The sequence below is a fragment of the Pseudomonas oryzihabitans genome (assembly GCF_007665395.1).
Taxonomy (GTDB): Bacteria; Pseudomonadota; Gammaproteobacteria; order Pseudomonadales; family Pseudomonadaceae; genus Chryseomonas; species Chryseomonas psychrotolerans_C.
Window position 1 is genome coordinate 114,790 of sequence record NZ_VDND01000008.1, and the last position, 165,285, is coordinate 280,074.

Here is a 165,285-nt window from a genome sequence, read left to right on the forward strand (position 1 = left end):
GCATGGTGGCCGCTACCGACTCCATCAACGCCAAGCTCGCCGCCCTTTCGGAGAAGTCCAGCCACATCAACAAGGTGCTGACCACCATCACCAAGGTGGCGGACCAGACCAATCTGCTGTCGCTCAACGCCGCCATCGAAGCGGAGAAGGCCGGCGAAGCCGGTCGCGGCTTCTCGGTGGTGGCCACCGAGATCCGCCGGCTGTCCGACCAGACCACCGCCGCCACCGACGACATCGAGCAGATGCTCAAGGACATGAACTCTGCGGTGTCCGCCAGCGTGATGGGCATGGACAAGTTCTCCGAGGAGATCCGCCGCAGCGTGCAGGAGGTGGGCAGCGTCAGCGACCAGCTGGCCGGGGTGATCGAAGACGTGCAGAAGCTCCCGGCGCGCTTCGACATCGTCCTGGAGGGCATGCAATCCCAGGCGGTGGGTGCCGTCCAGATCGCCGAGACCATCACCCAGCTCAACGACAGTACCCAGCAGACCACCGAGGCGCTGAAGGCCACCAGCGAGGCGGTCCAGTACCTGCAACAGGCGGCCCAGGACCTGCAGAGCAGCGTCGCCACCTTCGCGGTCAATCGTTGACGATGCAGATCCTGGTCTTCCACCTGGCCGGTCAGGCCGCGGCCCTGCCGACGGCCGCGATCCGCCAGGTGCTGCCCTTTCTCGAACTCACCCGCTTTCCGGCGGCGCCACCTGGCGTCGCCGGGCTGATGAATCTGCATGGCACAGCCATCCCGGTGGTCGACGTCACCGCCATGAGCGGCGGAGCGGGCGCCCAGGCGCGGCAGGACACCCGCATCCTGCTGGTGGACCATCCCCTTCCCGGCGGCGGCAGCCGCGCGCTCGGGCTGGTGGTGGAAGGCGTCGCCGAGGTGCGCCGGGTGAGCGCCAGCACGCCTCGTCCGGCCGGGGTCCGGCTGCCCGGGTACCCCTGGCTCGGCGCGGTGCTGGAAGCGCCCGAAGGACTCTGGCTCTGGCTGGACCCTCGCGAGCTGCTCTCCCCCGCGCTGGCCGCCGTGCTGTTCCAGGAGGCCGCGTGAAGCTCGATCCGCGCCTGGTGCCACTGGTGCGCTCCCGTACCGGCCTGGCCATCGCCGACGACATGCTCGGCCGGGCCATTCGCCAACGGCTGCGCGAGCGCCAGGAAAGCGATGCCGAGGGCTACATGGCACGCATCCTCGACGACGAGGATGAATTCGCCGACCTGCTGGACCTGCTGGTCATTCCCGAAACCTGGTTCTTTCGCGACCCCCAGGCGATCGCCCATGCCGCTCGCTTCGCCCAGGAGCGCCACGCGCGGACCGGTTTTCCAGTACGCCTGCTGAGCCTGCCCTGCTCCACCGGCGAGGAGCCCTACACCCTGGCCATGGCCCTGTTCGATACCGGGCTGCCGGCCCAGGCCTTCCAGGTGACCGCGGTCGACATCAATCCACCGTCCCTGGAACGAGCCAGGCGCGGACTCTATGGGCGCAATTCCTTCCGCGCCCGCGACCTCGGCTTTCGCGAACGCTATTTCACCCCCGACGGCGACCGGCACCGTCTGGCCGAAGCGGTACGCAACCAGGTGCGCTTTCGCCAGGGCAACATCCTGCAACTCGGCAGCCTGCGCGACGGTGCTCCCTTCGACGTGGTGCTCTGTCGCAACCTGCTGATCTACTTCGACGACCAGACCCAGGGCCGGGCCCTGAGCCACCTGGCCGCGCTGATGCACGACGACGGCCTGCTCTGCGTCGGCAGCTCGGAGATGGTGAGCGCCATGCGCCACGGTTTCGCCAGCCTGGGTATCGCCCAGGCCTCGGCGCTGGTCAAGCGCCAGGCCGGCTCGGCCGACAGCCTCCGCGCCCCGGTACCGCACGCGCCGCCGCGGCGCAAGAGCGCCGCGCGCCCGCCCGCTACCGTCACGCCGTTGCCGACCCGGTTGCGCGCCAGCACGCCGCCAACGCCCGTCCCCGTCACGCCAGCCACGGCCGACCGCCCACCCCTGGCGGAAGCCCAGCGTCTGGCCGATGCCGGGCGCGGCGCCGAGGCCGAGGCGCTGCTGCGCCGGCTGCTCGAACAGGACCGCAGCCAGGCTGGCGCGCATTTCCTGCTCGCCCTCATCCTGCCCGACGACCGCGCCGCCGAAGCCGAGCGGGCATTGCGCCAGGCGCTCTACCTGGAGCCCGGACACTACCCGGCGCTCTGTCGCCTGGCGCTGATCTGCGAAAGAGCCGGGCGACTCGACGAAGCCGGCCGCCTGCGTGAACGCGCCTCGCGCATCCAGACCCGTGGGGGTGCCGACGCATGAGCCTGACCCGCGACCTCGACGGCCTGGAGCGGGCCGCCTGGGCGGAGCGCTACGCCCAGCCCCTGGACGACCTCCAGGCCCGTTCGGCCAGTGCCCTGGTGTTTCGCCTGGGCGCCGAGTGGCTGGGCCTGCCGGGCAACTGCCTGGTCACGGCCAGCGAGCCCACCACCGCCCACCGGGTACCCCATCGCCGCTCGCCGCTGCTGCGCGGCATCGTGCCGGTCCGCGGGCAGCTTCACCCCTGTATCGCCCTCGACCTGCTGCTGGCCGTGGCACCGGCCAGCCAGACCCGCGGCTTTCCCCGCCAGCTGCTGCTGCGCATCGGCCGGCGCGACTGGGCGGTGCAGGTCGACGAGGTGCTGGGTCTGCAACGTTATGCCCCGGGCGCGGTGCAGCCTCCGCCGGCGACCCTGGGCGGCGAGTTGCTCAGCTACCTGGGCGGCGTCTACCAGGAAGGCCCGCACCAAGTCGGCCTGCTCGATCTGGTACGGCTGGAGCGCGCCCTGGAAGAGGCCCTGCGATGAGCCAGCCGCCGCGCGATGTACGCGAGATGTCCCTCTATGATCTCTTCGCCAGCGAGGTGCAGAGCCATCTCCAGCCCCTGGACGCCGGCCTGCTGCGCCTGGAGCGCGATCCCGCCGATGTCGGGGTGATCGAGCCCATGATGCGCGCGGCCCACTCCATCAAGGGCGCCGCCCGGATTGTCGACCTGGACGGCCTGGTGGAACTGGCGCATGCCATGGAGGACTGCCTGGTCGCGGTGCAGGCCGGCCGCCGCCAGCTCGGCGCCGAGGATCTCGACCGGCTGTTCCGTTGCGTCGACTTCCTCGGCGAGGTCAGCCGCCTGGATGAAGCCGCCGGCCAGCGCTGGCAAGCCGAGCAACGTGACGCCCAGCGCGCCCTGGCCCAGGCGCTGAGCCAGGGCGAGGCCGCCCAGCCAGCGACCGCGTTGGCCGTGCCCCCGGCCCTGCCCGTGGGGGCACCTCCGGCGGCGGAGGAAGCTCCAGCCGATGCCGAGCGCAGCCGCGATCCGCTGCGCGTCGACAGCGGCCGGTTCAACCAGATCCTCGCCCTGACTAGCGAGGCCCGGGTCATGGGTCTCGGCCTGCACGGCCTGGTCCAGGGCTTCCAGGGCTATCGCGCGGAGCTGCAGGGGCTGTTCGGCCAGACGCCGGCCGCCAGCAGCGAGTTGCGCCAGCGCCAGGAGAGCCTGCTCGACCGCTACCAGCACCGGCTGCAAGCCCTGGAGGCCTACGAGCGCCGTCTGCTAGGGGTCTGCCAGGGCCTGCTGGACGAGGTGCTCGGCGTCCGCATGCGGCCACTGCGCGATGCCGTCCAGGGCTTTCCCCGCCTGGTGCGTGACCTGGCGCGGGGGCTGGACAAGGATGCCATCCTGCAGGTGGAGGGCGCCGATACCCTGATCGACCGCGAGGTGCTCGCCCGCCTGGAAAGCCCGCTCAACCACCTGTTGCGCAATGCCGTGGACCACGGCCTGGAAACCCCTGCCGAACGCCGCGCCCTGGGCAAGCCCGAGTGCGGGCAGATCCGCCTCGAAGCCCGCCACGTCGCCGGACGCCTGCAGGTGAGCCTGCACGACGACGGCCGGGGCTTGGATCTGGAGCGGATCCGCGCGGCGGTCATCGCCCGGCGCCTGAGTCCGGCGCCGGTCGCCGCCAACCTCAGCCCCGCCGAATTGCTGGAATTCCTACTCCTGCCCGGCTTCAGCCTCAAGGAAACGGTGACCGAGCTGTCCGGTCGCGGCGTGGGACTCGACGTGGTCGCCGATGCCATCCGCGCCCTGGATGGCGAGGTTCGCCTGGAAACCCTACCCGGCGAAGGCTTCAGTACCCATCTGCTGGTCCCGGTCAGCCGGTCCATCGTGCGCGCCCTGATCGTCGACATCGCCGGCGAAGCCTATGCCCTGCCGGTCACCCGCATCGAACGGGTGCTGCGCCTCGCGCCGGGCGAGGTCCATTCCCTCGAAGGCAAGGCGTTCTTCGTCCTCGGCGAGGATCGCCTGGGCCTGGTCGCCGCCCACCAATTGCTCGAACTGGACGGTGCCCCGCCCAGCGGCGACCTCGCCGTGCTGGTGATTGGTGGCGGGGAGCGGCGCTATGGCCTGGTGGTGGACCGGTTGCGCGGGGAACAGGGCCTGGCGCTCAAGCCCCTGGACGAGATCTTCGGCAAGCTGCGCTCGGTCACCGCCGGTGCCCTGCTCGACGATGGCAACCCGGTCCTGCTGCTGGACGTCGCCGACCTGCTCACCGGTATCGAGCGCCTGCTCGGCGAAGGTCGCCTGCGCCAGGTGCAGAGCGGCACGCTGGCGGACACCCGCCGGGCCAAGCGTATCCTGGTGGTGGACGACTCCCTGACCGTGCGGGAGATGGAGCGCAAGCTGCTGGAAGGCCAGGGCTACGAGGTGGACGTCGCGGTGGATGGCATGGACGGCTGGAACGCGGTGCGCGCCGGCGAATTCGACATGCTGCTGTCGGACATCGACATGCCGCGCATGAACGGCATCGAACTGGTGGAACTGGTTCGCCGCGATCCCCGGCTGCATGCCCTGCCGGTGATGATCGTCTCCTACAAGGACCGTCCGGAAGACCGGCTCAAGGGCATGCAGGCCGGTGCCGACTATTATCTGACCAAGGGCAGCTTCCATGACGACGCCCTCATCACCGCCGTGCAGGACCTCATTGGAGCGCCATGAGAATCGCCATCGTCAACGACCTGCTGCTGGCCACCGAGGCCCTGCGTCGCCTGCTGGCCAGCGATGGACAGCATAGCGTCGCCTGGATCGCCCACGACGGCGAGGAAGCGGTGGCCCGCTGCGCCGAGGACCGGCCCGACCTGATCCTCATGGACCTGCAGATGCCCCGCCTGGATGGCATCGAGGCGACCCGGCGCATCATGGCGCAGTCGCCCTGCGCCATCCTCATGGTGACCGCCACCCCCGACGATTGCGAGGGCGTCTTCCGCGCCATGGGCGCCGGGGCGCTCGACGTCACCGCCACCCCGGCGCTCAGCGGGGGCGCCGATGGCGGCGCCCTGCTGCGCAAGATCGCCCGCATCGAACCGCTGGTACGGCTGCCGGAACGCGCTACCCGCGCGCCCTCGCCCACGGTGGCGACGCCCGCGGACGCCACCCGCGAATCGAAGGAAGCCCTGGTGGCCATTGGTGCTTCCACCGGTGGCCCGGCAGCTTTGGTGAGTCTGTTCGACGGCTGGACGCCGACCCCCCAGGCCAGCGTGGTGCTGGTCCAGCACATCGACCGGCGCTTCGCCCCCAGCTTCATCGGCTGGCTGGGCACCCAGATCGCCTGGCCGGTCACGGCGGCCCTGGCCGGTGCCCTGCCGGCGCCTGGCCAGGTCAGTGTCGCCCTCGGCGACGATCACCTGCTGCTCGACGGCCGCGGGCGCTTCGCCTATACCGCCGATCCGGCCGATTACCCCTATCGTCCCTCCGTGGATGTTTTCTTCGCCAGCCTCGCCGGTAATCCACAACGGGTCCGCAATGCGCTCGGCATCCTGCTCACCGGGATGGGCCGGGATGGCGCCAGCGGCCTGCTCGCCCTGCGCCAGGGCGGCTGCCCGACCCTGGCGCAGGACGAGGCCAGTTGTGCGGTATACGGCATGCCCGCTGCTGCGGTTAGAATGGGCGCCGCGGAACGCGTACTCAGTCCCGCGCAGATCGGTGCCTGGCTTCAGAGGCGCTTCGGCAATGGCGCGCGGAGTTCGACATGACAGGTCGCCAACAGGAGCGTTGGACGATGCAGCGGCAAGGATCCGCCAATTTGAGACGCGGGATGCCCGAATTCCGCCGGCACAAGGATTCGCAGTAATGGCCACGAACGAGGGCGGCGCCCTGGACAGCCTGACCGCACCCAAGGTGCGCCTGCTGCTGGTGGACGATCAGCTGATCATCATCGAAGCCTTGCGGCGGATGATCGCGGATCAGCCCGACATCGAGCTGCATTACTGCCTGGATGCGCACCAGGCGGTCATCATGGCCCAGCAACTCAAGCCCACCGTGGTGTTGCAGGACCTGATCATGCCCGAGATCGACGGCCTGGAGACGGTGCGCCGCTTCCGCGCCGAACCGACCCTGCGCGACGTCCCCATCGTGGTGCTCTCCTCCAAGGAAGACCCCCAGGTCAAGGCGCAGAGCTTCGCCACCGGCGCCAACGACTACCTGGTCAAGCTGCCCGACAAGCTGGAGTTGCTGGCGCGGGTGCGCTATCACTCCGAGGCCTATGTCCTGCGCGCCCAGCGCGACGAGGCCTTCCGCTTCCTGCGCGAAAGCCAGCGGCAGCTCGCCGAAGCCAACATCCAGCTGCAGAAGCTGGTGGCCATCGACAGCCTGACGGGGATCAACAACCGGCGCCATTTCGACCAGACCTACGAAGGCGAATGGCTGCGGGCCCGGCGCAATCGCCAGCCGCTGGCGCTGCTGCTGTGCGACGTCGACCACTTCAAGCGCTACAACGACACCTACGGCCACCTCAGTGGCGATCTCTGCCTGAAGAAGGTCGCCGCGGTGCTGACCGAGCAGCTCAAGCGCCCGGCAGACCTGGTGGCTCGCTATGGCGGCGAGGAATTCGCCATGGTGTTGCCGGAGACCGATGCCGAGGGCGCGCTCAAGGTCGCCGAAGCCTGCCGCGCCGGCGTCGAGCGCCTGCAGGTGGCCCATTCCGGCAGCGACCTGGGCTTCGTCACCATTTCCATCGGTGTCGGCAGCATCCAGCCGCAGAGCAACGACGACCACGAGGCCTTCATCGAGTCCACCGACCAGGCGCTGTATCGCGCCAAGGCCGAGGGCCGCAACCGGGTCCACCTGCTGCAGGGCGGCACCAAGGGCGCCTGAGCCGGCGGCCGGCGCGGCTAGAAGCTGCGGCTGACCAGCCGGTTACGGCCTTCCGCCTTGGCCTGGTAGAGCAACTGATCGGCCGCCTTGAGCAGGCCTTCCGCGGTCTGCTCGGGGGTCGGTTGACAACAGGCCAGGCCCATGCTCATGGTGAGCCAGAGGCGATCCTCCGCCAGCGGATGGGCGATGCGGAGTTCAGCGATGCCCTGCCGGCAGCGCTCCAGGACCGCTTCCGCCGCGGCCCGCGAGGCCCCAGGCAGCAACAGCACGAATTCCTCGCCGCCGTAGCGCGCCAGGCAGTCCCGCTCGCGGATGCGCTGTTCCAGTACCTGGGCCACCCGTGCCAGGGCCTGGTCGCCCGCGCCGTGGCCATGGGTATCGTTGTACTGCTTGAAGTAGTCGATATCCAGCATGGCGATGGCGAGGGGACCACGACGGCTGACCGCCAGCTGCCACTCGATGGCCAGTTGCTCGTCGAAACGCCGACGATTGCCCACTGCGGTCAACGGATCCATGTGCGCCAGCTCTTCGAGCAGGCGCCGCTGCCGGGCCAGCTGCAGGTGCAGCCTTACCCGCGCCAGCACCGCGAGCGGATTGAAGGGCTTCTGGATGAAGTCGCTGGCGCCCAGCTCGAAACATTCGACCTCGCGATGCAGGTCGTTGGCCGCGGTGATGAAGATCACCGGAATGGCGCTGGTTTCGGCGCGCCGCTTGAACAACTGGATCAGCTGCAGGCCGTCGATGCCGGGCATGACCACGTCCAGCAGGATGAGATCGGGATGCTCGCGGGCGGCCTTGGTCAGCGCCTGCACGCCGCTCTTGGCCAGCATGATGCGCGCCTCGTCGCGCAACAGATCGGCGAGGACCCGCAGGTTGCTCTTCTGGTCGTCGACGACGAGGATCAACGGCAGGTCGGGACGGTGCCCCTCCATCGGCGGCTATCCCGACCGCGTTCCAGCCTGCCGCACCCGCCGCAACAGATCGACGGTGGCGTCAGCGGCGTGCTCGAACTCGACCTCGTTCACCCACTCCCTGATCCGAACCACGTCGGCGCTGTGAGGGGTACTGACACAGGCGCGCAGCAGGGTGTCGAGTACCTCCTCGGCGGCGAAATCCGAGGTCTGCAGCAGCGCGACCAGGCGTTCGAGCAGGCCTTCCAGCTCTGCCACCGAGGTCTCCTCGCCGCCGGCCACGTCGGCCAGGATCTCGTCGAGGGTCGCCAGGCAGCGCTCCGCCTCGGCGTGCAGGCGCCGGACCTCATCGCCGATGGGCTGCGCCAGGCGGATGCGAGTGGTCAGCCGCTGGGCCGCCTCCTGCAGGCCGATGGCGCCGACGTAGGCCGCGGTGGCCTGCAGCCCATGGGCGCATTCGAACAGCGCGGTGACATCGTCCGCGGCGCGCCAGGCGGTGATGCGCCCCGGCAATTCGGCCTGCTGCACGCGGAAATCGCGCATCAGTTGCTCATAGAGCTCGGCGCTGCCGCGCAGCAGGCGCAGCGCCGATTCGGGTTCCAGCACGGCACTGGCCCGCGCGCGCGCCAGCACCCCGATGGCCTTGACCTCGGGGATCTCCTCCACCGCCTTGCGCTCGGCGCGCTGCAGCTGCTCGAGATTGGCCCAGGCGGCGATGATGCGGAACAGCTCGGCAGGGTCGAGCGGCTTCACCAGATGGTCGCTCATGCCGGCGTCCAGGCAGCGCTCGCGATCGCCCGGCAGGCCGTTGGCGGTCATGGCGATCACCGGCAGCTGGGCCAGCGCCGGCCGGGTACGCAGCTCACGGGTGGCCGTCAGACCGTCCAGGCGCGGCATGTGCACGTCCATCAGCACCAGGTCGTAATGCTCGCGTTCAAGCCGATCCAGGGCCGCCCGGCCGTCCTCGGCCACGTCGATGAGCACGCCACTGCCCTGCAGGAAGCCGATGACCACCTGGCGGTTGATGGCATTGTCGTCCACCAGCAGCAGGCGAATGCCCTGCAGGTCCACCACACTCTGCCCTACGGTCGGCATCACCTCGGGCGCCAGGCCGAGGCCGGCCAGCAACCGCTGCAGCGCGGGACCGGTGACCGGCTTCTCCAGCAGTTCCAGCGCGCCGAGATCCTCGCCCAGGCTGCGGACCTCTTCCGCCTCGTAGGGTGACGCCAGCAGCGTCAGCGCCAGCTCGGGCTGGCGCTCGCGCAGACTGCGCGCCAAGGCCAGGCCATCCTCGGCGCCCAGCCGCCAGTCGACGATGGCCAGTTCGAAGGCCTCCGTGGCCGTGGCCATGGCCGCCAGCGCCTGCCCGCTGGATTCCGCCTCCACCACCTGCATGCCCAGCTCGCGCAGGCGCTGGCCCAGGGTCCGCCGGGCCAGCCCGTGGTCGTCCACCAGCAGCACCTGCCGCGGCGTCTGGCTGGGCAGTCGCTCCGCCTCGCCCACCACCGGCAGCGTCAGCCGCAGGGTGAAGCAGGAGCCACGTCCCGCCTCGCTGTGGACGTCCAGGGTGCCGCCCATGAGTTCGGTGAGCTGGCGCGAGATCGCCAGTCCCAGTCCGGTCCCGCCATAGCGGCGGCTAATCGAGCCGTCCGCCTGGGTGAAGGGCTGGAAGAGTTGCGCCTGCTGCGCCTCGGTCAGGCCGATACCGGTGTCTTCGACCGCCAGGCTGAAATGCGCCTGGCCACCCTCGCAGACCGCTCCGACGCGGATCAGCACATGGCCGCGCTCGGTGAACTTGACGGCGTTGCTCAGCAGATTGACCAGCACCTGCTGCAGCCGCAACGGATCGCCTTCCAGCGCCAGGGGAATATCCGGTCCGCAATCCAGGACCAGTTCCACGCCCTTCTCATGGGCCTTGAGGGCGCAGAGGTTGAGGGTGCGTTCGAGGACCTTGGCCAGGTTGAAGCCGAGTTGTTCGAGCTGGGTACCGCCGGCTTCGTTGCGCGAATAGTCGAGGACATCGTTGATCACGCCCAGCAGGGTCTCGCCGGAGTCGAGGATCTTGCCGACGTGGCCGCGCTGCTCGCCGGAGAGCCGGGTGCCCAGGGTCAGGCGGCTGAGGCCGATCACGGCATTGAGCGGCGTGCGGATCTCGTGGCTCATGGTCGCCAGGAACAGCGACTTGGCCGCTGCCGCTTCCTCGGCGCGAATGCGCGCCTGGTCCAGCTCGCGGGTCCGTTCACCGACGCGCTGTTCCAGGGTTTCGTAGATCTGCGCGTGCTCCAGGGAAATCGCCGCCTGGGTGGCCAGGATGTTCAGCACCTGCAGTCGACCGGGCGTGAAGGCCTGTGCCAGCAGGTTGTTCTCCAGGTAGAGGATGCCGATCAGGCGCCCTTGCCGCAGCACCGGCAGGCAGCAGACGGAGCGCGGGCGGCGTGCGCGGATGTAGGCATCGCGGACGAAGCGGCCAGTACGAGCGGCATCGTCGAGAATCACCGCCTCACGGTGGTGGATGACATGGGCCACCAGGGTCAGGGGCACCAGACCTTCGCCGGCCTCCTGCTCGTTCATGGCCAGCGGCAGGCCCTGCAGTACCTGGGGCTCGACCGCGCCACTGGAGACCGAGGCCTGCACCAGCCAGCGACCGCCCTCGGGCAGCAGCAGCAAGCCATGCTGGGCGCCGCCTTCCTCCAGGATGATGCGCATCATCCGCACCAGCAGCTGATCCAGCGCCAGTTCGTTGGAAATGGTCTGCAGCGACTTGAGCACCGACAGCCAGTCCAGCCGCATCATCTCGCTGGTGGACTGGCCCTGGGTGCGCTGCACCGTCAGGGCACTGGTCTCGGCCGCGCGCAGCCAGTGCGGGAATTCGTTTTCCAGGGCCTGGGCCTTGGCCGTCGCGCCCCAGTGCAGATAGCTGCGCTGGGCGTCCTGCAGGTAGGTACGGGCGATCCGCGGGCGCTCCTGCTCCAGCCAGAAACGGCCATAGAGTTCTTCGGCCAGGGCCGCGCCCTGGCGGAAGCCATGCTGCCGCGCCGACCCCAGGGCCTGCTCGTAGAGATCCATGGCGGCCTCGACGCGACCCTCGCGGCGGGCCAGTTCGGCATCCACCAGGTCGCGCTTGTGGGCGAAGTTTTCCGGGCACTGCGCGGCCCAGCCGGCCAGACGCTCGCGGGCGGTCTGCACCTTGGCCAGCGGCTCGCCGGTCAGCTCGCCCTCGGCGAGCAGGATCAGCGCCTGGTAGAAGGCATGTTCGGCGATGCTGAACCAGCCGAAGGTCGCAGCCAGGGACGCTTCCATGGCCTCGGCATGCTGCCGCGCCTGGGGCAGCCGGCGGAACAGCAGGGCCGCCTGCATCTTGTTGAAGTCGTAGTAGTTCAGACAGAGCACATGGCCGCTGTCCTGCATCTGCCGCACCAAGGCCGCTTCGTCCTGGCCCTCCTCGTCCCAGGTCTCCTGGCTGGGCGTGAGGCCCTGCAGCAGGCGCAGCGACTGGCGGAGGATGGTGAAGATCTCCAGGGTGTTGGGATCGCCGATACCCAGCAGGATCCGCTCGATCTCACCGGTCTCGGCGAGGATGTCGTCCAGCGCCGCCCCGGCGTGCTGCAGGTGCTTGAGGATGTGGAAGGCGCTGTAGGCGGTGAAGATGATCTCGCCGGTGCGCTGGCCCGCCGCCAGGGCCTCGCGCAGCAGGGCGACGTTGTCGCCGATGGGGCTCGACCAGGGGCTGTTGGTCACCGCGAACATGGTGTAGACCTTGCACTTGAGCGGCAGATTGCCGGTGCGGTCGACCAGGTCGACGGCCAGGCGCCCGACCTGGTAGCCCAGTTCGTAGCGACCGTGGAAGGCCGAGAGCAGCGAGCCATAGTTGGCATAGCCGAAGGGTGAGAGGTCGCCGTTGCCGTACTGGATCGACAGCTTGACGATGCGCATCACCGCCAGCAGGCTCATGGGCAGGTCGACGTTGATCGCCGGGCCCCAGAGCAGGCCGAGCAGGCGGATCAGCAGTTGCGCGCGCGGATCCTCCATGCGCGGCAGGTCGAGCAGCGCCGCCGGGGTCCGCCCGGCGAGCCAGGCCTCGACCTCCAGGCTGTCGGCGCCGATGGCCTGGTGGATGTCCTCCGGCGCCTCCGGCCAGGGCTCGCCCAGCGCCTGGATGCCGGCCTTGGCCACGGTCAGCGCCTCGGTGAAGCGACCCAGGCCGCTGTAGAGGTCGATCTGCAGCGCACGGACGCCGGCTTCCTCGAAGGTGGTACGGGCGCGCGGCAGCAGCAGTTCGCAGATCCGCAGCGCCTCGCCGGCATCGCCACAGAGATGGGCCACTTCGGCCCACTCCCGATACAGCTGGAACAGCAGCACATGGCGCCCGTCCCAAGCCGCCTCGTCGATCAAGCCCACGGCGGTGCGCAGGAAGTCCAGGGCCGCCGGATAGGCATTGGCCTGGCGCGCCCTGCGCGCGGCGTCCAGGTTGAGCTCCAGCAGTTGCAGGCGCTCGGCGGGCGTCTCGAGCAGGTTCAGCGCCAGGTTGAGATGACTCACCGCCTCCAGCCGCGCGCCGCTGCCATCGGCCAGATACAGCTGGCCGGCCCGCAGGTGGACCCGCTCGCGTTCGGCGTGCGCCAGCAGCGAATGGGCGGCATGGCGCACCTGGTCGTGCAGGAAGCTGTAGCGGGTGGGTGTGGACTCCCCCGCCTGGTCACCCTCGGGCTCGGTGAGCAGGCCTTCCTGGACCAGCGCCTGGCAGCGGCGCCGCACGTCGGCGGGCGATTCCGCCATCAGCTCGGCGAGGCGGTCGCTGGAGAAGCGGGTGCCGAGGCAGGCCGCCCATTGCAGCAGCTGCGAGGTCGGCGCCGGCAGGTCCTGAAGTTTGTCGACCATGAAGTCGACGACGTTGTCATAGACATCCAGCGCCTGGATCCGCGACAGCTCCCAGTGCCACTGGCCGCTCTCGCCGTCGAACTCCAGCAGGCCTTCCTGTTGCAGGCTGCGCAGCAGCTGTTCGATGAAGAAGGGGTTGCCGAGGGTCTTGTCCAGGCACAGCCCAGCCAGGGCTGCCTGGTCCGCGGCGGGCGCCGGCAGCAGTTCGGCGATCAGCCGCTCGATCTCGGCCCGCGACAGCGGCCCCAGCGCCAGGGTGCGCACCAGCGCGGCGCCGAGCAACCGCTCCAGGCCGCTGCCGGCCAGTTGCTCTTCGCGGTGGGTCGCCACCACCAGCACGGGCGCCTGTTCGGCGCGGCTGAGCAGGCGCTCGATCAAGCGCAGCGAAGCGGCGTCGGCCCACTGCAGGTCGTCCAGCCAGAGCAGCAGCGGACGGCTGTCCGCGGCGAACGCCAGCAACAGCGCGATCAGGGCGTCGTCGAAGCGCTGCTCGGCCTGTAGCGGCGGCAACTCGGCCACCGGCGGCTGCGGTCCGAGCCAGCTGGCGAGTTCCGGCGAAAGCTCGGTCAGGACCCCGGCGTTGCCCGCCAGCGCGCCAATCACCCGCTCGACGAAGGCCTCGCCGAGGGTCTGGCCGATCTCGACCAGCTCGCGCGTGGCCTGGCGCAGCGCGCCGTAGGGCAGGCCGCTGCCGAGGGTCTCGAACTTGCCGTGGGCCATGATCACCCGCTCGCCCTGGCGGCGGACGAAGGCCTGGACCAGCGCCGACTTGCCCACCCCGGAGCTGCCCCTGACGAAGACGGCTTCGATACGGCCCAGGGTCGCCCGGGCCAGCGCCTCTTCGAGCAGGCGCAAGGCACTGCCCCGGCCCTGCAGGGTGCGCACCGGCATCAGGCGTGCCGGGGGATCCTGCTCGCCCAGGACGAAGGGCGTCGCATCCCCGGCCTGGTAGGCCGCCTGGCAACGCTGGAGATCGCGCAGGATGCCGAAGCAGCCCTGGTAGCGCTCCTCGGCGGCCTTGGCCATCAGCTTGTCCACCAGCGCGGCCAGCATGGGCGGCACCGCCGGTACGCGCTCGACCAGGGACGGCGGGCGCATCGCCAGGTGCGCGTGCATCAGCTCGAGCGGATCCTGGGCGCTGAAGGGCGGCTCGCCGCAGAGCATCTCGTAGAAGGTCACGCCCAGGGCATAGAAGTCGCTGCGGTAATCCTGGTGGCGACCGGTGCGGCCGCTCTGCTCGGGCGCCAGGTAGGTCAGCGAGCCTTCGAGGCGGGCCTCGCCGCCGGTGACATCGCCGAAGACGGTGGCGATCCCCAGGTCGGTGAGACGCAGGCTGCCGGTGGTGCAGTTGCAGACGATGTTGCGCGGATTGAGGTCGTTGTGGGCAATGCGCAGCCGGTGCAGCCGCGCCAGGGCGCGCACGATGGCCAGCGCCCAGTCGAAGAAGGCGTCCAGCGCCAGGGGACCCGCGGCGAGCAACTCGCCCAGGTCGGTGCCGCCGATATCCTCCAGCACCAGCACCTGGCGTCCCTGGTGCTCGACCAGGTCCAGCGCGGCGCTCACCGCTCCGCTGGCACTGGCGCGGCGGGTCAGTTCGTACTCCTGGCGCAGGCCGGCCAGGGCCTGGGGCGTGGGATAGTCGGCGGCCAGCAGCTTGAGGATCACCGGCTGGCCATCGGCCAGGCGCGTTCCGCGATAGATCAGGGCATGGCGGCTTTCACTCACCCGCGTCGTGCTGCTGTAGCCAGGAATCCTCAACACCGCGTTCGCCTCGATCCTCGGCTGACCGGGCACGCCGGACCAGCACCTCAACTATTTGGGTTGCCTTGCTAAAGTCTCAAGGGAACTTTTCGATAAAGTGATATTACCTTAGCCATCACTTGGCATTCGTCCACTCGCGCAAGAATTTGCACACTTCGGAGCTTTAGGCATGGAAGCAGTACCTCCTGTCCGCAAGATCGCCATCCTGGGCGGCGGCGTGTCCGCCATCACCGCCGCCTTTCGCCTGACCAGCGAGCCTGCCTGGCAGGAGCGCTACCAGATCACCCTCTACCAGCAGGGCTGGCGCCTGGGGGGCAAGGGCGCCAGCGGCCGCAATGCCGCCGACCACCAGCGCATCGAGGAACACGGTATCCATGTCTGGTTCGGCTTCTACTACAACGCCTTCCATAGCCTGAGGCAGTGCTACGAGGAGCTGGACCGCCCCGCCGGCGCTCCGCTGGCGACCCTCGACGAGGCCTTCTTCCCCCACTCCCATACCGCCTTCGCCGACGACTTCCAGGGCCAGTGGACCACCTGGCCCATCGATACCCTGGCGCTGCCCGGCAAGCCCGGCGAAGGCTGGAATCCCAAGCCCTTCATGACCGCCCTCGGCGATCTGCTGGAATGGCTGCTGCGCCTGGGCGAAGTGGACGCCAGTCCGCCCGCGGCCGCGCCCAGCGGGCTGTTCGCCCGGCTGCGCGCGCACTGCCGGGAAGAACTGCAGGAACTGGCCCTGGACCAGGCGGAGCAGCATCTGCGGCAAGCCCGCAGCGCCCTGCCCGATGGCGTCGATCATCCCGTTCTGCTGTGGCTGCTGCGCGAGGCCCGCGAGCTGCTGGCCAAGGTGCTGCAGGGCCGCCGCCAGAGCAGCGTCACTGCCCACCGGCTCTGGCTGCTGATGGACTTCGGTCTCACGGTGCTGATCGGCCTGCTCGCCGACGAGGTCTACGCCAAGGGCTTCGAAGCGCTCAACGAAGAAACCTTCCTGGCCTGGCTGACGCGCCACGGGGCCAGCGCCGCGACCCTCGACGGCGCGGTGGTCAAGTCCCTGCACGGCGGCATCTTCGCCTATCGTGACGGCGACCTGGCGCAGCCGGACGTCGAAGCCGGCACCGTGCTGCGCGCCGCCCTGCTGGCCCTGACCACGGCCAAGGGCTCCTTCATCTGGCGCATGCAGGCCGGCATGGGCGACGTGGTCTTCGCGCCCTACTACGAGGTACTCGCCCGCCGCGGCGTGGATTTCCGCTTTTTCCACCAGGTCACCGGCATCGAAGCCGCCGACGATGGCCAGGGCCCGCGGGTGACGCGTCTGCAGATCCAGCGCCAAGTGCCGCTCAAGGGCACGTCCTACCAGCCGCTGGTGGACGTCAAGGGCCTGCCCTGCTGGCCGTCGGCGCCGCTGTACGAGCAGATCGACGACCAGATCGCCAAGGACCTGCAGGACGGCGACATCAACCTGGAGTCCAGCTGGAGCGGCTGGCAGGGCGTCGAACAACTGGAGCTGCAGGTCGACCGCGACTTCGACGAGGTGGTCCTGGGGATCTCCGTGGCCGGCCTGGCCGCCCTCGCCCCCAGCCTGTGCGCCCTGGACCCGGCGTTCGCCCGCATGACCCAGGCGGTGGCCACCGTAGCCACCCAGGCGGTGCAACTCTGGCAGGAGCGTGACGTCTGGCAGCTGGGCTGGACCGGCTCACCCCCGGGCGGCCAGGCGCCGGAGCTGCTGGGCTTCGCCGCCCAGGCCATGGATTCCTGGGCCAACGTCAGCTACCTGGTGGATCGCGAGGACTGGTCCAGCGGTACGCCGCCGCGCGACATCAGCTACTTCTGCGGCGTGTTCGCCGCACCGGCCGCGCCCCCCGTCGGCCAGCGCGACGACTATCCCCAGGTGCAAGCGGCGCGGGTGAGGACCGACTTCCTCGACTTCATGAACGGCACGCTGCGCTACTACTGGCCGGAAGCGCTGGACGCCCAGGGCTATCGCTGGGATTACCTGACGGCACCCGCCGCCGCCCAGGGCCCGGCGCGGTTCGACGCCCAGTACTGGCGCGCCAACGTCGATCCCAGCGAGCGCTACGTGCAGAGCGTGGCCGGCAGCAGCCGCCAGCGCCTGACCACCAACGGCACGCGTTGTCGCAACCTCTACCTGACCGGGGACTGGATCCACAACGGCTTCAACATGGGCTGCGTGGAGTCGGCGACCCTATCCGGCCTGCAGACCGCCCGCGCCATCCTCGGCCACGGCGAGGTCCTGCCCGGCGAGGACGCCTTCCAGTGACGCCACCGCCTGGGCCGCTGCCCGTTCGGCGCGGCGGTCCACGGCGGGCGGATAGGCCGGTTCGTCGCCGGCCAGGTACTCCAGCAGTTCGGGCGCCTGGTTCCAGCCGGCGGCCTCGGCATACAGCCTGGGCAATTCGAGCCGGATCCAGCCGTCCATGAGCCGCACGCCCAGCTCTTCGATACCCAGCCCATGGCCTTCGATCACCGCGCGATCCGCGTCGGCGAGCGGATAGTGGGGCGGATAGAAATCGGCCAGGCTGACCAGCAGCTTGACCGAGAAGCCACGCGGATCGGCCAGTAGCGCACCGAGCTCGGCGAACAGCGTCGCCTCCTCCACCAGCGCCTGGGCGAACATCAGCCGATACAGGGTGATGTTGAGAAACAGCTGGCCGACCGCGTTCTCGGCGCGGGCGTCCTCTTCGTGCTGGGCGAAACCGGAGAGGATGGCGGCGTTGTGCGCCCGGTACCAGTGGCGCGGCGTGGGATCGGCGATGAAGGTCAGCCAGCAGCGCGTCGGATAGGGCGCCTGCTCACCCGACAAGCCATGGCGCGCCAGGCAACCGGCCAATTCCGCCAGATAGATGAAGTGCAGGTTGACGTTGCGCCACCAGCGGCTGCCGTGCTGCGGATCCAGCACTCCGGCGCGGATCTCCCAATCGAGGAAGGCCAGCTCCGAATCGCCGTAGCTCAGGCCGTCGTTGTCGGTATCGCCGAAGCGCTGGTAGAAGGCCTCGCGCACCGCGCGCCGCTGCGCGGGATAGGCGTCGATCCGGGCGCAGAGCGCCTGGGTGTCGGCGACGGCCTCTTCGTAGGTGTACATGACTTCCCTGCCCTTTGCTGTCGCTGAAATACGCCATCATGGCGCAATGGCATCACCCGCTTCCACGCGCAACGGACTGAGCGTGGCAGATGGCAGGTCGAGCGGACGCCCTTCGTGGCGCCACTCGCCCTTGAGCGGATCGCCACTGCGGGCGATGACCACCACCGGGCGCACCCGGCGCTGGTCCGACAGGCGGCGCTGGGGCAGCATGGCGTCGCGGTCGTCCAGCCGTACCCGCTGCGGCAGGTCGGCGACGCTCAGGCGCCGGACCGCCAGCGGCGGGCCGGCATCATCCGCCGCCAGCGCCAGGACGAAGACGCTGTCCGCCGGCCGTACGCGCTGGGCCACCGCCGGCGCCAGGCTGACCGCCACCTCCAGCCCTGGTTCGACCTCCGCCTGGCCCGCGGCCCGCGCGGCCGCCGTGGCCCGCGCCACACCCTCGGCGAGTGCCTGTCGCAGCGGATCCGCCGGTGGCAGGACCGCCATCAGCCGTTGCCAGTAGCCAGCCGCCGAGGCATAGCGCCCCTGCTCGTAGGCAGCCATGCCCAGCAGGCCCAGGGTGGTCGGCTCGCCAGGATTGGCGGCGAGCGCCTCGTCGGCCAGGGCCTGGGTCCCGGCATCCAGCCGGCGGCCGGCGGCGAAGAAGCGCGCCTGGGCCAGCTGGCCCAGCACCTCCGGCCGCCGACCGTCGCGCTGGATCACCTGTTCGAAAGCCGCCATTGCGTCCTGGTAGCGCCCCAGCCCGGCATAGGCGCGCGCGAGCAGGTACCAGTTGTCGGCGGCCTGGGGCTGCAGGCGCACCGCCGCCTGTAGATCGGCCAGCAGCGCCTGGGGTGACGACGGCGGCGCGGCGAGCCGCTGACTCAGCTGCACCGCCGGCCCGGCGCCCAGGGCCAGGTAGAGACCCAGGGTGAGCGCGGGTACCACGAGCACGGCGAGGATCCCCAGCCGCAGGCCACGCCGCGCGGGCAGCTCGGCGCCGACCGGACTGTCGGCCAGCAGGCTGCGCGCCGCGGCGGCCTCGGCCAACGCCAGGGCGGGGGCGTCCAGCTCGCCCCGCTCGGCACGGGCGCGGGCCTCGGCCAGGCGCTCCTCATAGAGCGCGCGATTGAGCAGCGCACGCCCATCAGCCGCGACCCGTCCGCCGCGCAGCAGGGGTACCAGCAGGATCAGCGCCGCCAGGATCAGCAGCAGCCCGGCCAGCCCCCAGAACGTCAGCATCGGGGCTCCTCCTCTGCCTGCAGCGCGGCCAGCCGCGCCCGCTCGGCGTCGCTCAAGCCCTGTTCCGGGCGGCGCCGACGGGTCAGGGCGACCAGCACCCCGGCGCCGCCCAGCAGGCCCACGCCCGGCAGCAGCCAGAGCAGCAGGGTGCGCCCCTCGAAGGGCGGGCGATAGCGAATGAATTCGCCGTAGCGCTGCTCCAGGTAGGCAATGATCTGCTCGTCGCTGCGCCCGGCCGCCAGTTGTCGCTGGATCTCCCGGCGCAGATCGCCGGCGATGGGCGCATTGGAGTCGGCCAGGTCCTGGTTCTGGCATTTGGGACAGCGCAACTCGCGGGTCAGGGCCTGGAAGCGCGCCCGTTCGGCGTCGTCGCGAAAATCCGCGGTGTCGATGGCCGCCCCCGCCAGGGCCGACCACAGCAACAGGGCGATGACGAGCCACCGGGCCTTCATGGCGCCACCCCCAGGGCACGGTAGCGCGGCCCGAGCTCGTCCGCCCAGACGCGCTGGTCGATCACGCCGACATGGCGGTAGCGCACCACGCCCTGGGCATCGATCAGGAAGGTCTCCGGCGCGCCGTAGACGCCCAGATCCAAGCCCAGCCGGCCGTCGTCATCGCGGATATCGAGCTGGTAGGGATCGTGGAATTCCGCCAGCCAGCGGCGGGCACTGGCGTTGTCGTCCTTGTAGTTGACCCCGTGGATGACCACACCCTGGGCCTTGAGTCGATTCAGCAGCGTATGCTCTTCGCGGCAGGCCACGCACCAGGTGCCCCAGACATTGACCAGCGCCGGCCGGCCGAGCAGGTCCTGACGGGTCAAGAGTCGCTCGTCCGCAACGCCCGGCAGGGAAAAGGCGGGAAAGGGCTGTCCCACCAGCGCCGAGGGCAGGACCTGGGGATCGCGGTGGAGGCCGCGATAGAGCACGCCGGCCAGCAGGAGGAAGGCCAGCAGGGGCAGGCAGAGCAACAGGCGACGGCGCATCTAGAGCGACTCCGCAGAGGAGGAAGGAGACACCCGCCGACGCTGGCGATACCGTGGATCGGCCAGCGCCAGCAGGCCGCCCAGGGCGGTGAGCAGGCCGCCGAGCCAGATCAGCCGGACGAAGGGCTTGATCTGCACCCGCACCGCCCAGGCCCCCGCGTCCAGCGGTTCGCCCAGGGCTACATAGAGATCGCGGGTCAGGCCGGCGTCGATGGCGGCCTCGGTCAGCACCGCGCCGCCGGCCAGGTAGCGGCGCTTTTCCGGCGTCAGCAAGGCCACCACCCGGCCCTCGCGCTCCACCTGCAGCAGGGCACGCTCGGCGGTAAAGTTCGGCCCCTCGTAGTGCTGGGTCCCGGCGAAGCCGAAGCGATAGCCGCCCAGTTCTACCTGTTCGCCCGGGGCCAGGCGCACGTCGCGCTGCACGTCCAGCTGGCTGGCCAGCACCACGCCGAGGGCCAGTAGCGCCAGGCCCAGGTGCGCCAGCTGCATGCCCCAGTAGCTGCGCGGCTGGCTACGCAGACCCCGGCGCCAGCCCAGCGTCGCGACCTTGCCCAGCACATCGCGCGAGGCGGTCAGCACGACCCAGGCCGCCAGCGCCAGCACCGCCAGGATCGTCGCCCTGGGCTGCTCCAGCCAGAGCGCGGCGAGTCCGGCCAGGGCCGCGCAGGCCAGCAGCAGCGGGGCCAGCAGCCTCGCCAGCCAACGCCCCGGGCTGGTCTTCCAGCGCACCAGCACCCCGACGCCCAGGGCCAGCATCAACAGCGCCATCAAGGGCACGAACAGCAGATCGAAATACGGTGGGCCGACCGACAGCTTGGCACCGGTGAGGCTATCGATGATCAGGGGATAGAGGGTACCCAGCAGCACCGTGGCGGCGGCGGTCACCAGGATCAGGTTGTTGATCAGCAGCAGCGCTTCGCGCGAGGCCAGGCCGAAGGACGCCGCGCCACCCAGAGCCGGGGCGCGCCAGGCGAACAGTGCCAGGGAGCCCCCCACCACCAGCAGCAGGAAGGCCAGGATGAAGACGCCGCGGGTCGGATCGCTGGCGAAGGCATGCACCGAGGTCAGCACGCCCGAGCGCACCAGGAAGGTACCCAGCAGGCTGAGGGAAAAGGCGGCGATGGCCAGCAGCACCGTCCAGCCCTTGAACAGGCCCCGTTTCTCAGTCACCGCCAGGGAGTGCAGCAACGCCGTGCCCACCAGCCAGGGCATGAAGGAGGCGTTCTCCACCGGGTCCCAGAACCACCAGCCGCCCCAGCCCAGTTCGTAATAGGCCCACCAGGAGCCCAGCACGATGCCGCAGCCGAGGAAGGCCCAGGCCAGCAGCGTCCAGGGCCGCGCCCAGCGGGCCCAGGCGGCGTCCAGGCGCCCTTCCAGCAGGGCCGCCAGGGCGAAGGCGAAGGCCACCGAGAAGCCGACGTAGCCCATGTAGAGCATGGGCGGATGGAGGATCAACCCCGGATCCTGCAGCAGGGGGTTGAGATCGTTGCCTTCGCGCGGGAATTGCGGCAGCAGGCGGGCGAAGGGATTGGAGGTGGCGACCAGGAAGGTGAGGAAGCCCAGGGCCACCAGTCCGAGGATGCCCAGCACCCGGGCGAGCAGCGCCTGGGGCAACTGGCGGGAACGGACCGCCACCGCCAGGCTCCAGGCCGACAGGGTCAAGGCCCAGAGCAGCAGCGACCCCTCGTGGGCGCCCCAGGTGGCGCTGACCTTGTAGTACCACGGCAGGCGGCTGTTGGAGTTGGCCGCCACGTAGGCCACCGAGAAGTCGTCGTGCAGGAAGGCCCAGACCAGGGCCGCGAAGGCCAGCGCCAGGAACAGGCACTGGCCCAGGGCGGCCGGTCGCGCCAGGCGCATCCAATCGGCCTGGCCGCGCCAGGCGCCGAGGAGCGGCAGCGTGCCCTGGACCAGGGCCATGGCCAGCGCCAGCAGCAGGCAGAGCTGCCCCAGTTCAGGAATCATGGCGCCGGCCTCGTGCCGTCCAGCGGCCGCCCCGCCTGGCGCAGCGCCTGGCTCACCTCGGGCGGCATGTATTTCTCGTCGTGCTTGGCCAGGATCTGGTCGGCCACCAGCCGACCCTGGTCATCCAGGCGGCCCAGCGCCACCACCCCCTGCCCTTCGCGGAACAGGTCCGGCAGGATGCCGGCATAGCTTACCCGCACCTCACGCTGGAAGTCGGTGATGACGAAGCTCACGGCGAGCGAATCCACGGCGCGCACCAGGCTGCCCTTTTCCACCATGCCGCCGGCGCGGATGCGAGTGTCGCGGGGCGCTTCGCCCTGGGCGATCTGGCTCGGGGTATAGAAGAGGTTGAGGTTCTGCTGCAAGGCGCTGAGGGCCAGCGCGGCGGCGCCGCCAACCCCGAGCAGCAGCAGCAGTACCCACAGCAACCGCCGGCGCCGGACCGGATTCATGGCCGCCGCTCCCGTCGCCAGCGCTGGCGCAGCTCGCGCTCCAGGCGACGGCGTGCCAGCCGGCCGTGCAGCAGCAGGCCGACGAGGATCGCCAGGCTCAGGCCGAAGGCCGGCCAGACATAGAGTCCGTAGCGTCCCATGCTCAGGGCCTGGGTCCAGTCCATCCCGCTCATGGCCGCTCCTCGCCCAACTCCGCCCGCACCCAGCGACTGCGCCACTCGCGCCGCAGCAGTTCCAGGCGCATCCGCTGCAACAGCAGCGCGGCGAAGAACAGATAGAAACCCAGCACCATGACCAGCAGCGGCAGCCACATGGCCGGCGGCATCGGCGGCCGTGCCACCAGGCTGAAGGTGGCCGGCTGGTGCAGGGTGCTCCACCACTCGACGGAATACTTGATGATCGGCAGGTTCACCGACCCGACCAGGGCCAGCAAGGCACAGGCACGGGCCGCGCTGTCTGGCTGGACGATGGCCTGCCCCAGGGCGATGACGCCCAGGTAGAGGAACAGCAGGACCAGCATCGAGGTGAGCCGCGCGTCCCAGATCCACCAAGTCCCCCAGGTGGGTATCCCCCACAGCGAGCCGGTCACCAGGGCGATCACCGTCATCCAGGCCCCGAGCGGCGCGGCCGCGCGCAGCGCCACGTCGGCCAGCTTGAGGCGCCAGACCAGGCCCACGGCGCCCGCGACCGCCAGCAGCAGGTAGCAGGATTGCGCCAGGAAGGCGGCCGGCACATGCACATAGAGGATGCGGAAGCTGTCGCCCTGCTGGTAGTCCGGCGGCGCCAGGAACAGCCCCCAGGCCAGGCCGACGGCGAGCAGCAGTCCGCCCAGCGCCAGGCAGGGGCGCTGCAGGCGTCCGGCCAGGCGATAGAAGATGGCGGGCGAGCCCAGGCGATGCAGCCAGGTCCAGTTCATGTCGTTCTCGTCATTGGGCGGCCCCGATGCGCAGGCCGGCGGCCACCGCGAGGGGCGCCAGGGTCAGGGCCAGCAGCGCCAGGCAGCCGAGCCAGAGCAGCAGCCCCGCCACCGGCAAGCCCTGGCTGGCCGCGTCCACGGCGCGGGTGCCGAGGATGAGGATGGGGATCTGCAAGGGCAGATTGAGCAGCGCCAGCAACAGGCCGCCACGGGCGAGGCCGACGGTGAGGGCCGCGCCTATGGCCCCGAGCAGGGTCAACGCCAGGCTGCCCAGCACCAGCGCCACCAGCATCGCCGGCAGGGCCGCCGCGGGTAGTCCGAGCATCAGCGCCAGCACGGGCGTCAGGGCCACCAGCGCCAGGCCGGCGAAGCACCAGTGCACCAGCAGCTTGAGCAGCACCAGCAGCGCCAGCGGCTGGGGCGCCAGCAGCCAGTGTTCGAGGGAGCCGTCCTGCCAGTCGCTGCGGAACAGCCCCTCCTGGCCCAGCAGCAAGGCCAGCAGCAGCGCGATCCATAGCAGGCCCGGGGCCAAGGTGGCCAGCTGGCGGCTGTCCGCCCCCAGGGCCAGGGGAAACAGGGTGACCACCAGGGCGTGGAAGGCCAGCGGCGTTAGCCACTGCGCCGGGCGGCGGCAAGCCAGCCGCCATTCACGGCCGAGGATGGCCAGGCAGGCGGCGCTCATCGGCCACCGTCCAGCGGCAGCCGGCGATGCCGCTCGGGCGCGCGGTCCAGCTCGCGATGACTGGTCAGCACCACGGCGCCGCCCCGGGCGCAGTGCGCCTGCAGCCGCTGCTCCAGGTGCTGGCAGGTCGCGGCGTCCAGGGCGGTGAAGGGTTCGTCCAGCAGCCAGAGCCGCGGCGCGTCCGCCAGGTAGAGGCGCGCCAGCGCGACCCGGCGGCGCTGCCCGGCGGACAGCTGGGCGCAGCGTTCGTCCGCCCAGTCGGCCAGGCCGACTGCCGCCAGGGCGTCGGCACAGGCCGCGGTCGTCGCTGGCCGTCCCAGGCTCGCCAGGGTATGGAGGTTTTCCCGGACGGTCAGTCCGTCGCTGATGCCGGGGGCGTGTCCGAGCCAGAGCAGCTCGGTCGCCACGGGCCGGCGAATCTCACCGGCGTCGTGCGGCAGCAGTCCCGCCAGGATCCGCAGCAGGCTGGTCTTGCCACTGCCATTGACCCCGCCGATCTGCAGCAGCTCGCCCGCCTGCACGCTCAGGTCCAGGCCGTCGAACAGCAGGCGGCCGCCCCGTTCGCAACGGAGCGCGACGGCGTCGAGCAGGGGCTGTTTCAAGACATGAGGTTCCACGGGCACTAAAGTCGATCCGGCAATGGCCGTTAACCCGGCACACGCCTCTAGAGGCGCGTCATTATACACAGGCGACTCTCCCGGACCTGCTCGATGACCTCCATCTCCGCGATCCAACCCAGCCCCGGCGTCACGCCCACCCTGCCCGTCCGGGCGGCGGCGTCGGCCGCGGACGCCGGCGCGCAGATCCTGCAGGCCCTGCAATCCCTCGACGACCTCATTCCGCCCGGTACCACGGCGACCGCCGAGGTGCTCGCCACCCGGCCGGCCGGCCAGAGCTTCCAGTTCCTGCTGCAACTGCAGCTGGCCCAGGGTGGCAGCGTGCTGCTCACCACCCAGAGCCCGACCAACAGCCTGCCGGTGGGCAGCCAGCTGCTGGTGAGCACCCTGGGCTCCACCCAGCTGGCCGTGCTGTTGCAGAGTCTGGATGGCGAGACGGCGCCCCCGCCCTTGCAGCAACTGGACCTGCGCCAGCTGCCCGTGGGCACCACCCTGCAACTGCGGGTGGTGAGCAACCAGCTGCAGCAAGGGGGTACCGCCCCCACCTACGCGGTGGTCGCCAAGGCCCTGACCTCCAGCCTCGAAGGTCGGCAGCTGCAGCTGGAGTCGCCGCGCCCGGTGCCGGTGGGCAGCCTGCTCACCGTGGTGATCAAGGACAGCCAGGAAGTCACGGTGCTGCCCATGGCGCAGCGCCTCGACCAGCTGGATATCGACCGCCAGCTGCAAGGCCAGGGCCAGCGACAGCTGTCGATGAACGCCCTGCTGCAGTGGCTGCAGGACGCCGTGCCCGAACAGGATCTGCCGCCGTCGGTGAGCTCCGCGCTCAAGGCGCTGCTGGGCAACCTGGCGGATACCGAGGCACTCACTACCCCGCAGGGCTGGACCCGCGCCCTCGCTCATAGCGGACTGCAACTGGAGCAGCAACTGCTGGAGCGCGACGCCCCCGACCTCCAGGAAGACTTCAAGGCCAATCTGCTGCGCCTGGTCGATCGCCTGCTGGCCAGCCTCCCGGAGGATGCGCTGCGCAATCCCCAGGTGGCGGCCCAGACCGCCCAGCAGAACCTGCCCGATGCCCTGCGGCGAGCCCTGGGCGGCGGCGCCAACACCGGTCGTCAGCCCACCGCCCTGGATTTTCCGCTGGGCGAACGCGATGGGCGCAGCCTCAGCGCGGCCAATGCCGAACTCGACGAATTGCTGCAGCTGGCCACCGGCGTCATCGCCCGGCTGCAGACCCACCAGCTCGCCAGCCTGGCGCAGACCCAGGTGCTGCCGGATGGCTACTACCTGTCGACCTGGCAGACCGAGATCCCCTGGCGCGACGGCGAGCGGCTGGGCGCGGTGCAGGTGCGCTTCCAGGAGGAGCGTCCGCCGCCGGATACCCAGGGTGAAACCCGCGAGAGCCTGTGGAAGGTGGAACTGGCCTTCGACCTGGCGCCACTCGGTCCGCTGCAGGTACGTGCCAAGCTCGCCAGCGGCCGGCTGTCGAGCGAATTCTGGGCGGAAAAAGGCGCCACCGCGCTGCTGATCGACACCGAACTGCCCCATCTGCGCGAGCGCCTGCTGGCCGCCGGCTTCGTGGTCGGCGACCTCAGCAGCCGCCAGGGCCGCCCGGCGCGCCATCCCCGGACCTCCCTCGAACAACGTTGGATCGACGAAACCGCATGAGCACCCCCGCCCCCCGCCAGGCCATCGCCCTGTCCTACGACGGCAGCAGCGCCCCCATCCTCTCCGCCAAAGGTGATGCCGAACTGGCCGAACTCATCCTGGCCACGGCGCGCGAGCACGAGGTGCCCATCTACGAGAACGCCGACCTGGTGCGCATCCTGGCCCGCCTGGAGCTCGGCTCGGAGATTCCCGAGGCGCTCTATCGCACCCTGGCGGAAATCATCGCCTTCGCCTGGCACCTCAAGGGCAAATGCCCGGCGCACCTGGCCGACCAGCCGGATCATTCGCCGGGCTGGGAACGGATGCCCTAGGGCCACCGCTCCGGAACCGGATGCCTCCAGGCGCCACCGTCCTGGGGTCATAAGCGCACAGCAAGCCCGCAGCGCCGTAGCGTGGAAAACGGCGCAGCCTTTTCCACCGGGACCTGGAACCACGGGTTGCCCTCACCCCAGCCCTCTCCCCAAGGGAGAGGGGGCTATCCGAGCAGACCTCTTCTCCCTCGGCACCGGCGAGATCGTGATCGTGATCGTGATCGTGATCGTGATCGTGATCAGTAAAGCGCCGCAGCGTGGAAAACGGCGCAGCCTTTTCCACCGGGACCTGGTACCAAGAGTTGCCCTCACCCCAGCCCTCTCCCCGAGGGAGAGGGCGCTATGCGAGCAGACTGTCTTTTCTCTCGGCACCGGCGAGATCGTGATCATTCAGCATCCCGCCCGTAGGAGCCTGTTCCACCGGGACCTGGTACCAAGAGTTCCCTCACCCCAGCCCTCTCCCCAAGGGAGAGGGGGCTATTCGAGCAGACCTCTTCTCCCTCGGCACCGGCGAGATCGCGATCAGTCAGCATCCCACCCGTAGGAGCGGCCCATGGCCGCGATCAGGCCATCAAGCCAGCGACATCGGCCTACCCCCGCTGCAACGAATGCCCGACGCTGCCCTTCTCTTCCACCTTGGCGGCGTCCCAGAGGGCATCCAGCTCTTCCAGGCTGGCGTCCTGGGGCGCGCGGCCCTGGGCGTGCAGTGCCTCCTCGATGAAGCGGAAGCGCCGCTCGAACTTGGCGTTGGCCTGGCGCAGGGCGTCTTCGGCATCGACGTGCAGGTGGCGCGCCAGGTTGACCATGACGAACAGCAGATCGCCCACCTCCTCCGCCACCTGGGCGGCCTGGCCGCTGGCCATGGCCTCGCGCACCTCGTCCAGCTCCTCCTGGATCTTGGCCACCACCGGCGTGGCATCGGCCCAGTCGAAACCGACCGTGGCGGCACGCTTCTGCAGCTTGGCCGCGCGACTCAGGGCCGGCAACGCGGCCGGTACGTCGTCCAGCAGCGACAGCTGTTCGGGCGCCGCCGATTTCTCCGCGCGCTCCTCGGCCTTGATCTCTTCCCAGCGCCGCTTGATGGTCGCCTCGTCGAGCCGCGGCAGGTCCAGCGGCCCGTGCAGATCACCATCGGGAAAGACATGGGGATGGCGCCGCACCAGCTTGCGGGTGATGGCGTCCACCACCTGGGCGAAGTCGAAGCGTCCCTCCTCGCGGCCCAGCTGGCTGTAGTACACCACCTGGAACAGCAGATCGCCCAGTTCGTCGCGCAGCTGCGGGAAGTCCCGCTTGGCGATGGCGTCGGCGACTTCGTAGGCCTCTTCAAGGGTATGGGGCACGATGCTGGCGTAGTCCTGGCGCAGGTCCCAGGGGCAACCGTGCTGGGGATCGCGCAGCCGGGCCATGAGGTGCAGCAGGTCGTCGAGCTGGTACATGGATGAATCCTGTCACGGGAAAAAGCACGAGGCGCCAGAGGCGCCTCGTGGTGGTCGTCGTCACGCCGCTCAGGCAGCGCGGTTACGCCGGGCTTCGATGATGTTGGGCAGCTGGGAGATGCGCCCGAGCAGCCGGCCCAGCGCGTCCAGACCGGGGATCTCGATGGTCAGCAGCATGTTGGCGGTGTTTTCCTCGCGATTGGAGCGGGTATTCACCGCCAGCACGTTGATCCGCTCGTTGAGCAGGATCTGCGAGACGTCGCGCAGCAGGCCGGAACGGTCGAAGGCCTTGATCAGGATGTCGACCGGATAGGTCTGCACCGGCACCGGGCCCCAGCTCACCTGGATGGTCCGTTCCGGCTCGCGGCTGGCCAGCTGCAGGGCATTGGCGCAATCCTGCCGGTGGATGGTCACGCCGCGGCCGAGGGTGATGTAGCCAACGATGGCGTCGCCCGGTACCGGCTGGCAGCAACCGGCGATCTGGGTGAGCAGGTTGCCGACACCCTGGATCTGCACGTCGCCACGCTTGCCCGGCTTGTTGGTCGGCTTGCGCGGGATGAGGTCGAGGGTATCGTTGCCCTTGTCCGGTTCCACCAGCTGCTGGGCGGCATGCATCACATGGGCCAGGCGCAGATCGCCCGCGCCCAGGGCCGCGAGCATGTCCTCGGCGCCCTTGTAGTTGACCTTCTCGGCGAGCTTGTCGAAATCCACCGGCGGCAGCGCCAGGCGCGACAGCTCGCGCTCGACCATGGCCTTGCCGGCGGCGACGTTCTGGTCACGAGCCTGGAACTTGAACCAATGGACGATCTTGGCCCGCGCCCGCGAGGTGTTGACGTAGCCGAGGTTCGGATTGAGCCAGTCGCGGCTGGGCGAGCCCTGCTTGCCGGTGATGATCTCCACCTGCTCGCCGGTCTGCAGCTGGTAGTTCAACGGCACGATGCGCCCGTTGATCTTGGCGCCACGGCAGTTGTGGCCGATCTCGGTGTGCACCCGGTAGGCGAAGTCCAGCGGCGTCGCGTCCTTGGGCAGGTCGATGGCATGGCCGTCGGGGGTGAAGACATAGACCCGGTCCGGCTCGATGTCGACCCGCAGCTGATCGGCCAGGCCGCCGATGTCGCCCAGCTCCTCGTGCCACTCCAGCACCTGGCGCAGCCAGGAGATCTTCTCTTCGTAGTGGTTGGACGCCGACTTGACGTCGGTGCCCTTGTAGCGCCAGTGGGCGCAGACGCCCAGCTCGGCCTCCTCGTGCATGGCATGGGTGCGGATCTGCACCTCCAGCACCTTGCCCTCCGGGCCGATCACCGCCGTGTGCAGGGACCGGTAGCCATTCTCCTTGGGATTGGCGATATAATCGTCGAACTCGCGGGGAATGTGCCGCCAGAGGGTATGCACGATGCCCAGCGCGGTGTAGCAGTCACGCACCTCGGGCACCAGCACTCGCACCGCCCGCACGTCGTAGATCTGGCTGAATTCCAGCCCCTTGCGCTGCATCTTCCGCCAGATGGAATAGATGTGCTTGGCCCGGCCGCTGAGGTCGGACTTGATGCCGGTGGCGGTGAGCTCGTCGCGCAGCTGGCGCATGACGTCGGCGATGTACTGCTCGCGATCCAGCCGCCGCTCGTGGAGCAAGGTGGCGATCTGCTTGTACTGCTGGGGCTCGAGGTAGCGGAAGGACAGGTCCTCCAGCTCCCACTTGATATGGCCGATACCCAGGCGATGGGCCAGGGGCGCATAGATGTCGGCGACCTCGCGGGCCACCCGGTTGCGGCGCTCCTCGGTGGCGTTCTTCACCGCGCGGATGGCGCAGGTGCGCTCGGCCAGCTTGATCAGGGCGACGCGCACGTCGTCGACCATGGCCACCAGCATGCGGCGGAGGTTGTCCACCTGGGTCTGGCTGCCCAGCACCATGGACTTGCGCGGATTGAGGCTTTCGCTGATCGCCGCCATGCGCAGCACGCCTTCGATCAGTTTGGCCACCACCGGCCCGAAATGCTCGGCCGCGGACTCCAGGGTCGCCTTGCCCTCGCGCACCGCCCGGTAGACGATGGCGGCGATCAGGCTGTCCTGGTCCAGCTTGAGGTCGGCGAGGATCTCCGCCATCTCGAGGCCGGTGTGGAAGCTGGAAGTGCCTTCCGCCCAGGTGTGCTCGATCTGCCCGGAGTTCTCTTCCGCCGTGCGGGCGAAGCCGCAGGCATCCAGCAAGGCCTCGCGATCGAGATTGGGATCCACGCTCTGGATATGATCCAGCCAGGCGTGGAGGTTGATGCTGCCATCGACGTTGACTGGCTGATGCGCTCTGACCTGTACCATCTACCCCTTCCTCACGGCGCAGCGTTCTCGCCGGATTGGCTCGCACTGGCTGGCGAGCCGTCGTTACCCGGGCATCCCGCCCGCTTCGAACAACACCATGGCTTCCACATGGGCGGTCTGCGGGAACATGTCGAGAATCCCCGCGCGTGTCATGCGATAGCCCTGTCGCACCAGCTCACCCGCATCCCGTGCCAGGGTGGCGGGGTTGCAGGAGACATAGACCAGTCGCCCTACCCCGAGCCCCTTGAGCTGCCGGACCACCTCCAGCGCGCCATCGCGCGGCGGATCCAGCAACGCCAGCGAATGGGCGCCCAGCTCGGCGGGCAGCGGGTTCGACAGGTTCACCTGTAGAAAGTGCGCGTTGCCGATGCCGTTGTCACGTGCATTTTGTATTGCCCGTGATGTCATCGCCGCTACCCCCTCGATGCCGGTGACGGTCCGTGCCTGACGCGCCAGCGGCAGGGCGAAGTTGCCCAGGCCGGAGAACAGGTCGAGGACGTGATCGTCGGCGGTCGCCGCCAGCCAGTCCAGCGCCTGGGCGACCATGGCCTCGTTGATGGGCGCATTGACCTGGACGAAGTCGCCCGGCCGGTAGGCGAGCGTCAGCCCCCAGGGCGCCAGTCGATAGCCCAGCGCCGTGTCCGCCTGGTCCGGCGCGGGCTCGCCCTTGCCCTGCCACCAGAGCTGGACCTGTCCGGCCGCGCAGAAGGCGCGCAGCCGGGCCTGGTCCGCGGGCAGCAAGGCCTGGGTATGGCGCACCAGCAGGGCCGTCGCCGTGCCCTGGAAGAGTTCGACGTGACCGATGGCCTGGGGCCGCTCAAGTCCGCCCAGCAGCTCCGGCAGCGCCCGCAGCAACAGCTGCAGCTCGGGCACCAGCACCAGGCACTCATCCGGGGTGACGATGTCCTGGCTGGCCTCGGCGCGAAAGCCCACCTCCAGCCGGGCCTGGCGTTCGTCCCAGCGCACCGCGATGCGGGCCCGCCGGCGATAGCCGAACTCGGGGCCGACCAGGGGCGCGGCCCAGGCCAGCGGCTGGACGCCGGCCAGGCGCTGGAACTGCTCCGCCAGCGCCTGCTGCTTGAGGGTCAACTGGTCGCCATGGGGCAGGTGCTGCAGGGTGCAACCCCCGCAGCGGTCGGCCACCGTGCAGGGCGGCGGACGGCGCAGCGGACTGGCCTCCAGCACCTTCAGGGTGCGCGCCTCCACCACCTGGCTGCGGGCACCGAGTACCCGCGCCTCGACCCGCTCGCCGGGCAGCGCGCCGGCGACGAACCAGGTCCGCCCGCCTTCGTAGCCGATGCCGCGGCCATCGTTGGCCAGCCGCTCGATGCCCAGCACCTGGCGCTTGCCGGTCGGTACCGCGGCCGCACGGGCGCCACCGGCGGGTTGGAAGCGCAGCCCGCCGCCGCCTCGCTTAGCGCGGGTCATAGACGCCGGTCGACAGGTAGCGATCGCCACGGTCGCAGATGATGGCGACGATCACCGCATCGTCCACTTCCCGGGCGATGCGCAGGGCGCCCGCCACCGAACCGCCGGAAGAGACACCACAGAAGATGCCTTCCTCGCGCGCCAGGCGGCGCATGGTGTCCTCGGCCTCCTGCTGGGACATGTCGATGATGCGATCCACGCGGCTGGCCTCGTAGATCTTCGGCAGGTAGGCCTCCGGCCAGCGGCGGATGCCGGGAATGGCAGCCCCCTCCTCCGGCTGCAGACCGACGATCTGCACCTTGGGATTCTGCTCCTTGAGGTAGCGCGAGGTGCCCATGATGGTCCCGGTGGTGCCCATGGAGCTGACGAAATGGGTGATGCTGCCGTGGGTCTGGCGCCAGATTTCCGGCCCGGTACCCAGGTAGTGGGCGACGGGATTATCGCCATTGCCGAACTGGTCGAGCACCTTGCCGCGGCCTTCGGCCTGCATCCGGGTGGCCAGGTCGCGCGCCCCTTCCATGCCCTCTTCTTTGCTGACCAGGATGAGCTCGGCGCCATAGGCGGTCATGGCCGCCTTGCGTTCGGCACTGGAGTTGTCGGGCATGATCAGGATCATGCGGTAGCCCATGATGGCGGCGGCCATGGCCAGGGCGATCCCGGTGTTGCCGGAGGTGGCCTCGATGAGGGTATCCCCGGGCTGGATGTCGCCGCGGGCCTCGGCCTGGCGGATCATCGACAGCGCTGGCCGGTCCTTCACCGAGCCGGCCGGGTTGTTGCCTTCCAGCTTGAGCAGCACGGTACTGCGGGTGTCGCCGGCCAGGCGCTGCAGGCGCACCAGCGGCGTGTTACCGATGCAATCGGCGATGGTGGGATAGTGCAGACTCATGGATCAGCTCGTTCCGCCAGGGGTGAAAGCCTTCCATGATACCCCCAAACCCGCGCTGACCCTACCCGTCCGGCGCCGCCCTAGGGTCGAGCCGGGGGCACGCCGTCGCTGGCGACCTCCAGGGCGGTGGGCAGACTCAGCGACAGGATGGCTTCCGGCCCCAGGTTGGGCCGCACCTGGGGTGTCACCTGCAGGCCCGGCAGACTCGCCAGGCGCTCCGCCAGGCGGGCGGGAGCATCGGCCGCCACCTTGCGGGTCAGGTCCTCGCTGCCGGAGAACAGCCAGAGCTGCACCGGGCGCGCGCCGCCGACCCCCTGGAAATCCTGGGCCCGCTTGAGGATATGGCCCTGCTGCCAGCCATAGGCTACGTCGCTCGCCACATAGCGCTGGAAGGCCTGGGGCTGGCGGTAAAGGGTATCGAGCACGAACAGCCCGCCGTAGCCATGCCCCCAGAGGGTCTGGCGGTTGGGATCGACTGGCACGCTCTGGGTCAGCAGCGGCTTGATGCGCTGCTCGATCAGCTCGAGAAAGGCCCGCGAGCCACCGGCCGGCCAATCCTTGCGCACATCGTCGCGGCTGCGCCCGCCATTGAGTGCCGGGGTGTAGTCGTAGGTGCGCTCCTGCATGGCGTCGGCCGCATCGGCATAACCGATGGCCACCAGCACCGGCGGACTCTTCAGCTTGTGGGGGGACAGCCAGACATCCTGGAGTTGCGCCAGGGCCGCATCGCCATCGAGCAGGAACAGCGCGGGATAGCCCATCATCGGCGCCGGCTGCTTGGGAATGCCGATATAGACCCGATAGCGGCGCTTGCCATCCGCTGAGTCGAGCAGGTGCGTCTCGAAGCTGTAGTACATCGACCCGCGCTCCACCAGGGTGCTCTTCTTCGGCTCCTGGGCCTGGGTCGGCGCCATCCAGCCGGTGCCCAGCAACAGGGCGCCCGCCAGCATCAGACTGCAACTCTTCTTCAAAGGATCTCCTCGAACGAACCGTACCGGAGCGACCGGCAATCCCTACCAGACCACCTTCCGGGACGTTGGTTGTGCACCCCGGACTCGCGCCGTGGCATCGTTCGCGAATTTTCGCGGATCGGCGAACCAGGGGGTGCGACCCCTTTCGCAAAGACTCTCTTTACATTTGGTAAAGGCGTTAGACTCGCCAATTTCCCTGGGGGACGAGTAGTGCTGGACGAATTGGGACTCAAGGGGCGCATCCTGCTGTTGAGCGTCCTCCCGACCTGCTGCATGGCGGCCCTGCTGGGGGTCTACTTCAGCTGGGTTCAGCTGTCGGACATGCGCAGCCAGTTGATCGAGCACGGCCAGCTGGTGGCCCAGCAGATGGCCCCACTGATCGCCCCGGCCATGCGCACCGGCGACAACGACCAACTCAACCGCATCGCCCAGCGCGCCCTGGACCAGGCCGACGTGCGCGCCATCAGCTTCCTCGACGCCGACGGCAACGTCCTCGCCCATGCCGGTCCTTCGATGACCCTGGAGCTCAGCGGCGGCGACTTCCAGACCATCAGCATGAGATCCGGCCTGGATATCACCCACTTCAATCTGCCGGTGCAGACCCACGACCTGCGCCTGACCCGCAGCGACGGCAGTCCGGCGACGCCCCAGACCCTGGGCTGGATCCAACTCGAACTCTCGCACCACGCCACCCTGCTGCGCGGCTACCGCAACCTGGTCGCCGGGCTGCTGCTGATCCTGCTCGGCCTGGCCTTCACCGCCTTCGTCGCGGTGCGCATGGGCCGGCGCATCAACCGGCCGCTGCAGGTGATCGCCCAGGGCGTCGGCCAGTTGCAGGAAGGCCGCCTGGAAACGCGGCTGCCGACCCAGCTCGGCAGTCCCGAGTTCGACGAACTGGCGACCGGCATCAATCGCATGGCCGAGGCCATGGAAAATGCCCAGTTCGAGATGCAGAACAACATCGACCAGGCCACCGAAGACGTGCGCCAGAATCTGGAAACCATCGAGATCCAGAACATCGAACTCGACCTGGCGCGCAAGGCGGCGCTGGAAGCCAGCCGCATCAAGTCGGAATTCCTGGCCAACATGAGCCACGAGATCCGCACCCCGCTCAACGGCATCATCGGCTTCACCAACCTGATGCAGAAGAGCGAGCTGACCCCGCGCCAGCAGGATTACCTGAGCACCATCCAGAATTCTGCGGAAAGCCTGCTGGGCATCATCAACGAGATCCTCGACTTCTCGAAGATCGAAGCCGGCAAGCTGGTGCTGGAGAACCTGCCGTTCAACCTGCGCGACATGATCCAGGACACCCTGACCATCCTGGCGCCCTCGGCCCACGAGAAGCACCTGGAACTGGTCTGCCTGGTCTATCGCGACACCCCGACCCACCTGGTCGGCGACCCCCAGCGGCTGCGCCAGGTCCTCACCAACCTGGTGAGCAACGCCATCAAGTTCACCCATTCCGGCACCATCGCCGTGCGCGCCATGGTCGAGGAAGAGACCGACGACCATGCGCAGCTGCGCATCAGCGTCCAGGACACTGGGGTCGGCCTGACCGAAGAAGACCGGCAGATGCTGTTCCAGGCCTTTTCCCAGGCCGACAACTCCCTGACCCGCCAGGCCGGCGGCACCGGTCTCGGCCTGGTCATCTCCAAGCGCCTGATCGAACAGATGGGGGGCGAGATCGGCCTGGAAAGCATTCCGGGGGAAGGCTCGGAATTCTGGATCACCCTCAACCTGCCCAAGGCCCACGGCAGCGTCGAGAACCACAAGCGCATCGCCCTGGCCGGCCGTCGCGTCGGCCTGATGGAGCCGCACCCCCTCACCCGCCAGGCCATGCAGCACCAGCTCGAGGAATGCGGCCTGAGCGTCGAGCTGTTCGAGACCCTCGAGCAGCTCAGCGAGGCGGTCGCCCATCCCGCCTCCGGCAAGTTGCCGGTGAGCCTGGCGGTGCTCGGCGTGAGCGCGCGCAGCATCCCGCCGGACCTGCTCACCGAACGCATCTGGGAGCTGGGCCGCCAGGACTGCAATGCCCTGGTCTATTGCCCGACCACCGACCAGGCGGTCTTCCATGCCTCCCTGCCCGACGTCCATTGCCAGCTGCATGCCAAGCCAGCCTGCAGCCGCAAGCTGGAGCAGGCGGTGGCCGAGTTGCTCAATCAGCGCCCGCAACGCAATGAAAGCGGCGGCCTGGGCATCACCGACCGCCCGCCCCGACTGCTCTGCGTGGACGACAACCCGGCCAACCTGCTGCTGGTGGAGACCCTGCTGACCGACCTGGGCGCCCAGGTCACCGCCGTGGACAGCGGCTATGCTGCCGTGGAAGCGGTCCAGCAGGAGCGCTTCGACCTGGTGTTCATGGATGTGCAGATGCCCGGCATGGATGGCCGCCAGGCCACCGAGGCGATCCGCGACTGGGAAACCAGCGAAGGCGGCACGCCGGTGCCCATCGTCGCCCTCACCGCCCACGCCATGGCCAACGAGAAACGTGCCCTGCTGCAGAGCGGCATGGACGACTACCTGACCAAGCCCATCAGCGACCGGCAGCTGGCCCAGGTCATCCTCAAGTGGACCGGCCTGCGGCTGCTGCACAGCTCGGCACCCGAGGTCGCCAGCCTCAACAGCGGCGGCCAGGACATCTCCACCCTGCCGGTGATGGACCAGGACGAGGGACTGCGCCTCGCGGCCAACAAGCCGGACCTGGCCAAGGACCTGCTGAGCATGCTGCTCGCCTCCCTGGCGGCGGACCGCCAGGCCATCCGCCAGGCCCGCGAGGACGGCGACCGCATCGCGCTCATCGAGCGAGTGCACCGCCTGCACGGGGCCACCCGCTATTGCGGCGTGCCCCAGCTGCGCGCCGCCTGCCAGCACAGCGAGACCCTGCTCAAGCAGGGCGCGCCCACCTCCAGCCCGGCGCTGGACGAACTGGACGCGGCCATCGTCAACCTCTCGACCCAGGCCAAGAGCCCGCTGTGAGCGGGCGCTAGTCCTCGAACAGCCGCAGCTGCAGCGCCGCGTCGCGCAGATCGGTCAGGCGCACGCCCACGCCGAGCAAGCGGACCGGTCGGTTGCCGCGGCGATAGGCCTGCTCCAACAGGCGGCGATAGCTGTCGAGGTCGCGTCCGGCGCCCTGCTGCTCGAGGGTCGTCTGGGTGAAGTCGTGGAACTTGACCTTGATGAAGGGCCGCTCCGGACGATAACGATCGGCCAGCCGGGTCAGTCGCTCCTCGAGCTTGGCCAGCAATTCGGGCAATTCCTTCACGCAGGCCGCCGCGTCGGGCAGGTCGCGATCGTAGGTGCGCTCGACGCTGGCCGACTGCCGCTGGCTGTCCACCTTGACCTGACGCTCGTCGATCCCCTGGGCCAGGGACCACAGCCGCTCGCCGAAGCTGCCGAATTCGCGCAGCAGGTCGAAGCGCGACCAGGCCTGCAGATCGCTGCAGCGAACGATTCCGCGCCGCTTGAGCTTGTCCGCGGTGACCTTGCCCACCCCGTGCAGCTTGGCCACCGGCAACTCGGCGACGAAATCGGCGACCTCGTGGGGCGCGATGACGAACAGGCCATTGGGTTTCTTCCAGTCGCTGGCGATCTTGGCGAGGAACTTGTTCGGTGCCACCCCGGCGGACACGGTGATGTTCAGCTCTTCCCAGACCCGGCGGCGGATATCCCGGGCGATCAGGGTGGCGCTGCCATTGAACAGCTCGCAGCGGGTAACGTCCAGGTAGGCCTCGTCCAGGGACAGTGGCTCGATCAGCTCGGTGTAGTCCTGGAAGATCCCGTGGATCTGCCGCGAGACCTCCTTGTAGACGTCGAAGCGCGGCTTGACGAAGACCAGGTCGGGACAGAGCTTCTGCGCCTGGTGCGACGACATCGCGGAGCGCACGCCAAAGGCCCGCGCCTCGTAGTTGCAGGTGGCGACCACCCCGCGCCGATCGGGCGTGCCCCCTACCGCCAGCGGCTTGCCACCCAGGCGCGGGTCGTCACGCATCTCGATGGACGCATAGAAGCAGTCACAGTCGACATGGATGATCTTGCGCTGTGGCTGGGGAGGCAGTTGGGCGGGAACGGTGTCCGGAGCCATGGAGGAAGATGCCGGGCCGGGCAGTGTGGCTGATTATCCGTACAGTAAGCCAAGCTCACCCGGATTTGTCCACGGTGGGCGACGAATCGACCGTTAACCCACGTCCTGCAACAGCCGCTGCCGATAGACGACCTCTTCGCGCAACTCATCGACCACGGCCTTGAGGTCATGGGCGTGATGCAGCTGGTCGTAATAGAGGTCGCGTTCCGCGATGACGCCGTCCGGGGTGGTCACCATCAACCGCGCGAAATGCTCGCTGCGCTCGAGGAACTCGATACGGCCCAGGCCCTGGAGGTGATGGAGCAAGGTTTCCAGCAGGAGATTCATGGCGAACCCTCGGACTTTCCTGGTCAAGCGGCTCAGTCGCGCTGCCCATCGTCGAAAGGAGCACTCTCGTCGCCGGCGATGACGCTCAGATCCTCTGGCTGGCCGGATCGAACATGGCGGGAGGTGGTATCCAGCAGCTCCTGCGCGGCGGCGTGGAGCGTCTTCATGTCGTCGACGAGCAATTCGACTTTCTGCACGACCTTAAGTGCCATCTCGGTGGCACCGTTGGCACTGCTACCGGTCAGCGCCAGCGAAAGATTGCACAACTGGGCGACGAGCGCCGCCACATCCTGTTCCATCACGCGCATGATGCGCTGATCCAGACCGTTCGAATCCTGGTGCATGGGAGTTCTCCGTAACGCACCAAGGATAGCACATGGCCATTATTCGCTCAGCAGCGAAGCGGCATTTTGCTATCACCGTCTCATTTGGCCGCAAGCGGCTCCCGTCGGGTCGGCGGACCCTTTTCCCCGACCCCGGGGTCGACAGATGACGTACATCTAGGAGACCCCTCATGAAACGCCCTCTACTCCTGTCCGCCGCCCTCCTCGCCACCCTCGTGCTCGGCGGCTGCTTCGATCGCGACCAATCGGATCAGCAGAATCGCTCCAGCGGGGAAAAGGCTTCGGTACAGATGCAAAAAAGTGACGGTGACAAATGACGTCATCCCGCCCTGACCAAATAAGCCTTTGAAGAATATTAAATTTTTCTTGACGATTTTTTTCTCGGCCCTATACTGGGCCCCATCGGACGCGGGATGGAGCAGTCTGGTAGCTCGTCGGGCTCATAACCCGAAGGTCGTTGGTTCAAATCCAGCTCCCGCAACCAAATTCGAAAAAACCACTCTCTTGAGTGGTTTTTTTTTGCTTGGAATTTGGCCCGGGCCAATCCCAAGCGGTGCGAACTCTGTAGCTATAACGGCTACAAAGATTGGTATAGAGCTTTTTTATCTGTACAAGGCTTGGCAAACCGCGTGCGACCAGTAATCTGACGCGCGTTTCCTGTTCAGAGGAGTTTGCATGACTGCACCTGATCCAGCCAAAGAGGTCTCCTCGAAGCCGGTGTCCCCCGCGGAGCATCCCGTCACCCCGCCTCCCGCGCTGCCCTGGCGCCTGTTGGAGCGACTGACGGCCTACCGGCAACCCATCGAGCTGGGCGTGACCCTGGTGCTGTTCGCCGCCGCTCTGGTGGTCTGCTGGCACCTGCTGAGCAGCATCGACGGCGAAGCCCTCCACGATGCCCTGCACGACATTCCGCATTCTTCCCTGATCGGTGCGCTCCTGGCGGCGGCGGCTGGCTTCGCCATCCTGCTGGGCTACGAGTGGTCGGCGATGCGCTTCGCCGACGTCAAGCTGCCGACGCGGGCCTGGACCCTCGGTGGCTTCACCGCCTTCGCCATCGGCAATGCGGTCGGTCTGTCCATGCTGTCCGGTGGCTCGGTGCGTTATCGCCTCTATGCGCGCCAGGGCCTCAGCGCGCTGGAAGTGGCCCAGATGACGGTGTTTTCCAGCCTGGCCCTGGGCACCGCCCTGCCACCGCTGGCCGCCATCGCCGCCCTCACCAACCTGCCCGCCTCCACCCAGGCGCTGCGGGTACCGGAGGCGGTGATCGTCACCGTGGCCGGGCTGATCCTGGTGGGCTACGCCGTGGGCATCCTGATGCTGCGCCGCTGGCGTGCCCCCGAGCAGCCCTGCGCCCACGCCCTGCATTTCCGCCTCGGCAAGCGCGTCCTGCGCCTGCCGACGCTGCGCCTGTCGGCCCTGCAGCTGGCCATCACCATCCTCGACGTCATCGCCGCCTCGATGGTGCTCTACCTGCTGCTGCCGACCGCCCCGCCGTTCGGCGCCTTCCTGCTCGTCTACCTGCTGGCCCTGGCTGCCGGTGTGCTCAGTCATGTGCCGGGTGGCGTAGGCGTCTTCGAAGCGGTACTGCTGGCGGCCTTCGCCAACGAACTGGGCGCGGCCCAGCTGGCCGCGGCGCTGGTGGTGTACCGGCTGTTCTATGTGCTGCTGCCCTTCGTCATTGCCTGCCTGGTGCTGCTGTTCAGCGAGGGCCGGCGCCTGCTGTCGAACAACCCGGCGGTGCGGGTCGCCTCGGGTCTGGCGGCACCCATCCTCGCCATCCTGGTTTTTTTTTCTGGGGTGGTGCTGCTTTTTTCTGGGGTCACCCCTGAAATAGACACCCGTCTGGAGGGCATGGATTTCCTGCTGCCCCAGCGGCTGATCGATGCCTCCCACCTGGGCGCGAGCCTGATCGGCGTCGTCTGTCTATTGCTGGCGCAAGGATTGCGTCGGCGCCTGTCCGCGGCTTGGGCGGTGACTTTGGTGTTGCTGTTGCTGGGCTCCGTGCTGTCCCTGTTGAAAGGTTTCGACTGGGAGGAAGCCTCCATCCTGGCGATGACGGCGGCCTTGCTGGCCACCTTCCGCAAGTCCTTCTACCGCCGCAGCCGGCTGATGGAACAACCCTTCTCGCCGCTGTACGTGACCGCCAGCATCTGCGTGGTCGCCGCGTCGGTCTGGCTGCTGCTGTTCGCCTATCAGGACGTTCCCTACGAGACCCGCCTCTGGTGGCAGTTCGCGCTGGACGCCGATGCCCCGCGCGGCCTGCGGGCCGCCCTCGGCAGCTCGGTGCTGCTGCTGATCATCGCCCTGGGCTGGCTGCTGCGGGCGGCGCCTCCCGCCATCGAGGCGCCCGAGTCGGCAGAACTCGAACGCGCCTTCGCCATCGTGCGCAAATCGAGCCAGCCGGACGGTGGCCTGGTGATGACCGGCGACAAGGCACTGCTCTTCCACGAGAGCGACGACGCCTTCCTGATGTACGGGCGTCGCGGGCGCAGCCTGATCGCCCTCTTCGACCCCATCGGTCGGGCGCAGCCACGCGCCGAGCTGATCTGGAAATTCCGCGACCTTTGCGACCTGCACCACGCGCGGCCGGTGTTCTATCAGGTCCGCGCCGAAAACCTGCCGTTCTACATGGACATCGGCCTGACCGCGCTCAAGCTCGGTGAAGAGGCCCGGGTCGACCTGCATGCCTTCGATCTCGACAGCAAGGGCAAGAAGGACCTGCGCTATACCTGGAATCGCGGCCAGCGCGATGGCCTGGCCATCGAATTCCATGCGCCCGGCGAGGCACCCCTGGACGAGCTGCGGGCCATCTCCGACGTCTGGCTGGAGAGCAAGCAGGTGCGCGAGAAAGGCTTTTCCCTGGGTCGCTTCGACGAGGCCTACCTCAGCCACTTCCGCATCGCCGTGGTGCGTTTCCAGGGCAAGGCGGTGGCCTTCGCCAACCTGCTGGAAACCGAACGGCCGGACCTGGCCAGCATCGATCTGATGCGGGTCACCGCGGATGCCCCCAAGCAGACCATGGAATTCCTCATGCTCGGGCTGATCCTGCACTTCAAGGCCGCCGGCTTCGCCCGCTTCTCCCTGGGCATGGTGCCCCTCGCCGGCCTGCATCCCCGCCGCGGCGCACCCATCACCCAGCGCCTGGGCGCCATGGTGTTCAGACGGGGGGAACAGTTCTATAACTTCCAGGGGTTGCGTCGCTTCAAGGACAAGTTCGATCCGGAATGGGAGCCGCGCTACATGGCCGTACCCGCCGGCCTGGACCCCCTGGTCGCCTTCGCCGACACCGCCGCCCTAATCGCCGGGGGTTATACCGGCCTGGTCAAACGTTGAGACTCCTATGCTGAAACGCGCACTCGCGGTACTGCTCGTCATCCTGCTGATCGCCGGGGGCCTGGGTTGGTGGTGGCTCCATCGTTGGCCAGCGGCGCCTCAGGTCAAGGTACTGGCCCAGCCGGACGGTCGCCTGCTGACCATGGCGGCGCCCAAGGGCGAGCCCCATGCCCGCGTGGTGCTGGCCACCCCGCCGGACCTGCAGTTGGCCGACGCCGACCTGCTGAGCCTGGCCACCAACACCGGCGCCGAGATCGTCCAGTACGAGGTCAAGGTGCTCAACAGCTGCCAGGCCCAGGGTGACGACTTCGCCACGGCGGCCAAGGAACTGAGCGCCGCCCCGACCTTCGTCGGCGGCATCGGCCCGGGCGCCGCCCGGGCCTGGCGCTGGCTGGCCACCCAGAACGGCGACAAGGTCGCCGCCCTCAGCGTCGGCTTCAACCTGGACACCCTCGACTGCCCCGATCCGCTGCCGGCCAAGGCCCCGGCCGGCCAGTGGCATATCGCCTGGAACGACCACCCCACCGATGAATCGGCCATCTTCGTACGCCAGCAGAGCAACGCCGACCTGACCATCGCCGACTACGGCACCGCCCTGCCGGTGGTCCTGCGCGAACAGCTGAAGACGCGGCTGCTGGGCCAGCACAACGACATCCCCACCATCGAGATGCCCGCCGATCCGGACGTCAAGCCGGGCCATCCCGACGTCGTCACCATCTTCTACTCCGGTGACGGTGGCTGGCGCGATATCGACCGTCTCTCGGCCCAGGCCATGAACGAGGAAGGCTATCCGGTCGTCGGCGTCGACTCCCTGCGCTATTTCTGGCAGCACAAGAGCCCGGAACAGGTCGCCGCCGACCTCGCCGCCCTGATGCAGGAATACCGCGAGAAGTGGAACGCCAAGCACTTCGTGCTGGCCGGCTACTCCTTCGGCGCCGACATCCTGCCGGCGGTGTACAACCGCCTGCCCAAGGCCGACCAGGACCAGGTGTCCTCGCTGCTGCTGCTCGCCTTCAGCCGCAAGAGCAACTTCGAGATCGCCGTGGAGGGCTGGCTCGGCAAGCCCGGCGACGAAGCCGATACCCTGCCGGAAACCAGCAAGATTCCCGCCGCCAAGCTGTTCTGCGTCTTTGGCGAGGAAGAGAAGGACGAGAGCGGCTGCACCCAGCCGGGCCAGCCGGGCGAGAAGCTGGGCCGCCCGGGCGGTCACCACTTCGACGAGAACTACGACAAGCTGGCCGACTTCATGGTCAAGGCCATCGAGGCCCGCACGCCGCAATAGCGTGCAGCGTCCGGGCCCGCGGGCCCGGACGAACGGCTGGAACAAGGATGCTGTCTCCGGCGGTCTATGGCTGCATAGCCACGGAGACCTCTGTCATGAGCACACCGCTATCCGCCGATGCCGCCAGCAAGATCCTGGTGGATGCCTTCCAACCTCTGGGTTGCCTGGTCTCTTCCGGGGCCGACGGCCACGACCTCGCCCTGGGCGTGGTCGACGCCAAGGGCCGGACGCTCTACACCGAGGACCAGCTGAGCGAGGCGGACTACAGCGATCCCCTGCGCCTGGCGGGCTACATAGGCACCGTGCGCAGCGAGCTGGAAGACCGCGGCCATCGCCTGGACAGCTGGCAGATGCCCTTCATCACCGATCCCGACGCCCTGCCGCCCGCGGTATTCAACTAGCCAAGAAAAAGGCCCCTGTCGGGGCCTTTTTCTTGGCGGGACGGATCAGATCTCGACCTGGGTCCCCAGCTCGATCACCCGATTCACCGGCAGCTTGAAGAATCTCAGATTGCCGTTGGCGTTCTTCATCAGGAACACGAAGAGATTTTCCCGCCAGGGCGCCATGCCGAGGCGCTTGGAGGCGATCACCGTCTCCCGGCTGAGGAAGTAGGTGGTGCGCATCGGGGTGAAATCCAGATCGGCATGCGGACAGTGGCTGAGCGCCAGGGGGATGTCGGGCTCGTCCATGAAGCCGTAGTGCAGCACCACGCGATAGAAGCCGTCGCCGAAGTCCTCGACCTCCATCCGTTCCCCGCGGGACACCCGGGGCCGGTCCTCGTAGCGCACCGTGAGCAGCACCACCTGCTCGTGCAGCACCTGGTTGTGCAGCAGGTTGTGCAACATCGCGTGGGGGACCACGTCGGTCCGCGCGGTGAGGAACACCGCCGTGCCCTTGGCGCGGAACGGCGGTTGCGCGCGGATGCTGCTGATGAAGATCGGCAGCGGCAAGGCGCCGTCATCGAGGCGCTCGACCACCAGTTGCCGACCCCGCTTCCAGGTGGTCAGCAGGGTGAAGATGACGATACCGGCGATCACCGGGAAGGAGCCACCGGAGAAGATCTTCGGCGCGTTGGCGGAGAAATACAGCGCGTCCACCGTCACGAAGCCCACCAGCAGCGGCACCATGGCCCAACGCGGCCACTTCCACAGCAGCAGGATCACCGCCGACACCAGGCAGCTGGTGATCAACATGGTACCGGTCACGGCGACGCCGTAGGCTTCGGCCAGGTTGGCGGAGGACTGGAAGGTCAGGATCAGGAAGATCACGCCCAGCATCAGCGTCCAGTTCATCAGCGGAATGTAGATCTGCCCCTGCTCCTGGCTGGAGGTGTGCTGGATCTGCATGCGCGGGATGTACCCCAGCTGGATGGCCTGCTGGGTCATGGAGAAGGCTCCGGTGATCACCGCCTGGGAGGCGATCACGGTAGCCAGGGTGGACAGCCCGATCATCGGCAGCAGCAGCCACTCGGGCGCCAGCAGATAGAAGGGGTTGCGCAGGGCCTCGGCATCGCCGAGCAGCAGCGCGCCCTGGCCGAAGTAGTTGAGGACCAGGCCCGGCAGTACCAGCAGCAGCCAGGCGCGGGCGATGGGCTTGCGACCGAAGTGCCCCATGTCGGCATACAGCGCCTCAGCGCCGGTGAGCGCCAGCACCGCGGCGCCGAGGACGATGAAGCCCTTGGTCGGATTGGCCACGAAGAACTGCACCGCCCAGTAGGGATTGAAGGCCTTGAGCACTTCGGGCTGCTGGACGATGCCGTAGACGCCCAGGGCACCGAGGGTGGTGAACCAGAGCACCATCACCGGCCCGAAGAACTTGCCGATGGTGGCCGTGCCCCGCTTCTGGATGGCGAAAAGCAGCACCAGAATCACCAGGGCGATGGGCACCACCCAGGCTTCCAGGCCGTCGAAGGCCAGCTCGAGGCCCTCCACCGCCGACAGCACCGAGACCGCCGGGGTGATCATGCTGTCGCCATAGAAGAGCGCGGCGCCGAACAGCCCCAGCAGGACCAGGGTGGTGGCCAGGCGTGGCGAGCCCTGGGCCGCGCGGCGGGCCAAGGCGGTGAGCGCCATGATGCCGCCCTCGCCCTGGTTGTCCGCGCGCATGACGAAGGTGATGTACTTGAGGGTCACCACCCAGATCAGCGACCAGAAGATCAGCGACAGGATGCCCAGCACGCTGTCGTGGTTCAGCGGCAGGCCGTAGTGCGGCGAAAAGACTTCCTTGAGCGTATAGAGCGGACTGGTACCGATATCACCGTACACCACGCCGGTGGCGAGAACGATCATTCCCAAGGCCGAAGGGGCTTTACCACCGTGCTCGTGTTCCGGACGGCTCATGCAGGGCTCCTAGAGTCGAAAATCGGCGCATCCTGCGCCGAAGCGGCGCCGGGATCAAGTCGAAAGACCGGCACGGCAGGCAGGACAACCCCTCAGCGCAGCGCCTTCCGCAACATAGACTATTCTGTCGGCAAAAAGCTCTGCGCCATCGCTGCGCCGTCCTTTCCTCTTCCAAGCAGGGGCAGAGATGGCTAGAATCGCGCGTTTTTTGATCAAGGCGCCTCCTGAGCGCCCGCCGAGGTTAGCCCATGTCCATCCAAACGTCCGCCCCCAAGGTCGGTTTCGTCAGCCTCGGCTGTCCCAAGGCCACCGTCGACTCCGAACGCATCCTCACCCAGCTGCGCATGGAAGGCTACGAGATCGTGCCGACCTATGAAGACGCCGACGTGGTGGTGGTCAACACCTGCGGCTTCATCGACAGCGCCAAGGCGGAGTCCCTGGACGCCATCGGCGAGGCCATCGCCGAGAACGGCAAGGTGATCGTCACCGGCTGCATGGGGGTCGACGAGGGCAACATCCGCGGCGTGCATCCCAGCGTGCTGGCGGTGACCGGGCCGCAGCAGTACGAGCAGGTGGTCAGTGCCGTCCACGAGGTGGTGCCGCCGCAGCTGGAGCACAATCCGCTGATCGACCTGGTGCCGCCCCAGGGCATCAAGCTGACCCCGCGCCACTATGCGTACCTGAAGATTTCCGAAGGCTGCAACCACAGCTGCAGCTTCTGCATCATCCCCTCGATGCGCGGCAAGCTGGTCAGCCGGCCCGTGGGCGACGTGCTGTCCGAGGCCGAGCGCCTGGTCAAGGCCGGGGTCAAGGAACTGCTGGTGATCTCCCAGGACACCAGTGCCTATGGCGTGGACCTCAAGTACAAGCTGGACTTCTGGAATGGCCAGCCGGTCAAGACCCGCATGCTGGAACTCTGCGAAGCCTTGTCGGGCATGGGCGTCTGGGTGCGGCTGCACTACGTCTATCCCTACCCCAACGTCGACGACGTCATCCCGCTGATGGCCGCCGGCAAGCTGCTGCCCTACCTGGACATCCCCTTCCAGCACGCCAGCCCCAAGGTGCTCAAGTCCATGAAGCGCCCGGCGTTCGAGGACAAGACCCTGGCGCGCATCAAGCGCTGGCGGGAGATCTGTCCAGAGCTGACCATCCGCTCCACCTTCATCGTCGGCTTCCCCGGCGAGACCGAGGAAGACTTCCAGTACCTGCTGGACTGGCTCACCGAGGCCCAGTTGGACCGCGTCGGCTGCTTCCAGTACTCGCCGGTCGAGGGCGCGCCCGCCAATGAGCTGGGCCTGGACCTGGTGCCGGACGATGTCAAGCAGGAGCGCTGGGAGCGCTTCATGGCCCATCAGCAGGCCATCTCCGCCGCGCGCCTGCAGCTCAAGATCGGGCGCGAGATCGAGGTGCTGATCGACGAGGTGGACGACCAGGGCGCCATCGGCCGCTCCTATGCCGATGCTCCGGAAATCGACGGCAACGTCTACGTCGACAGCGCCACCCCGCTCAAGGCCGGCGACAAGGTCCGGGTACGGGTCACCGACGCCGACGAATACGATCTCTGGGCGGAAGCGCTCTAATCGTGGAGGCGGTGCGTGCCGGGCACATGGGCGTGTCCGGCCGCGCTGCAGTGCGCCTGGGTCGGTGAGGGCGCGGCCGGCTGGCCCAGCTCCCGCAGGATGCCACAACGGGCCCCGTCGCCCTCCCCCTGGCACTGATGACGCAAGGTCACCAGTTGCTCGCGCAACTGGGTGAGTTCGCGGATGCGTACCTCCACGTGATGCAGATGGGCACCGATCAGGGCGTCCACCTGGGCGCAACCGGGCTCGCTGGTATCGCGCAGCGCCAGGAGCGCGCGAATCTCCTCGAGCGTCATGTCGAGGGAACGGCAGTGCCGGACGAACACCAGCCGTTCGACCTGGCTCTCGTCATAGCGGCGGTAGTTGCTGCTGCTGCGGGCCGCTGGGCTGAGCAATCCTTCTCGCTCGTAGTAGCGGATGGTCTCCACCGCGCAGTCGGTACGCCTGGCCAATTCGCCGATCTTCATCGCCCACCTCAAGCTCTGCTATCCGCCCAGCGTGCAACGTCGAAGGCTCTGGAGCAAGGGGTATCGACGCCCTGAGGTGCTTACCCGGAGCTCAGCCCGGCAGGCCCGCGGAGCGTTTGCCAACCGCCAGACAAGACGACACCCCGGCGATGAGTGGATCGCCGGGGCGTCGGGACAGCACCAACCTCAGTTGGCGTTGTTCTGGTACAGCGCGGAGGTGCGGGCCGGATGCTCCGACTGGAATTGCGCTTGGGCGTTGGCGCGGATGGACTTGTTGGACAGATCGCGGCTGGCGGCGGAGGCGGTGCCGGACAGCAGGCCCACGAACAGGACGGCGACCAGCGCTTGCATACCCAGGACTTTCATAGCGAATACCTCTTGGTTGTGCTGTTTCAATAGACACAGCGTACTCCCAGTACTAATCCGCCAAAAAGTCGCATTTTGTAGAGTGATATTTACCTAAAAGGCAAATATCACCAGGGAACTCTTGATGCATTCCTGCCGTATTGATTCTCCACTGGACCGCTCTAGACCGGGCTATCGCAAGTCGCTCAGGCGCTTGTCGAGGCCCATGGCGTGTCCGGCGCCGATGCGGGTCATGTGGAAGAAGCCGTAGTCCTCCAGGTAGGTCCAGCGACTGGTCGGGCCAGTGCCGAACTCGCCGTGCCGGCATTCCAGCGTCTTGGCGCGGCCCTTGAGGGAAGCCAGCACCTGGCGTGCATCCCCCTCGCCCACCACCTTGCAGGACAGCCGGATCTCCCGCTGCTCGGCAGCCTTGAGATTGCCGGTGATGGTCTGGTGCGCCCGGTAGCCGACCTGGCTGCCAATGGCCAAGGCGCGCCAATCGCCACTGAAGCTCAGCTGACTCAGGCTGGCCAGCTCTTCCAGCGGCAGGCTACCGCTGTCGACGCGGGTGCTGCGTACCAGGTCGATCAGGCCCCGCCAGTTCAGCGTCTCCACCCGTGCGGCCTTGCCTAGCGCGCTGAATCTCAGCAGGCCCGGCTGGGGTCCGGCGCTGACCTGGACCTCTTCGCGGTAGGGACGGGTCTGGCCGTCGTAGCGGCTCTCGCCCTCTTCGACGAAGCGTTGCACGGCCAGGTGGGGAGCGGGCAGCGCCAAGGCCTGCAGCGCCTGCAATGGCTGCGCCTGGGCCGCGGGCAAGGCATCGGTCGGCGGCGCTGCGGCAGGCGCCGTGGCGGCGGGCGTGAGCCTGCCCAGGCGCGGCGCCGCCAGCAGGGCATCGCGACGGTCGCAGGCGGCTTCGAGCAGGGTACGCCGCTCGCCCGGGGCTGCCGCAAAGGCCTCCTGGCTGAGGTTACCCGGCTGACCGTCGGTGATCAGCCCGCTGTCGTCGAGCCCGTAACGCGCCAACAGCACGTAACGGCGCGCCGTGCAGTCGGCCGCCAGGGATTCGCGCCACTGCCGCACCGGCGCGCCGTAGCGCGGCGTCACCCCCTGCGCAGCCAGTTGCTGACCACCCCAGAAGCGCCGTACCCCGGCGGCGTCCACCAGGCTGTTGCGATCGATCGCCAGGCTGTCGCCGCCGGCGGCATTGGCCAGCACGCGCCAGTCCGCCGTGGCCGGCTGTGCACAGAGCGCGGCCAGCTCGGGACGCTGCTTCAGGGCGGCGACCTTGGGCGCGCTCAGGGACAGCGGTGCGGCGTAGCCATTCACCCGGCCGGGATAGACCCGCTGGGCGCCGTCCAGGTAGAGCAATTCCGCCTGGTCCCGGGTGCAGTCCAGGGCTACCAGGGCCGAGCCACCGTCCGGCAATGCCAAGGCCAGTTGCAGGCGGGCATCGTCGCGCAGCACGCTGCCGGGGACGAGGGGGCGGGCGAAGAGTGCTTCGGCATCGGTGGCGGGCACGGCGGACTGCTGCTGGGAGGCGCAGCCCGCCAGCAGCGACAGCAGGCAGAGGGCGGAAAGACGGCTGGAAATCATGGATCCTCTCGGCAGGGAATCGCGCTGGATGTCGCGAGAAACGAATTACACCTGAACGAAATACGTCTGGCGCGGATCAATACAGGAAGCATGCCGCTTGGCATGACCTCCCCCGTTTACACAACACGAGGTGCATTTATGACTACCGATCAGATCGTAGGCAACATCAAGGACGTAGCTGGCAAGGCTCAGGATAGCTTCGGCGCCGCCACTGGCAATGCCGACTGGCAAGCCGAGGGCAAGGCCCGTCAGCTCGAAGGCAAGCTGCAAGAGCAATATGGCCAGGCTATCGACTGCGCGCGCAACGTCACCGCCGACAAGCCCTTCACCGCCCTGGCCGTCGCCGGTGGCATCGGCTTCGTCCTGGGCGTACTGCTTTCGCGCTCCTGATAGGGAGTCGCGGGGCTGGCGCAGACGCCAGCCCCAAAACAAAAAGGCCTGCTCAGACAGGCCTTTTTGTTTTGGGGCCGTTCACTGTTCCAGCGCGACGAGGTGCTTGCGCACCGTGTCCACGATATCGCCGATGTTGAAGGGCTTCTGGAACACGGCGTCGAACAGCTCGGCGCTTTCCTGGGCCAGGTGGGCCTGGGCACCGCTCATCAGGATGATGGGGAGGTGTTGCAGGCCCTGGCGTTCGCGCAGCGCCTCCGCCAGCTCGCGGCCATTCATGACGGGCATCATGAAGTCGGTGATGACCAGCGACGGTAGTTCCCTCTCGAAGACGTCAAGCGCACGGCGGCCATTGCTCGCCTTGACCACCATGTAGCCCTCGTCTTCGAGGGCGAAGGCCAGGATGTCCGCTATCAGGAATTCGTCATCGACTACCAGTATCGTCGTCATGTGGAAGCTCTCCCAGCCGACGCGATCATGGTTGTGTGGAGGGCATGGCTGAACCTGACAGTACCTTCACCATGTCTTTGAATGCCTTTTTCAGTTCGATTCCCGATTCGCCGATGATCAGTTCGCACAAGGAGGGGTCGTAAACGCTGTCGCGCACCTTGAGGATGGACAGCACCCGCTTGATTTCCGCCTCGGCCTCGACGAATCGCAGCAACACCAGATTGTCCACCATGCTGGAGAGTTCGGGTGCCGGCGCCGCGATATCGGCGCCGAACACGTCGCGCAATTCCCAGGTAGCTATTACTGTGACGCCGCGGGCACGCAGCTCGTTCAGTAGTGCGCTGAAGTATTCGATGAGCCGTCCTTGCGGCTGGACGAAGCGCGCGATGGCGCCGAGGCTGTCGATCACCAGCCGCTTGATGCCGTGCCGCTCGATCAGCGCCAGCAGGTGCAACCCGACCTCGTCGATGCGCAATTCGGTGGTGGGCTGCCAGTGCAGATGAAGCGCACCCTTGTCCACCTGCCCCGCCAGGTCGATGCCGAGGGAGGCCGCCTTCAGGTACAGCCGTTCCGGTGGCTCGTAGAAGCTGAACATCAGCCCAGGTGCCTCGGGGGTGCAGGCAGACAGGAAGTTCAGGCTGATGGAGGTCTTGCCAGCGCCGGAAGGCCCTACGATCAGGGTCGCCGAACTCTCCGGCAGCCCTGATCCGACCATGGCGTCCAGCGAGGGGATGCCACTGCTCACCCGTTCATGGCCGACCCGGTAGGTCGAGGCGCCGGAGGGATCGCGATAGAGCGTTTCCAGACGCGGGAATACGGTGATGCCGACGTCGGAGATGGTGAATTCGTGGAAACCCGGCAGCGCGCCGCTGCCACGGGTCTTGCGCAGCGCCAGGCGGCGGATGCTGCGACTGCCGATCTCTTCCTCGTGCAGATCCAGCACCCCGTCGACCATGGTGTGCTCGGGACTGCCGTCTTCCAGCCGTGCGCTGGTGAGGAAGATCACCGTGCAACCGGCGAAGGCCGCATGCCCCTGGAGTTCGGCGATGAACTTCTTGGTATCTATGGGGGTTTCCGCGCGCGAACGGGCGTTGAGCAGCCCGTCGACCACCAGCAGGCTAGCCTTCTGCCGGCTGATCTCCCGGCGCAACAGGCGGACCACCTCGTCCAGCCCCTCGCCTTCCATGGTGTCGAAGGCACTGAGGTACTGGACCTGGTCGCCGATGCAGGAGCGGTCGAAGAAATCCAGGGTGGAAAAGAACTGGAACATCCGCTCATGGGTTTCCGAGAGCATGGTCGCGAAGAGCACCCGACCACCACCGCGCACGTGGTTGAAGGCGATCTGATTGGCCATGATTGATTTACCGGAGCCCGGCCGCCCCTGGATGACATAGGACGCACCTGCCACCAGGCCTCCCTTCAAGATCTCATCCAACCCCTGGATACCGGTTACGACGCGCTCGAGTCGATTCAAGAACGATGCCTCAAACTGATGGTGTGTCCGGAACGACCGCTGGGGTACGTCCGCTTCTTCGCAGGCATGAGCCTATAAAACTACTGCGTAAATAGCCAGCTAGAGCGGCCTGGCTTCAGCCGCGCTTGCGGATCAGGCCTTCCTGGGCGACCGACGCCACCAGCTGGCCGGCGCGATTGTAGATGCTGCCACGGCACAGGCCACGGGCACCACCGGCCCAGGGGCTGTCGATGGCGTACAGCAGCCAGTCGTCCAGGCGGAAATCGCGATGGAACCAGACCGCGTGGTCGAGGCTGGCGATCTGCAGCGAGCGATCCCAGAAGCTGGTGCCATGGGGCAGCAGGGAGCTGGGCAGCAGGTTGAAGTCGGAGGCGTAGGCCAGCAGGTAGCGATGCAGGGCCGGCTGGTCGGGCAGGTCCCCGGTGGCGCGGAACCAGACGTGGCGGACCGCCTCGGTGGGCTCCGGCTGGAAGGGATCGGTGAAGACCACCGGCCGCATCTCGATCGGCCGTGGCCCCAGCAGCTTGTCGCGCAGCGGCGCCGGGATCAGCTCGGCGTAGCGCTGCGCGTGGGCGATTTCCGATTGCAGCGTCTCGGGCGCGGGCACCTCGGGCATGCTGGTCTGGTGCTCGAAACCCGGTTCCGCTATATGAAAGGACGCGCTGCAGAAGAAGATCGGCTGATCGCCCTGGAAGGCCGTGACGCGGCGGGTCGAGAAACTGCCGCCATCGCGGATCCGATCCACCTGGTAGGTGACGGCCTCCACGGCGGAACCGGCCCGCAGGAAGTAGCCGTGCAGGGAATGTACGCGGCGTGCCTCGGGAACCGTCTGGCTGGCCGCCGACAAGGCCTGACCGAGCACCTGCCCACCGAAGAGCTGGGGAAAGCCGAGATCCTGGCTGCCACCCCGGTACAGGTCGGGGGCCAGGGATTCGAGGGTCAGCAAATCGACCAGGTTGTCCAGCACCTTGCTCATGGGGAGGGTTCCTTGACAGAGAGCGGTCATCATACGCAAAACCGGTCAAATTCTGCGCGTTCGCCTCGCATCTGGACGGATTACTCATCCTATAACGATAACTGGTGGAGCTTGTCGGCGCATTAGCGGTCACAATGCAGGTACCGCTGTCCGCTCGCAGGCTTGCTTTCCATGACCGACTCCTCAACCGCTTCGTCTCCCGCAGCGTCCGCCGCGCAGCTCGCCGAGCTGGGCAAGGGTCTCGGGCACAACGACATCTTCTTCGCCGCGGTGAAGAAGACGCGGATGCCGATGATCGTCACCGACCCGCATCAGCCGGACAACCCGATCATCTTCGCCAACGCGGCCTTCCTGCGCACCACCGGCTACGAGCTGGACGAGGTGCTGGGGCGCAACTGCCGCTTCCTGCAAGGCCCAGACACCCGCCCGGAGCACATCGCCGAAATCCGCGATGCCGTGCGCGAGCAGCGTGACTGTGACATCGAATTGCTCAACTACCGCAAGGATGGCACGACCTTCTGGAATGCCCTGTTCATTTCGCCGGTACTCGATGCCGACGGCGAACTGGTCTATTACTTCGCCTCGCAACTGGACGTGTCGCGGCGCCGCGATGCCGAGGACGCCCTGCGCCAGGCCCAGAAGATGGAAGCCCTGGGCCAGTTGACCGGCGGGATCGCCCATGACTTCAACAACCTGCTGCAGGTGATGGTCGGCTACCTAGATATCCTCAGGATCAACCTGGATCGTCCCGAACTGGACCGCGACAAGGCCAAGCGGCATGTCGACAACACCCGCGATGCGGTGAATCGCGCGGCCACGCTCACCCAGCAGTTGCTGGCCTTCGCCCGCAAGCAGCGCCTGACCGGCCGCGCGGTGGATCTCAACCAGCTCATCACCGCTCGCCAGGGCCGCCTGTCCCAGGTGCTGGGAACACCCTTCCGCTTCATTTTCCGCCCGGCCCCCGGACTCTGGCCTTGCCGTCTCGATCCGATCCAGCTGGAGACGGCGCTGGTCAACATCGTCGACAACGCGCGCCTGGCGATGCGGGAGCGCGGGACCGGGACCCTGAGCCTGGAAACCCTCAATGTGGAGGTTACCGGGCAGGACCTGGCCCACGGCGGGCTTTCCCAGGGGCACTACGTCTGCATCGCCCTCACCGACACCGGGTGTGGCATGGCTAGCGATATCCTGGGGCGGGCACTGGACCCCTTCTTCACCACCCGCGACGAAGGCCAGGGCAGTGGCCTGGGCCTGTCGATGGTCTATGGCTTCCTCAAGCAATCGGGCGGGCTGGTCAAGCTCTACTCCGAGGTCGGCATAGGGACCTCGGTGCGGCTCTATTTCCCGGTTTCCGAAGAAGAGGCCCGTGAGCATCCCGTGCCGCTGCCGACCCCGCACGAAGACGGCGGGGGTTCCGAGACCATCCTGGTGGTGGACGACCGTCCGGACGTGGCGGCCCTGGCCCAGGCCATCCTCGAGGAGACCGGCTACCAGGTACTGGTGGCCTACAATGGCCAGCAGGCGCTCGACGTGCTGGCTCGCGAGCCGGCCATCGACCTGCTGTTCAGTGACCTGATCATGCCCGGCGGCATGAATGGCGTGATGCTCGCCAAGGAGGCCCAGCGGCGCCGGCCCGAGCTGCGCATCCTGCTCACCACCGGCTATGCCAACAACGCCCTGGAACTTGAGGAAGGCAGCAGCGAGCGCTTCCCCATCCTCAACAAACCCTATGGCCGCCAGGATCTGACGCGCTGGATCCGCCGCATGCTGGACGCCGGCCAGCCATGAAGGACGAGGCCCTGGAGCGCGAGCCGACCCTCTGCGATACCGGGCAGGACGGTCCGGTGGATCTCCAGAGCTTCCTCGCCTGCCTGGAACGGGTCGGCAACAGCCCCGAGCAGGTCTCGGTCCGGCACCTGATCGACGCCATCGGCAGCCGCTCCTTTGGGCCCATGATCCTGCTGCCGGGCGTGCTGGCGATCTCGCCGCTGACCGGCATTCCCGGGATCGCCACCGCCATCGCCGTCTTCGTCATGCTGGTGAGTGGCCAGCTGCTGATCGGCCGCGACCATTTCTGGCTGCCGCACTGGGTGCTGGAGCGCAACGTCTCGCGGCGCAAGCTGCGCAAATCGCTCAGGCTGCTGCAGAGGCCCGCCCGCTGGGTGGACAAGGTGGTCAAGTCGCGCCTGCGGGTGCTGACCTCACGGCCGGCGCATTTCGTCACCGCCCTGCTCTGCATCCTGATCGCCGCGACCATGCCGGTGCTGGATCTGGTGCCCTTCGCCAACACCACGGCGGGCCTGGCCCTGACCTCTTTCGCGCTGTCGCTGATTGCCCGCGATGGCCTGTTGTTCCTGCTGGCGCTGGGCTTCTGCACCGGTATCGTCTGGTTCGTGCTGGAGCTGTTGGTGTTTTGAGCGCCCGCCTGCCCCTGGTATATCACGAGGACTACAGTCCGCCCTTCCCCGCCGGCCATCGCTTCCCCATGGAGAAATTCCGGCTGCTGCACGAGCACCTGACCGCCACCGGCGTGCTGGGCACGGACAACTGGCAGCGTCCCGACTTCTGCCCGGACGAGTTGCTCGCCCTGGCCCATGCGCCCGCCTACATCCAGGCCTTCCAGGCCGGCGACTTGCCGCCGCCGCTGCAACGCCAACTGGGCCTGCCCTGGAGCGAGCCCCTGGTACGCCGCACCATCCGCGCCGTGGGTGGCTCCCTGCTGAGCCTCGAGCTGGCTCTGAAACACGGACTAGCCTGCCATCTCGCCGGTGGTACCCACCATGCGCACCATGACTACCCGGCGGGCTTCTGCATCTTCAACGATCTCGCCATCCTGGCCCTGTCGCTGCTGGCGAGCGGGCGCGCCGGACGGGTGCTGATCCTGGATTGCGACGTGCACCAGGGCGACGGCACGGCGCGCATCCTCGCCGAGGTGCCGGACGCCATCACCGTGTCCTTGCACTGCGCCACCAACTATCCGGCGCGCAAGGCCCGGAGCGACTGGGACATTTCCCTGCCGCGCGGGCTGGACGACGCCGGCTACCTGCAGGTACTGCAAGAGGCCCTGGACTACCTGCTGCCGCTCTACCAACCCGATGTGGTGCTCTATGACGCTGGCGTGGACGTCCACCGCGACGACGCCCTGGGCTATCTGGACCTGACCGACGCCGGCCTCGCCGCTCGTGACGGCTTCGTCTTGCGACGCTGCCTGGCGGCGGATATACCGGTGGTAGGGGTGATCGGCGGCGGCTATTCGGCCGATCGCAACGCCCTGGCCCGGCGCCACGGCATCCTCCATCACACGGCGAGCCAGGTCTGGCACGAGCTGGGCCTGAACTGAACAGGAGTTTCCATGAGCAAGACCGCTAAGACCCCCGAATCCAGCCAGGCGCGCCTGGCCGTGCTGATCGACGCCGACAACGCCCCGGCGGCCATCGTCGACGGCCTCATGGCCGAGATCGCCCGCTTCGGCGTGGCCAGCGTCAAGCGCATCTACGGCGACTGGACCCAGCCACAGCTGAACAGCTGGAAGAAGGTACTGCTCGACCATTCCATCCAGCCAGTGCAGCAATTCGGCTACACCAAGGGCAAGAACGCCACCGACAGCGCCCTGATCATCGACGCCATGGACCTGCTCTACACCCGCCGCTTCGACGGCTTCTGCCTGGTCTCCAGCGACAGCGACTTCACCCGCCTGGCCGCGCGGCTGCGCGAGGAAGGCCTGACGGTCTACGGCTTCGGCGAGGAAAAGACCCCGGATCCCTTCGTCTCGGCCTGCGACAGATTCATCTACACCGAGATCCTCAGGTCGAAGCCGCGCGAGGAAACCCGCGAGGCGGCGCCGTCGGAAAAGACCACCAGCAACAACCGTGGAAAACCCAAGCTGAGCGCCATTCTCAAGCTCATCGAGCAGGCGGTGGAAGATGCCTCCGACGAGGCTGGCTGGGCCAACCTCGGGCTGGTCGGCACCAACCTGGGCAAGGTTCGCCCGGACTTCGATGCGCGCCTCTACGGCCACCGCAAGTTCAGCGGCCTGGTGAAGGCCCACGGGGATCGTTTCGAGGTGCAGGAACGGGATCCGGCCGATGGCAGCGCCGGCAAGGCGGTGTACATCCGTAACCGCTAGGACCGCTGCGCTCGCCCGGCTCTGGCACGCGCATAAGCGCCGAAAAGCGCTGAACGGCAGCCATCAAGGTGCCATACCACCGGTCCGACACCGCGGAACCGCTCGGCTGGCGGCGGCCTCCACCCCTAGGTGAATGCAGCCCTACGGAGACCGCCATGCGAGCCTTGACCTACCACGGTGCCCACGATGTCCGCGTCGATACCGTCCCCGATCCAACCATCCAGGATGCCGACGACATCGTCCTGCGGGTGACGGCCACGGCCATCTGCGGCTCGGACCTGCACCTCTATCGCGGCAAGATCCCCACCGTGGAGCACGGCGACATCTTCGGCCACGAATTCATGGGCATCGTCGAGGAAACCGGGCCAGCCGTCACGGCGGTGCAGAAAGGCGACCGCGTGGTGATTCCCTTCGTCATCGCCTGCGGCAGCTGCTTCTTTTGCAACCAGGATCTCTACGCCGCCTGCGAGACCACCAACACCGGGCGCGGCGCCATCCTCAACAAGAAGCAGATCCCGCCGGGCGCGGCGCTGTTCGGCTTCAGCCATCTCTACGGCGGAGTGCCGGGCGGCCAGGCCGAATACGTGCGCGTGCCCAAGGCCAATACCGGGCCGTTCAAGGTGCCGGGCACCCTGGCGGACGAGAAGGTCCTGTTCCTCTCCGATATCCTGCCCACCGCCTGGCAGGCCGTGCTCAACACCGGCATCGGCCAGGGCTCGAGCATCGCCATCTACGGTGCCGGGCCGGTCGGCCTGCTGTCGGCGGCCTGCGCGCGGATGCTGGGCGCCGAGCGCATCTTCATGGTCGACCACCATCCCTATCGCCTGGCCTACGCCCAGCAGACCTATGGCGTCATCCCGATCAACTTCGACGAAGACGACGACCCGGCCGCCACCATCATCGAGCAGACACCGGGCAAGCGCGGCGTGGACGGCGTGGTGGATGCCGTGGGCTTCGAGGCCAAGGGCAGCACCACCGAGACCATCCTCGCCAACCTCAAGCTGGAAGGCAGCAGTGGCAAGGCCCTGCGCCAGTGCATCGCCGCGGTACGCCGCGGCGGCACGGTGAGCGTGCCGGGCGTCTATGCTGGCTTCATCCATGGCTTCCTGTTCGGTGATGCCTTCGACAAGGGCCTGACCTTCAAGATGGGCCAGACCCATGTGCAGCGCTACCTGCCGGAATTGCTCGAACACATCGAGCGCGGTGACCTGGCACCCGAGGCCATCATCACCCACCGGCTGTCCCTGGAGCAGGCGGTCGACGGCTACAAGATCTTCGACAAGAAGCAGGAAGACTGTCGCAAGGTGATCCTCACGCCCGGGCGGAGCGAGCCGATCCTTCCCGAGCGGTTGGAAGAACCCCTGGCGGCGCCCCTGGGCCAGGCCGGCGTGGTCTAAGTACAATGGCGGCTTCTCGTCATTGCCGGATGCCGCCATGCCCCTCTCTTCCCCTGCCCCCGTCGTCGTCATCGGGGGTGGCCCCGCCGGCTTGATGGCGGCCGAGACCCTGGCCGCCACCGGCCTCGCCGTCGAACTCTTCGATGCCATGCCCTCGGTAGGACGCAAGTTCCTGCTGGCGGGTGTGGGCGGCATGAATATCACCCATGCCGAGGACCAGGCCGCTTTTCGCCAACGCTATCGCGAACGCGAGACGGGCGTAAGCCTATGGCTCGACGGCTTCGACAGTGCTGCCCTGCGCCGCTGGATCCACGCCCTGGGCATCGACACCTTCGTTGGCACCTCGGGACGGGTCTTTCCCACCGATATGAAAGCCGCGCCACTGCTGCGCGCCTGGCTGCATCGCCTGCGCGGCCAGGGCGTACGCCTCCATACCCGCAGCCGTTGGCTCGGCTGGGATGCCGAGGGTCGCCTGCGCCTGGCCACGCCCGACGGTGAGCGCAGCGTGCAGGCCCAGGCCTGCGTGCTGGCGCTCGGCGGCGGCAGCTGGCCGCGACTGGGGTCGGATGGCGCCTGGCAGAGGCTGCTGGCCGAGCAAGGGGTCGAGTTGCGGCCACTGGAGCCAGCCAATTGCGGCTTCGAGGTCGCTGGCTGGAGCGACTTCCTGAAGAGTCGTCACGCCGGCGCGCCGATCAAGCCCGCCGCCCTCGCCCTGCCCGGCCAAGCGCCGCGCCAGGGGGAGTTCGTGCTGACCGCGAGCGGGATCGAAGGCAGCCTCGTCTACGCCTTGTCGGCAGAGATCCGCGCGGCCATCGTCCGGGACGGCCAGGCGACCCTGACGCTGGACCTCGCCCCGCAACGCGACCTGGCCGACCTCAGCCGCGCCCTTGCCAGACCGCGGGGCAGCCAATCCCTCGCCAACCACCTGCGGCGTCATGCCGGGATCGACGGCGCCCGCGCCGCCCTGCTCCGCGAACTGGCGCCGGCCGAAGCCTTCCAGGACATGACCCGGCTGGCCCAGGCCTGCAAGGCGCTGCCGCTGACCGTGGTCCGCCCGCGCCCCTTGGCCGAGGCCATCAGCAGCGCCGGTGGCGTGCCCCTGGAGGCATTGGACGAAGGCCTGATGCTCAGGCAACTGCCCGGGGTCTTCTGCGCGGGCGAGATGCTCGACTGGGAAGCGCCCACCGGCGGCTACCTGCTCACCGCCTGCTTCGCCAGCGGGCGCGCGGCCGGCCAGGGCGTGCTGCGCTGGTTGGCGCAGCGCTAGGAACGCTCGACGAAGGCCGTGGCCGGCGAGCCATCGGCGTTGTGCTGGCGGATCACCGCGGGGCGTCCCTCTTCGTCCAGCAGCACCTGTCCGATGCCGGCACCGTTCCACAGGCGTTCACCGGCATCACGCCGATCCGGCAGCCGCGGCTGTAGTTCCCAGCGACGGCGCTTGGTGAAGCCGTTGAGTGGCGACCAGGGGGCATAGAGCCAGCGATTGAGCCGGTCGAGGGTCGCCAGCAGGCGCGGGGGAAACTCGTTCTTGATGCCGCTGCTGGTGATCTGCCAGAGCCGCGGCTCGCCGCGCCGATCGCGAATGCGGATGTCGTAGACGAAGGAATAGTGCACGTCGCCCGAGAGCACCACGTAGTTACCCGGGGTACGGCGATGGCGAAAGATGTTGAGCATGGTCTTGGCGGCGCCGGGGTGGGCCATCCAGTTTTCCGCATCCACCATCAGCGGCTGGCCGAACCAGGTGAAGATCCGCTGCACCGCCTCGATCAGCTTGACGCCGAACAGGGGCGCCGCCGAGACGATCACCGCCGAGGGATGATCCAGCAAGTCCTGCTGCAGCTCGCAGAGCGCCTCCCAGTCTATCAGGCCCGAGGGATGTTCGAGCCGGCGCTCGCTGCGCCAGCGGCGGGTGCGGGTGTCCAGCACGATCAGCGGTGGTTCGGTCTTGAGGACGTAGTGCCAGCCCTGGAAAACCAGGAGGTCGTCGATACAGGCATTCTGCGCCGGGCAATCCAACTGGCCAGCGTCCCCCGCCGTCGCCAGCAGGCGCTCGGCAGCCGCCAGGGGCTCGGCCACCGATTCGGGAGAGTTGCCCCAGGCCTGGCACAGCAGGTAGGCCAGCAGCGCATTGCCGATGATCCGCCGCGAGAAGGGATGGCCGTAGGCGGTTTCCTCCCAGCGCGCGGACAGGTTCCAGTCGTCGGTGACATCGTGGTCGTCGAAGATCATCAGCGTCGGCACGCTGGCCAGTGCCCGTGCGGCCCGGGGCAAGGTCGCCACGAAGGCTTCGATGCAGGAGGACTCGCGCGCGTAGCGCTCGCGATCCCGCTCGTCGAGCGCCGGCGGTTCGACGTCGATCAGCAGCCAGGGCGTCGGCGACCAGCAGAGCAGGTACAGCGCCAGAACCTCGCTCAGGGTCACCAGGTGATTGTGCGCATTGGTGGAGGTGAAGATGGGTTTCTCCACGCCACCGAAGAAGCGCTCGCGCAGCGCCCGGTTGGATTTGAACGCCGGCAGCAGGTCCTCGCGGTGATAGAGGTTGGCCGCATGGGCCATCAGTGCCTCGCTGTCCGCCACCACGGCGCCTTCGAGGAACTCGCCATACAACCCGAGGCGACGGATCAGGGCCTGCACGGCCAGCAGCATGGGGCCGGCCACGTCGTCGGCATAGACCTGGTCACCGGTGAGCAGCAAGGCCGCCGGCCGTTCCTTGGCGCTGTCGCTGCCCTGCAGCAGGCGATCGACCGCGACCAGCCCATCGGCCGAGTCGTGGTGGGGCTTGCGACAAGAGCCGTGGAGCAGATGATCGAAGCGGGCACGCAGCACGAAGCGTGGCAGGTCGCCGTCGACCCCGAGCAGATGAGTTGCCCAATCGCGGATCCCGCCTGCCGGCAGCTGCACGTCGTACTGGAGGAAGGCATCCGTGAGCAGCGGCGACTGCGGGGTGACCTCGACCAGCTGCAGATAGGCCCTCTCGCCCAGGCGCAGGCAACGTACTTCGCTGCGTAGCTCCAGCTCGGCACCCTCCTGCCAAAGCCGTGGCGTAGGCGCCTCGGCACCAGTGGTCACCAGCCAGAGCAGCAACCGCGACGACTCGACCCGCCGCAGCAGCGGGCCCGCCAACACCGGGGGTAAGGCATGCGCGTCGATCATGGGGTCTCCTGTGGCCGCAGAACTGACCACTATGCCGCGCCGGGATTCAGCGCGCAGCCGCCGCCTGGCTACAAAGTTTGAGCGCGCATCACAGTCGGCCTAGAATTCGCTCCCTTTTCGTCGCCATCCAGGCCTGTCATGACCTTTGCCGACCTCGGCCTCATCGAGCCGCTGCTGAGCGCCCTCACCGCGCTGGAACACAGCACCCCCACTCCCATCCAGCGCCAGGCGATCCCCGCGGTGCTCGCCGGTCGCGACCTGCTGGCCGCCGCCCAGACCGGCACCGGCAAGACCGGCGCCTTCGGCCTGCCGCTGCTGCAGCGGCTGGTGCAGGAAGGGCCGGCGGTTGCGCCCAACCATATCCGTGCGCTGATCCTGACGCCCACCCGCGAACTGGCCGAGCAGGTCCATGCCAGCCTGCGCGACTACGCCCAGGAGCTGCCGCTGCGCACCGCGGTGGCCTATGGCGGCGTCAGCATCAATCCGCAGATGATGAAGCTGCGCAAGGGTGTGGACGTGCTGGTGGCGACCCCGGGGCGCCTGCTCGACCTGTTCAGCCAGAACGCCGTGCGCTTCGACCAGGTGCAGGTGCTGGTGCTCGACGAAGCCGATCGCATGCTCGACCTGGGCTTTTCCCGGCAACTGGGCGAACTGTTCGTCATGCTGCCGCGCAAGCGCCAGACCCTGCTGTTCTCGGCGACCTTCTCCGACGCCGTGCGCCAGCTGGCCGCCCCGGTGCTGCGCGATCCCCAGACTATCGACGTCAGTCCGCGCAACACCGCCGCGGTCACCGTCAAGCAGTGGGTGATACCGGTGGACAAGAAGCGCAAGACCGAGCTCTTCCTGCACCTCTATCGCAGCGGACGCCGCCAGCAGGTGCTGGTGTTCGCCAAGACCCGCAAGGGCGTGGAGCAACTGGTGGAGGCGCTGCAGGCCGAAGGCCTGGCGGCGGAATCCATCCATGGCGACAAGCCCCAGCCCGCGCGGCTGCGCGCCCTCGCCCGCTTCAAGGCCGGCGAGGCGGACATCCTGGTGGCCACCGACGTGGCCGCCCGCGGCCTGGACATCCAGGACCTGCCGTTGGTGGTCAACCTGGACCTGCCCATCGTCGCCGAGGACTATGTCCACCGCATCGGCCGCACCGGGCGCGCCGGCAACCAGGGCCAGGCGGTGTCGTTGGTGTGCGCCGATGAAGTCGAGCAGCTGGCGGCCATCGAGACGCTGATTGGCCAGGTCTTGCAGCGCCGCGACGAGCCGGATTTCATTCCCGACCACCGCGTTCCGGAAACCCGGCCCAATGGCCTAGTGGTGAAGAAGCCCAAGAAGCCGAAGAAACCCAAGGTCGGTGCGCCGGTGTCCGACAAGCCGCTGGGTCGCTGGGTGGAAGACGGCAAGCCCAAGGTCAAGTCGGTGCGCAAGTCGCCCGGTTTCGGCAAGCCGCGCAGCAAATCCTAGGATCGGAGCGGTGCGAGCGGCGCAGCGACGGTGGAGGGATGATCGCGGCCATGGCTGCGATAGACCGTAGGTTGGGCTGAGACGGCTTCATCGTCGAAGCCCAACATTGCCAGCCCGCTTAGGTAAGCCCTGTTGGGCTTCGCTGCGCTCAACCCAACCTACGATGGCTACGCCACATCCCGTCGCCTGGAAAACCGCGCAACGTTTTCCGGGGAGTAGTTGCTCCGGGCACCAGGGGCAGGCGTGGACAAGGCTGCGCCGTTGTCCACCCTACGATGCTGAAAAAGCGGACACTGTTTAGGAGCAGCTGTCTTATCGCAGCCATGGCCGCGATAGACCGTAGGTTGGGTTGAGGGTTGAGGGTTGAGGGTTGAGCGCAGCGAAGCCCAACAAACGTGGCGCAGGCCATGTTGGGCTTCGACGATAGAGCCGTCTCAACCCAACCTACGGGGGCACGTAGTCCCGTCGCCCGGAAAACCGCGCAGCGTTTTCCGGGGATGGTGGACCAGGCCAGACCAGGCGGATGACGCAGAACCGTCATCCACCTGATCTCAGCCCTACTCCGCCAGGCGCCAGGTGGTGCTGCCCTTGCCGTCTTCCAGCACCACGCCCAGGGCGGTGAGCTGGTCGCGGATGCGGTCGGATTCCGCCCAGTTCTTGTCGGCGCGCGCGCTCAGGCGGGCCTGGATCAGCGCCTCGACCTCGGCCGCGTCCACCCGGCCCGCCGCATCGGCGCGCAGGAAGGCTTCCGGCTCCAGCTGCAGCACGCCCAGCACCTCACCCAGTTCGCGCAGCCGCCCGGCCAGGCCGGCCGCCGCGGCAGGATCGCTGTCGCGCAGGCGGTTGATCTCGCGGGCCAGCTCGAACAGCACGCCGCAGGCACCGGCAGTGTTGAAGTCGTCGTCCATGCACTGGGCGAAGCGCTCGGCGTAGCTTTCGCCCCCTTGCGCCGCTGCCTGAGGCAGGCCTTTGAGCGAATGGTAGAAGCGCTCCAGGGCACCCTTGGCTTCGCGCAGGTTGTCTTCCGAATAGTTGATCGGGCTACGGTAGTGGCTGGCGATCAGCAGGTAGCGCACCACTTCCGGGTGGTACTTCTCCAGCACCTCGCGCAGGGTGAAGAAGTTGCCCAGCGACTTGGACATCTTCTCGCCGTTGATGGTGATCATCCCGCAATGCAGCCAGGCGTTGGCGTAGGTCTTGCCGGTGGCGGCCTCGCTTTGGGCGATCTCGTTCTCGTGGTGCGGGAATTCCAGGTCGTTGCCGCCGCCATGGATGTCGAAGGTCTCGCCCAGGCAGCAGGTGGACATCACCGAGCACTCGATGTGCCAGCCCGGCCGCCCGGCGCCCCAGGGCGACGGCCAGCTCGGCTCGCCGGGCTTGGCGGCCTTCCACAGCACGAAGTCCAGCGGGTCTTCCTTGGCCTCGCCCGGCTCGATGCGGGCGCCGATACGCAGGTCCTCGATGCGCCGCCGCGACAGCTTGCCGTAGCCGGCGAAGCGGTTGACCCGGTAGTAGACGTCGCCATTGCCCGGGGCATAGGCGTAGCCCTTGTCGATCAGGGTCTGGATCATGGCGTGCATGCCGCCGATATGGTCGGTGGCGCGCGGCTCCTGGTCGGGCTTGCGGATATTCAGCCGCGCCTCGTCCTCGTGCATGGCCTCGATCATCCGGCCCACCAGGTCGGTGAAGGGCTCGCCGTTGGCATTGGCGCGGTTGATGATCTTGTCGTCGATGTCGGTGATGTTACGCACGTAGGTCAGGTCGTAGCCGCTATGGCGCAACCAACGGGTGATGACATCGAAGGCCACCATGCTGCGACCATGGCCCAGGTGGCAGTAGTCGTAGACGGTCATGCCGCAGACGTACATCCGCACCTGGCCCGGCACCAGTGGCGTGAAGGCTTCCTTGGTCTTGGTCAGGGTGTTGTAGAGGTGCAGCGCCATCATTGCCCCCAGGAGTCGCGCAGGGTCACGGTACGGTTGAACACCGGCTTGCCCAGTGCCGAGTCCTTGAGGTCGACGCAGAAGTAGCCCTCGCGCTCGAACTGGAAGCGGTCTTCCGCCTGGGCCTGGGTCAGCGACGGCTCGGCGCGGCAGCCCTGGAGCACCACCAGGGACTCGGGATTGATGTTGTCGAGGAAGCTGCCACCCTCTTCGCTCTTCTCCGGCTGCGGCGAACGGAACAGGCGATCGTAGAGGCGCACCTCGCACTCCACGCTGCCTTCGGCCGGCACCCAGTGGATCACGCCCTTGACCTTGCGGCCCTCGGGATTCTTGCCCAGGGTGTCCGAATCGTAGCTGCAGCGCAGTTCGACGACGTTGCCGTCGGCATCCTTGATCGCCTCGTCGGCGCGGATCACGTAGCTGCCGCGCAGGCGCACCTCGCCACCCGGCTCCAGGCGCTTGTAGCCCTTGGGCGGATTCTCTTCGTAGTCACCCTGGTCGATGTACAGCTCGCGGGTGAAGGGCAGCTGCCGCACGCCCAGGTCCTGCTTGGGATGCCGCGCCAGCTCCAGGTTTTCCACCTGGCCCTCGGGGTAGTTGGTGATCACCACCTTGAGCGGTTTGAGCACGCACATGGCGCGCGGGGCGTTCTGGTCCAGGTCCTCGCGGATGGCGAATTCCAGCATGGCCACGTCGACCACGCCGTTGGAGCGGGTCACGCCGATCATCTCGCAGAAGTTGCGGATGGCGGCCGGGGTGTAGCCGCGACGGCGATAGCCCGACAGCGTCGACATACGCGGATCGTCCCAGCCATGCACATGGCCTTCGTCCACCAGCTGCTTGAGCTTGCGCTTGCTGGTGACGGTGTAATTCAGGTTGAGGCGGGCGAATTCGTACTGGCGCGGCTGAGCCGGCACCGGCAGATGGGCCAGGAACCACTCGTACAGCGGCCGATGATCCTCGAACTCCAGAGTGCAGATGGAGTGGGTCACGCCTTCCAGGGCATCGGACTGGCCATGGGTGAAGTCATAGCTCGGATAGATGCACCAGGCATCGCCGGTCTGGTGGTGATGGGCATGGCGGATGCGATAGAGGATGGGATCGCGCAGGTTCATGTTGGGCGAGGCCATGTCGATCTTGGCGCGCAGCACCTTCTCGCCATCCTTGAATTCGCCGGCCTTCATGCGGGCGAACAGGTCCAGGTTCTCGGCCACCGAACGGTCGCGGAAGGGGCTGTTGCGACCCGGCTCGGTGAGGCTGCCGCGGTATTCGCGGGCCTGCTCGGGGGTGAGGTCGCAGACATAGGCCAGGCCCTGCTCGATCAGGTTCACCGCCCAGGCGTAGAGCTGGTCGAAGTAGCCGGAGGCGTAGCGCACCTCGCCGGCCCAGTCGAAGCCCAGCCAGTGCACGTCGCTCTTGATGGCGTCGATGTATTCCTGGTCTTCCTTGGCCGGGTTGGTGTCGTCGAAGCGCAGATGGCAGTCGCCGCCGAATTCCTTGGCCAGGCCGAAGTTGACGCAGATCGACTTGGCGTGGCCGATGTGCAGGTAGCCATTGGGCTCCGGGGGGAAACGGGTGACGATCTTGGCCTGCTTGCCGGCGTCCAGGTCGGCCTGGACGATCTGCCGCAGGAAATGCGCGGGGGCGGCTTTGGCGGCGGTGGACGAGTCGGAAGTCGGCTTGCTCATGGGATCCTTAACTGGGCAGACGCACGGCCAGGGTAGGCCGGGCAAAGGTAAACCCGTATCATAGCCCAACCCGTCAAGTCCCGGCGAAACCCTTGAGGCCCTCGCCGGGTCTGGATGCTGTCCCCCTTAGCTACGGATTCGCTGCCATGATCAAGCTGCACACCAACCACGGCGTCATCACCCTGGAACTCTTCGAGGACAAGGCGCCGGAAACCGCGGCCAACTTCAAGGAATACGTCAAGAGCGGTCACTACGACGGCACCATCTTCCACCGTGTGATCAGCAACTTCATGGTCCAGGGCGGTGGTTTCGAGCCGGGCATGAAGCAGAAGCCGACCCGCGCCCCGATCAAGAACGAAGCCAACAACGGCGTTTCCAACGCCATCGGCACCGTCGCCATGGCCCGCACCATGGACCCGCACTCCGCCTCGGCGCAGTTCTTCATCAACGTGTCCGACAACACCTTCCTCAACCACACCGCGCCCACCAGCCAGGGCTGGGGCTATGCAGTGTTCGGCAAGGTGGTCGAGGGCATGGACGTGGTCAACGCCATCAAGGGCGTCGCCACCACCAGCAAGGCCGGTCACCAGGACGTGCCGAGCGAAGACGTGATCATCGAGAAGGCCGAGATCGTCGAGTGATTTTACTGGTCTCCGACCTGCATCTCGAACCGCAACGCCCGGACCTGGTCCGGGCGTTTTTGCATCTCCTCGAAACCCGTGCCCGCGGTGCCGAGGCCCTGTACATCCTTGGCGATCTGTTCGAAGCCTGGATCGGCGACGACGCCATGGGCGCCTTCGAGCAGGAAATCGCCACCGCCCTGCGCCAGCTGGCCGACAGCGGTACGGCCGTCTACCTGATGCATGGCAATCGCGACTTCCTCATCGGCAAGGCCTTTTGTCGCCAGGCCGGCTGCCGTTTGCTGCCGGATCGCCATATCGCCGACTTCCACGGCCGCCGCGTGCTGCTGATGCACGGCGATACCCTCTGCACCCGCGACGAGGGCTACCAGAAGCTGCGCCGCATCCTACGCAACCCCCTCACCCTCTTCGTCCTGCGCCACCTGCCCCTGGCCAGCCGCCAGCAGCTGGCACGCAAGCTGCGCAGCGAGAGTCGCCAGCAGACCCGCGCCAAGGCCATGGACATCACCGACGTGACCGAGGCGGAGGTGGAACGGGAGATGCGCACTGCCCGGGTAACGACCCTGGTGCACGGCCATACCCACCGACCCGCCTGGCATGAGCTGCTGCTCGATGGCCAGCCGGCCGAACGTATCGTGCTGGGGGATTGGGACGCCCGAGGCTGGGTACTGGAAGCCAGCGAAGCGGGTCTGGTCCAGACGGACTTCACCCTCGACGAACGGTAACCGGACGCCCCGACGAACTCAGCCGCAAGGACCCAGGGCCTTGGCGAGCAAGGATTTTTCCGCATACGACGCCAAGGCGCCTGGGCACCCCTGCGACCGATCGTCACATGCCGACTACAGAAATCCATCCAGGCGACCGATGACGAGGGTGTCAGGAGCTGTAACCCTCTCGCGGAGACCGCCTATGCAACTCGACACCCTCTTTGCCCAGCTGCACAACCTGCCCAACGTCCCCGAAGTGGCGCAGGCGCTGATCCAGCAATTCGACGACCCCAACACCAGCATCGAAACCCTGTCGCGCACCGTGGCCCGGGATCCGGTCATCGCGGCCAAGGTCTTGCGCCTGGCCAACTCGGCACGCTTTCGCGGTGCCCGCGAATCCACCAGCATCGAAGACGCCGCCCTGCGCCTGGGCTTCAACACCCTGCGCACCCTGGTCCTGGCCTCGGCCTTCGCCAGCGGCTTCAAGGCCGCGCCCGGCTTCGACCTGCAAGCCTTCTGGTACAACAGCTTCCTGGTCGCCAGCCTATGCAAGCCGCTGGCCAAGCAGGCCGGCCTGGACCAGGAAACCGCCTTCACCTGCGGCATGCTCCACGACATCGGCGAATTGCTGATCCAGAGCGGCGCGCCCGAGCTGGCACCGAGCCTGGCCGGGCGTGCCACCGCCAGCAGCCATCGTGCCGCCGACGAGACCCTGCAGCTGGGCTTCGGTTATCCGGAAGTGGGCGCCGAACTCGCCCGCCGCTGGCAACTGCCCCAGGTGCTGCGCGACGCCATCGCCTTCCAGGCGCGCCCGCTGCAGGCGCCCGAGGACGGTCGCTATGCCTTGATCGTGGCCCAGGCGGTCGCCGTGGCCGAAGTACTGCTGGAAAACGCCGGCGACAGCAAGGTGCTGGACCTGAGCGGGCCGCTGTTCGCCAGCATCGATCTCGAGCAGCTGACGTCGGTACTGCCCAATGCCCGGGACACGGCGGCGACCTTCAGCCAGGCCGCCTGAGCCTGCCGTGCACCAGCAAATCGCAGGCAAGAAAAAACCCCTGGAGCTAAGCTCTCAGGGGTTCTCTCAGATCTGGCGGTGAGGGAGGGATTCGAACCCTCGATAAGATTTCTCCTATACACACTTTCCAGGCGTGCTCCTTCAACCGCTCGGACACCTCACCAGATTTGCTCGGCATCTGCGTCTGCATCACCGAGGCGCGCAACTATAGGCAAAGGTGATTTCGATGGCAAGCTTTTTCTTCAATCGATTCATGCATTTGCACGAAGACCCCGGCCAAGGCAGGACCAGCCAGCGTTCACGGGATGACCGGCCGGTCGCCGAAACCCGCTCGCTGACCGCCGGGAACTCCGACCAACGGTAGCGTCGTAGGCGAAATCCTAATCTACTGAAAACAAAGGGAAAATCGGGCGGAGCGACACTTCTGATAACCCCTTGGTCAGTCAGCGCCACAAAACTGAAATTTATGTTCTATAGCTACTGGATAGTGCTCAAGCCTGCGGGTATCACTAGCTATAGGCCACGGTCGCGCGCGTGCATCCCGCCCAAGACGTAAAGGCTTCAAACAGCTAACAATAAAGGCCCCGAGTCATGTTCAAGAATCCCGTCCCCAAGTGGCGCCAGGCGAGCTTCGTGCTCATCGTCACCACCGTCGTCCTGGTCATCCCCAACCTGTCCCGCTTCTTCGGCTGAGGCTAGCGCCAGTAATCGGCGGGGGGTGCCGGCAGGGCCCCCAGCAGGTCACGCAGCCCCTCTCCCCAGCCCCGTCGCAGGTTCTGGAAGTATTCGTCCTGTTCATCGATCCGATGGCTGCGCACCTGGTCGAGGTGGTCACGGGGATAGACCACCAGATCCAGGGGCAAGCCCACGGACAGGTTGCTGCGGATGGTCGAATCGAAGGACAGCAGCGCGCAACGCAAGGCCTCCTCGAGCGGCGTGTCGAAGGTCAGGGCGCGGTCGAGGATGGGCTTGCCGTACTTGCTCTCGCCGATCTGGAAGAACGGCGTGTCTTCGGTGGCGCTGATGAAGTTGCCATGGGGATAGAGATTGAACAGCTCCGGCTCGGCGCCTTTGATCTGGCCGCCCAGGAGAAAGGAACAACTCAGGTCGAGGCCATGGCCATTGGGCGCATCCTCGGCATCGCGCTGCATGACTTCCCGCAGGGTCTGGCCGAGCAGCCGGGCGGCGTCGTTGAGCGTCGGTACCCCGTGCAGGTTCTCCCCTTCGCTGTCCAGCCGCTGCCGCAGCAGGCTGATGACCGCCTGGGAGGTGGCCAGGTTGCCCGCCGACTGGATGGCGATCAGGCGCTCCCCCGGCACCCTGAACAGGTGCAGCTTGCGGAAGATGGCGATGTTGTCGACCCCGGCATTGGTGCGGGAATCGGCGACGAACACCAGGCCGTCGTGCAGCTTCATGGCAACGCAGTAGGTCATGCGAACCTCGGGTGATGGGTCGGGCTTGGCCGCGACGACTGGCCGCGGCCGGCACGGAGGCAAAAAGAAAAGACGGCCACTGGCCGCCTCTTCATCCGCGTCCGGCTCGGCTCATTGTTGCTGTTGCTGGACCTGCTGCAAAGGCTCGACCAGCACCTTGGCCTCCATCTGCTCCACGCCGCCACCGCGGCGCATGCCGCGCACCGGGCAGGCGTCGAGGTAGTCGAGGCCGATCGCCAGGCGCAGGTGCCGCTCCGGACGGGCCAGGCGGTTGGTCACGTCGTAGCTGTACCAGGCACCGTCGTGCCAGGCTTCGGCCCAGGCATGGCTGGAGAGGTGGGCGCTGTCGTCGGTGCACAGATAGCCGGAGACGTAGCGGGCCGGGATGCCCAGGCTGCGGGCGCAGGCCAGGAAGGCATGGGCATGGTCCTGGCAGACCCCGGCGCCCTTGGCGAAGGCCTGGGCGGCGTTGCCGTCCACCTCGGTGGATCCGGGGATATAGGCCATCCGCTCGTGCAGGCGCTCCATGAGCTGGATGAGGGTGGCGCGATCCCGCTGGCCATCGCAGACGTCACGGGCGAAATCGGCCAGGGCCGCGTCGGCCTCGGTCAGCCGGGTCTGGCGCAGGAAGGGAAAGGGCGAGGCCTGGCAGGGCTCGGCCTCGAAGTCCTCGTCGATCTCCACCTGGCCGCTGGCGGTGATGGTGATGGCGTCGTGCGGGGTGTCCAGGGTCAGCACATGCAGGATGTTGCCGAAGGGATCGCGCTGGGCACGCGCCGGGCGCGGCAGCGACAGCTTCCAGTCCAGGATCGTCTGGCGGGCGTCGCCCTGGGGGGTGAGCCGCAGGTACTGGATGCTGGCCCGGACCTGGTCGGCATAGCGATACAGGGTTTCGTGATGGATCGCGAGTCTCATACGGTCTCCAGGTAAGCGGTATTGATGGCGCTGCCGAGCTGGCGGATATGGACGATGAAGTCACCGATCCAGGGATGCAGGCCTTCGCCCAGCACCTCGTCGATGCTGGTGTAGCGCAGCCGGGCTTCGAGGCCGGCTGCCAGGCGCTTGGCCTCGCGACCGTTCTCGCCCGGCAGGCCGGCCAGCACCCGGTGCAACTCGATCACGCAGGACAGCAGCGAGCGCGGCAGGTCTTCCTTGAGCAACAGCAATTCGGCGCCGTTGCGCACGTTCAAGGCATCGCGATAGAGCTCGGTGTAGGCCTCGAAGGCGCTCAGGGCGCGCAGCAGGGCGCTCCACTGGTAGAAGCCGCGGGCGGAGGAGTCGCTGATGGCCTCGGCCTCCTCCTCGCCCAGCACCTGGTAGCGGGCATCGAGCATGCGCAGGGTGTTGTCGGCGCGCTCGACGAAGGTGCCCAGCCGGATGAAGCGGTAGGCGTCGTTCCTCATGATGGTGCCGACGGTGGCCCCGCGGAACAGGTGGGATCTTTCCTTGACCCATTCGCAGAAGCGGCTGATGCCGAAGCGGATTAGGCCCGTGACGGCGATCTCGCGCATCTCCAGCCAGGTGGAGTTGACGTTTTCCCACATGTCGGCGGTGATGCGCCCTCGCACGGCGTGGGCGTTGGAACGGGCGGCCTGCAGGCAGCAATAGATGCTGCCGGGGTTGCGCTCGTCCAGGGCGAAGAAGTGCAGCAGGCGCTCGGGATGCAGGGCGCCGTGCTGCTCGCGGTAATCGTCCAGGGTGCCGGTGATGAGCAGGGGCATGGCCAGTTCATCCAGCCCACCGCCCTGCCCGCTTTGCGGCATCATCGACAGCGAATAGCTGACGTCCAGCATCCGCGCGAGGTTTTCGGCGCGCTCCAGGTTGCGGGACATCCAGTACAGATCGGCAGCGGTACGACTCAACATGGTGGGGTCGCCTTTCAAAAGTCCTTGCGGGGCCGCCAGGGCGGCCGCTGTGTCGTGGCGGTCTAGTCCTGGACCACCCAGGTGTCCTTGGTGCCGCCGCCCTGGGACGAATTCACCACCAGCGAGCCTTCGCGCAGCGCGACCCGGGTCAGGCCGCCGGGCACCAGGCGCGTTTTGCGGCCGGACAGCACGAAGGGCCGCAGGTCGATGTGGCGTGGCGCGATGCCGTTCTCGACGAAGGTCGGGCAGGTCGACAGCGACAGCGTCGGCTGGGCGATGTAGGCGCTGGGGTTGGCCTTGAGCCGCGCGCGGAAGGCCTCGATCTCGGCGCTGCTGGCGGTCGGCCCGACCAGCATGCCGTAGCCGCCGGAGCCATGGACCTCCTTGACCACCAGCTCGGGCAGGTTGGCCAGCACGTGGGAGAGTTCGTCCGGCTTGCGGCACTGCCAGGTGGGCACGTTGTAGAGGATCGGTTCTTCGCTGAGATAGAAGCGGATCATCTCCGGTACATAGGGGTAGATGGACTTGTCGTCGGCGACCCCGGTGCCGATGGCGTTGGCCAGGATGACGTTGCCGGCGCGGTAGGCCGCCAGCAGGCCAGGCACGCCCAGCAGCGAATCCGGATTGAAGGCCAGCGGGTCGAGGAAGGCGTCGTCGAGCCGGCGGTAGATGACGTCGACCTTCTGGAAGCCCGAGGTGGTGCGCATGAACACCTGTTCGTCGCGTACCAGCAGGTCGGCTCCCTCTACCAGTTCCACGCCCATCTCCCGGGCCAGGAAGGCATGCTCGAAGTAGGCGCTGTTGAAACGGCCGGGGGTGAGCACGGCGACGGTGGGGTTGTTGACCGGCGTGGAGCTGCGCAGGGTGTCGAGCAGCAGGTTCGGATAGTGGTCGATGGGGGCGATGCGCTCGAGGGTGAACAGCTCCGGGAACAGCCGCATCATCATCTTGCGGTTCTCGAGCATGTAAGACACCCCGCTCGGGGTGCGCAGGTTGTCCTCGAGCACGTAGTAGGCACCGTCGCCGTCGCGCACCAGGTCGACCCCGGCGATATGGGCATAGATGCCATTGGGCAGGTCCAGCCCCTGCATCGCCAGCTGGTACTGGTCGTTGGCCAGCACCTGCTCGGCGGGAATGACCCCGGCCTTGATGATGCGCTGGTCGTGGTAGAGGTCGTCGAGGAAGAGGTTCAGCGCCTGGACGCGCTGGATGCAGCCACGCTCGATGATCTGCCATTCGCTGGCGGGAATCGCCCGCGGCAGGGCGTCGAAGGGGATGAGGCGCTCCGTGCCCTGCTCGTCCCCGTAGAGGGTGAAGGTGATGCCGGCGCGATGGAACAGCAGGTCGGCTTCACGCCGCCGCTGGGCCAGGAGTTCAGGGGGTGTTTCACTCAGCCATTGGGCATAGCGACCATAATGCGGTCGGCATTGCGCCTGGACGTCATACATCTCGTTATACAGTTGGCGGCTCATGCCGATCTCCTTGTCACCCACGGTGCACCATCGCAAGCCTCGTGCCAGCGCCAGAGTGTTGAGAATCAAGCGCTTGCGTGAAGGCCAGGCGCAGGTTGCACCAAAGCCAGGCACCTGGACGTGCGCGTGCACCGCAACGTCTCCGTCATGAGCCTAAGACGGTGCGCTGCGCCGAAAGTGCGATGGTTGAGGGGCGGAGCCGTTACCTGAGGTGAAAGCCGGTATCCCCCTGGAATACCGGCCCGGAGAGCAGACGGTCAGGCGGAGCTACGATTGACTTCCTGAGTGACGCCCCAGCCGTCCAGCTGGCCGCCGAGCGGGACCACCACGGCCTCGAGATCACTCTCGAAGTCGTCGATGGTGGCGTGGGTGGCGAACATCACTTTGCTGACCTGCAGGTGCCAGCCGCCCTCCTCGTGGGGGATCACCTGGGTGTTCAGGGATTCGCCGTGAAACTGGTCCGCGGCGATGCGGGCCTTGCCTTCATCGGCGAAGATGGCGAAGAAGTCGATCGGATGGAAGCGGGCGAAATCGAAGCCGCCCTCTTTCATCCGCTGCAGCAGGTTCAAGCTCACATCATCGGCAAACGACAAGGACATGGGACTACCCTCCTCTGGTTCGGATGACTCGCTCGCTGGGCTGTCGCTACCGACGCCCAGCGAGTCGCGGCTGAAGACTCGAACGGTACTGCGACCACCAGGGCTCACGCCTTGCCGATGGCCTCCAGCACATATCGAGGTAGAGCAAAGGCAGCGGCATGCAGCTCCGGCGTGTAGTAACGGGTCTGGATGCCTGTTTCACTGTAGCGCTTCGCCAGGGTTTCGGCACTCAGCCGACGCAAGGTAGGGTCCTTGCTCCCCCAGGCGAGGGTCATGACACCTCCTATGTAGGTAGGCACCGCCGACAGGTAAAAGTGCCAGTCGGCGAACAGGCCCGCCATGCGGCTCGCGGTGGTCTTGACCTCTTCCAGTTGCAGGAAGGGGGTACCGTTCTGCGCCACCATCAGGCCGCCCTCGTTCAGGCAGCGGTGGCAGGCCTGGTAGAAATTCTCCGAGAAGAGCACCTCGGCCGGCCCGATGGGATCGGTCGAATCGGAGATGATGACGTCGTAGCGCTCCTGGGTGTTGGCGACGAAGTTCATGCCGTCGTCGATCACCAGGTTCAGCCGCGCATCGTCGAAGGCGCCGGCGGAATGGCCGGGGAAGAATTGCTTGCACATCTCCACCACCGAGGCGTCGATCTCGACCATGGTGATGTGTTCGACATCCGGGTGCTTGGCCACTTCGCGGAGGATACCGCCGTCCCCACCACCGATGATGAGCACCCGCTTCGGCGCCGGATGGGCCAGCAGGGGCACGTGGGTGAGCATCTCGTGATAGATGAATTCATCGGCCTCGGTGGTCTGGATGACGCCATCCAGGGCCATGACCTTGCCCAGCACGGGATTCTCGAAGATCACCAGGTGCTGATGCGCGGTGCGCACCTCATGGAGCATGCGCGCGACGGCGAAGCTCTGGCCGTAGCCAGCGTAGAGGGTTTCCAGGTAGTCGCTCATGTCGATCTCCGCAGGTGGCAGGCCGAGACGAACAATGCCCGGCCAAAAGCCGGGCATTGTAAGAGCTGGATGTGACAGGCTCCAGCGTCGCGCTAGCCCTTGTGGGTCGGCGCGGTGGCCGAGCGATTGCCGCGCGGACCGGCGGCGGCCCAGGCGATCAGGCCGATCACCGGCAGCACGATGATGAGCACCGTCCAGCCGATCTTGGCGTTGTTGGTGCTGTCACTGCGGATGACGTTGACGATGGCCCAGATGTCGAGCAGGAAGACGATGAAGCCCAGTACACCGCCGATGGTGGAATTGATCATGTCGCGACTCCCGTTACGAGGACACAGGTCTCGTCAGTTGGGACTGGCGATGGCGGCGCCGAGTTCGGCCGGCTCGCTTGGGCAGCGGCGCCGGCCGCGGGCTCACGCGAAGCAGGCCAGATCGATTTCGGCGAAGGACGCGACGCAGGGATGATCGCCCAGCTGGCCGCCGGCGCGGACCAGGCCACAGGTCGGCAGACCCGCCTGGCGCGCGGCATCCAGCTCTTCCACCACGTCGGAAAGAAACAGCAGGTCCGCCGACTCGTGGGTGGTGGCCGAGGCGATGCGCGCATAGGACGCGGCGTCGCGCTTGCCGCCGGTCAGGGTATCGAAATACCCGGAAAACAAAGGGGTGAGATCGCCGTGCTCCGAGCAGCCGAAGATCAGCTTCTGCGCCTGTATCGATCCCGAGGAATAGACGTACAGCGGCAGCCCGGCCGCGTGCCACTGGCGTAGCGCCTGGACCGCGTCGGGATAGACGTGCCCCTTGAGGGTGCCGGCGCGATAGCCCTGCTCCCACACCTGTCCCTGCAGGGCCTTGAGCGGCGTGGCCTTGCGGTCGCTGGCGATCCATTCCAGGAGGATGGCGATCACCCGCTCCACGTCGGCGTCCAGCTCGCCGGCTTCGGCGCGCACGGCGTCGAGCTGCTCGGCCACCGCCGGCTCCCCGGCCTGGGCGCGCACCAGCGCCGGGAGGTGCTCGCGGGCATAGGGAAAGAGCACGTCGAAAACGAAGCTGACGGCGCTGGTGGTGCCTTCGATATCGGTGAGGATGCCCTTGATCGTCACGCCTCGACCTCCAGGCGCGGGAAGCGCTGGGCGATGTCGACGCCGGTGAAGTGGGCCACCCAGCCGTCGGGATTGTCGAACAGGCGGATGGCGACGAAGGACGGCGACTCGCTCATGTCGAACCAGTGCGGCGTACCGGCCGGGACCGAGATGAGGTCGTCCTTCTCGCAGAGCACGGCGTAGACGTGATCGTCGATGTGCAGGGTGAAGAGCCCCTGGCCGGCGACGAAGAAGCGCACCTCGTCCTCGTTGTGGCGGTGCTCTTCGAGGAACTTGGCGCGCAGCGCCTCCTTCTGCGGATGCTCCGGACTCATGCTGATGACGTCGACGGTCTGGTAGCCACGCTCTTCGATCAGGCGGTCGATCTCGGGCCGGTAGGCGGCGATCACCTCCTCCTGGCTGGCACCGGGCGCCACCGGGGCGGTGGCCTGCCAGCGCTCGAAACGCACCCCGACCTCGGCCAGGGTGGCGGCGATGTGTTCGCCGTCGCTGATCACCTTCAGCGGCTGGCGGGGTTCGGCATCGTGGTAGACGGTCAGTCGGCTCATGGGCGCAGGCTCCGGGTCTTGAGTTCGCATTCGAAGAGGAATTCGAAGGCTTCCACGTGACGCAGGGCGTCAGCCATGCGTGGACCCCAAGTATAGAGGCCGTGGCCGCGGATCAGGTACCCCACGCAGTCGGGATGGACGTCGAGCCAGGCCTGTACCTGTTCGGCCAGGCGCGGGATGTCCTGGTCGTTGGCAAACACCGGGATTTCAACCCGGACCTCATGGGTGGTGACGCCGTGCAGGGCCTTCTGCAATTCGTAGCCTTCCAGCAGCAGGCGATCGCCCTGCAGCTCGCGGGACAGCACCGTGGAATTCACCGAGTGGGTGTGCAGCACCGCGCCGATCTCCGACTGCCAGCGATAGAGCTGGGTGTGCAGCGCCGTCTCGGCGGAGGGCTTCTTCGGCTCCAGCGGGTTGCCGTCGAGGTCGGTGGCGAGGATATCGTCCAGTTCGAGCTGGCCCTTGTGCTTGCCGGAGACGGTCAGCAGCAGGCGGCTGTCGGACAGGCGCACCGAATAGTTGCTGCTGGTGGCCGGCGACCAGCCACGGCCGTAGAGGAAGCGACCGGCGTCGATGATTTCCCGGGCCAGTTGCTCACGCTGCTGGATCATGGAGGGTTCTCCTTAGGGACAAGAGGATGAGGAAGGCGCCGGCCAGCGCCGCCAGGCTGGCACCGACGAAGGCGGCGAAGGCGCCGGATACCTGCCAGGCATAGCCAGCATACAGGGCACCGAGCGCCCCGCCAGCCCCGGACAGCGCGGCATAGAGGGCCTGCGCCTGGCCTTGGCGACGGCGGTCGAACTGCGCCTGGATGAACTGGATGGCCGAGGCGTGGAAACAGCCGAAGGTGGCGGCATGCAGCAGCTGGGCGAACAGCAGCACCGGCAGCTGATCGGCCAGGGCACCCAGCAGCAGCCAGCGGCCGGCGGCGATCAGGAAGGCGGCCACCAGCAACCGGGACAGGGCGATGCGCGCCAGCAGCTGCGGCATCGCCAGGAAGATCAGCACCTCGGCGATCACGCCCAGCGACCACAGCTGGCCGATGATGCCGCGGCTGTAGCCCAGCTCTTCCAGGTGCAGGGTGAAGACTGTGTAGTAGGGCCCATGGGACAGCTGCATCAACGCCGCGGCGCTGAAGAAAGCCAGTACCCGCGGCTGGCGCAGGGTGGTCAGGAAGGGCTCCGCCGGCGCCTCGGGGCGTTGCCCGGGGTCCACCTTCACCCCGGGGACCGCCAGCGAGGCGAGCAGGATGATCGCCATCACCAGCAGCAGGTAGGCCGGATAGAGATCCAGGCTGACATATTCGAAGGCCCAGCCGAGGCCCGCCACCGCGGCGATGAAGCCGATGGAGCCCCAGAGGCGAATACGGGCGTAACGCTGCGGCTGGTCGCGCAGATGGGCCAGGGTGATGGCCTCGAATTGCGGCAGCACGGCGTGCCAGAAGAAGGCATGCCCAGCCATGATCAGCGCCAGCCAGGCGAAGCCCTGGCCCAGGTAGATGCCGGAAAAGCACAGCAGGGTGCAGGCGGCGCCCAGACGGACGATGCTCAGGCGGCGACCGGTGCGATCAGCCAGCCAGCCCCAGAGGTTGGGCGCCAGCACCCGCATCACCATGGGAATGGCCACCAGTTGGCCGATGGCGGTGCCGGAGAAGCCGAGGTGGTGGAAGTACAGCCCCAGGTAGGGCGCCGTGGCGCCCAGCAGCGCGAAGTAGGCGAAATAGAAGCCCGACAGGCGCCAATAGGGAACCGGCAGCGTCCGCCCCGCGCTGGGCACCCGTGCCGGTTCTTGCGAGCTAGCGCCGGACAAGGCGAACAGGCCCGCGAGACGGATCGGACCCACGCTCGGCTGCACGGGGCGCAGACGAGCGGTTCGACGGCCCGTTCAACGCAGCTCGGTCGCTACGCCGCTGATCATGGCCAGAGGCTCAGAGCTGCGGCAGCACGGGCGTGGCAACCCGCACCTCGGCGTTCTGCGCGCGCTGGCGCAGCAGGTGATCCATCAGCACCAGCGCCATCATGGCCTCGGCGATGGGCGTGGCGCGGATCCCCACGCAGGGATCGTGACGGCCCTTGGTGATGACCTCGACCGGCTGGCCGTGCACGTCGATGGAGCGGCCCGGGGTGGTGATGCTCGAGGTGGGCTTGAGCGCCAGGTGGGCGACGATGGGCTGGCCGGAGGAGATGCCGCCCAGCACGCCACCGGCGTTGTTGGTCAGGAAACCTTCAGGGGTCAGCTCGTCGCGGTGCTCGGTGCCACGCTGGGCGACGCTGGCGAAACCGGCGCCGATCTCGACACCCTTCACCGCGTTGATGCTCATCAGCGCATAGGCCAGCTCGGCGTCGAGACGGTCGAAGATCGGCTCGCCCAGGCCCGGCGGCACCCCTTCGGCGACCACGCTGATCCGCGCGCCCACCGAATCCTGATCACGACGCAGCTGGTCCATGTAGGCCTCCAGCTCCGGGACCTTGCTCGGATCGGGGCTGAAGAAGGCGTTCTCTTCGACGCTGTCCCAGGTCCGGAAGGGAATCTCGATGGGCCCTAGCTGGCTCATGTAGCCACGTACCCGGATGCCCTGGGTGGCCAGGTACTTCTTGGCGATGGCGCCGGCCGCCACGCGCATGGCGGTCTCCCGCGCCGAGCTGCGGCCGCCACCGCGGTAGTCGCGCAGGCCGTACTTGTGGTGGTAGGCGTAGTCGGCATGGGCCGGGCGGAACAGGTCCTTGATCGCCGAGTAGTCCTTGGACTTCTGGTCGGTGTTGCGGATCAGCAGGCCGATGGGCGTGCCGGTGGTGACCCCCTCGAAGACCCCGGAGAGGATCTCCACCTCGTCCGCTTCCTGGCGCTGGGTGGTGTGGCGGCTGGTGCCGGGCTTGCGGCGATCCAGGTCGCGCTGCAGGTCGGCGGTGTCCAGCGGCAGTCCGGGCGGGCAACCGTCGACGATGGCGACCAGCGCCGGACCATGGCTTTCGCCAGCGGTGGTGACGGTGAACAGCGTGCCGAGGGTATTGCCGGACATGCGAGGGCTCCGCGCTACGGGTGAAAGGTGTAGATTCGACTGGAAGTGGGCGATTTTACACGCGCCGTGGTCTTTTACACGGATTGTGTGCGGGATAGGCCCCACACCCCAGGTCTTCGGTGTCCGGTTCCCCATGCGTCTGTTGCTTTCCCTGTTGCTGTGCCTCGCCCTCCCCTCCCTCGCCCAGGCGGCCGATCCCGTGTTCTATCGACCGATCCAGCTCGACACCGGCAATGGCGTGCTCAAGGGCAGCCTGATCCTGCCCCGTAGCGACCGTCCGCAGCCGGTGGTGCTCTTCGTTTCCGGCTCCGGACCCACCGATCGCGATGGCAACGGTCCGGGCGCGCGCAACGCCGCCCTCCAGCGCCTGGCCGAAGCCCTGGCCCGGCAGCGGATCGCCAGCGTGCGCTTCGACAAGCGCGGCGTGGCCGACAGCCGCAGCGCCGAGCCGGACGAGAGTCGCCTGAGCGTGGAGCGCTACGTCGACGACCTGCTCGGCTGGATCCGGCTGCTGGAGGCGGATCCGCGCTTTTCCCGGGTGATCCTGCTCGGCCACAGCGAAGGCGCCCTGATCGCCAGCCTGGCCGCCGATCGGGTGCCGGTCGGCGGCGTGGTGACCCTGGCCGGCAGCGGCCGGCCCATCGACGTGGTACTGCGCGAGCAGCTGGCCGGCAAGCTGTCGCCCGCCGCCCTGGCCAGCGCCCAGTGGATCATCGACCAGCTGCTGCGCGGCACGCCGGTACCCGAGGTACCGCGCGAGCTGCTGGTGCTGCTGCGCCCCAGCGTCCAGCCCTATCTGATCTCGCTGTTCCGGCAGGATCCGGCCAGGGCCTTCGCCGGCATCCGGGCCCCGGCGCTGATCATCCAGGGCACCCACGACGTCCAGGTGGACGTCGCCGATGCCCGGGCGCTGCAGCGTGCCAAGCCGGAGGCCGAGCTGGCCATCATCCCCGGCATGAACCACGTGCTGCGCATCGCGCCGGCGAGTCTGCCGGCCCAGTTGCCCACCTACGACGACCCCCAGCGGCCGCTGGCCCGCGAGGTGGTGCAGCGCGTCGCCGCCTTCGTCAAGCATTCAGGTTCCCCCGGCGCCGGCCGATAAGCCAGCAAAGGCGCCCAGGAGGCGCCGCGCCTGGAGCCTGTCCGTGGAAGCCCCCGATCAAGAAACGCCGGCCGTCGAGCCCGCACCCAACGAGCCCCATCCCTGGGCCAGCCTGCCGCCCGAGCGCTTCCAGCTGCTGCGGCTGATGCCGCAGCCGGCGGATCGCCGGGTCGGCGCGCGGCCCTTGCGCTTCGTGCAACTCGGCCTGGTCGAGCGGCACGGCGAGGAGGAAAGCCTGTTGCGGCTGACGGTGCAGATTCCCGGGCAGCTGTTGCACCGCGAGGTGAATGTGCTGGAGGTCTGGGCCGACCATCACCGCGGCGAGATCCGCCTGGGACCCGAGCGCGGCCTGCAGATCGAGCCGGAAGAACGTGGCCTCGGTCGTTTCCTGCTGGCCCGCGCCGCCGCCTGGGCGCGGCTGCGCTGGAGCCACTACCAGGTCCAGGACCTGCCACTGGCGCGGCGTGACGCCCTCGACGAGGACAGTCGTACCCGTCGCGAACACCTGCTCAATGCGCAGGGCTTCAGCGTGGAAACGACGGCGGACGACGAGCGCCAGCAGGTCTGCCGGGCCGCGCGGGTCAGCCAGTTGCGCGAGGACTGGAACGCCGACAAGGTGCAGCTGCTGTCGCTGCTGGACGGCGCCACCCTGCTGGAGCAGTGCGACCGGGTGATCGACGAACGCGATGCCAGCCTGCGCCAGCTCGAAGACCGCCTCGCCCTCTATCGCCGCGACGACGTCTCCCTGCGCTTCGCCATCGGCTGCCTGGCGGTGTTCTGCCTGTTCCAGGCCGCCCTGCTGATCTGGATGGCGTTGCGCTAGGCGCCCTGCTGCCGTTCACGGCACAGCTCGTACCGGCGATCGGCACCGCCCGACCGCCGCCGCGCGTCCGAGGCTTGCTCCCCGGGCGGACCCTGCTAACGTAGCGCCCCGTTCGCATCCATCCGCTCGGAGTGCCCACTCTTCATGGTCTCGCCTCTTTCGCTTCGCCGGCGCCTGCCGCTGCGCCTCGCCACCTTTGGCCTGCTGACCGCCGCCCTCGCCGGCTGCCAGTACTTTGCCGAGGAGCAGCCGACCCGCAGCCAACCGCAACTCAAGGGCAGCCTGCCCCTGCGCGGCCTGGCGCAGACCGCCTCGGTGCGCCGCAACGCCGAAGGCCAACCGCTGATCGAGACCACCACCTTCCACGATGCCCTCTTCACCCTGGGCTATGTCCACGCCAGCGAACGCCTGGCGCAGATGGTCGAGTTGCGCCTGCTGGCCCAGGGCCGCCTGGCCGAGGCCTATGGCGCCAGCCGGCTGGACAGCGACAGGTTCATGCGCGCCGTGGACCTGCGCAAGGCGGCCCAGGTCGCCTACGCCAGCGCCTCGCCGCGGCTGAAGACCTTCTTCGAGGTCTATGCCCGCGGCGTCAACGCCTACCTCTATCGCGCCGGCGAGCGCGTCGCGCTGGATGGCCACGACTACCGCGTCGACTACTGGAAGCCGGAAGACAGCGCCCTGCTGTTCGAGCTGCTGAACTTCGCCCAGGCGGTGGACCTGCGCAAGGAGACCGCGGCGCTGGCCCTGGCCACCCAGGTCGGTCCCGAGCGCCTGGCCTGGCTGCTGCCCACCTATCCCGACGAGCCCCTGCCCGAGGAGGAGACGGCCAAGCTGCGCGGCCTCACGCTGCGCGGCCAGCTACCCGGCCTCGACGCCCTGCTGGATGTGCAACGCCAGCTGGCGCAGCTCGCGCCCTTCGGCGGCCCCACCGGCACCGCCTGGGCGGCCACGCCCGGCCACACCCGCAGTGGTCGCAGCCTGCTTGGCGTCGACAAGGTCAGCGCCTTCCAGGGCCAGTCGCCCTTCACCCTGGTGACCATCAGGGCCCCCCGTTTCGAGGCCGTGGGCACCACCCTGCCCGGCCTGCCGCTGCTGCTCGACGGCTACAACGGCAAGCTGGCCTGGGGCGCCGCCACCCTGATGGGCGACAGCCAGGATCTCTACCTCGAGCGCCTGCAACGCCAGGGCGGCCGGCTGCAGGTGCAGAGCGGCGGCCAGTGGCAGCCCGCGGGCGAGCGGGTGGAAACCTTCCTCGTGCGGGGCGAGAAACCGCTGCGCGAAACCCTCTACACCAGTCCACGCGGCCCTCTGCTGAATCTGGCGCTGGCGCCAGAAGCCATCGGCTATGGCCTGGCGCTGCGCAGCAGCCGCCTGGAAGCCGACAAGAGCCTGGACGCCCTCTTCGACCTCTCCCGCGCCAAGGACGTGGAGCGTGCCTTCGAGCTGGCGCGGGACATTCGCGCCAGCGACTGGAACCTGGTATTCGCCGATGCCGAGCATGTCGGCTGGCAGGTGACCGGGCGCTACCCCAATCGCCGCAGTGGCTTGGGCCTGCTGCCGGCGCCGGGCTGGGACGAGCGCTATGCCTGGGACGGCTATGCCGATCCCATGCTGCATCCCTATGACCAGGATCCGGCCCAGGGCTGGCTCGGCGCGGCCAACCAGCGCGTGGTGCCGCGCGGCTATGGCATGCAACTGTCCAGCAGCTGGTCCGGTCCGGAGCGGCAGGAGCGCCTGGCGCAACTGGCCGGCCGTTCGGCGCGCCTGGACACTCGCGATGCCATCGCCCTGCAACAGGACCAGACCACCACCCTGGCCGCCAAGCTGAAGACCCAGCTCGAGGCGCCCGGCTTCGCCGCGCCCCTGCGCCAAGCCATCACCGGCCTGCCCGCCGCCCAGCGTGGCGCCGCGGAAGAGGCCCTGGGTCGCCTGCGGGCCTTCGACGGCCGGCTGGCCGCCGGCTCCGCCGATGCGGCGATCTTCGAGGCCTTCCTCCAGGTACTGGCGGAAAAGACCTTCGCCGACGAGCTCGGCGGCACCGGCAGCCCGGCCTGGCGGGCCTTCACCACTCTCAGCGATACCGGCTACAACCCGGTCATCGATCACCTCCTGGCCCGTGACGACAGCCCCTACTGGGACGACGTCGCCACCGCCAGCCACGAGGACAAGCCGGCCATCTTCGCCCGCGCCCTGGCGGGCGCCATCGCCACCTGCGAGCAGCAACTGGGCAGCGACCGCGCCCGCTGGCAGTGGGGACGCCTGCATCGCCTGGGCGCCGCCGCCAGCGGGGGCGATGCCTCCACCCTGAACCTGACCGCCAGCCAATGGGGTGGCGATGACCAGGTCTGGCTGGCCCCGTCCCTGCGCCTGGTGGTGGACTTCGGCCTGGACGAACCCCTGCAAGCCAGCCAGGCCGGCACGCCGGAGGGGGGCTGGGCCAAGGGGCAATACCAGAGCCTGCCGCTGCAGCCGCAGAACCTGGAGCGGGTCTATGGCCGCGACCGCTTGCTGCTGCTGCCGCAGAAATGATCTGGCGGAGGGCGACCCGCGACTTGGCGCGGGTTTTGCCCCTGCTGCCTTACCCTTGCCTGGCGTCGCCCGGACGCGCCCCCGCTGAACGGCGGCAGCCCCGCCGCACACGGCGACCGCTCTGCGCGACGGCCGCAGACGGTACCGTGCCTGTCACCCCAATGGTGCAGGCTGCATTCAGAAACGCCCACGGATGGTGCACGCAGAGGCGCCCTGGCGTTGTCCTGCGACTGGAGATTTCATGCCTGCCTCCCTTTCCCCTGCCGCCGCGCACCTCTGGGTGACGGGTTCGGACGCCCCGGAAAAACCCGAGCTCAATCTCGGCTTCCTGCCCCTGAGCGATGCCGCTTCCCTGATCGTGGCCGCGACCCAGGGCTTCGGCGAGCCCCATGGCCTGACGCTGAACCTGCACCGCCAGCCCTCCTGGTCGGCGCTGCGGGACAACCTGCTCGGCGGCCGGCTCGACGCCGCCCACTGCCTCTATGGACTGGTCTACGGCAGCCAGCTGGGCCTGGGCGGCGCGCCGGCCACCGACATGGCCGTGCTCATGGGCCTCGCGCAGAACGGTCAGAGCATCAACCTGGCGCGCAGCCTGGCGCTGGCAGGCGTGCACGACACCGCCTCCTTCGTCGCCCGGGTCCGCCAGGCGGATGGTGAGCCCCTGACCCTGGCGCATACCTTTCCCACCGGTACCCATATCTTCTGGCTCTACTACTGGTTAGCCGCCCAGGGCATCCATCCCCTGGAAGACGTGCGCACCGTGCTGGTACCGCCGCCGCAGATGCCCGAGCACCTGGCCGCCGGCCGGGTGGACGGCTATTGCGTGGGCGAACCCTGGGGCGCCGCCGCCGTGGCCCGCGGCCAGGGCTTCACCCTGACCACCACCCAGGCCATCTGGCCGGATCATCCGGAAAAGGTGCTGACCTGCACCCGCGCCTTCGCCGAGCGCTATCCCAACACCGCCCGAGCGCTGATCCGCACCCTGCTCGACGCCAGTCGCTTCATCGAGGAAAGCCAGGAGAATCGTCTGGGCACCGCCCAGCTGATCAGCGATCCCGCCTACGTGAACGCCGATCCGGCGCTGCTCGCCGACCGCTTCCTCGGTCGCTACGAAGACGGGCTCGACCACCGCTGGGACGATGCCCATCCCCTCGCCTTCCATCGCCAGGGCGCGGTCAACCCGCCCTATCTCTCCGATGGCCTCTGGTTCCTCACCCAGTTCCGTCGCTGGGGCCTGCTGCGCGAGGACCCCGACTACCTGGCCATCGCCCGTGCCGTACAGTGCACCGAGCTGTACCAGGAGGCCGCCACCGGCCTGGGCCTGGAGGTCCCGGCCCGCTACCGCAGCAGCGTGCTGCTCGACGGCCGCACCTGGGATGGCAGCGATCCGGCCGGCTATGCCCGCAGTTTCGCCCTTCACGCACTCAGCGACCGCTAGGGAGCACGACCTTGCGCATTCTGCTCATCGACGACACCCCCAAGAAGGTCGGCAGGCTCAAGGCCGCCCTGATCGAGGCCGGCTTCGAGGTCATCGAGGAATCCGGCCTGACCATCGACCTGCCGGCCCGCATCGAGGCCCTGCGGCCGGACGTCATCCTGTTCGACACCCAGTCACCCGGGCGCGACGTGATGGAGCAGGTCTGCCTGGTCACCCGCGACCTGCCCCGCCCCATCGTCATGTTCACCGACGAGCACGACCCGGCGGTGATGCGCCGGGCCATCCAGTCCGGGGTGAGCGCCTACATCGTCGAGGGCATCCAGACCAGCCGCCTGCAAGCCATCATCGATGTCGCCCGGGCGCGCTTCGAGACCGACCAGGCCCTGCGCGCCGAACTCCAGGCCCGCGAGCAACAGCTCCTGGAACGCAAGAAGATCGACCAGGCCAAGGGCCTGTTGATGAAGATGCGCGGCTGCAGCGAGGACGAGGCCTACACCCTGATGCGCCGCCAGGCCATGAGCAAGCAGCAGAAGCTGATCCAGGTGGCCGACCAGATCATCACCATGAGCGAGCTGCTGGGCTGAAATATTTTGTAACAATCCCGCAATCCGGGGATTGGATACTGGCGACCCACCCAGTCGAGAGGTCTCCCATGCGTCCAGTTCCCGCCGGTATCGCCTTCGCGCTCCTGCTGCTCACGCCGCTGGCCCAGGCGACCAGCGCCGAACCCCAGGCCTTTCTCGCCCGCCTGGAACAGGCCGGCCAGCAACCGGCCTTCGCCCAGCTGGCGCAGCGCCAGCGCGAGTTGCTGGTGCAGCGGCTGCGCCAGGGCGCCCAGCCATTCGACCAGAGCGGCATCGATCAGGTCCGCCAGGGCGCGCCCCTGGCGGATGATGCCTGGCTCGCCGCGGCTCGCTACGACTTCGCCAAGGAGCGGCTGCAGCAGGAGGACATCCAGCTGCTCGAGGGCTTCCGCCAGCTGCCGGCCAAGCTGCTGACGGCCAGCACGGCCACCGTCGCCCGGATCAACCACCAGGCCTCCCCGGCGCTGCAAGACCGCGCCCTGCTCGATGCCGATGGCATCGCCTTCCTCTACTTCACCGCCGATGCCCTGGGACCGCGCCTGGGCCAGGCCTTCCTCGCCGCCTACGACGGCGGCGAACTGGGCAAGGCCGCTGCGCTGATCAAGGCCTCGGAAGTGAGCACGGCCCCGGCGAAGAAATACTTCGACTACCCGCGCCCCTTCCTGCGTCCCGAAAAGCCGGTGACCCTGGTGACGGATCGCGTGGTCCTGGGCAACGGCCAGCCCTACACCGCCGCGGCCGGCGCCTTTCCCAGTGGCCACAGCACCGTCGGCTACACGGACACCCTGCTGCTGGCCGCCATGCTGCCGGAGCGGGCCCCAGCGCTGCTCGCCCGCGGCGCCGGCTACGGCTATTCGCGGCAGGTGCTGGGGGTGCACTATCCGCTGGACGTCATCGGCGGCCGGATGATCGCCCAGTACAACGTCGCCCACTACCTGGCCGACCCGGCCTATCGCCGCCTGTTCGACGAGGCCCGCGAACAGCTGCGCAGCGCCCTGACCAAGGCCTGCGGTATGTCTCTGGCCCAGTGCGCCGCGGGCACCACTGCCAGCGATCCCTGGAACAGTGCCGACGCCCGCGCCTTCGTCCGCTATACCCTGAGCTACGGCCTCCCCGCCGCCCAACCCGGTGGCCAGCCGGTGAAGGTGCCCGAGCGCGCCCTGGCCCTGGCCGCACCACTGCTGCCGCAGCTGTCCGAGCGGCAACGCCAGGAGCGCCTGAGGCGTGCCGACAGCGCCGCCGAACTGGGACTGGACAGCGGTACCGGCGGCCAGTGGCAGCGCCTGGACCTGCTCGGCGCCCTCACGCACCCCTGAACCGCGCTGGCCCGGCCTGGGCCGCGAAAGTCCTCGACAAACGCAGCGGCGGGCCGCTACTGTCCGCCGCAGGTCACCTCCTGTGACCCACGTCGCTCGGACGGTTCCGGGCGCTTACGTACTTCGAGGAACGCATGACTGACTCCAGTCCCGTGCGCCGCTTTGCGCGCATCGATCGCCTGCCCCCTTACGTCTTCAATATCACCGCCGAACTCAAGATGGCCGCGCGCCGCCGGGGCGAGGACATCATCGACCTGTCCATGGGCAACCCCGACGGGCCGACCCCGCCGCACATCGTCGAGAAGCTCTGCCAGGTCGCCCAGCGCGAAGACACCCACGGCTATTCCAGCTCCAAGGGCATTCCCCGGCTGCGTCGCGCCATTTCCCACTGGTACCGCGACCGCTACCAGGTGGAAATCGATGCCGACAGCGAAGCCATTGTCACCATCGGCTCCAAGGAAGGCCTGGCGCATCTGATGCTGGCCACCCTGGATGCCGGCGATACCGTGCTGGTGCCCAATCCGAGCTATCCGATCCACATCTACGGCGCGGTGATCGCCGGGGCCCAGGTGCGCTCGGTGCCCCTGGTCCAGGGCATGGACTTCTTCGCCGAGCTGGAGCGGGCCATCCGCGAGAGCATTCCCAAGCCGAAGATGATGATCCTCGGCTTCCCGTCCAACCCCACCGCCCAATGCGTGGAACTGGATTTCTTCGAGCGCGTGGTGGAACTGGCCAAGCGCTACAACGTGCTGGTGGTGCACGACCTGGCCTATGCCGACATCGTCTTCGACGGCTGGCAGGCGCCTTCCATCATGCAGGTGCCCGGCGCCAAGGACATCGCGGTGGAATTCTTCACCCTGTCCAAGAGCTACAACATGGCCGGTTGGCGGATCGGCTTCATGGTCGGCAATCCCGAGTTGGTCGCCGCCCTGGCGCGGATCAAGAGCTACCACGACTACGGCACCTTCACCCCGCTGCAGGTGGCCGCCATCGCCGCCCTCGAAGGCGACCAGCAATGCGTGCGCGACATCGCCCTGCAGTACCAGCAGCGCCGTGACGTCCTGGTGCGCGGCCTGCACGAGGCCGGCTGGATGGTGGAGAATCCCAAGGCCTCCATGTACGTCTGGGCCAAGATCCCCGAGCCCTATGCCCACCTGGGATCGCTGGAATTCGCCAAGAAGCTGCTGGCCGAGGCCAAGGTCTGCGTCTCGCCCGGGCTGGGCTTCGGCGACTATGGCGATGACCACGTCAGATTCGCCCTGATCGAGAACCAGGACCGCATTCGCCAGGCGGTGCGCGGCATCAAGCAGATGTTCCGCGCCGACGGCCTGCTGCCGCGGCTCAGCGCCCGCAAGTCCGGCGTCGAACCGGCCTGAGCCTGCGCCGCGCCGTCGACCGGCGGCGCGGCGAATCCTTGTCAGTCCTGGTGTTCCACGCTATAAGCGCCTAGTCACCCCTCAGGACATCGCCATGCTGAAAGGCCTGTTCAACCTGCTCAAATCGCCCTCCGTGGACGAGCTCAAGCTGGCCGCGAGCATCAACAATTCCTACAAGTCCATGCGCGTGGTCGGTCGCGGCACGCTGCGCATCGATCCGGCGGAAGTCTTCGACTCGCCCGAATTCAAGGAAGACCTGGACCGCGCCCGGCGGCTCATCGAACTCTGATGTTCCTGCTGCTGCTCCTGCCGATCCTGGTCAGCGGTTTCCTCGTCTGCCACAAGCACCCGCTGTACTTCTATCGCCTGCACCGCTACGAGGGCCAGTACCTCTACCTGCAGAGCGCCCGCTTCGGCCTGTTCTGCACGCTCCTCGCCGTGATCCTGCACCTGGGCCTCGCCCAGCTCGTCCAGGAGCGTGTCTGGTCGCTCGGGGGCTGGACCTTCTCGCTGGATTACTTCGCCGGCCTCGCCGAGCTGCTGCGCCGGACCGGCACCCTGGAAGACCCGTTGCAGGCCGCCTGGATCCTGCTGGTCACGGTGACCGCCCTGCTGATCCCCACCGCCTGGGCGGCCCTGGCGCGCGGCACCATCAAGCGCAAGTACGGCCTTACCGAAGACAACTACCGCACCTTCATCCTCGCCGGTATCCTCAAGGACAGCCCGCTGGACGACCTGCTGATGACCGCCTCAATCAACCGGGAGACGCTGATGCTCACCCTGGAGGAGCGCAAGGTCTACGTCGGCCGCATCACCACCCTCGGCGAGCCGAGCGAAACCCAGGGGGCGGACCAGGACGTCTGCATCAAGCCGATCATGAGCGGCTACCGCGACAAGGACAAACTCTGGGTGACCTTCACCACCCACTATGCGGACAAGGGCAAGGACATCTACCTGACCCTGAAACAGAGCCAGATCGTCTCGGCGACGCGCTTCGATTTCGATGCCTACGAGGCGTTTCGCTTAAGCGTAAGCCGCAGCTGACGCGGCCTCCAGGGTTTCCAGCAGGGAACGTATGACTTTTTAGGCAGGTCCCATTTGCAGGGCGGTCACCTCCGTGGCGCCGCCTTCTCACTCTGCCTAGGAATTCAGGAGCACCCTCATGACGCCCATGCTGAAGAAAGCTTCCAGCCTGTCCCTCGCCATCCTGTTCGCTGCCGGTGTCGGTCTGGCCCAGGCCGCCGACAAGCTCTCGCCGGCGCAATTCGTCGACGACGCCTCGGCCAAGGGCATCGCCGAGATCGAAGCGGGCAAACTGGCGCTGGAAAAAAGCCAGTCCCAGGATATCAAGACCTTCGCCCAGCAGATGATCGATGACCACACCAAGGCCAACGAACAACTCAAGGGCCTGGCCCAGCAGAAGAAGCTGGAAGTCTCCAGCGACGCCGAGTTGATGGACAAGGCCAAGGCCATGATTCTCCAGGTGCGCGACGACTCCTTCGACCGCTCCTACGCCAACAATCAGGTAGTGGCCCACGAGCAGACCATCGCGATCTTCCGTACCGAAGCCGAGACCAGCAAGGACGCCGAGCTGAAGGCCTTCGCCCAGAAGACCCTGCCGGCGCTGGAGCACCACCTCCAGGAGGCCAAGGCGCTGCAGAGCAAGTACGCGAAGAAGTAGTCAGGCAGAGCGACGTTGAGGTCGTGAGAACGCAGTGTGGAAAAAGCGCAGCCTTTTCCACTAGGAATCCGGCGCAACGCACGCCCTCACCCCAACCCTCTCCCACTGGGAGAGGGGGCGATCCGAGCAGGCGCTCGTCTCCCTCCGTCCGTAGGTTGGGCTGAGACGGCTTTATCGTCGAAGCCCAACACTGTCGGTCCGCAAAGGCGCTGTTGGACTTCGTTGCGCTCAACTCAACCTAGGCTGTGCCCTAGGAGCGACCGCATCGGCGAACCGCCATGGCCGCGATCGACACGTTTTTCCTTCCGCTCCAGCAAGCGCCAATAAGGGGCGAATTCCCAGGAGGGCGCCCGATCATTGTGCAGCCCTCTCGCCTATTTGGGCGCCACCAACGCCATCAAGGCGGGTGAATCGCGGCGTCGATTGACTTGGCGTCGCTCTTGCAAAGATTCGGACAGTGGTGGCCAACGGCGGTCACCCCAACCGACAAAGGCGTCAGTTCACCTCCCGGCAACGGGTAGGGTGGCTGGCGCTTTTTTATGTCCGTGACGTGCCCGAGGTGCCCCATGAGTCCCAGTTTCTGGAAAGCCGGCCATGCGCCGACCCTGTTCGCCGCCTTCCTCTACTTCGACCTGAGCTTCATGGTCTGGTACGTGCTCGGCCCCATGGCGGTGCAGATCGCCACCGACCTGCAACTGACCACCCAGCAACGCAGCATGATGGTCGCCACCCCCATCCTGGCGGGTGCGATGCTGCGCCTGGTGCTGGGTTTCGTCGCCGATCGGCTATCGCCCAAGACCGCCGGCATCATCGGTCAGGTGGTGGTGATCCTGGCCCTGCTGGTGGCCTGGCAGGTCGGCGTGCACAGTTACGAGCAATCCCTGCTGCTGGGCCTGTTCCTCGGCTTCGCCGGGGCGTCCTTCGCCGTGGCCCTGCCGCTGGCCTCCCAGTGGTATCCGCCGCAGCACCAGGGCAAGGCGCTGGGGATCGCCGGTGCCGGCAACTCCGGCACGGTATTCGCGGCGCTCTTCGCCCCGGCCTTGGCCAAGGCGTTCGGCTGGACCAACGTGTTCGGCTTCGCGCTGATCCCGCTGATCCTGACCCTGGCGGTCTTCATGCTCTGCGCCCGCAATGCCCCGGAGCGTCCGGCGCCGAAGAAGCTGGCGGACTATGCCCAGGCCCTCGGCGACCGGGATAGCTGGTGGTTCATGTTCTTCTACAGCGTGACCTTCGGCGGCTTCCTCGGCCTGGCCAGTACCCTGCCCGGCTATTTCCACGACCAGTACGGCCTGGACCCGGTCACCGCCGGCTACTACACCGCCGCCTGCGTCTTCGGCGGTAGCCTGATGCGTCCGCTGGGCGGTGCCCTGGCCGACCGTATCGGCGGTATCCGCGCCCTGCTCGGCATGTACACCGTGGCCTCCATCTGCATCGCCGCCGTGGGCTTCCACCTGCCCAGCGCCATGGCCGCCCTGGCCCTGTTCGTGGTCGCCATGCTCAGCCTCGGCGCCGGCAACGGCTCGGTGTTCCAGCTGGTACCCCAGCGCTTCCGCAAGGAAATCGGCGTCATGACCGGCCTGATCGGCATGGCCGGCGGCATCGGCGGCTTCGCCCTTACCGCGGGTCTCGGCGCGGTCAAGCAGGCCACCGGCGACTACCAGCTCGGTCTCTGGCTGTTCGCCGCCCTGGGCGTGCTCGCCTGGTTCGGCCTGCTCAGCGTCAAGCGCCGCTGGCGCACCACCTGGGGCTCGGCTGCCGTCACCGCGGCGCGAGTCTGAGGCGCACCCGGCGGCGGCTCTCCGCCGGGAGCTTCGTTCAGGGGGCGGGACGCACGTAGCTGGTCAGCACGTGGTCCCGCCAGACGCCGTCGATCTCCAGATAGCGCCGGGCCAGGCCCTCGCGTTCGAAACCCAGGCTGTGCAGCAGCCGCGCACTGCGGGCGTTCTCCGGCAGGTGGTTGGCCATGATGCGATTCAGGCCCAGCTCGTCGATGACGAAGTCCCGTGCCAGCCGCACCGCCTGGTGCATCAGACCCTGGCCCTGCCAGTCGACGTCCAGGCCATAACCCAGGTAGCAGGCCTGGAAGCCCCCGCGAAAGATCTGGCTGACATTCACCGTCCCTATCACCAGGGGACCCGCCTGGAGGATCAGCCGCAGCTCCGTCAGCCCCGGCCCGCCGGCGCGGTAGGCCGCGGCCTGTCCCTGCCATTGGGCGAGGGTGAAGAAGGCCGCGGAACGGCGCGGCATCGACTGGGCCAGGTGTTGGCGATTACGGCGATAGTAGTCGGCCACGGCGGCAGGATCGGCCAGGGTCAGGTCGACCAGTTCCACCGCCGTGGTCACGGCGAAGCGTGGCGGGTACTGCAGGGGTACGCTCAGGCGGCTCATCCAGGGATATCCGGCGGAAGTTCGTAGACCCAGGTTGCGCAGCGCTCGCCCCCGGGTCCTCGGCGATCGTCGTCGAGCACCCGGCTACGGCGGAAGCCGACCCGCTCGGCCAGCCGCTGGCTGGGCTGGTTGGCGGCCGCGGTGGTGAGATAGAGACCGGCCTGGCCGCGCTGCTCGACGAAATGGCGCAGCGCGGTGCTCATCAAGCCCTGCCCGGCATGCAGACTGTGCATCCAGTAGCCGATTTCGTAGCGCCGGCCGCCGTCCAGTGGCGTCAGTCCCAGGCAACCGAGCAATTCGTCACCGCGTACCAGGAAGTAGCGTTTCTCTCCCAGCGCCAGGGTGAAGGTACCCCGCGCGGCGAGCAGGCTGTCGCGCGCCTGGGCCACCGTGGTGTGCTCCCGCGCCCAGCCAAGGAAGCGCCGATGCTCGGCATAGCTCCAATTCAGCGCCTCGGCGAAGGCCGCGGCCAGGCGCGGTTGCGGCCAGACCAGCGCGAAGTCGGCCAGGGCGATGCGCGGTGGAAAATTCATGGTGCGGGCCCGACCTCCAGCCGCGGCACGGCGGCCAGCAGGCGCTGGGTCATGGCGTGGCGAGGCGTGCGCAGGACCTGCTCGGCACTACCCTGCTCGACGATGCGCCCGCCGTCCATCACCGCGATCCGGTCGGCCAGGTATTCGACCACGCCGAAGTTGTGGGTGATGAACAGATAGGCCAGCCCCCGCTCGGCCTGCAGTTCGCGCAGCAGGTCGAGGATCTGCGCCTGCACCGAGACGTCCAGCGCCGAGGTGGGTTCGTCGCAGACCAGCACCCGTGGCTCGACGATCAACGCCCGGGCGATGGCGATGCGCTGGCGTTGGCCGCCGGAGAATTCGTGGGGGAAGCGTTGCAGGGTGTCACCTGGCAGGCCGACCCGCTCGATCAGGGCGGCGGCGCGTTTCTGGCGTTCGGTGGCGGCTAGTTCAGGCCGCAAGGCCAGCAGTCCCTGCTCCAGGGTGGCGCCGATGCGCATGCGTGGGTCCAGGGAGGCGAAAGGGTCCTGGAACACGATTTGGATCTGGCCACGCAGTCGCTGCAGGGTCCGTCTGTCGGCGCTGAGCAGGTCTTCGCCGCCGAGGCGGGCACTGCCCTGGATGCGTGGGCCGTCGAGCAGCCGCAGCAGCGCCTTGCCGGTGGTGGTCTTGCCGCAGCCGGATTCGCCCAGCAGCGCCAGGGTCTCGCCGGCGTACAGGTCGAAGTCCACCCCGTCCACCGCCTTGACCCACTTGCGGGTCCGGCCCCAGGCGCCACGGCGGAGCGGATAGTGCACGGCCAGGTCGCGCACCTCCAGCAGTCGCTCGCCCGGCGTGCGCGCGGGCAAGGCGCGAGGCTGGCCCGCCAGGGTGCGGCCACGCTTGGCGAAGGTGGGGATGGCGGCGAACAGCTCCTGGGCATAGGGATGCCGGGCGGCACGGAAGAACTCCGCCGCCGGCGCAGTCTCGACGATCTCGCCATGGCGCATCAGGGCGACGTGGTGGGCCACCTGGCGCACCACCGCCAGGTCATGGGTGATCAGCAGGATGGCCATGCCCATTTCGCGCTGGATGTCGGCCAGCAGGCTCAGGATCTGCGCCTGGACGGTGACGTCCAGCGCCGTGGTGGGCTCGTCGGCGATCAACAGGTCCGGCTCGGCGGCCAGCGCCAGGGCAATCATGATCCGTTGCTTCTGGCCGCCGGAGAACTGGAAGGGATAGTCGTCGATCCGCCGTTCCGGCTCGGGGATACCGACCCGGCGCAGCCACTCCACCACCTTGGCCCGGGCCGCGGCGCCGCGCAGCGGGGTGTGGACACTCAAGGTCTCCTCGATCTGCTCGCCGATGCGCATCACCGGATTCAGGCTGGTGGCGGGCTCCTGGAAGATGGTGCCGATGCGCCCGCCACGCAACTCGCGCAGACGATGCTCCGGCAGCCGGTGCAGATCGGTGCCGGCGAGCAGGGCCACACCGCGAGAGATACCCAGCGAAGGGGGCAGCAGCCGTAGGAGCGAGAGTGCGGTGACGCTCTTGCCGCTGCCGGATTCCCCCACCAGGGCGAAGGTCTCGCCGCGCGCCAGGGTGAGGGCCAGGCCCTTGACCGCCTGGCGGGTGCCTTCCTCGCCCTCGACCAGGATGTCCAGGTCGCGAATGTCCAGGACGGTGCTCATGGCTGCACCTCGCCCTGGCCGGGGCGGCGCCTGAGCCAGGCCGACCTCAGCCGGCGACTGCGCGGATCGAAGGCGTCGCGCACGGCATCGGCGAAGAGGTTGGCGGCCAGCACCAGGGCCAGCATGAAGGCGAAGGCGCTCAGCAGATTCCACCAGATCATGGGCGTGCGGGACATCTCGGTACGGGCGTCGTTGATCATGGAGCCGAAGGAATTCATGGTCGGATCGACGCCGATGCCCAGGTAGGACAACACCGCCTCATAGAGCACCAGGCTGGAGAATTCCAGGGTCAGGGTGATGAGCACCAGGTAGAAGACATTGGGCAGCAGGTGGCGACGGAGGATGGTGAAGTGGGACACCCCGAAGGCCCGCGCCGCCTGCACGTATTCCAGCTCGCGCAGCTTGAGCGCCTCGGCGCGCAGCAGGCGGCAGAGGCCGGCCCAGCCGGTGAGACCGAGGATCAGGCAGAGCATGAAGAGACGCAGGTCGGCGCGTGCTGCGCCGGTGTCGAACAGCTCCGGATGACGGTCGATGAACACCTGCATCATCAGCACGCAGGCCGCCACCAGCAGCACTCCGGGGATGGAGGTCAGGGTGGTGTAGAGATAGGTGATGACGTCGTCCACCCGCCCCTTGAAATACCCAGCCGCCAGGCCGAAGCCGATGGCCGGTGGCAGCATGGCCAGGGTGGTCAGGCTGCCGATGACGAAGGCGGTGCGGATGCTCTTCAGTGACTGGTAGAGCACGTCGTTGCCGGTGCTGTCGGTGCCCAGCACGTGGTAACCGCTGGCCAGGGCGATCACGCTGCCCGCCACCAGGCAGACGCCCAGCCAGGTCAGCAGGATGGCGCGCCAGGGCGTGGCGGTCTGGCCACGGGCGATGAGTGCGCAACGGGCGGCGAAACCGCCGCTCTCGCGCAGCCTTCCCGCCGCCAGGGCGGCGGTGGCCAGCGCCAACGAGAGGCCGCCGAGCGAGCCCAGGGCCAGCCGCCCGAGTACGTCGCCGCGCCACTGCGTGGCGGGATCGTCCAGCGCCGTACCGGCGTGCTTGAGCCGCGGAAAGTCACGCAGCGGCTCGCCGTCCGCCGTGGTGCCCAGGGTTTCCTTGGTGAACTGGTGGGTGGCCAGGGGCGCGGAATAGGTCTTCTCGCGCTGGGTGAGCGAGGTCTTGGCCAGCAGGCCATCGAGGGCCGAGAGCACGGTGGGCGCATAGATCGGCGCCTGGGCCCCGGGTGTGGCCGGCAACTGCGGTCGGTAATGCACGGAATCCAGCAGGGCGACGGCGACGAAGCTGGCCAGCACCACCGCGGCGCTCATCGCTGGGGCGTCCTGCAGCACCCGGCGCCAGCTGGCGCGCAGGGCGGGCTGGCGCCGGGCGCGCCAGGCATAGATGAGGGTACCGGCCACCAGCAGGTAGAGGGCGAGATCGGTCCAGAGCAAGACGAATTTCGGCATGGCGGCTACTCGAAGCGAACGCGCGGATCGGCGAGGGTGTAGGACAGGTCCGCCAGGATCAGCCCGACGATGTAGAGCACCGAGCCGAGGAACACCATGGTCCGGACCACGGCGAAATCCTGGCCGTTGATGGCATCGATGGTGTAGCTGCCCAGCCCGGGGATGCCGAAGAAGGACTCGGCGATCAGGCTGCCCATGATCAGCAGCGGAATGGCCGAGACCACCCCGGTGAGGATCGGCAGCGCCGCATTACGCAGCACATGGCGCAGCAGCACCTGGCGCTCGGCCAGGCCCTTGGCCCGGGCGGTGCGCACATAGTCCTTGCCGATCTCCTCGAGAAACAGCGCGCGATAGAAACGCGCCTGGCTGCCGAGGCCGGAAACCACCGCCACCAGCACCGGCAACGCCAGAAAGCGCAGCAGGTTCCAGCCCTCCTCGTAGCCCGAATAGGGCACGAGGCGCAGGATCTTCGCGAACAGCCACTGGCCAGCGATGATGTAGAACAGCGAAGAGATCGACAGCAGCAGCACGCAGAGCACCACCCCCCAGAAATCCAGCCGGGTGGCGCGGAAGAACACCAGCAGCAGGGCGAAGCCGATGCTGGCGGCGAGGCCCAGGACGAAGGTCGGCAGGGCCAGCGCCAGGCTCGGCCCGGCACGCTCGGCGATCTCCCGGCCGATGTCGCGACCACTGTCGGAGGTGCCGAAGTCGAACACCAGCAGGCTGGCCGACCGGTCGAAGAAGAGCGTGTCGGTGAAACGCTGCATCCCTTCACGGGTGGTATTGAGCAACAGGGGCTTGTCGTAGCCGTGCTCGGCCTTCCAGTCCTCGATGGCCTCGGCGGTGACGTATTTGCCGCCGATGGCCAGGCGCGCCATGTCATCCGGGGTGTTGACGGTGAAGAACAGCACGAAGGTCAGCAGGTTGACGCCGATCAGGATGAGCACGCCGTAGGCCAGGCGCCGCAGCAGATAGCCGATCATGGCCGGTCCTCCCGTGCCTGGTCGCCGAAGGCGGTCTGCCGCTCCCGGCGCCGGAGGATGCGCCAGGCCGGCCAGAACAGCAGCAGCGCCAGGCCCAGCAGCAACCCCAGCGGCCAGAGCAGCGGCTGGTTCCACTCCAGCACCTTGCGCTCGCGCAGGGTCGGGTCCACACGCAGGTAGCGCAGCTGGTCGCGCACCATCTGGGTCGGCTTTGCGTTGTAGACCCACTGCTGGTAGGCGCCGCCCGACAGCGGATTCCAACCGAACATCCAGGGCGCGTCCTGCTGCACGAGGGCAACCATGCGCCGGATGAGGGCGACCTTCTCTGGCCCGTCGTCGAGGCTCTTCATCTGTTCGAACAGCCGGTCGAACTCGGGATTGCTGTAGTTGCCGGCATTCTCGCCACCATGCCTGGCCTTGCCCTGGGGGCCGTAGAAGAGGAAGAGGAAGTTCTCGGCATCGGGGTAGTCGGCGTTCCAGCCCCAGAAGAAGATCTGCGCCGCGCCCTTGCGCATCTTGTCCTGGAACCTGTTGTAGTCGGAGCCGCGCAACTCCAGCTGGATGCCCAGCTTGGCGGTCTGCTGGCGCATCCAGTCGAACATGGCACTGTCGCCACTGGTCTGGGCATCGTACTGCAGGATCAGCGGCCGCCCGCTCTGGGCGTCACGACCGTCGGGATAACCGGCCTCGGCCAGCAGGCGTTGCGCCTCCTCGATCGGTCGTCGCTCGGGCTGGCCATTCACCAGGCGGTAGACCACCGGGTTGCTGCCCGCCGGCGGCGCCTCGTAGCCCAGCACGCCGGGCGGCAGCGGGCCATTGGCGACCAGGCCGTTGCCGTTGAGGAAGACGGTGATGTAGCTCTCCCAGTCGAAGGCGATGGACAGCGCCTGGCGCAACTTGCGATTGCGCACCTGCTGGTCGGGCGTGGCGCCCTGCCCCACCACCGGATCCAGCCAGTTGAAGCCCAGGTACCAGTTGGAAGCCTCCACCGCGGTCGGCAGCTTGAGGCCGCGCTCGCGATAGAGCTCGGCGGAATCGGCCGAATCGCCGGCGCGGGTACGCAGGGCCACACCGTATTCGCCGCGCTCGATCTGCGGTGCGTCGTAGTAGCCCTGGATGAACTTGCCCATCAGCGGCACGCCTTCCTTTTCCAGGCTGAACACCGCCCGGTCGATCAAGGGCATGAGTTTGCCGCAATCGTCCAGGCGGCCCTGCTGACGATCCTCGGCCTCGCCCTCGCAGGGATAGGGATCGGCGTGGTACGCGGGATTGCGCTCCAGCACATGTCGGCGGTTGGGGATGGATTCGGCCAGGCGATAGGGCCCGGTGCCCACCGGCCAGCTGTTGAAGCCGAGGTTGTGCTCGGTCATGCCCGGCTGGCTATAGAAGCGATCCGCCTCCCAGGGGATGGGCGCGGCGAAGGTCATGGCCAGCCAATAGTTGAACTGGGGGTACTTGCCCTTCACCCGCAGGCGCAGGGTGTGGTCGTCCAGCACCTCGACCCCGGGCAGGTCGCCCTGGCGCAGGTCCAGCCAGGGCAGCGGCGCGCCCTGGGGCAAGCCGGCGCGCAGGGTCTTGTCCTGGGCGCGCAGCCGGTCGCCGAACGCCTGCATGCCGACCAGGTGCTCGGCGAAGATGCCGTAGCTGGGCGAAACCAGCCGCGGACTGGCCAGGCGGCGCAGGCCGTAGGCGTAGTCGGCGGCGGTCAGGGCGCGGGTAGCGGTCTCGGGAAAATCGGGGATCTGGTAGCGCTCGGCCAGGTCTTCCGGCTTGATCGGGAAATAGCGATAGTTACCCTGGGCGTCGCGGGCGAAGGCCGGATGGGGGGCGTAGCGGGCATCGCGCCGGATGGGAATGTCGTAGACGCTCTCGGCGATCTGCGCCGCGGGCGCCTCGTCGGGCAGGCGTTGGCCCTGGGCGTCCAGGTAATAGGGCGCCACCACCCGTTCCGCGCCCCGCGGGATCAGCTCGTAGGGCCGCTTGAAATAGTGATAGCCATACAGCGGTTCATAGATGTTGTAGGTGAAATTGGTCTCGTCCCCCGAATAGGAACTGGCCGGATCCAGGTATTTCGGCGAGCGGGTGGTGAAGGCGGTGTAGAGGGTATTCTGCCCCTCGGCCCCGGCGCGATAGGGGCTGTTGATCGGCGTGTCGCTTGGCGAGCAGCCCACGAGCGAAGAGAAGGCCGCCAGCAGTGCGGCTCGTCTGAAGAATCTGGGCATCTCGTTCCTGCGCAAGGGGGCCTGATGGCATTTCCGCCACGACGGCTAAGCTTGAGCTATTTTCCCGCGAGGCGCAGCACACCATGCAATCCCGGAAAGATTTCGACAAGATCATCCACTGGTCCAGCCTGCAGGCCCCCGACGAGCCCGGCTATCCGGACAGTGACGAGCGCTTCTCCCTGGGCGCCGCCTTCGGCCGCCACTTCGGCTTCGCCCGCCTGGGTATCCACCATGAGCTGCTGCCACCCGGCCGGCGCACCTCGCGGCCCCATGCCGAGGCCACCGAGGACGAATTCATCTATGTGATCGCGGGCCACCCCACCGCCTGGATCGACGGCCACGCCCATCGGCTGAAACCCGGTGACGGCGTCGGCTTCAAGGCCGGCGACGGCGTTACCCATACCTTCCTCAACGAGAGCACGGAGCCGGTGGAATTGCTGGTGGTGGGCGATACGCACCGCGCGGACAATCGGCTACACTATCCGCTGCATCCGGACTTCACGGCCAGCCTGGGCGACAAGCAGTGGTTCGATTACCCAGAGCGGGAGCTGGGGCCGCATCCGGGTGAGGCAACGTTACCTGCCGAGGATGAGGGCTGTCCGTGAATCCACTAAGACTCCCCGCCTCCATTCGTGCCAATGCGGGCCTGCTCACCCAACTGCAGCTGGCGCCCGATACTTGCCTTACCTATGGCAAGCGCTGGGTAGCCATCCGCACACCGGACTGTCCGGATTACTACTTCGGCAACTACCTGCTGCTGGACCAGTGCCCCACCACCGAGCAGCTAGCCGATTGGTCAGCCGGTTTCGAAGGCCTGTTGGGTAGTCCGGGATCCTTGGCTCATCGTGCGTTCGTCTGGCCAGAGCCGCAGGTGGAATTACCCCCGGCGAACCTGCCCGGCGGCTACGATTATCTGCGCCTGGTCTCGATGCGCCTGGCAGCCGACGCCGTACCCCTAGCTCCGGCGCTCCCTGAAGGTCTGCACATCCACCGCTTCGAGCGCGCCTTCGATTGGCAGCAGTGGCAGGAGCTGCAAGCCGACGTCACCCCAGGCGCCGAACACTCCGAGGCCCAACGGCGCTATCTGGACTACCAGGCCCGGCGCTACCGCTCGCTGTGTGACAGCGGTCTGGGCGACTGGTGGGGTGTCTTCGCTGGCGAGGAGTTGCTGGCCTATCTCGGCCTCTATCGCCTCGGTCCACTGGGTCGCTTCCAGGCCGTCACCACCCGCCCGGACTGGCGCCGCCGCGGCCTCTGCCAGGCTCTGCTCGGCACGGTGCTCTGGCAGCAACGCCAGAGGGTGGAAGCCTTCGTGATCGTCGCCGAGGATGGGCATCAGGCTCAGCGGCTCTATGCCAAGGCGGGTTTCGTCATGGAGGGCGGGATAGGTACCTTGCTGCGGACGGGTGCGGGCGGTTAGGCAGGTAGCTCTTTCGCTCCAGATGACAGCGGGAATCGCTGCCATGGCGGCGATAGAGCGTAGGTTGGGTTGAGACGGCTCCATCGTCGAAGCCCAACATTGTCGGCCCCCGAGGCGATGTTGGGCTTCGCTGCGCTCAACCCAACCTACGACGGCCCGTAGGAGCGGCCGCGTCGGAGGACCACACTGAGCAACGAACAGAGACTTCGCGTGGAAAACGCTGCGCGGTTTTCCACCCTACATGGGGCTTCCCGCTACTTCCCCCTCTCCCTCTGGGAGAGGGCCGGGGTGAGGGTCGCCCCACGAAAAAGCCCCGGCATGGCAAGGGCTTGCTGGGAGCAGAACACCGAGTCCTCGCTACCGCCGAGCCTGGGCCGCACTTACCGCCGCGCGCAGTGCCAGCAGGTAGCTGTCCACGCCGAAGCCGGCGATCTGGCCCAGGACGATCTCGGCGAAGACCGAGTGATGGCGGAAGCTCTCTCGCGCATGGATGTTGGACATGTGTAGTTCCACCACCGGCACGGTGAGGATCGCCAGGGCGTCGCGGATGCCGTAGCTGTAGTGGGTCCAGGCACCGGCATTGATGAGCACGGCATCGACGCCCTCCTCGTAGCCCTGGTGGATACGCTCGACCATCGCGCCCTCGTGGTTGCTCTGGAAGCTTTCCACCTCGACGCCCAGTTCCGCGCCTAGGGTGGCCAGCCTGGCGTCGATCTCGGCAAGGGTCACGGTGCCGTACTGGATGGGGTCGCGCTTGCCGAACATGTTGTGGTTGATACCGTGCAACATCAGGATCTTCATGGGTCCGCTCACTGCAGAGGAATGGTCAGCTGGTCGATGACCGGCCGCGTCTCGGGGCGCACACCGCGCCACCAGGCGAAGGCTTCGGCCGCCTGTTCCACCAGCATACCCACCCCGTCGGCCAGTTGCGCCACGCCCTGCTCCTGCGCCAGCCGCAGGAAGGGCGTCAACCCCTTGCCATAGGCCAGTTCGTAGGCCAACGCCGCCTCGGCGAAGACGCCTGCCGGCACCGGCGGCAACTCGCCGACCAGACTGGCCGAGGTGGCGTTGATCACCAGGTCGAATCTCTCCCCCTCCAGGGCCTCGTAGCTGTGCACACTCAGCAACGGATGCCCGATCTCCTGGGCGAGCCCAGCGGCCTTCTGCCCATCGCGATTGACCATCACCAACTGCGCTGGTCCAGCCGCGAGGAAGGGCAACAGGGCACCCCGTACCGCACCACCGGCGCCCAGCAAGAGCACCCGCTTCCCGGCCAGCGGCTGGCCGAGGTTGACCTCGATGTCGCGCAGCAGACCGATACCATCGAAGTTCTCCGCCAAAATGCGCTCACCCTCGAACTTCAGCGCATTGGCCGCCTTCGCCAGGCGCGCCCGCTCGCTGGGCTCGGTGGCCAGCTGGAAAGCCTGCAGCTTGAAGGGCGCCGTGATGTTCAGGCCCCGCCCGCCCTGGGCGCGAAAGCGCTGCACGTCGCCGGCGAAATCCTCCAGCGAGCCCTCGATGGCGCCGTATTCCAGGTCCTGCCCGGTGGTACTGGCGAACAGCCCATGGATGAGGGGCGACTTGGTGTGGTTGATCGGACGGCCGATCACCGCGTATTGGTCGGTCATGCCGGCAGCTCCTGGGTGAAGAGCACGCCGTCGGCCTGCAGCCGGGCGATCTCTTCCTCGCTATAGCCGAGGCTCTCGGCCACGGCGACGTTGTGTTCACCAAGGTCCGGCGCCACCTGCTGGATGGTGGTGTCGCAGTCGGAAAAGCGGAACGGCAGATTGGGCATGCGCAAGGTACCGAAGCGCGGGTGTTGCTGTTCCTGGATCATGCCGCGGGCCTTGATCTGCGGATCCTCGATCACCTCGTCGATGCGCTGCACCTTGGCGCAGGGCACGTCGATCTCGTCGAGCAGCGCCAGTAGCCGCGCGACCGGATTGGCCGCCACCCAGGCCTTGACGATGGGCAGGATGGCTTCGCGATGGGCGTTGCGGCCGGTGGAACTGTGGAAACGAACGTCGCTGCCGAAGCCCGGCTGGCCGGCATCCTGTTCCACCAGCGCGGCGAAGCGCTTCCAGGACTCGTCCACCTGGGCGGCGATGACCAGGTCGCCGTCCTGGGCGCGGAACACGCCATAGAGGGTCGAGGTCGGCATGTCGTGGCCGGTCTGCTGCGGCAGGATCTCGCCGCCGGACAGGGTGTAGCACTGCACGGCGTATTCGTGCATGGAGACCAGGGTGTCGTACAGCGCCATGTCGATGTGCTGGCCGCGCCCGCTGGTGACCCGCCCCAGCAGTGCCGCGTTGATGGCGGCCACCGCATGGGCGCCGGTGTACATGTCGCCCAGGGAGATGCGCAGCAGCGGCGGTGCCTCGCCGGGCGTGCCGACCATCTGCATGATGCCGCTCTTGGCCTCGGCGATCAGGCCGAAGCCGGCACGGTGGGCATCGGGGCCGGTATGGCCATAGGCGGAAATCGAGCAGTACACCAGCCGTGGATTGCGCGCCGACAACTCCTGGTAGCCCAGGCCGAGCTTGTCCAGGGCGCCGGGACGGTAGTTCTCGATGAAGACGTCGGCGCTGTCGCACAGCTGCTGCATGAAGGCCTTGCCGCGCGGGTCCTTCATGTTGACGCTGACGCCCTGCTTGCCCATGTTGAGTTGCAGGAAGTAGCCGCTCTGCTGGTCGTCGAGGACGAAGGCGTGCTGGCGACCGGCATCACCGCTGCCGGGGCGCTCCACCTTGATCACCTCGGCGCCCAGGGCCGCCAGGCAGCGCCCGACGTAGGGGCCGGCGAGAAAGTGGCTGTAGTCGATGACTCTCAGGCCTTGCAGGGGGAGTGGCTGGCTCATACGGTGCCCTCCCGCCGCGGCACCATCAGCCGGTGCTCGCCGCGCTGGACGACCTCGCCCTTCTGGTTGATCAGCTCGGACGGCAGCACCACGATGCCCCAGCCCGGCTTGCTCTTGCTCGGACGCATGGCGCCAACGCGCAGCTTCACGTGCAACTCGTCGCCGACGCGGATCGGCAGGAGGAAATCCCAGGTCCAGCCCAGCGACATCCCCGGCAGGAAGCGATAGTCGCACTGGGTCTTGAGCCCGTCGGCGATGGACAGCCCCATCAGCCCATGGGCGACCAGGCCGCCGAAGTGACTGGCGTTGGCATAGGCCTCGTCGACGTGGACCGGGGTGTGGTCGCCGGTGAGGTCGGCATAGGCCAGGATGCGTTCCTTGGTGACCTGGTACGTCGGCGTGATCGCCTCGTCGCCTTCGCGGGCGTCCTCGAAGTATTTTTCTTGTAGGGTCATGGTCGCTGTCACTCGGTTTGACGGGCATTGACGGCCAGGGCGTCGTGCACGGCGCTGGCCGGCACGGCCTGGATGAATTCCAGCGCCAGCCCATCGGGCAGGCGCAACCAGTTATGGCCCTGGGGCATTTCCTCCACGCCGGCGAAGCGGCGCGCGGCGGCCAGGGCGGCCTCGACGTCCTCGCACATCAGCCCCAGGTGACCCAGGCGCCCTTCGGGGCCGGCGAAGTCCGGCTTGCTCATGAACTGCATGCCGCCCAGCGTCCAGTACTGGGTGGGCTCCTCCAGCGTGCCGTGCACCTCGCGCAGGGTCATGCCGAACACCTCGTGGAAGAAGCGGATGTGCCAGTGGATGTCCTTCACCCAGATGGCCACGTGTTCCAGATAGGCCTTGGGAATGCTCATGGTGTGGCGTCCTCTTGTTGTCTATCGGCCAGGGCGCGCTCGATGCCCTTGATGCAGGCGACCAGCGTGGCATTGACCGGGGTCGGTACGCGGTACTGCTGGCCGAGCCGCACCACCGCGCCATTGATGAAGTCGATTTCGGTGATCGAGCCCCTTTGCAGGCTCTGCAGCATGGACGTCTTGAACGACGGCGCCAGCCCTTCGCGGGCCAGTTGCCAGGCGGCTTCAGGTTCCTTGAGCCCCAGCTCGACGCCGGCGGCGCGGGCCACCGCGATGGCCTCGGCGACCGCCTGCAGGGCGGTGTCGCGCAGCAGCGGCTCGCTGTAGAGTTGGCCGTAGGTGAGCTGGGTGATGCCGGTGAGCGCCCCGGTGGCGACATTCACCTGCAGCTTGTCCCACAGGGTGCCGAGGATGTTGCCGCTGACCGTGGTGGCGAGGCCCGCGCCAGCGAAGGCCTCGGCGACCGCCTGGACGCGCGGCGTGAGCTGGCCGTCGAGTTCGCCGATGATGGTCTGCTTGCCCGCCACCCCGCTACGGATCCGTCCCGGTCCGAGCAGCACCCCGCCGACGTAGGTCTTGCCGGCGATTACCCGCTCGCGGCCGACGATCTCGGCCAGCAGCTCTTCGTGGCCGAGGCCGTTCTGCAACGACAACACCAGGGTCTCGGGGCCGACCAGCGCCAGCGCCTGGGTCATGGCCTCGACGGTGGCGAAGGACTTGACCAGCACCACCACCAGATCGACCACTCCGACCTCTTGGGCCGCGACCGCCGCCGGCACCTTGACCGTGCGGCTAGCCTCGGCGGTCTCGATGGCCAGGCCCGCGTGCCGGATCGCCTGGATATGGGCGTTGGGCCGATTGAGCAGCCAGGTGTCGTGTCCGGCTTCGCTCAGCCAGGCACCAAAGGTACTGCCGAGTGCGCCGGCACCCAGGACGCAGATTTTCATGAGGGCTAGGGCCCTTGTTATCGCCTTACCCTAGGCCTACCCGCCCTATTGAGCTATACAAAGACTTCAATCCGACCATCAGGAATACTAATAATGCTCGCGACCGAAGGCCTTCCCGAGCCCAAGCTGCTGATGCTGTTCGAGGTGCTCTACAGCACCGGCAGTGTCACCCGCGCGGCCGAGCAACTCGGCCAGAGCCAGCCCACCATCAGCCTCTGGCTCGGCAAGCTGCGCCAGCAACTGCGCGATCCGCTATTCGTGCGCACCCCTGGCGGCATGAAGCCCACGCCCCAGGCCGAGGCCCTGATCACACCCTGCCGCGAGGTGCTGGAATCCCTGCGCCGCCTGGTCGCCTGGGAGGTCGCCTTCGATCCGGCCACCGCGCAGCGGCTGTTTCGCCTGTGCCTGAGCGATGCCAGCCATATCACCCTGCTGCCACGCCTGCTGGCGCAGCTGCGCGAGCGCGCGCCCGGCGTACGGCTGGAAATCGCCCGGATCGACGGCAACACCGAACAGGCGCTGGAGATCGGCGAAGCGGACCTGGCGATCGGCTTCATCCCCTGGCTGGGCGGCGGCATCTATCAGCAGGTGCTGTTTCCCCAGGACTGGGTCTGCCTGGTCAGCGCCACGCATCCCCGCCTGGGCGACCGCCTCACCGCGGCGGCCTACGCCGAGGAAGGCCATGTGCTGGTCAGCGCGGGCACCGGCCAGAAGTTGCTGGAAGCGGGACTGGTCCGCGCCGGGGTGCAGCGCCGGATCGTGCTGGAGCTGCCCGGCTTCCTCGGCGTCGGCGCGGTGGTCGGCGACTCCGACCTCATCGTCACCCTGCCGCGCCACATCGGCACCACCCTGGCCGCCACCTACGGCCTGAAGCTCCACGAGTGCCCGGTGCCCATCGAGGCCTTCGCGGTCAAGCAGCACTGGCATGCCCGCTACCACCAGGACGCCGGCAACCGCTGGCTGCGCGGCGTCTTCGTCGAGCTGTTCGGGCGTAGCCGCTGAAATAGGCCTTTCCGCCTGGAACGAAAAAGCCCCAGCATGGGCTGGGGCTTTTTTGGGCAGGACGCCTGGACGATCAGTTGTCCAGGGCCGGGCGCTGGCCGGCAATGGCGATGCGCTTGGGCTTGGCTTCTTCCGGGATCACCCGTACCAGCTCGATGCTCAGCAGGCCATGCTTGAGATCGGCGCCTTTCACCTCGATATGGTCGGCGAGGCGGAAGGACAGCTTGAAGGCACGTTGGGCGATGCCCTGGTGCAGGAAGGTCACGCTCTCGGCGCTGTTTTCGCGCCGGCCACCCTTGACGGTGAGGACGCCACGCTCGACTTCGATTTCCAGGTCATCTTCCTGGAGACCGGCGGCGGCGATCACGATGCGATACTGGTCGTCACCGTGCTTCTCGACGTTGTAGGGCGGATAGGAGCTGCCAGCGTCGTTGCGCAGAGCGGATTCGAACAGGTCGTTGAACCGGTCGAAGCCGACGGAATGACGGAACAGCGGGGCCAGGGACAGTACGTTGCTCATGGTGAATCTCCTGATAGGTTCAGCAAGTTTCGGTGTTGCCTGCGGGACCCGACTTCGGCATCCCGCACGAACCTAGATAGGAACCCCCAGTAAAATTTCAAGGGCGAATCCCGACGAACGGTAGATGCCCTATTTCTTCTTCGGCTTGCGCTTTTTCTTGGCCTTGGCCAGCGGCAGCGCCTGCTCGAAGGCGGAGCGTACCTCCTGCAGGCGGCGCTCCTTGAGGTCGTGGATGCGCTTGCCGCGCTCGGTGGTGAAGTCGATGAGGTTGTTGCTGTCGTCGCTCATGGGGCTATCCAACGAAAGGTGAGATTCAGCCGCACCCCACTGGCTTTGCGGGTCTTGGCGATCTGATGCTGCCAATGATGCTGGGTTGCGCCAGCCATGACCAGCAGGCTGCCGTGACCGAGCGGCAGGGAATGGCCGATGCGGCTGGTGCCCTTGCGGCGGAAATCGAAGCGCCGCGTGGCGCCCAGGTTGAGCGAGGCGATCAGCGGATTGCGGCCGAGACTGGTCTCGTCGTCGCTGTGCCAGCCCATGGAATCCTGGCCGTCGCGGTAGCGATTGAGCAGGACGCCATTGAAGGCCTGGCCACAGGCGGCCTCGACCTCCTCCCGGATGAGCTGCAGCAGCGGCGTCCAGGGCAAAGCGGCATGATCCAGACCGGCGTAGCCGTAGACCACCCCCGGATCGGCATACCAGGCCACCTGCCGCGGCACCGGGTGCCAGCGGTTGAACACCCGGACCTGCGGCTGGCTCCAGGGCGTCTCGGCATCGAGCTCACGCAGCCAGGCGTCGGCCTGGTCGGGCGACCGCCACTGCGGGTAGAAGGCCAGCTCGGCGTCGGCCAGCGTCAGTTCCTCGACCATGGCTAGACGCGCAGATCCACTTGGGCGCCCACCTGCTCGGGCTCCTCCAGCACCTGGGCGCGCTCGGCGCCGAACCCCTGGCGCAGGGCCTCGCGCTGCCGGCGCCGTCGGCGGGCCTCGCGGTCCAGGGTGGCTTCATCTTCCAGGGGGGCATGGGCCGTCTCGGCCATGGGCTCCACCGGCGCGATCGGGGCGACGGAAGGACGTACCGGCGCCGGGTCCAGCTGGTTCGGCGGGGTCACGCCAGGGGGTGGAATGGCAGGGATCATGACGGGCACCTCGAATTTAGCGAACTGAGAGCCTGTTCAAAATCTGCTGCGCGTCGGCCAAACCTCGTTGAAAAGGCCTTCGGAATGCTCATTTACCACTCGTAAACTCCGCTTCCTCAGGTCTTTTCGCCTTGTTTGGCTCTAGCTCGCGAGATTTTGAACAGGCTCTGCGGCAAATAGCAGGTTGGGCTTATGACTCCGCTTTGGCTAAAATAGCCGGCTTTTTGATAGCTGGGGAGAAGCTACTACATGGCGTCACATCAACCGGGACAACGCTGGATCAGTGACAGCGAGGCCGAACTGGGCCTGGGAACCATCCTGGCCCTGGACGGCCGCCTGCTCACGGTGCTCTATCCAGCCACCGGTGAGACGCGCCAGTATGCCCAGCGCAACGCGCCCCTGACCCGGGTGCGCTTCGCACCGGGCGACGAGGTGACCCATTTCGAGGGTTGGAAGCTGACCGTGCGCGAGGTCTCCGAAGAGGACGGCCTGCTGACCTACCACGGCTTCACCGCCGAGCGCGAGGCACGCAGCGTGCCCGAGGCGCAGCTGTCTAACTTCATCCAGTTCCGCCTGGCCAGCGACCGTCTGTTCGCCGGGCAGATCGATCCCCTGCCCTGGTTCGGCCTGCGCTACCACACCCACGAGCACCGCAACCGCCTGCTGCAGTCCAACCTCTGGGGCCTCGGCGGCACCCGCGCCCAGCCGATCCCGCACCAGCTGCACATCGCCCGCAGCGTGGCCGACCGGGTCGCGCCGCGCGTGCTGCTGGCCGACGAAGTGGGCCTGGGCAAGACCATCGAAGCCGGCCTGGTGATCCATCGCCAGCTGCTCAGCGGTCGCGCCAGCCGCGTGCTGATCCTGGTCCCAGAAAACCTCCAGCACCAATGGCTGGTGGAGATGCGCCGCCGCTTCAACCTGGAAGTGGCGCTGTTCGACGCCGAGCGCTTCATGGCCAGCGAAGAGGGCAATCCCTTCGAGGACGCCCAGCTGGCGCTGGTCTCCCTGGACTGGCTGGTGCGTGACGAGAAGGCCCAGGATGCCGCCTTCGCCGCCGGCTGGGACCTGCTGGTGGTCGACGAAGCCCACCACCTGGTCTGGCACCCCGAGGGCGCCAGCCGCGAATACAGCCTGGTCGAGCAACTGGGCGAGGTCATCCCCGGCGTGCTGCTGCTGACCGCGACCCCCGAGCAACTGGGCCAGGACAGCCACTTCGCCCGCCTGCGCCTGCTCGACCCCAGCCGCTTCCATGACTTCGCCGCCTTCCAGCAGGAGGCCCAGCACTACCGCCCGGTAGCCGAAGCCGTGCAGGAACTGCTCGACGCCGGCGCCCTGAGCCCGGCCGCCCAGGACGCCATCGGCGGCTTCCTCGGCCAGGAAGGCGAAACCCTGCTGAGCGCTGCCGCCGCCGGCGATGCCGACGCCCGCGCACGCCTGGTGCGCGAGCTGCTGGATCGCCACGGCACCGGCCGGGTGCTGTTCCGTAATACCCGCGCCGCGGTCAAGGGCTTCCCCGAGCGTGAACTGCACGCCCATGCCCTGCCCTTCCCGGATGCCTACCTGGACGAGGGCGTCATGCCCGGCCAGTCGCTGCAGCCGGAAACCGAATTCGCCCCGGAAGACGACAACGACCGCTGGTGGCGCCACGACGGCCGCGTCGAGTGGCTGATCGACACCCTCAAGGCGCTCAAGCCGCACAAGGTACTGGTCATCTGCGCGCGCATGGAAACCGCCCTGGACCTGGAAGACGCTCTGCGGCTGAAATCCGGCATCCCGGCCACGGTGTTCCACGAAGGCATGAGCATCCTCGAACGCGACCGCGCCGCCGCCTACTTCGCCGACGAGGAATTCGGCGCCCAGGTGCTGATCTGCTCCGAGATCGGCAGTGAAGGCCGCAACTTCCAGTTCGCCCACCACCTGGTGCTGTTCGACCTGCCGGCCCACCCGGACCTGCTGGAACAGCGCATCGGTCGTCTCGACCGGATCGGCCAGCGCCACACCATCCAGCTGCACGTGCCCTACCTCGAAGGCAGCCGCCAGGAGCGCCAGTTCCAGTGGTACCACCAGGCGCTGAACGCCTTCCTGGCCACCTCGCCGACCGGCAGCGCCCTGCAGGCGCGTTTTGCCGGCGAACTGGACGAGCAACTGACCGGTGGCGACGAGGCCGCCTGGCAGGCCCTGCTGGAACAGGGCGCCCAGGCACGTGCCGCGCTGGAGACCGAACTGCACAACGGCCGTGACCGGCTGCTGGAGCTCAACTCCTCCGGGGCTGGCGCGGGTGAGCAACTGGTCGAGGACATCCTCGAGCAGGACGACCAGTTCGCCTTGCCGATGTACATGGAGGAGCTGTTCAACGCCTTCGGCATCGACAGCGAAGACCACTCGGACAACGCCCTGATCCTCAAGCCCAGCGAGAAGATGCTCGACGCCGGCTTCCCTCTCGGCGACGACGAAGGCGTGACCATCACCTACGACCGTAACGTGGCGCTGGTCCGCGAGGACATGCAATTCCTCACCTGGGAACACCCCATGGCCCAGGGAGGCATGGACCTGGTGGTGTCGGGCTCCATGGGCAACACCGCCGTGGCGCTGATCAAGAACAAGGCGCTCAAGCCGGGCACCGTGCTCTTGGAGCTGATCTATATCAGCGAGGCGGTGGCGCCGCGCGCCCTGCAGCTGGGGCGCTACCTGCCGCCGCTGGCGATCCGCTGCCTGCTGGATGCCAATGGCAACGACCTGGCCGCCCGGGTGGCCTTCGAGACCTTGAACGATCAGCTGGAAAGCGTGCCGCGCACCAGCGCCAACAAGTTCGTCCAGGCCCAGCGCGACTCCCTGGCCAAGCTGATCGGCGGCGGCGAAGGCAAGGCCCTACCGCGCCACGAGGAACGCGTGGCCAAGGCACGCCAGGCCTACCTGGCCGGCATGGACGAGGAAATCGCCCGCCTGGAAGCCCTGCGCGCGGTCAACTCCAGCGTCCGCCAGGACGAGATCGACCGCCTGCGCCAACAGCGCGAAGAAGGCCTCACCTACCTGGACAAGGCCTCGCTGCGGCTGGAAGCCATTCGGGTGTTGGTGGCGGGCTAAAGGGCATTGATGCTGGGGCTTGGTTGACAGGCTCCCGGCGGCTTCAACCGCGGCCATGGCGGTCCGCCGATGCGCCCGCTCCTACGGTTCTGTAGGAGCGGCCCATGGCCGCGATTGTTTAGTCTCGTAGGTTGGGTTGAGACAGCTCCACCGTCGAAGCCCAACAGGCGGAGTCGAACCCGCCGTGTTGGGCTTCGCTGACGCTCAACCCAACCTACGAAAACCCTCACGTCGTCAGGGTTGCGCCGCCATCCACCACGCTCTCCTGCGGCCTGGGGCTAGCCGAAACCGTAGCGTGGAAACCCGCGCAACCTTTTCCACGGAGGTTTGGCGGCGCGGGGGCACCCTCACCCCAACCCTCTCCCAAAGGGAGAGGGGGCTATTCGAGCAGGGGCTCAGCCGCATCAGCCCCAGCAAGCTCGGGATTGGTCGCGAGGCAAGCCGTAGGTTGGGTTGAGACAGCTCCATCGTCGAAGCCCAACAGGCGGGGCCGAACCCGCCGTGTTGGGCTTCGCTGACGCTCAACCCAACCTACGAAAACCCTCACGTCGTCAGGGACGCACCGCTGTCCACCACGATGTCCTGCTTCAGGGTGGCACTGGCCGGAACCGTAGCGTGGAAAACGGCGCAGCCTTTTCCACCGGGGGCTTGGCGGCGAGGGGCGCCCTCACCCCAACCCTCTCCCGAGGGGAGAGGGAGCTGTTTGAGCAGGGGATCAGCCGCATCAGCTCCGGCAAGCTCGGGATTGGTCGCGAGGCAAGCCGTAGGTTGGGTTGAGACAGCCCCATCGGCGAAGCCCAAAAGGCGGGGCCGAACCCGCCGTGTTGGGCTTCGCTGGCGCTCAACCCAACCTACGAAAGCCCTCACGTCGCCCGCCTTGTAGCGTGGAAAACGGCGCAGCCTTTTCCACGGGGGCGTTGAGGCGCGGAGGCACCCTCACCCCAACCCTCTCCCACAGGGAGAGGGGGCTATTCGAGTAGGGGCTCAGCCATCAGCCCCGGCAAACTCGGGATCAGGCACCGAGCCCAGTCGTAGGTTGGGTTGAGACAGCTCCATCGTCGAAGCCCAACAGGCGGAGTCGAAGCTGCCGGGTTGGGCTCTTCGCTGGCGCTCAACCCAACCTACCAAAGCCGCTCACGCCGCCAGGGTCGCGCCGCCGTCCACCACGATGTCCTGCATGGTGATATGGCTGGCCAGGTCCGAGGCGAGGAACAGCACGGTGTTGGCGATCTCGTCGGGCTGGGCGATCTTGCGCAGCGGGATGCCCAGCTTGAAGTCGTCCGGCAGCCCGTCCACCAGCCTCTGGTAACCCTCGGGCGAGCCGAGCATCCCGGCCAGCATGGGTGTCGCCGTGGAGCCTGGCGAGACCACGTTGCAACGCACCCCCGACCCCGCCAGTTCCAGCGCCACGCAGTGGCTGAGGGAGACCAGCGCCGCCTTGGAGGTGCAGTAGCCGGCCATCTGCAGGCGCGGTACATGGGCGGCGTTGGAGGCGATGTTGACGATTGCGCCGCGGCCCTGGGCCTTGAACAGCGGCACCAACTGGCGGAACAGATAGAAGGGCCCGGAGACGTTGACGTCCAGCAGCGCCTGCCAGTCGTCCAGGCTCAGGCTGTCGCTGGTGCCCAGGCGCAGGACGCCCGCGCCATTGACCAGCACGTCCAGGCGGCGCTCCTCGGCCAGCAGGGCCTGGCAGACCCTCTCCACCTGGGCCGCGTCGGCGACGTCCAGCAGCTGGGTGCGGAACGGATAGCTGCTCTCGGCGAAGTGCCGGTCGAGGCCGATCACCTCGGCGCCCGCTTCCTGGAAGCGGCGCGCCACCTGTAGGCCGATGCCCTGCCCCGCGCCGGTCACCCAGACCCGCTTGCCGGTAAAATCCAGTTGCGTCATCAGGTTCTCCCTAGGCGCGAGCGCGCAGCAGATCCAGCCAGCCCTGCAGGGTCGGCTGGGCGGCGAGATCGGCGAAGGTCACCGGCAGGCCACGTTTCTGCCAGTCGCCCACCAGGGTCATGACCTGCACCGAATCCAGGCCGAAATCGGTGAGGTTGTCGTCCAGCGCCGGCTCTTCGTCGTCGGCGTCCAGCAGCGGCTGGACCTGGGCGCGCAGCCAGGCTTCGTCCAGGGTTACCGCGCCGCCGGTGACCTGGGCGGTGCTCAGGGTGCTGCCGCAGCGCGTCGCCACGTAGCGCAGCGCCATGCGGTGCTCTTCTTCGCTGAAGTCGGCCACGGCGTCGCCGATCAGGAAGGCCTGGATGTCCCTCATGAAGGCGTCGGTGCAGGTGGTCAGGCAACCGATGTGGGCGTAGACGCCACAGACGATCAGCTGGTCGCGGCGCCACTCGGTCATCAGGTCCTGCAGGTTGGAACGGTGGAAGGCGCTGTAGCGCCACTTGGTCAGCACCACGTCGCCGTCCTTGGGCGCCAGCTCGTCCACCACCTGTTGCAGGGCGGGATCGGCCTGGGTCAGGCCCGGGCCCCACATGTCGTTGAGCAGCGCCCGGTCGGCCGGCGGCTGGTCGGTGGGCTGGGCGGTGTAGACCACCGGTACCCCCTGGGCATCGGCCCAGGCACGCAGGGCGGCGATGTTGGCTACCACCTGGGCGATCAGCGGACTGTCGTCGCCATAGAACTCGACGAAGTAGCGCTGCATGTCGTGGATCAGCAGCACGGCGCGGTCGGCCGCAGGTTTCCAGTCGACCTTGTTGGCGGGAAAGCCCTCGGGCTGGGGCAAGGGATAGGAGGCGAGACGGGGGATAGCCATGGGGAACCTTAGGAACGCTCGGTTGAGGGGGTCTGCAACTGTTCGCGCAGGCGACGCTTGTCGATCTTGCCGACAGCGGTGAGCGGCAGCTGGTCGAGGAACTGGAAGCGGTCGGGCAACTTGTAGTCGGCCACGCCCTGTTCGCGCAGATAGCGGCGCAGGGCCACCGGCTTGAGCGCCGGATCGCTGACCACCAGGCAGGCGCAGCTCTTCTCGCCCATCAGCTCATCGGCGATGGCCACCAGGGCGGCGTGGGTGATGCCGGGATGGCGCAGCAGCAGGCCTTCGATCTCGGCGGCGGCGATCTTCTCGCCACCGCGATTGATCTGGTCCTTCACCCGGCCGACCACCTTGAGGTAGCCGGCGGCGTCGCGCTGGACCACGTCGCCGGAGAAATAGAAGCCCTCGGCATCGAACACCTGGGCGTTGTGCTCGGGGCTGCGGTAGTAGCCGCGGAAGGTGTAGGGGCCGCGGGTGGACAGCAGGCCGGGCTCGCCATCGGGCACCGGGTTGCCGTCTTCGTCGGTGATGCGCACCTCGTCATCCGGGCTCATGGGGCAGCCCTGGGTGGTGAAGAGTCGCTCGGGGTCGTCGTTCAGCCGGGTGTAGTTGACCAGGCCCTCGGCCATGCCGAACACCTGCTGCAGCTGGCAACCCAGCTCGCCGGGCACGCGGCGGGCCTGGGCCTCGGCGAAGCTGGCGCCGCCCACCTGCACCATCCGCAGGCTGGCGAGACGGGCGCGCTGGGCGGGCGCGGCGGCGGCCTGCAGCCAGAGCGCCACCGCCGGCGGCACCAGGGCTACCCAGTCCACCTGATGGCGCTCGATCAGCTCGAAGCAGCGCAGCGGCTCGGGATCCCGCGCCATCACCACGCAGCCGCCGGCGATGAAGACGCCCAGCGCGCCGGGCGAGCTGAGGGTGTAGTTGTGCCCGGCCGGCAGCGCGCAGAGAAAGCGCGTGGCCGGGCTCAGCTGGCAGATTTCCACGCTCCGCCGGAGACTGTAGTAGTAGTCGTTGTGGGTGCGCGGGATCAGCTTGGGCGTACCGGTACTGCCGCCGGAGAGCTGGAAGAAGGCGACCTCGCCACCCGCGGTGGGCGTCAGTTGGTAGCCTTCGAGCGGGGTATCCAGGCGCCGTTGCAGGCTGCGCGCGTCGGCACTGCCATCCAGCAGCACCTCGCTCAACCCGGGCGATACGTCCCGCAATTCGCTGAGGAAGCTATCGTCGCGGAACAGGTTGTGTTCGCTGGAAGCGATCAGCAATTTGGGCTGGATCTGCTGCGCATAGGCCAGCAATTCCAGCTTCTGATGGCTGAAGAGGGCATTGACCGGGGCGATCCCGGCCTTGAGCAGGGCGAAGAACACCACATAGAACTCGGCGACGTTGGGCAGTTGCACCAGCGCCGTATCGTGGCGGCGCAGGCCGGCGGCCTGCAGGTGGGCGGCCAGGCGGCTGGAGCGCTCGTCCAGCTCGGCGTAGCTCAGTTGCCGTTCGCCGCAGAGGATCGCCGGCGCCTCGGGCAGGGCCGCGCGACTGCGCGCCAGGATCTCGGTCATCGGCAGGTCGAGCCAGTAGCCGAGGGCGCGATAGCGGGCCGCCAGATCCTCCGGCCAGGGGGTGAATTCCAGACTCACGTGGGGTTCTCCTCGTCGAGCAAACCACAGGCGGCACGCATGGTGCCCAGTTTGGCGGTGACCTCGGCCCACTCCGCCGCCGGATCGGAGGCTTCGACGATGCCGGCGCCGGCGAACAACCGCAGCAGCTCGCCCTGCACCGTGCCGCAGCGGATGGTGACCACCCACTCGCCGTTGCCCTGGGCATCGCACCAGCCGACCATGCCGGTGAACAAGCCTCGGTCGAAGGGCTCGATGCGCTGGATCAGCTGACGCGCCGCGGCGGTGGGATAGCCGCAGACGGCCGGCGTGGGATGCAGGCGACAGGCGAGCTGCAATGCCGAGGTCTGGTGATCGGCGAGCTCACCCTCGATGGCGGTGGACAGGTGCCACATGGCGTTGGTGCTGAGCAGCGAGGGGCCTTCGGGCACGTCCAGGCGGCTGCACAGCGGCGCCAGCTGCTGGCGGATGTCCTCGATCACTAGGCGATGCTCGTAGTGATCCTTGCTGGAATCCAGCAGCGCGCGGGCCACCCTTTCGTCTTCCTGGGGATCGGCGCGCCGTTTGGCCGACCCGGCCAGCGGATTGGTATGCACCCGGACGCCCTGCTTGCGCACCAGCAACTCGGGGCTGACGCCGACCAGTTCACCGCCTGCGGCGGTGGGGATGCGGAACTGGTAGCCGGTGGGGTTCTGCCGCGCCAGGTTGGCGAGGATGGCCTCCACGTCGGCCGGCTCGGCCAGGCGAATCTCCTGGATGCGCGACAGCACCGCCTTGCTCAACTCACCGCGGCGGAAGGCGTCGATGGCTTCCTCGACCGCCAGGCAGAAGCCCTCCGCGCTGGGCAGGTTGCGTACCTCGCGCACCTGGGGCGGCACCGTCGTCGCGGCGCTGACCGGTGCCGGACGCGCGGTCCAGGCATGTTCCTGGGGCACGTACAGACAGGAGGGCCGGCTGGTGTCGAAGGGTATGGCGCCCATGATTACCGGCTCGGCGATACCCGCCTGGCGGGCGCGGGCGAAGGCGTCCTCCACGGCATGCAGGAACAGGCTGTCCCGGTGGGCCCCACCGCTCGCGGGGGTCTCGACCCGGGCACAGATGCCACGCCCCTGGAGGACGCGATCACCCGACTGGAACAGGAAAGTCGCCTGCTCCCGACGATCGGTGGCCACCTGCCCGATCGCGTCTGCCCTCTTGCTCGTCATTGCTACGGACCTCTACGCAAATGATAATGCTTATCAATGATGAGAAACTAACGCCTGCCTGCTGCAAAGTCAATTCGATAGCTAACGAACGGATTTCCCCTGCCTCGTATAACTCACTGAAATACCTGACTTATTACCGTCGAGCAGAGCACCGGGCAGCGCTGGCTTGGCGCTCGGCCGGCCATCGACCAGGGCGAGCCGGCGAGGACCGCAGCTGGCAGCCTTGCCCTCGGCGCAGGCATCTTTGAAAATGAGAGTGATTATCTTACAACTGGAAGGCGTCCATGTTCAGCTTGTTGTCATCCTTTCGCATTCTCATCGTGCTGGCTCTCTCCTTCCTGACCCTGCTGGGCACCGCCCGGGCCGCGGATTGGCCCCGCGAACTCACCGTCGACGGTAATCAGGTGACCCTCCCCGCCCAGCCGCAACGCATCGTCTCCACCAGCGTCACCCTCACCGGCTCCCTGCTCGCCATCGGCGCGCCCGTCGTGGCCAGTGGCGCCACCTCGCCCAACAACAGATTCGCCGACGACCAGGGTTTCCTGCGCCAATGGGGCGAACGAGCCAGGCAGCAGGGCGTGAAGCGGCTGTACATCGGCGAGGCTAATGCCGAGGCGGTGGCCGCGGAAGCCCCGGACCTGATCCTGGTCAGCGCGGCCGGCAACGACTCGGCGCTGCGGCTGGTCGACCAGCTCAAGGCCATAGCCCCGGTGCTGGTGGTGGGGTACGACAATCGCAGCTGGCAGCAGGTGGTGGAGCTTCTCGGCCAGGCCACCGGGCGCGAGGCCGCCGCGAAGAAGGTGGTCGACGACTTCGCCCAGCGCGTGAGCGACCTCAAGGGGCGGCTGCAGCTGCCGCCGCAACCGGTTTCCGCCTTCGTCTACAACCCGGCGACGCGCCAGGCCAATCTCTGGACCGCCGCCTCTTCCCAGGGCCAACTGCTGGAAAGCCTGGGCTTCCAGTTGGCGGAACTGCCGGCCGGGCTGAACACCAGCCACAGCCAGGGCCAGCGCCACGACATCCTGCAACTGGCTGGCGAGAACGTCGCCACCGGTCTCACGGGCCAGACCTTCCTGCTGTTCGCCGCGGACGCCAAGGAAGCCGAGGCGGTACGCAGCAATCCGCTGCTGGCGCACCTGCCGGCGGTCAAGGACAACCGGGTGGAAGCCCTGGGCGCCGAGACCTTCCGCCTCGATCCCTACAGCGCCAACCTGCTGCTGGATCGCCTGGAGAAGTCGTACGCCAAGCCCTGAGCAGAGCGGACACTACGCCAGACCTCGCGCCGCCCGTAGTCTTGTCCACTACTCACCCCCATGGCCCAGTGGAAAACGCTGCGCGGTTTTCCACGCTACGCCAGGCCTCGCACAGCCCGTAGCCTGGACAACGGCGCAGCCTTGTCCAGTCCTCATCACCGTGGCCCCAGTGGAAAATGCTGCGCGGTTTCCACGCTACCTAGGGGAAGCCAGAGTGCATCAGGCGCCGAGGCGTTCCGCCCGGCGCAGACCGCTGGCCAGGGCCCAGCACAGCGCGGCTACCAGCATGGCGACCAGGCCGAAGACCAGCGCCGCCTGGGCCGGTAGCAGCAGGCTGGCCAGGCCACCGAACAGCGCCGCACCTATGGCCTCGCCACCGATGTTCTGCGCGGTCCACAGCGCATTGATGCGTCCCAGCAGGCGATCGGGCGTCAGGCGCTGGATCAGGGCGTACTGCACCAGGGAATTGAGCGCGCCCAGGTAGCCGAACAGGACCAGGCAGGCTGCTGCCAGCCAGAAGCTCGGCAACAGGGCGAAGACCGCCACGGCGAGGAAGGTAGCCACCGCGGTCATCAGCAGGGTCCGCCCCGGTCGGGCCGCCTGATTCAGTCGGCCGCTGGTCAGGGCCCCCAGGGCGGCGCCCAGGGGCGCGGCGGCATAGAGCCAGCCCAGGTGGCCGGTATCCAGGCCCCAGCCCTCCCCCAGCGCCGGATAGAGCACCCGCACGGCATTGGCCATGGTCACCAGGGCGCCGACCAGGGCCACCGCGCCGAGCAGCCGGTTCTCGAACAGAAAGGCGAAACCGCCACCCAGGGCCTGCCAGGGCGATTCGCGTGGCTGCTCCGGCGGCGGCAAGGGCGGCAGCCGCAGCAGCACCAGCAGGGTGATGAGGGTGCCGAAGGCGGTCAGGCCGTAGTTCCAGACCACACTGCCCTGAGCGATCAGCAGGGTCCCCAGCGGTGGCGCGACGATAGCCGCCAGCCGGACACTGAGCATGTTCAGGGCGCCGGCCTGCACCATGGATTCCCGCCCGACCAGGATGGGGGTCACCGCCAGCAGCGCGGTGACGCCCAGGGCGCCGAAGAAGCCGTCCCACAGCGCCAGCAGGTAGATCGCCAGCAGCGAGGGTTCGGGCAGGCTGGCGTTGATGGCCAGGCCGATGAAGCCCAGGCCGCAGATGGAGCGCGCCGCCAGGATCAGCCGCCGGCGTTCCAGGCGGTCGGCCAGCACCCCACCGGTGAGCAGCCCGACGAACATGCCGACGCCCGCCATGGTGAGGGCCAGCCCTACCTTGAGCGGCGAGTCGGTCAGTGCCTGGACCTGGATGGGCACCGCCACGGCCAGCAGGCCGAGGGACAGCACGGAGACCAGGCGGGCGATGAACAGGGTGCGGAAGGCGGCGTGGGACCTGAGCAGGCCGAAGTCGAGCAGGAAGGACGTCTTGGACATGAATCACCGGAAAAACACAGGAGACGCTATCGAGCCGCCGAGGCAAGGCTGTTAGCATGTAATACAGACTAGCATGTGTTAATACGCCTTGTTCTCATCTACTCCCTTTCCTGCTTGCCGTCACGGATGACCATGCGCCCGCTTTTCCTGCTCGGCTGCGCCGGACTGTTGCTACTCGGGGTGATGGCCGCGAGCCTCGCCCTGGGCTCCACCGCCATCCCGCTGGCCGAGGTCTGGCAGGCGCTGGGCCACGTCTGCAGCGATCCCGCCTGCCTGATCGTGCGTGAAGCGCGGCTGCCGCGGACCCTCGCCGGGCTGCTGGCGGGCGCCGCCCTCGGCGTGGCCGGCACCCTGATGCAGGCGCTGACGCGCAACCCCCTGGCCGATCCCGGCATCCTCGGCGTCAATGCCGGTGCCAGCTTCGCCGTGGTGCTGGGCATCGCCCTGTTCGGTGCCAGCGGTCCCGAGCAGTACCTGGGCTTTGCCTTCGCTGGCGCCCTGCTGGCCAGCCTGGTGGTGCTGCTGGCCGGCGTCGCCGGTGGCGGCGGCTTCAACCCCATGCGCCTGGTGCTGGTCGGGGTGGCGCTGGGGGCGATGCTCGAAGGCGTCAGCTCCGGCATCGCCCTGCTCGATCCGCAGGTCTACGACCAACTGAGATTCTGGCAATTCGGCTCCCTGGACGTACGCCAGCTCGACCTGCTGCGCAGCGCCAGCCTGCCGGTACTGGGCGGCGTGATCATCGCCCTGCTGCTGGCGCCCGCCCTGAATGCCCTGAGCCTGGGCACCGAGCTGGCCGTGGCCCTCGGTACCCGGGTGCGCCAGACCCAGTTGCTCGGCCTGCTGGCCATCACCCTGCTCTGCGGCGCCGCCGCCGCGGCGGTCGGGCCCATCGCCTTCGTCGGCCTCATGGTGCCGCACCTGGGTCGCTGGGCGATCGGCGAGGACCATCGCTGGCTGCTGCCCTTCGTTCTGCTGTTCACCCCCAGCCTGCTGCTGACCGCCGACATCGTCGGCCGGCTGCTGGTGACCGGCGAGCTGCGCGTCTCGGTGGTGACCGCCTTCCTCGGTGCCCCCCTGCTGATCTGGCTGGCCCGCCGGCAGCGCCAGGGCGTCCGCGCATGAGGCGCCCCGACCGCCTGCGCCTGCTCTGGGTGCTGCTCGCCTTGAGCGGCGCCGCCCTGCTGCTGGCGGTGTTCGCCCTAGGCAGCGGCAGCCTGGCCCTGAGTCCGTCCCAGGTCGTGGCCGCCCTGCTCGGCGAGGCGCCGCGCGGCATCGAGCTGGTGGTCACCCAGTGGCGCCTGCCGCGGGTGGCCCTGGCGCTGCTGATCGGCGCGGCCCTGGGGCTCAGTGGCGCGCTGTTCCAGTCGCTGCTGCGCAATCCCCTCGGCAGTCCGGACATCATGGGCTTCAATACCGGCGCCTACAGCGGGGTGCTGGTGGCCCTGGTCCTGTTCCAGGCCAGCATCCTCTGGAGCACCACCGCCGCCCTGATCGGCGGCCTGGCCAGCGCCGCCCTGGTCTATGTCCTGACCTGGCGCGGCAGTGGCGTGGATACCCTCCGGCTGATCATCGTCGGCATCGGCGTGCGCGCCCTGCTGATGGCGCTCAACACCTGGCTGATCGTCCAGGCCTCCCTGGAGGCCGCCTTCAGCGCCGGCCTGTGGAGCGCCGGCTCGCTCAATGGCCTGACCTGGGCCAAGGCCTGGCCGGCGGTGCTCTTCATCCTGCTGGCGGGGACGGCCAGCCTGGCACTGAGTCGTCGGCTGTTCCTGCTGGAGATGGGCGACGACACCGCCTGCGCCCTCGGCGTCCCGGTGGAACGCACCCGGCTGTCGCTGCTGGGCCTGGGCGTGGTGCTCACCGCCGCCGGCACCGCGGTGGCGGGCCCCATCTCCTTCATCGCCCTCGCCGCGCCGCAGATCGCCCGCCGCCTGACCGGCACCCAGCGCCTGGCGCTGCCCGCCGCCGCCCTCACCGGCGCGGTGCTGTTGCTGGGCGCGGATCTCCTCGCCCAACGCCTGTTCCTGCCCTATGTCCTGCCGGTGGGCCTGGTCACGGTGAGCCTGGGTGGGCTCTACCTGATCGGCCTGCTCATCTGGGAGTCCCGCCGCTCATGAACGACGCCCCCTCCTCGCGCCTGAGTGCCGAGCGCCTGACCCTGGGCTATGGCCGCAAACTGATCGCCGAGGACCTCTCGCTGACCATCCCCGACGGTGAGCTGACGGTCATCATCGGTCCCAATGGCTGTGGCAAGTCGACCCTGCTGCGCACCCTGAGCCGCCTGCTGGCGCCCAGCAGCGGCCAGGTCTGGCTGGATGGCCAGGCGATCCAGAGCTATCGCACCAAGGAGGTCGCCCGTCGGCTGGGACTCTTGCCGCAAAGCTCCCAGGCCCCCGGCGATATCTGCGTCCGCGACCTGGTGGCACGCGGGCGCTATCCGCACCAGTCGCTGTTCGGTGGGGTCCGCGCCGACGACGAGCGCGCGGTGACCCAAGCCATGCAGGCCACCGGGGTCTTCGAACTGGCCGATCGCGCGGTGGACACCCTGTCCGGCGGCCAGCGCCAGCGGGTATGGATCGCAATGGCCCTGGCTCAGGAAACGCCCCTGCTGCTGCTCGACGAGCCCACCACCTGGCTCGACATCACCCACCAGATCGACCTGCTGGAATTGCTGCAAGACCTCAACCAGCAGCGGGGCCATACCCTGGTGATGGTGCTGCACGACCTCAACCATGCCTGCCGCTACGCCACCCACCTGGTGGCCATGCGCGATGGCAAGGTGCTGGCCAGCGGCCGCCCGCGGGACGTGGTCACCCCGGCGCTGATCAAGGCGGTCTACGATCTGGACTGCCTGATCATCGACGACCCGGTGGCCGGGACCCCCATGGTGGTGCCCCTGGCGCGGCGCTAGCGCCCGGCGCTCATCCAGTCGCGGATCAGCTGGCCATAGAGCGCCGTCCCCTCTTCCAGGCGGCGCACCTCGCAGTATTCATCCACCTTGTGCGCCATGCTGGGTTCGCCCGGCCCGAGGATCAGGGTGGGCGGCTCGGCCAGGGCCGGTAGCAGCACGGCGGCATCGGTGAAATAGGGCACCACGGTGGCGGGCATGGCCTCGCCATGCAGCGTGGCGCAGCGGTCGAAGACCTGGCGTACCCAGGCGTCGCCGGGATCGGCGCAGACGCCGGGCAGATCCACCAGCACCTCCAGGTCCAGATCGCTGCCCAGGTGCTCGGCGAGCCGCCGCTGGATGTCGGCATGCTGCAGATTCGGCGCGGTGCGCAGGTCGAGGGTGAAGGCGGCGCGATCCGGCACCGAGTTGATGTTCAGGCCACCGCTGACGGTGCCCACGTTGAGCGTTGGCTGGCGCATGAGCGGATGCGCCGGACCGACGCTGAAGGTGCGTGCCTTGCCGATGGCCTCGGCCAGGCGGTAGATGGCGTTCTCGCCTTCCTCGGGCATGGCGCCGTGGGCGGTCCGGCCGTGGGCCGTGCAGCGCAGCCAGAAGGCCCCCTTGTGCCCCAGCACCGGCCGGTTGGCGGTGGGCTCGCCCACCAGCAGGGCGCCCAGTTCACCGAGCAGGTGCGGTACTTCCCGGCACAGGGCGCGGGCACCGTCGCAACCGGTTTCCTCGCCACCGGTGAGCAGCAGCCGCACGCCGGGACCCTGGGCGATGGCTTCGCGCTGCTGCTGGCAGGCGACGATGAAGGCGGCGATGCCTGCCTTCATGTCGCTGGCGCCCCGCCCGTACAGTCGCCCGTCGGCCACCTCCCCGGCGAAGGGGCCATGGCGCCAGGCGGCATTGCCCAGGGGGACCACGTCGAGATGGCCGGTGAAGCCCAGCGGCTTGCCCTTCCCGCGACCCGGCAGCCAGGCCACCAGGTTGCAGCGGCGCTCGCCGAAGCCGTGCAGTTCGCAGTGGAAGCCGGCGTCGCGCAACGCCGTGGCCAGGAAGGCGGCGCAGGCCTCCTCGTCGCCGGGCGGATTGAGCGTGGCGAAGCCCAGCAGGGCTCGAGTGAGGGCGAGCGGATCAGTGAGCATGGCGATCTCCAGGACGCGCGGGCGATCAGCCGCGGCGGGTGAGCCAGTCCAGGCAGTTCAGCCAGAAGCGCCGGTAGGCGTCGCCGGGCAGGAAGTCGTCGGGCATCCAGTGCACCGACATGTCGCTGGTCCAGGCCAGGGTACGCCCCTTCCCCACCTCGCGGGTCGCCAGCAAGGGATGGCCGCTCCCCGAAACAGTCGACACCAGTCGGGCTTCCGGGTGCAAGGTCACCTCGTTGTAGCCGAGCAGGTAGGACCACTCTTCCGGCAGGCCCTGCAGCACCGGGTGCTCGCCGTGGAACACCGGGGTGAAGCCCTCGGGGACTTCCACGCGGTCGTCATGGGGCAGGCAGCGCACCGGCAGCACCTTCTCCACCGCCGTGCCGCGATAGCGGGCACCGCCATTGATGCCCTGGAAGCTGTAGTAGCCCCCCACCATCATCAGGGCACCGCCCTCCAGTACGAATTCGCACAGGGCCGTCAGGCGATTCGGCGTGCGCCGGCTGCGCAGCCAGGTGTCCGGATGCAGCAGCAGGCTATTGGCGCCGATGTCCGACAGGATGACCACCTGGTAGTCGCGCAGGGCCTCCAGCGTCGCGGGAAATTCGCTCTGGGCCTGGTCGGCGCACATCTGGGTGATGGCATAGTCGCTGTCGGCCAGGGCGGTGAGCAGTCGCTGGGCGCCATTGTGGGCGGTGACGGTGGCGAACTGGTCGAAGCCCTTGATGTGGGTCGCGGTGCTGACCCAGGATTCGCCGGCGAGCAGGACGGACGGTTTCATAGCTTCTCCTGTGAGGGGACGTTAGACCGATCGATCACGCTGGAAGACCCGGCGCGGGTTATCGATCAACAGGGTTTCCAGTTGCGCCCCGGTGACGCCGTGGCGGCGCAGGCGCGGGACGAAGTGCTTGAGCAGGTAGCCATAGCCGTGACCGCCGTAGCGGGTGAGCATGGTCTTGAGAAAGACGTCCTGGGACAGCAGCAGGCGATCGCCGTAGCCGGCCTCCAGCAAGCCGACCAGCGCCCGGGCGTTGTCCTCGTCCGACGGCGACTGGGCGGCTTCGTCGGCGAAGTAGTAGCCCATGCCGATCATGTCGTATTCGAGGAAGGCGCCGCGCTCGGCGAGGCCGTGCTGGTAGTCGAGATCGCGGTGGCTGGGATTCATGTGGCAGAGCACCACGTGGCGCAGGTCGGCGCCCTCGGCGGCGGCGATGTCCAGCACCCGATGGCCGAGGCGCTCCCAGCCCGGCAGGTGCACCGCCAGGGGCACCCCGGTGAGGCCGCTGGCCCGCGCGGCGGCGCGCAGCGACTTTTCCTCGCTGGCGGTGAAGGCGGCCGAGACGCCGATCTCGCCGATCAGGCCGGCGATCACCTCCGGCTTTTCCGCGGCGCCGCCGACGTCGTGGACGATCTGGGCGGTCAGCTCCGCCACCGAGCGCTCCCGGACGTAGGCCGGGTGCGAGGGCTCCAGGTAGAAGCCCGCGCCCATGATGATGTTCAGTCCGGTGAGGCGCGCGATACGCTGCAGCGCCTGGGGATCGCGGCCGATGCCGAGGTTGGTGGGGTCGACCACCGTCTCGCCCCCCAGGGCCCGGTACTTGAGCAGCTCGGCGCAGGCCAGGTCGACGTCGAACAGCTGGCAGTTGTCCCGGCTCACCAGCGGATTCAGGTGCAACTCGCCGAGCAGTTCGATGCTCACCGGCTGTTCGGCCAGGTGCCGCTCGCCGCAGCAGCTGGGCGGCACCCACTTGCCCGAGGCGTCGAGCAGGATGTGCTCGTGCATCAGGGTCACACCCAGTCGCTCGACCGGCAGCGGGCCGAGCACCGTCATGGCCTGGCCACTGTCGACGCCGATCGGAAGTGGCTCGGGATGGCGGAACAGACTCATGCCCCTACCCTCCCCAGCGGCCGGCCGGTCTTGAGGATGCGGGTGTTGAGCCAGATGGCCAGCAGCACGATGGCCCCCGTGGCGATCTGGGTGTAGAAGGGCGCCACATGGGCGAGGATCAATCCGTTCTTGATCACCGCCATGGTCAGCACCCCCAGCAGGGTGCCGAGGATGGTGCCGAAGCCGCCGAACAGGCTGGTGCTGCCCAGCACCACGGCGGCGATGACCTCCAGCTCGAAGCCTTCCCCCTGGTTGGAGGAGCCACTGCCCAGGCGGGCGGTCACGATCATCCCGGCCAGCGCCGCCGCCATGCCGCTCAGCACATAGACCCGCAGCAGCACGCCGCGGGTGTTCACCCCCGCCCGGCGCACGCTCTCGGCGTTGGCGCCAATTCCGGTGAGGTAGCGGCCGAAGCGCATCCTGCCCAGCAGCAGCATGCCGCCCAGCACGCCGAAGAGCGCGAGCCACACCGCCAGCGGCAGGCCCAGCAGCCAGCCGCGGCCAAGCGCCAGGAAGGCGCCGAGCTCGCGCGGCACCGGGATGGAATAGCCCTGGGTGATGAGCAGCGCCAGGCCGCGGATGATGGTCAGGGTCGCCAGGGTGACGATGAAGGCCGGGATCCCCGCGTAGGCGATGAAGTAGCCATTGAGGGCGCCGATCAGCGCCCCCATCAGCAGGCCGCCGGCCAGCACCAGCGGCCAGGGCAGCTGCCAGCTGTTGAGCCCGAGCGCGGCCAGGGCCCCCACCAGGGCCAGGGTAGAGCCAACCGACAGGTCGATGCCGCCGGTGGTCACCACCAGGGTCATGGCCACGGCCACGATCAGCAGCGGCGCGTTCTGACGGATCACGTTGAGCAGGTTGGCACCGCTGAGGAAGTTATCGGTCACCAGGGCGAAGAGCAGGCAGCACAGGGCGAAGAACAGCGCGATGCTGGCCACGCCGGGATAGTCGTGCAGCAGGCGGCGCAGTGGCGACTGCACCACCACCCGCTGTCGGGTCAGGTCGAGGGTGTTCATGGGGTCCTCCGGTCTAGGCGCAGGCGGAACGGGCGGTGAATTTGCGGCCGACGATCAGCTCGACGATCTCCCCCAGGCTGGTGTCGGCCACCGGGCGCTCGGCCAGGTTGCGGCCCTCGTACAGCACCATGATGCGGTCGCAGACCAGGAAGAGATCCTGCAGCCGGTGGGTGATGAGGATGACGCTCACCCCCTGGCGGCTGATGGTGCGGATCAACTCCAGCACGGCCTCGACCTCGGCTACCGCCAGGGCGGCGGTGGGTTCGTCCATGATCAGTACCCGCGGCTCGAAGGCGGCGGCGCGGGCGATGGCCACCGCCTGGCGCTGGCCGCCGGAGAGATGGCGTACCTGGGCGCGGGTGTCGGGCAGGCTGATGCCCAGTGCCTCGAGGATGCGCCGGGCATCGGCGTGCATCTTGCGCTCGTCCAGCAGCGGCAGCCCGCACAGCCGGCGCCGCGGTTCCCGCCCCATGAAGAGATTGCCGGCCACGTCCACGGTGTCGCACAGGGACAGGTCCTGGTAGACCATCTGGATGCGACAGCGCTGGGCATCCGCCGGGCCCTGGAACACCTCCTCGCGGCCATCGATGCAGATGCGGCCGCTGCTGGGCAGCACCGCGCCGGAGAGGATCTGGGTCAGGGTCGACTTGCCGGCGCCATTGTCGCCCACCAGCCCCAGCACCTCGCCCGGCTGCAGGTCGAGATCGACGCCGCGCAGGGACTGGATGGAGCCGTAGTGCTTGGTGATGCCGGTCATGCTGACCCGGGGAACGGTCGTCGCAGCGTCCATGGGTGGCCTCCGTTACTTGAAGTCGGCGCGATAGGCGTCGAGGTTGTCGCGGGTGACCAGCGTCACCGGGATGTCCTGCTGCTTGGCCACCGGCTTGCCGGCGAGCAGCGCCAGCGCCGACTGCACCGCGGCCTGGCCCATGCCCCGGGTGTTCTGCTGCACCACCACCGCCACGGAGCCATCGTCCAGGCCCTGCACGGCCTGGGGCGAAAGGTCCCAGCCGAAGATCCGGGTGCGCTCGCCGCTGCCTTGGGCGACGCTGGCCGCCACGGTACCGATCAGGGCCGGCTCGCCGGTGGCATAGACGATCTGCAGGTCGGGATTGGCGGTGAGCAGGTTTTCCGCCGCGCTCTGCGCCTTGTCCTGGACGTTGTTGCCGTCCACGGTGCCGACGATCCTGGCCTTGGGCGCGCTCTGCGCCAGGCCTTCGCGGAAGCCGTCCAGGCGCAGGTTCTGCACGTAGGAGCCGAGGGCGCCCACCACCCCGATTTTGGCTTCTCCCCCCAGCTCGCGGGTGATGTAGGCCCCGGTGTATTCCCCCAGCTGGCGCGCCGCGGCGCGGTTGTCGACGCCGACCTGCACCGGGTTGTCGCCCTGGATCACCGCGTCGATGGCCACCACCGGGATGCCCGCCTGGGTGGCCGCCGTGACCGCCGGCTTGATGCCATTGACGTCGATGGCACAGACCAGGATGGCGTCCACCTTGTCCTGGATGTAGGCCTCGATGGCGTCGTTCTGGGCGGACGGATTGTCGTTGGCGTTGAACACCACCAGCTCGGCTCCGGCGGCCTTGGCGGCGGCCTGGGCACCCTGGGTGATCTGGGTGAAATAGAGCGCCTGCTGATTCACCTGGACCAGCGCCAGGCGCTTGGCCGGAGCCGCCTGGACGACCCCGAACCAGCCCAGACCGAGCATCAGCAGCAGCGGAGCGAACGTCTTGCCGAATCGAAGCATCTCCATCCTCCTCTACCTTGCCCGCTACGGCAGGCAGTCATTGGTAAACCGGTTTACTAACCAGACCAAAAAAGAGAACCCTGAGGTTCCGTCGTGGAAAGAACGAGCACAAGCCATGCCAGCCAGCCGCTCCGGATAACCTTCCACTGGCAATTCAAACGCTTAGCGAAACCCTCGTGCTAGAGCCTGCGACCCCGACCGACTGGTCGTGCCCCATGGCTGGGCAGGATGGAAACGTCAGGTGCTACCCTGGGGCACGCGGCGGCGCAACCGACCCTCGCTCGACCAGGGTCACCGCCACCCGTCGCTCCTCGGCCACGGGGTGCCCGGCGAGCACCGCCAGCAAGGCCTCGATCCCCTGGCGCCCCAGCTCCCGGGCGGACTGCCGCACGGTACTCAGCGGCGGGGTGAGCAATTCGGCGTAGGGGGCGTCGTCGAACCCTACCAGCGACAGCGACTCGGGCACCCGGAGGCCGCGCTCGCGCAGGGTATCGAGCACTCCCAGGGCGATGAAGTCGCTGGCGGCGAAGATCGCCTGGGGCGGTTCCGGCAGATCCAGCAGGGTCGCCGCCGCCTGCCGGCCGAAGTCGCGGCTGTATTCACCGAGCAGCAGATAGTCCGCGCGCAGGGGTAGACCGGCCGCGGCCAGGGCACCCTGATAGCCTGCCTGCCGCTCGCGCACGCTCATCACCGCTGCGGGACCCGAGACATGGGCGATGCGGCGGTGCCCCTGGCGAAGCAGGTATTCGGTGGCCAATCGCCCCCCCGCGACGTTGTCGGCGAACACCTTGGGCATGGTCGTCCCTGGTACGTCCTCGTCGAGCAGGACGATCTCCCGGTAGGCACCCAGGTGCGCGGCCAGGGTCCCGTCGTCCGGCCGGTTGGTGATGAACAGCAAGCCATCGACGGTGCGCGAGCCCTTCCAGTGCACGTACTGGATTTCCCGCGCCGGATCGTTGCGGGTCAGGCACAGCACCAGGTTGTAGCCGTGGGCGAAGGCCGTGGCCTCGGCCGCATCGGCCAGTTCGGCGAAGAAGGGGTTGGCGATATCCGGCAGGACCAGCCCGATGGTCTCGCTGCCCCCCTTGCTCAGGCGCTGGGCCAGGCTGTTGCGCCGGAAGCCCAGCGCCGCGATGGCCCCTTCGATGCGCTGGGCCGTGGCGGGCGGCAGAGTCAGGCTATGGTTCAGGTAGCGCGACACGGCGGACTTGGACAGGCCGGCCTGCCGGGCGACATCCTGGATCGTCACGCTTTTCGCCATAGCTCCACCTGCACCGAGAGAAAGGACGGCCTGGCCGATCATCTCTCACGCCCTGCCCAGGTTTCCCACCTTGCCTGAGCGCGGTAGCGCCGTCGAGCCGCTCAGGCTCGCCGTTCCCTCACAAGGCTTTCAAGGCCCGGTTCAGCACCGGCCCGATCTGCGCCAGCTGGGCCGGGGCGATGATGTCGACATGGGCGCAATCCACCTCGTAGGCCTGCAGCCGGGTGATCCAGGGCGCCCAGGTGGCCTTGACGTCCATTCCCGCTGGCAGGGTGCGCCGGGCGACGAACATCAGCGCCTCGCCGTCGAAGCGGGCGCTGCGGGCGGTGGCCAGCAACCGCACCGAATCCGCATAGTTGCCCTCGATGGTGGCGAAGAGCTCCGCCCCCTCGCCCAGCGCCGGATCGGCCAGGCCCTGCTGGGCGGCCAGGAAGGCCTCGCGCTCGCGATTCACCTCGGCCAGCACCTCGGGATCCAGCTCGCGCTGGCCCTCGCGCTCCTGCCAGTTCTGGGTTTCCGGCGGGTAGGTATCGAGCAGACCGAGGAAGGCCACCTCCTCCCCGGCCGCCTGCAGCCGGGCGGCCAGCCCCTGGGCCAGGGTACCGCCCAGGGAATAACCGAGCAGATGATAGGGCCCCCGGGGCTGGACCTCGCGCAGGGTGCGCAGGTGGCGCTGGATGACGGCTTCCAGGTCGGCGCCCTGGGCCAGGGCACCGTCGGGACGCGGCGACTGGATGCCGAGCAGCGACCAGCGCGGATCGAGGTGGCGCTGCAGCACGCTGAACTGCCAGGCGAAGCCCGAGGCCGGATGGAAGCAGAACAGCGTGGGACCCTCGGCCTGGCGCAGCGGCAGCAGGGTCTCGAAACCGGCGCGGGTCTCGCGGGCGGCATCCTGCTCCAGTTGCCGAGCCAGGCGGGCGACGCTGGACGCCACCATGATCTGGCCGATGGAGACCGGCCGCGCCAGGCGCCGGCGCAGGTTGGCCGCCAGGGTCATGGCCAGCAGCGAATGGCCGCCGAGGGCGAAGAAGTCGTCATCCGCGCCGACGATGGCGCAACCGAGCACCTCGGAAAAGGCCGCGGCCAGGTCGCTTTCCAGACCGGGCGCCACGGGCCGGCTCGCCGCGCGGGTGACGCCCTGGGGCGCGGGCAGCGCCTTGCGATCCAGCTTGCCGGTAGCGCCCAGGGGCAAGGCCTCCAGCTCGACCAGGGCGACCGGTACCAGATGCGGCGGCAACTGCTCGCCGAGACGCGCGCGCAGCCGCTCCAGGTCCAGCCCGGCGCCGGGCTGAGCGACGAGATAACCCACCAGCTGCCGGTCATCCCCGCCCGTGGCGTTGGCCAGCGCGCCCAGTACCCGGGCGTGGGTGACCGCCTGGGCGACGCCCGGCAAGGCCAGCAGGGCGTGATCGATCTCCGCCAGCTCGATGCGCTGGCCACGGATCTTCACCTGGTCATCGCTGCGTCCCAGGTATTCGACGACCCCCTCGGGCAGCCAGCGCGCCACGTCACCGGTGCGATACAGCCGCTCGCCCGCGGCTGCGGGCGCGGCGATGAAGCGGGCGGCGGTCAGCTCCGGGCGGCCCAGGTAACCGTCGGCGAGCTGCACGCCACTCAGATAGAGTTCACCGGCCACGCCGGGCGGTACCGGGCGCAGGCGCTCGTCGAGGATGTGCAGCCCGCTGTTCCACACCGGCTTGCCGATGGGCACACTGCTGCCGCTGACAGCGGCCAGGGCGGCGCCATGGGCGGGATGGTAGGAGACGTCCACCGCGGCCTCGGTGGGACCATAGAGATTGTGCAAGGGGGCGCCGACCCGGCGCTCCCAGGTGCGCGCCAGCTCGGTGGGCAGGGCCTCGCCGCTGCAGAACACCTGGCGCAGGCTGGCGCAGCGGGCGACGGCGGCCGGCTCGTCCAGGCTGGCGACGAAGGCCGCCAGCATCGAAGGCACGAAGTGCACCGTGGTCACCCGCTCCCGCGCGAACAGCTCCTGCAGGGCCGCGGGATCGCGATGGGCCTCGGGTGGCGCCAGGTACAGCCGGGCGCCCACCAGCAGCGGCCAGAAGAATTCCCAGACCGAGACGTCGAAGCTGCTCGGCGTCTTCTGCAGCACGGTATCGCCCGCCGCTATCGGGTAGCTGTCCTGCATCCACAGCAGGCGGTTGACGATGGCGGCATGCCCCACCACCACGCCCTTGGGCCGGCCGGTGGAACCGGAGGTATAGAGCACATAGGCCGGATCATTGGGGCTTGGCCCCTCGAACGTCGGCTCTTCAGCCAGCGCCTCGAGCGGCGCATCGAGGATCAGTACCTGCGTGTCGCCCAGATCCGGGAAACGCCCGCGCTGGCTGGCATCGGTCAGCAGCACCCGCGGCCGCGCATCGTCGAGCATCAGTTGCAGGCGCTCGTCGGGATAGCCACTGTCCAGCGGCAGGTAGGCGGCGCCCAGCTCGACGGTGGCCAGCAGCGCCAGGGACAGGAACACCGAGCGCGGCAAGGCGACGGCGACGATGTCGCCCCGCCCTACCCCGGCCGCGCTCAGCCGCTGGGCCAGGGCCAGCACCTGCTGGCGGGTTTCCCGGTAGGTGAAGGCATGCTGGAGGTCGGCCAGCGCCGGCGCCGCGGGCGTGCGGGCGGCCTGTTCGGCCAGCAGGGTCGCCAAGGTGGCCGCCGGTAGCGGCCGTTCGGTCGCATTGATAGCGTCCAGCCAGCGCCGATCCGCCGGCGCCAGCAGCTCGGCCGCGCCGAGGGTGAGCCCGGGCTGCCGGGCGAATTGCGCCGCCAGCAGGCCGAAGCGCTCCGCGTGCCCCTGCAGCAGGTCCGCGGCGTAGCGCTCGGCGTTGCCCAGCAGCTTGATGTCGAGGGCGCCGCTGGCCTCCAGGTAGAGGGCGATTTCCAAATCACGTACCGGCCCCGAGGCCAGCTCGTGGGTAATGCCGGGCACCCCGGCGAAATCCAGGGCGAAGTCGAACAGCTTGAGGTTAATGACCGGGCCGGTCAGGGGCTCGGCATCGCCCGGCCGGCCCAGGTCGCGGGCGATCTGCTCGGCATCGTAGCGCTGGTGGCGACGGATCTTCTTGAGGTCGGCAGCCAGCCCGGCGGCCAGCTCCGCCAGGGTCTGGTCCGGGGTGGTGCGCACTCCCAGCGGCAGGACGTTGAGCGTCGCCCCGCCGGACTTGAGCGCCACCGACCCCATGCGTCTCATGAAGATGAAGCCGGCGCTGAAGGCGGGCTGTCCGCTCAACCGGGCGAACCAGGTGGCCGCCAGGGCCACGGCCAGATCGGCCGGCGTCACCCCCTGGCCCTTGCCCTGCTCGGCCAGGCGCGCGAAGACCTCGGCGGACACCCGCGTCCGCGCCTCCACCACCCGCGGCGTCGGGACCTGACCGGCCAGGCCACCGGGCGCCAGGGACGCCGCCGGCGGCAGCGTGGCGCCCCGCTCGCGCCAGAAGGCCGCATCGCGCTCGCACACGGCCGACTGCTGGTAGTCCTGGTATTCGCGTACCACCTCGGCGAAGGACACGAAGGGCGAAGCCTCGGGCGTTTCACCGTTTACGTGGGCGCTATAAAGGGCCGCCACCCGCTTGGCCAGGGCGGCGAAGCCATAGCCATCGATCAGCAGGTGGTGATAGCGCTGGTACCAGTACAGGTGGTCGTCACCCAGTTGGTAGAGGCGATTGAGCCACAGGGGACCGCCCGCGGTGGCGCGCAGGTCGCCCTCCAGATCGGCGCGGATGGCCGCCCGCGCCGCCGCTTCCGCGTCAGCCACCCCGCGCAGGTCCACCCACGCGGGCGCGACGATCTCGGCGTCGTTGTCGATCCACTGCACCAACGCGCCCTCGCGCTCGGCGAACCTGAGCTGCAGGCTGTCCAGGTCGCCCAGCCCCTGGACGATGGCCGCCAGCAGCGCCTGGGGCTGGATCGCGCCGCGCAGCTCGACCAGATGGGCCACGGCGAAGGCATTGGCATGGGGCGACAACTGGTCGGCCATCCAGATACCGGGCTGAGCGGCGACCAGGGGCAGTTCGCGAGGGGAAACGGGGGCAGAAGAGGACACGGGAACTCCAGTCAGGAAAGCGAGGAAACGACCGGGCGGATATCGCGCCAGTGGGACGCCAGCCAATCATCGCAGGCCGCCCGGGACGCCGGCCCGAACACCGGCGCCCAGCCGGCGGGACAGGCCATGGCTTGCGGCCAGAGGCTGCACTGGCCACGGGCGTTACGCAGAATCACCAGCACCTGCGCCGGATCGTCGAAGGGATTGAGGGCGTCCATGGGACCTCCGGGGGAAAGGTGTCAGGGGCCGACGGCCACCAGGGGTTGCCAGAGCCGGACCAGGCCGTCGAGCAGGCCGCCGCGCCACCAGAGGGCATCATGGCCGCCGTCGATCTCGCGATAGTCGAGTGCATGGCCCTGCGCGCGCAGGCGCTCGACCAGGGCGCGCGATGCCTCGAGGATGGCCGGCTCGCGCAGCCCGGCCTCGATGAACAGGCGCAGCGGCTGCCCGGCCCCCTGCCCGGCCGCCAGGGCCTCGAACAGTCGACCCGGCGCACCGCGCCTGGGCCACCAGAAGGATCCGGACTGGCTCAGGGCGCAGCCAAAGCGCTCCGGCCAGTGCAGGGAGGCATAGAGCGCCGCCAGCCCACCGAAGCTCTGGCCGGCCACGACGGTGGTGTCCGGCCGCTGCGCATGGGGTGCCCAGCGGCTGACCTGCGGCAGCAATTCCTCCTGCATCGCCAGCCAGAACTCCGGATTGCAGGGCAGCTCGCTGCCACGCAAGGCGCGGTCGCTGTTATCGATCAGCAGGTAGACCGCCTCCGGCAGCAGGCCGCGGTCGGTGAGCTGCTGCAGCGGCGCGCCGATGGGCATCGTCTGCGCCCAGAACTGCCCATCCAGCAGGATGGCCAGGGGGCGTTCTTCAGGTTTGCTATCACCCGTCGTGAAGAGCCAGACAGGTCGGCTATTGCCCAGCCGGGCGCTGTCCCACTGATGCTGCTGCAGCCTGACCCCGGTGCAGGACGCCTCACCGGTGTCCTCGTCGAAGCCGACCCAGGCTGGCTGCGCCGGCGCGGCCGGCAGGTGCACGCCGGACACCGCCAGCCCCCGCCCACCCTGCCAGGGGCGACGGGGATTGAGCCGATCGGCCTGGGCCAGCGGGAAGACACTGCGCCACCACAGGCGAATGCCCTGCAGATCGGGCTCGGCCTCGTCTTCGAAAGGCGCCGTTTCCGGTGTGGGAATCAGGCAATAGCTGCCGCGCCAGCGCCCGTCCAGCTCGGTCTCCCAGGCCCAGACATCGGTGCCCGGCAGACGCGCGAGGCTTTGCGGCAGGCCCGGTTGATGATGGTCGGTGACGCCGGTGATATTGAGCCAGACCCGCCGGGTGTCGGAGTGCTCGGCCAGCCCCGCGGGATCGCGCCAGAGGAAGGTCAGGCGATAGCGGCCACCGGCGGTGGGCTCGATCAGCGGCGTACCCCGAGCGGCCACGGCCTGCCACCAGGGCTCGCTGCCCACGTCGTCACGTTGGAAAAGTGGATCGTTCATCGCGTTGCAGTGTGTCGTCCTGGCAGATCGGCGGCGTCGGAGCGGTGCGGTGCGGATTCCTGCGCCCGCGCTCCGGGCGGCACACTAGGAGCGCCGCCCGGAGCTCAAGGTCATCAGAAGTCGTAGCGGGCCCCGACCATCACGCTGCGCGACGGCCCCTGGAAGTTGAAGGTGGAGACCGAACCTACGCGGGACCAGTAATCCTTGTCGAGCAGGTTGTTCACGTCCAGGGTCGCGGTGAGCTGCTTGGTGACCGGATAGGCGAACTTGGCATCGACCGTGGCATAGCCAGGGGCGGAAACGGTGACGTTGTTGTTGGTCTGGGAGAAGTCGCTCATGGCGGTGACGCCCCCGCCGATGCTGAGGCCGGTCAGCGGGCCACCCGCCAGGGTGTACTTGGTCCACAGCGAGGCCATGTGCTTGGGCATGGTTTCGAACAGGGTGTTGGCCACCCCGCTGAGGTTCTCGGTGCGCATGTAGGTGTAGCCCGCGAGCACCTCCCACTGGTCGGTCAGCTTGCCACTGGCCTCGAGCTCGGCCCCGCGCACCCGGGTCTTGCCGGAATTGGTGTAGAAGCCGGTGGAGACGCCATTGGCATTGAGCAAGGCGGTCGCCCGGTTCTCATCGGTCAGCTGGAACAGCGAGAGCCGGGTATTGAGGTCACCCTGGAAATAGCTGCCCTTGATCCCGGCCTCGTACTGCTCACCTTCGCGCGGATCGATGGGATCGCCATTGGCCTCGACGTAGTCGGTCTGCGGCTTGTAGACCCGCGAATAGCTGGCATACAGCGAGTGGTTGTCGTCGAGATCGTAAACCATGCCCGCATAGGGCGTGACGTAGCCGTTGTGCTGCTGGTCAGCGGCCTTGTTGGTCTCGGCGGTCGTGGCGGTGGCGAAGGTCCGGGTGTTGGCATCGCCGCGATACCAGCCGACTCGCGCCCCGCCGATCAAGGCCAGCCGTTCGATCGGGCGGAAGGTCAGCTTGGAATAGAGACCGAATTCCTTCTCGTCGCTGGTCAGCTCGGTCTGGTAGACCCGGGCCGGCTTGGCGAAGCGGCTGGGCGAATAGGTGTCCACGTTGACCGTACCCAGCACGCCATTGCCATTGCTGTAGTCGGTGTCGTAGTGCTTGTAGTCGGTCCCCACGACGAACTCGCTGACCTGCCCCAGGGCCTCGAACGGCTGGCTGTAGCTGGCATCCAGCGAGTAGGCGTCCTGGTCGAAATCACGGGTGGTGGTGCGGATGCTGGTATTGCCATTGGCCTGCACGGCGCCACCGGTGAAGGCGTAGAGATAATCCGCCTCGCGATGCGATGCCCGCGCCGCGATACGCCCATAGCCGCCATTGTCGAATCTGTGGGTCAGCTCGAAGATGCCGTCGGTGGTCTGGCCATCGAAGTAGTTCCAGTCGGCACCGAAGAAGCGCGACTGGCTGAAGTCCAGCAGCTTGCCCTGGGCATTGGTGGGAAAACCGTTGTTGGGCGTGATGTTCTTGACCTGGTGGATGAGGCCGAAGGAGACCTGGGTGGCATCCGACAGGTCGATGTCCAGGTCGCCGTAGTAGCTCTCGTTGGTGCTGGCGTTGTAGTCCACCTCGCCGTTGGTGTCGGCCCGGGAAGCGACGAAGCGACCGCGGACGTTCTTGCTCTCGGTGAGCGGCCCGGCCAGGTCGATTTCCTGGTAGTTGGTGTCCCAGGAGCCGTAGCGCCCGGTGATATGGCCCTGGAAGTCCTCGGTGCCGCGCTTGCGCACCATGTTGACGATACCGCCCAGCTCGCTGGTGCTGTTGAACAGCCCGGAGGGGCCGCGCATGATCTCGACCCGGTCGAAGGGCGACAGGATGGGCACGGTGCCGAAGATGCTGGTCATGGGCGCCGGCAGGCCGTCGATGTTGTACTCGTCGTATTCGTAGCCGCGCGAATAGATGGAGGAGCGCCCGCTGTCGTTGGTCAGCACCCGCAGCCCGGCGGTGGACTTGGCCAGGTCATCGAGGGTGTTGAAGTTGCGATCCTTGATGTACTCGCTGGTGTAGGAGGTGATCGACTGGGGAATGTCGCGCAACGCGGCGGGCGTCTTGGTACCCACGGTCGCCGAATCCACGGTGTAGCCGCCGGTCTGCTCGGAGGGCGCCATGTCGTAGAGACGGTTGCCTTCGATGGTCAGGGTGTCCAGTTCCGTTGCGTTCTGCTCGGCCACCGTCGCGGCGAGGGCCGTCAGCGGAAAGGGGATCAACGCGCCGACCAGCAGCAGCGGGCGAAGCGCTGCACGACGGGGACGAAGGGGCTGGCAGAGAATTCCTTGGGTGTTCATGGTGATCCTTGTGACCGTGGCGTTGCAGCCGACGCCGTGCACTTGAAGGCTGCTCCTCGCCGACGCGCGGGCGAGGGGCCAGCACTTTAAATGATAAAAACTCTCATTATCAAATGTTACGTTAAGAGATGCCGGGGATGGGTGCGGCTAGCAGACTGCCGGTCTCCCCAGCCCCTGGCTGGGCGGGATCACGAGAAGAGGACGTGCGGTGGCGCCGACGGGAGCGGTACGGCGCCGTCGACAGGCAGGCAAGGCCGCGACTGGACCGCCTCGAAGCAGGGGGAGGAGCGGATGGAGCGGTGGCTCAGAGACCGGAGACGGCGGGCGTCTTGGCCGCGACCTGGCCGATCACCGGACTGGGCAGGCGGCAGACGATCTCGCCGATGGCGTTCATCCGCGCCAGCCCGCCATCGCCCTTGCAGGCGTGGTAGTCGGCGAGGTGTTCGGAGGGTGAATTGCGCAGCCCCTGGTCGAGGGCCACCACCAGGGCGATCACTCCCAGACCCAGGGCGACGATTTCCAACGTGCTGCGGGCACGATACCAGTGGATCGGTCGCGAAGGGCTCATGGGGTGGCTCCAGGGAGGGTGGTCGAGGGCTGACTGCGGGTTCCCTACTCTAATCGCCTGGCGACGAATGTAAACCACCATTGCTCGGCCCGGAAACGACCCTCGTCGGCTCGCTCCCCTGCGTCCTTGAGCGGCGCCGGCTTGGTAAGCGGGCCTGGCCCCACCCTCGGCGCGGCCCCGGGCCTGCCCGGGAGGCGGATGTTCGGGCCGGGGTGCTCCGGCAAGAGGGCTGCAGCGCCCTCCCCCGGTCTGCAGCCACGGGGAGGCCGTGACCCTATCGCCGCCGATCAGGGATTCTCCTTGCTCGGCGATTTGATGTAACCGGGTACCGCGGAATCCGGCGGTGTATGGCGTCCTTCGCCGGCCGCGGCGGCATTGGCCTGGGAGCGATCCTCGGCGGCCTTGGCCTGCTCCTGGGAGGCGCGGTCGACCTTGCCTTCGGCGGCCTTTTCCTGGGCGGTGTGGCTATGCGCCTGGGCATCCCGGGCGTGGTCTTCGGAGGTCTTGTCGCAGGCGGCCAGGGTGGCGGCCGCCATCAGGAGGAGCGAGGACAGTAGCGCTTTCGACATCGGAGGTTCCTAACGAGAGTGACCTTGCAGAGACTGCCAGCGGCGAAGGATGGTTTCTGCCGGGCCGCAGCGGCTGTGCTACCTGAGGTGTCCATCGCAAAGCCGCAGGGGCGGCCGGCCGCGCGTAGACACCGCCCGGCGCTGTGCTGTCCGCGGGCACCACCCGCCTGGGCGGTGCGCCAGGGACCTCGTCGTGCCGCGGTCGCCAGGCAGTCCAGGCGGCCGCGCACGCCGCGGTGGTCAGTCCCCCACTCAGGCCTCTGGCAGGGCCTGCCACCCGCCGGCCGTACGGCGTTCGAGGCTGGCCGGCTCCCCGTCGAGGCGCAGCAGGTGCAGCCAGCCGTGGCGCACCAGATCGCGCACCACCGGCTGGTTCGCGATCACCTGGTCGAGCCTGGCGCGCGGCGCCTCGATCACCACGTGCAGGCGCAGCGGGCGATGCCGCCACTGCTGGCCGTCATGCAGCGATTGCCGCGCCAGGCCGATGCGCAGGTCGCCCCCGTTGCCCTCGAACACGCCGATATGGCCGCCCACCACGTTGTGCAGCAGCTTGTTGCCGCTGCCGAAGCGCAGGTTATCAGTGGTCGAGGTGAAGTACTGCAGGTTGATCCAGTGCGCCACCACCATGGGCGCGGTCATGATCGCCTCCAGGATCCGGTTGTCCTCGTCCTGGCGCCAAGCATAGTCATGCAGGAAGGCACGGCCCTGCAGGTCGACGCCACGGGTGCGGGCGCGCGGCGCGGCGATGAAGGCGGCATTGCCGGCCAGCCCCCACTCGGGACGGGTTTGCGCCCAGTCCCGGGCCCGCCGCCGCAGCTGGCCAAGCAATCGCTCCGGCTGCTCGGCCAGCGCGGCCAGACCCAGGCTGCCGGCGCGTTCGCGCCGTACCGCGGCAGTCGCCAGGTCCAGCGCCGTGCGCAGGCGCTGCCAGCTGGGCTGGAGCGCCTCCGGCAGGGCCTCGTCGGCGAAGATCCGTACCTCATCGGTGGTGGTGTTGTGCAGCCCGGCGAGCACCTGGCACTGCGGCGGCAGGTCGAGGCCGCGGTCGCGCAGGCCCAGGCGAACTTTGGTCTCGTTGAGCAGCCCGGCCAGCAGCCGCGCGTTGATCTCGCCGCTCTGGCCGCAGCAGGCCCCGCAGTCGAGCCCGGCCGCCTGCGGGTTGTTGGCGCTCTGGCTGCCATGGCCGAGCAGCACCAGCAGCGCCGGCACCGGCCCGCGCAGGCCCATGGCCTTGAGGATCCGCTCGGCCAGGTCGATCTTCTGGGTCGGATCCATGGCTGGCAAGCGCGGTTGCAGGCGCTGCCATTCGCTGCGCCGCCAGGCGTTGCGGTCTGGCGGCGAGGCGCCCTCGAGCAGTCCGTAGGTGCGCCCCAGCAAGGCACCGGCGTAGCCCAGGCCGACACTCTCGACCAGGGTGAAGGTCGAGGCCGGCAGCCGCTCGAACAGCCGCCAGCGTCCCTGGCGGGCCAGGCGCGCCTGGCGCCGCTCGGCCAGCTGGCGATCCTGGGCGTCATCGCCACTGCCCTCGCTGGCCTGCAGCTGGGGGGCGAGCAGACCCGGCAACTGCGGGCGCGTGGCCTGGGTGCCCAAGGGGGTAAAGGCGATGGGCAGGCCGAAGAAGCCGGCGAAGCCGCCGGTCTCCAGCTCCGGACAGACCTGCTCCAGGGCCCGCCGCAGCGGTTCGGAGCGGACGTCGATGCAGAAGAACAGCTTGGCCAGGGGGGCCTCGGGCGAGGCGGCCGGGACGTCCTGGCAGAGGGTGCGCTGCAACTGCTCCTGCCAGGCCAGTTCGTCGGCGCGCTGCCACAGCTGCAGGGCCTGCCACGTCGCCGAGGGCGGTTGCTGCAACCCGGCTGCCCACGCCGCGCGCCAGCGATGCCAACGGCTGTCGGCATCGCGCCGACGATCATCCACCAGCCACTCCCAGGCGGCGCGGATAGCCAGCAACTCCTGCATGGTCTGGTCCTCCTCGCCCTGCAGGTTGGCCTGCCAGCGGCGGTAGGCGCACCAGGACGCCCAGCCCAGGTTGCGCAGCAAAAGGCAATCGAACCAGGGGGCCCAGTCTTCCGCCGCCAGGCCGAGGTGGCGAACCGCGGCTACCAGGGCCGCCTCGGGCTCGGGGGGCAGGGCCGCGATCCGCGCATGCAGGTCGCCACAGGCACTGAGCACGCTCAAGCCCTGGTCCGCCAGCAGGCTGGCACGCCAGGCCTGGTACAGCCCGGCGCGGTCGTCCGGGCGCCAGTCGGCCTGTGCCTGATCGAACCAGGCGGCGCAGCTCTGGCCGATCTGCTGGGTGATCAGCGCCGGCCAGCCCGGTAGCGGGATGCCCGGTTCGGCGAGGTCTTCGAGCAGCGGCAAGCCCTGGCCCTCCTCCTCCGGCGCCTGCAACGCCTGCAGCAGCTGGGCGGGCGTCCAGGCGCCGTCGTGCTCGGCCAGCGCCTGGCGCAGGTGACGTTCGGCGAGGGTGCCGTCCTGCCAGGCCTGGCGATAGTCCGCGGCACTCAGGGTCAGGCGGCTGCCGGCACGCTGCCAGAGCTGCGCGGCGACGACCGACCAGGGTTGATCGCAGCGTTCCCACAGCGGGTTGACCGCGATCATCCGATCCAACGGCCAGGTCGGCGCGATGCAGGCACAGGCCTGCCGCGCGGCTTCCTGCAGCGAGGCCTGCTCGAGGCTGGCGAGGGGTTCGAACGCAGTCATGGACGGTCTCCTAGGGACGCGATAAGGGGTTGCGGCGAACGCGCCGGCCACAGGCGAAAGGTCAGGCGGGTGAAGTGCTCATCCAGGTAAAAGCCAGCGAAGGCCAGGGGATAGAGGCGCTGCGCCAGGGCGCCACGGGGGCGGGCCAGGAGCAGCCCCTGCAGCAGGTAGAGGCCGAGCAGCAGCAGTACGGCGAACAGGGTCAGCGGCAGCGGCGCCGCGGCGAGCCGCTGATGGAGAAGCCAGCCGGCCGCCTGGTGCCACAGCAGGTAGGCCGCCAGCAACAGGGCGAACACCAGCAGTCCGTGCGCCAACTGGCCGCGCCGCAGACACCAGGGCGTCAGGCCGATGGCCAGGAGCGTCAGGGCCACCCAGGGCAGCTCATGGTCGGGTAGCAGCAGGGTCCAGAGGCCCTTCAGCAGGGTCAGCGCCAGGGCGGCCAGCAGCAGCGCGCAGGCCAGACTCGCCAGCCCCGGCAGCGGCACCCTTGGCTGCAGCGCATCACGGCGGGCATGGGCCACCGTCTCGCCCGCCGCCAGGAAGGCGTGGGCCTTGTACAGCGAGTGGGCCAGCAGGTGGACCAGCGCCAGCTCATACAACCCCAGGCCGCATTCGAGCAGCATCAGGCCCATCTGCGCGCAGGTCGACCAGGCCAGGCGCACCTTGATGCTGATCCGGGTCATCATCACCAGCGCCGCGAGCACCGCCGTCAGGCCACCGACCAGCACCAGCAGGCTCTGCGCCGGCACGGCGGCGGCAAACAGCGGCGCGAAGCGCAGCAGCAGGAAACCGCCGAGGTTGACCACCCCCGCGTGCAGCAGCGCCGAGACCGGCGTCGGCGCCTCCATCACCTGGATCAGCCAGCCATGCACCGGCAGCTGGGCCGACTTGAGGATCACCGCTAGGGCCAGCAGCAGTGCCGCCAGCTGCAGGTCCCAGCCGAGCTGGCCGCTGCTCTGCAGCCGGGCATCCACCGCGGCGAGGATCCCGGCGATCTGGCTGTCGCCGCTGGCCCGCACCAGCAGCAGGGTCGCCAGCAGCAGGCTGACGTCGGCCAGGCGGCTGGCGAGAAACTTCTTGTGGGCGGCCACCACCGCCTGGGGCCGCTCGCGGTAGAAGGTTAGCAGCTGATGCAGGCTCAGGCTGGAAAGGATCCAGGCACCCACCAGCAGGTACAGGTTGCCGGCGGTCACCACCGTGGCCACGGCGGCCAGGGTCGCCAACAGGGCGAGCCCATAGCGCCGCTGCCCGGGTTCGCCCTCCAGGTAGCGCTGGGAATATTCGATGATCACCAGCGCCAGCAGGCTGATCAGCCCGGCCATCGCCAGGCCGAGGCGGTCGCCGGACTGACCACCGAAGGCCGCCTGGAGCCCGGCGGCCACCGCCAGGATCAGGCCGAGATAGCCGGCGGCCCGGACCGGCCACCAGAATCGCCGTGGTGAGTGGAGGAAGGTGGTGGGGATCAGCGCCAGGGCATAGGCCCAGGGCAGCAGTGACGCCAGGGAAACCGGCAGGCTAGACAAGGTGAGCGCTCCTGGAGGGGGATGGCGCTAGTGTCAAGAAATGTCTGGACCATTTAAAATAGATAGATCAGAACCAATCGTTCACTTAATAAGAACACTTCATGCGCCGACTGAATTTCCATCATCTGCACTACTTCTGGGCCGTCGCCAAGGAAGGCAACCTGACCCGTGCCGCCGAGACGCTGCATGTTTCCCAGTCGGCCCTCTCGACCCAGATCCGCGTCCTGGAAGAGCAGCTGGGCCATGCCCTGTTCCTCCGCTCCGGTCGCAGCCTGCGCCTCACCGAGGCCGGGCAACTGGTGCTGGACTACGCCGACACCATCTTCGCCCTCGGCAGCGAACTGCAGACCACCCTGCATCACACCGGCCAGGCCAGTCAGACGTTGCGCATCGGCGCCGTCGCGACCCTCTCGCGCAACTTCCAGGAAAACCTGCTGCGGCCCTTCCTCGGCCGCGAGGACCTGGTGCTCACCCTGGAATCCGGTGGCGTGGAGGCATTGCTGGAGCGCCTGGCCCTGCACAAGCTGGACGTGGTGCTGACCAACCAGGCGGTCAGCGCCGACAGCCAGCGCACCTGGCAGTGCCGCCTGCTGGCGCGCCAGGCGGTGTGCCTGATCGGCCCGCCGCGCCAGGACAGCCGCCCCTTCGACCTGCGGCGGGACCTGCAACAGGCCCGGCTGATCGTGCCGGGGCGCAGCAGCGACGTGCGCAGCCAGTTCGAGGTCTATTGTGCCGGCCACGGACTGCATCCGCTGATCTGCGCCGAGGTCGACGACATGGCCATGCTGCGCCTGCTCGCCCGGGATTCCGGCGACATGGCGCTGCTGCCCGCCGTGGTGGTGCAGGACGAACTGCGCAGTGGAGCGCTGCAGCTGTACGCCGAGGTGCCCGAGATCGCCGAGCAGTTCTATGCGGTGACCCTGCAACGCCAGTTTCGGCTGAACATCCTGGACGAGCTGCTCGGCCAGCCGCTGGCGCAGGCGGCGACCGAGGGCTAGCAGCGGCATGGCGCCGCAGACCAGCCCCCTGGCCTCGCCGGTCCAGCGAGGCCAGGGGCCCGGCGCCTCAGAACCGCCAGCTCAACTTGGCGTTGAGGTCCTGGTCCTTGCTGCGGCCGCTCAATTGCCCGTCGTAGCCCAGGCCCAGCGAGACCGTCTCGCTCAGCGCCAGGTCCAGCGCACCCTGGACCACCGCCGCCTCGCGGGCGATGGGCGCGCCCACCAGCTTGAAGTCCGGCCCACCGGCGAACGCGGCCTCGTGCTCCGGCGTGGTGTCGCCGAAGGCATGGCGCCAGCCCAGGGTGGCACTGGGCACCACCTTCCAGTCACCCAGCGGCTTGCTCGCCAGGCGCAGGCCGAGGGTGCTGAAGGTCACGTCGGTGGTCTGCCGCGGATTGTCCAGCGCCAGGGCGCCGCTGCGCTCGTGGAAGCCATCGGTTTGCAGGTGCACCTGGGCCAGGTTGGCGAAGGGCGAGAGACTCAGGCTGCCCGCGTCGATCCGGTAGGCCAGTTCGCCGAAGGCCTGGGTGGTGCCGGCGTCGTAGTCCGGCGCCAGGCGCTGGTCGCTACCGAGGATCAGCAGCTCCCGGCGCGCTTCCACCGAGTGCCAGCTATGGGCCAGGCCGAACCTGAGGCTCAGGGCGTCCCACTGGGTACCGGCATAGAGCCCCAGGTGATAGTCGGTGCTGTCCGCCGAGCCGGATTCGTCGCGCAGGTCGAGATCGGTATGCCCGAAGCCCACCAGGGCACCGGCGCGCCAGCCATTGTCCAGCGGGATGTCGGCGCCGATCAGCAGGCCGCGGCTGTGGCTGTCCAGGCTGCTGGCGTCGTGGCTGCCGTCGTTGCGACCCCAGGCGCCGAGGGCCTGGGTCCAGACCAGGCCGCGCTCGGAGCTGCCGGCCAGGCCCTGGATGCCAGCGCTGGACGGCGCCTCGTCCTGGGCCTCGTGCAGCCGCTCGGCCATGGCGTTGCGGACCAGGCGGCTGTCTTCCACCAGCACGGTCTTGGTGGTGGCGTGCAGTTCGTTGCCCAGGCTCTGGAAGGTCGAGCGCGCGCCGGTGGCATTGGTCGCGGCGACCTGATTCCACAGCGCATTGCCAGCCACGGCCGCGTCCAGGCCGGCAGCGGCGGCGCGGGCGTTGCGGCCATCGGCCAGGTCGGCGAAGGCCACGCCATTGCGCGGCAGGCTCAGGGTCGCCTGGTTGGCGCCGTAGCTCAGGGTCGGGGTGAGGAAGGCGAAGTCGGACTGGATCGACCCGAAGCTGCCGCTCAGGCCGTTACCTGCGCTGAGCAGCTGGTAGCTGCCCAGCGGCTGCCAGTAGGGGCTGGAAACCAGCGCCAGGGTGGCGCCGTTGACGGCGATGCTGCCGTTGGCGACCAGGCGGTCGGCACGGCCGGTGGCATCGGTTTCGACCTGGTAGACAGAACCCTGGTCGAGGGTCACGTTGCCGTTGACGTTGAGCTGGCCCACCGAATTGCCGGGCGCCAGGATACCGCCCTGGGCCACCCGCAGGCTGCCGAGACTGCCGTTGCCGCCGAGGGTGGCGCCGGAGTTGACGGTGACCGCCGAATTGCCGAGGTTGCCATTGATGGCCAGGCGGCCCTGGTCGACGCGGGTGGTGCCGGAGAAGTCGCTGCTACCGGTCAGGCTCAGGGAGCCGACGCCGGTCTTCACCAGGCTGCCGGTGCCGTGCAGGTTGTTGGCGAGGGTGTCGTTGACCGACTGGTCCAGCACCAGGGTGGCGTTGTCGGTGATGTCGCCGCTGCCGAAGGCGTGGGCGTAGCCGCGCAGGGTACCGCCATTGATCAGCGTGCCGCCGCTGTAGGTGTTGAACCCGCTGAGGGTGAGTTCGCCGCTGCCGTTCTTGGTCAGGCTGCCGCTGCCGCCGATGTCGTTGCGCCAGGCGTCGCGGGCATTGAAGCCGCCCTGGCTGGCATCCATGGTGACGCTGACGTTGCCGTTGAAGGCGCCGTAGCCGTCGGCGGCGGCCATCAGGTTGAGTCGGCCATAGCCGTTGGATTCATCGATGACCACATAGCCGGAGGACAGCTCGGTACTGGCCAGGATGTCACGACGCTGGCTGGCGCTGAGGTAGGGGAAGCGCGTCTCCAGCAGCACCTCGGCGTTGACCGGCACCACCGGCGCCAGGTTGGTCGCGCCGATGGGGGCGAGGCCGTAGGTCAGCCGGGCCGTGTACAGCGCCTTGTCCTGGGCATGCTGCGATTGCTGGTCGGTGGCCGGATCGACGCTGGGCACGCAGTTGTTGATGTCGCCACCGCAGACCTGGGCGAAGTAGGCCTGGGCCTGGGCGAAGGCATCGCTGCGCAGCTGGGCATTGTTGACCAGGTTGTCGATGGCGAAATAGGTGGCGGTGATTCGCCCGCCGATCACGTCCAGCGGCGAGTGCATGCCGGCGACGATGCGGTTGTTGCCCAGCTCGGACGCGCGGAAGAGCTCCTCACCCAGTCGCTGGGGGACGGCGTAGCCGTAGCCGAGGGCGGACAGGTAGGCGGCGTTGGTGTGGCCACTGGGAAAGCCGCCGTCGGTCTGCGGCGTCTGGCTGCGCTCGGGGTGCAGCGAGGGCGCCACGATGTCCTCGCTGGTCTGCCGCCACGGCCGGGGATACTGGTAGAAGCTTTTCGCCGAACTGGTGGAGGCATCGTTGCGGATCGCCTTGACCAGTTGCGCGACCTTGCCCAGCTGGGAGTTGACGTCACCGGAGCCGTTGCCCTGGTCCTGGTATTGCACCGTCTGGGTGGACGCATCGAAAACCGGGATGGTGGTGAAGGCGCCCGAGCCGGCCAGGTAGGCGTTCGCCAGCGACCCCAGGCCACTGATCAGGCTGTAGCTCTGGTCGCGGCGATCATCGTAGTAGGCCGCCACTTCCTGGTCGTGGGTGCGGGTATGGGACAGGTCGATCACGTACTGCACGTTGCGCTGCAGAATGGGCGCCCCCAGCGCGGTCGGGGTGCCGGTGTTCCAGGTAGCCCCCGGCGTCCATAGTTTGTTGTAGCCCGACAGCAGATCGACGCCGTTGGTGGCGTTGCTGCTCGCCCGACTGGCAGCCTGCACCGACAGGGCCAGCAACGAGGCCGTGAATACCGCCGTCATCACCGCCGGTTTGTTACCTGAACGTTTCACCCACTCTTCCCCTTAGCGTTATGGATACAACTTGTTACAAGCTATGGGGCGGCGAGCCTAGAGCGGTTGTATGACGCTAAGACGGCGGTTTCAAGGCAGTTTGGCGACGCGGGTTCGAGGTAGCTTCTCCTTCGAGCAGCCGGGCAGAACGGGATTCGCACGCAGGCGCAGGTGCGACCGTCATTGGGGCGTGGCCCCGCTGTCCGGTAGAACCGTGACGACCTTCCGCGCCGGCTCGATCCGCGGCGCGAGGGCGCTACCGACCCGCGCGTACCGGCCAGGCCAGCGCCCTCCCCCACGCCAGGAGCGGGCCTGCCCTGAAGCTCGCCGTCGACCTCGGGCAACCCGCTACCCGTCAGAACTCTTCGTAGCTGACCTTCCAGAACAGGTCGATGCTGCCGTCGTCCCGATGGGCGACGATGACCCCCTCGGTCTCGCCGATGGCCTCGAGCAGCAGCTCCCAGTCCTCCGTCGCGGCATCCAGCCGCTCCACGTGCACGTGCTTGTCGATCACGCCACGCGCGGTGTTGACCAACCGCGAGACGCGCAGCGTCAGCCGATCGTAGGACGTCATCTCGGGCAACCTGTTGCGGTCCATGGGCGCAGGCTCCAGACTGTTCTTTTATACAGTATTAGGCGGCGGGCCCGCCTGGCAAGCCGTGGTCCTCTGCCAGGACGGCGGTGGGACAGCGAGCCATCGATCGAGCTACCGGCCAATCGCCCGGGCAGGACGATCACGGGGTGTCGACCGACGGGCATCGACGCGCGCGCGCCGAGAGGGCATCCGTCTAAGGGTAATGGCACCGCCTATCCACCGATAAAGCCCAGCGGTCCCCAAACCGAATGTGACCGAGATCACTTTTCCTGTTTTGGTTGTCAGACTACTCCGCAACGTCTCGACAGGTCTTCGGCAGGGTTCGCCCCCTCAGGCGGCGCCCCGTCGCAATCACTGTCAGCGGCAGATCGCGCGAGACTCCAACCCTATCCAAGATACGCATTTGACCTGCATTCGCACCTGATAACTTATCGCGATAACAGAATCGCGACGGATGCGGCCCGTCAACCCAGCTTTTTATCCAGGTAGTCCATATGCAGCACAATGGCTGGAATTTCCTCAGCAACATCAGCGTCCGCGCCAAGCTGGCGCTGGGTTTCTCGCTACTCATCGGCATGATCCTGCTGGTGGCCTACACCGGATGGCAAGCCACGGATGCCCTGCGTGATCGCAGCGAGCGGATCGGCGACATCTCCGGGTTCAGCACCCTGGCCCGGGACATGCGCATCGAGCGCCTCGTCTACATCCTCAAGGGCGACGATGCCCAGGCCGCCAAGTGGCTGGCCGCGCTCGACAAGATCGAGACCCAATTGCAGGACATCACCCCCAACTTCAACTCCAAGACCAACGAAGCCCTCCTGGGCGAGGCGCAGTCGGCGCTCAAGCGCTATCGCGACCTTTACAACCAGGTGGTGACGGCCACGCGCGAGCGGGCGGCCATCCAGCAGGCGGCCACCGCCAACGCGGAAACCGCCAATGCCGCGCTCCTGGCCCTGGCCGAGACCGCCAATGCCGAAGGCGGCCGCGTCGAAGACCGCCAGCAGGTCACCACCCTCTTCCTCGGCTTGCAGCAGATGCGCATCAGCCTGCGCAGCTACGCGGCCACGCCGAGCAAGGAAACCGAGACCGCCGCCCACCAGGCCCTCGATCAGGTCGAGGCCAGGGTCAAGGCGCTCGGGACCACCACCACCCTGCCCGCCGACGCCGTCCAACGGCTCGCCCGCGAGATCGCCGGCTACCAGCAGCGGCTGCAGCAGCTGATCGATGGCCAGGCGAAGGTCGACCAGGCACAGGCCGGTATTTCCGGCACCATCACCACCATCCTTGGACTCTCGGACAAGCTGACCGCGATCCAGCAGGACCTGCAGGTAACGGATGTGAGCGGCGCCCGTCAGCTGCTGCTGGTCTGGCTGGCCATCGCCATCGCCCTGGGGCTCGTCGGCGCCTGGCTGATCACGCGCTCCATCGTCCGTCCGCTCAAGGACACCGTTGCCCTGGCCCAGACGGTCGCCAGTGGCGACTTCACCCACCAGCTGGAAGTGACCCGCAAGGACGAACTGGGGGCGCTGCAGGCCAGCATGCAACAGATGACCATCAATCTGCGCGGGCTGATCGGCGAGATGAAGGATGGCGTCGTCCAGGTGGCCAGCGCCGCGGAGCAGCTGTCGGCGGTGACCGAGCAGACCAGCGCCGGTGTCCAGGCGCAAAAGGTCGAGACCGACCAGATCGCCACCGCGATGCAGGAAATGACCGCGACCACCCACGAGGTGGCGCGCAATGCCGGTGAAGCGGCCAAGTCCGCGCTGGAAGCCAGCCAGCAGGCATTGCAGGGCGACCAGGCGGTGAGCAAGGCGGTGACCCAGATCGAACTGCTGGCCAGCGAGATGGATGCGACCAAGACCGCCATGGCGGCCCTGCGCAATCATGCCGACAGCATCGGTGGGGTGCTCGACGTGATCAAGGCGGTATCCGAGCAGACCAACCTGCTGGCCCTGAACGCGGCCATCGAGGCCGCCCGGGCGGGCGAAGCCGGTCGCGGGTTCGCGGTGGTCGCCGACGAGGTGCGCGGCCTGGCCCAGCGTACCCGCAGCTCGACCGACGAGATCGCCCAGCTCATCACCGGGCTCAACCAGAGCACCGATCGGATGGCGGCGGTACTGGAGCAGAACATCCAGCTCACCGGCAGCAGCGTCGACCTGTCGCGGGAAGCGGGCGACATGCTCAAGCGCATCACCCAGTCGGTACGCAGCATCGAGTCGATGAACGAGCAGATCGCCTGCGCCGCGGAACAGCAGAGCGCCGCCGGGGAAGAGATCGGCCGCAACGTGACCAACGTGCGCGACATCTCCGACCAGACCGCCGCGGCCAGCGAGCAGACCGCTTCCTCCAGCATGGAACTGGCGCGCATCGGCGTCCGCCTGCAGGAAATGACCGCACGCTTCAAGGTGTGACGTTACCGGAAGGATCCGTCCCGCCTGGCCATGAGCGGCCGGGCGGACGGGGCGCACCGTCAGGTTCCCCAACGCAACCGCCGGTCATCCCGGATGGATCTTGGCGCGAGCCCCCTGGTCAATGGTGACATCATATTGATATCACATCCGTCGTCGGATGTTGCTTCCCTACCCTGAGTACGGGCTTACATGAAAACCTCTCCTGAGCTTGGTCGGCTGGTCGACCAGACGCTGGCCGTGCCCGTGGGGCCCTTCGCCTTCGCCCCGGTACTGGAACGCCTGTTCCACCGGGACATCCACGCCCAGCGCAGTCGCCACCTCACCCGCTGCCTGCTCATCGGCACCCTGAGCTACAACAGCTTCCTGCTCTGGTGGTGGCTGATGCGGCCGGATGCCCTGCCCTGGGCCGCCAGCCAGATGCTCGGGATCGCGACCCCTTTCACCCTGGTAATCGTCGGCCTGCTCCGGGTGGTGCCCATCCACTGGCGCGAAACCCTGGCCCTATTGCCCTTCTACCTGGGCCTGCTGGTGGTCTACAACCTGGTGATCAACGGCCCGGCCAGCCACGAGCTGAGCCAGACCCTGTTCATCTTCACCTGGCCGCTGATGCTGGTCTTCGCCAACACCTGCATGAAGAGCCCGCTGTTCCCGGCCCTGCTGTTCAATGGCTTCGCCCTCTCGGTGATCGGCTATGCCGTGCACCGGGCCCCGGTGTCGCCCATCGTCGGCGGCCTGATGATCACCAATGCCGTGGTGATGGCCTTCTTCTCGCTGTTGGCCAGCTACTGGCTCAACGTGGAGGGGCGCCGCTCCTACCTGTACAAGCTGCGCGAAGAGGTCCGCCTGGCCTCCCTGAATTCGGCCAACCAGGACCTGCAGATTCTCTCGGAAACCGACTCCCTCACCGGCCTGGCCAACCGCCGGCAGCTGCGTCCGCTGCTCGAAGACTTCTGGCAGCGGCGCCTGGCCGGTGGACAAGGCGCCGTGCTGCTGATCGACGTGGATCACTTCAAGCGCTACAACGACCACTATGGCCACCTCGCCGGCGACGAATGCCTGAGAACCGTGGCCAAGACGCTGGCCATCGGCCTGGGCCCCGGTGACCTGGTCGGCCGCTACGGTGGCGAGGAATTCGTCGTCGTGCTGGAACGGGTCGCCCCGGCCGAGGCCCTCACCGTGGCCGAGACCATCCTGCAGCGCGTGCGCGCGCTGGAGATCCCCCACCAGGGCCGGCAGGACGACAAGACCTACCTCACCGTCAGCATCGGTATCGCCCGTAGCGGCATCGCCGGGCTGAGCAGCGCCGACGACCTGCTGGACTGCGCGGATCGTGCCCTCTATCGCGCCAAGCGCGATGGCCGGGACCGGGTCTTCGAAGGCGGTACCGACGCGGTGCTGGGCGCGCCCCTCGACCATGCGGACCTGCTCACCCCCGACGATATCCGCAAGGGCCTGGGGAATGGCGAATTCCTGCTCCACTACCAGCCCATCTACCGGGTCCAGCCGCAACAGGTGGTCGGCTACGAAGCCCTGCTGCGCTGGCGGCATCCCACCCTGGGAATGGTCTCGCCGGACCTCTTCATCCCCCTGGCCGAACAGGGCAATTTCATCATCGCCCTGGGCGAATGGGTGGTGAAGGAAGCCTGCCTGGCCGCCAGCCAGTGGCCGGCCCACCTGAGCGTCTCCATCAATCTGTCGCCGCTGCAGTTCGCCGATCCCATGCTGCCCGAGCGGGTCGCGGCCGCCCTCAGGCTCTCCCGGCTGGCGGCCAACCGGCTGGTGCTGGAAATCACCGAAGGGGTGGAGCTGGTCATCGACACCAAGACCCGGCAGTCCTTCGCCCTCCTGCAGATGCTCGGCATCCGCATGGCCCTGGATGACTTCGGCAGCGGCTTCGCCGGTCTCGGCCCGATCCTGGAATTGCCGTTCCAACTGATCAAGCTGGACCGACGGATCCTGGCGATCCCGGACGAAGCGCAGCGCGGGGAGGTCCTGAACTCGCTGTTGCTGCTCGGCAAGGCCATGAAGCTGGACGTGCTCTGCGAGGGCGTGGAAACCCCCGAGCAATTGGCCCTGCTAAACCAGTTGGGGGTGCGGCTGGCGCAGGGCTATCTGCTGGGCAAGCCCGCGGCCGATCCGGTGTCGGGGGACCTGGTGCCCGCGACCAGCGCACCCTAGCCCACGGCCTCCAAGGACTGTAAGCCGCCAGGTATCACGCCACTGAGCGGAGCCGGCCATGGCCCTATGGACTGCCCGGCACGCCCTGGTCCCCGCGAGCGCTGCCAAGGTCGAAAATTTCCGGAAAAGGCTCTGGAGCGCGCTAAAGAGCCGCTGACGCCAGCCGACAACCTGGCGCTTACTGCGATCATTGTCTATCTGAAGAGCCATCCTCTCTGGAGCTTACGCATGTCGATCCTTCAACACGCCACCCTGGTGCGCGGCCTCACGCTGACCGCCAATGCCCTGGAGCAGCCGGCCACCGCCGGGCAGCTCGAGGGCCTCACCGGCCCCGCCGTCCTGCAAAGGGTTGCCGGTGGCGTGCGCCAGCTGCTGAGCAAGCAAGGCACCCTGGAAGCCCAGCTGCACGAGATGCAGGCGGAGATCGAACAGCTGACCGTCCGCCTGGCGGAGCGCGAAGCGGCGGTCCAGCGCCTGGCCACGCGCTTCGACCTGGTCAACCGCGCCACCAGCGAGGGCCTCTGGGACATGGAAGTGGTCGCCGGTGACCCGGTCAATCCACGCAATGCCTTCTGGTGGTCCGATCAGCTGCGCGCCCTGCTGGGCTTTCGCAACGAGCAGGACTTCCCCAACGAACTCGGCAGTTGGGCGAATCGCCTGCACCCCGAGGACAGCAAGCGCACCCTGGAGGCCTTCGCTCGCCACCTGACCGATCGCAGCGGCCATACGCCCTACGACATCGAATACCGGTTGGCGACCAAGAACGGCGAGTACCGCTGGTTCCGCGCCAGCGGCGAGACCCTGCGCGACAGCCAGGGCACCCCGCTGCGGGTCGCCGGCTCGCTGCGCGACATCCATGACCAACGGCTGCGCGACGCCGAACTCGAGGTCACCCTCACCCGCTTCGAGCTGGCGCGGGAAATGCTCAACGACGGCCTCTGGGACATGGAAGTGATTGCCGGCGATCCGGTCAATCCGCAGAACCCTTTCTGGTGGTCGCCGCAATTTCGTCGTCTGCTGGGCTTCGAGACCGTCGAGGAATTCCCCGACGTCCTGGACAGCTGGGCCTCGCGCCTGCACCCCGAGGACAAGCAGCGCAGCATCGACGCCTTCGGCGCGCATTTGACCGACCGCAGCGGCCAGACCGGCTTCGACATCACCTACCGCCTGAAATTGAAGAACGGCACCTATCGCTGGTTCAGAGCGCGCGGCCAGACCCGCCGCGCCAGCGATGGCACGCCCCTGCGCGTGGTCGGCGCCCTGACCGACATCCACGCCAGCCATGAGCAGAGCGACCTGCGCCAGGCCCAGGAAGCCCAGCATCAGGCGATGGAGAGCAACCTGAGAAACGTCACGGAAATCGTCAGCTCCATCCAGGGCATCGCCGCCCAGACCAACCTGCTGGCCCTCAACGCGGCGATCGAGGCCGCGCGTGCCGGCGAAGCCGGTCGTGGTTTCGCGGTGGTCGCCGATGAGGTGCGGAAACTGGCGACCAGGACCTCCGAGGCTACCCAGCGCGCCGCGGACATGATCCGCCAGTGACGGCGAGTCACCGCTGACGGCGAGGACCGCGCCCTGCCCGGTCCCGGCCCTCGCCGCGGCGCCCGGCAGGGCGAAGCGCTCGCCCTGCCGGGCGTCTGGCGCCGCTAGAGGTTGACGTCGGCCCCCAGCGGCGAACCTCGCGGGTGGCCGAGGGGACCAGCGCCCTGGCGTCCCGAAGCTCCGGCAGGCCGCTCGCTTCGACCTTTGGCCAGTAGCCTGAGTCCGGCAGGGCAATCCTTGCTAGGGTGACGTCTCCCAGGTTTCGAGCGGCCACCATGCACCTGAACCCCGCCCTGACCCCAACCACCACGGCCGACGCCGAGCTGCTGGTGACCATGCGTATCGCCGCGATGCGCGACAGCCTGGAGCGCCTCGGGCGCTTCGATCCCCGGCGTGCGCGGGAGCGCTTCCTGGGCACCTTCGATCCCGCCCTGTGCCGCTTCATCGAAGCCGGAGGCGTACGCGTGGGCTTTTGCGTCGTTCGCCCGCTGGCCGAGGCCTGGCACCTGGATCATCTGTATCTTCTGCCCGAGCACCAGGGCAAGGGCCTGGGCGGCGCAGTGCTGGGACAGATCCTCGCCGATGTCGATGCCTGCGGCCTGCCGATCCGCCTGGGCGCCCTGCGGGGCAGCAGGGCCAATGCGTTCTACCGGCGTCACGGCTTCGAGCCGGTAGAGGAGGCGGAGTGGGATATCTACTACCTGAGGCGCCCTGCTCCCGCGCGAGCCCCCACGGACCAGGCGGAAATGTGAACTGGGGATAGAACCGATCAGCGTGGCCACGGCTGTGTTTGAACCCGGCCGAGCCCGGCCGGTCAATCGTCTCGAGTGCTCCACACTCATCACCTCCAGGTTGGCGAATCTGTAGGCTTCGAACTGAGTTGTCCCCCGCTCCGGCGGGGGATTTTTTTGCCTACTCGCCGGCTCTCTAACGCCAAACCCGCGCACCGACGGTGCCGAGGCCGCCACGGGATCAGATCCGCGATGATACCGGGCGGCCGAACGGGCTGAGCTGGATCTTCCCGTCGCTATAGAGAAGCGCCCTCGCCCGCAACGGACGCCGCGAACTACGGCCTGACGCGCCGAACACAATCCCAGCGGCTGGGTCAAACGAATGCCCGCCGGTGCGGCGCTGACATCCACGCCGGTCAACGCGCCTGGGAGGCCTTGCCAGTCCGGCAATCTCCAACCGTCTCCCGGGCGAAGGGCCCTTCTGCCAGGGCCGCGATGGCTGTCCATGCCCGCCTGCCAGACCAGCCCCCGCCAAGACAGCCTGCCCTGCCGGTGCCTACCTGCTCGAAAAATGCGTACCTCTGTAACGGCGTCACGCTCGCCAGCGGCAGCTGCTGCTCGTTGCTGTAAGCAGCGGAGATAGGACGCCACCGCGGCCTTGGTGACCTAGGTGGCTGGCCGAAGAGCTAGAGCGTTTCCGCCAGCTGATTCCCTTGCATATTAAGCGGAGAAACAGGCGAGGACAGAGTATCCAATTGTGATGTCTTAACCCTGCAAGGCCTTTTATAGTAAAACAAATCTTGAACGTTATCTGACAACTCACCCATAAAAAGCCAAAGCTGAAAACAGGAAATATTTAATTACTTTTAAGCAAGTGACGATCTGTTACATTCATCAGCTAGCTACGTTATCTAATCCACACCATTCGAAAGGACTCGTCATGACCTTCCATAAGCACATGCGCCGAGAGATGCAGTGGCCCATGACGCTCACAGTGGCCGCGGGAATCGTGGCACTCGTGGCAGCCTGGAGATTGAACCCCTTGGGACCGCGGCCCCTGGCGGACCATGATTATCTGCTCTTTGGACTGCTTCTGGCCATTACAGCGATAATAACAATTTCAAAGAATATCTTTGTCTGGCGCTTGATAGGCCCGATGCAGACCGTCTTCATCGCGTTACTCTTCGAGCGGGAAGTCGCTCATCTGGGCGCTCTGATAGACATGTGGGGCATGGTAACCACCACCCTTATCGCCATGGGGATTTCCATATTATTTGTCAGCACGCTCGACTATCTCATCACCTTGTTCGCGGTATGGGTGATCATGTGGCAGGTCAACAGTGCCGGTGCCAATCCGCTATTCGACAATATCTTCTATCTTCACGTGGTCATCACTACGGCTCTTGGCACCTGTTTGAACGCGACCTATGTAAAGACCATGAAGCGCGTTTACGAACTGATGAAGAATTACCGGAACTTGTCGCAGATAGACTTTCTGACCAAGGCACCGAATCGCCGCTCCTTGATGGATGCCATCCAGACCACCGTTGAATCGTGCATCGACACGAGATCCGAGAATTGCTGGTTCCTGATGCTGGATATCGACTACTTCAAGAAGATCAATGACAAGCTGGGCCACGCACGGGGCGATGACGTGCTGATCCACCTCTCGCAGTTGATCAGGGAAGATCCTATCAAGCACCAGTTCGGCCGTCTGGGTGGGGAAGAATTCGGCATCCTCTACCAGGACCGTACGGAAGAGGAGGTGCTGAAAAGCGTCGAAGCCCTGCTGAGCGCCGCCCTCACCTACTCGCCCTGCCCTTACAGCTTCAGCGCCGGCCTGACCAAGATCCGGGTCACCAGCGACCTGTCCAACATCCTCTTCCAGGCCGACCAGGAGTTGTACAACGCCAAGCGCGAGGGCAGAAGCCGCGCTTACTATCTTGGCAGACCCTTCTATGTGACCCCTATCCCCGAGGTGAGCCGTGACGATGGTCTGGTGATCGCGGAACTGGGCATGGCGCCTTGAGACCTGCATTGCCAGTAACCGCTGCACGCCGAGACCGTGCATAGCCGGACCCCCACCCGCGACAGCGCCTCTGTACCCTTACCGGCGATCCATCGAATCTGCGGATGAATGACCGCCGCGCCTGATGTCATCGGCGCGAGGCCGTCCTGCGGAAAATGCCACCGGCCGGGCTGACCTGCCCACTTTCGCAACCGCGCCAGCCTACCGGGCGACCTGCGCTGGCCGCCGAGGCGGCCTTTTTCCACAGGCGACTCCGCTGGGTGGTCCGCAGCACATGATGACCAACAGCGATGCCCGAACGTAGGCTGGGGCGCCGGCCCCGTGCCAGCTCGGGCAAACGGTCAGGGAAGTTCGCGTCCGGGCTTTGGCTCGGTCTCCTTCGCTTCGTCGCGCTTTGCAGGCGGTTCGGGCCCGCCTGGCCCATAGTGCCAGCTGCCCTCTTGCCTGGAGCCGTCTTTTCCTATACTTGTATATACATGCAATGTCATTAGTTCAACCGCTCGCAGGCCCCATCATGACCGACTCCACCCGCCATCGCTCCGTAACCATCCGCGCTCCCCGGGGCACCCAGCTCAACGCCCGTAGCTGGTTCACCGAGGCGCCCCTGCGCATGCTGATGAACAACCTCGATCCCGAGGTCGCCGAGAATCCCGAGGCGCTGGTCGTCTATGGCGGTATCGGGCGGGCCGCGCGCAACTGGGCGTGCTACGACGCCATCGTCGCCAGCCTCAAGACACTGGGTGACGACGAGACACTGCTGGTGCAATCGGGCAAGCCGGTCGGCGTATTCAAGACCCACAGCAACGCGCCGCGCGTGCTGATCGCCAACTCCAACCTGGTGCCGCACTGGGCGAGCTGGGAGCACTTCAACGAACTCGACGCCAAGGGCCTGGCCATGTACGGCCAGATGACCGCGGGTAGCTGGATCTATATCGGCAGCCAGGGCATCGTCCAGGGCACCTACGAAACCTTCGTCGAGGCCGGGCGCCAGCACTATGAGGGCAATCTCCAAGGGCGCTGGGTGCTGACCGCCGGCCTCGGCGGCATGGGCGGCGCCCAGCCGCTGGCCGCGACCCTGGCCGGTGCCTGTTCGCTGAACATCGAATGCCAGCAGAGCCGGATCGACTTCCGCCTCAAGACCCGCTACGTCGATGAGCAGGCCAAAGATCTGGACGATGCCCTGGCTCGTCTCGACCGCTACACCCGCGACGGCCGTGCCATCTCCATCGCCCTGCAGGGCAACGCCGCCGAGATTCTGCCCGAGCTGGTACGGCGCGGCGTCCGCCCGGACCTGGTCACCGACCAGACCAGCGCCCACGATCCGCTCAATGGCTATCTGCCGGCCGGCTGGACCTGGGAAGAATATCGCGCGCGCGCCCTCGTCGAACCGGCGGAGGTGGTCAGGGCAGCCAAGGCTTCCATGGCCCGGCACGTGCGCGCCATGCTCGACTTCCAGCGCCAGGGCGTACCCACCTTCGACTACGGCAACAACATCCGCCAGATGGCCAAGGACGTCGGTGTGGATGACGCCTTCGCCTTCCCCGGTTTCGTCCCGGCCTATATCCGCCCGCTGTTCTGCCGGGGTATCGGGCCCTTCCGCTGGGCGGCGCTGTCCGGTGACGCCGAGGACATCTATCGCACCGATGCCAAGGTCAAGGAACTCATCCCCGATGACGCCCATCTGCACCACTGGCTGGACATGGCGCGCGAGCGCATCGCCTTCCAGGGGCTGCCGGCGCGTATCTGCTGGGTCGGCCTCGGACAGCGCGCCAAGCTCGGCCTGGCCTTCAACGAGATGGTGCGCACGGGCGAACTCAAGGCGCCCATCGTCATCGGCCGCGACCACCTGGATTCGGGTTCGGTGGCCAGTCCCAACCGCGAGACCGAGGCCATGCGCGATGGCTCCGACGCCGTCTCCGACTGGCCGCTGCTCAACGCCCTCCTAAATACTGCCAGCGGCGCCACCTGGGTGTCGCTGCACCATGGCGGTGGCGTGGGCATGGGCTTCTCGCAGCACTCGGGCATGGTCATCGTCTGCGATGGCTCCGATGAAGCCGCCGAACGCATCGCCCGGGTGCTGACCAACGACCCGGCCACTGGGGTGATGCGTCACGCCGATGCGGGCTACGAGATCGCCATCGAGTGCGCGCACGAGCAAGGCTTGAACCTGCCGATGATCACCAAGCCTCAGGCGTAATAGGTGGCGCGGTGGTGGCCCTGCCGCCGCCACTGGCGCCTTTCAGGGTCCCGGCCTCCCCGGCTGCCTGCGCTGGGCACCGGTGGCGGCTCACCATCGCGCAGGTCCTGTATGTCCGAGTCCGCTTCCTCGCCGTCGCTGATCGAACGGCGCTCCATCGATTACATCCCGCCCCACGAACGCCATGGCCGGCTGTACAGCCAGTTCACCCTCTGGCTGGGGGCAAACCTGCAGATCACCGCCATCGTCACCGGCGCCCTCGCCGTGGTGCTGGGCGGCGATGTCTTCTGGTCGCTCTGGGGGCTGTTGCTCGGCCAGGTGCTCGGCGGCACGGTGATGGCCCTGCACGCCGCCCAGGGGCCGCGCCTGGGGCTGCCGCAGATGATCTCCAGCCGGGTGCAATTCGGCGTCCAGGGCGCGGCCGTGCCCCTGGTGCTGGTCTGCCTGATGTACCTGGGCTTCACCGCCACCGGCACGGTGCTCTCGGGGCAGGCGCTCGGCCAACTGCTCCAGGTCAGCGACAGCCTGGGCATCCTCATCTTCGCTGCGGTCATCGTGCTGGTCACGGTGCTGGGCTATAGAGCCATCCACCTGCTGGGACGGCTGGCCAGCGTCCTGGGGGTGATCGCTTTCTGCTACCTGTTCAGCCGGGTGCTCAGCGTCGGCGATGTACCGGCGCTGGTGCAGAATCGGCAGTTCAGCTGGAGCGGCTTCCTGCTCGCCGTGTCCCTGGCCGCCTCCTGGCAGATCGCCTATGGCCCCTACGTGGCCGACTACTCGCGCTACCTGCCCGCCCGCACCTCGCCGCTGAAGACCTTTCTCGCGGTGGGCGCCGGTTCGGTGCTGGGGGCCCAGACCGCCATGGTGCTCGGGGTCTTCGCCGCGGCCATGGCCAACGGCCGCTTCGCCGGCCATGAGGTCGCCTTCATCGTCGGCCTGGGGGGCAGCGGCGCGACGGCCGCGTTGCTCTATTTCAGCATCGCCTTCGGCAAGGTCACCATCTCCACCCTGAACTCCTATGGCAGCTTCATGTGCCTCGCCACCCTGATCAGCGGCTTCCGCGGCGAAGTCGAGATCAGTCCACGGCAGCGGCTGCTGTTCGTCCTGGCCATCGTCGGCGCGGCCACCCTGATCGCCCTGCTCGGCCAAGGCGCCTTCCTGCTGGCGTTCAAGTCCTTCATCCTCTTCCTGCTGACCTTCTTCACGCCGTGGAGCGCGATCAACCTGGTCGACTACTACCTCATCACCCGTGAACGCTACGACCTGGCGGCGCTGGCCGACCCGAACGGCCGCTACGGGCGCTGGAACGGTACCGGCCTGACCGTCTATGTCATCGGTGTGCTGATCCAGCTGCCCTTCCTGTCGACCAAGCTCTACACCGGCCCGCTGGTTGCCCACCTGGGTGGGGTCGACATTTCCTGGGTCATCGGCCTGCTGGTGCCGGCCCTGCTCTACTGGCTGCTGGCCCGCCGTCACGCGGCCGCACCGGCCTACCCCTTGCGTGAGGACACCCCATGAAGCTCTGGTACAACTGCCAGGCCGCCACCCTGGTCGATGGGGTCTATGGCGTCCTGGAAAATGCGGCCCTGCTGGTCGATGGTGAGCGTTTGCACTGGGTCGGTCCGCTGGCCGAACTGCCCTCGATCGCGATCAGCGAGCGGCATGACCTAGGGGGTGCCTGGGTCACGCCCGGCTTGATCGATTGCCATACCCACCTGGTCTTCGGCGGCGATCGCAGTGGCGAATTCGAGCAGCGCCTGCAGGGCACCAGCTATGCCGAGATCGCCGCGGCCGGCGGCGGTATCGCCAGCAGCGTCCGCGCCACCCGCGCCGCCAGCGAGGACGAATTGCTGGCCAGCGCCCTGCGCCGCGCCCGCCCGCTGCTGGCCGAAGGCGTTACCGTGCTGGAAGTGAAATCCGGCTACGGCCTGGACCTGGCCAGCGAACGCAAGATGCTGCGGGTGGCACGCCGACTGGGCGAGGCATTGCCGGTCACGGTACGCACCACCTGCCTGGCCGCCCATGCCCTGCCCCCGGAATTCGCCGGCCGGGCCGATGACTACATCACCGCGATCTGCGACGACTGGCTCCCGCAACTGGCTGCCGAGGGGCTGGTCGACGCGGTGGATGCCTTCTGCGAGCACCTGGCCTTTTCCCCGGCGCAGGTCGAGCGCGTCGTCCAGACCGCCGCCCGGCTCGGCCTGCCGGTCAAGCTGCACGCCGAACAACTTTCGGTACAGCACGGCGCGGCGCTCGCGGCTCGCTATGGCGCACTGTCGGCCGATCACCTGGAGTACCTGGTCGAGGAAGACGTGGTGGCCATGGCCGCTGCCGGCACCGTGGCAGTCCTGCTGCCCGGCGCCTTCCTCACCCTGCGCGAGACGCAATTGCCACCGGTGACCGCCCTGCGCACCCATGGCGTGCCCATCGCCCTGGCCAGCGACGCCAACCCGGGCACCTCGCCGGTGCTGTCGTTGCGGCTGATGCTCAACCTGGGCTGCACCCTGTTCGGCCTCACCCCGGAAGAAGCCCTGGCCGGTGTCACCCTGAATGCCGCCCGGGCGCTCGGCCTCGCGGACCGCTACGGCAGTCTGGAAGCGGGCAAATACGCCGATTTCATCGCCTGGGACATCACCCGCCCCGCCGAACTGGCCTACTGGCTCGGCGGCCAACTCGACACCCGCATCATCCGCCACGGCAAGGAGCTCGCCCGTGTCTGACACCTTCAAGTTCACTCGCGGCCAGGTGCCGTTGCTGATCAGCATGCCGCATCCCGGCACCCGTCTCACCCGCGCCGTCGAGCAGGGCCTGGTGCCCGCCGGCCAGGCCCTCGCCGACACCGATTGGCACATTCCCCGGCTCTATGCCATGGCCGAGGAATTGGGCGCCAGCCGGCTGGAGGCGCTCTATTCGCGCTACGTCATCGATCTGAACCGGCCCGACGATGACGTACCCCTCTACAGCAGCGCCACCACCGGGCTCTTCCCGGACGTGCTCTTCGATGGCAGCCCGCTGTTCCGCGACGGCCTGGCGCCAGATGCTGCGGCCCGCCAACAGGCGCTGGAGGAAATCTGGCGGCCCTATCACCAGACCCTAGTGGCGGAACTGCAGCGGCTGCGCGAGACCTTCGGCTATGCGCTGCTGTGGGATGCCCATTCCATCTGCTCGCGCATACCGCGGTTGTTCGACGGCCAGTTGCCGGATCTCAACTTCGGTACCTTCGACGGCGCCAGCTGCGCGCCGGAACTGACCAGCCGCCTGCAGGCGGTCGCCGGTGGCCAGCAACGCCTGACCCACGTCTTCAATGGCCGCTTCAAGGGCGGCTTCATCACCCGCCACTATGGCGCGCCCGACCAGCACATCCATGCCGTGCAACTAGAACTGGCGCAATGCACCTACATGGACGAGGCACCGCCCTTCGGCTATCGCGAGGATCGCGCCACCCCTACCCAGGACGTCCTGCGCCAGTTGCTCGAGGCGGCGTTGGTTTGGGGGCGCGAGCGCTACGGTCGTTGACCGGTGCGGTCCCCAACTCGCGGGGACCGCTTGCCGCTTCAGTCGAGCAGGGTACGCAACACCTCGGCGAATTCACGGGCGCTGGTGGCTTCGTCAGGATGCCGCCCCTCCTGCACCACCCAACGCCCGCCGACCATCACGTCGCGCACCTGGCGATCACTCCCGGCGAACAGCCAACGATTGAGCACGGCCTCCGCCGGTACGCTGGACAGGTAGGGATCGGCGCCATCCAGGACCACCCAGTCGGCACGCCGACCGACCGCCAGCGCGCCTATCTGCTGGCCCAGGGCCGCGGCGCCACCCTGCAGGGCCTGCTCGAACAGCTGGTGGCCGACATTGGGCTGGCGCGCGCCGACCAGACGATTGCGCTGCTGATCGCGCAGGCGCTGGCCATACTCGAGCCAACGCAATTCCTCGACCGGGCTGACACTCACATGGCTGTCCGAGCCGATGCCGAAGCGCCCGCCCACCGCGAGGAAATCCGTCGCCGGAAAAATCCCGTCACCCAGGTTAGCCTCGGTGGTCGGGCAGAGGCCGGCGATGGCCCGACTCTGCGCCATCAGGCCGACTTCGTGGGGTAGCGCATGGGTGGCATGGACCAGGCACCAGCGCTCATCCACCGCCACCTGCTCGTATAGCCACTCGAGGGGCCGGCGCCCGCTCCAGGCCAGGCAGTCGTCCACCTCCTTCTGCTGCTCGGCGATATGGATGTGCACCGGCCAGCGGGCATCCGTCGCCGCCAATACCGTGGCGAGTTGCTCGCCGCTGACGGCGCGTAGCGAATGAAAGCACAGGCCCAGCCGCTGCCGGTCATCCAGCACCGCCGCCAGGCGGGGCAAGAGCTCCAGGTAACTGTCGGTGGTATGCAGGAAGCGCCGCTGGCCCGCGGTCGGCGCCTGGGCGCCGAAGCCGCTGTAGCTGTAGAGCACCGGCAGCAGGGTCAGGCCGATGCCCGCACTGCGCGCCGCCTGGGCGATACGCCCGCCCAGCTCTGCGGGATCGGCGTAGGGATGCCCTTGAGGATCGTGGTGCACGTAGTGGAATTCGGCCACGGCGGTATAGCCGGCCTTGAGCATCTCGATGTACAGCTGGCGTGCCACCACCTCCAGTTGCTCCGGCTCGAGCCGGCCCACCAGGCGATACATCAGGTCGCGCCAGGTCCAGAAACTGTCCTGGGTGGCACCCGCCACCTCGGCCAAGCCGGCCATGGCCCGCTGGAAGGCGTGGGAGTGCAGATTGGGCATGCCGGGCAGCAGCGGGCCTCGCACCCGTTCCGCGCCGTCCGACGAACCCTGGGGCTGGACGCCGAGCAGACAGCCCTGCGCGTCTACCTCCAGGCGCACGTCCGTCGCCCACCCTTCGGGTAGCAGCGCCCTTTCCGCAAAAAAAGCCGGCATAATCGACCTCATCCTAGCTATGGCTAACATGTATATACATATACAGACATAAGCGAATTCGGTAAACTGCTGTCTGTCCTCCAAGGGGCCCCTCATGCCGTCATCCTCGACTCCCGCCCAAGCACCCAAGGCCGCGCCCGCGCCCTTCTATGAGCAGGTCAAGCAACTCATCCTGCGGCAGATCCATTCGGGCGCCTGGCCGCCGCACCAGAAGATTCCTTCCGAAGCCGAGCTGGTCGCCCAGCTGGGCTTCAGCCGCATGACGGTGCACCGCGCCTTGCGCGAGCTGACCAGCGACGGCCTGCTGGTGCGGATGCAGGGCGTGGGCACCTTCGTCGCCGAACCCAAGGGCCAGGCCGCTCTCTTCGAGGTGCACAACATCGCCGACGAGATCGCGTCCCGGGGCCACCGCCATCGACTCGAGGTGATCCGGATGGGCAGTGAAACGGCCAATGGCGAGCGTTCGCTGGCGCTGGGGGTTCGCGAAGGCCAGCCGGTGTTCCATTCGCTGATCGTGCACTATGAAAACGACGTGCCGGTGCAGATCGAGGATCGCTACGTAAATCCCGCGGTGGCACCCGAGTACCTCGACCAGGACTTCGGCAGTGAAACGCCCTATGTCTACCTCAATCGTCTCGCCCCCCTGACCGAAGGCGAGCATGTGGTCGAGGCGGTCCTCGCCTCCCCCGAGGAGCAGCAACTGCTGCGCATTCCCGCCGAGGAGCCCTGCCTGTTGATCCGTCGGCGTACCTGGTCGGGCCGCCGCACCGTCACCAGCGCCAGGCTGCTGTACCCGGGCAGTCGCTATCGCCTGGAAGGCCATTTCGGCTCATGAGCGAATTCACGTGGCTTCCCGCCGCGGGGCACCGGCGCATGCCCTGGCGTAACGGTCTCGGGACCACCCTCGAGATCGCGCGCGATACGCCCGCCACGGCGGACGACTTCGGCTGGCGCCTGTCACTGGCGGACGTGACGCAATCCGGGGCCTTTTCCCCATTCGCTGGCCTGACGCGGATCATCAGCGTGATCGCAGGCGCCGGCATGCGGCTGCATATCGACGAAGTGGCCACGCCCGCCCTGGGTCGCTGGCAGCCATACGTCTTCTCCGGCGCGGCCCGCGTCAACTGTGAGCTGCTCGAGGGGCCCATTCGCGACCTCAACCTGATCTATCGCGCCGACCGCTATGACGCCGAGCTGGAATGGATAGCATTGGCCGGCGCCCTGCGGCTCACCGAGCCTCGGACGCTGATCCTGTTCTGCGGCGAGGGCTCCGTGCAGGTCCGGCAAGCCGAGGAGTCGGTCACCCTCGGTCCGCTGGACGCCCTGTACCTGCCACCGCAATCAACGCCACCTCAGTTGACTATACAAGGGACCGCGCAGCTCTGCGTGATCCGGCTGCTAGCTGTGTAAACCCAGTACGTTGTTCAGTGGCAACGGAGCCCGACTGATGGGCGGTTTGT

General features: G+C 67.9%; 138 protein-coding genes, 2 tRNA genes and 2 pseudogenes (1 of these 142 only partly in view). 60 read left to right on the plus strand and 82 right to left on the minus strand.

Annotated elements, in window-relative coordinates:
- From FSV73_RS17095 to FSV73_RS17125, 7 genes are all read left to right on the plus strand, one after another.
- Positions 1–587 carry the 3' end of a methyl-accepting chemotaxis protein gene (locus FSV73_RS17095; protein WP_145009037.1) on the plus strand. It extends 1,219 nt beyond the left edge of the window, so the window shows 587 of its 1,806 coding nt (coding positions 1,220–1,806); the start codon falls outside the window, past its left edge; its stop codon occupies positions 585–587.
- A 2-nt stretch (positions 588–589) separates the two neighbouring features.
- Positions 590–1,045 carry a chemotaxis protein CheW gene (locus tag FSV73_RS17100; RefSeq protein ID WP_145009038.1) on the plus strand — a complete coding sequence of 152 codons (456 nt, stop codon included), beginning with the start codon at positions 590–592 and terminating at the stop codon, positions 1,043–1,045.
- On the plus strand, positions 1,042–2,292 hold the full coding sequence (locus FSV73_RS17105) for a CheR family methyltransferase (RefSeq protein WP_145009039.1): 1,251 nt from the start codon (positions 1,042–1,044) through the stop codon (positions 2,290–2,292). The genes FSV73_RS17100 and FSV73_RS17105 overlap by 4 nt, the downstream gene beginning before the upstream one ends.
- Positions 2,289–2,816: a chemotaxis protein CheW gene (locus tag FSV73_RS17110; RefSeq protein ID WP_145009040.1), complete on the plus strand. Its 528-nt coding sequence runs from the start codon at positions 2,289–2,291 to the stop codon at positions 2,814–2,816. The genes FSV73_RS17105 and FSV73_RS17110 overlap by 4 nt, the downstream gene beginning before the upstream one ends.
- On the plus strand, positions 2,813–5,002 hold the full coding sequence (locus FSV73_RS17115; RefSeq protein WP_145009041.1) for a hybrid sensor histidine kinase/response regulator: 2,190 nt from the start codon (positions 2,813–2,815) through the stop codon (positions 5,000–5,002). Before FSV73_RS17110 ends, FSV73_RS17115 begins: the two co-directional genes overlap by 4 nt.
- Positions 4,999–6,036: a chemotaxis-specific protein-glutamate methyltransferase CheB gene (cheB, locus tag FSV73_RS17120; RefSeq protein ID WP_145009042.1), complete on the plus strand. Its 1,038-nt coding sequence runs from the start codon at positions 4,999–5,001 to the stop codon at positions 6,034–6,036. Before FSV73_RS17115 ends, cheB begins: the two co-directional genes overlap by 4 nt.
- 97 nt (positions 6,037–6,133) lie before the next feature.
- Positions 6,134–7,156 carry a GGDEF domain-containing response regulator gene (locus tag FSV73_RS17125; RefSeq protein ID WP_145009043.1) on the plus strand — a complete coding sequence of 341 codons (1,023 nt, stop codon included), beginning with the start codon at positions 6,134–6,136 and terminating at the stop codon, positions 7,154–7,156.
- A gap of 17 nt (positions 7,157–7,173) precedes the next feature.
- Here the strand turns inward: FSV73_RS17125 and FSV73_RS17130 are convergent, their stop codons facing one another.
- Both FSV73_RS17130 and FSV73_RS17135 read right to left on the minus strand, forming a co-directional pair.
- Positions 7,174–8,088 carry a diguanylate cyclase domain-containing protein gene (locus FSV73_RS17130; RefSeq protein WP_145009044.1) on the minus strand — a complete coding sequence of 305 codons (915 nt, stop codon included), beginning with the start codon at positions 8,086–8,088 and terminating at the stop codon, positions 7,174–7,176.
- A 6-nt stretch (positions 8,089–8,094) separates the two neighbouring features.
- Positions 8,095–14,706 carry a response regulator gene (locus FSV73_RS17135; RefSeq protein ID WP_145009045.1) on the minus strand — a complete coding sequence of 2,204 codons (6,612 nt, stop codon included), beginning with the start codon at positions 14,704–14,706 and terminating at the stop codon, positions 8,095–8,097.
- Between the two features lie 169 nt (positions 14,707–14,875).
- Here FSV73_RS17135 and FSV73_RS17140 point away from each other — a divergent pair, with 169 nt between their 5' ends.
- Positions 14,876–16,981 carry an NAD(P)/FAD-dependent oxidoreductase gene (locus FSV73_RS17140; protein WP_145009046.1) on the plus strand — a complete coding sequence of 702 codons (2,106 nt, stop codon included), beginning with the start codon at positions 14,876–14,878 and terminating at the stop codon, positions 16,979–16,981.
- Here FSV73_RS17140 and FSV73_RS17145 read toward each other — a convergent pair.
- The 10 genes from FSV73_RS17145 to ccmA are packed head-to-tail and all read right to left on the minus strand — an operon-like array spanning position 16,907 to position 24,620.
- Positions 16,907–17,803, minus strand: a complete 897-nt coding sequence (locus tag FSV73_RS17145; protein ID WP_145009047.1) for a hypothetical protein — start codon at positions 17,801–17,803, stop codon at positions 16,907–16,909. The genes FSV73_RS17140 and FSV73_RS17145 overlap by 75 nt on opposite strands.
- A 36-nt stretch (positions 17,804–17,839) precedes the next feature.
- Positions 17,840–19,024, minus strand: a complete 1,185-nt coding sequence (gene ccmI / locus FSV73_RS17150) for a c-type cytochrome biogenesis protein CcmI (RefSeq protein ID WP_145009048.1) — start codon at positions 19,022–19,024, stop codon at positions 17,840–17,842.
- A complete protein-coding gene (locus FSV73_RS17155; RefSeq protein ID WP_145009049.1) occupies positions 19,018–19,476 on the minus strand; it encodes a cytochrome c-type biogenesis protein in 459 nt (152 codons plus the stop codon). The genes ccmI and FSV73_RS17155 overlap by 7 nt, the downstream gene beginning before the upstream one ends.
- Entirely contained in the window at positions 19,473–20,006 is a 534-nt protein-coding gene (locus FSV73_RS17160) for a DsbE family thiol:disulfide interchange protein (RefSeq protein ID WP_145009050.1), read from the minus strand. Before FSV73_RS17160 ends, FSV73_RS17155 begins: the two co-directional genes overlap by 4 nt.
- Positions 20,007–21,968, minus strand: coding sequence for a heme lyase CcmF/NrfE family subunit (locus FSV73_RS17165; protein WP_145009051.1), 1,962 nt, complete (start codon positions 21,966–21,968; stop codon positions 20,007–20,009).
- The gene (gene ccmE, locus FSV73_RS17170) at positions 21,965–22,420 is read right to left on the minus strand and encodes a cytochrome c maturation protein CcmE (RefSeq protein WP_145009052.1); all 456 of its coding nucleotides are present in this window, start codon (positions 22,418–22,420) and stop codon (positions 21,965–21,967) included. The genes FSV73_RS17165 and ccmE overlap by 4 nt, the downstream gene beginning before the upstream one ends.
- The gene (gene ccmD, locus FSV73_RS17175) at positions 22,417–22,593 is read right to left on the minus strand and encodes a heme exporter protein CcmD (protein WP_145009053.1); all 177 of its coding nucleotides are present in this window, start codon (positions 22,591–22,593) and stop codon (positions 22,417–22,419) included. Before ccmD ends, ccmE begins: the two co-directional genes overlap by 4 nt.
- A complete protein-coding gene (locus FSV73_RS17180) occupies positions 22,590–23,336 on the minus strand; it encodes a heme ABC transporter permease (RefSeq protein WP_145009054.1) in 747 nt (248 codons plus the stop codon). The genes ccmD and FSV73_RS17180 overlap by 4 nt, the downstream gene beginning before the upstream one ends.
- A gap of 10 nt (positions 23,337–23,346) precedes the next feature.
- Complete coding sequence (gene ccmB, locus FSV73_RS17185; protein ID WP_145009055.1) at positions 23,347–24,018, minus strand: heme exporter protein CcmB; 672 nt, start codon at positions 24,016–24,018, stop codon at positions 23,347–23,349.
- Entirely contained in the window at positions 24,015–24,620 is a 606-nt protein-coding gene (gene ccmA, locus FSV73_RS17190) for a cytochrome c biogenesis heme-transporting ATPase CcmA (RefSeq protein ID WP_145009056.1), read from the minus strand. The genes ccmB and ccmA overlap by 4 nt, the downstream gene beginning before the upstream one ends.
- Before the next feature lie 108 nt (positions 24,621–24,728).
- On the opposite strand from ccmA, the gene FSV73_RS17195 reads away from it, so the two are divergent.
- Together FSV73_RS17195 and FSV73_RS17200 are read left to right on the plus strand one after the other, a co-directional pair.
- A complete protein-coding gene (locus tag FSV73_RS17195; RefSeq protein ID WP_145009057.1) occupies positions 24,729–26,300 on the plus strand; it encodes a flagellar hook-length control protein FliK in 1,572 nt (523 codons plus the stop codon).
- Positions 26,297–26,611, plus strand: a complete 315-nt coding sequence (locus FSV73_RS17200) for an EscU/YscU/HrcU family type III secretion system export apparatus switch protein (RefSeq protein WP_058785280.1) — start codon at positions 26,297–26,299, stop codon at positions 26,609–26,611. The genes FSV73_RS17195 and FSV73_RS17200 overlap by 4 nt, the downstream gene beginning before the upstream one ends.
- 590 nt (positions 26,612–27,201) lie before the next feature.
- Here the strand turns inward: FSV73_RS17200 and mazG are convergent.
- The 5 genes from mazG to FSV73_RS17225 form a co-directional block, all read right to left on the minus strand.
- Positions 27,202–28,047 (minus strand): nucleoside triphosphate pyrophosphohydrolase, encoded by an 846-nt coding sequence (gene mazG, locus FSV73_RS17205; RefSeq protein ID WP_145009058.1) that lies wholly within the window; start codon positions 28,045–28,047, stop codon positions 27,202–27,204.
- Positions 28,048–28,116: 69 nt separating this feature from the next.
- The gene (relA, locus tag FSV73_RS17210; protein WP_145009059.1) at positions 28,117–30,357 is read right to left on the minus strand and encodes a GTP diphosphokinase; all 2,241 of its coding nucleotides are present in this window, start codon (positions 30,355–30,357) and stop codon (positions 28,117–28,119) included.
- A 63-nt stretch (positions 30,358–30,420) separates the two neighbouring features.
- Complete coding sequence (gene rlmD / locus FSV73_RS17215) at positions 30,421–31,785, minus strand: 23S rRNA (uracil(1939)-C(5))-methyltransferase RlmD (protein WP_145009060.1); 1,365 nt, start codon at positions 31,783–31,785, stop codon at positions 30,421–30,423.
- Complete coding sequence (gene cysM, locus FSV73_RS17220) at positions 31,772–32,671, minus strand: cysteine synthase CysM (RefSeq protein ID WP_145009061.1); 900 nt, start codon at positions 32,669–32,671, stop codon at positions 31,772–31,774. The genes rlmD and cysM overlap by 14 nt, the downstream gene beginning before the upstream one ends.
- Before the next feature lie 80 nt (positions 32,672–32,751).
- Positions 32,752–33,642, minus strand: coding sequence for an alpha/beta hydrolase (locus FSV73_RS17225; RefSeq protein ID WP_186309263.1), 891 nt, complete (start codon positions 33,640–33,642; stop codon positions 32,752–32,754).
- A gap of 210 nt (positions 33,643–33,852) precedes the next feature.
- Between FSV73_RS17225 and FSV73_RS17230 the strand changes: the two genes are divergently transcribed.
- Positions 33,853–36,621 (plus strand): ATP-binding protein, encoded by a 2,769-nt coding sequence (locus tag FSV73_RS17230; RefSeq protein WP_145009062.1) that lies wholly within the window; start codon positions 33,853–33,855, stop codon positions 36,619–36,621.
- A gap of 7 nt (positions 36,622–36,628) precedes the next feature.
- On the opposite strand, the gene dinB is transcribed toward FSV73_RS17230, so the two are convergent.
- The 3 genes from dinB to FSV73_RS17245 all read right to left on the minus strand — a co-directional run bounded on the left by dinB (position 36,629) and on the right by FSV73_RS17245 (position 38,397).
- Positions 36,629–37,726: a DNA polymerase IV gene (gene dinB / locus FSV73_RS17235; protein ID WP_145009063.1), complete on the minus strand. Its 1,098-nt coding sequence runs from the start codon at positions 37,724–37,726 to the stop codon at positions 36,629–36,631.
- Positions 37,727–37,819: 93 nt separating this feature from the next.
- Positions 37,820–38,053 carry a hypothetical protein gene (locus tag FSV73_RS17240; protein ID WP_145009064.1) on the minus strand — a complete coding sequence of 78 codons (234 nt, stop codon included), beginning with the start codon at positions 38,051–38,053 and terminating at the stop codon, positions 37,820–37,822.
- Positions 38,054–38,085: 32 nt separating this feature from the next.
- Positions 38,086–38,397, minus strand: a complete 312-nt coding sequence (locus tag FSV73_RS17245; RefSeq protein WP_145009065.1) for a hypothetical protein — start codon at positions 38,395–38,397, stop codon at positions 38,086–38,088.
- Positions 38,398–38,567: 170 nt separating this feature from the next.
- On the opposite strand from FSV73_RS17245, the gene FSV73_RS25590 reads away from it, so the two are divergent.
- From FSV73_RS25590 to FSV73_RS17265, 5 genes are all read left to right on the plus strand, one after another.
- On the plus strand, positions 38,568–38,714 hold the full coding sequence (locus FSV73_RS25590) for a hypothetical protein (RefSeq protein WP_186309264.1): 147 nt from the start codon (positions 38,568–38,570) through the stop codon (positions 38,712–38,714).
- Between the two features lie 90 nt (positions 38,715–38,804).
- Positions 38,805–38,881, plus strand: a tRNA-Met gene (locus FSV73_RS17250).
- A gap of 191 nt (positions 38,882–39,072) precedes the next feature.
- Positions 39,073–41,730 (plus strand): bifunctional lysylphosphatidylglycerol flippase/synthetase MprF, encoded by a 2,658-nt coding sequence (mprF, locus tag FSV73_RS17255; RefSeq protein WP_260856102.1) that lies wholly within the window; start codon positions 39,073–39,075, stop codon positions 41,728–41,730.
- Between the two features lie 7 nt (positions 41,731–41,737).
- A complete protein-coding gene (locus tag FSV73_RS17260) occupies positions 41,738–43,012 on the plus strand; it encodes a virulence factor family protein (RefSeq protein ID WP_145009066.1) in 1,275 nt (424 codons plus the stop codon).
- Between the two features lie 95 nt (positions 43,013–43,107).
- Positions 43,108–43,413: a hypothetical protein gene (locus FSV73_RS17265; protein WP_145009067.1), complete on the plus strand. Its 306-nt coding sequence runs from the start codon at positions 43,108–43,110 to the stop codon at positions 43,411–43,413.
- A 45-nt stretch (positions 43,414–43,458) separates the two neighbouring features.
- Here FSV73_RS17265 and FSV73_RS17270 read toward each other — a convergent pair whose 3' ends face one another.
- Positions 43,459–45,300, minus strand: coding sequence for a potassium transporter Kup (locus tag FSV73_RS17270; protein WP_145009197.1), 1,842 nt, complete (start codon positions 45,298–45,300; stop codon positions 43,459–43,461).
- Positions 45,301–45,605: 305 nt separating this feature from the next.
- Here FSV73_RS17270 and rimO point away from each other — a divergent pair, with 305 nt between their 5' ends.
- On the plus strand, positions 45,606–46,931 hold the full coding sequence (gene rimO, locus FSV73_RS17275) for a 30S ribosomal protein S12 methylthiotransferase RimO (RefSeq protein ID WP_145009199.1): 1,326 nt from the start codon (positions 45,606–45,608) through the stop codon (positions 46,929–46,931).
- Here the strand turns inward: rimO and cadR are convergent.
- The 3 genes from cadR to FSV73_RS17290 form a co-directional block, all read right to left on the minus strand.
- On the minus strand, positions 46,928–47,398 hold the full coding sequence (gene cadR / locus FSV73_RS17280; RefSeq protein ID WP_145009068.1) for a Cd(II)/Pb(II)-responsive transcriptional regulator: 471 nt from the start codon (positions 47,396–47,398) through the stop codon (positions 46,928–46,930). The genes rimO and cadR overlap by 4 nt on opposite strands.
- A 186-nt stretch (positions 47,399–47,584) precedes the next feature.
- Positions 47,585–47,764 carry a hypothetical protein gene (locus FSV73_RS17285; protein WP_145009069.1) on the minus strand — a complete coding sequence of 60 codons (180 nt, stop codon included), beginning with the start codon at positions 47,762–47,764 and terminating at the stop codon, positions 47,585–47,587.
- A 171-nt stretch (positions 47,765–47,935) separates the two neighbouring features.
- On the minus strand, positions 47,936–49,339 hold the full coding sequence (locus FSV73_RS17290; protein WP_145009070.1) for a hypothetical protein: 1,404 nt from the start codon (positions 49,337–49,339) through the stop codon (positions 47,936–47,938).
- Positions 49,340–49,477: 138 nt separating this feature from the next.
- Between FSV73_RS17290 and FSV73_RS17295 the strand changes: the two genes are divergently transcribed.
- Positions 49,478–49,729, plus strand: coding sequence for a CsbD family protein (locus FSV73_RS17295; protein ID WP_145009071.1), 252 nt, complete (start codon positions 49,478–49,480; stop codon positions 49,727–49,729).
- Between the two features lie 81 nt (positions 49,730–49,810).
- Here the strand turns inward: FSV73_RS17295 and FSV73_RS17300 are convergent, their stop codons facing one another.
- The 3 genes from FSV73_RS17300 to tesB form a co-directional block, all read right to left on the minus strand.
- Positions 49,811–50,179, minus strand: a complete 369-nt coding sequence (locus FSV73_RS17300) for a response regulator (protein WP_145009072.1) — start codon at positions 50,177–50,179, stop codon at positions 49,811–49,813.
- A gap of 25 nt (positions 50,180–50,204) precedes the next feature.
- Complete coding sequence (locus FSV73_RS17305; protein WP_145009073.1) at positions 50,205–51,653, minus strand: ATPase domain-containing protein; 1,449 nt, start codon at positions 51,651–51,653, stop codon at positions 50,205–50,207.
- Positions 51,654–51,768: 115 nt separating this feature from the next.
- Positions 51,769–52,629 (minus strand): acyl-CoA thioesterase II, encoded by an 861-nt coding sequence (gene tesB, locus FSV73_RS17310; RefSeq protein ID WP_145009074.1) that lies wholly within the window; start codon positions 52,627–52,629, stop codon positions 51,769–51,771.
- A gap of 171 nt (positions 52,630–52,800) precedes the next feature.
- On the opposite strand from tesB, the gene FSV73_RS17315 reads away from it, so the two are divergent.
- From FSV73_RS17315 to FSV73_RS17340, 6 genes are all read left to right on the plus strand, one after another.
- Positions 52,801–54,417, plus strand: a complete 1,617-nt coding sequence (locus FSV73_RS17315; protein WP_145009075.1) for a histidine kinase famiy protein — start codon at positions 52,801–52,803, stop codon at positions 54,415–54,417.
- Entirely contained in the window at positions 54,414–55,046 is a 633-nt protein-coding gene (locus FSV73_RS17320) for an exopolysaccharide biosynthesis protein (protein WP_145009076.1), read from the plus strand. Before FSV73_RS17315 ends, FSV73_RS17320 begins: the two co-directional genes overlap by 4 nt.
- Positions 55,043–55,969 carry a histone deacetylase family protein gene (locus FSV73_RS17325; protein WP_145009077.1) on the plus strand — a complete coding sequence of 309 codons (927 nt, stop codon included), beginning with the start codon at positions 55,043–55,045 and terminating at the stop codon, positions 55,967–55,969. The genes FSV73_RS17320 and FSV73_RS17325 overlap by 4 nt, the downstream gene beginning before the upstream one ends.
- A 12-nt stretch (positions 55,970–55,981) precedes the next feature.
- A complete protein-coding gene (locus FSV73_RS17330; RefSeq protein WP_145009078.1) occupies positions 55,982–56,755 on the plus strand; it encodes an NYN domain-containing protein in 774 nt (257 codons plus the stop codon).
- Positions 56,756–56,910: 155 nt separating this feature from the next.
- Complete coding sequence (locus tag FSV73_RS17335) at positions 56,911–58,152, plus strand: zinc-dependent alcohol dehydrogenase (RefSeq protein WP_145009079.1); 1,242 nt, start codon at positions 56,911–56,913, stop codon at positions 58,150–58,152.
- Between the two features lie 37 nt (positions 58,153–58,189).
- A complete protein-coding gene (locus FSV73_RS17340) occupies positions 58,190–59,419 on the plus strand; it encodes a TIGR03862 family flavoprotein (protein ID WP_145009080.1) in 1,230 nt (409 codons plus the stop codon).
- On the opposite strand, the gene FSV73_RS17345 is transcribed toward FSV73_RS17340, so the two are convergent.
- Complete coding sequence (locus FSV73_RS17345) at positions 59,416–61,305, minus strand: alkaline phosphatase family protein (protein WP_145009081.1); 1,890 nt, start codon at positions 61,303–61,305, stop codon at positions 59,416–59,418. The genes FSV73_RS17340 and FSV73_RS17345 overlap by 4 nt on opposite strands.
- Positions 61,306–61,443: 138 nt before the next feature.
- Here FSV73_RS17345 and FSV73_RS17350 point away from each other — a divergent pair, with 138 nt between their 5' ends.
- Complete coding sequence (locus tag FSV73_RS17350; protein WP_145009082.1) at positions 61,444–62,760, plus strand: DEAD/DEAH box helicase; 1,317 nt, start codon at positions 61,444–61,446, stop codon at positions 62,758–62,760.
- A 557-nt stretch (positions 62,761–63,317) separates the two neighbouring features.
- On the opposite strand, the gene cysS is transcribed toward FSV73_RS17350, so the two are convergent.
- Entirely contained in the window at positions 63,318–64,703 is a 1,386-nt protein-coding gene (cysS, locus tag FSV73_RS17355; protein WP_145009083.1) for a cysteine--tRNA ligase, read from the minus strand.
- Positions 64,703–66,391, minus strand: a complete 1,689-nt coding sequence (locus FSV73_RS17360) for a glutamine--tRNA ligase/YqeY domain fusion protein (RefSeq protein WP_145009084.1) — start codon at positions 66,389–66,391, stop codon at positions 64,703–64,705. Before FSV73_RS17360 ends, cysS begins: the two co-directional genes overlap by 1 nt.
- A 146-nt stretch (positions 66,392–66,537) precedes the next feature.
- Here FSV73_RS17360 and FSV73_RS17365 point away from each other — a divergent pair, with 146 nt between their 5' ends.
- From FSV73_RS17365 to FSV73_RS17375, 3 genes are all read left to right on the plus strand, one after another.
- On the plus strand, positions 66,538–67,032 hold the full coding sequence (locus tag FSV73_RS17365; RefSeq protein ID WP_007158996.1) for a peptidylprolyl isomerase: 495 nt from the start codon (positions 66,538–66,540) through the stop codon (positions 67,030–67,032).
- Entirely contained in the window at positions 67,029–67,757 is a 729-nt protein-coding gene (lpxH, locus tag FSV73_RS17370; protein WP_145009085.1) for a UDP-2,3-diacylglucosamine diphosphatase, read from the plus strand. Before FSV73_RS17365 ends, lpxH begins: the two co-directional genes overlap by 4 nt.
- A gap of 184 nt (positions 67,758–67,941) precedes the next feature.
- Complete coding sequence (locus tag FSV73_RS17375; protein WP_145009086.1) at positions 67,942–68,754, plus strand: HDOD domain-containing protein; 813 nt, start codon at positions 67,942–67,944, stop codon at positions 68,752–68,754.
- A gap of 73 nt (positions 68,755–68,827) precedes the next feature.
- Here the strand turns inward: FSV73_RS17375 and FSV73_RS17380 are convergent.
- The 13 genes from FSV73_RS17380 to aroC form a co-directional block, all read right to left on the minus strand.
- Positions 68,828–68,917 (minus strand) — tRNA-Ser (locus FSV73_RS17380).
- Positions 68,918–69,449: 532 nt separating this feature from the next.
- A complete protein-coding gene (locus FSV73_RS17385) occupies positions 69,450–70,187 on the minus strand; it encodes a proteasome-type protease (protein ID WP_145009087.1) in 738 nt (245 codons plus the stop codon).
- A gap of 111 nt (positions 70,188–70,298) precedes the next feature.
- Positions 70,299–71,102 (minus strand): transglutaminase family protein, encoded by an 804-nt coding sequence (locus tag FSV73_RS17390; RefSeq protein WP_145009088.1) that lies wholly within the window; start codon positions 71,100–71,102, stop codon positions 70,299–70,301.
- On the minus strand, positions 71,099–72,052 hold the full coding sequence (locus tag FSV73_RS17395; protein ID WP_145009089.1) for an alpha-E domain-containing protein: 954 nt from the start codon (positions 72,050–72,052) through the stop codon (positions 71,099–71,101). The genes FSV73_RS17390 and FSV73_RS17395 overlap by 4 nt, the downstream gene beginning before the upstream one ends.
- 62 nt (positions 72,053–72,114) lie before the next feature.
- Positions 72,115–73,524: a circularly permuted type 2 ATP-grasp protein gene (locus FSV73_RS17400; RefSeq protein WP_145009090.1), complete on the minus strand. Its 1,410-nt coding sequence runs from the start codon at positions 73,522–73,524 to the stop codon at positions 72,115–72,117.
- A gap of 257 nt (positions 73,525–73,781) precedes the next feature.
- Positions 73,782–74,123 (minus strand): ribonuclease E inhibitor RraB, encoded by a 342-nt coding sequence (locus FSV73_RS17405; protein ID WP_145009091.1) that lies wholly within the window; start codon positions 74,121–74,123, stop codon positions 73,782–73,784.
- A gap of 104 nt (positions 74,124–74,227) precedes the next feature.
- Positions 74,228–75,079 carry a polyamine aminopropyltransferase gene (speE, locus tag FSV73_RS17410; protein WP_145009092.1) on the minus strand — a complete coding sequence of 284 codons (852 nt, stop codon included), beginning with the start codon at positions 75,077–75,079 and terminating at the stop codon, positions 74,228–74,230.
- Positions 75,080–75,171: 92 nt separating this feature from the next.
- Entirely contained in the window at positions 75,172–75,384 is a 213-nt protein-coding gene (locus FSV73_RS17415) for a PLD nuclease N-terminal domain-containing protein (RefSeq protein ID WP_372237634.1), read from the minus strand.
- Between the two features lie 105 nt (positions 75,385–75,489).
- On the minus strand, positions 75,490–76,176 hold the full coding sequence (mtnC, locus tag FSV73_RS17420) for an acireductone synthase (protein ID WP_145009093.1): 687 nt from the start codon (positions 76,174–76,176) through the stop codon (positions 75,490–75,492).
- The gene (locus tag FSV73_RS17425; RefSeq protein WP_145009094.1) at positions 76,173–76,724 is read right to left on the minus strand and encodes a 1,2-dihydroxy-3-keto-5-methylthiopentene dioxygenase; all 552 of its coding nucleotides are present in this window, start codon (positions 76,722–76,724) and stop codon (positions 76,173–76,175) included. The genes mtnC and FSV73_RS17425 overlap by 4 nt, the downstream gene beginning before the upstream one ends.
- Positions 76,721–77,335 carry a methylthioribulose 1-phosphate dehydratase gene (locus FSV73_RS17430; protein WP_145009095.1) on the minus strand — a complete coding sequence of 205 codons (615 nt, stop codon included), beginning with the start codon at positions 77,333–77,335 and terminating at the stop codon, positions 76,721–76,723. The genes FSV73_RS17425 and FSV73_RS17430 overlap by 4 nt, the downstream gene beginning before the upstream one ends.
- Complete coding sequence (locus tag FSV73_RS17435; protein WP_145009201.1) at positions 77,319–78,479, minus strand: MFS transporter; 1,161 nt, start codon at positions 78,477–78,479, stop codon at positions 77,319–77,321. Before FSV73_RS17435 ends, FSV73_RS17430 begins: the two co-directional genes overlap by 17 nt.
- A gap of 172 nt (positions 78,480–78,651) precedes the next feature.
- The gene (gene aroC / locus FSV73_RS17440) at positions 78,652–79,743 is read right to left on the minus strand and encodes a chorismate synthase (protein ID WP_145009096.1); all 1,092 of its coding nucleotides are present in this window, start codon (positions 79,741–79,743) and stop codon (positions 78,652–78,654) included.
- A gap of 133 nt (positions 79,744–79,876) precedes the next feature.
- Between aroC and FSV73_RS17445 the strand changes: the two genes are divergently transcribed.
- The 11 genes from FSV73_RS17445 to FSV73_RS17495 all read left to right on the plus strand — a co-directional run bounded on the left by FSV73_RS17445 (position 79,877) and on the right by FSV73_RS17495 (position 92,370).
- Positions 79,877–80,845 carry an alpha/beta hydrolase gene (locus FSV73_RS17445; protein ID WP_145009097.1) on the plus strand — a complete coding sequence of 323 codons (969 nt, stop codon included), beginning with the start codon at positions 79,877–79,879 and terminating at the stop codon, positions 80,843–80,845.
- Positions 80,846–80,888: 43 nt separating this feature from the next.
- Positions 80,889–81,668 carry a hypothetical protein gene (locus FSV73_RS17450; RefSeq protein WP_145009098.1) on the plus strand — a complete coding sequence of 260 codons (780 nt, stop codon included), beginning with the start codon at positions 80,889–80,891 and terminating at the stop codon, positions 81,666–81,668.
- A gap of 144 nt (positions 81,669–81,812) precedes the next feature.
- Positions 81,813–84,197, plus strand: coding sequence for a penicillin acylase family protein (locus tag FSV73_RS17455; protein WP_145009099.1), 2,385 nt, complete (start codon positions 81,813–81,815; stop codon positions 84,195–84,197).
- 241 nt (positions 84,198–84,438) lie between these two features.
- Positions 84,439–85,635 carry a CmpA/NrtA family ABC transporter substrate-binding protein gene (locus tag FSV73_RS17460; protein WP_145009100.1) on the plus strand — a complete coding sequence of 399 codons (1,197 nt, stop codon included), beginning with the start codon at positions 84,439–84,441 and terminating at the stop codon, positions 85,633–85,635.
- An 11-nt stretch (positions 85,636–85,646) separates the two neighbouring features.
- Positions 85,647–86,219 (plus strand): ANTAR domain-containing response regulator, encoded by a 573-nt coding sequence (locus tag FSV73_RS17465; protein WP_145009101.1) that lies wholly within the window; start codon positions 85,647–85,649, stop codon positions 86,217–86,219.
- A gap of 68 nt (positions 86,220–86,287) precedes the next feature.
- Positions 86,288–87,535 (plus strand): acid phosphatase, encoded by a 1,248-nt coding sequence (locus tag FSV73_RS17470; RefSeq protein ID WP_145009102.1) that lies wholly within the window; start codon positions 86,288–86,290, stop codon positions 87,533–87,535.
- 134 nt (positions 87,536–87,669) lie between these two features.
- Positions 87,670–88,911 (plus strand): alanine transaminase, encoded by a 1,242-nt coding sequence (alaC, locus tag FSV73_RS17475; protein WP_145009103.1) that lies wholly within the window; start codon positions 87,670–87,672, stop codon positions 88,909–88,911.
- A gap of 94 nt (positions 88,912–89,005) precedes the next feature.
- On the plus strand, positions 89,006–89,200 hold the full coding sequence (locus FSV73_RS17480; RefSeq protein WP_145009104.1) for a hypothetical protein: 195 nt from the start codon (positions 89,006–89,008) through the stop codon (positions 89,198–89,200).
- Positions 89,200–89,955, plus strand: coding sequence for a hypothetical protein (locus tag FSV73_RS17485; protein WP_145009105.1), 756 nt, complete (start codon positions 89,200–89,202; stop codon positions 89,953–89,955). Before FSV73_RS17480 ends, FSV73_RS17485 begins: the two co-directional genes overlap by 1 nt.
- A gap of 118 nt (positions 89,956–90,073) precedes the next feature.
- Positions 90,074–90,592 (plus strand): DUF4142 domain-containing protein, encoded by a 519-nt coding sequence (locus tag FSV73_RS17490; protein ID WP_145009106.1) that lies wholly within the window; start codon positions 90,074–90,076, stop codon positions 90,590–90,592.
- Between the two features lie 566 nt (positions 90,593–91,158).
- The gene (locus tag FSV73_RS17495) at positions 91,159–92,370 is read left to right on the plus strand and encodes a nitrate/nitrite transporter (protein ID WP_145009107.1); all 1,212 of its coding nucleotides are present in this window, start codon (positions 91,159–91,161) and stop codon (positions 92,368–92,370) included.
- A 37-nt stretch (positions 92,371–92,407) separates the two neighbouring features.
- Here the strand turns inward: FSV73_RS17495 and FSV73_RS17500 are convergent, their stop codons facing one another.
- The 6 genes from FSV73_RS17500 to FSV73_RS17525 are packed head-to-tail and all read right to left on the minus strand — an operon-like array spanning position 92,408 to position 99,821.
- Positions 92,408–92,980 (minus strand): GNAT family N-acetyltransferase, encoded by a 573-nt coding sequence (locus FSV73_RS17500; protein ID WP_145009108.1) that lies wholly within the window; start codon positions 92,978–92,980, stop codon positions 92,408–92,410.
- The gene (locus FSV73_RS17505) at positions 92,977–93,513 is read right to left on the minus strand and encodes a GNAT family N-acetyltransferase (protein WP_145009109.1); all 537 of its coding nucleotides are present in this window, start codon (positions 93,511–93,513) and stop codon (positions 92,977–92,979) included. Before FSV73_RS17505 ends, FSV73_RS17500 begins: the two co-directional genes overlap by 4 nt.
- Entirely contained in the window at positions 93,510–95,162 is a 1,653-nt protein-coding gene (locus FSV73_RS17510; protein WP_145009110.1) for an ABC transporter ATP-binding protein, read from the minus strand. The genes FSV73_RS17505 and FSV73_RS17510 overlap by 4 nt, the downstream gene beginning before the upstream one ends.
- Positions 95,159–96,616, minus strand: a complete 1,458-nt coding sequence (locus tag FSV73_RS17515; protein WP_145009111.1) for an ABC transporter permease — start codon at positions 96,614–96,616, stop codon at positions 95,159–95,161. The genes FSV73_RS17510 and FSV73_RS17515 overlap by 4 nt, the downstream gene beginning before the upstream one ends.
- Before the next feature lie 5 nt (positions 96,617–96,621).
- On the minus strand, positions 96,622–97,599 hold the full coding sequence (locus FSV73_RS17520) for an ABC transporter permease (RefSeq protein WP_145009112.1): 978 nt from the start codon (positions 97,597–97,599) through the stop codon (positions 96,622–96,624).
- Positions 97,596–99,821, minus strand: coding sequence for an ABC transporter substrate-binding protein (locus FSV73_RS17525; protein ID WP_145009113.1), 2,226 nt, complete (start codon positions 99,819–99,821; stop codon positions 97,596–97,598). Before FSV73_RS17525 ends, FSV73_RS17520 begins: the two co-directional genes overlap by 4 nt.
- Positions 99,822–99,904: 83 nt before the next feature.
- Between FSV73_RS17525 and FSV73_RS17530 the strand changes: the two genes are divergently transcribed.
- Entirely contained in the window at positions 99,905–100,426 is a 522-nt protein-coding gene (locus FSV73_RS17530; RefSeq protein WP_145009114.1) for a cupin domain-containing protein, read from the plus strand.
- On the plus strand, positions 100,423–101,241 hold the full coding sequence (locus FSV73_RS17535) for a GNAT family N-acetyltransferase (RefSeq protein ID WP_145009115.1): 819 nt from the start codon (positions 100,423–100,425) through the stop codon (positions 101,239–101,241). Before FSV73_RS17530 ends, FSV73_RS17535 begins: the two co-directional genes overlap by 4 nt.
- A gap of 357 nt (positions 101,242–101,598) precedes the next feature.
- On the opposite strand, the gene aroQ is transcribed toward FSV73_RS17535, so the two are convergent.
- The 6 genes from aroQ to FSV73_RS17565 are packed head-to-tail and all read right to left on the minus strand — an operon-like array spanning position 101,599 to position 105,904.
- On the minus strand, positions 101,599–102,042 hold the full coding sequence (gene aroQ / locus FSV73_RS17540; RefSeq protein ID WP_145009116.1) for a type II 3-dehydroquinate dehydratase: 444 nt from the start codon (positions 102,040–102,042) through the stop codon (positions 101,599–101,601).
- An 8-nt stretch (positions 102,043–102,050) separates the two neighbouring features.
- Positions 102,051–102,869, minus strand: coding sequence for a shikimate dehydrogenase (gene aroE, locus FSV73_RS17545; protein WP_145009117.1), 819 nt, complete (start codon positions 102,867–102,869; stop codon positions 102,051–102,053).
- Positions 102,866–104,098 carry a CaiB/BaiF CoA transferase family protein gene (locus FSV73_RS17550; protein WP_145009118.1) on the minus strand — a complete coding sequence of 411 codons (1,233 nt, stop codon included), beginning with the start codon at positions 104,096–104,098 and terminating at the stop codon, positions 102,866–102,868. Before FSV73_RS17550 ends, aroE begins: the two co-directional genes overlap by 4 nt.
- Positions 104,095–104,553, minus strand: coding sequence for a MaoC family dehydratase (locus FSV73_RS17555; protein ID WP_145009119.1), 459 nt, complete (start codon positions 104,551–104,553; stop codon positions 104,095–104,097). The genes FSV73_RS17550 and FSV73_RS17555 overlap by 4 nt, the downstream gene beginning before the upstream one ends.
- A gap of 8 nt (positions 104,554–104,561) precedes the next feature.
- Positions 104,562–104,957: a VOC family protein gene (locus FSV73_RS17560; RefSeq protein WP_145009120.1), complete on the minus strand. Its 396-nt coding sequence runs from the start codon at positions 104,955–104,957 to the stop codon at positions 104,562–104,564.
- On the minus strand, positions 104,954–105,904 hold the full coding sequence (locus FSV73_RS17565) for a ketopantoate reductase family protein (RefSeq protein WP_145009121.1): 951 nt from the start codon (positions 105,902–105,904) through the stop codon (positions 104,954–104,956). Before FSV73_RS17565 ends, FSV73_RS17560 begins: the two co-directional genes overlap by 4 nt.
- 93 nt (positions 105,905–105,997) lie before the next feature.
- Between FSV73_RS17565 and FSV73_RS17570 the strand changes: the two genes are divergently transcribed.
- Complete coding sequence (locus FSV73_RS17570; protein WP_145009122.1) at positions 105,998–106,906, plus strand: LysR family transcriptional regulator; 909 nt, start codon at positions 105,998–106,000, stop codon at positions 106,904–106,906.
- 73 nt (positions 106,907–106,979) lie between these two features.
- Here FSV73_RS17570 and FSV73_RS17575 read toward each other — a convergent pair whose 3' ends face one another.
- The 4 genes from FSV73_RS17575 to FSV73_RS17585 form a co-directional block, all read right to left on the minus strand.
- Positions 106,980–107,426 (minus strand): Hsp20 family protein, encoded by a 447-nt coding sequence (locus FSV73_RS17575; protein ID WP_007160292.1) that lies wholly within the window; start codon positions 107,424–107,426, stop codon positions 106,980–106,982.
- Positions 107,427–107,555: 129 nt separating this feature from the next.
- Positions 107,556–107,714 carry a hypothetical protein gene (locus tag FSV73_RS25595; protein WP_186309265.1) on the minus strand — a complete coding sequence of 53 codons (159 nt, stop codon included), beginning with the start codon at positions 107,712–107,714 and terminating at the stop codon, positions 107,556–107,558.
- The gene (locus tag FSV73_RS17580) at positions 107,711–108,295 is read right to left on the minus strand and encodes an alpha-ketoglutarate-dependent dioxygenase AlkB family protein (protein ID WP_145009123.1); all 585 of its coding nucleotides are present in this window, start codon (positions 108,293–108,295) and stop codon (positions 107,711–107,713) included. The genes FSV73_RS25595 and FSV73_RS17580 overlap by 4 nt, the downstream gene beginning before the upstream one ends.
- A gap of 2 nt (positions 108,296–108,297) precedes the next feature.
- Positions 108,298–108,564 carry a hypothetical protein gene (locus FSV73_RS17585; RefSeq protein ID WP_145009124.1) on the minus strand — a complete coding sequence of 89 codons (267 nt, stop codon included), beginning with the start codon at positions 108,562–108,564 and terminating at the stop codon, positions 108,298–108,300.
- 249 nt (positions 108,565–108,813) lie between these two features.
- Here FSV73_RS17585 and rapA point away from each other — a divergent pair, with 249 nt between their 5' ends.
- Positions 108,814–111,648: an RNA polymerase-associated protein RapA gene (gene rapA, locus FSV73_RS17590; protein WP_145009125.1), complete on the plus strand. Its 2,835-nt coding sequence runs from the start codon at positions 108,814–108,816 to the stop codon at positions 111,646–111,648.
- Positions 111,649–112,782: 1,134 nt separating this feature from the next.
- On the opposite strand, the gene dhbA is transcribed toward rapA, so the two are convergent.
- The 4 genes from dhbA to FSV73_RS17610 are packed head-to-tail and all read right to left on the minus strand — an operon-like array spanning position 112,783 to position 117,227.
- Positions 112,783–113,538 (minus strand): 2,3-dihydro-2,3-dihydroxybenzoate dehydrogenase, encoded by a 756-nt coding sequence (dhbA, locus tag FSV73_RS17595; protein WP_145009126.1) that lies wholly within the window; start codon positions 113,536–113,538, stop codon positions 112,783–112,785.
- Positions 113,539–113,548: 10 nt separating this feature from the next.
- Entirely contained in the window at positions 113,549–114,409 is an 861-nt protein-coding gene (locus FSV73_RS17600) for an isochorismatase family protein (protein WP_145009127.1), read from the minus strand.
- 8 nt (positions 114,410–114,417) lie between these two features.
- A complete protein-coding gene (locus FSV73_RS17605) occupies positions 114,418–116,043 on the minus strand; it encodes a (2,3-dihydroxybenzoyl)adenylate synthase (protein WP_145009128.1) in 1,626 nt (541 codons plus the stop codon).
- Positions 116,040–117,227: an isochorismate synthase gene (locus FSV73_RS17610; RefSeq protein ID WP_145009129.1), complete on the minus strand. Its 1,188-nt coding sequence runs from the start codon at positions 117,225–117,227 to the stop codon at positions 116,040–116,042. Before FSV73_RS17610 ends, FSV73_RS17605 begins: the two co-directional genes overlap by 4 nt.
- A 284-nt stretch (positions 117,228–117,511) precedes the next feature.
- Here FSV73_RS17610 and fepB point away from each other — a divergent pair, with 284 nt between their 5' ends.
- The gene (gene fepB, locus FSV73_RS17615) at positions 117,512–118,480 is read left to right on the plus strand and encodes a Fe2+-enterobactin ABC transporter substrate-binding protein (RefSeq protein WP_145009130.1); all 969 of its coding nucleotides are present in this window, start codon (positions 117,512–117,514) and stop codon (positions 118,478–118,480) included.
- 219 nt (positions 118,481–118,699) lie between these two features.
- Here the strand turns inward: fepB and entS are convergent, their stop codons facing one another.
- Positions 118,700–119,929 carry an enterobactin transporter EntS gene (entS, locus tag FSV73_RS17620; protein WP_145009131.1) on the minus strand — a complete coding sequence of 410 codons (1,230 nt, stop codon included), beginning with the start codon at positions 119,927–119,929 and terminating at the stop codon, positions 118,700–118,702.
- A gap of 126 nt (positions 119,930–120,055) precedes the next feature.
- Here entS and fepD point away from each other — a divergent pair, with 126 nt between their 5' ends.
- Genes fepD through FSV73_RS17635 form a run of 3 tightly spaced genes read left to right on the plus strand, consistent with a single transcriptional unit; the run spans position 120,056 to position 122,840 of the window.
- Positions 120,056–121,051 (plus strand): Fe(3+)-siderophore ABC transporter permease, encoded by a 996-nt coding sequence (fepD, locus tag FSV73_RS17625; RefSeq protein ID WP_145009132.1) that lies wholly within the window; start codon positions 120,056–120,058, stop codon positions 121,049–121,051.
- Entirely contained in the window at positions 121,048–122,046 is a 999-nt protein-coding gene (gene fepG / locus FSV73_RS17630) for an iron-enterobactin ABC transporter permease (protein WP_145009133.1), read from the plus strand. Before fepD ends, fepG begins: the two co-directional genes overlap by 4 nt.
- Complete coding sequence (locus FSV73_RS17635; RefSeq protein ID WP_145009134.1) at positions 122,043–122,840, plus strand: ATP-binding cassette domain-containing protein; 798 nt, start codon at positions 122,043–122,045, stop codon at positions 122,838–122,840. Before fepG ends, FSV73_RS17635 begins: the two co-directional genes overlap by 4 nt.
- Here the strand turns inward: FSV73_RS17635 and FSV73_RS17640 are convergent.
- The 15 genes from FSV73_RS17640 to FSV73_RS17710 form a co-directional block, all read right to left on the minus strand.
- A complete protein-coding gene (locus FSV73_RS17640; RefSeq protein WP_145009136.1) occupies positions 122,837–123,967 on the minus strand; it encodes a M20 family metallopeptidase in 1,131 nt (376 codons plus the stop codon). The two genes, FSV73_RS17635 and FSV73_RS17640, sit on opposite strands and share 4 nt — an antisense overlap.
- 25 nt (positions 123,968–123,992) lie before the next feature.
- Entirely contained in the window at positions 123,993–124,748 is a 756-nt protein-coding gene (locus FSV73_RS17645) for a glutamine amidotransferase (protein ID WP_145009137.1), read from the minus strand.
- A 21-nt stretch (positions 124,749–124,769) separates the two neighbouring features.
- Complete coding sequence (locus FSV73_RS17650) at positions 124,770–125,855, minus strand: phosphotriesterase family protein (protein ID WP_145009139.1); 1,086 nt, start codon at positions 125,853–125,855, stop codon at positions 124,770–124,772.
- Entirely contained in the window at positions 125,852–126,871 is a 1,020-nt protein-coding gene (locus FSV73_RS17655) for an ABC transporter permease (protein ID WP_145009141.1), read from the minus strand. Before FSV73_RS17655 ends, FSV73_RS17650 begins: the two co-directional genes overlap by 4 nt.
- Positions 126,872–126,884: 13 nt before the next feature.
- Entirely contained in the window at positions 126,885–127,661 is a 777-nt protein-coding gene (locus FSV73_RS17660; RefSeq protein ID WP_145009143.1) for an ATP-binding cassette domain-containing protein, read from the minus strand.
- A 12-nt stretch (positions 127,662–127,673) separates the two neighbouring features.
- Positions 127,674–128,615 (minus strand): substrate-binding domain-containing protein, encoded by a 942-nt coding sequence (locus FSV73_RS17665; RefSeq protein ID WP_145009145.1) that lies wholly within the window; start codon positions 128,613–128,615, stop codon positions 127,674–127,676.
- Between the two features lie 244 nt (positions 128,616–128,859).
- Positions 128,860–129,876, minus strand: coding sequence for a LacI family DNA-binding transcriptional regulator (locus FSV73_RS17670; protein ID WP_145009147.1), 1,017 nt, complete (start codon positions 129,874–129,876; stop codon positions 128,860–128,862).
- A gap of 118 nt (positions 129,877–129,994) precedes the next feature.
- The gene (locus FSV73_RS17675) at positions 129,995–133,933 is read right to left on the minus strand and encodes an enterobactin synthase subunit F (protein ID WP_222119454.1); all 3,939 of its coding nucleotides are present in this window, start codon (positions 133,931–133,933) and stop codon (positions 129,995–129,997) included.
- An 11-nt stretch (positions 133,934–133,944) separates the two neighbouring features.
- Positions 133,945–134,151, minus strand: coding sequence for an MbtH family protein (locus tag FSV73_RS17680; protein ID WP_145009149.1), 207 nt, complete (start codon positions 134,149–134,151; stop codon positions 133,945–133,947).
- 21 nt (positions 134,152–134,172) lie between these two features.
- On the minus strand, positions 134,173–135,420 hold the full coding sequence (gene fes, locus FSV73_RS17685; protein ID WP_145009151.1) for an enterochelin esterase: 1,248 nt from the start codon (positions 135,418–135,420) through the stop codon (positions 134,173–134,175).
- A gap of 113 nt (positions 135,421–135,533) precedes the next feature.
- Positions 135,534–137,729: a TonB-dependent siderophore receptor gene (locus FSV73_RS17690; RefSeq protein ID WP_145009153.1), complete on the minus strand. Its 2,196-nt coding sequence runs from the start codon at positions 137,727–137,729 to the stop codon at positions 135,534–135,536.
- Positions 137,730–138,033: 304 nt separating this feature from the next.
- The gene (locus FSV73_RS17695; protein ID WP_132832105.1) at positions 138,034–138,297 is read right to left on the minus strand and encodes a hypothetical protein; all 264 of its coding nucleotides are present in this window, start codon (positions 138,295–138,297) and stop codon (positions 138,034–138,036) included.
- 287 nt (positions 138,298–138,584) lie between these two features.
- Positions 138,585–138,866 carry a hypothetical protein gene (locus FSV73_RS17700; RefSeq protein ID WP_145009155.1) on the minus strand — a complete coding sequence of 94 codons (282 nt, stop codon included), beginning with the start codon at positions 138,864–138,866 and terminating at the stop codon, positions 138,585–138,587.
- Between the two features lie 252 nt (positions 138,867–139,118).
- Complete coding sequence (locus FSV73_RS17705; protein ID WP_145009157.1) at positions 139,119–141,566, minus strand: YbcC family protein; 2,448 nt, start codon at positions 141,564–141,566, stop codon at positions 139,119–139,121.
- Positions 141,563–143,089 carry an NADH-quinone oxidoreductase subunit L gene (locus tag FSV73_RS17710; protein WP_437179296.1) on the minus strand — a complete coding sequence of 509 codons (1,527 nt, stop codon included), beginning with the start codon at positions 143,087–143,089 and terminating at the stop codon, positions 141,563–141,565. The genes FSV73_RS17705 and FSV73_RS17710 overlap by 4 nt, the downstream gene beginning before the upstream one ends.
- A 101-nt stretch (positions 143,090–143,190) precedes the next feature.
- Between FSV73_RS17710 and FSV73_RS17715 the strand changes: the two genes are divergently transcribed.
- On the plus strand, positions 143,191–144,087 hold the full coding sequence (locus FSV73_RS17715) for a LysR family transcriptional regulator (protein ID WP_145009159.1): 897 nt from the start codon (positions 143,191–143,193) through the stop codon (positions 144,085–144,087).
- Positions 144,088–144,154: 67 nt separating this feature from the next.
- On the opposite strand, the gene FSV73_RS17720 is transcribed toward FSV73_RS17715, so the two are convergent.
- Both FSV73_RS17720 and FSV73_RS17725 read right to left on the minus strand, forming a co-directional pair.
- On the minus strand, positions 144,155–147,199 hold the full coding sequence (locus tag FSV73_RS17720; RefSeq protein ID WP_145009207.1) for an autotransporter domain-containing protein: 3,045 nt from the start codon (positions 147,197–147,199) through the stop codon (positions 144,155–144,157).
- Positions 147,200–147,584: 385 nt separating this feature from the next.
- Entirely contained in the window at positions 147,585–147,803 is a 219-nt protein-coding gene (locus FSV73_RS17725) for a DUF1654 domain-containing protein (protein ID WP_260856105.1), read from the minus strand.
- A 515-nt stretch (positions 147,804–148,318) separates the two neighbouring features.
- Here FSV73_RS17725 and FSV73_RS17730 point away from each other — a divergent pair.
- From FSV73_RS17730 to hutG, 10 genes and pseudogenes are all read left to right on the plus strand, one after another.
- On the plus strand, positions 148,319–150,235 hold the full coding sequence (locus FSV73_RS17730; protein ID WP_145009163.1) for a HAMP domain-containing methyl-accepting chemotaxis protein: 1,917 nt from the start codon (positions 148,319–148,321) through the stop codon (positions 150,233–150,235).
- Positions 150,236–150,424: 189 nt separating this feature from the next.
- Positions 150,425–152,413 (plus strand): putative bifunctional diguanylate cyclase/phosphodiesterase, encoded by a 1,989-nt coding sequence (locus FSV73_RS17735; protein WP_145009165.1) that lies wholly within the window; start codon positions 150,425–150,427, stop codon positions 152,411–152,413.
- Between the two features lie 528 nt (positions 152,414–152,941).
- A pseudogene (locus FSV73_RS26195) lies at positions 152,942–153,676 on the plus strand (PAS domain-containing protein); the annotation flags it as partial.
- Positions 153,662–153,946 (plus strand): annotated as a pseudogene (locus FSV73_RS26200) (methyl-accepting chemotaxis protein); the annotation flags it as partial. The pseudogenes FSV73_RS26195 and FSV73_RS26200, both read left to right, overlap by 15 nt.
- A gap of 284 nt (positions 153,947–154,230) precedes the next feature.
- Entirely contained in the window at positions 154,231–154,707 is a 477-nt protein-coding gene (locus FSV73_RS17745; protein ID WP_145009167.1) for a GNAT family N-acetyltransferase, read from the plus strand.
- A 919-nt stretch (positions 154,708–155,626) separates the two neighbouring features.
- The gene (locus tag FSV73_RS17750) at positions 155,627–156,715 is read left to right on the plus strand and encodes a GGDEF domain-containing protein (protein ID WP_145009169.1); all 1,089 of its coding nucleotides are present in this window, start codon (positions 155,627–155,629) and stop codon (positions 156,713–156,715) included.
- A 514-nt stretch (positions 156,716–157,229) separates the two neighbouring features.
- Positions 157,230–158,912, plus strand: a complete 1,683-nt coding sequence (hutU, locus tag FSV73_RS17755; RefSeq protein ID WP_145009171.1) for a urocanate hydratase — start codon at positions 157,230–157,232, stop codon at positions 158,910–158,912.
- A gap of 111 nt (positions 158,913–159,023) precedes the next feature.
- Positions 159,024–160,430, plus strand: coding sequence for a purine-cytosine permease family protein (locus FSV73_RS17760; RefSeq protein ID WP_145009174.1), 1,407 nt, complete (start codon positions 159,024–159,026; stop codon positions 160,428–160,430).
- Positions 160,427–161,632: an imidazolonepropionase gene (gene hutI, locus FSV73_RS17765; protein WP_145009176.1), complete on the plus strand. Its 1,206-nt coding sequence runs from the start codon at positions 160,427–160,429 to the stop codon at positions 161,630–161,632. Before FSV73_RS17760 ends, hutI begins: the two co-directional genes overlap by 4 nt.
- Positions 161,625–162,428, plus strand: coding sequence for an N-formylglutamate deformylase (gene hutG, locus FSV73_RS17770; protein ID WP_145009178.1), 804 nt, complete (start codon positions 161,625–161,627; stop codon positions 162,426–162,428). The genes hutI and hutG overlap by 8 nt, the downstream gene beginning before the upstream one ends.
- Positions 162,429–162,466: 38 nt before the next feature.
- On the opposite strand, the gene FSV73_RS17775 is transcribed toward hutG, so the two are convergent.
- On the minus strand, positions 162,467–163,825 hold the full coding sequence (locus FSV73_RS17775; RefSeq protein ID WP_145009180.1) for a formimidoylglutamate deiminase: 1,359 nt from the start codon (positions 163,823–163,825) through the stop codon (positions 162,467–162,469).
- Between the two features lie 94 nt (positions 163,826–163,919).
- On the opposite strand from FSV73_RS17775, the gene hutC reads away from it, so the two are divergent.
- On the plus strand, positions 163,920–164,660 hold the full coding sequence (hutC, locus tag FSV73_RS17780; protein ID WP_145009182.1) for a histidine utilization repressor: 741 nt from the start codon (positions 163,920–163,922) through the stop codon (positions 164,658–164,660).
- Positions 164,657–165,235 carry a HutD/Ves family protein gene (locus tag FSV73_RS17785; RefSeq protein ID WP_145009184.1) on the plus strand — a complete coding sequence of 193 codons (579 nt, stop codon included), beginning with the start codon at positions 164,657–164,659 and terminating at the stop codon, positions 165,233–165,235. Before hutC ends, FSV73_RS17785 begins: the two co-directional genes overlap by 4 nt.
- The last annotated feature ends 50 nt before the right edge of the window (positions 165,236–165,285 follow it).

Coding starts and splice junctions, on each gene's coding strand:
- FSV73_RS17125 (WP_145009043.1), top strand. CDS start 6,134: ATGGCCACGAACGAGGGCGGCGCCCTGGACAGCCTGACCGCACCCAAG.
- FSV73_RS17285 (WP_145009069.1), bottom strand. CDS start 47,764: ATGAAAGTCCTGGGTATGCAAGCGCTGGTCGCCGTCCTGTTCGTGGGC.
- FSV73_RS17700 (WP_145009155.1), bottom strand. CDS start 138,866: ATGTCGAAAGCGCTACTGTCCTCGCTCCTCCTGATGGCGGCCGCCACC.
- FSV73_RS17585 (WP_145009124.1), bottom strand. CDS start 108,564: ATGATCCCTGCCATTCCACCCCCTGGCGTGACCCCGCCGAACCAGCTG.
- entS (WP_145009131.1), bottom strand. CDS start 119,929: ATGTCCAAGACGTCCTTCCTGCTCGACTTCGGCCTGCTCAGGTCCCAC.
- FSV73_RS17330 (WP_145009078.1), top strand. CDS start 55,982: ATGAGCAAGACCGCTAAGACCCCCGAATCCAGCCAGGCGCGCCTGGCC.
- FSV73_RS17430 (WP_145009095.1), bottom strand. CDS start 77,335: ATGATCCAGCAGCGTGAGCAACTGGCCCGGGAAATCATCGACGCCGGT.
- FSV73_RS17455 (WP_145009099.1), top strand. CDS start 81,813: ATGGTCTCGCCTCTTTCGCTTCGCCGGCGCCTGCCGCTGCGCCTCGCC.
- FSV73_RS17510 (WP_145009110.1), bottom strand. CDS start 95,162: ATGAGCACCGTCCTGGACATTCGCGACCTGGACATCCTGGTCGAGGGC.
- FSV73_RS17405 (WP_145009091.1), bottom strand. CDS start 74,123: ATGTCCTTGTCGTTTGCCGATGATGTGAGCTTGAACCTGCTGCAGCGG.
- FSV73_RS17335 (WP_145009079.1), top strand. CDS start 56,911: ATGCGAGCCTTGACCTACCACGGTGCCCACGATGTCCGCGTCGATACC.
- FSV73_RS17385 (WP_145009087.1), bottom strand. CDS start 70,187: ATGACCTACTGCGTTGCCATGAAGCTGCACGACGGCCTGGTGTTCGTC.
- aroQ (WP_145009116.1), bottom strand. CDS start 102,042: ATGAAGATCCTGATGTTGCACGGTATCAACCACAACATGTTCGGCAAG.
- FSV73_RS17375 (WP_145009086.1), top strand. CDS start 67,942: ATGCAACTCGACACCCTCTTTGCCCAGCTGCACAACCTGCCCAACGTC.
- FSV73_RS17400 (WP_145009090.1), bottom strand. CDS start 73,524: ATGAGCCGCCAACTGTATAACGAGATGTATGACGTCCAGGCGCAATGC.
- FSV73_RS17705 (WP_145009157.1), bottom strand. CDS start 141,566: ATGACTGCGTTCGAACCCCTCGCCAGCCTCGAGCAGGCCTCGCTGCAG.
- FSV73_RS17655 (WP_145009141.1), bottom strand. CDS start 126,871: ATGAACACCCTCGACCTGACCCGACAGCGGGTGGTGGTGCAGTCGCCA.
- FSV73_RS17320 (WP_145009076.1), top strand. CDS start 54,414: ATGAAGGACGAGGCCCTGGAGCGCGAGCCGACCCTCTGCGATACCGGG.
- FSV73_RS17520 (WP_145009112.1), bottom strand. CDS start 97,599: ATGATCGGCTATCTGCTGCGGCGCCTGGCCTACGGCGTGCTCATCCTG.
- FSV73_RS17395 (WP_145009089.1), bottom strand. CDS start 72,052: ATGTTGAGTCGTACCGCTGCCGATCTGTACTGGATGTCCCGCAACCTG.
- FSV73_RS17600 (WP_145009127.1), bottom strand. CDS start 114,409: ATGGCTATCCCCCGTCTCGCCTCCTATCCCTTGCCCCAGCCCGAGGGC.
- FSV73_RS17715 (WP_145009159.1), top strand. CDS start 143,191: ATGCGCCGACTGAATTTCCATCATCTGCACTACTTCTGGGCCGTCGCC.
- FSV73_RS17425 (WP_145009094.1), bottom strand. CDS start 76,724: ATGAGCCGACTGACCGTCTACCACGATGCCGAACCCCGCCAGCCGCTG.
- FSV73_RS17750 (WP_145009169.1), top strand. CDS start 155,627: ATGACCTTCCATAAGCACATGCGCCGAGAGATGCAGTGGCCCATGACG.
- FSV73_RS17200 (WP_058785280.1), top strand. CDS start 26,297: ATGAGCACCCCCGCCCCCCGCCAGGCCATCGCCCTGTCCTACGACGGC.
- FSV73_RS17345 (WP_145009081.1), bottom strand. CDS start 61,305: ATGATCGACGCGCATGCCTTACCCCCGGTGTTGGCGGGCCCGCTGCTG.
- FSV73_RS17260 (WP_145009066.1), top strand. CDS start 41,738: ATGCTGAAACGCGCACTCGCGGTACTGCTCGTCATCCTGCTGATCGCC.
- FSV73_RS17100 (WP_145009038.1), top strand. CDS start 590: ATGCAGATCCTGGTCTTCCACCTGGCCGGTCAGGCCGCGGCCCTGCCG.
- FSV73_RS17245 (WP_145009065.1), bottom strand. CDS start 38,397: ATGCACCAGGATTCGAACGGTCTGGATCAGCGCATCATGCGCGTGATG.
- FSV73_RS17570 (WP_145009122.1), top strand. CDS start 105,998: ATGCTCGCGACCGAAGGCCTTCCCGAGCCCAAGCTGCTGATGCTGTTC.
- FSV73_RS17240 (WP_145009064.1), bottom strand. CDS start 38,053: ATGAATCTCCTGCTGGAAACCTTGCTCCATCACCTCCAGGGCCTGGGC.
- FSV73_RS17690 (WP_145009153.1), bottom strand. CDS start 137,729: ATGAACACCCAAGGAATTCTCTGCCAGCCCCTTCGTCCCCGTCGTGCA.
- FSV73_RS17165 (WP_145009051.1), bottom strand. CDS start 21,968: ATGATTCCTGAACTGGGGCAGCTCTGCCTGCTGCTGGCGCTGGCCATG.
- FSV73_RS17155 (WP_145009049.1), bottom strand. CDS start 19,476: ATGAAGGCCCGGTGGCTCGTCATCGCCCTGTTGCTGTGGTCGGCCCTG.
- cysM (WP_145009061.1), bottom strand. CDS start 32,671: ATGAGTCTGCACTATCCCACCATCGCCGATTGCATCGGTAACACGCCG.
- FSV73_RS17390 (WP_145009088.1), bottom strand. CDS start 71,102: ATGAGACTCGCGATCCATCACGAAACCCTGTATCGCTATGCCGACCAG.
- aroE (WP_145009117.1), bottom strand. CDS start 102,869: ATGACCGACCAATACGCGGTGATCGGCCGTCCGATCAACCACACCAAG.
- FSV73_RS17485 (WP_145009105.1), top strand. CDS start 89,200: ATGTTCCTGCTGCTGCTCCTGCCGATCCTGGTCAGCGGTTTCCTCGTC.
- FSV73_RS17785 (WP_145009184.1), top strand. CDS start 164,657: ATGAGCGAATTCACGTGGCTTCCCGCCGCGGGGCACCGGCGCATGCCC.
- dinB (WP_145009063.1), bottom strand. CDS start 37,726: ATGGCTCCGGACACCGTTCCCGCCCAACTGCCTCCCCAGCCACAGCGC.
- cheB (WP_145009042.1), top strand. CDS start 4,999: ATGAGAATCGCCATCGTCAACGACCTGCTGCTGGCCACCGAGGCCCTG.
- FSV73_RS17350 (WP_145009082.1), top strand. CDS start 61,444: ATGACCTTTGCCGACCTCGGCCTCATCGAGCCGCTGCTGAGCGCCCTC.
- cadR (WP_145009068.1), bottom strand. CDS start 47,398: ATGAAGATCGGCGAATTGGCCAGGCGTACCGACTGCGCGGTGGAGACC.
- FSV73_RS17775 (WP_145009180.1), bottom strand. CDS start 163,825: ATGCCGGCTTTTTTTGCGGAAAGGGCGCTGCTACCCGAAGGGTGGGCG.
- FSV73_RS17560 (WP_145009120.1), bottom strand. CDS start 104,957: ATGAGCATTCCCAAGGCCTATCTGGAACACGTGGCCATCTGGGTGAAG.
- FSV73_RS17515 (WP_145009111.1), bottom strand. CDS start 96,616: ATGCCGAAATTCGTCTTGCTCTGGACCGATCTCGCCCTCTACCTGCTG.
- FSV73_RS17130 (WP_145009044.1), bottom strand. CDS start 8,088: ATGGAGGGGCACCGTCCCGACCTGCCGTTGATCCTCGTCGTCGACGAC.
- hutU (WP_145009171.1), top strand. CDS start 157,230: ATGACCGACTCCACCCGCCATCGCTCCGTAACCATCCGCGCTCCCCGG.
- FSV73_RS17460 (WP_145009100.1), top strand. CDS start 84,439: ATGCCTGCCTCCCTTTCCCCTGCCGCCGCGCACCTCTGGGTGACGGGT.
- ccmE (WP_145009052.1), bottom strand. CDS start 22,420: ATGAATCCGGTCCGGCGCCGGCGGTTGCTGTGGGTACTGCTGCTGCTG.
- alaC (WP_145009103.1), top strand. CDS start 87,670: ATGACTGACTCCAGTCCCGTGCGCCGCTTTGCGCGCATCGATCGCCTG.
- ccmI (WP_145009048.1), bottom strand. CDS start 19,024: ATGCTGACGTTCTGGGGGCTGGCCGGGCTGCTGCTGATCCTGGCGGCG.
- FSV73_RS17640 (WP_145009136.1), bottom strand. CDS start 123,967: ATGCTCACTGATCCGCTCGCCCTCACTCGAGCCCTGCTGGGCTTCGCC.
- FSV73_RS17525 (WP_145009113.1), bottom strand. CDS start 99,821: ATGCCCAGATTCTTCAGACGAGCCGCACTGCTGGCGGCCTTCTCTTCG.
- FSV73_RS17550 (WP_145009118.1), bottom strand. CDS start 104,098: ATGAGCCAGCCACTCCCCCTGCAAGGCCTGAGAGTCATCGACTACAGC.
- FSV73_RS17490 (WP_145009106.1), top strand. CDS start 90,074: ATGACGCCCATGCTGAAGAAAGCTTCCAGCCTGTCCCTCGCCATCCTG.
- FSV73_RS17735 (WP_145009165.1), top strand. CDS start 150,425: ATGAAAACCTCTCCTGAGCTTGGTCGGCTGGTCGACCAGACGCTGGCC.
- FSV73_RS17650 (WP_145009139.1), bottom strand. CDS start 125,855: ATGAGTCTGTTCCGCCATCCCGAGCCACTTCCGATCGGCGTCGACAGT.
- FSV73_RS17495 (WP_145009107.1), top strand. CDS start 91,159: ATGAGTCCCAGTTTCTGGAAAGCCGGCCATGCGCCGACCCTGTTCGCC.
- FSV73_RS17195 (WP_145009057.1), top strand. CDS start 24,729: ATGACCTCCATCTCCGCGATCCAACCCAGCCCCGGCGTCACGCCCACC.
- rlmD (WP_145009060.1), bottom strand. CDS start 31,785: ATGACCCGCGCTAAGCGAGGCGGCGGCGGGCTGCGCTTCCAACCCGCC.
- fepG (WP_145009133.1), top strand. CDS start 121,048: ATGAGGCGCCCCGACCGCCTGCGCCTGCTCTGGGTGCTGCTCGCCTTG.
- FSV73_RS17315 (WP_145009075.1), top strand. CDS start 52,801: ATGACCGACTCCTCAACCGCTTCGTCTCCCGCAGCGTCCGCCGCGCAG.
- fepB (WP_145009130.1), top strand. CDS start 117,512: ATGTTCAGCTTGTTGTCATCCTTTCGCATTCTCATCGTGCTGGCTCTC.
- FSV73_RS17720 (WP_145009207.1), bottom strand. CDS start 147,199: ATGACGGCGGTATTCACGGCCTCGTTGCTGGCCCTGTCGGTGCAGGCT.
- FSV73_RS17290 (WP_145009070.1), bottom strand. CDS start 49,339: ATGATTTCCAGCCGTCTTTCCGCCCTCTGCCTGCTGTCGCTGCTGGCG.
- tesB (WP_145009074.1), bottom strand. CDS start 52,629: ATGAGCAAGGTGCTGGACAACCTGGTCGATTTGCTGACCCTCGAATCC.
- FSV73_RS17360 (WP_145009084.1), bottom strand. CDS start 66,391: ATGAGCAAGCCGACTTCCGACTCGTCCACCGCCGCCAAAGCCGCCCCC.
- FSV73_RS17110 (WP_145009040.1), top strand. CDS start 2,289: ATGAGCCTGACCCGCGACCTCGACGGCCTGGAGCGGGCCGCCTGGGCG.
- FSV73_RS17270 (WP_145009197.1), bottom strand. CDS start 45,300: ATGATCGTTCTCGCCACCGGCGTGGTGTACGGTGATATCGGTACCAGT.
- FSV73_RS17115 (WP_145009041.1), top strand. CDS start 2,813: ATGAGCCAGCCGCCGCGCGATGTACGCGAGATGTCCCTCTATGATCTC.
- FSV73_RS17265 (WP_145009067.1), top strand. CDS start 43,108: ATGAGCACACCGCTATCCGCCGATGCCGCCAGCAAGATCCTGGTGGAT.
- FSV73_RS17670 (WP_145009147.1), bottom strand. CDS start 129,876: ATGGCGAAAAGCGTGACGATCCAGGATGTCGCCCGGCAGGCCGGCCTG.
- FSV73_RS17635 (WP_145009134.1), top strand. CDS start 122,043: ATGAACGACGCCCCCTCCTCGCGCCTGAGTGCCGAGCGCCTGACCCTG.
- FSV73_RS17565 (WP_145009121.1), bottom strand. CDS start 105,904: ATGAAAATCTGCGTCCTGGGTGCCGGCGCACTCGGCAGTACCTTTGGT.
- fes (WP_145009151.1), bottom strand. CDS start 135,420: ATGAACGATCCACTTTTCCAACGTGACGACGTGGGCAGCGAGCCCTGG.
- FSV73_RS17145 (WP_145009047.1), bottom strand. CDS start 17,803: ATGTACACCTACGAAGAGGCCGTCGCCGACACCCAGGCGCTCTGCGCC.
- aroC (WP_145009096.1), bottom strand. CDS start 79,743: ATGTCCGGCAATACCCTCGGCACGCTGTTCACCGTCACCACCGCTGGC.
- FSV73_RS17365 (WP_007158996.1), top strand. CDS start 66,538: ATGATCAAGCTGCACACCAACCACGGCGTCATCACCCTGGAACTCTTC.
- FSV73_RS17505 (WP_145009109.1), bottom strand. CDS start 93,513: ATGAATTTTCCACCGCGCATCGCCCTGGCCGACTTCGCGCTGGTCTGG.
- FSV73_RS17695 (WP_132832105.1), bottom strand. CDS start 138,297: ATGAGCCCTTCGCGACCGATCCACTGGTATCGTGCCCGCAGCACGTTG.
- FSV73_RS17660 (WP_145009143.1), bottom strand. CDS start 127,661: ATGGACGCTGCGACGACCGTTCCCCGGGTCAGCATGACCGGCATCACC.
- FSV73_RS17530 (WP_145009114.1), top strand. CDS start 99,905: ATGCAATCCCGGAAAGATTTCGACAAGATCATCCACTGGTCCAGCCTG.
- FSV73_RS17680 (WP_145009149.1), bottom strand. CDS start 134,151: ATGGACGCCCTCAATCCCTTCGACGATCCGGCGCAGGTGCTGGTGATT.
- FSV73_RS17445 (WP_145009097.1), top strand. CDS start 79,877: ATGCGTCTGTTGCTTTCCCTGTTGCTGTGCCTCGCCCTCCCCTCCCTC.
- FSV73_RS17580 (WP_145009123.1), bottom strand. CDS start 108,295: ATGGTCGAGGAACTGACGCTGGCCGACGCCGAGCTGGCCTTCTACCCG.
- FSV73_RS17730 (WP_145009163.1), top strand. CDS start 148,319: ATGCAGCACAATGGCTGGAATTTCCTCAGCAACATCAGCGTCCGCGCC.
- FSV73_RS17300 (WP_145009072.1), bottom strand. CDS start 50,179: ATGACGACGATACTGGTAGTCGATGACGAATTCCTGATAGCGGACATC.
- FSV73_RS17760 (WP_145009174.1), top strand. CDS start 159,024: ATGTCCGAGTCCGCTTCCTCGCCGTCGCTGATCGAACGGCGCTCCATC.
- FSV73_RS17160 (WP_145009050.1), bottom strand. CDS start 20,006: ATGCGCCGTCGCCTGTTGCTCTGCCTGCCCCTGCTGGCCTTCCTCCTG.
- FSV73_RS17480 (WP_145009104.1), top strand. CDS start 89,006: ATGCTGAAAGGCCTGTTCAACCTGCTCAAATCGCCCTCCGTGGACGAG.
- mazG (WP_145009058.1), bottom strand. CDS start 28,047: ATGTACCAGCTCGACGACCTGCTGCACCTCATGGCCCGGCTGCGCGAT.
- hutI (WP_145009176.1), top strand. CDS start 160,427: ATGAAGCTCTGGTACAACTGCCAGGCCGCCACCCTGGTCGATGGGGTC.
- FSV73_RS17575 (WP_007160292.1), bottom strand. CDS start 107,426: ATGAGCAACGTACTGTCCCTGGCCCCGCTGTTCCGTCATTCCGTCGGC.
- cysS (WP_145009083.1), bottom strand. CDS start 64,703: ATGGCGCTGCACCTCTACAACACCCTGACCAAGACCAAGGAAGCCTTC.
- FSV73_RS17745 (WP_145009167.1), top strand. CDS start 154,231: ATGCACCTGAACCCCGCCCTGACCCCAACCACCACGGCCGACGCCGAG.
- hutC (WP_145009182.1), top strand. CDS start 163,920: ATGCCGTCATCCTCGACTCCCGCCCAAGCACCCAAGGCCGCGCCCGCG.
- FSV73_RS25590 (WP_186309264.1), top strand. CDS start 38,568: ATGAAACGCCCTCTACTCCTGTCCGCCGCCCTCCTCGCCACCCTCGTG.
- FSV73_RS17295 (WP_145009071.1), top strand. CDS start 49,478: ATGACTACCGATCAGATCGTAGGCAACATCAAGGACGTAGCTGGCAAG.
- FSV73_RS17665 (WP_145009145.1), bottom strand. CDS start 128,615: ATGCTTCGATTCGGCAAGACGTTCGCTCCGCTGCTGCTGATGCTCGGT.
- speE (WP_145009092.1), bottom strand. CDS start 75,079: ATGAGCGACTACCTGGAAACCCTCTACGCTGGCTACGGCCAGAGCTTC.
- FSV73_RS25595 (WP_186309265.1), bottom strand. CDS start 107,714: ATGAGCGACGACAGCAACAACCTCATCGACTTCACCACCGAGCGCGGC.
- dhbA (WP_145009126.1), bottom strand. CDS start 113,538: ATGACGCAACTGGATTTTACCGGCAAGCGGGTCTGGGTGACCGGCGCG.
- FSV73_RS17470 (WP_145009102.1), top strand. CDS start 86,288: ATGCGTCCAGTTCCCGCCGGTATCGCCTTCGCGCTCCTGCTGCTCACG.
- FSV73_RS17645 (WP_145009137.1), bottom strand. CDS start 124,748: ATGAAACCGTCCGTCCTGCTCGCCGGCGAATCCTGGGTCAGCACCGCG.
- ccmD (WP_145009053.1), bottom strand. CDS start 22,593: ATGAGCGGGATGGACTGGACCCAGGCCCTGAGCATGGGACGCTACGGA.
- FSV73_RS17610 (WP_145009129.1), bottom strand. CDS start 117,227: ATGACGAGCAAGAGGGCAGACGCGATCGGGCAGGTGGCCACCGATCGT.
- FSV73_RS17140 (WP_145009046.1), top strand. CDS start 14,876: ATGGAAGCAGTACCTCCTGTCCGCAAGATCGCCATCCTGGGCGGCGGC.
- mprF (WP_260856102.1), top strand. CDS start 39,073: ATGACTGCACCTGATCCAGCCAAAGAGGTCTCCTCGAAGCCGGTGTCC.
- fepD (WP_145009132.1), top strand. CDS start 120,056: ATGACCATGCGCCCGCTTTTCCTGCTCGGCTGCGCCGGACTGTTGCTA.
- FSV73_RS17340 (WP_145009080.1), top strand. CDS start 58,190: ATGCCCCTCTCTTCCCCTGCCCCCGTCGTCGTCATCGGGGGTGGCCCC.
- relA (WP_145009059.1), bottom strand. CDS start 30,357: ATGGTACAGGTCAGAGCGCATCAGCCAGTCAACGTCGATGGCAGCATC.
- FSV73_RS17500 (WP_145009108.1), bottom strand. CDS start 92,980: ATGAGCCGCCTGAGCGTACCCCTGCAGTACCCGCCACGCTTCGCCGTG.
- rapA (WP_145009125.1), top strand. CDS start 108,814: ATGGCGTCACATCAACCGGGACAACGCTGGATCAGTGACAGCGAGGCC.
- ccmB (WP_145009055.1), bottom strand. CDS start 24,018: ATGAGCGCCGCCTGCCTGGCCATCCTCGGCCGTGAATGGCGGCTGGCT.
- FSV73_RS17725 (WP_260856105.1), bottom strand. CDS start 147,803: ATGACGTCCTACGATCGGCTGACGCTGCGCGTCTCGCGGTTGGTCAAC.
- FSV73_RS17180 (WP_145009054.1), bottom strand. CDS start 23,336: ATGAACTGGACCTGGCTGCATCGCCTGGGCTCGCCCGCCATCTTCTAT.
- FSV73_RS17555 (WP_145009119.1), bottom strand. CDS start 104,553: ATGACCCTACAAGAAAAATACTTCGAGGACGCCCGCGAAGGCGACGAG.